We start from the raw sequence: 227,028 nt of genomic DNA, 5'->3' as shown, positions 1-227,028 counted from the left end.
GATGCGGCGAAAGATCGCCTCGCCCTCGCGGCCCGCATCGGTCGCGTTGACGATCTGGGTGACGCGCTTGTCGTTGAAAAGCCGCTGGATGACGGCGAACTGGTCGGCGGTGCGGTCCTCCGCCAGATAGGTCCACTCGCCGGGAATCATGGGCAGCGCCTCGCGCCGCCAGGGCTTGCCCCACGCCGGATTCATGTCCCCCGGCTCCGCCAGCCGGACGAGATGCCCGATGGCCCAGGTGACAAGGTCGTCCTTGCCGCGAAAGAATCCCTGCTCCTTCGTGGTGCAGCCGAGGGCTTTGGCGATGTCTCGGGCAACCGACGGCTTTTCTGCAAGGATGACGCGCATGGCAGCTTCGAGTCTACCCGACCGTCAACGTTCAGGGCGCGGCTTCAGCCGTGCCCTGAACGTTGACGGGCTGGCTACGGGTGCAGGCCGGCCTTGGCGAGCATCTGGAAGAACTGCCGCTGCGTCCGCATGTCCAGCGACTGCGCGACCAGTTTGCCCTCGCGGTCGAAGACGAAGTTCTTCGGAATTCCGTCGACGTGGAACTGCGTCGCCACCTTGCGGCCCGGGTCCAGCAGCACCGGCGGACGATAGCCCATCTGGCCCACGTAGCTGTTCACCTTGAACGCGTCCTCGTCCGAGATGGAGAGGACGACCAGCCCCTGCGACTTGAAGTGGTCGTAGATGGCGTCCAGATCGGGCATCTCCTTGCGGCAGGGCGGGCACCATGTCGCCCAGAAGTTGACCAGCACGATCTTGCCGCGCAGTTCGGAGAGCGTCACCGGCTTGCCCTTCAGATCCTTCAGGGTAAAGTCGGCCTTGCGCACGTCCTCGTCATAGGAGTCGAGCAGCTTGTTGGCCTCATCCATCTGCGGTCCGGTAAAGTCGGTCGTCATGCCTTCGTAACGCACGAGGCGCGCCAAATTCAGGTAAGGCAGCGGCGGCTTGCCGCTCTTGGTTGGCGGCAGCGGATACTCCGCCAGCGCCTGTCCCAGGGTGGTGGTGACGGCCTGCAGCGCGTCGCGGCCCGGGTCGCCCTCCGTGGAAAGCCCGGCGAGCGAAAAGGCAGCCTTTACCTTGTCCAGACCCGCTGGCAGGGTGCGGATCTCGAGCGCGATCGCGGTGATTCCCGAACCACGCTTGGCGTCGGGCATGGCGCGCACGGTCGAAATCTCCTTGGCGATGCTGTCGGCGGAAGGCGGCTTCGGACCGGCGGGGCGAGCGGCTGGAACGATCAGGGCAAAGCCCAGAAGGGCGGCGGAGAGCGTGGCATGGCGGAACGTCATCGGAGGCCTCGGAAGGTGTTGTTGCGAATGGCCGAATTCTATCGCAAAACGATGACAGAAAAGCAGATGGCCCCGGTCATCCTTTGGGGACAACCGGGGTCGTGGTGTTTGCAGACGGCCCGTAAGCCGAATTTTGTTTTAGACGATCATTCCTCTAGGCCAGCCATTACTGACTGGCTCCAGCAACCTACCCGCAGGTTTCGACTGCCCGCTCCGGCTTTCGCTTAGAAGCGGACTATCCTCGTCTGGGCGCATCGGGCCGATACGCACTGGCTGCATGAGGACGTGCAGCCACACTCCCTGCCTATTTGGTCTTGCTCCGTGTGGGGTTTACCATGCGGCGTTGCTTACGCAGCGCCCGGTGCGCTCTTACCGCACCTTTTCACCCTTACCTCTTCTCCCTTGCGGTCGAAGAGGCGGTTCGCTCTCTGTTGCACTGGCCGTCCAGATGCCTTGAAGCATCCGTCCCGGACGTTATCCGGCACACTGCCCTGCGGAGTTCGGACTTTCCTCCCCCGTGAAAGTCCTTGCGGACAACACGGCAGCGATCGTCCGGCCGCCTGCACTTCCAGTGTAGCCCATGGACAGAAAGACTTGACACCGATTCCGCCGATCGGACCGATTCCACTCCGACAGGACGGCAGGCATCCTCATCCCGTTTTCGATCGGTTCCATCGGCGTCCTCGGTGTTAAGCCTCCGTTTGAGGAGGCGCCCGGACTCAGCCACTGATACTCTCGTAGCATCCCCACAGGTACCCGCGCCCCATGGAGTTCAAGGAAGCCGTTCAACTCGCGCTGCAGTCGCTCTGGCAGAACAAGCTGCGATCCGTGCTCACGCTGCTGGGCGTGGTCATCGGCGTCGCGTCGGTCATTGCGGTGGTCACGCTGGTCAACGGCGCGAACACCTTCGTCACGACGAAGTTTTCGAGCTACGGATCGGATACCTTTACGGTCAGCAAGATGCCGTCGCTCATCACCAACTCGGACGACTACGTCCGCTACCAGAAGCGCAAGAACATCCTCTTCGCCGACTACCTCTATATCAAGGGCAACTGCAAGCTCTGCACCGGCATGGGCGCGCAGCAGGCGACCACCGGCAAGCTCGTCCGCGGCACCCAGGCCATTACCGACGCGCAGATTCGCGGCTACACCTGGGAGATGCCCTCGCTCCAGAACCTCGACATCGCCCTCGGCCGCGGCCTCACCGAGACCGACGAGGACCACGCCTCGCACGTCGCGCTGATCGGCACCGACGTGCAGGAGAACCTCTTCGCCGGCGCCGACCCGCTGGGGCAGGAGCTGCGCGTCGACGGCTCGCCCTACACCGTCGTCGGCGTGGTGGAGAAGCAGGGAAGCACCTTCGGGCAGTCGCAGGACAACTTCGTCGGCGTGCCGCTGACCGCGTACCAGAAGAGCTACGGCACGCAGAAGACGCTGACCATCTACATCAAGGCCGGAAGCGCGGGGCCGAGGTTGGAGAACGCCGCCGACGAGGTCCGCGTGCTCATGCGCGCGCAGCGCCACGATGGTCCCGGCGTGCCGAACAGCTTCGAGCTCGACACGAACAACACGCTGGTCGGCATCGCGAGCAAGCTGACGGCGTCCTTCGGCCTGGTCGCCGGGGCCATCGCGCTCATCTCGCTGATCGTCGGCGGCATCGTGATCATGAACATCATGCTGGTCTCGGTGACGGAGCGGACGCGCGAGATCGGCATCCGCAAGGCGCTGGGCGCGAAGCGGAACGATATTCTGCTGCAGTTCCTGATCGAGTCGGCGACGATGGCGCTGGTGGGCGGATTCCTCGGCGTCTTCGGCGGCATCGTCGTGGCGGAGATCATCACCGTGATCGCCGGTTTTCCGTCGACCGTGGCCGTGTGGAGCGTCTTCGCCGGGCTGGTCATGGCGACCGCGACGGGCATCTTCTTCGGGGTCTACCCGGCCCGCAAAGCGGCCGCTCTGGACCCGATTGTAGCGTTGAGGGCAGACTGATGATTTGTTTGGAGAGTTTTGTTAAGGGCACGGCTAAAGCCGTGCCCTCAACAAACGAAGAGCGAGACAAACGAGAGGAGGCAGCATGACACGCGACGACTTTAAAGAGACCGTCTCCATGGCGCTTGAGACCCTGCGCACGAACAAGCTGCGCTCCGGCCTCACCATCCTCGGCATCGTCATCGGCGTCATGACGGTGATCGTCATCTCGTCCGTCGTCAACGGCCTGAACAACAGCGTGGGCGACTTCGTGCAGTCGCTCGGCTCGAACGTGCTCTTCATCTTCCGCTTCCCGGTCTTCACCGGGCGGCCGACGACCGAGATGCTCACCCGCAAGCAGCTCACCTACGAGGATGCCGTCGCCATGCGCGACCTGCCGCACGTCGTCGCGGTCTCGCCGGTGCTGCAGTTCACGAACCACAACGCTCCCGGCGGCGGCATCGGCGAGACCTCCATCAAGACCGGCGGCGGCCGCACGATGCAGAACACGACGCTCGAAGGCGACACCCCCGCCCAGAAGGACGTGAACAACTTCGACCTGGAGGACGGCCGCTTCTTCAACGAAGGCGACATCGAACGCGGCGCGCACGTCACCGTCCTCGGCTACGACACCGCCGACGAGCTCTTCGGCGTCGCCAACGCCGTCGGCAAGGAGGTGCAGGTCGGCGGCATGGTCTTCCTCGTCGCCGGCGTGCTCGAAAAGCAGAAGCAGCCCTTTGGCGGCGGCAAGAATCCCGACGACAACACGGCGTACTTTCCCATCAGCACCTTCCACCAGCTCCACCCCGAGCAGCTCGACTACTGGATCACCCTGAAGTACGACGACCCGCGCAACCAGCCGCTGGTGCAGGACGAGGTCACGGAGCTGCTGCGCCGCCGCCGCAAGGTCGCCAACGAGAAGCCGGACAACTTCGCCATCTTCGGCACCGACACGCTCACCCGGCTGTGGACCACGCTGACCTTCGGGCTCTTCGCGCTGCTCTTTGCCCTTTCGTCGGTCGCGCTGATGGTGGGCGGCGTCGGCGTCATGAACATCATGCTGGTCTCCGTCACCGAACGAACGCGCGAGATCGGCATCCGCAAGGCGATCGGCGCGAACAAGAAGACGATCCTCACGCAGTTCACGCTGGAGGCCGTCACGCTGTGCGCGGTCGGCGGCGTCACCGGCGTCGTGCTCGGCAGCCTCATCGCGCTGGGCGTGGGCATCGTGCTGCCGTCGGCGCTCTCGGCGATGTGGGTGGGCGTGGCCTTCGGCAGCGCATGCGCCATCGGCCTGCTCTTCGGCATCTACCCGGCGTGGAAGGCGGCGAGCCTCGATCCGATCGAGGCGCTGCGGCACGAATAGTTTTGCAAGTGCGGGGCTTAGTCCCGCCACAACACGAGCAACCGACGGGTCTGTCATCCTGAGCGCAGCGAAGGTATTGGCGGCTGCGCTGGCTCCCGATCTGGAAGTAATCTCCCAGATTCGACATCCTTTCCCCCGCCCGGTTCGTTAGACTAGCAAGATGGCGACAGCAATCGAGCTGCTCACAACATTGCTGACGCTCTGCGGTCTGGCATATATGGTGCTCGCCCTGTGGGGGACGCGTGACTTCGTCCACTCCGTGCGCCGCCGCCGCATGGCCGATTCCGGCCAGTACACGCCCGACATCACCCTGCTCAAGCCGGTCAAAGGCGTCGACGACCGCATGTACGCGGGCCTCGTCAGCCATTGTTTGCAACAATATACGGGCCGGTTCGAGATTGTCTTCGGCGTCCACTCGCTCGCCGACCCCGCCGTGCCGGAGATCGCGCGCCTGCAGGCCGAGCACCCCGAGGTCGCCATCCGCCTCGTCGAGTGCCCCCAGCGCCTCGGAACCAGCGGCAAGGTCTCGAACCTCGTCCAGATGCTGCCGCACGTTCGCTACGAGCACATCATCATCAACGACAGCGATATCTACGTCGGGCCGACCTACCTGCAGGGCGTCGCCCGCTACTTCGCGGACCCGAAGGTCGGCATGGTCACCGCGCCGTACCTCGGCCGCACCGGCGCCGGCGGCCGCGAGCTCACCGTCTGGGCGAAGCTGGAGGCGCTGGGCATCTCGACCGACTTCCTCGCCGGCGTGCTGACCGCGCGCAAGATCGAGGGCGGCATCCGCTTCGGCCTGGGTTCGACGCTGGCCTGCACCCGGACCGCGCTCGCGGCGGCGGGCGGCCTCGAACCCCTGACCGAGTATCTGGCCGACGACTACGAGATGGGCAAGCGCATCGCCGCCGCCGGTTACACGGTCGAGCTCTGCGGCGAGTGCGTCGAGACGACTGTGCCCGGCTACGGTCTCAAAGGCTACTGGGACCACCAGATGCGCTGGGCGCGCTCCACCCGCGACAGCCGCCGCGCGGGCTACATCGGCCTGGGCGTGACGTACTGCATCCCCTGGGCGCTGATGACGCTGGTCGCGAGCGGTTTCGCGCTGTGGAGCATCTCGCTGTTTACGCTGGTGCTGCTCGCGCGGGTGACGGTCGCGCTGACCGTCGGCGTCGGCACGCTGCGCGACGAACAGGTGCTCCGCGACCTGTGGCTGCTGCCGGTGCGCGACTGCTTCGGCCTGCTCTTCTGGGTATGGAGCTTCGCGGGCGATACGGTCGTCTGGCGCGGCGAGACCTTCCGGTTGAAGAACGGACGCATCGAACGGGTCTGACGCGGTTTTGGGTCAACCCAAAATGCTCGTCATCTCGACCGGAGCGCAGCGCAGTGGAGAGACCCCCGTATTGCGTCTTTGCCGTTTGTTCGTTCTTGTCTGCTTCCCGGCTGCAGCACTGACGTCAAGCGAAAACAAGCAACGGCAAAAGCCAATACGGGGGTCTCTCCACTCCGCACCGCGATGAAGCTGCGGCGCTCCGGTCGAGATGACGAGCTTGTGGTGTTGGATAGTGAAGTGAATAGTGAAAGGCAATCCGGTCTAAACTACCGGCTTAAGGAGCGCTTACCCATGCAGCCGTCCGTGCCGCCCGAAGCCCGCTCCCTCGCTGCACCCAGCTTTCATCTCATCGGCCGTCAGCGGCTCGGCGCGGGCGCGATCCTGCTCGGAACGCTTGCCGCCGCCGGGGTGCTCGCCTCGGTCGTCTACGCGATGGATCACGCCCGGCACGCCGCGCTCGCCGGTGGATCCGGCGCCTCCCGTTCCGCCGGCGCCGCGGGAGACAGCAAGCATGACGACGACGATGACGACCCCAACCAGATCGACACCATCGTCCTTGGCGACCCGGGCGACGCCCCTGTGCCCGCGCGCAAGGACAACCACGTCAGCCCCGTCCACGCCACCATCGTCGTCCGCCTGCCGCGCTACGGCGACCAGACCGGCCTGATCCCGAACTCGCCCGTCGGCCACCTGCTCTATGGCTGGCTCGCGGCCTTCAACCAGACGAATGCCGCCGGACTCGGCGAAGCGCTGCCAACGGTCGCGCCCGGCCCCGCGACAGCCTTCCAGCTCGAACTCCGCAAGCAGACCGGCGGCTTCAACCTGCTCTCGGCCAAAGAGGTGCAGCCCGGCGTCCTCGTCTTCCGGCTTCGCGACCAGACGCCCGAGGGCAACGAAGCGCTCGGAACGCTCCAGATGCGTCCGGGCTCGGAGCCCGCCGCCATCGCCAGCTTCAGCATGCGCTCCGTGCCGTCGCCCCGCCGGGCTGGCACGCCGCCGTCTTCATAGCGTAGCCAAAGGAGTGTTTTGTTAAGGGCATGGCTTCAGCCATGCCCTTAACGCGATGCTTGGGCCGCGCCGCCTACAATCGAATCCGCACCAAACCTCGCGTTTGCACCCTCGCCATCCCCATCCGCACCGCCCTGCCGAGCCCCCGCATCTTCCAGCAGGGCCGCTCGGGCCGCTCCATCCGCTCGCAGAAGATCAGCCCGCCCACGGCGGCCATGGCGAGCAGGCGTCCCCGCGGCAGCAGCATCGGAAGCAGCATCCACGCCCAGCACGAGCCTGCGCACCAGATTCCGTGGAGCGCTCCAAAGCGCAGCGCGGACCGGTCGGCCGCCCCGCCAAAGGCCGCCAGCGCGGGATGCGCGTGGCCGCGATTCAGGCAGCGCTGCTTCGCCGGAGAGGCCTGCCACACCAGCGCCGCCGCGCCGACCGCCCCGCCGGCCCACGGCGTGGCCCATGCCAAAACCAGCGCAAGCCCGGTAAGCACGACTCCCGCGGCCAGCCACACGGCCCCGTACCCGGTGAGAAAGAGCGCGACCGACCGTCCACGCCGCCGCGCGAAGCTCTGCTGCCGGACGTGGCGGAGCGGCGCCGTCAGCGTGGGAAGCATCGTCGCGACGAGCATCGCGGCCCATCCCAGCGCCCACGCGCCGGGCGGATTCATCGTGAGGGACATCCGCAGGGTCTCCGGCAGACTCGCGCTGCCGGACATCCTCGCCGCGCAGCGATCCAGCGCCGGATCGGCGATCAGCCAGACCCACGCGCACGCCGCTGCCAGCAACAACGCCCGCAAGACCCTCTGGCCGGACCTCACACGCCCTCGCGATAGAGGCTGATCCGCCCGACGGAGATCTTCGTGCGCTCCGGGAGCGGCCTTACCGGCGCAAGGCGCACGTTCAGCGTCTCGCCGCCCAACGCGCCCGCCAGATGCAGCCGGTCGAAGATCTTCGTGATGCCCAGGATGAAGTGCAGGCCTTCGCCGCCGTGCGAGCCGTCCTGGCGGCTCGCGGCGTGCAGGCCGAAGAGCGCGACGCTTCCCGCGAAGAGGCCAGCCGCGCCGGGCGCATCGATCTCGCCGGGAGCATCGATGTAGACCCCCAGGATCGCCGTCCCGCCCGACCCGCGAATGCCGTCCAGGTGAAGATAGAGCCGGTCCGGCGCGATCACCTTGCCCGGACTGACCGGCGCCGCCAGGCTTGCCGATACCTTGCGCAGAACCTCCGCGTCGAGCCGCACGCTGGCCGTTCCGCCCGCGGCCGTCAGCATCAGCGGCGCCTCGGTCGCGCCGACCAGCTCGGTCTCCGTGCCGGTGGTGACGGTCAAGGCCTCGAAGCTCGGCGGCGCGATCCCCAGCCGGGTCAGCCGCTCGGTCAGCGCCGCCGCCATGGGAACGGCCAGCGGGCTGGCTGCCGAGGCCGCCACCGGCAGCGGCCGCAGAACGTCGTAGGTGTAGTTCATCTGGCTCAGCCGGCCCATCTCGCGCGGGGTATAGCGCAGGTCGCTGCCATCCGGCATTGGCATGATGAATCTGCGGTCGCCGGCGAGTGTCGGGCCGTTCAGCCAGGCCGGGTCAACCGGGTTCGCGTTCGCGCCGGTGCGGTTCCACACCTCCCATACCCGGTCGATGTTCGCGTGATGCACGTAGAAGATCGGGTCGAGTGCGGAGGTCCTCGGGTCGGACATCAGCCCCATCGTGGAGTGGCCTCCGACATCGAGATGCACATGCCCGTGCGGATTGTTTTCGAGATTGCCGCCGTTGCGTCCGCCGCTCAGAAAGCCCGTCGGAGGTCCGCCGAATCCCGGCGGATCCGTGTTCAGGTCCGAGCCGGTGAAGAGATCGTTCTTCAACGCATCGCCGTTCGCGAGGCCTGCCGGCTGCGAGGTCGCCGTGCCCACGTAGACCCTCCTGGGTTGGCCGGCGACCGGCTCGTCCGGCCCGTAACGCGCCAGCACATAGAGTGGATTCGGGCTGCCATCCGGCATCTGCGTCAGCTCGAACGCGGGTGGAATCGCATACTGCGTGTCCGGCCCCAGGTAGTTCCAGTAGGGAAGCGACCAGTTCGCCGGCCCGTGAAGCGCGTTCACCTCCGCGCGAATCCGCGCCTCCAGCGCAAGCAGGAAGCCGCGATGCCAGGGCAGAAAGAACCAGCTTCCATGCTGGCACTGATTCCAGTAAAGATCGGCGATGGCCGGGGCGGGCACGGGGCCGGTGGGCACATGCGGGGGAGAGGGAAGGTTTCCCCACATGAGCGGGCCGTTGTCCGGATCGTTCAAAAATTCGTTGTGGATGGCGGCGAAGAACCACCAACTGGACTTGTCGTCGAGCGTCCGGGCCTGCATGGCGCGCACGCCCAGGGCGTACCAGAAGAGGTCGGGATTGTTGAAGTCTCCGCCATGGTTCCAGGCGTTCGCTCGGGTAAAGTTCGACAATTCGGTTCTCCAGACGGCAAAAAAGCAGTGCGGCAAGAGGGAGGTCTATGGGATTGAGTCTATGCGCCACAACGTCAGGCCGAGGCGTTTATTTGGTAGCTCCCAAAGAGTTTGCGCCGCGCAAACCGCACGTCACGGTACTGAAGTTATCCCAATGTGCGCCGAAGAACATAACGTGAGCAGGACTGCTGGCGCAAGGCGGCCGCTTCGGAGGGATTTCGCAATGAATGTATCGATGCGCCGGCTCATCCGGCATGGCTTTCCACCCCTGGTTCTCCTACTCGGTTCGGCCGCTGGCGCGCGGGCGCAGGTGAACTCCACCACAGCCACCGTGGCGCTGACCGCAACCTTGTCCGAGGCGGTGACGGTGTCGGTCACCCCCACCGCCATGACCTTCGCCCTGGTCGCCGGCGGCACGGCCAACGGCAGCGTGCCGGTCGCGGTCACCACCACCTGGGTGACGGCCACCAGCCGCGCCAACCTGGTGCTGGACGCCTACTTCACCACGGCCAGCGCCGCGCTCACCACAGCCGGTCCGCCGGTGGTCAACATCCCCAGCTCCGAGGTGCTGGGCCAGATGACGACCGGTACGCCGACCAGCTACACGGCCTTTACACAGACGGCGGCCTTCGGCCCGACGGGCGGTGGACTGACGCTCTACACCGTCGCGCTCACCTCGTCCAACCGCTCGGGCACCCGCACCGACAACCTTACGCTGCAGATCAACCTTACCGGCACCCAGATTCCCGCCGCCACTTACACCGGCACCATGTACCTGCAGGCGCAGGCGCTGTGATGGGGGCGCGTAGGAAGCTGTTCCGCATTCTCTCGGTCGCGGCCATCCTTGGCTTGAAGTTTGTTCCGGCGCCTCTTCACGCCCAGACCGTTCAACCCCTGATCGCCGAGTACAAGGCACATGGCGAAGGCAGGTTCGAGGTGACCAACAACTCGTTGACCCCGATGGTGGTCCTGCTCGAACCGCGCAGCTTCACCATCACGCCCGAGGGCAAGGGCATCTACCGCGAGCTGGACTCCACCATCCACGTGGACCTTTCGACCAGCAGTCTGAAGCTCGCGCCGCACCAGACCGCGTACGTCTTCTACAAGGCCGACTCCGAGATGCTGCCGGCGTGGTTCACGATCTACGCGACCTTCTCCTCGCCCGTCCACACGGCGGGGCTGGATATGCGGATCATGCTGCCGCACACGGTCTATCTCTACCAGGAGTATCCGCTCGCCGAAAAGGACGTCACCGTCTCCGACGTGACCTACCACGCGGCGACCGGCAAGCTGGAGGTCAGCCTCGAAAACGACGGCTACTCGCTCGGTCGGGTGCAGGAGGTCCACGGCATCGGCGGGCACGGCGAGGCCGAGGGCGCGGGCTTTCCGCTGCTGCCGCACGGCAAGCGCGAGCTCGAACTTGCATGGAACGGCAAGGAGCCGCCCAGCGAGCTCTCGTTCCGCTTCGACCACTTCACCCTCAAACGGCCGGTGAGCAGACAGTGACGGTGGGATGAACCAGCAGGCCCAACTTCGGGGAGGATGGCTCGCGGCCATGGCTGTGCTCATCGTGGGCACAGCCGTCGCGCGCGCGCAGGTCTTCGTGGTCGACGCCGGCACGTCGACGCTTTACCAGGCGCAGGGCGGGTCGCTACAGATGCAGGGCGCGAGCTACAACGCGACCCTTGGCGGAGGCGTCGTGGCCGGCCGCTTCGTCGGCGGGGCGACGCTCGAAAAGCAGATCGGCCGCGCCTTCTTTACCGCCGGCAGCCAGATCCGCCAGTGCAATCTGCCGACGGACCTCTTCGACGCCGACCACCGCATCTACGCCATCGGCGCCAGCGTCACCACGAAGGTGCGCGCGACGAAGCTCTACGCGCTCGCCGGGACGACCTCCACCGAATTCGGCAGCCCGTTCTTCGAGGGCTCGCACCCTCGGACGCCGATGGCGATGCTGCTGGTCGAGCGGCCGCTCAGCCCGCACACCACGGTGGAGGCGCAGGTGGTCGCGACCCATGACTCCACCTCGCACCTCTCGATCGCGCAGAGCATGAGCGCCATCGCCAGCCTCATCTGGAAGCCGGAGCGGCGCTGGACCGTCGCGCTGGCCGGCGGCAGCGGCAACGATCGGCCCTACGGCGCCTTCAGCATCGATACGACGCATCGCCTCTGGGATCTCAAGGCCGCCTACATCTACGCCAGCGATCAGTTCCAGCGCGTTGGCGAGAGCAGCTTCCTCACGCCGGAGCCCGTCCGCGAGAACGTTCTGCTTACCATCCGCCCAGCCCACGAGCTCAGCTTCACGGTCGGTCGGCAGAACAGCCTCGTCCCCCAGACGGACGGCAGCCCGTCGATACGCAGCACGGTCGACCAGGCCTCGGCCAGTCTGCAGGTGGAGCAGGCGCGGCTCTCGGCCAGCGTCTTCGAGTCGAACTACGCGGGCCGCAGGTACGAGTCGCTGGTTCTCGCCGCCAGCCGCGAGATCACTCCGCGCATCCATGTCGGCGGCAGCTACCTGGCCAGCCGCGAGCGCGACAGCCTGCCGGACGGGCCTCCCTCCGGGCCATCCAGCACGCTCTACCTCGCCAACGCGGAGGAGAGCCTGACCCCGCGCTGGACCGTGACCGAGATCGCCAATCTCTCGAACGGGCAGGCGACCTATGGCATGGGCGGGTCGTTTCTTTCGAACTTCGCCACCGTCAACCTGGACTACCAGACCTACTACGTGCCCACGCGCGCCACCGGGCCGTTCGAGCAGGCGGTGATCGTCAACGTGCTCATCCACCTGCCCGGCGGACTGGCGCTGCACGGAGGCAGCTTCGTCGGCCCGGATGGCAACCTGCTCTACACCGCGGAGGCGCAGGGTCTGTACGCGCGGGGCCCGCAGCTTCGCCAGCCGGAGCAGTTCCACTCCTCGATGGGGCCGATGCTGCTGCACGGCTGCGTGGTCGACACCGCGGGCAAGCCCGTGATGGGCGCCGCGCTGATGATCAACCAGACGCCCATCTTCACCGACTCGCGCGGCTGCTTTGCCCTGCGCGAGCGCCGCGCGCGGGTGCATCCGCTGTCGGTGATGGTGGACCAGTTTCTCGATGGCGGCCACTACCGCGTGGTCTCCGCGCCGCACCTGATCCGCAGCGCCGCCGGCGATGTGGAGCCGGAGTCGCTGATCGTCGTCGCGCTGCTGCCGCATGGGGAGCGTCCCTCATGAGATGGGTCCTGTGCCTCTTCGTCCTCGCGATCCCGGCCTCCGCGCAGGTCACGCGGGTGCCTACTGGGCTGAAGCCGCGTCTGTCCCTCGGCGTCTTTACCATCACGTGTACGCCGACGACGGCCAGTCTGGCGCTGGTGAGCGGCGGCGTCTCCGCGGCGTCGCCGACCATCGCCATCACCTCCACCTGGGCGGGCATCTCGCTCATCGCGAACATGAACCTGTATGCCTACTTCACCTCGTCGACGCAGGCGCTGTCGAGCACCACGCCGGCCGGGTACTACATCGCCTCCAGCCAGATCAAGGGCCAGATGCCCACCGGCTCGCCGACCAGCTACACGGCCTTCACCCAGACCGGACCCTTCGGCGGCGCCGGCGCCAGCCTGCAGCTCTTCGCCGCAAACAACTTCCTCAGCCTGGGCGGCTCGCGCACGGACAACCTGACGCTGGAGATCGACCTGAGCAGCACGCCGCAGATGCCCGCCAACACCTTCACCGGGGTGATGTATCTGCAGGCCCAGGCCTTCTAGCGGTGAGTCACGATTCGCGCCAAATTTGTCATCCTGAGCGGAGCGAAGGACCTGCGTTTTCGGGTCAGCGACGATCCATCCAAGCGAATACTTTACGCACTTACCAACTCGCTCAAGAAAAGCGAGTTGAGCGATGGCTCCAGCGAGAACTAACAACGACAAGAGCCAAAACAGATCCTTCGCCACGCTCAGGATGACAAGCATTGGGGGTGGCGGCTGGATACTCGGGTTCAGGACGGCTGTTGCACGCTCAGCTTCTCATCCACATCGTCCACGCGGTCGGTCAGCAGGCGCAGCTTGCGCGAGAGCTCCTGAATCTCCGCCTCCGCGCGCACGTTCACCTCGAAGTCCAGCTCGGCGCGGACGCGGTCCTTTTTGTCCTGCCGGTTCTGGCTCATCATGATCACCGGCGCCTGGATCGACGCCAGCATCGACAGGAAGAGGTTCAGCAGGATGAACGGGTACGGGTCCCACGCCTTGCCCTTCAACACGATGTTCACACCCGAATAGACGATCAGCACGATCGCAAACAGGATGATGAAGGTCCACGAGCCGCCGAAGCTCGCGACCTTGTCCGCGATCCGCTCGCCGAAGGTCATCTCCTCCTCGATCACATTGTTGGAGTTGCGGTTGGCGCGGTCGCGCACCAGTTGCTGCAGCGCGTGCGACTGCCGCGCCAGCACGGTCAGCATGTCCATGCCAGCCATGGGCTTCTTTTCGAGCAGGATGGAGATGTCGTGGCGATCCACCTCCACGCAGGTGCTGTCCTCCAGCGCGAAGGCCGAGGTCTGGTGCGCGGTCTCCTCCAGCATGGAGGCGAAGCCAAAGAGCCCGCCGTGGCGCGGCTCATCCACCAGCACGTCCTGCTGGTTGCCGTCCACGGTGAAGACCTGCACCGCGCCCGAGAGCATCACGTAGGCCGCCTTGCCCGGGTCGCCGGCCTTGTAGATTCGCTGTCTGGCGGCGAAGTTGCGCAGCTCCACCTGCTGCGAGAGCACGGTCAGTTCGTCGTCGTCGAGCAGCGAGAAGAGCGGGACGTGGCGAAGTTCGTCGGCGGGACAGGGCATGAAAGGGGCCTCGTTGCTATGCGTAGGAGTCAGTCAAGACGATAGCAAATGCCGGCGCGCCGCGCTTCAACAGGCCTGAAAAAGACGACATGCTGGACGGATTTTCTGAAATACTGGGCTGGCTTTCTTACAGGCTGGAGCCGCTTAAGGGCACACCAGAGGCAGCCAAGTTTCGCCCTGAAAAGCGAAACGCCTCGGGGTTCGTGGCCCCGAGGCGATCCTGTAAGGAGGTAACGGCCCATGCGACCTGTACGAGTCAAATGGGGAAAGCTGAGAGTTAAGATCCCGGCAGAAGCGATTCTGTTCGTGGTCCTCAACACTTTCCTGCTAGTTCACTTGTTGAACTACTGACGTTTTGCAACCCCCTGAGCGACCTCCACGCCGTTCAGGGGCTTTGATACTTATCGGCAATTCTTCAGCGAATTGCCAACGTACTACCGCTATTGAACTCCCGCGAAAATCCCTTGTCAACGGAAGAATGCGCCCAACCTACAGCTTCTTCTTCAAATCGTAGGCCATGTTCTTGTGCGCGGCGACGTGCGTCTTGCCGTCGATCACGGCGGCCTTCAGCTTCGGGTCGTTGGAGCTCTTCGCCTCGGACGTGAAGGCGCTCAGGGCCTTGGTGTGATCGGTCACCATCTGGCTCATGTACTCCTTGTCGAAGTCCGCGCCGTTCAGCCCGTTGAGCTTGTCGAGTTCCTTCTGGTGGTCGGCGTCCGGGCCCATCGGCGGGGTAAGGCCGCGCGAGGTCGCGAAGGGCTTCATCGTCTCGGTCATCTGCGTGTGCTCGTCGACCATCTTGCCGGCGAATGCCTTGACGTCGGGGTTGGACGCCTTCTGCTGCGCGAGCTTGCTCAGGGCGATCTCGTTCTGGTCCGCCTGCGCGGCGGTGGCGAGAAACTTCTTATCGCCCGCGGGCGAGGCGTTGGCGAAGGTGGGAGCGACAGCGGCCGCGACGGCCAGGACGGTACAACACATCATCTGCGTAGACTTGTTCATCGGACGATCTCCATTGCAGCATTTTGCCGCACAGCGCATCAGAGGCCCTTTGCCTGCAATACGTTGCCTACCGCACGCCGGCCATCGCGACGATATCCGTCTCGTCCCAGTCGTCCGGGTCGATATCGGAGTTGGTCTTCTCCGGCCCGTCCTTCAATCGATTCGGCTGGTTCGAGAGAATCTCCTTGCCGCCGGCGGCCGCGACCCGGTAGATGGCGCCGGGAAGCTGCGGCAGCGGCCGGTCCTTGTCGCCTGGATCCTGCCAGACGAAGACGCGCTGCGTCCCGGCCCATCGCTCGCGGATCGTCTCGGTCGTCTCGAAGATCTTCGGCGCATCGGGGAAGAAGCTGCCGTACCAGAGGTTCGCGCTGCGCCCCTGCCAGATGTGGATGTCGTTGCGCCGCAGGTAGAAGCCCAGCGTGCTGCCCGCCTCGTATTCGCCGTGGATGACGATCAGGTCGCCGGGCCGCAGCTCGGGCGCGATCGCGCGGGCCATCTGGGCGGAGCTCAGCACCGGCGCAAAGGTCTGCAGCCCAAGGTGCGCGGCCAGCAGAAAGGCGCATGTCCCCGCCGCCAGCGCCATGTTCGCCGCGTGGTTGCGGCCCTGGCGGCGCATCCTCCAGTTGGCGTACGTCCCGCCGAAGCAGGCCACGACGGTCAGGACCAGCGGCAGCCGGAACATCCCCAGCGAGCGGGCGTTCAGGTCGAGAAAGTGTCCGAAGGAGAGCGCATAGTCGCCGGGATTCTGGTTCAGCAGCTCGGCCAGATCGGTTCCCGGTTCCGGCGTCGCGGAGTGGAGGAGGAAGTAAACGACCACCGCCGAGATCGCCGTCCCGATGAGCAGCATGAAGCCCGCCAGCCACGTGCCGATGCGGCCTTCGGCGGGCTCGTGCGCCAGCCACGCGGCGACCAGAAGCATCAGCGCGGGCAGCGCGGGCAGCACGTAGTACTCCTGCCGGGTGGAGAGCGAGAAGAAGAGCAGCGGGATCGCCGCCCACAGGAGCAGCAGGAGGTTGGTGCGGTTCTTGATATGCCGCAGGGCGCGGCCCAGCGCGGGCAGCAGGTAGGCGCTCCACGGCATCAGCCACACGAAGCACAGGCCGTAGAAGAGCGCGATGGGCACGGTGTCATAGTCGCGCGGCACGCGCAGGTTCAGGTAGCGCAGCAGGTGTTCGTTGACGAAGTAGAACCAGGTCCAGCCGTGGACGTTCCCGTCGGTCGGCAGCGGCACGATCCAGTGGCCGTGGACGCGGGTGATTGGCGCGGGATGCCCCTGGGTCGGATTCGCGAGGCCGGCGAGCACATGCCACGGCGTGGAGATCGCAAAGAAGACCAGCAGGCTCGTGCCCGGATGCAGCTCGCCGATCCGCTTGAAGAGGCCGAGGAAGCCGCGCGTCAGCAGCAGGTAGACGAGCACGATGCCGACCGGGAAGACGATGCCGATCAGTCCCTTGGTCAGCACGTTCAGCGCGCAGCAGGCGGCGAACGCCCAGCACAGCCAGCGTCGGGCCTCCGTCTGCTGTTCCGTAAGCCAGAAGGCGTACATCGCCAGCGTCAGCCACAGGCAGACCGCGACATCGGGAATCGTGATGCGCGTGAAGATGAAGATGCCGAAGCTCGTCAGCAGGATCACGCCCGCGTAGAGCCCGGCCCGCGCACTGGCAAACGCCCTTCGCGCAAAGCCTTCGACCGCCAGCGCCAGCGCCAGCGCCGCGAAAGACAGCGGCAGCCGCGCGCTCGCCGTGCTGACGCCGAAGAGCTTGAAGCTGGCCGCGATCGACCAGTAGAGCAGCGGCGCCTTTTCGAGGTAGCGGATGCCGTTCGCATACAACGTGACCCAGTCGTGGCGCAGAATCATCTCGCGCGCGACTTCGGAGTGGACGGAGTCGGCGTCGTCCAGCAGCGGCGGCAGCCAGAGCGTGAAGGTCATGTAGAAGACAAACCAGAGCGCGAGCAAAATCAGACGGTTGCGGCCGGGGCTGGCGGAGGTCGAAGTCATTGGGCTGGCTACAGGGTATCGTGCCCGCCCGGTTATCATCGGAGAGAAGTCGGCGGAGGCGCATTGGCAGTAGACAATCAGGCTATCGGCACGGCGCCGCCGGCGGAGCTCATCTTCGGCGACTGGTACCCCGCGCTGCGCACCGACACTCTGCGCGCGGGCAAGACCGCGAAGACCCTACTGCTGGGTATCCCCGTTCTGCTGGGTCGCAAGACCGGCGGCGAGCTCTTCGCCATGCGCGATCTCTGCCCGCACCGCGGCATTCCGCTCTCGGCCGGCTGGTTCGACGGCGAGCACGTCCAGTGCAAGTACCACGGCTGGAAGTTCGAGCCCTGCTCCGGCCAGTGTACGGAGATTCCGTCGCTCACCACCTTCGACATCCTGCAGCCGACCAAAATCTACGCGACCAGCTACCCCTGCGAGGAGCGCGACGGCTACGCCTGGGTCTACATCCCCGAAGCCGGCGCGAGCCGCACCCCGGCCAGCCTGCCTCCTGTGCCCGAGCTGCCGAAGTTTTCCGCCAAGTACCGCAGCGCGCACCTGGTCGCCGACCTGCCCTGCAACGTCGACCACGGCATCATCGGCCTGATGGACCCGGCGCACGGCCCGTTCGTCCACCAGGCCTGGTGGTGGCGCAGCCGGGCGTCTATCCATCAGAAAGAAAAGCACTTCGAGCCGATCCCGCAAGGCTTTCGCATGTCCGCGCATGCGCCCAGCGGGAACTCCGCGCCGTACAAGCTGCTCGGCGTCTACGGCGAACCGATTACGACGCAGATCGACTTCGTCCTGCCGAACCGCCGGTACGAGACCATACGCTGCGGCGAGAAGTGGTTCTCGAGCCTCACCACCGTCACCCCGGTCACCGCGACGACCTGCCGGATCGACGTCTACGCCGCGTGGAACGTCTTCTACCATGTCCCGTTCGTCACCAGCATCGCGACATTTTTCGGCGCGCGCTTCGTCGGGCAGGATCAGCAGACGATGATCGAACAGGCCCAGGGCCTGCGCTTCCACCCCGGCCTGATGCTGATCGACGACGCGGACAAGCCGGCCAAGTGGTACTTCGCGCTGAAGCAGGCGCGGCTGACGGGGTCTGGCGCGCATCCTTTGCCTGGGCCAGTCACGTTGCGCTGGCGGAGTTGACCGCCCAAAATCGCTTGTCATCCTGAGCGTAGCGAAGGACCTGCTTGTCGGCTCGGCGCGGGATTGGCGTTCGTGCGGCCACAAACACGAAGCAGATCCTTCGCTCCGCTCAGGATGACAGGACTTGACTCAGGATGACAGGACTTATCGCCAAGCCCGAGGCCTATTCAAGAGCAAGCACGCGGCGCTCAATCCACCGGATCTCCCCGAAATCCACAACCAAGGTGGTATTTGGCCGATCCCGCGAGAGGTAATACCATTAAGAGTGTTGCAACAGCACCCGGGAGGAACGCATTGTCCCTGCACCAGACGCAAGAGATTGCCCCAGTTTCCACGCAGCATGAAGAGATGCTCGTCGCCATTCGCGAGGCCAAGCGCAGCATCAAGCGCTTCCTCGACGCCTTCGCCGCGCCGAAGCCCGGCCAGCACGACTTCCACCTCAAGGTCGCCTTTCGCGACGAGCAGACCGGCGAGGTCGAGCACATCTGGGTCACCGACCTGGACCTCTCGGGCGACGTGCCCTGCGGCCGCATCGCGAACCAGCCACGGCTGAAGGGCCTGAGCTTCCTGCAGCTCGTCCACTTCGAGAAGCCCCGCGTCACGGACTGGATGTACCGCGAAAACGGCCACGTCGTCGGCGCCTACACGACCAGGGCGCTTGCCCGCGGTCTGGAGCGCGATACGACGCTGCACTCCGGCCTGCACCGCCGCCGGACGGTCAACTAGCGAACGTGTTCGTGCCTCCCAGCCTTCGATAAGCCCGAAGGTTGGGGGTCCAGGCTTGATCCTCCGAACGCACCGCAAATTCATGCAAGACTCAGGCATGCCTGGGCGACCGGTTGCCGTCTAACTCTCCAGCGCCATGTCGAGCCGCACACTGAACTTCGCGCTCCTGCTGGGCAGCCTCGCACTGCCGGCGCCGTGCCGCGCGCAGACGAAGATTCCGCCGTTCAAAGGCACAAGCCTCGCCGGAACCAGCGTAACCCTGCCCGCCGACCCCGGACCGGCGCTGCTGATCGTAGGGTTTTCCAGAAAATCCACAGACGACGCCACCCTGTGGGGAAAACGCGCGCGTGTCGCCGACGCGTCCCTGCCGGTCTACACCCTGCCCCTGCTTGCCGACGCCCCGAAGCTGCTGCGCGGCATGATTCTGCACGCCATGCGCGGCGAGGCGCCGCCAGCCGTGCAGCCGCGCTTCGTGCCCATCCTCGACCATGTCGAGGAGTGGAAGAAGGCCGTCGGATACGACAGCCCGGACGCCATCTACATTCTCCTGATCGACCCCGGCGGCGCGATTCGCTGGCGCATGGAGGGGCCTGCTACGGATTCTGCGATTGCCGAGATGCTGCGGCAGGCCAGGACCATTCCGGGATAGGCCGATTTCCGCTCAGGCGGAGCGGTCCCAGAGAGCGATTATGGGTGCGCTGGATAGATCGCAAGGCCAACAGGAGTGTTGCCGGTGCCGATGCCGCCGTATTCGGAGAGGGTTCCATCGGCGTCGATCCGGTAGGTGTCGATGCCACCGTCTTCTCGCACAACGTAGGCCAACTGGCCGCCAGGGTCCATCTGGATGATGTAGGGCTGCCCGAGGTCATAGATGGTCGCCGGAGTGAACGGCGTAAGTGCGCCGGAGGTCTGGTTCCTGTTGAAGAGCGAGATCGTCTGATCGTCGCGGTCGATGACATAGGCGTGGGCGCCGTCGATGGTGAGGCCGATGTCCGTCGCGCCATTGCCGGTCGTTACCGTGGCGTAGAGGGTGAGGGCGCCGGTCGAAGCGTTGATGGAATAGACGGAGACGGAGTTGCTGCGCCCCGAGGTTGCGTAGATGTATTTGCCCGTGGGATCGAGACGGAGCGTGAAGAAGGAGCTGCCAACGACCGTGGGCGAGGCGAGCGGCGTCAGAGCGCCGGTCGTCTGGTCAATGGAGTAGGCCACCACGTAGCCGTACTCGCCGACATAGAGATATTTGCCGGTGGAGTCGGTCACGATGCCGCAGGGGCTTGTAAAGTCTCCGTAGAATCCCGGAGAGCTGGGAAGCGTCGTATCCGGCAGGGCGGTCAACGCGCCCGTGCCGCGGTTGACCGTGTAGGTCGACACCGTATTCAGGCCGGTGTTCGCAGTGTATAGAAAGCGCCCGGTGGGGTCGATGGCCATGTTCTCGGGCCGATTGTTGACGTTTGAAGACGGCGCCGTCCCCACGTTGACCGGAATGCCGGTTCCGGGGGTGATGCTGTAGGTGGTCACGCTGCCGCCGAGGAAGCCGGCGAAAAAGAGGTATTTACCAAGTGGGTCGACAACCATGGCGCCGTAGTTGTCGTTGGTGGGTACGCTCGCCGGCGACGTGGGCGCCCATACGCCGTTGGTTGAGATGGTGTAGCTGCTGATGCCGCCGCTGAAGCCGCCAACGTAGGCGAACTGCGCTTTGGCGGACGCAATCACCGGCGGGGTGGCAGTCGCACCTCCGCCGCTGGGGCTGCCGGTAGAACAGCCGGCGCCGAAAAGGAGAGCGAGGGAGAGTGCGACACAGTACGACCGGTGTTGAGACGGGGCCATGATGACGTAAACCTAACCCGGCCCACGGCGGTCGTCAATGAAAAAGACGAAGAATGCGGTCGAGCTCCGGGTCAGAAATGCGGGCCTAGAACGCCGACACGCCTTCCTCGATTACCAACTGATCCACGCAGATATTCATGGCCTCGCCCAGCTTCTTGAAGCCATCCTTCCACTCCGGCGACCAGTAGAGCCGGTCGGCGCGGCGCAGCAGGTCGTTCCAGATGTTCTGCGCCTGCCAGATGTTCACCTCGAAGGGCATCGTCCGGATCGTGTCCGCGATCGAGAGCGCCGAGTGCAGCGCCTGCAGTGCGCCGGACGTGCCCAGCTCTTCCGATTCGCCTTCGAGGCGGATCATCGCCCGCTTCATCCGCAGGCCGGCGGTGAAGCCCAGCAGGTGCGTGTCCAGCGTGACATGGTCGTTGTTCGCGCGCGCCAGCAGGTCCGTCACCTCGATCGCGTCGAAGTTCTCGGCGTCGATCGCGTGGCGCAGGCTGGCGTTGATGGCGAAGCTGGCGGCCAACGCCAGCGCCGGCGGCGGGTTCATCCCGCTCTCGGTGAGGAAGTGCAGCAGCGACGCGTGATCCTCGTAGATCTTGCGCAGCGAGTCTTCCATCTCGCCGATCGTCTGGTCGAGGATGGTGTTCAGGATGCGGTGCTGCTCGTCGGCAAAGAGCGAGGTCAGCGAGTAGGCGATCGGCGAGGCGGGATAGACGGGCTTCTCCGGCGCGGGTGGCGCGGGCGGCTGCGCGATGGTGTGGGCGATGCCCGGTTCGACCGCGCCCATGACCGACTCCGGCTGGCCCGGCTCCGGGTTGATGGGGTCGAGCGACATGTGCGGCACGGGCTCGGGCACGGGCACGGGCGGGGTGAAGAAGCGGTCGATCAGCCGGATCACCTCCGGCAGGTTCGCCTTGCGGATGGCGGTGCGTACCTCGGTTGAAAACTCCGTGAACGGACCCTCGTCCGTCTCCGTTTCGTACTTGCGGACCGCGGCCGAAAGGTTCTGATCGCCCAGATGCAGCACGGCGAAGCAGATCTGCTCGGACTCCTCCGTGATGCGCGAGCGCACCTGCGCGCGGCCCAGCGCGACCTTGCCTCGGCCCGAGTTGAAGGTCTCGTGCGAGTCGCGGTGCAGGTCGAAGCAGAAGAGTTCGCCGTCCTCTGGATAGCTGCGGAAGATCGAGCTGATGGCGTAGTGCGCGCCGACCTGTTCGAGCCCGATCTTCATCCCCGTCACGTAGCGCCGGTAGACCTCCGCGCCGTCGCCCAGATCGGGCACGTTGGACTTTGCCGTGGCCAGAATCGCCAGGAACGCCGGTTCGAGATCGGCGCCGGGCTTGCCGAAGAGCTTCGCGGCAAGCTGCAGCACGCGGCCCGCGTAGGCGATGATCTGGACGGTTTCGATGCCGGAGATCTCGTCGAAGAACCAGCCGCAGGAGGTGTACATGAGCTGCGTGTGGCGTTCGAGCTCCATCAGCTCCAGCACCACGATGCGCTCCTCGGGCGTCAGCGTCTTCAGCGAGAAGCGTTCGAGGAAGGTGTCGATGCTCACCGGCGAGCGGTCCAGCACGACGCGGATGTAGCCGTCGCGCGCCTCCCACAGGTCGGTCAGCAGATCCTTGGCGAGCGCCTCGGCCAGCGGGGCGGTCTTGTCGCGCAGCAGGTCCAGCGCCGCGCGCAGCGGCCCGCGCCATTCCTGGTTCCAGCCCGGCTTGCCGCCGTTGCAGCCGCAGTTCGAACGCCAGCGCTCGACTCCGTGGGCGCAGCTCCAGCTTGTGTTTTCAGCGACTTCCGCCTCCCACAGCGGAGGGAACTTGGCCAGGAACTCGCCGTAGTTGGTCAGCGTGGCGAGGTTCTCGTCCTCCAGCCAATGCATCGCGAACGACAGCGCCATCTCGCCGTGCTTGTGGTGGTGACCGTAGCTCTCGCCGTCGGTGGCGACGTGCGAAAGCTGCGGACGAAACTGCCGTCGGTCGCCGTCGCTCAGCGTGCGGAAGCCGCCCATCAGACGCTGGCCGAACTTCTCGCCGCTATCGAGGAGGCCCTCGAAGGCGATGGCGCGGGAGTTCGGCCCGTCGTAGAAGAAGACGGCGATGCTGCGGCCTTCGTTCAGCTTGACGAGGTAGGGCTGGGTCGGGTCGACGGTGGCGTCCGGCGTGCCGAACCACTCGGCCTTGGCCTCAACGGCAGTCGGTTCCATCCGCCGCACGCGCGCGCACTGGTTGGGCGCGAGCACGGTGAACTTGATGCCTTCCTTCGCCATCAGGTCGAGCACGGCGCGGTTCACGGCGGTCTCGGCCAGCCACATGCCCTCGGGCTTGCGGTTGAAGCGCGATTCGAAGTCCGCGACGCCCCAGCGGATCTGCGTGATGGCGTCGCGCTCGCTCGCCAGCGGCATGATGATGTGGTTGTAGACCTGCGCCATGGCGGAACCGTGCCCGCTGTAACGCTTGGCGCTGGCCTTGTCCGCGTCCAGAATCATCCGGTAGGTGCGCGGCGCCTTGTCTTCGAGCCAGCTCAGCAGCGTGGGGCCGAAGTTGAAGCTCATCCGCGCGTAGTTGTTCACGATGCGCGTGATCTCGTTCTGCTTGTTCTGGATGCGCGAGGCGCCGTTGGGCGCGTAACATTCGGCCGTGATGCGGTCGTTCCAGTCGTGGTAGGGCTCGGCGGAGTCCTGCACCTCGACCGTCTCGAGCCACGGGTTCTCGCGCGGCGGCTGGTAGAAGTGGCCGTGGACGCAGACGTACCGGGTTACAGGAGGCGCAACAGGCGGAGCAGCGGGCGTGGCTTTCGCGGTCGTTTTGGGCATACTGTCACCTTTGATGCTATCGGCAAACGGGAACGATTGTCTGAAAAGTGGGGTTTTCCTTCAAATTCGGGGTAAAATTTTCGCATGACGTTCCGCGTACAACATGTCGACGGCGAGTATCGCGTCGTGCTGAGCGCCGAGGCGATGGAAGCCCTGCATCTGACGGATGGGGCGCAGGTGGATATTAAGCTGGTGAAGACGGCTGCGACTGTTTCTGCGCCGGTATTTCAATACCTGACGAACGACGAGGCCTTGCAGATCTTTCGCGATACGGAAGAGCAGCATCGCGAAGCCTATCAAGAGCTGGCCAAGTGATCTGGCGTTTCCTTACCGTCGAAAACATCATTGCGCTCCAGGCTGAACAGATCGATCTCTACGGCGGCTCGCATGGGCTGCGTGACTTCGGTCTTCTGGAGTCGGCGGTGTCGCGCGCCAAAAACAAGGTTAACTACGAGCCGGATGCCACAGTTCCACAGGTTGCAGCGTCGTTGAGTTGGGGTCTCGTCAAGAATCATGCCTTCATCGATGGCAACAAGCGGATCGGCCTCGTCAGCCTGATTGTCTTTCTTGGAGCAAACGGCTACCGCTCCGTAAAGTCGCCCATGGAAGAGTCGGCGATGGTGTTGCGCGCCGCCGCGAGTGAAATTACCGAAGACGAATGGACCGCATGGGTTGAGCGCTCCGTCGCGCCGCTCGCTTAGCGCACGTCCCATCGATCGGCCAGTGCCGCCAGCAGAATCCCCACCCAGTACACCGCGATATCCCATCCGGAGAACACCCGCCCCAGCAGCAGCTTGCCCGCCAGCTTGTAGCGAAAGGCGTCCAGCCCCGGCGTGTGGAAGAGCCGGATGCACTCGATCCCCGTAGCGGCGACCCCGGCCCAGAGAGCGATCTTCCACGGCGAAAGCCGAGGCAGCAAGGCGGCGGTGATCCAGTAGACCATCACCGCCCACAGGAACGACCCGCCCCACTTGTACCAGAAGAACGGCAGGTGCAGGGGCGCCAGCCGCCAGATCAGCCCTGCGACAAGCGCGAGGGCGGCGAACCCCGTACAGGCAGTCCGCCGCCCAGCCTGGCAGCGTTCCGGCTGGGTCAAGGACGCTGGCCGAGCGTGCCGGCCTTGACGGCGGCCGAGAGCGGCGTGACCACCGGAGCCGCGCCGCCGACCATCTCCCACATGATGCCGGCGACGCTGTTGCCCACGCTCATGTAGCCGTTGCTGACCCAGACATTGCCCGAGCCGTCGATCGCGATGCCCGTCGGGCCGAGCGCGTTGGGAGTGACGTAGCCCGCGTCGGGCGAGATCGGCGTGCCGGTATTCGTCATTTCGGCGATGGAGTCGTTGTCGCTGGCGCACCAGACGTTGTTCGCCCCGTCGACCGCCATGCCGATGCACTGGCTGAGCGCGGTATTCGTGTGGCTGTTGGTGAAGGGCGAGTTGGGCGCGGCGGCGCCGCTCGCCAGATTTTCGTATACCGGACCGGTGCCCGCGCCGAAGACATCGTTGACGCTGTCGATGGCGATGGGGCCGCCGCCCCCGGTAAAGGGCGCGCCGGTGACAGGAGCGCCCGCCGTGGTGAACTTGTCCAGCAAAGTGGTGGTGGTGTAGGAGTTGTTGGAATTCTCCGTCACGTTGTAGCTCGACGTCCAGAGCGCGCCGGTGTTGTCGAAGGCAAGCCCGTTCACATACTGGCCCACGCCGCTGCCGCTGAGGGGGGAGCCGTAGACCGCGCCCGCGTTGGTGAACCGGCTGATGGAGCCAGGCAGCGCCGATGAACTGCCGGAGCAGGGCGAGCCAGTGTAGAGATCGTTCGACACGAAGACGTCGCCGGAGCCGTCGATGGCGATACCGTTCGCCTGGCCGGTCATCCCGTTGCCGGTGTAGCCGCTTGATCCGGAAAGGATCGTCCCGGCGTTGCTCAGCTTGACGAGCGTCGCGACCCCGCCGCAGGAGTTCGCGCCAACTACCCAGACATTGTTTGAAGGATCGATGGCGATCGCGTTCGAAGAGAACGTGCTGGAGATGCCGCCGCCGCCATAGCCGGCCGCGGGCGAAAGCAGCGTGCCGTTGGAGCTGCGGGCGAGGACGCCGCCGTAGGTCGCCTCCCAGAGGTTGCCGGACCCGTCGATGGCGATGTTGCCGCCGTTGTCGCTATAGACGATCGAGACGCTGAAGTCGTTCGGGGCTGTGCTGAGAGTCGGCTGGAAGGGTGCTGCGGTTCCGCCGGCCAGTCCGTAGAGGTTCGCGATATTTTGTCCGGGGTTGTGCGCGATGTTGATCGCGGCGGTCGCGGTGTCGGTGGGCGCCGTGCCGGTTGAGCCCGCGCTCTTCGCATTGGCAAAGAGCGTGGTGCAGTTGGCAAAGGGCGAGGCGGAGTTCACGCACGAGGCCAGGATGTTCGCCAGGGTATAGATCTCGCTCTGCGGCACGGCGCCTGTGCCCGTCACGGTCTGTGCCGGGGCGGCGCCGGTCGCGACGTTCGCCAGGTTTGCGGCAGTGAGGAAGGCGTTCTTGACGCCCGTCTGCGCAAGCGTGGAGCCGGAGCTGGAGATGTGGGTCGCGTCGGTGGCGAAGCCCGCCAGCGCGTAGGCGGCGGCGACCGTCGTCACTTCGTTGATGAGGATGAAGGGTGTCGTGCTGAGCAGCGAGCCGGACGAAGGGCAGTTACCCAGCGCGGCCAGCAGACCGGAGGAGGCATTCGCGCCCGCACCGCCGTTGCCGCCCAGCGAGTAAAGGTAAACCTGTGTCCCCGGGGTGCAGGTGTAGTCGCCGGTGATGGAAAAGGAGCCGCCAGAGGTCGTCAACACGTAGCCTCCGATCGAATCGGTTCCCGCGACGCCGGTGGTCAGCAGCGAGGTCGAGGCCGTGCCGTACCCGCCGGTTCCGGCCGCCAGCAGATAGAGCTTCGCCCCGACGATCGGCTGCTGGCCTCCATGGACTACGCCAGTCAGGGCGACTCCGGCGGTTTCGACCGGCTCTCCCGTGGGACTCAGGGAACAACCGGCAAGCAGAGTGGCGAGGAACGAGGAGGCGACGAGGAGGCAGGCGCGGCGCGGCAGAGGCATTGGACGTACTCCCAGGGACGAGGGCCGAAGGTGATGGCGTTCTTTTTGATCAGGATCAGGACGCCGCATTGGGTCTACATACAAACCTCGCATGAGACATGTGTTGAACTCCATACCCGAAATGGGAGATATATGCCTCCTATCTGTTCGATAGGCGACGCTGGGCGGCAGGCTCTCTGCATGAAGCTGTCCGCGGCGTCTGCGCAGGGAACTGCGATCGCGCGAATTGCACGGATGGATCGGTAAAGACTCGTCTTCAGACGCGGACGCCGTTTCTGAAGACGAACGCTAAGGAACCTCTGATTAAGATAGGTTCGGACTTTAGCCCGGACAATAAGCCCCGCAGAGTCAGTGGGGCTTTAGCCCCTGGGATATGGGTTGCGGACTTAATCAGAGCACCCCTAAGTCGCTTTGACCGTCTCCAGTTTGTCTGCCGCGGCCAGATCGCACGCACGCCACAGGTACCAGCTCGCCACCGAGCGCCACGGGCTCCACTTCTTCGCGCGCTTCAACATCACGTCCGGCTTGGGCAGGTCCATCGGGGTGACCTTGTCCTGGGGCTTCAGCTTGCCAAATGTCAGGGCAAATCCCTTGCGCACGCCGTAGTCGCTGACCGGCAGCACGTCCGTTCGGCCCAGGCGGAAGATCAGCATCATCTCCACCGTCCAGGGGCCGATGCCGCGCACCTGCGAGAGGTGGGCGACGATCTCGTCATCCGTCATCTTGCGAATCTTCGCGAGCGTCGGCACCGTGCCGTCGAGCGTCTTTGCGGCCAGGTCGCGCACCGCCAGCGCCTTGTTCTTCGAGAGGCCCGCAGCGCGGAGTTGCTCGTTCGGCGCGTCGAGCATGTGCTGGGCGGTCGGATGCGGCGCGCGGGTGAACGGCTCGTCGCCCGCGCGCGCAATGCTGCCCGGTGGAGCAAAACTTTCGAGCAGCCGCCGGTGGATCGTCGCGGCGGCCTTGCCATTCAGTTGCTGATAGACGATGGCCTCCAGCAGCGCCTCGAACGGCGACTGCGCCCCGGCCAGCTTCATCGTGCAGGGGCCGACGCGCGCGATCAACCGGCCCAGCTTCGGGTCGGCGGCGGAGAGCGCGGCGACGGCCTCGGCCGGGTCGTAGGGCAGCTTGCTGGTGCGGCGGGTGTGCGGACTGGGCATGCAGGAAGTCTAGCGAAAACCCGATGCGAACGGAGCCGCATCGGGTTTTTCAGCCGCTATGGCCTGCTGGCAGGCGCAAGGTAGGGAGCTACCAGATTCGCGCAAAGCGGGGTCACCACGGGAGTGGCGGCGCCGACGATCTCGACGAGGCTGGAATTGAGTTGGCTGGCGACCCATACGTCTCCTGAACCATCCACCGCAATCCCGAGAACGGAGTCGAAGGAAGAATAACCGCTCTGATTGATTCCGTAGAAGCCGCCAGCCGGAGAGAGTCGGGTTCCGCCGTTTGAAAACTCCACGATACCGAAGCTGGTGCCCGCCCAGACGTTGCTGGAGCCATCGATCGCGATGGCCGAGGAGGCATAACTTCCCGTGAGATATCCTGATGCGCCGGAGAGGACCGCGCCGGAGGGGGAGAACTCCACCACGCTGCTCGGGTTGTAGCCGCTTGTGACCCAGGCGTTGCCCGTGTGGTCGATCGCGATGGCCTTTGGATTCGTCAAGCCTCCGCCGGTGAAGCCGGTCGTTCCGGAAAGCACGGTATCCGTACTGGAGAGCTTGGTGACGGCGCTGCCATTCGCATTGGCCACCCAGGCGCTGCCTGCGCCGTCGATGGCAATGCTCTGGGGATACTCGAGAGCGCCGACGCTCGATGAGCCTGTGGTGAAGAGGATGGCGCCCGTGGTGGAGAGTACGTCGACGTTGCTCGGCTCTCCAGCGGATGTGCTGATGCTGCCTTCCCAGGCCCGTCCTAACGAGTCGATGGCGAGCGCATAGGGATAGTAGCTCGCGCCCACACTGTACCCGCCGGTTCCCGACAGAATGTTCCCGGATGAGGATAACTCCCCTATATTCTGATAGTTGCTATTGGCGATCCATGCGTTGCCGGACTCGTCGATGGCGATCGCCGTGGGAGAGCCTTTGGAGCCGGCGCTGTATCCGGGGGCCGTGGAAAGGAAGGCGCCTACGCTCGACAGTTTCATGACCGTCTGGGTGCTCCCAACGTTGTTCGCGACCCACACGTTGCCGGAGCCGTCCACCGCGACTGCGGCAGGGCCGATGGAAGTCCAGGTAAAGCTGATCGCAAGGGTAAAGTCGTTGGGCGGGGAGGTTCCGGATACCGATGGCTGAAACGGCGACGCAGGCAGTTGCAGATCGTAGAGCGCGGTCTGGTTTACGCCGGGATGGTGCGCGATATTGATCGCCGCCGTTGCGGTATCCGTGGGCTGAACGCCGCTGGGAGTGCCATCGCTGGTCGCCGTCGGCAGCAGCGTGCTGCATCCGACGCCAGAGGGCCCGGTCGAGTTCACGCAGGCGGCCAGGATATTGGCCAGCGTATCGATCATCGTCTGGGGCACGGCGCCGTTGCCGCCATTCAGCGCCGGAGTCGTCGTCAGCGCCGCGCCGGTGGCCAGATTCTCGAGGTTGGCTGCGTTCTTGAAGGCGTTGGTGATTCCAATAACCGCCAGCGCGCTTCCCGAGGAGGAGATGTGGGTCGCGTCGGATGCGAACGGCGCCAGCGAGTAGGCCGCGGCGACGGTCGACACCTCATTCATGTAGATGTACGTGACGGCCGGGGTCGCCGTGGCGAGCGTCCCTCCATAAGGGCAGGTTCCGAGCGCGGCCAGAGAGCCGGCGGCCGAATTCGCGACGCCCGCGCCGGGATTGCCGCCCACTGCGTACAGATAAACCTGCGGCGAGTTCGCCGGGCAGGTGTAATCGCCGGTGATCGTAAAAGCGCCCGAAGGGTCCGTCGTCACATAGTAATCGCCGCTGGTTGGACCGCCGACGGTGGTGTCGAGCGTCGTATTCGAAGCCGCCTTCAGCAACGAAATCGAGGCGTTAAGCGGGGACGCGGCAATGCCCGATCCGCCGTTACCCGTGGTGTTCGCGGCGAAGAGGAAGACGTGCGAACCGACGATCGGCTGCTGTCCGCCATGCAGAATGCCCTGCGTCACACCGCCCGGCGCGGCGGCCGGCGTACCCACCGGAGAGCTTTCGGGAAAGTTTGCCGTTCCAAGGCCGCATCCAGCGAGGCCAAGCGTGCAAAACAGTATGAAGAGCGCGGGTGCGCTCAGGAGAATGGACTGGTTCCGGCCAAGCGACATATGGAAACTCCCGAAAATCAACTCAGGGGCCCGTCTTCGAACGCTCGACGACCCTGTCCGGACCGGGAGCGCGATGAAGTTTGATCAAGTCCAGTAAGCCCGAAACGGAACCGCCGCGTCAACTCCAAATCGAACGATTGTGGGGATGTTCACCGTCCAATCAACAACCCTATCTCGGACCAATTTGGCCGTAATTTACAGCTGACCCAAAGTTCAGGCAGGGTTAAGCAGGAACACGGCAGCCGGGCTGGCTACCGATTTTCTACACCCATTTCAGGCGGGCGTTCATCGCACAGAAAGTGGGCGTTTGAACCAGGTTTTATTGATCTTGCATGTTCCGCGCAGGCGGCGCATTTTGTACTGAAAAAAGCATGGAGCACGAGATGTTGTGCAAGGCCTGAAACAGGCCTCCGATAATCGGCTTTGCAATGGAAAAAACGTTTCGGTGTGACGCCGATCACGTTGGTGAGAGCTTTTTGGACTGCTATACTCGGGTTTCAAAGGGACGTATTTTCAACAGGCGGCAGGGTAGCAGAATCGCCTCCGGTGTCTGAGCAGATTTGCTCAGATACGCCACACAACCACTTCACACGCTCTGCGAGTCTCCGGGCAGCTATCTGGGGCTTGGACGCAGAGGAAGCAGGAACGCACTCATGGCGCAAGTTTTTGACCGCAGTTCGAACGCACTGGCCCGGATGAGCCTGGTCCTTACCGGCCTCATCGTCATTGCGCTCGGCGTTGGCCTGGACCAGTTGCAGCGTTCGCCCTGGGTGACGCGGCAGGGTCAACGGCCCGATCAGCCGGTACCCTTCAGCCACAAGCACCACGTGGAAGGCCTTGGCCTGCAGTGCCAGTACTGCCACACGTCGGTCGAGAAGTCGAGCTATGCCGGGATTCCACCCACCAAGACCTGTATCAACTGTCATGCGCAGATCTGGACCAACGCCGCGCTTCTGGAGCCTGTGCGGCACAGCTGGGCGACGGGTGAGTCGATCAACTGGATCAAGGTGCACGACCTGCCGGACTACGTCTACTTCAATCACGAGATTCACGTGAACAAGGGCATCGGCTGCGCAAGCTGTCACGGCCGCGTCGACGAGATGCCGCTGATGTACATGCAGAACACCCTCCAGATGGAGTGGTGTCTGAACTGCCACCGCAATCCCGGCGTCAACCTTCGCCCGACCAGCGAGATCTACAACATGGCTTGGGCCGGACCCTCCGAAGAGAAGCCCGTGGCCTGCACCTCGACCGGCAAGGGCGGACCGACTGCCCAGAGCGTAAGCTGCAAGGTCGTCGACAAGGGCGGTCCGCTGAACGTCTCGCTCGAGACCACCGGCGGCATGACGCAGACCTTCACCAGCCAGGCCGACCTTGGCCGCTTCCTGACCCAGCAGTACCACATCCGCTCAGCGAACGAGCTTTCGAGCTGCGAGGTGTGCCACCGATGAACAACACAGGATCGAACGACGTAAACATGACGAATCCCGGTTTCGAATCGAACGACGCGCACGTCGCTCCGTCTGAGTCCGCCTCGCAGGGGCCGGTGGTGGTCACCTCCATCTCCCCCGCGAAGATGACTCTGGCCGCCGTCCAGGCCAAGCTGGCGGGCAAGACCGGCCGCCGCTACTGGAAGAACATGGACGAGCTCGCCGAGACGCCCGCCTTTCAGGAGCTGATGCAGCAGGAGTTTCCGCGTCAGGCCGGAGCCGGCGAGTGGGTCGACGCCGTCAGCCGTCGCGGCTTCATGAAGGTGATGGGCGCGTCCTTCGCTCTCGCCGGTCTCGCCGGTTGCACCAAGCAGCCCGACGAACCGATCTATCCTTATATTAAGCAGCCGGAGGACCTTGTCCTCGGCAAGCCGATGTTCTTCGCGACCGCGCATCCCTTCCCGACCGGCGCCATTCCGGTGCTGGTGAAGTCGGACGCCTTCCGCCCCATCAAGATCGAGGGCAATCCCGATCATCCGATGTCCAAGGGCAAGTCGGATGCGTACTCGCAGGCGACCCTGCTTGAACTTTACGACCCGGATCGCTCGCACAACCCTATCTATAAGGGTGAGGCTTCGAGCTGGGCGACCTTCCAGGAGAGCTTCGCCTCGGCCGCCAAGAAGACCTCCGGTGGACAGGGCATCTACTTCCTCTCCGAGACCATCACCTCGCCGACGCTTGCCGCCCAGTGGAAGAAGGTTCAGGCTGCCTACCCGGCTGCCAAGCTCGTCCAGTGGGATCCGGTCAATCAGGATTCTTCTCGCGCCGCTTCGATGGCCGCCTTCGGCGCCTATACGGATACGCAGTACAACCTCGAAGACGCCGACGTGATCCTGTCGCTCGACGCGGACTTCCTCGGCGGCATCGCACAGCCCGGCTTCCTCCCGATGGCTGCGGCCTACGCGGAGCGCCATCGCTTCGAGGCCGGCAAGAAGATGAACCGGCTCTACGTCGTCGAGAGCATGCCGACCGTCACCGGCTTCAAGGCGGACCACCGCCTGGCGCTGAAGCCTTCGGAGATCGCGGCCTTCGCGACCGCCGCAGCCTCCGGCTCCTCGGTCAGCCTCTCGAACCCCGACGCGCAGAAGTTCCTGAATGCGGTTCTCAAGGATCTGAAGGCCACCGGCGGCAAGTGCGTCGTCATCGCGGGCGAACAGGCCGCGCCCGCGGTTCACCTCGCTGCCTACTCCTTGAATAAGAGCCTCGGCGCGGAGAAGACGGTCGTCTACACCGAGCCGGTCAATCCGCTTCCGTCCGAGCAGTTGAAGGATCTGAAGTCGCTCGTCGCCGACATGAACGCCGGCAAGGTCCAGTGGCTGGTCATGCTGGGCACGAACCCGATCTACAACGCCCCGGTCGATCTGGAGTTCCCGTCCGCCTTCGTGAAGGTTCCGGTGACGGTCCACCTCGGCGCATATCTCGATGAGACCGGCGTCGCCTCGACCTGGCACCTGAATAAGAGCCACTACCTCGAGAGCTGGTCCGACGCCCGCGCCTATGACGGCACGATCTCGGTGATCCAGCCGATGATCGACCCGCTCTACGCCGGCATCAGCCCGCACGATGTCTTCCAGGCGATCCTCGACAATCCGCAGGCCTCCGCCTACGACGTCGTGGTCGAAAACGCCAAGACGTACATCAAGGGCGACTTCGCCGCTGGCTGGCGCAAGGCGCTGCATGATGGGTGGGTCGATGGAACGGCATTCACGCCGAAGACGGTCTCCCCATCCGCGACCGCTTCGCTGCCCGCCGCGCCTGCCTCCTCGGGCATGGAGATCGCGTTCAAGCACGATCCGTCGCTCTTCGACGGACGCTACGCGAACATCGGCTGGCTGCAGGAGCTGCCCAAGCAGGTAACGAACCTGAGCTGGGACAACGCGGTCCTAATGAGCCTGAACACGATGGACAAGCTCAAGGTGGTCGAGAACGAGGCCGTCGAGCTCAGCGTGAATGGCCGCAAGGTCATCGGCGGCGCGCTCATGGTTCCGGGCCACCCGGACGACGTCATCACGGTTCACCTCGGCTTCGGTCGCAGCGAAGGCCGCGTCGGCGCGGCGGTGGGCTTCAACGGCTACCTGCTTCGTTCGTCGGACTCGCCTGCTTACGCGTCCGGTCTGACGGTCACCGGCGGCAAGGGCACCTACGATCTCTGCGTCACGAAGGTTCACTCCTTCGAGCATCGCGGTTCGTTCGCTCAGCACGATCTCGAGAAGCCGCTTTCGGATAAGGAAGGCTCCTACTCGCTCGAAGGCCACGAGGCCGCCGAGCGCGCGATCATCCGTTACGCCACGGTCGAGGAGGCGCTTGCGCACCCGGACTACGCGAACGAAGGCGCATCCGGCACGCTGACGAACAAGGTTGGATACGGCGTTCTCGCCGAGCCGCCGAAGCATGAAGAGAGCATGTTCGCCGATGCGTGGGACTACAAGAAGAAGGATCCGTCCTCGCTGAAGATTCAAAACGCCTGGGGCATGGCGATCGACCTGAACAGCTGCGTTGGCTGTAACGCCTGTATTGTGAGCTGCTACGCCGAGAACAATATCCCGGTCGTCGGTCGCGAACAGGTGAAGGTCGGACGCAACATGCAGTGGCTTCGCATCGATACCTACTTCGAAGGCGATCTGCACGCACCAAAGGCGCACTTCCAGCCGATGGCCTGCCAGCACTGCGAAAATGCGGGCTGCGAGCAGGTCTGCCCGGTCGGAGCGACGGTGCACACGCCCGAAGGCCTCAATACGATGGTGTACAACCGTTGCGTCGGCACCCGTTACTGCTCGAACAACTGCCCGTATAAGGTGCGCCGGTTCAACTTCCTGCTGTACGCGGACTACGACACCGAGAGCCTCAAGTTCATGCGCAATCCGGACGTCAGCGTGCGTTCGCGCGGCGTGATGGAAAAGTGCAGCTACTGCCTGCAGCGGATCGAAGCGGCCAAGATCACGGCCGACAAGGAGAATCGCGAGGTGCGGGACGGCGATATCATCACCGCCTGCCAGCAGGCCTGCCCGACCAGCGCGATTACCTTCGGCAATATCAACGACCCGGCAAGCAAGGTCGCGAAGCTCAAGGCGGAAGAGCGCAACTATCAGGTACTCGGCGATCTCAACTTCCGCCCGCGTACCACGTACACGGCTGGAGTCATCAACCCGAATGTGGAGCTGGCATAAATGGCTACCAAAGGACCTCTGCACGACCCCGTTGTCGACCCGATGATCGACCCGCGTACCGGTGAGTACGCGGTCATTGCCCCGGGCCACAACTTTAAGTCGGTCACCACCCTGATCGCCGACATCGTTCTGACGGAGAACACTCCGCTGGGCTGGTTCTTCGGCCTGATGGTCGGCGGCGGCGTCGCGATGGGCGTCGTCGTCGGCATCACCTGGCTGTTCCTGAAGGGCGTCGGCATCTGGGGCGTCACCATGCCGGGCGCATGGGGCTTCGCGATCATCAACTTCGTCTGGTGGATCGGTATCGGCCACGCCGGCACGCTGATCTCGGCGATTCTGTTGCTCTTCAAGCAGACCTGGCGCAACTCGATCAACCGCTTCGCCGAAGCGATGACAATCTTCGCCGTTGTCTGCGCCGGAACCTTTCCGCTGATCCACGTCGGCCGCCCCTGGCTCGCCTACTGGCTGATGCCGTATCCGAACACGATGAACGTGTGGCCGCAGTTCCGGTCGCCACTCGCCTGGGACGTCTTCGCGGTCTCGACCTACGCGACCATCTCGATCGTCTTCTGGTACATCGGTATGATCCCGGACTTCGGCACGATGCGCGACCGCGCGGTGCTGCCGTTCGCCAAGTACGCCTACGGCATCCTGTCGCTCGGCTGGCGCGGTTCGACCCGCCACTGGATCCGGTATGAGACGGCGTCGCTCCTGCTCGCCGGTCTCTCGACGCCGCTGGTGCTCTCGGTGCACACGGTCATCAGCTTCGACTTCGCGGTGGCCTCGCTGGCTGGCTGGCACACGACGATCTTCCCGCCCTACTTCGTCGCGGGCGCCGTGTACTCCGGATTCGCGATGGTGCTGACGCTGGCGATCCCGCTGCGCAAGATCTACCACCTTGAAGATGTGGTGACGCTGCGCCACCTGGACAACATGGCGAAGGTCATGCTGGCCACGGGTTCGATCGTCGGCTACGGTTACGCCATGGAGGTCTTCATGAGCTGGTTCTCGGCCAGCCACTGGGAGTTCTTCATGATGTGGAACCGCATGTTCGGACCGATGGGCTGGGGTTACTGGATGCTCATCCTGACGAACATCGCGATTCCGCTGACCACGCTCTGGTCGCGCAAGCTGCGGGTGAATGTGACCTTCCTCTTCATCCTGTCGCTGATCGTGAACACGGGTATGTGGTTCGAGCGCTTCGTCATCGTCGTGACCAGTCTCTACCGCGACTACCTGCCGTCGAGCTGGGGCACCTACCGCGCAACGAAGTGGGACTACATGATCTACATCGGTACGATGGGTCTGTTCACGGTCCTGTTCTTCTGCTTCGTACGCTTCCTGCCCATGATTCCCATGTCGGAGCTTCGCATGATGCTTCCGCAGACCAAGGTCAAGCGCGGCGGGTCCGATGCTGAAACTGTTGTCGAGGAGACTGCCTGATGCCACCGCGTGAAGGAATCTACTGCCTGATGGCAGAGTTCAATACGCCGACTGAGCTGGTCCAAGCGACCGAGGCGGCGTACCGTGCGGGCTACCGCCGCATGGAGTGCTACACGCCGTATCCGGTCGAAGAGGCCGCCGAGGCGCTCAACTTCCATTCGACCCGCGTCCCGCTTTTGACGCTGCTGGGCGGCTTGATGGGCTTTACCACCTCGTTCCTGATGGAGACCTGGATCAACGTCTGGGCCTATCCGCTGAACATCGCGGGGCGGCCTCTGTGGTCCTGGCCGGCGTTCATCATTCCCGCCTATGAGTGGACGATCCTGTTTGCCGGTCTCTCGGCCGCGTTCGGCATGATTGCGCTGAACGGCCTGCCGCAGACCTATCATCCGGTCTTCAATGCTCCGAACTTTCGCAACGGTGCAACGACGGATAAGTTCTTTCTATGCCTTGAGGCAGTGGACCCGAAGTTTTCGCTGACCGAGTCGCGCTCCTTCCTCGAGCAGTTCCCCGCGGTCTCCGTGGTGGAGGTGGATCATTAATACGCTACGCACCCACGCTTCCGCTCTCGCGGCGCTCGGTATGGTGACCCTGTTCACGGCCGGCTGCCGCCAGGACATGCACGATCAGCCGAAGTTCATCCCGCAGCGCGGAACCACCTTCTTCGCCGATGGCCGCTCCGCACGTCCGCAGGTGGAGAACACCGTCGCCCGCGGTCAGTTGCACGAAGACTCCTACTTCTACACCGGCATGGTCAATGGACAGGAGGGCAACATGATGCCTTTCGCCGCTACCGCCGAGGTATTGGCCCGCGGCCAGGAGCGCTACAACATCTACTGCACGCCCTGCCACTCCCGTGTGGGCAATGGCGCCGGCATGATCGTCCAGCGCGGCTACGCGCAGGCGGGCAACTTCCACACGGCGCGTCTGCAGGCCGCGCCGCTCGGTCACTTCTTCAACGTAATGACCAACGGCTACGGCGCGATGCCGGACTACTCGGCGCAGTTGACCCCGGCCGATCGCTGGGCGGTGGTGGCGTATATCAAGGCGCTTCAACTGAGCCAGTCCGCGACACAGGCCGACGTTCCGAGCGGCCAGCACACCGAATCGCTGGCCGATATCGCGGCTCGCGAAGGCCTGGATGAGCCGAAATATCTGGAGTGGTCTGTGCCACCGACCGCCAATGCAGGCACGCCGGACGGTCAGCCGTTTGTTCTTCCGTCGAACGCTACAGGCTCGAAGCCGGCGACACCGGCCCCGGCCGCAACACCCGCCGCCAGTGCGACTGGCGCAACCGCAAAGCCATAACCGCCAGTTCCCCTCGGCGCAGCACAACTTTGATCTGACGAAGGCCTGAAAAGCATGTCATCTGGACACTCACATCACGAAGAAGCCGGGCACCACGACGCGGGCCACCATCATCATGGGCCCAAGACGCTTCCTCTTTCGCTGGACGCACCGGAGATCGTCAAGGCCTGGGGCACGCGGTCGCTGATCGTCTGCGCGATCTTCGGGCTGGTCTCCCTCGCGTTCGTCGCGGTTCCGGGCGGCCAGGCTCATCTGCTGCGCGCCTACCTGCTCGGCTTCATGATCAGCTTCAGCTTCGCCGGCGGCGGTCTCGCGCTGTTGATGCTGCAGTACGTGTCCGGCGGTAAGTGGGGCCTGCTGCTCCGCCGTCCGCTGGAGGCGATGACCCGCACCCTTCCGATCGTGACGCTCCTGTTCCTACCGATCGCGATCGGCATGAAGAGCCTCTATCAGTGGGCGCGTTTCGACACCCAGGCGCTCCGCGACGCTGCCGTCAAGTCCGGCGACATGACCCGGGAGCAGGCGATGACCGCCGCTCTCAAGCACGCCATGTTCAGCCCCACGAGCTGGCTCATCCAGGCCATCATCATCTTCATCATCCTGAATCTGTTGATGTTCATCCTCAACCGGTGGTCCGTCGAGCGCGATGCGGATCCGCTTGCCGGCACACAGGCCAGCTACGACCGCTGGCGCATCAAGTTCGAAAATCTCTCCGGTCCCGGCATCTTTGTTTATGTCGTCCTGCTGACGATGGCCGCGCTCGATTGGGTCATGTCGCTCGACGTCACCTGGTACTCCTCGATCTGGGGTTTGAAGTTCCTCGTCGGCCAGGGCTACATCGTGCTCGCGCTCGGCATTCTGTCGGTCATCCTGCTCTCGAAGTATGAGCCGATGAAGACGCTGCTGCGCACGACCGAACAGCACGATCTGGGCAAGTTTGCATTCGCCTTCGTCATGCTGAACATTTACTTGACCTTCGCCGAGTTCCTGATCATCTGGTCGGGTAACGTGCCGGACGAGATTCCCTGGTACCTCGCACGTATCCACGGCGGCTGGTGGACGATCTGCTCGCTGGACTTTATCTGCCACTGGCTGATTCCGTTCTGCATGCTACTCTCACGCAACCTCAAGCGGGAGAAGAAGCGGCTTGCCGGGATTGCGATCTTCATGATCTTTGCCCGCTTCGTCGACATGTTCTGGCTGATCGAGCCGAACTTCAAGGACGCTGCCGGCAACCTTCACCTCGCCAACAACTTCGGCATTCTGGCTTACCTGACGGTACCGGTTTCGGTGGTCGCCCTCTGGAGCTTCTTCTACTGCCGTGCGCTGTTGCAGCGTCCTCTCGTGAACGTCAACGACCCTCACCTCGAGGAGATTCTGGAGCCCGAACATGCACACTGAAAACCCCGGCAATCCAGTGCCCACCACGCCCCCGAGTTCGCAGGATTTGCACCACGTGAAGGATTCCGAGCACCCGGGATACGAGACGACCGACGTCAATGTTGGCGGCGTCATTGTCTTCCTCGGCGGTCTCATGGGATTCGTCGTCGTCTTCTTCCTCTTCTGCTTCCTCATGGGTAAGGTGATCAACACGGCCTTCGAAAAGGAAGACGGCAAGACGGACCAGTGGCACAAGAGCAACAGCATGTTTGCCGGCGCGGCAGCAAACGGCGGCAAGCGCGACAATCTGGCCAGCACCACCGAGATGCAGCAGAAGGAGCTGGCGCAGATGACCACCTCCTTCCCGAATCCGCGTCTCGACACGGACGACGGCAATCAGGCGACCTATGAACTGCACGCGAAGGAGGATCTGCTGCTCGATCATTACAGCAAGACTCCCGGTCAGGATGGCGTTCGCATCCCGATCGAGCGAGCGATGGAGTTGATCGCGGAAAAGGGTCTTCCGGTTGCGCCGGCTGTACAGACGACGCAGCTTGCGGAGGATGCGACGCCGAAGGTGGCCGCTCCGTTGACCACCGGATTTGCTCGCACCGGTTACGAGCTCGAGACCATCGAGACGCGCGAGCAGAAGATGAACTTCAACACCGCGAAGTCCGAAGAGAAGTAGACGCAACGCGCAACCAGAACCAAGGGGTAGGGACATGAATCTGCTGCAGACAATCCGGAGGAGCCGCAAGATCGCCGTCATGGCGTGTGCGATCCTGCTCGCTGGAACGTTGTCGGCGCAGGTTTCCAGCTACGGGGAGAAGCAGGCCGGCGAGAATACCGGCGACCAGCTTCCCCAGGTTCTGCAGAAGGTGGCGGTCAATCAGCACCTGAACCAGTCGCTGCCGCTGAACGCGGAGTTCGTCGATGAGACCGGCAAGACGGTGCATCTGGGCGATTATTTCGGCAAGCGCCCTGCGGTCATCTCGCTGGTCTACTACACTTGCCCGTTGCTCTGTTCGGAGGAACTGGACGGTCTGACCGGCGCACTGGAGATGGTGAAGCTGACGCCCGGCAAGGACTTCGACGTCATCATCATCAGCATCGATCCAGCGGACACGCCGGCGCTTGCGGCGAAGAAGAAGGCTTTTTACCTCAAGCGTTACGGACGTCCCGAGACCGCCGACGGATGGCACTTCCTCACCGGCAAGACGCCTGCGATCGATGCGACGACCTCGGCGGTTGGCTTTGGTTACGTCAAGGTTCCCGGGCCGGATGGGACGATGTCGCAATTCGCGCACGCCAGTTCGATCGAGATCGCGACGACCGAGGGCAAACTTTCGCAATACTATCTCGGCGTGGAGTACTCGCCGAAGGATGTTCTGCTCGGCCTGATCGAGGGCTCGGGTAACAAGATCGGTTCGCCGGTCGCGAATATTCTCACCTACTGCTACCACTACGATCCGCAGACGAACAAGCATTCTCTGATCGTGGCGCGGGTGGTTCAATTTGGCGGCATGGTGACAATGGCCGGCTTGGGCGGTTTCATGTTTTTGATGTTCCGGCGCGACTTGAAGCTCGGGCGCGACCACAATCTCACCGGGGACCTCACCAGCCCAGACCTGACCAAAAGAACGGATAAAGGGTAACGATGCATATTAGTCCAGTCCTGTGGCAATTTCTGACCAAGTGGCTCGCCGCCTCCGCACTCTTCCCGCGCGAGGCGTCGACTGTCGCTCCCTATACGGATGCGCTGTACTTCTTCTTGATCGGCATGACCCTGGTCGGCCTGATCCTGGTCGGCATCCTCGTCTTCGGCTTCTCGATCCGGTATCGCCGCGAGCGCAACCCAGTCGCCACGCAGGTCGAAGGTTCGACGCTGCTTGAGGCGACCTGGACCATCATCCCGCTCGCGATCTTCCTGGTCACCTTCGTGTGGGGCGCGCTGCTGTACTTCCGCATCTACACCCCGCCGACCAACGCGCTGAACATCTACGTGATCGGCAAGCAGTGGATGTGGAAGGCCGAGCATCCGGGCGGTCAGCACGAGATCAACGCACTGCACGTGCCGATCGGTCGCCCCGTGCAACTGACGATGATCTCGCAGGACGTCTTCCACAGCTTCTCGATCCCGGACTTCCGCGTCAAGCGCGAGGTCATTCCGGGCCGTTACTCGACGGTCTGGTTCAACGCGACCGAGCCGGGCACCTACCATATCTTCTGCACCCAGTACTGCGGCACGCTGCACTCCGGCATGATCGGTGAAGTAACCGCGCTGTCCCCCGAGGACTACGATAAGTGGACCAAGGAGTCGACCAGCGGCATGAGCCTGGCGCAGAACGGCGAGCGTCTTTTCGCAAGCATGGGTTGCAACGCATGCCACTCCGGCTCGGCCGCCGCGCGCGGTCCGAATCTTGCCGGCGTGTATGGCACGAAGCTCCAGTTGACGAACGGTTCGCAGGTGCTGGTGAACGATGCCTACCTCCGCGACGCTATTTTGAATCCGTCCCAGCACGTCACGGCGGGATACGCGCCGATCATGCCCACCTACCAGGGGCAGATCAGTGAAGACGGCTTGATCGATCTGGTGGAGTACATCAAGAATCTGAACAGCAACTACCGTGTACAGCAAACGCTGGGCACCTCACAGTCGGACCTTGCGGCGCCTGCAACGCCGGGGATGGTGAAGCCATGATGAGTGCACCTATCAATAACAACACGATCGTCAATATCCCCGATCAGCGCACGGCGAAGATGCCGAAGCGGAATTACATCAACAACGAGCATGGTCTGCTCAGCTGGCTCTTCACCGCCGACCACAAGCGGATCGCGATCCTGTACCTGATTTCGATCACCTTCTTCTTCTTCATCGGCGGCGCGTTCGCCGGCCTCATTCGCCTCGAACTGCTCACGCCGCAGCCGGACCTGGTCGCGTCGGATACGTACAACAAGTTCTTCACCATGCACGGCATCGTGATGATCTTCCTGTTCCTGGTGCCCTCGGTGCCGGCGACGCTCGGCAACTTCTTCATCCCAATCATGATCGGGGCGAAGGATCTTGCCTTCCCGAAGATCAACCTGCTGAGCTGGTATCTGTACATGGCGGGCGGCACGTTCACGCTGGCGGCTCTCGTGCTCGGCGGCGTCGACACCGGCTGGACTTTCACCACGCCGCTTTCGACCCACTACCTGAACACGCATGTCATCACGGCGGCGACCGCGATCTTCATCGCCGGATTCAGCTCCATCTTCACGGGTCTGAACTTCATCGTGACGATCCACCGTATGCGCGCTCCGGGCATGACCTGGTTCCGCATGCCGCTCTTCGTCTGGTCGAACTATGCCGCTTCGATCCTGATGGTGCTCGGTACGCCCGTGCTCGCGATCGCGATCGTCCTCGTTGCGCTGGAGCGCACGATCGGAATCGGCGTCTTCGACCCCACCAAGGGCGGCGATCCGCTGCTCTTCCAGCACCTCTTCTGGTTCTACTCGCATCCGGCTGTGTACATCATGATTCTGCCGGGTATGGGTGTGATCTCGGAGGTCATCTCGACCTTCAGCCGCAAGCGCGTCTTCGGCTACACGGCCGTGGCGTTCTCCTCGGTCGCCATCGCGCTCTTCGGCTTCTTTGTCTGGGCTCACCATATGTTCATCATGGGTGTGTCGAACTACTCGGCGCTGGTCTTCTCCCTGCTGACGATGCTGGTTGCCGTGCCTTCGGCCATCAAGATCTTCAACTGGGCGTTCACGCTGCAGAAGGGTTCGATCACCTTCGAGACCCCGATGCTCTACGCCTTCGCTTTCATCGGTCTGTTCACGATCGGCGGACTGACGGGTGTCTTCCTCGGCTCGCTCGGCATGGACATCCACCTTACCGAGACGTACTTCATCGTGGCGCACTTCCACTACGTCATGGTGGGCGGCATGCTGATGGCGTTCCTCGCGGGAGTCCACTTCTGGTGGCCCAAGATGACGGGTCGCATGTATCCGGAGTCGCTCTCGAAGCTCTCCGCGCTGACCAGCTTCATCGGCTTCAACATCACGTTCCTGCCGCAGTTCATCCTTGGCTACCTCGGCATGCCGCGCCGCTACCATGCGTATCCGGCCGAGTATCAGGTGCTGAATGTGCTTTCGACCGCGGGCGCCACGGTGCTGGGCGTCGGCTTCACGCTGCCGATGCTGTACCTTGCCTGGTCGCTGAAGTATGGCGCCATCGCGGGCAACAACCCGTGGCAGGCGACGGGCCTCGAGTGGCAGATTCAGTCGCCGCCCCTGACCGAGAACTTTACCGAGACGCCCATCATGGACCACGAGGCGTACGACTACGAATGGCTGGAAAACAAGACCGCACATGAGGTGACGACCGTTGGCTAATGCGATCGCAACCGCGCACGAACACGACGCGCACCACGCACACGACGAACATGTGGTGCTGCCGCAGCATCTTCACCACTTTGAAACCGAAGAGCAGCAGCGCGAGGCCGGCACCTTCGGGATGTGGCTCTTCCTGCTGACCGAAATCATGTTCTTCGGCGGCATGTTCTTCGCCTATCTGCTCTACCGCAACTGGTACAACCCGGCGTTCGTCGCCGCGTCGAACCAGCTTAGCGTCAAGCTGGGCGCGATCAATACGGCGATCCTCATCACCTCCGGCTATGCCATGGCGCTCGGCGTCTACGCGGCCGAGGTGCGCAAGAAGCAGATGCTGGTCTGGACGCTGATTGCGACCACGATCTTCGGCTTCGCCTTCCTCGGCGTCAAGACGGTCGAGTACAAGGAAAAGTTTGAGAAGCATCACGTTCCGGGAGCGTCGTTCGACGTCAAGGAGTTCGTCAATCCTGCCGCCTTCGGCCTGAAGGAAGAGCCGCTCGCTCCCGACATGGCGCAGAAGACGCAGATCTTCTTCGTGCTGTACTTCGCCATGACCGGCATGCATGCGCTGCACATGATCATCGGCCTCGCGCTGTTGTTCTGGTTGATCTACCGAGCGAATCGAGGGGACTTTTCCTCGGGCTACGTGGCGCCCATCGAGAACTTCGGACTCTACTGGCACTTCGTCGATATCGTGTGGATCTTCCTCTTTCCGCTGCTCTATTTGATCAACAAGCACGTCGGCTAGGCACAACGACTCAATCAAGGTCAGGCCCTGAGATAACGCCAGGGAACTGAGACCGATCCACTAGTTCAGGAGCAGCCAGTGTCCGCACATAACGACGCAATGAATACGACCAACCCGGAGCACGCCGAGCATCACATCCTCGGTCCGGGGACCTATACGACGATCTACGTCACGCTGCTCATCCTCACAGGCATCACGGTGGGCGCGGCGTTCATTCCCATGGGCGTTTTGAATCCCATCGTGGCGCTTGCCATCGCCAGCGTCAAGGCCGTGGTCGTCATGCTCTGGTTCATGCACGTGAAGTATCAGTCGCGCCTGATCAAGATGACCGTGGGCGCGGGTTTTTTCACGTTCTTCGTGCTCATCATGATGACGATGTCCGACTACATCAGCCGCGCTTGGGGCCAGTGGTAAGACCTACGTTTCTCAGCAGGATCGATGCGGCCTTCGAGCCGCATCTTTCTTTTGCGGTTGAGGTCGCGGGCTAGATCGGCCGCGCCAGGATGTAGTCGTGATGCACGATCGTTCCGAGAGCGAACTCCCGTGTGCCCACCTGAACGAAGCCATTCTTTGCGTAGAACGCGAGGGCGCGGGGATTCTCCGAGTAGACGCCGAGCAGCAGGCGGCTCTTGCCCTGGGCGCGCGCGCCGCCGATCGCCTGGTCCATCATGCGCTGACCGTTTCCGTTCCCGTGAAAACGGGTGAACAGATAGATGCGTTTCAGTTCGATGTCCGCGCCGGTCAAGCCGGGGAGGGGAAGATCTGGCTCGGTGAGCAGGACGAAGCCAACCGGCGCGGCATCCGGCTCGACCGTTGCGACCCACGCCTTGGTCGTCTCCTTCGACAGCAGGTCTTCGGTCGCGCCAAGCGTATAGGCGCGGGCGCAGTGTGCGCGGATCGCCGAGCCTTCCAGTCTGCCTGCGAACGCCTCCATGAAGGTCGCCGCGCCGATCAGGCTGAGCATGTAAGCGTCGTCCAAAGAACATTCCTGGAGTGCAACCACATCAACAGCCAAGCGAAACCCCCACGCGCACATCGCGCTATGCCTTAGTTTATTCGATAGCATCGAATGGACTGATGACGCATAACGAAGACAGCGCACCGCCCTTGCCGAACTTCCTGAAGCAGCTCGCCGACGACCCGCGAGTCACGGTCCGCCGACCGGGCGCGCCCGACCCAAACGGCAAATGCGTCGTTTACTGGATGCAGCGCGCGCAGCGTGGCGTGGATAACCATGCGGTGAATCTGGCGGTCGGGATCGCGAACCGCATGGGACTGCCGCTGGTGGTCTACTTCGCGGCCATTTCGAACTTCCCCCACGCCAATCTGCGGCACTATGTCTTTCTCAATCAGGGGCTGCCGGATATCGAGGAGGATCTCGCGAAGCGGAACATCTCCTTCGTGATGCGGCGCGCCCCGCATGAGTCGCACGAGCGGTTCTTTGCGGATGTGCAGGCCGCCATCGTCATCGGCGACGAGAACCCGATGCGCGAGCCCGAGCGCTGGCGCCGCCACCTGGCCGAGACCCTCCGCATTCCGTTCTGGACGGTCGACACCGACGTCGTCGTGCCGTCGAAGCTGATCGAAAAGGCGCAGTATGGCGCGTACACCATTCGTCCGCGGCTCTACCGCCTGCTGCCGGATTATCTGAAGCCCTACGAGAACCCGCATGCCGAGCACGCCTGGCAGCGGCCGAAGGGCTTCCACGCCGACTCGGTTCATGAGGACATCACGCGCGGCTGGCCGGACCTCGACCGCTCCGTCGAACCCGTGGCCGCTTGGCAGGGAGGCGCCCATGCGGCGCAGAAGCGGCTGAAGCTCTTCGCCTCGAAGATGCTGGCCGGATACGAGACGCAGCGCAACAAGCCGGAAAACGACGGCACCTCCTGCATGTCGCCCTACCTGCACTACGGCCACATCGGGCCGCAGACGATCGCGCTGGCGATCAACGCCGCCGTGAAGGCCAACCCGGCGTTTGCCACCGCGCGCGACAGCTACTTCAACGAACTGATCGCGTGGCGTGAGCTGGCGGTGAACTTCGTGCGTTTCTCCCCGGTCTACGACACGCCGGAGTGCGCCGAGGACTGGGCGCGCAAGACGCTCGCGGAGCACGCAAAGGACGAGCGCGAGGTGCTGTATACCCAGGCGAAACTCGAACACGCCCAGACGCACGACGATCTGTGGAATGCGGCGCAGCTCCAGATGGTGCGCCACGGCTGGATGCATAACTACCTGCGGATGTACTGGGCGAAGAAGATTCTGGAGTGGACGCCCGATATCGCAACCGCATACCGCATCTGCGTTCACCTGAACGATAAGTACTTCCTCGATGGCCGCGATCCCAATGGCTATGCGGGTATCGCATGGGCGCTGGTGGGCAAGTTCGACCGCGCGTGGAACGAGCGGCCCATCTTCGGCAAGCGCCGCTACATGTCCGGCGCGTCGACCGGGCGCAAGTTTGATTCCAAGCGATACATCCAGCAGATGTTCGCGTTGCCGGAGCCGGACGGGACGCCCGCAAAGGAACGCCCCCTGCCGGCGAGGCAAGGGGCGACTCTGTTCGATCTATAGTCCGTCATCCTGAGCGGAAGCTCTATGTTCGCCCGGAGCGCTGCGGCAGGTCTGAAACGCAGGTCCTTCGGCTCCGCTGCGCTTCGCTCAGGATGACAGGCAGTGCTTCGCCTCGCTCAGGATGACAAGCTGTGTGGGCGCCTACTTCGTGGCGGGGGCCGAGACCTTGTGGGCCATTGGCTTCACGGTCATCAGGACCGCCTTGTCGACGACGACGTAGAGGAGCTGGTCGGTGTCGGCCTTGGCCTGCCGCTTGATGTAGTCGCCCATGCGGCGTCCAGCGGCGGCGTCGTCCGGCAGGGTGATGCCGCGGTTCTTGGCGGAGAGTTCGGCCAGGGTGCGCACCATCTCGAAGAAGGTGGCCTCGTCCTTGTTGCTGAGCATCCACGCGTCGTGGACGGTGGAGGTGATGAGCTGCTCGGTGGTCCAGTTGGCTGTGGCAGCGGCGCCGCTCATATTGCGAGGCGCGATCGGCGCCTCCTGGCTGAATGCGGCGGCGGGAACGGCTGCGAGGCTTGCGCCCAGCAGCATGCAGGTAGCGATGGTGCGGCGGAACGTGGTCATGACAGATCCTTTCACGGAGGGGTTCGCGGTTGAGGTGGCCTGCTTAGCGGCCGTAGTATTCGTTGCGGCGGCGGTTGTTCTGCGCGTTATTGCCGACCACCGCGCCGATTCCCGCGCCAGCCGCACCTCCAACGAGTGCGCCCTTGGTTCCGCCGAAGAGCGCGCCCAGCACCGCACCGCCGCCCGCGCCGATCAGCGCGCCCTTGCCGGGCCCGATGCCGTTGTCGCGCCGCTGGTAGTCGCGACGGTCGTAGTTGTGGTCGTGGCCCCGGTCGTAGTAGCCGCCGCGGCTGCCGTCGCGCACTCCACCGTAGAAGTTGCCGCGATCCTGCGCCTGCGCGGAGAGTCCGCCGGCGAGCAGCAGCGCGCCGCTCAGCAGGCCGATCATAAAACGTGAAACGGAAGTCTGGAACATGGCATTCACCTCGGAAAAAAGAGACAACATCCTGCACTCTCAATGAGATGCAGGATTTCCCCGGCGTGGAGGTGCGCAAGGCGACAAATCTACATGGAGAGCCCAGGAGTCTTCCGCCGCCGACGCTGCGTCGAATGCGAAGGAGAGCGACACGATGAACTATGTGAATCTTGGATCGACCGGCACGAAGGTCTCCCGGCTGTGCCTGGGCATGATGACCTACGGATCGAAGCAGTGGCGAGACTGGGTGCTCGACGAGGAGCAGTCGCAGCCGCTCATCCGCGCCGCGGTAGAGGCGGGCATCAACTTCTTCGACACGGCGGACATGTACTCCGTCGGCGCGAGCGAAGAGGTTACGGGACGCGCCTTGAAGCAATACTTTCCGTCGCGCGATCACTATGTGCTGGCGACGAAGGTCTTCCAGCCCATGAGCGCCGATCCGAACGACCGCGGGCTCTCGCGCAAGCACATCATGGCGTCGATCGACGCGAGTCTCAAGCGGCTGGGGGTGGACTACGTCGACCTCTACCAGATTCACCGCTTCGATCCCAACACCCCCATCGAGGAGACGCTGGACGCCCTGAACGACGTCGTGCGCGCGGGCAAGGCGTTGTATCTCGGCGCATCGTCCATGTATGCCTGGCAGTTTTTGAAGATGCTGGAGTTGCAGCGGCAGAAGGGCTTCGCCCGCTTCGTGACGATGCAGAATCACTACAACCTCGTCTACCGCGAGGAGGAGCGCGAGATGAACCCGCTCTGCCGCGCCGAGGGCGTCGGGCTGATCCCGTGGAGCCCGCTGGCGCGCGGCTTTCTCGCGGGCAACCGCAAGCCGGGCGAGGAGAAGAAGCAGTCGGAGACGATCCGCGCCCGGACCGACGACTTCGCGCATAACCTCTACTACAAGCCGTCGGACTTCACTGTCGTCGAGCGCCTTACCGAGGTGGCTCAGGCGCGCGGCGTGAAGAATGCGCAGGTTGCGCTGGCGTGGATGCTGGCGAAACCGGGCGTCTCGGCGCCGATCATCGGCGTCAGCAAGCCGTATCAACTGGACGACGCCGTCGCCGCGCTGAACATCCAACTCACGCCCGAGGAGATGCAACGGCTGGAGGAGCCCTACGAGCCGCATGCCATCCTGGGACATGGCTACTAGCCGATTTATCGTCGGGCCCCGCGTCCTCTCATGCGTGTCATCCTGAGCGCAGCGAAGGATCTGCTGTTCGCTTGTGGCGGAACGAATGTTGTGCCGCTCCGGGCGAAAAGCAGGTCCTTCGACTCCGCTGCGCTCCGCTCAGGATGACAGGTTGCCGGGCGATTGACCCTACTTAGGCAAACCTAAGCCATAGTTTTCCGGGGCGATGCATCTTCTTGACGACCCCGTGCGTCTACCGTTTTATGAATTTGCTGTAACACGCTGAAAAGACGTGAAGACGCGCAACTACGGGTGAGAACAGGTGTCTGTGCCTGAGTAAAGTCGCTTTCCGGGCTCTTTATTCAGCCAATTTAAGGACGGCGGATCGAAACCTGGGTTACGCCATCATCGTCCTACGAAGTACTACGGGAGACCTTATCCAATGAAGCAGTTTACGGCCATGACCTTGTCTGTTTTTTCGTTCTTTTGTCTCCTGCTCGCCCTCGAACCTCGCGCGTACGGTTATGTGGATCCCGGTTCGGGCTTTGTAGCCATCCAGACGCTGGCCTCGGTTGCGGCTGCCTGCGGATTCTTCTTCCGCAGCAGGATCGCGCGGCTCTTTGGCAAGGATAAGCAGGAGCAGGAGCCGATTCCGGCCACCGCTGAGAAAGGCAACACGCGCACCGCTGCATGACTACGGCCCGACTGAGTCCCACCTTCCGCGACCCCGCCGGCTCCCTCCTCATCGTCGACAACTCGGTTGTGCGCACTATCCACCCATCCGCGCGGCAGGCGGTGCTGGAGTTTCTGGCTTCGCCGTTCTGCCTGCGGATGCAGGAGCGTGGCGACATGGTCGCCTCCATCGTCGATGAGACCTCGGACACCCTGCAACTGCATCATCCCAAGATCGCCATCCCCACCTACCCGTGGGAGTGGACGCCTTCGCAGTGGGTCGCGGCTGCCGAGCTGACGCTCAGCCTTGCCGAAGAGGGTCTGAAGGACGGCTGGATTCTCAAAGACGCCACACCGCTCAACGTGCTCTTTGTCGGCGCGCGTCCGGTCTTCGTCGACATCCTCTCCTTCGAGCGGCACGACCCGACGGCCTCGATCTGGCTGGCGTACGGGCAGTACATGCGGACCTTTCTGCTCCCTCTGCTGACCCACCGCATGCTGGCGTGGCCGCTTTCGCTCTCGCTCTTCAAGCGCGACGGGTATGAGCCGATCGAGCTTTACGCCGCGCTTGGCTGGCGGCAGAGGCTCTCACGCACGGCCTTCTGGCCCATCACGTTGCCGGCGCTGCTTGAAAAGCGCAAGGGCAGCGGCGACGAAGCGGCGAAGCCCCGCCCGGTACAGAAGCCCGAGCTTGCCCTGCATATTCTGCGCGGCACGCTGAAAGACCTGCGCGCTCGCACCCGCCGCGCGTTGCCCGAGGGAGCGGCGACCGAGTGGAGCGACTACACCACCACCCTGACCCACTACACCGCCGCCGAAAGCGACCGCAAGCGCGCGTGGATGCGCCATACCCTGACCACGATCTTCCCCGGCAAGACGCCCGGGCGCGTGCTCGACATCGGCGCCAATACCGGCGAGTTCAGCGCGCTGGCGGCGGAGGCCGGCGCGGAGGTGATCGCCATCGAGCGCGACGGCGCGACGGCGGACAAGCTGTTTCGCATGTCCCGCGAAAAGGGGCTGAACATCCAGACGATCCATGCGGATATCTCTCGCCCCACGCCCGCCGCAGGCTGGGAGTATGGCGAGCAGTCCGCGCTGCTGCCCCGGCTGGAGGAGCAGTTCGACCTCGTGCTGATGCTCGCCGTCATTCACCACCTGGTGCTGATGGAGCAGATACCGCTGCCCGCCATCCTGGAGCTGTGCCATCGCCTCACCCGCAGCCACCTGGTGATCGAGTGGGTTCCGGCGGAGGATCCCATGTACAAAAGCCTGATGCGTGGACGAACCGAGCTCTACGGCGGCCTGACCGAGGCCGACCTGCTGGCCGCCACCGGACCCGGCTTCGATCTGCTCGAACGCGAGGCGCTGGCGAACGGGAGGGTGTTGTTCCTGTTTCAGAAACGAGTCAGCTAGCTCCTACCGCTTTCATCCTGAGCGGAGCGAAGGACCTGCGTCTGTAACGGCGCAACAGGCAAAACGCGGGTCCTTCGCTTCGCTCAGGATGACAAAGATCTCGCTCAGGACGACAAACATCGTGCAGGGTGTCTAAAGCCTTTGCCTCAAGGCAGGGCAAGGCTTTAGCCTTGGCATTGCAACCCTGCGTGGACCGGGGCTTTCGCTCCCGGGGTATGCATCTCTTCCGGTGAAACGAACCACATGCCCAGCTCCACCACGAACCCGCTGCCCGGCCGCATCGACCGCATCAAGAGCCGGTTGCTTTATCGCCGGCTCAAGAAGTTCAGCCAGTGCATCGGCCTGTCGTCTCTGATCCTGGTCATCAACTACGGCGAGCTGCTGGGCGGCGGACGCGACATCCGCATGCACTATCCGTACGGCCTGGGCGCCATCTGTCTTGCGCATATCGCGGATATCCTGCTGCTGGGCCTCGGCTTCTTCCTCATCCTGGCGCCGCTGCATCGCACGCCCATCTACCAGTGGGTGCGGCTGGTGCTGGCGATTCTGATCCCGCCGTATCTCGTCACGCGCATCGAGTCCGCGCTGCCGTTCGATATCGTCGACGGCCTGGTGCCGATCCTCTCCGTCGTCTGGGCCGCGCTGCTGTTGTTGCTCATGCTGCGCTATCGCCTGTGGTACCGGCGGACGACGCGCTTCGCCAGCGCCATCGTGGCGTTCCTCGGGTTCTTCGCCGTCTCGGCCATCGGGCAGTTGCTGTGGGTCGCGCGCTGGACGCCGCCTTCGCCCGCTATCACGGCGACATGGGCGCTGGGCGCGCAGCCGCCGCGTGTGCATCCGGTGCTCGTCTGGATACTCTTCGACGAGCTTTCCTACGAGCAGGTCTTCGAGCGCCGAGCGCACGACCTGCAGATGCCGAACTTCGACAAGCTCCGCGCCCAGAGCACCGTCTTTACCGACGTGCAGCCCGCCGGCTACAAGACCGTGAAGGTGATTCCGTCGCTCTTTACTGGCCACCAGGTGGACGACTTCCGCTTCAGCGGGCAGAACCGCTTCTGGCTGCACTTCGAGGACGAGAAGGGCTGGCATCCCATCTCCGGCCGCGACACCGTCTTTGGCGACGCCAAGCGCAACGGCTGGCGCACCGCCGTCGTCGGCTGGTACAACCCCTACTGCACGCTCTACGGCGATGCGATCGATCAGTGCTACTGGTCGAACAAGGACAAGCTCGACGGCCCGATGATCCAGGGCGACAGCTTCCGGCGCAATGTGGAGTCGCCGCTGGCGCAGCTTGGCCGCGACATCCAGCACCCGGGCCGCGCCACGCGCCACGTCTGCACCGAAGACGTGCAGCGCCGCACGCTCACCCACAAGGACATCGACGCGCACGCCCTGCAACTGCTGCGGACCGATCAGGCGGACTTCGTCTTCCTGCACTTCGCCGTACCGCACAGCCCGAACATCTGGAGCCGCATCACGGACGACTACACGCAGAACTGCGGCAGCAGCTACCTCGACGGGCTGGCGCTGGCCGACCGCGAGCTCGGCCGCCTGATGAAGGTGCTGCAGGCCTCGCCGCGCTGGCAGGACACGACCGTCATCGTGCAGGGCGACCACTCCTGGCGGATCGAGCTGTGGGAGGGCCAGCCAAGCTGGACGGACGAAGACGACCAGGCCAGCCGCGATACCTTCGACCCTCGCCCCGCACTGCTGATCCACCAGCCCGGCCAGACCCAGCCGAAGATCAACGGCACGGCGTGGCCGCTGCAAAGGCTGCATGAGATTGCGTTGCAGATCGTGCGCGGGCAGCCGGTAAAGTTTTGAGGTTTTCTCAAGGAACCTTCACCGATATCTGTCATCCTGAGCGAAGCGAAGGACCTGCGTTTTGCTCGGTATGCCACGAACGCCCGTGTAGCTTCGATCGAGACGCAGGTCCTTCGCTCCGCTCAGGATGACAGGCTTTTTCGTAAGGATAGGCATTTTCAAGATGAGAGGAGAACGATGTACTACGCCTACATCACGGCAGCCGTAGCCACACTCTCTACACCGGCATGAGCGGCCAGATAGAAATCAGAATGTGGCAGCACAAGAACGGGATCTTCGAGGGCTTTTCGAAGCAGTATCACTGCAACCGGCTCGTCTATCTCGAAGGGTATTCCGAGGTGCAGTCGGCAATCGCTCGCGAGAAACAGATCAAGGGCTGGACGAGAGCGAAGAAGATCGCGCTCATCGAGCAGCAGAATCCCAAATGGGACGACCTGAGCGAAGCCTGGGGCAAGCCGATGAAGATGCACGAAGAGAGGTGATATTTCTTTGGCTCACTCCCGCCCCGCCCAAACCGTGTGTCATCCTGAGCGAAGCGAAGGATCTGCGTTTTGAAGCGGCACAAGCGTTCGTGCAGATATGAGACGCAGGTCCTTCGCTCCGCTCAGGATGACATCCCTTTGCTTTAACGCCTCACTTGCTATCCTGAACCATAGGACACATTGACCACCTACCTCATCACCGGCATTGCAGGCTTCATCGGATCGCACCTCGCCCACGCCCTCGTCGCACGTGGAGACAGAGTGCGCGGGCTGGACAACTTCTCCACCGGCCGGCTGCGCAACCTCAACGGTCTTGGGCACTGTCTCGATCTCCACGACGTCGATCTGCGGAATGCGGATGCGGTCGCCGAGGTCTGCCAGGGCGTGGATGTGATCTTCCATCAGGCCGCGCTGCCTTCGGTGCCCCGGTCGGTGAAGGAGCCGCGCCCCAGCCACGAAGCCAACATCGACGGGACCTTCAATCTCCTCGAAGGCGCGCGCGCCGCGGGGGTGAAGCGCGTGGTCTATGCGGCCAGCTCTTCGGCCTACGGCAATCAGCCCGGCTTTCCGCGCGTCGAGACGATGGCGCCGCAGCCCATCGCGCCGTATCCGGTGCAGAAGCTCGCTGGCGAGCTTTACATGCAGAGCTACGCGCGCGTCTACGGCATGGAGACGGTCTGCCTGCGCTACTTCAACATCTTCGGCCCGCGTCAGGTGCCCGATTCGCCTTACTCCGGCATCATGGCCAAGTTCATCCTGCAGATGATGCAGGGTGTGCAGCCCGTGATCTTCGGCGACGGCGAGCAGGGACGCGACTTCACCTACGTCGACAACGCCGTGCAGGCCAACCTGCTGGCGGCAGCGGCTCCGGCGGAAAAGATCGCGGGCCGCGTCTTCAACGTCGCCACGGGCGAGCGCCACACCCTGAACGAGACCTACCGGATCATCGCCGAACAGCTCGGCTGGCCGCATCCGCCCCAGCATGGCCCGGTGCGCGCGGGCGATGTGCGCGACTCGCTGGCCGACATCTCCGCCGCGCGCGAGGCCTTCGGCTACGACCCGCGGGTCGGCTTCGAAGAGGGCCTGCGCCGCACGGTCGCGTGGTATCGCACGGACCCGCAGACGCTGCATGACGCAGGACTGCCGCTTGAATAATCTCGCCCCAACCCTGCCCGAGTGGACCGCGCGCATTGCCGATCGGAGCGCGCGGATCGGCATCGTCGGCCTGGGCTACGTCGGCCTGCCGCTGACACTGCTGTTCAGCGAGGAGCGCTTCGCCATCACCGGCTTCGACATCGATCCGGAGAAGGTCGCGAAGCTGAACCGCGCCGAGAGCTACATCCACCGCATCGAGCCGGAACACCTGCTCGCCGCGCAGGCAGCGGGCTTTCGCGCGACGACGGACTTTGCCGCCGCGCGCGAGCTGGACGCGGTGCTGATCTGCGTTCCCACGCCGCTGCACCCGGACCACACGCCGGACATGAGCTTCGTCGTCGCGACCATCGAGGCGCTGGCCCCGCACCTGCGCGCCGGACAGCTTGTGGTGCTCGAATCCACCACCTACCCCGGCACGACGGAGGAGATCATCGTCGCGACGATCGAGCGTCATGGCGCGAAGGTGCTGCGCGGCGAGGGCCATGAACTCGACGGCGTCATGGTCGCCTTTTCGCCCGAGCGCGAGGACCCCGGCAACATGACCACGCCGCGCCGCGACATCCCCAAGGTCGTCGGCGGGGTGGACGCGCGCGCGACCGAGGCCGCCTGCGCACTCTACGGGGCTGTCTTCAATCGGACGGTGCCGATGTCGTCGACCGCGGCGGCGGAGATGACGAAGCTGCTCGAAAACATCTACCGCTGTGTGAACATCGCGCTGGTCAACGAGATGAAGCAGCTCTGCCTGCACCTCGGCCTCGATATCTGGGAGGTGATTGGCGCGGCGGCGACCAAGCCCTTCGGCTTCCAGCCGTTCTATCCCGGCCCCGGCGTCGGCGGCCACTGCATCCCGGTGGACCCGTTTTACCTGAGCTGGAAGGCGAAGCAGTTCGGCTTTGAGACACGGTTCATCGAGCTCGCCGGCGAGGTGAACGAGTCGATGCCGGGGTATGTGGTCGAGACCGCCCGGCGCGCGCTCGAACGGAACGGTGTGGCGATCAAGGGCGCAAAGATCCTCATCCTCGGCGTCGCCTACAAGCGTGACGTGGACGATCTGCGCGAGTCGCCCGCGCTGGTCATCATCGACCTGCTGCGTCGCGTCGGCGCGGAGATTCGCTACAACGACCCATTCTTCGCGACGGTCGGCTCGGGCCGCCACTACGACCTGCGGATGGAGTCCGCGCCGCTCGACGATCTGGCGCGGTACGACTGCGTCCTGATCGTGACCGACCACAGCGCGTACGACTACGCCGATATCGTCCGACAGTCAAAGCTGGTGGTGGACTCGCGCAACGCCACGCGCGGGTTGGAGTCGAGCAAGATCGTCCGCTGCTGACTTTTTGTTATTCCCGCAGGGAATCTGCTGCTGTTGTTACCTTTGCTGTTGCCGTTGCCCCTTTGTTTGTCATTCCCGAAGGGAATCTGCTTTTGTTGTTGCCTTCGCTTTTGCCGTTGCCCTTTTGTTTGTCATTCCCGAAGGGAATCTGCTTTTGTATTTGTATCGGCGCTGCTATCCTGCCACCCATGCGGCGCGAGTATCGTTTCTGGGTCTACATCCTGGCCAGCCGGTCGCGAAACCTGTATGTCGGAATGACGAACAATCTAGCCGGTCGGGTGACCACGCACCGCAAAGCGATACCCGGTACTCACACTGCGCGCTACAACATTGATCGTCTGGTCTACTTTGAGTTCTATAAGTATGTGAATAACGCTATCGCGCGTGAGACAGAGCTGAAGGGCTGGACTCGGGCTCAGAAGATTGCGTTGATCGAGGCGGAGAATCCTACCTGGGAGGATCTGGCGGAGCCGTTTCTCACGCACGAAGAACGAAAAGCAGATTCCCTACGGGAATGACAAACAAAAGGGGAACCAACAAAAGCAAGTGCAACAGCAGATTCCCTTCAGGAATGACAACAAAAAAGCACATTCAACTCCCCACCTACCCCAGCCGATCAAGCAATTAGAAAAAGATAGTTGACTCTCGCCCGCGACCCCGGCAGGATCGTGTGAACATGTCTCAAATCTCGCGGCCTTCGAGCATCCTTCGCCGCCGTGCCTTCGGCTGCCTGCTGGCGCTCCTTTGCGTATGCAAGGCGCACGCCCAGCAGCCCGACCAGCGCCAGCGCACGAGCCGTTTTCTCCACGGCCGCGCCAATCCCGCACAGGCGTTGCAGGCAGCCCGTCGCGAGCACCTCGCCATGGCCGCGCAACCCCGCGCCGCCAGCCTCACCGCAGCCTGGACCAGCGTCGGCCCCGCGCAGGTCGCGACCGCCAGCTACGGGAGCGTCACGGGCCGCGTCACGTCGGTCGCGATCGACCCGGCCGACGCCACCGGCAACACCGTCTACCTGGGTACGACTGGCGGCGGCGTCTGGAAGTCCACCAATGCGGCGGGACCCGCGGCCTCGATCGTCTTTACCCCGCTGACGGATGTGCTGCCCGTCTTCAGCGCCAACGCGGGCGCGAGCGCCATTCCGTCGCTCAGCATCGGCGCCTTGGGGATCGCGAACGGCGTGCTGCTCGCCGGCACGGGCGATCCCAACGACGCGACCGACTCCTACTACGGCGGCGGCCTGCTGCGGTCGGTTGACGGTGGCGTGACCTGGACGCTCATCCAGGGCTCGCACGACGGCGTCGCCGGCAACCACAGCTTCGTCGGCCTCAGCTTCGCGGGCTTTGCCTTCTCGTCGGCGACGCCGTCGCTGGTCGTCGCGGCTCTCTCGCAGGCGGCGGAGGGCGATATCGTCAACGCCGCCGACCTCACCAACAGCGTCAAGGGCCTCTACTACTCGTCCGACGCGGGCGTGACCTGGCAGATGGCGACGGTTGAGGATGGTTCGCAGATCGTGCAGACGCCGCAGCTCGCAGGCCAGAATCAGGGCGGCAATGCGGCCACGGCGGTCGTGTGGAATCCGCTGCGGCAGCGCTTCTACGCGGCGATCCGCTACCACGGCTTCTACGAGTCGGTCGACGGCGCGACGTGGACGCGGCTCGCGCATCAGCCCGGCGCCGGACTGACGCTCGCCGCCTGCCCGACCAACGCGGGCGGCCTCGGCAGCTCGTCCTGCCCGCTCTTCCGCGCCGCGCTGGCGGTGCAGCCGGTCACGGGCGACACCTTCGCCCTGTCGGTGGACAACACGAACAAGGATCAGGGGCTTTGGCAGGATGTCTGCGCCGCCACGGGCGCCGCCTGCGCGACCAGCCCGATCCAGTTCGCCACGCAGCTCCCGTCCGCCGCGCTCGAGCAGGGAAGCGGCAGCACCGTCATCGCGCAGGCGGACTACGACCTCACGCTCGCGGCCATCCCGTCCGCCTCGGACACGCTCTTGTTTACCGGCACCATCGACCTCTTCCGATGCTCGATCGCCGCAGGCTGCGTGCAGCGCAACACAACCAACGCGCTGAACGGCTGCGCGGCCCCGGCGAAGGTCGCGCCCGCGCAGCACGCGGTGGCCGGGCTCGCCAGCGGGCTCGTGTATCTTGCGAACGACGGCGGCCTGTGGCGTTCGACCGATGGGGTCGGCCAGCTACAGGCGCCCTGCTCGGCCGACGACGCGAACCACTTCCAGAACCTCAACGGCGGCCTGGGCTCGCTGGCGGAGGTGGTCAGCTTCGCCCAGAACCCCGTCGACCCGACGCTGCTGCTCGCGGGGCTGGGGGCGAACGGAACCGCGGCCTCCACTGCCACGGTATGGCCGCAGCTTGCGGTGGGCGAGGGCGGCGCCGTCGCGATCGACCCAGCCAATCCATCGCTCTGGTACCTCTCGACCGCCGCCGGCGTCAGCATCGGGCGTTGTGCGAAGGGCAGCGCCTGCGCGGCGTCCGACTTCACCGGCCTGCCAGCCATCGGCGCGACCCAGACGGCCAACGACCTCTCCGAGATCGACGCGCCGTGGCTGCTCGACCCGGCCTTGACCTCGTCCGTCCTGATCGGCACCTGCCGGGCGTGGCGCGGCGCGGCGACTGGCGCGGGCTGGTCCTCGCTCGACCTCCTCGGCGCACCCTTCGGCGCGCCGGCTGCGACGGCCTGCGCCAGCAGCTCCCCGGTGGTGCGTTCGCTCGCCGCCGGCGGCCCGGTCAGCTCCGCGACGGCGATCCAGAACGCCGGCTCGCAGGTCCTCTACGCCGGGCTGGCAGGCACGGACGACGGCGGAAACACGAGCTTCGGCGGCCACCTCTTCGCGACCTTCGCCGGGGGCACGGCCACCAGCAGCACCGTCTGGACCGATCTCGCCAAGTCCACCGTCACGAACGATGCGGCGGACGCTGGCGTCTTCAACCCCGGCGGCTTCGACATCTCGTCCGTCACCGTGGACGCGCATGACCCCTCCGGCCAGACCGTCTACGCGACCGTGATGGGCTTTGCGGGCAACGGCGTCTCCGCGCCGCATCTCTACCGCTCGACCGACGGCGGCGCGCACTGGCTGAACATCTCCAGCAACCTGCCGAACGCCCCGGCGAATGCCGTCGTGGTCGACCCGAACGACGCGAACACGCTCTATGTCGCGCTCGACACCGGGCTCTACGTCACGTCCGCGGTCACGAGCTGCGCTTCGGCCAACTGCTGGAGCATCTACGGGACCGGCCTGCCGAACGCGCCGGTCGTGGGGCTCGCCGCCGCCGTCGCCATGCCCACCGGCGACGGCCGCACCGGCGAGCTTCGCGCCGCCACCTACGGGCGCGGCATCTGGCAGATCCCGCTGGTCACCGCCATCAGCCCCGCGGCCCCGGCCATGACGCTCTCGCCCACCGCGCTCACCTTCGCGACGGAGCCGGTCGGCACGGCCAGCGCAGCGCAGACCGTCACGGTTACAAATTCAGGAAACGCAGCATTGACGGTATCGAGCGTCACGACGACCGGCGATTTTAACCAGACGAACACGTGCCTCGCCGCCCCTATCGGGGCAGGAGCAAGCTGCACCGTGCAGGTCGTCTTTCTTCCGTCGGCGACGGGCGCGCGCAGCGGCGTGCTTACCGTCTACGGCAACGTCGCGGGCGGCCAGGCGACGGCCTCGCTCAACGGGATTGGTAAGACACCCGCCGCCGTCGTGCTTACCCCGGTTGCGCTCAGCTTCCCCAGCGCCATCGTCGGAGCCAGGAGTGCGGTGCAGAACATCGCCATCTCGAACACCGGCGGCGTGGCCTCCGCGATCGCCAGCATCGCAATCAGCGGGGACTTCGTCATCACAGCGAACACCTGTGGTGCGACGCTCGCCGCGGGAACCGGCTGCACCGTGTCCATCGTCTTCGCTCCCAGCGCCTCGGGCGTTCGGACGGGCACGCTCACCGTCGTCGACGACGTCGGAACCCAGACCGCCAGCCTCACCGGCACGGGCACAGCCCCGGCCACGGACGCTCTCGCGCCGCTCAGCCTCAGCTTTGCCCCGCAGGTGTTGAACACCGCCAGCGCCGCCCAGCAGGTCACCCTCACCAACTCCGGGGACGTCGCCCTGACGCTCATCGCCGCGTCCATCGCCAGCGGAGACTTCACCGCCGTCAACGGCTGCGGCGCCTCGCTGAACGCGCACTCCACGTGCGTCATCGCGGTGTCGTTCGTGCCGAAGTCGGTCGGGGCGCAGACAGGCGTGCTCACCGTCGCGGACCAGTTCCGCAGCCAGAGCGTCGCGCTCTCGGGCGCGGGCCTTGCGCCGGCCGGGGTATCGCTCTCGCCCGTCTCCGGCCTGACGTTCGCGAATACGCCCGTCGGCCAGACCTCCGCCGTCCAGACCGTTACCCTGACGAATAACGGCGGGGTCGCGCTCGCGATCTCCGGCGTGGCGGTGACGGGCGACTTCGTGTCTTCGGCCAGCACCTGCGGCAGCTCGCTCGCCGCCGGCGCCGCCTGCGCCCTGCAGGTAGCGTTCTCCCCCACCGTCGCGGGACCGCGTACGGGCACGCTCACCTTTACGGACTCGGCCGCCAGCTCGCCGCAGAGCCTCGCGCTCGCGGGCATCGGCATCGACTTCAGCCTGACTCCGAACGGGCCGACCACGGCGACGCTGGTCAGCGGCGCCACCGCGAGCTACGGGCTGCTGCTCAGCTCGGCCGCCGGAGTGCCCGGCACGGTCGCCTTCACCTGCACCGGCGCGCCCGCTCATGCGGCCTGCGCGGTCAGCCCGGCGGCGCCGTCGCTGGGCGGTACGACGACGATCACGGTCAACGTCGGCACCGGCCTCGCGAAGGCCTCGCCCGCGCCCCTGCCCTGGGGACGCCGCGCGGTGTGGCTCGCGCTGCTGCTGCCGCTGGCCCTGCTGCCGCGCCGCCGTCGCAGGTTCGCTGCTCTCTGCCTGCTGCTGGCGCTGGCCGGCTGCGGCGACGCGCGCAAGATACCGGCGACCAGCCTGCCCAGCGGCTCCACGCCGACTCCCTCGGGGACGTATAACCTCGTGGTCTCGGGCAGCGGCGGGGGCGTGACGAAGATGGTTGGGCTGACGCTGGTGGTGCAGTAAAGATGTGACAGATGCTCGGGTGCCCCATCCTTTCGGCTTCATCGAAAGGGTGGGACGTAGGCTGCTCGGACCTCGTACGTCCCACCCTTCGTTCGATGAGACAAAACGAAGGATGGGGCACCCTGACCTTCATCGCCTTTCGCGGACGCAAAAACGGGCGAAGCCTCTCGGCTTCGCCCGTCATTTTCAAATCAGCCCCCAGGTTAGAAGGTCGTGCTGACCGACAGCCGGAAGGTCTTTCTCGGTTCGCGCAACTGGTAGGCCGCGCCGTAATACTGCACTGCCTGCTGATAGCTGAACAGGCCCGCGCCCGTGGTGGGGAAGAGGTCGCGGAAGGTGGTCGTGCCGGCAGGAGCGTTGAGCGGAAGCGCAAGCTGTTGCGGCAGATCCTTGTACAGGCGCAGCGGGTTGTAGGCGTAGAAGAGCCGGAACGGCGCGTTGACGATCGGCAGAATGACCTGCAGCTCGGCGCCGCTCGACATGCGCGGCACATAGTTCGAGCCGGGCACGGTCTGCAGCGTCTTCGCGAAGGGCGCCGGATGGCCGTTCTGGCCGTCGAAGCTGACGCCGCCGAAGCACGATCCGTTCACGATCGTCGGGCAGCCGTAGAGCGGGCTCTCGACTGAAGAGTAGCCCGCGGCGGTCTGCTCGAGCTGGCTCTTCATCGTGTTGAAGGTCATGTTGAAGTCCGTAAAGAACGCGAACGTGACCTGGTTGACGATCGGGATGCGGTACTCGACGTTCGACGTGATGCTGGTGTCGCCACCGACCGAGACCAGGCGATAGAGCGGCAGGGGAATCTGCACATTGCCCAGCGTCGGGTTCGACGGGTCGCGCGGTACGAGCGAGCCGTCCGGGTTGGTCAGGTTGAAGAGCACGCGGTTCGGGATGAAGACGTAAGGCGACGCGGAGCGGATGTCGAAGCCGCGGATATCCGATTCGCCGCCGCCGTAGACGCGGCTGGTCGGCGGAGCCACTTCGCCGCCGAAGCCGTTCACGTGCGCGATCTGCACGCGGTATCCCAGCACGTTGTGGCCTTCGCGGTTCACGCGCAGACCCTTCATCGGGAAGAACTGGCGATAGCTCAACGCTGGCTGGATGTACTTGACGTTTCCGCCCGCGCCCGCGATCTGCACCGCGAGGTTGAAGTCCTTGCCGTTGTGCGGTCCGACGCCGCGATCCAGGCTCGAGAACGTGAAGCTGGGCGAGATCACCGAGTTCACGATGCCGTTCAACTGGTTCTGCCCGGCGACGCCCGAGCGGAAGGCCAGCGACTGGAAGACGTTGCGCGTGTTGTCATTGAAGGTCGAGATCGACGAGCGCGAGAGCGAGTACGACACACCCACGCGCGTGACGCCCGACCGCGCGAACAGGTGGCGGATCGGCCGGCTGACCGAGGTCGTGACGCCCTTGGTCGACTGGTTGTAGTTCGTCAACTGCGAGCTCTGCGCGGCCGAAAGGTTGGCGCTTGCGCCGCTTGCGCTGTAGCTCTTGGCCGGGTTGTAGTCGTACTTCGAGTCGAAGACCTGCACGCCGAGCGAGATCGGCTTGTTGCGCAGGTAGGGCTCGGTGAAGCCGAAGGTCAGGTTGCGCGACAGGTCGCCGATGTTGGCGACAACCGAGAGCGTCTCGCCCAGACCGAGGAAGTTGTTGGTCTCGTAGTTCAGACCGACGAACGAACCCGACAGACCGCTGACGCCGCCGTTCAGACCGATGGAGTTCTTACCCTTCTCCTTCAGCTTCAGCAGCAGGTCGACCGTGCCGTTGTCCGCGTCCAGCCGGTTCTCGGAGTCCTGCTCGACCTTCAGCGGCTCGAAGTAGCTGAGCTGGTTCAGGCGCAGAATCGAGAGATCCCACAGGCGCGAGTTGTAGACCTGGCCCTCTTCGAGCATCAGTTCGCGGCGGATGACCTTGTCGCGGGTGATGCTGTTGCCGGTGAACTCGATGCGCGAGACGTAGAACGGCTTGCCCTCGTCGATGTCGATGTCGAGGTAGATCAGGTGCTTGGCTTCGTCGAAGCGCGGTACGGGCGAGCCGACGAAGTTAATGTAACCCAGCTCGCCGTAGGCCTTGCGGAGCTGCTCCAGGCCCTTGCCGAAGACGGTCGTGTTGAACCATTCGCCGTCCTTCTGGGCGAACTGCGCGCGCAGTATGCGGAGGTTCGTTACGGCCTTGTTGCCCTTGAAGGTGATGCCGCCCAGGCGGTAGCGCTCGCCCTCTTCGACCGGCATCAGGATGTCGATGCGCTTACCCTTCGAAGGCTGCATGGTGAAGATGTTGATGCCGCCGGCGTCGCGCACCTTGGTGATGGGCTCGGCGGTCTGCGCCTTGAAGTAACCGCGATCGCGGTACGCGCCGCGGACGCGCTCGGCATCTTCGTCCAGCTTGCTGGCGTCGAAGGTGCGGGCGAAGAGATTCTCAAGGATGATCGAATGCGGAATGCCGATCGGCTTCAGGTTGCGCATGGAGGCGCGCAGCGTGCGGTCGCTCAGGTTGTCGTTGCCGTCGAAGACGATCTTGCCGACCTTGACGGTCGGGCCTTCCTTGATCCGGAAGGTGACGGCCACGGCGGCCGGCGGAATCGTCTTGACCTCGGTCTTGATGATGGCGAACTGGTGTCCGTGCTCGGAGAGCAGGTCACGCAGCGCGTTCTCGGCCTTCTTGATGCGGGTCGGGTCGTACTGGCTTTCGACCGTCAGACCGACCTTGGCCTTCTTGAACCGCTCCAGCACGTCCGACTGCGACACCGCGTTCAGGCCGGTGTAGTTGATCTCGCGGATGGTCGGCTTTTCCTGCACATAGATGACCATCTGCACGCAGGCGGGGGTATCCACGCGCTCGATGCGGATGTTCTCGAAGTAGCCGGTATTCCAGAGCGAGTTGAAATCGCGCTCGACGATCTGCGGGTCGTACAGGTCGCCCTGCCGGCTGAACAGGCGGGCGAGCACGGATTCCTTGGGAATCCGGCGATTACCGATCACCTGCGGCTGGCACAGAGCCTGGGCGTTGCCGTTATTGGTAAGGACGTCCTGCGCTGGGGCTGACTGCGCGAACACTGCCGGGGCCGACGCTATAAATGCAAGCGCGGTGGCGAGCGCATAACCGCTCACTCCATTTGCCATCCGAAGCAGGCCCCTGGGCCCGCTTGCCGACACGATCTGTTGCTTGAGCGAGCTTCCGCTCTCTCGGTTCACGGTAAAGATACGCACACCCTCACTGCCTTCAAAATCACGTCCCAAGCAACTGACTGGGGAAAGCTCGATTATATGGGAGCGGCCCCGCGGTTGCGAGTTCACCCCGATGTTCGTCTCGATCTTCCGGGGGCGACAAGGCCTGTCTTGCACTAACAACAGGGCACTCCCCCAGATTTTTCGCCTGCGTTACTCCGTTGGACGTCCCGCGCACAAAAACGCACCGGCCAATCCGGGGCAAATCGCACATGCCGCTTACCTTCTTCGGCAACTTAAAGCACGGGCAGAGACTCGGCGCGTACGCAGACCTCCCCGGCATCGGCCCCGGAGAGATGCTCGACCGCGATCGAGCTGACGGCCTCGATCTCGCCCGAGGGGTTGCGGACCGGGGTCAGGCTGAGCCGGAAGATCCGCACCGGCATCACCTCGTCGCAGAACATATCGCGAAACACGTAGTCGCGAATCGCCTCGCCGGCCGCCGCGCGGCGCAGCAGGGAGACGTACAGCGGATTGTGGAACGGCATGCTGGTGATGCGCCTGCCGGTCAGTTCGGCGGCTGTGCTGCCCATCCACTCCGCCTGCTTGCCGTTCAGCCGGAGGATCGTCAGGTCGTCGGCGCGGAACAGCGCCATGGCCGCCGGCGAGCTGCGGTAGATGGTATCCAGCTCCTCCCAGAACCGGAACATCTGCTGCTCGCGCCTTTCGCTGACCTCGCGCGCCAGCACCTTTTCGGTCACGTCGGAGGCCTGCACCATGATGCCGGAGGTCTTGCCGTTCTGCCCGACTACCGGGTGATAGATGAAGTCGAAGTGGCGATCGTCGTAGCCCAGCCCGTTGGGCCGGCGCAACCGTCCGGGAACCTCGATGCCGACATACGGAATCTGCGTCCGGAAGACCTCGTCGAGCAGGTGAAAGAAGGGCTGACCCTCCAGCTCCGGCAGCACGGCGCGCACCGTCTTGCCGAGGATCTCCTCTTTCGAGGTTCGCCCAATCAGTTCGACATAGGGCTGATTGATGAAGGTGAAGCGATGCTCCGGACCTGAAAGCATGACGAACGGCGTCGGCGCCTGCAGCAGGAATTGGTGAAATGCCAGCATGTTTCCGGTAAAGGGCAGGTGCGGCGCGGAGCTTTCGCTCTCCGGCTGGCCCTGCTCCAGACCCAGCGCGGCCATCTGCCGCAGGTCCAGTTCGAGCTCCACCCAGGCCCTCGGGCGGGTGGGCTGCGAGACGGTCAGAAGGGCCGCGGAGATCAGGTCGCACGTCGCGCGGTCGTCCAACCCGGCCGCGATCACGCGCTGCAGAAAGATATCCTCGTGGTCGAACGCAGTCAGGGTGCAGGCGCTGCGCGATCCCGGACTCGATGCGGCAGAGACTTCGGCGATCACCAGGAGACGTTCGTCAGTCGTTTGTTGAAAGCTGAGCCGAAGGTGCATGGGTGCGTCCTCAAAACGGTTGCTTACAGCATCGTCGCGGCCGGCCGTGCGGGAAAGCGGTCTTTGGGGTGCTGGTCGGTGGAGCGGATATCCAACTGAAAACGATGTCCGCGCTTGGTGCCGATGGCGTGCATCACGGCGCGCAGCGAGTCCGCGGTGCGGCCCTGCTTGCCGATCACCTTGCCCAGATCGCGCGGCCCGACGGTTACGACCAGCACCGTCTCGCGCGGAGTGGTCACGGGCTCCACCGTGGCGCGTTGGGGCTCTTCGACCAGCGCGCGGACGATGTCGAGCAGGGTGGCGGCGGAGGAGGCGATCATGGTTTCCTGCTGGCCTTCCACGACGGAGGGTTCAACTGAGTGCGGCATGCAAGCCTCTGGCGTCGCTCCGTGCGCGACTGGGTTGAATTTCAACGAGGTGCGAATGTATGCACGATCTTATGCCCAGAAATGCGGTCCGATCGAAATATTTTTTGATCGCAGATACACAGGCCGGTACGAGTCCCCTTTTGAAAAAAAACAGGCCGGTCGAGCGCCGTTGCGACGCAGCTTCCATTTGAACCGCAACATCCCGGAAGCCAGAGAATTTTGCCGCTACCCGCCCGACGCGCCCGCATGCAGCATCGGCGAGATCAGCCGGTCGAGCGCCTCGGCCATATGCTCGGCGGTGCATCGCTCCTCGGTCCGCACCCAGGTGTACGCCGCGCCATAGATCGCCCAGGCGATCGTCGCAGCCAGGGTCTTCGCGTCCACCGGATCGCGCGGCTCATGGCGATTCATGCCGCGAAGCAGAATCCCCTGCACGACCTCCACGATCGCCATCTGGATGCTGCCCTCCACCTGTCCGCCGCCTGCTGCGACGCCCACGCCAGGCATGTCGATCAGGAAGTCGCACACGCCCATCGCGATCGCCTTCAGCGCGCCGCCACAGTCGTTTACCTGCACATTCCGCCGGGCCATCAGCCCATGAAAGCGCGTTCCCACCATGCAGTTCAGCAGCGTGAACTTGTCCGGATAGTGAGAGTAGAAGGTCGCGCGATTCAGCCCGGCCTGCTCGGCGATCTCCTGAATCGAGATCTTGTCGAACTCCTTCTGCGTCAACAGTTGGGCCAGGGCATCGTGCAGCATCTGCCGCGACCGGCGTATGCGCGGGTCGAGCAGCGCATCCTTTCGACACTCGGATTCGCCCGCATCGTGCATAGGAAGAATTTTACGCGAACCGTTGCCTAAGCAACAGATGTCGTGTAGATATTAAGCAACAGATGTCGACTAAACGGCATATGTTTAAGATCGGCAAGGAGAGAACCATGAAGATCCTGCAACTCGATTCGAGCGTGACCGGCGCAAACTCGGTTTCGCGTCCCCTGACCAAGGCCGTCGCGGAGAAGCTGCTGGCGAAGCATCCCGGCGCAGAGCTGGCCTATCGCGACCTGGTCGATGAACCGTTGAGCCATTACACCGCCGTGCTGCGCGTGCATGGCGCCGACCTCGAGACCAAGACTCCGGCACAGTTGCAGGAGTTGAAGCTCGGCGAGGAGATTCTGGCCGAGTTCCTCGCCACCGACATCATCGTCATCGGCGCGCCACTGTACAACTTCAGCATCCCAAGCCAGTTGAAGGCGTGGATCGACCTGATCTGCGTCGCGGGCAAGACCTTCAGCTACAGCCCGGCCGGCGCGAAGGGCCTGTGCGGCGGCAAGCAGGTGGTGATCGTCTCGACCCGCGGAGCAATGTATGGCCCCGGCTCGCCGTATGAGGCCTTCGACTTCCAGGAGAAGTATTTGAAGACCGTGCTGGGATTCCTCGGCATTACGGATATCCAGGTCGTGCGGGCGGAAGGCATCGCGTACGGACCGGAGGCCAAGGAGAAGGCGCTCGCATCGGCGGCGGCGGAGATCGCGGCGCTGTAAGGCTTTCGTCCGCCTGCTATTTTCAACCTCACCCCCAGTGCCCGTCATCCTGAGCTTAGCGAAGGACCTGCGTTACGCTCCGCTCGGGATGACGAGGTAGGGGGCTCAGGCTGCGCGGGGATCGCCTCCGTGTATTCTGCTCTCTACTTATGTCTAAGACACGTCCATCGCCGGGCCGCCTGGAAGCCTTCTCGGACGGCGTACTCGCGGTCGTTATCACCATCATGGTGCTGGAGCTGAAGGTGCCGCACGAGAGCGGCTTCGCGGGCCTGCAGCCGATCCTGCCCATCCTGCTGGTGTACCTGCTCTCCTTCGCGGTGGCGGGCATCTACTGGATCAACCATCATGAGCTGGTGCATCGGTTGAAGGCCGTCGACGAGTTCATCCTGTACGCGAACCTGGGCTTTCTCTTCTGCATCTCGCTGATGCCGTTCTTCACGGACTACGTGCTGGAGAAGCACTTCGAACCCTTTTCGGTCATGCTCTACGGCATCTCGATGGTGGCGAACGGCCTGAGCTTCTGGGTGCTGCGCGTCGCGGTCAATCGCGTGCTGTGTCTGGAGGGCCAACTGATCGAAGAGGACATCGCGACCCAGCGCAAGCATATCTTCAGCCTCTTCGTGTACCTGATCGGCGTCCCGCTGGCGTACCGGTATCCGCGCTTCGCCATGGCCGATATCGCGCTGGTCACGGTCCTCTGGATCATCCCGACCTTTGGCGTGAAGCCGAACGACGCGCTCGCGCAACCGCACACGCACGACCACAACCCCGACCGCCGGTGACTGCCCATGCGCCTTCGCAAACGTGCCTCCCACGCCCTGCTGTTTGCCGTACTTGTGGTCCCGCCGGCGCGGCTGCCGGCGCAGGAGAAGCCCGACCAACTCCGCACGATGTCCCGGCAGGAGCTCGACGCGGTGAAGGTCGTGCTGGCGCAGGAGCGCGCATGGAACGCAGGAAATATCGAGGAGTACGCCAGCGCGTATAAGGATTCGCCCGATACGCTCTTCGTCGCGGATACGATCAGCCACGGCTACGCGGGCATCGTGCAGGACCTGCATCGCAACTTCCCGACCAAAGAGGCGATGGGCCAGGTGAGCTACACGGGGCTCGAGCCGCGCTCGGTCGACGAACGGGTGTCGGTGGTGGTGGGCCGGTATCACCTGGACCGGAGCAGGAAAGCCGGAGGGAATGCGGATGGCGTCTTCTCGTTGGTGATGGAAAAGACCGAGGCGGGATGGAAGATCGTCGTCGATCACCGGAACTAGGGGTGCTCTGATTAAGTCCGCAACCCATATCCCAGGGGCTAAAGCCCCACTGACTCTGCGGGGCTTATTGTCCGGGCTAAAGCCCGGACCTATCTTAATCAGAGGTTCCCTAGAGCGGACTTCGAACTCTGTAAATTGCCTGTCATCCTGAGCGAAGCGAAGGACCTGCGTCTTGCCCGAGGAGCCCATGCCGCTCCGGGCAAACAGCAGGTCCTTCGACTCCGCTGCGCTTCGCTCAGGATGACAAACATTTGTGCCCGGTTGCGCCCACAAATGCAGGACTTGCGACGAACCCAACCGCAGGCGGTATAACTGTTGGTATGAACCACAGCCAGATGCTTCACTCCAGCCGCCGCCAGTTTCTGCGGTCCGCCGGCCTTGCTGCCGCAGCCGCCAGCCTTGTTCCGCACAGCATCTTCGGCCAACAGGCCGACATGGTCGCGACGGCGCGCGCCGCCGCCGCCAACGCGAAGATCACGCTGACGCCGCTGCGCCGCAACGTCAGCCTGCTCTCCGGCTCCGGCGGCAACATCGCCGTGCTGAACGGACCGGACGGCAAGCTGCTGGTCGATGCGGGCTTTTCAAGCTCGCGCGCGCACATCGAGGCGGCGCTGAACACGCTCGATCGCCGGCCCATCCGCCACCTCATCGACACGCACTGGCACTTCGACCACACCGACGGCAACGAGTGGATGCACAAGGCCGGCGCGACCATCACGGCGCATAAGAACACGCTGACGCACCTGAGCCAGCCGACGACGATCGCGGCCTTCGCGTACACCTTCCAGCCGGCCCCGGCAGCCGCGCGGCCGACCGACATCGTCGCGGACGACTCTATCCTGCTGGCTAACGGCAGCACGGTGGTGCTGCACCACTACGACCCCGCCCACACGGACTCGGATCTCTCGGTCAACTTCATCGAGGCGGACGTCTTTCACTGCGGCGATACGTGGTTCAACGGCTTCTACCCGTTCATCGACTACTCGACCGGCGGCAGCATCGACGGCATGATCGCGGCGAGCAGCCTGAACCTGGCCAGGACGGCCTCGAGCACGATCATCATCCCCGGCCACGGACCTGTAGGGACGCGCGCGCAGTTGAAGGAGTTTCACGACATGCTGGCGACCGTTCGCGGGAACGTCGCAGCGCTGAAGGCAAAGGGCATGGCGCTCGACGCCGCGATCGCCGCGAAGCCGACCGCGGCCTTCGACGCCAAGTGGGGCGGCGGCTCGCGCAAGCCGGATGACTTTGTGGGGCTGGTGTATCAGGGCGTGTAGAAGCAAGTCTGTGTCGTTGGCAAGCACCCGCCCAAACTGCGTTCAGGATGACGAACAGTTTGGGCGCGGTATACAAAACAGAACGGCGACAGCCGAAGCTATCGCCGCCTTGAACTGTCGACCCGAGAGGCGTCAGATCGTCAGCAGTTCTTTTTCCTTGGCTTTGAACAGATCGTCCAGACGCTTGATCTCGGCGTCGGTCAGTTGCTGGATCTCTTCGTTGGCGCGCTTCTCGTCGTCGGCGGAGATGAGCTTGTCCTTGGCGGCCTTCTTCACCTGCTCGTTGCCCTCGCGGCGGATGTTGCGCATGCTGGTCTTGTGGCCTTCGAGCACGCCCGAGAGGTGTTTGACGGCCTCCTTGCGGCGCTCCTCCGTCATCGCCGGGATCGGCACGCGGATGACGCGGCCATCGTGCGACGGGTTGAAGCCCTGGCCGCAGGTCCGGATCGCCTTTTCGATGGCGCCGACCAGCGAGATCTCCCACGGCTGCACCAGGATCAACTGCGCCTCGGGCGTCGTCACCTGGGCGACCTGCGCGACCGGCGTATCCGTGCCGTAGTAGTCGACCTTCACCTGGTCGAGCATGTGGACGCTCGCACGACCGGTGCGGGCCGAAAGCAGGTTCGCCCGAAAGTCCTCGACGGTCTTCTCAAACCGCGCCTTCAACTGGCTGTGTACGTCCTTCAAAGGCGGGATATTTCCCATAAACGATGCCATACTCTACGTCCTTGTGCGCGGGTGCGCCTCACCGATTCTATCGGAAACTGTAGCCGCCATGCGGGCTGTCTGGCCTATGCGGTCTCTTCTCCGGATGGCTCGGTGGACGCTTCGGCGTTCTCGTCCACCGGCCCGAAGCCCAGCCCGCGTACGCCCTTCTTTTTCTTCTTCGCCGGATAGACCTTCGGCGGAGGCGGCGGGGCGAGCGCGGCCTCGACCTCGGCCTCCATCGCGCGCCAGTACTTCGCGTCGGCCGGGCGGGCGGAGGAGACGGTCTGGCGCATGCGGCAGTACCAGAGCGACCACTCCAGCTCCTTCGCATTTTTGTTGTCGATCGCGGTCTGAACGCGGCGTACTTCGGAGGGCAGCATGGATTTGATTCTAGTTGACATGGACCGAAGACGGCTTCTACCTCGACCGTATGGTGATCTCACTCACACCCGAACAGGAGGCGCGCCTGGTCCAGGCCGCGCAAGCCGACGGCATCAGCCCGGAGAGCCTGGTCGCGGACATCGTCCTTGAAGCGCTCGACTTTGAGGATGAGGAAGAAGAGGCCGTCCTCGTGGAGCGCCGGCGTCAGTTCGATTAGGGAGTTTTTATCGCGCACGACGAGGTGAAACGTCGTATCCAGCAGATGATGCGGCGATAATGAAGATCCGCTGGCTTCCTGTGGCTGTAGAAGATCTGGAGAATATCCATCGCTATGTGCTTACTTCAGGCTGTGGCGTGTCCAGATGGAACGACTTATCGTAAGGCTGAACCGGAAAGCCCTCGGCCTTCCATCCGGCCAGGCCGCCGCGCAGGATGCGGATGTCTTGAAACTCCATCTCCTTGGCGCGCTGCAGCACCTTGCGGCTGGTGTCATCGCCCGGACAGGTGCAGTAGACCACCATCGGCCGGTCGCGCGGCAGGATCGCCCGGCCTTCGAGGATATCCTTCGGCGCGATGCGCGTCGCGCCGGGAATCATCTCCGGGTAGGCCAGCAGGTCGAGCGGCTGGCGCACATCGATCAGCAGTAGGCTGGCGTCCTGCGCCAACTCCGCATGCAGGGCCGAAGCGGCGATCGTCTGGGCCTCGAGCACCCGACGGCGATGCCTGCGCAGCCGCGCGTAGGCCAGAATCACGAGGCAGAGAAGAGCGGCGCCAGAGGTCGCCAGAAGCATCAGTCACCTCCATGCAACGAGGCGGGCCGTTTGAGTCCGGCCCGCCCGTTTACAAGTAAGATGCGCGTCGCGGCGAAAGTTATTTGCCTTCGTTCGCCTTTCCGCGGCGGAACATCTGGTTCACCGTCGCGAGAAAGTGAACGGCCGATGCGGGGGGAACGACTTCGCCGGCCAGAACCTTCTGGTACGGAATGTCCTTGCCGTAGTACGCCATGGTGTCGTCGCCGTTCTGGTGGACGACGTCGCCGGTCAGGTCGACGCCGGCAAACAGGCCCTTCGAGCGCGAGTAGGTGAGGAACTCGGCGTTCGCCAGCTCGGTGGTGGAGGCCTGCGAGTTGCGTCCCACGGGGCCGGCCGAGGCCGCGATGTCGCCGCCCAGCTTGACCTTATCCTTCAACAGGTCGTCCATGCTGCGGCGGTTGATGCCGACGATGACCAGATCGGTCGACTGGCCGCCGGCCTGTAAGCCAAAGCTAGCTCCTGTCAGTTGGATAAAGACCGGGGCGCTCCAGCCATGTCCGGTGCGGCAGGTCGCCACGCCCTGGCCATACTGTCCGCCGATGAGGAAGGCGCCCTTCTTGAAGCCGGGAACGACGGCCACGCACTGGGCCTTGGCGGCGATATCCAGCGGCACATTCTTATCCGGCGTCGCCATCAGCTCATGCAGCACGGCGTGCGCCGCCTGAATGCGTCCGTCCAACTTCGCCTTATCGGGCCCTTCGGCCACTGCAACCGCGCTCAGACTTACTGCAACCAATGCACCGGCAATCAGACTCTTCATGTTTCCCACCCTCGTCCCACATATTTTGTAAATGCTCAACCCTCTATGAGGGTGCGGAAGCGGAAGAATGGTTGCATTGAGGCTTGAAGTTTCAAGAAGACGATTTGCCGGTGGGAGTACAATTTACAGGCACGGGCGCCCGGAACACAGTCCGCCGGCGCAGGGGCGAACTTCAATGTCAACGCATGGGAAAGCGCGCTCGACCTGGCAATCGACAGCATGGCTGTTGATCTTTCTCTGCGTGTCCCTGGTTGCGTGGCGGCTCGGCGCGCGTGTGGACCAGTATCGTCCGACGCCTGCGGGACGTTCGCAGTCCGTCAGCTTCTTCGACGCCAACGAAGGCAATGTCGCTTTGCTCGACGAGGCGGGACGACCCTCGCGCGCAGGCGATGAGACGTGCGACCGGCTCTTCCTCGCCCTGCCGGTGGAGTCGCCGGGCTGGCCGGCTCGCGTCTCCCGGCAGGACGAACCTCTGTTGCCTTCGCTCAACGTGCAGCCCGTCTCGCTGTTTTCGAACCCTCCCCCTCTCTCCCTCGCATAACGACACAACCCTGCGGAATGCAGTCCGTTCCGCACGCGCCTGCCAATCTGGCGGGCGAAGCGCCGTCTCGTACACGGCAAACCCCCGAGGGAGGGTCTTTCCATGGATACTCTGCTGTTGTTCTTCGTGCTCTGCGTGGTCTCGGTTTCGATGGAGAGCTTCGTCCCGGCGACGAAGCGTAACGTTGTCCTGCTTGCGTTCGGCGGGTGCCTTTGTCTCGGGCCGATCTGCCTGCCAGCGGGTGCGCAGGAGGTGATTCATACGCGCACCGGCCAGGTGACGGCCGTGAATGCCAGGGACAAGACCCTGACGCTGAAGGTGGCCGACGGTTCCACGATCGTCTTCCACGAGGTCGCCTCGCCCGAGCCGGCTTTGTCCTTCGCGAAGCCGTTGCGCGATAAGACCGTTCCGGTCGCGGGCTTCAGCAACGTGGGCTCGAATGTCGCCGTCTTCTACTTCGGCTTCGACCGGCCGACGGCGGTTGCGATCAAGGACTTCGGTCCGGATCCGGTGAAGAGGACCGCCGGCACGGTCGAGGGCTTCGACCACCACAAACACAGCCTCACCCTGAAGACGGAGACGCCCGCACCGGAGCAGGTCATGCTGACCGAGGACACCATCGTCGATACCGACAACGGCGTCGTCAAGCTGTCGGACTATAAGCCATCGAAGGGCGAGCGTCTTCGCTGCGTGACCAGGGCGCAGTCCGAGACTGCGTTGCTGGTTACCCCGCAATAGGTCGATCGCGCCTGGCAGACTCTCTCCGCGCCCCGAGCGAAAAACGATCCGCACCACGAACCATAAGGAGATCTAACTTGAACACCGAACATTCCCGGAAACGGTTGATTGCGGTTGCCCTCACTGCCATGCTTGCCCTCGCGGGATGCCATAAGAAAGCCGTCCCGCCGCCACCTCCACCACCTCCGCCGCCGCCCGTGCCGACGGCCAGCATCACGGCTTCTCCGGTTGCCATTCTGAGCGGACAGACCACGACGCTGACCTGGACGACCTCGAACGCCACACAGGTCACCATCTCCGGCCTGGGCACGGTTGCCGCAACCGGCTCGCGCAGCGTCGCTCCCAGCCGGTCGACCGACTACACCGTCACGGCGTCGGGCGCGGCGGGAGCGTCGGTGCAGGCCAGCACACGCGTCACCGTGACCCAGCCACCTCCGCCGCCCGCTCCCACGGCGCCGCCGACGATGAGCGAGGAGGAGTTCTTCGCGCAGCATGTGAAGGACATCTACTTCAACTACGATCGGTTCGATCTGCGCGCCGAGGATAAGCCTGCCGTGGAGCAGGACGTAGCGTTCCTGCAGAGCCATCCGCGGATGAAGATCCTCATTGAAGGGCACTGCGACGATCGAGGCTCGGAGGAGTACAACCTCGCGCTGGGACAGAGCCGCGCGGAATCGTTGAAGAAGGAGCTGATCGCCCAGGGGCTGGACGCCAGCCGGATCAAGGTCGTCAGCTTCGGTTCGGAGAAGCCGTTCTGCACCGAGGACAACGACGCATGCTGGCAGCAGAACCGGCGCGATCATCTGAAGCTGGATCGCTAGACAAAACGTGCGGGTGGCGGGCAGAGTGTAGGATCGGCTGCCCGCCACCCGCATGGCGTTCAGGGCAAATTTCGCGCTGGAAGCATGCCGGGATGAGATCCGATCTAGACCAGCCCGGTCGACTGCGCCTGCTCGTGCGCGTGGTAGCTGGAGCGCACCAGCGGGCCGCTCTCCACATGCTTGAAGCCCATCGCCAGCGCCTCATGCTTCAGGAACTCGAACTCGTCCGGCGTGTAGAACCGCGTCATGACGAGGTGGTCTTTGGATGGACGCAGGTACTGGCCGATGGTCAGGATGTCGACCTTGCGGTCGGCCAGGTCCCGGAAGACGGCGAGCAGCTCATGCATCTCCTCGCCCATGCCGACGATGATGCCGGTCTTGGTCACCTGCTCGGGGTTCAACTCCTTGACGCCGGCCAGGAAGGCGAGCGAACGCGGGTACTTGCCGCCGGACTTCGCCACGCGGTAGAGCCGCGGAACCGTCTCGATGTTGTGGTTCAGAATCTCGGGCTTCGCGTCGACCACCATCTGGAGCGGTATGGCCTGCCCCTGGAAGTCGGGCGTCAGCACCTCGATCCGGCAGCCGGGCGCCTGCAGGCGGATTTCGCGGATCACCTCGACGAAGGCGCGTGCGGCGCCGACGTTGTCGTCGTCGCGGTTGACCGAGGTGACGACCGCGTGCGCCAGGCCAAGCTGCGCCACGGCATAGGCCACGCGGCGAGGCTCGTCATGGTCGATCGGTTCGGGCTTGCCCTTGGGCACGGCGCAGAAGCCGCAGCGCCGCGTACACAGGTTGCCGAGCATCATGAAAGTCGCGGCCTTCTGATTCCAGCACTCGCCGATGTTCGGGCACTGCGCGCTTTCGCAGACGGTGTGCAGGTTCAGGTCGCGGGCGAGCTTCTTGAGCGCGTGGAAGGTCTCGCCGCCGGGCGCCTTGGCCTTCAGCCACTCCGGTTTGCGGACTGGCTTCTTCGGCGCCAGGTCGATTTGTATAAGTTCCAACACGTCCTGCGGCATTTTGGTTGTCATCCTTCGCGATAGCGGAGGATCTGCTTTCCTCCGTCCCGCCACCAAGCCTGAATACGTTTTACTGAATCTGTACCAGCGGCGAAACGTCGCCATGTGCGGCTGCGCCCGGAGGCGTCACGTGCGTCTTCTGCGGCGCGCGCCAGTGGTCGATGTAGCTCACCTGGTGGACGCAGCTGATGGTGCAGTTCGGCGCGCAGGATTTTTCCGTCAGGAACTCGCGCTTGACGTCGGCCGTCTGGTAGCTGGAGAGCGGCACGCCGGGGTATCCGCGCTGCTGCGAGCAGTAATGCACCAGCCCGTTCTCGCAGATGTACAGGTAGCGTGAACCAGCGCGGCAGCGCCAGTCGTTCGGCTTGCCGTTGGCGATCGCCTCCTGAAAGTGGTTGAAGCGGGAGTAGCTGCGCCGGGTGAGCTTGCGCACCTGGTCCCAGACCGTGCGTTCCGACTCGCCGAGCGGCTTCAACTGGCCGCTGCCGTCGTGAATGATGCCGATGGTCGAGCTGAACCCGAGGCCCAGCGCGCGCTCGGAGATCTGCAGCGCGTCGTTCGGATTGGCGATGCCGCCGCCGACGACCGAATTGATGTTCACGTGGAAGTCGGCATGCTCGGCCAGCATGCGCAGCTTGGCGTCCAGCACCTTCAGGCTCTTCTTCGAGACGTCGTCCGGCATGACGTTGTCGATCGAGATCTGCATGTGGTCCAGCCCGGCGTCGTTCAGCCGCTGGATGCGGTCCGGCATCAGCAGGTAGCCGTTGGTGATCATGCCGGCGATGGCGCCGGTCTTGCGGATGCGCGCGATGACGCGGTCGAGGTCGGGGTGCAGCAGCGGCTCGCCGCCCGAGATGGTGATGACCGAGGTGCCGAGCCGCCCGAGATGGTCGATGCGGCGCTCCATCTCCTCGATCGGCACGGGGTTCGAAAAGTTGTCGAACTCGTTGCAGTAGGTACACGCCAGATTGCAGCGGCGCATGGGCACGATGTGCGCCATGTAGGGGTGTCCCGTGCCGGCCAGCGCGGAGCCGATGGAGCCCAGCTCGCGCAGCTTGCGGGTGACCGCCTTCCAGCGGCGGCGTCCTGTCATTGTGCGTCCGGCGCCGTTTGTCTTTTGGCCCGCAGGCGCAGTGGTCGTAGCTTCAGCCATGGTGTCTTAAAGTATAAACCTCGTTTGGTTGCGTGGACGGCTCTCGGCGTTCGTGGAGACACGAGAGTAAGACGTGTCATCCTGAACGCAGTGAAGGATCTGCTTTCTTTTCTGTGGCGGCGTCGCCTCGGGCGAGAAGCAGATCCTTCGCTCCGCTCAGGACGACAGCATCGAAGGTCAGGTCAGAGGGAAGACCGCTCACCGCGCGCCTTCGACCACGGCAACCCTGGCATCTCCACGCTCGACCGCCGCTTCTCATCCGGCACCAGCGTCAGGGTCTGCTCCTGCTTGTCGCGCAGGACGGTCACGGTCACGGCGCGTCCGCGGCTGTCGTGGATGGTCTTGCCCCAGTCGCTCATCTTGCTGAGCGTCAACGAGTTGGCTCGCAGAACGACGTCGCCCGCGCGCATGCCCGCCTGCGCCGCCGGGCTGTTCGGTTCGACCGACCGGACCAGCAGGCCCTTGCCGTCCGGCGCGCCGAAGAAGACCGCAAGCTGCGGACCCATCATCTCGAGCATCGCGCCGGTGTAGGCGGGGCTCATCAGGATGGTCGCCAGGAAGCCGCGGCCGGGATGCAGCGGCGTGGGATAGGGGGTCGTACCGGTGGTGAAGTTTTCGACCGACGCGGTGGACGCCTCGGCGGACACACCCGGGTCGACCCCCTTCAGGTGCTGTTGCCACGCCTGCCGCTCGACCAGTTCGCGGTCCGACATCTGCGCCGTCAGGGTCATCTGCACGCCGTCGCGGCTGATGACCAGTGTGACCGCCTTGCCGGGGCCAAGCTCGTGCAGCATCTTGCGAATCTGCTCCTGCCCGTTGATCGTCTTGCCGTTCATCTGCAGCACGACGTCGTGCTCGCGCAGGCCGACCTTTCCGGCGGGGCCGTCATGGTCGACGCGGATGATCTCCGCGCCGCGCGCGTCCTTCAGGTGCAGCACGCTCACCTGGTCGTCGCCGACGTCGCGCACATCCACACCGAGATATCCGGGCGTGTGAGAGGACGCGCTGCTCCCGGCCAGCCCTCCGCCAAAGCCGGAGGCCGGGGCGCACTGCGTCCAAAGCAGACCGGCCGCCGCCACCACCAACCCGCACCCTGAAACCCTCTTCATTGCCTGAACCTGTACGGCCGGGAAGGCCGTCTGAAATTGTCTGTGTAGAGAGAATCTACTGAATACTGGCCGATCCCTGCAAGGGCAACCGTTGAATCTGGCAATATCTTGTCCGGCAGAGAACTACTGAATGCTTGCCGAACCCTGCAAGGCCTGTGTGCTGACGGTCCGAATATACGGGTTTTCGTCCGTCGTCGAGACCGTGCGCAGCACCTGGCGAACGCTCGAATCCGACTGCACCGGCTGCAGCATGCCGATCGCCTTGGTGCGAACAGTCGCGTTCGAATCGTGCATCAGGGCGTCGAGCACGGCGTCGCGCACCCGCTGGTCCTGGCCGATATAGGGCTGCAGACCTTCGAGCGCCTTTTCGCGCACGCCGGGATTCTTGTCATAGCGCAGGCTCACCAGCAGCGCGCCGCGAATGCCGCTGCCCGCGTCCTCGCCGGTACACTGCTTACCCGCTCTGCACTCATCGGCCAACAGCGCGACCGAGTCCACGCGCACGCCGTTGTTCGCCGCCGCCTTGGTGCCCAGCATCAGAAGCTGGCGGATCTGCGGGTCGTCGAGCGAGCCCTGTACCTTCTCTTCGACCACGCGGTTGTAACTCACCTGCACGATATTCGAGTTAGGCGTCTGCACAATGCCACTTACATTGGCGACCGTGCCGGTGGTCGGGTTCGAAAGTACGACGGCGTTGGGTAGCTTGGGCTGATGCGCGACCTGGTACCGGTACGTGAAGTTTCCGCCGAGAAAGCCCAGGCCGACTAACAGGGTAGCCAGCGCGGGTGCGCTCTGTACATGACCCAGCCATGCGAACATGTTGCCGCGCAGACGCGTCAGGAAGCCATGCGGCTCAATCGCGTCGAGCGCCTCATCCAGACGCATGCGGCTCGCGGCCAGCAGGTTCGGAGAAGGCTCGAGCACCGGATGAAAGGCCAGCGCCTCGCCCATCGCTTCGAGCGACTGCCACTCCTCCACGCATTCTTCGCAGGTGGAAAGGTGCTGCTCCAGGCCGACGGCAAGCTCATCCGGCAGCTCGCCATACGCCGCCAATACGATATTTTCCCGTGCTACTTCACAATTCATCGCGCGTTACCTCTACCAGCCTCAAAAATTGTCCTGCACTTACATCGGGTCTTATGCCCGTTTTTTGTCTCGACTTACAAACCGCACTTACTGCTCTCTCCACAACCAACTACTTCCAGAACCTGTCATCCTTCGCGAAGCGGAGGATCTGCTTCCGTCTTTCCAACCTCTACTGCTTACTGCCCCGCAGCTCGGCCAGATTCAGCCTGAGCTTGCGCGTTGCGCGGAAGAGCGTGTTCTTCGCCGTCTCCTCCGTCGTGCTCAACATCTCGCCGATGGTTCTCAGCTTCAAACCCTGATAGTGCTTCAGCTCGAAGACCGTGCGCTCGCGCGGCGTCAACTTGTCGAGCGCGCCGGCGATCCGCTCGGCCATCAGCTTCCGGTCCAGCTCGCGGCCCGGATTCGCCATCGCCCGGTCGTCGGTGATGTTCGCCATCAGGTCCATCTCGTCGCCGCTCGCGTCGATCGCGGTGGCGGGATCCTCGCGGCGCGACTTCCGCCGGCGCAACTGGTCGAGGCAGAGATTCGTGACAATCCGGTACAGCCAGGTATAGAAAGAGCACTCGAAGCGGAAGTTGCCGAGATGCCGGTAGGCCTTGATGAAGGCCTCCTGGTGGACGTCCTGCGCGTCCTGCTCGTTGGCCAGCATGTGCAGCGCCAGCCGGAGCACGCTCTGGTCATACCGCCGGACCAGCGAGTCGAAGGCCGCGCGTTCGCCGCGCTGCGCCTCCCGGATCAACTCGTCGTCCTCCACACGCTGCAGCGCGCGCGCCTCGATCTGCGCCTGCGTCAGCTTGCCGCCGTTGCGTGATCCGAGCTGAGTCGCCGCCTTTGCCATCGTTGACGACGATTCTACCGCCGGAACGCTGCTTCCGGCTCCAATGGGGCGAATCCGGGTAGCGACGTGGCCAACCGATACCCCTGCGTATGCGGGAGATGAAGACACCACTCCCGTCAGGTCCAACCCTAACGCCTCTGCGCCCATGCTTTTATCCGACTCCGGAGTCAGAATTCGAAACTCACTGCAATAGACAGGCGGAAGGGGAAAAGGTCATCAAGCCGCTTCCATGCCTTCTTCTTGTCTCACCCCAAATGTCTGTCAACCTGAGCGAAGCGCAGCGCAGCCGAAGGATCTGCTGTTCGCTCGTTGGGCCACCGATTCCGATCCTTGCCATCTCCGGCGAGAAGCAGATCCTTCGCTCCGCTCAGGATGACAGGATTTTGGGGCGTGTATGAGCAGGAGCGACTGAGGAAGCCCCCGGCGTTTTCCTCCCGGTCCAACCCGATAAACTAACAAAATGAGCACCCTGTTCCCCGATGCACGTTCCACGGCCAAACAAGACTGGATTCACGCCCACTGCGACGGCGGTTCGCGCGGCAACCCCGGCCCGTCGGGCTTTGGCGCCCTCGTCACCGACGCGCAGGGCAAGACCCTCGCCGAGCTCTCCGAGTTCCTCGGCATCCGCACCAACAACTTCGCCGAATACTCCGGCCTGCTGGCCTGCCTGGACTATGCGCTCAAAAACGGCCACTCGCGGCTGAAGGTGGTGTCGGACTCCGAGCTGATGGTGAAGCAGATTCAGGGCAAATACAAGGTCAACTCGCCCGACCTGAAGCCGCTCTGGCAGGAGGCGCGCAACCGCATCGCCAAGCTGGATGCCTTCGAGATCTCGCACGCCCTGCGCCACAAGAATAAGGAGGCCGACGCGCTCGCCAACCAGGCGATGGATCGCGGGATGAAGCGCGGCGGCTCTACTCCCGCTCTCAGCACGAAGGTGGAATCGTTGCCGCTGCGCCCGCCGATTGCTGCCTCGCCGGCGCCACGTCCGGCCTCGCCCGCTCCATCCTCCGGGGCGATGCTGCGGGGATTGACCAAGGATGGGGTTGTTCATCTGCTGGGAAACGCGAGTCTGCCGGATGGCGTATTTGTGAAGATCATCCGGGAGTAAATGGCGAGCAGGCTGACCCGCCCGTACGATAATTGGCTCATGGCCATCGACCCGCACGAGATCCTCGCCATTCTCGATCGTTGCTGTGACCGCTTCACATTTCCCATGCTGGATAACGGATACGTTTATCTGGCGGCAACCCGTCTCTCGCTTTATCGGGGGACGGAGGAGTGGGCGATAGTAATCGAAGTGTTTGGCTTCTCGCCTCGCAGCGAACTGCCGGACACGCATATCTACACCTTCTCGAATGCCCTGCACGACCGCGATTCCCCGGCAAAATATGTCAACGAAAAGGCCTATTACCAATACCTTGCGAACAATCCAAGCAATGAATCCCGCTTCGTCTTCCCAATCGAGGCGGGGGAATGGCAGGACGATCAGGACTGCGAGCTGGTCGCCGCAGGAGCGAAAGAGTTCATCATGCGTGGTCATACGCTGCCGCTTCCCGCGCTTGCGGAGTACGCGAAGCGAGAGATCGAGCTTCAGGCCTCGCCTCGCATTAAGGTCTTCGAACTTTCCCGGTTTGCCGCCGATGTTGCTCGCGATTCGGTCCTCGCTACTGCGCAGGAGCGGCGGCTCAGCGTTCCGCCGTCGATGACTCAAATTTTTCAACTGGAGGCGTGGCACCATCCGAATGTCGTCGAGGAGGATGTCCGGCCAAACGGATCGGAGACCTTTCAACAGCTTGCGCAGGTTCTCGCTACCGGCGATACGTCGCTCTACCGTCCTTCGCTCCCGCCCAATACGCACTGGCGAAACTGGCCGGAGGGTGGAATCTTGTAGCCTCTTGCGTGCTGCTTAGCGCCGGGCGAGAGTGTCGCACAGCGCTGACGTGCGGTTCATCCGCTCCAGCATTGCCGCCAGTGCCTCCGTTCCCATCGTCGCTTCGAGCTCTCGCTGCACGCGGTCGAGAATCCCCACCACACGCACCGCCTTCGCTTTGCCCGGCGGCGTGACCATCAGTTGGAACGCCCGGGCGTCGTCCGGGTCGATCCGCCGCCGGACCAGCCCTTTGGCTTCGAGCGACGACAGGCAGTGGCTCACATTGCCACGCGTGGTCTGAAAGGTCGCCGACAAATCCGACGGCTTGATGGCGCCGCGCCGTTCGAAGAAGATCGCCGACAGCACCAGAGCCTCAAACCCGGTCAGCCCTTCGGGCGCGAGAATCTGGTTCAGCGCCGCGTCCATCCGCCGTGCGATGCGGTTGGTCTGAAAGATCGGACTCTGGCTCAGAAACTGGTCGATGCGCATCTGCGTATAGTTTACATTTCAACTATTTGAGCCAGTCGAAAACTACCCGCTCGCCCACGCGCTCATCGCCCATGATGGTTCTGGCCCTATGAAGACTCTTCCGTTCCTGCTCGCCTGCCTCACGCCCGCCGCCGCGTTCGCGCAAAGCGCCCCTGCCGCTCAGCAGCCTGTCCTCCCTCCGGTAGCCCAGACGGTCGACGTCACAACCTCCTCCGAGCCCCTGCCGCTCGCCGATCCGGACCGCTCCGTCCGGCTCATCGACCTCGCCGACCCGGCACGGCAGCCGCTCTTCAACGCCGTCGAGGACTACCTCCGGCTCGACCCGTCGATTCAGTTGCAGGAGCGCAGCCCCGGCGGCGTCCAGGCCGATATCTCCATCCGCGGCACGACGTTTGAGCAGACCCTCGTGCTGGTCAACGGCATGCGCGTCAACGACCCAGAGACCGCGCACCTGAACCTCGACCTGACCGTGCCGCTCGAAGCGATCTCGCGCATCGACGTCCTGCATGGCTCGGGCAGCACGTTTTACGGCTCGGACGCGATCGGCGGGGCGGTCAACCTCATCACCGCGCCCGCGCCGCGCACCTTCGCCGAGATACGGCTGGGCGGCGGCAGCTACAACGAGAACGAGCAGCATCTCCGCGCGGCCTACCTTGCGAATCCCAAGAGCGTCTTGAACTCCGAGCAGATCACCGCCAGCCGCGACGCCTCCGACGGCTTCTTCTACCAGGGCGCCAACGACCGCGGCTACCACTCGCTCGCCGCCGCGTCCGACACCTTTCTGCTCAGCCCCATCGGCCAGACCGAGATCCTGCTCGCCGCCAGCGACCGGCCCTACGGCGCCAACCTCTTCTATGGCGACTACGACTCGAAGGAGCGGACCAAGGGCTGGTACGGCGCCATCCGCCAGGAGATCGCCCGGGACACGCTGGCCGACTTCGCCTACCGGCGCCACACCGACCTCTTCGTCCTGCTGGCCTCGAACCCCAACTACTACCGGAACAACCACATCGACACCGCCTGGCAGGCCGACCTGCGCCACACCAGCCACCTCGCCGCGAACCTCGACCTGGCCTATGGCGTCGAGGCCGACGGCGACTCGATCCTCAGCTCGAACCTCGGCCACCACGCCCGCAACCAGGGCGCGGGATACGTCAATCTGTCGGCGCACGCGCTGGGGCGGCTATCGCTCTCGGTCGGCGCGCGGCAGGAGATCTATCGAGGCCCCACGGCCGTCTTTTCGCCCAGCGCGGCGGCGGGATACGCCTTCGGCCATGGCCTGCGCGCGCATGCCGCTTACGGCCACGGCTTCCGCCTGCCCACCTACCTCGACCTCTACTACTCCGACCCCGCCACCATCGGCAACCCGAACCTGAAGCCCGAGACCTCGCAGTCGTTCGAGGAGGGCCTCGACTGGACGCACGCCCGCCTGCACGCCTCGGCCACCGCCTTCCAGATGCACCAGTCGAACGGCATCGACTACTCCAAGTACGCGCTCACCGCTCCGTGGCAGGCCACGAACGTCAACCACATCACCTACACCGGCGCGGAGTCGGCTCTCTCCTACACGCTTCGGGGAGATCAGCGCATCGACCTCGGTTACACCTTCATCCACGCCACGCCGCCGCCCGCCGGCCTCATCTCGGAGTACGCCTACAACTACGCCGCGCAGAACGCCTCGCTGGCCTACGCGGTCACGGTGCGCCACCAGCTCTCGGCCCGCACCCAACTGGGAGTCATCCAGAAGACCGCCCAGTCGCCCTACCCGCTGTGGAGCGTAGCCCTCGCCCGCAGCCAGGGCCTCATCCGCCCCTATCTAAGGATGGACAACCTCAGCAATACCAGCTACCAGGAGACGCCGGGCGTACCCCTGCCAGGGCGGACGCTTGTAGGTGGGTTGGTGATGAGCTGGCCGGCGGCGAGATAGCGCATGCCGGCGAAGAAGAAAGAGCGGCGGCGTATGAGCGTGTGGCAGTCCGCTGGGCTGCCAAATCGAATCGAATGCGAATCCTTCTTCCCGGTCCCGCGATCATACGACATGAGGGACGTGAATTATGGCGACAATCAGGGACGAATATCTCCGCTCGCCCCGGCATACGACCCACTACTGGGAAGCGGGGCCGAAGAATGGACCGTTGATGATTTTTCTCCACGGTTGGCCTGGGATCGGCCTGATGTGGCGCAAGCAGATGGAGGCTCTCGCGTCGGAAGGCTGGAGATGTATCGCGCCGGACATGCGCGGCTACGGCGGCTCCTCGACGCCGGCTGATCCGCAGGCCTACGCTCTGCGGGAGATCGTGGAGGATATGGTCGCGTTGCACGATCATCTCGGAGCGGCGCCGGCGATCTGGGTGGGGCACGATCTGGGGAGTCCCGTCGCGGGTGCGCTGGCCGCGCACCATGCGGACCGTTGCCGCGGCCTTGTGCTGGTCTCCGTACCTTATTCTCCGGAGAGCTTCGCGCTGCCCAGCCTTCTCCCGTGGATCGATCGGACGGTCTATCCCGCGGACCAGTATCCGGACGGGCAGTGGGACTACTACCGGTTTTATTCCAACCACTTCGAGCAGACGGTCGCCGACTTCGACGCGGACGTCGCGGCGGCGCTTTCGGCGATCTACCGCAGCGGTGATCCGGCATCCGTGGGCAAGGTCTACCGGTCCGCGCTCGTCACGCACAATGGCGGCTGGTTCGGCGCGGCGCATCGCGCCCCGGCGGTTTCACCGGATCCAGCGCTTTGGCCGGTCGACGACTTCGAAGCCCTGGTTGAGGCGTTTCGAGTCACGGGTTTTCGGTCCGGCAACGCCTGGTATCTGAACGACGCCGCGAATATCTCCTACGCTCACGAAGCTCCTGATGGAGGCCGCCTGCGTCAGCCGGTCCTGTTCGTCAACGGCGACTTCGACGGCATATGCGATATCACTCACAGCCGCCTGGGAGAGCCCATGCGGAACACCTGCCCCGACCTCTCCATCGTCAGTCTGCCCTCCGGGCACTGGCTGCCGCTGGAGCGCAAGCTGGAGTTGGTCCAGGCAATACGCTCGTGGCTTGAAACGAAGAAGCTGCAATTCGGAGAATCGGAGTGACGATGACGCATCGCGCCATAGAAGCAAACGGAATCTCGCTACATTTCTTTGAGTTGGGGGAAGGGCCGGCGGTTCTTTTTTGCCATGGCTTTCCGGCGGTCTGGTCGAGCTGGAAGGCGCAGATGGAGGCGGTCGCCGGCGCGGGGTTCAGGGCCATCGCGCTCGATATGCGCGGTTACGGGTCGAGTTCCGCGCCGGTGGAGGCCGAAGCCTATACGCCGTACGAGACAGTCGGCGATCTTGTGGCGGTGCTCGATGCGGCTGGCGTTGCGACGGCAACCGTCGTCGGCCACGATTTTGGGGCCAACATCGCCTGGAACGCCGCGATGATGAGGCCTGATCGCTTCACCGCCGTGTGCAGTCTGAGCGTTCAGTTCCGGCCGCTGGGAGGACCCAGCTTTCTGGACAGGCTTCGCGCCGCGGGGAAAGACGACTTCTACTGGTTTCACATGATGAGGCCGGAGTCGGATGCGGCCTGGTCGGATGCGGCGGTGACGGTTCCAGGGATGATCTACTGGACCTCCGGAGAAGCGCCCGACGAGAGCCGTTGGAATCCCTTCGACCCAACGCGCAGTCTGTTACGTCCCGCCCCGGCGGATTCCCGAACGATCGAAGCAAACGCAGGCTACATCGCGGAGGCTGTGGCGGCGTTCGAACGCACCGGATTTCATGGGGCGCTGAACTACTACCGCTCACTCGAGCCGTTCACCCGTCATTCGTCCGCCTTTGCGGGGGCGAAGATTCACCAGCCCTCGATGTTCCTGGCGGGTATGCAGGACGGTCTGAACATGGTGGCGCAGCCGAATGCCGAATCGATGCGGGCCAACCTCCCCGGCCTTCGCAGCTTTACGATGTTGGAAGGCGTCGGGCACTGGCCACAGCTCGAGGCGCCCACCGCGACGAACGCCGCCCTGCTGGCCTTTCTGAAGTCGCTCTGAACCGTGCCGATTGGAAGAAAAACATGCCGATAACGACTTCGCAGCCTGCCGATTCAGCCAGCCCGTTCGCCTCCTGGAAGGTGGAGCATATCGCCCTCCGTGTCCCCAGCTTCGAGGCTGCGGTCGCATGGTATGGCGAAAAGCTCGACTTCCGGCTGAAGCATTCTCTGCCTCTCGCCGGACTCACCTTTGGTTTTCTCTCGCCTGCGGGAGACGATCGAATCAGCTTTGAGCTTCTGGCCGGCCCCGGCGCGGACGAACGTCCAACCTATGCGGATCTTCGCTCCAGCTATGGACTGCAGGGTTGGCACCATGTCGGGCTGCACGTCGCAAGCGTCGATGCTGCGGTCGACGAGTTGAAGCGTCGCGGAGTCGCGATCGTCAGCGAGCCACACGATGTTGTATCGATCGGTCTCCGCGTCGCCTTCTTTGCCGATCCCTGGGGCAATCTCTTCGAATTGACCGAGCCGCTTCGTAGCCAGGGTTGAGGCCGGCCGCGGGCGGCCGTCTCGGCGGCGCCGCGACGCGCAAAAAGAACCAGCGTCTTACTTCCCCGGCTCCCCCTTCATTGGATCGGAGACGTCCTCGTCCATTTCGCTCACCGCTTCCATTAGCAAATCCGCGATGTCACGCTTATTGTGAAGCAGATGAACGACGAGCAAAGCTCTCGAATCGGGATCGAAGAGATAAAACACCCGGTAAGGGAAGTGAGGGACCGGTATCCATCTCAAACGTCGGAGTCTTTTATTGGGGAGTCTGCACCGTGCCCCACGCTCGGTAAACACCAGCAAGGACTTCACCGTGTCGGCAACCGCATCCCGCCAGCGATTCGCCAGTTCAATCCCTTGCTGCTCCTTGTAATAGTCCCACTGTTCGATCATGGCCGCGCTTGCCGCGCGTGTGAACTGGGGGCGAATGGGTCGTTGGGGTGTCATATCCAGCTAATACCCACTCCTGCCGATTTCATCTGAAGAATAATTATGCCGAGCGCGCCCGGAGAATCTCCACAAGATTGCCACCGGTCAATTCATCCTGACTGACTTCAATCACGCCTGAGTCGAGGGCTTCCAATAGCTCGTCCTCAAGCGCCGCGATACGGCGCTCCTTATCGCGACGAATCAAAGAGCGAACAAAGTCGCTCGGAGTGCCGTAATCGCCCTGCGAGACGCGGCTTTCTACGTACTCCTTCATCGTGTCGGAGAGCGAAATATTGAAAGAGGTCATCGCCATAGCGGAAGTATAAGCCCGAAATCGATTTCTGGGATGTCTTACTTCCCCAGCTCCACCTTCAAAATCTCACTCACCACCTTGCCATCGGCGCGAATGCCGCTGGCGAGCAGGCGTTGGCGGATGACCTTCATCGCCGCGCCCATGTCGCGTGGGCCGGGGCGGACGCCGCCGGCGTCGGCGGCCAGGTGGTTCAGCGAGCCGAGGATGATCGCGCGGACATCCTCTTCGCTGGCCTCCTGCGGCAGGTAGGGTTCGATCATGCCGATCTCGGTCTTTTCCTTTTCGGCCAGCTCCGGGCGGTCGCCCTTGGTGAAGGACTCGATCGACTCCTTCCGCTGCTTGATGAGCGTGGTCAGGATCTGCTGCTCCTCGGCATCGGTCAGCGGCTCGCGCTTGTCGATCTCCTTGTTCTTCAACGCGGATTTCACCATCCGCAGCGTGGTGAGGCGGTGTTCGTCCTTCGCTTTCATCGCGACGATGATGTCCTTGCCGATGCGTGCGCCGATGCTCAACTGTTCCTGTTCGCTCATGATTCCAAGATCCTCTTCCTCATCATACGTCGGGCCGCGAGGCGCCGAATCCTGTGTGGAGACAGCTTTCCCCCACAGGCTGGGCACGCAATACGCGTGAATCGTGCGTAAAACTCACGGATTGTGAGGTCGGACCGGCCAATGGGTCTCTATCGGGCCGATACAATATGACTATGATCCGCAAAACACGACTCTTCACGCCCGGTCCCACCCCGTTGCTGCCCGCGGCGCAGTTCGCCATGGCTGCCGCTGATATCCATCACCGTACCGCCGAGTTTCGCGCGCTTTACACGCGCGTGCTCAAGCAACTGAAGGAGTTCGTCGGCACCAAGACCGGCGACATCATTGTGCTTTCGTCGTCCGGAACGGGCGCCATGGAAGCGGCTGTGTCGAACCTCACGTCGCCTGGCGACCGCGTCCTCGTGCTGACGGCGGGCAAGTTCGGCGAGCGCTGGACCGCGCTGGCGAAGGCCTTCGGCTGCGAGGTCGATGTCGTCTCCGCGCCGTACGGCCAGACGTTCTCGCTCGACCAGGTCAAGGCCGCGCTGAAGCTCGAGACCCGCGCTGTCTTCATGCAGGCGACGGAGACCTCGACCGGCGTACGCCACTGCGTGCCCGCAGTCGCGAAGCTGCTGAAGGAGACACACTCGGAGGCGCTGCTGGTGGTCGACGCCATCACCGGTCTCGGCACGACGCACCTCGACATGGACGAGTGGGGTGTGGACGTGCTGATCGGCGGCTCGCAGAAGGCGGTGATGATTCCGCCGGGGCTCAGCTACCTGGCCGTCGGCCCGCGCGCTTGGGACCGGATGGAGGCGACCTACAATCCACGTTACTACTTCGACCTGCGCAAGGAGCGCAAGAATGCACGCGCGGGTGAGTCGGCCTACACGCCTGCCGTCGCGCTGATTGCCGCGCTCGGCGCTGCGCTGGACTACATCGCCGGGCAGGCTGCGACGGCGGAGAATCCGGCTGGCGACCTGGTCGAAGGCCGCAAGAAGCTGGTCGAGAACGCCGAGACGATCGCCGCGATGACCCGCGCTGCCGTACTGGCGCTGGGCTGCACGCTGTTTGCGCCGGATGCGCCGTCGTCCGCCGCGACCGCCGTGCTGCCGCCCGCGGGCGTCGATTCGGGCCTGTTCGTCAAGGAGCTGAAGTCGCGCTTCGCGGCGATCATCACCAACGGCCAGGGCGAGATGAAGGGGCAGATCTTCCGCATCGCGCACCTCGGCTTCTTCGATTACATGGACACGATCGCACTGATCGGCGCGCTCGAACAGGTGATCGTGAAGTCGATTCCGCAGGCAGGGATCAAGTTCGGCGATGGCCTCATCGCCGCGCAGAAGCTCTACGCCGAGCGCAGTCAGACGGCGGCGGCTGAGGCAAAGTGCCTCTGCGGCCGGACCGATGCCTGCTGCTCGCTGCAGCACTCGGACGCGAAGTAAGCCGGTCGCCTTCCCGGAGGGTTCACTCCGGGCAGGCGACATCCATTCCCTCATGACAACCATCCGCAGGGTCGATGTAAGATCGTCTCATTGCAAGGGAGGAAGCCGCTATGTCGCTCAATTTGACCAGTCTGGTCCCTCCCATCTCCCTGCGTCCCTCCGCAACGCTCACCGACGACGAGTTGATGCGATTTTCCGCGGACAACAAGCCGTATAAGATCGAGCGCGATCGCAACGGAGAGATCACCATCATGACGCCTGTAGGATTCACCGGTGGAACCCATGAGCTGTATGTCGCCTCGGAGCTGCTGCAATGGGCCGAGCGAGATGGCCGCGGTGTGGCGGCGGGTCCGAACGCGGGTTTCAGTCTGCCCGATGGCTCTTGTCTTGCACCGGACGCGGCGTGGGTTGCTCGTTCTCGTCTGGACCTGCTGAGTGCGGAAGAGCAGGCGGGATTTTTGCCACTTTGTCCGGAGTTCATCATCGAAGTCCGCTCTCGCACGGACCCTCGCCGTCTGCTCGAAGCCAAGATGCAGCTTTGGCTCGACAACGGAGCGGAGTTGGCATGGCTCGTCGACCCGATCGACGGCAACATCAGCGTCTACAGCGCAGGAAGTGCGGTACGAACCTTCGACCGCCCGGATGTGGTGAAAGGAACGGGATCTGTAGCGGGTTTTGAACTTCACTGCACACGCCTGTGGTCCAAGCGCTGACCCCATGCGACGCTCCGTTCAGTTTTCCCATGCTCTCCTCTTTGCGTTTGTTCTCTTCGCCGGCGATCTTCTGGCCGCGACGCCTGTCTACGGCTACAAGGTCGTGGCCCGCTATCCGCATTCGACGGACAGCTTCACCGAGGGCTTCTTCTACCTGAACGGACTCTTCTATGAGTCGACTGGGTTGAACGGGCACTCGTCCATCCTGGTCATCGAGCCGAAGACCGGCAAGCCTCTGCAGCAGCAGACGATTCCGCCGCAGTACTTCGGCGAGGGCATCGTGGACTTCGGGCCGAACATCCTCGAGTGGACTTGGCAGACGCACGCCGGCTTCGTCTTCGACCGCTTCAGCCTGCGGCAGGTCGCGACGTTCACCTATGCGGGCGAAGGCTGGGGCATGACGCGCACGGACAAGGAGATCGTCACCAGCGACGGCTCGTCCACGCTGCGCTTCCGCAACCCGAAGACCTTCGCCGAGGCGCGGCACATCGACGTTCACGACGGCGCGAAGGAGATCAGCCAGTTGAACGAGCTCGAACTGGTGAAGGGGGAGATCTACGCGAATGTCTGGCATGAGGAGCGCATCGCGCGCATCTCGCCGAAGGACGGCCATGTGCTCGGCTGGATCGACCTGACCGGGTTGCTGCCGGACGACGAGAAGGTGAACGCCGAGTCCGTGCTGAACGGCATCGCCTACGACGCCAAGGGAGACCGCCTGTTCGTCACGGGCAAACACTGGCCGGCGGTGTTTGAGATCAAGCTCGTGCCGCCAGGGAAGTAGTTACTTATACGACCGCTCTCGAGCGGTCGAACTTGTTTCGCCGTTATTTTTTTTATTTCTTTAAATGCGCAGAATATCGCCAACCTGACAATCTTCTTTCCTATTTGCCGCCGATCTTGTATGTTAGCTGCAACACGTACAGTCGGGCCCCGTATTCGAGCATCTAGACTAGATTGTTTCCGGAGCCGACTTATGCGCTTTGCGGTTATTGTGCTTTTTTCGTCGAGCCTTTTTCTTGTCGGCTGTGCGATGACCGAAGATGCCGCCAGTCCTTCCACAACGCATGTGGTGAGTAGCCAGCGCCTTCAGGGAGAGGTTCACGGGGGCCAGCAGCCGATCGCCGGCGCACATATTTATCTATTAGCCGCTAACACGACGGGCTACGGCGGAAACGGCATTGCTCCATCGACGTTGAATGCATCCTTGTCGCTCCTCACCAGTGTTCCCGGCAGTACGGCGTTAGACGCCAGTGGAGGCGCGACCAATGGCTTCTTCTATAGCACTACCGATGCCAACGGCGATTTCGACATCTCAGTCTCCTGCACGCCCGGTCAGCAGGTCTATATGTATGCGCTCGGCGGCAACCCGGGAGCAGGCATCAACTCCGCGGTAGGAGCGATGGCGATTCTTGGCAGCTGCCCGCCTATGGGTAATTTTTCAACGATCCCTTATGTATCGATTAATGAGGTCTCCACGATCGCGGCAGCCTATGCTTTTGCGGGCTTCGCCAGCGATGCGACCCACGTGTCCAGTTCAGGCACTGCGCTTGCGCAGATCGGTATCGCAAACGCGTTCGAAAATGCGGCAAATCTGGTTGACCTCGGATCGGGCACGGCTTTGGCGACGACCCCGGCCGGTAATGGCGTTGCTCCGCAAGCGACAATCAACAGTCTTGCGAACACGCTGGCTGCCTGCGTGAACACGACAGGTCCATCTTCGACTCCGTGCAACACGCTATTCTCGAATGCGAAAAGTGGGGGTTCGACTGCGACGGCAGGCAGCGATACAGCCACGGCTGCGATCAACATCGCCCATAATTCCGGGGCGAACGTCGCCGCGTTATTTAACAACGCAAACGCGGCAGCGCCCTTTGCTCCAGTACTATCCGGCGTTCCCCATGACTTCGCTATCGCGATCACATTTACAGCTCCAGGCAACGCGATTGGCGGGCACATGGCGATTGACGGCCTGGGGAATATCTGGTCGACAAGCTCCCAAAATAAGAACGTAGTCACGAAGATGGGAAGCTCTGGCGCCCTGCTCTCCGGGAATAACGGGTACGTCGGCGGCGGACTCAACTATGCCGACGGCATAGCAATCGACGCATCTGGAAATGCATGGATAGCAAATAAGTCTGGCAACAGTGTTACTGAACTATCCAGTAATGGGACAGTCATATCAAGCGCAGGTACAGGACCGTATACGACTCCGGGAGGCCAGATTCAAGTTCCTGACGCCATCGCCATTGACGGGTTAGGAAATGTTTGGGTAACCAGCCTTCAATATAATATCGGGAAAAACGCCATCACTTACGGCAGCCTCACAGAGCTTTCCTCAACGGGTGGATTTCTCGCCTTCAACCAGGAGGAGTCGGGTCCGTATTCCATTGCGTTCGATCAGTCTGGAGATGTCTGGGTTACGAACGGTCCGGGTCTTGCGGAGTTTACGAATACTGACGTCCCAATCTCGATTTTCCGGACAGGGTGCAACACTTCCCTGGGAATTGGCTCCGGCTTTTATACGGGGGTAGCCGTAGACGCCAGCGATAACGTCTGGACGACAAGCAGTACCTCCTCAGGGGGCAGCTCGATCCAGCGATGGTCGGCAACCGGTTCGTGTGAGAGTTTCACCGGTGGCGGTATCAATACTCCGGAGGGGATCGGGATCGACGGTGACGGCAATGTGTGGATTGCGAACTACACCATCAACGATCCTGGGATATCCGAGTTTTCGAATACAGGCGTACCTCGGTCGGGATCGCCGTATCTCCAAGACAGTGGCATCCTCAACTACCCGTCCGACATTGCTCTGGACGGATCAGGAAACGTTTGGATCGGAAACACGGGGAGCAGCTCCATTGTAGAGATCGTTGGCCAGGCCGCTCCAGTGGTTACTCCCTTGTCCGCCGGAGTAGCCGGAAAAATCCTCGGAACAAGACCATAGGCGGCACTCTGCGTCACCTCACCCACCGCAATGGATTTGGGGAGACGTACGGTCCCTGGATACTCGCAGGCGGAGCTATCTTTGTCATTCTTGATGCGGGCAGCTAATCTCGTAGGCATCGATGAAGCGTTCTCTCCACGTCTACGCGCCCCTTCTAGCCGCCACGGCGGTCGTCATCCTGACCACGGGCTGCCGGCGTCCGCAGATGCAGCGTTGCGTCGATGAGCAGAACCGCGTCGTCGACGACCACTTCTGCCAGGCGAACGGCCAGCAGCAGCCGGTGCAGAACGGCTCCGGCGTCGTCTATTACCCGACCTACCGCTACTACTACGGCGGCGGTGGAAGCTACGCGCCGGGGACGATCGTCACGGGCGGCGACTACACTCCGATGGCCGGCGCGAGTTACTCCACCGGAACCACGCGTGGCGGATTCGGATCTTCGCACGGCGGCGGTGGCGGAGAAGGCGGCGGTGGCGGAGAATAGCTAGCAGGGGGAAACCGGCCAATGCAGCGCATCTCGATCAAGCCTCGTCCAGACTGGCAGAGCAAAGTGGAATCCGTCGGCCTCACGTACCACTCGCCGGCCATCATGGCGCCGCGCACTTACTGGGATGAGTCCGCCTGCTACCGCTTCACGGCCGCGGAGGTCGACACGCTCGAAGCCGCGGCGAACGAGCTTCAGACGATGTGCCTGGCCGCCGCGCAGCATGTCATCGACAAGCAGCGCTACGCCGAGCTGGCCATTCCCGCCGACGCCGTGCCGATGCTCGAATGGGCGTGGGAGCATGAGCCGCCGGCGATCTATGGACGCTTCGACATCGCATGGGCCGGCGCAGGCTACGCCCCGCCGAAGCTGCTCGAATACAACGCCGACACGCCGACCTCGCTGCTGGAGGCGTCGGTGGTGCAGTGGCACTGGCTCGAAGAGGTGGGCCGACAGTTCACGGCCACTCCGGACCAGTTCAACTCGCTGCACGAGCGCCTGATCGCCAAGTGGAAGGACGTGGCCGACTATCTGGACAAGCCGCTCTACTTCGCAGCGCTCGAAGGGACGGACGAGCCGGAGGATCTGCTGACCGTCACCTACCTGCAGGACACGGCGAACCAGGCCGGGCTGCAGACCCAGCGCATCGCGCTACAGGACATCGGCTGGAATCCCGACCGCGCGTGCTTCGTCGACGCCGACCCGGAGGAGAGCGAGATCCGGTCGATCTTCAAGCTGTACCCGTGGGAGGCGATGCTGGGCGAGGAGTTCGGTCCGCACGCGCTCGACGTCTACCGGACGATGACGTGGATCGAGCCGCTGTGGAAGCTGCTGCTCTCGAACAAGGGCATTCTGCCGATCCTGTGGGAGCTGTACCCGAACCACCCGCTGTTGCTGGAGGCGCACTTCGACTCGCCCGGCAGCATGGGCAGCTATGTGCGCAAGCCCATCTACTCCCGCGAAGGCGCGAACATCACCATCGTGCAGCCGAACGCCGCGCCCATCGCGACGGACGGCCCTTACGGCGATGGCCGGTTTATCTACCAGGCGCTCGCCCCCGCATGCGTCTTTCCGGATACGACGACCGGCCAGCCGCGCTACCCGGTGCTTGGCCTGTGGATGATCGACCAGGAGTGCGGCGGCATGGGGATTCGTGAGTCGGTCGGGCCGATTACGGATAATTTGAGCTCGTTCGTACCGCATTTGTTTGGGTAAGGAAGTGGTAGGTTGATTTCAAGAAAGCCGCATCGGAGCTTACATGGTGCAGTTCAATCTCGAAGGTCTTTCGCTCCCGATCATCCTTCGCCCGGCGGTCGCTCTGACCGACGAAGAATTGATTCGCTTCTCGGAGCAGAACAGGCCTTTCAAAATTGAAAGAACGAGAGAGGGAGAGCTTACAGTCATGGCTCCGGTCGGAGGCATTGACGGCTCGAATGAAGGGCACGTCTCGTCTGCACTCGTTGTCTGGGGTGCGGATGACGGAACGGGTATTGTCTTCTCCCCAAATGCGGGTTTCCTTCTCCCCAAATGCGGGTTTCAACCTTCTGGACGGCTCGTGTCTCTCGCCGGATGGCGCGTGGCTATCCCTCACGCGCTGGAATGCTCTGACATCGGAGCAGCAGGCCAGCTTCCCGCCGCTCTGCCCGGAGTTCATCATCGAGGTTCGTTCGGGCACCGACTCCCGCGAGCTGCTCGAGGCCAAAATGCAGACGTGGTTGGATAACGGCGCGCAGCTTGCGTGGCTGGTCGATCCCCTTGACGGCAACGTAGTCATCTACCGTCCAGGCGGGGAACCGGAGTTGCTGCTTCGCCCGGAGATAATTCAGGGCAGCGGCCCGGTTCAGGGCTTTGAGCTTCGTGCCGCTCGTCTCTGGCCGGCAAAATAGCAGCCCCGGCGTCTCTGCATGAGTTAAGCTGAAGGCATCAGAACCCACTCGGCAAGGGGCCTCCACGATGCTTGACGTACATCCTCCGCACTCCTCCGTTCACGGCTGGCGAGATTTTTTCATTCATATCGCGACCATCACCATCGGTCTTGTGATCGCGCTCGGGTTGGAGGGCTCGGTCGAGTGGATGCACCATCGCCACCTCGTCGCCGAGGCGCGCGAGAACATTCATCACGAGCTGGAACAGAACTCCACGGAGGCCAAGGCGAACACCGTCAATGTCCAGGCCGATGCCGACAATATGAAGGTCAACATGCAGAAGGCGCGCGCCTACCTTGGCGATTCGCATGCTCTGGACAACAACGAGATGCACTTCACCTTCAAATGGTCGTCGTTTAACGATTCGGCCTGGCGCTCTGCCCGCGATACGGGCGCGCTCACCTATATGCCTACGGAAGAGGTGCAGAGCTACGCCGACGCGTACAACCAGCAGGAACTGGTCGACACGGAGGCGGTGAAGATCTTCACCGCGCAGGTCGAGCTGGCTGCGCCTCTCGTCGCGGCGAATGAGCCGGGCAAGAAGGACTCCCTCAGCAGGATGAGCCAGCCGGACGCTCATGAGCTGATGATCGGCTCTGCCAGGATGTGCCTCCGGCTGATGACGTTGAAGCAACTGATCGAGCAACTGGATAAGGAATACGCGACAACCTTGCACAAATAGACGGGGCAACGCGGTACCGGGTTCGTAAGGGCGGCAATCCCGATACACTGGACGCAGCAGTCAAATCGTTCGACCTGAAAGTCTGGAGCCCCGTCCGCCCCATGAAGATTGTCCTTGCTGAGAAAGTCTCCCCTGCCACCCTTGCCATCCTGCAGACAGAGCCCGGCTGGAGCTGCATCACCGCCGACAAGATCAAAGGCTCGCTCGCCGAAGAACTGAAAGACGCCGACGCGCTCATCGTCCGGTCCGCCGTGCAGGCCGATGCGGCGCTGCTCGAACACGCGCCGAAGCTGCGGGTCATCGGCCGCGCCGGCGTGGGCGTCGACAACATCGACACCGCCGCCGCTACTCGCCACGGCATCGTGGTCATGAACACGCCCGGCGCGAACGCCGTCGCCGTGGCCGAGCTGACCCTCGGCCTGATGGTCTCGATGGCGCGTTCGATTCCGCGCGCGAACACGACCATGCACGCCGGCACGTGGGACAAGAAGTCCCTGCAGGGCTCGGAGCTGCGCGGCAAGACGCTGGGCATCGTCGGCCTGGGACGCATCGGGCTTGAAGTCGCCCGCCGCGCCCGCGCCTTCGGCATGCACCTGATCGGCTACGACCCGTTCGTCGCGCCGGTGATCGCGCGCGAGAACGACGTCGCGCTGGTCTCGATCGACGAGCTCTTCCGCACCTCCGACTACCTCACCCTGCACGTCGGTCTGACGACCCAGACCGAAGGCCTGATCAACAAGAACTCCATCGCGATCATGAAGAAGGGCATCCGCATCGTGAACTGCGCGCGCGGCGAGCTGATCGTCGACGAGGCGCTGGTCGAGGGGCTGAAGTCCGGCCAGGTCGGCGGCGCGGCGCTCGACGTCTTCACGCAGGAGCCGCTGAAGAACTCGCCCTACTTCGACCTGCCGAACGTGCTTTTGTCGCCGCATATTGCAGGCGCGACGGACGAGGCGCAGGAGGCCATCGGCATCCAGCTCGCCATGCAGGTGCGCGACTACCTGAAGCTGGGCGTGGTGCAGAACGCGGTCAACCTGCCGTCGCTCTCGCACGAGGAGTACATCGAGGTGGCGCCGTACATCGAGATGGCCGAGCGGCTCGGACACTTCCTCTCGCACGCCGCGCCGGGGAACCTCGAGAACATCCAGATCTCCTACACCGGCCGCATCGCCGCGGGCAAGACGGACCTGATTCGCAACGCTGTGATTGCGGGCATCTTCGCCGACACCGAGGGCGGCAACTCCGTCAACCGGATCAACGCGGCGGCCATCGCGGAGGAGCGCGGCATCCGCATCCAGGAGGACAAGAAGGAGTTCACCTCGGGCGGCGTCGGCTCGGTGCTGAAGGTGGTGTTGCACAGCTCGACGGGCGACACCAGCGCCTCGGCGACGGTGCTGCACGGCACCAGCCCCCGGCTGCTCAGCTACGACGGCATCGATATCGAGGCGCCGCTGCACGGCACGCTGGTCGCGATCCGCAACCACGACGTACCTGGCGTGGTCGGACGCATCGGCACGATCCTGGGCGAGCACCAGATCAACATCGCCAACTTCGCCCTCGGCCGCAGCACGCGCGCGGGCAGGGTTCCGCAGGGACAGGCGCTCGCCGTCGTGCAGATCGACGTTCCGAGCCCGGCGGCCGCTGGAACGGCGCTCGCCGCGTTGAAGAAGGTGGAAGCCATCGCCAGCGTGCGGCTGGTGGAGCTGGGCAGCTAAGAGTCGCCCCGCAAGCTCGTCACCCTGAACCCACAAACTGTCATCCTGAACGTAGTGAAGGACCTGCTTCTCGCCTGTACGGGCAGAGAAGCAGGTCCTTCCGCTGCGCCACGCTCTGCTCAGGAGCACACGCGGTTGGTTTTCTTGTTGTCGTCCTCGCAGAGGATTCTGCTTTGGCGTTTGCTTATGCGGAAACCGCCACTTTCCCAGCCGTCTCCTCCTCGCCGACCATCGGCCCCTCGAACACCCGTTCTCCCGCAGCCTGCCAGACGCCTACGCAGAACGCAGTCAGCAGCACGAGTGTGAAGCCGACGATGCTGTGCAGCGCCACGCTCGCCAGCGCAACCGGCAGTACGATCGCCGCCTGCCAACGTGGCCGCAGCGCGTACAGGAAGAAGTAGATCGACGGTATCAGACCCAGCGCAGCGTCGTAGGGCATGATGCGCGGATTGATCAGCACGATCGCCAGCGCCAGCAGCGCCCACCATCGGCGGTCGTTGACCGGAATACGACCGCGCAGCCAGAGCAGCGTGAAGTAGACCGCAGCCGCAAACGCGAGCTGGATCGCGACGGCGGGTCTTGTGCTGGAGACGTGGACGCGCGCCAGCAGCACGGCGGCGATGCCGAAGACGCCCTGTCCGAAGTCGTGCGAGGCCGCCAGATGGTTGGCGATGGAGGCCTGAAAGCGGCTGTACATCTCCGGAACGAAGAGCCGTTCTCCCAGGTACACGGCGCCCGTGGCCAGCACGGCGCCGGCTGCGGGGAAGTACTGCCGGCGTCCGGCGAAGATGGGGAAGAGCAATAGAACCAGAAAGATAGGCTGGTTCACCCCGGCCAGAAACGCGACCGCGTAGAACCAACCCCACTGCCTCCGGCGGATGGCGGGGATCGCCGCTAGCAGCGCCGCCGCGTACCAGACGACGTGGATATTGCCGGAGAGAAAAACCGTCGACATGATGCTGCACAAGGGCGTCATGCACGCGAGCGCAACCCACTGGCGCCGCCGCACCGCGCCCAGCAGCAGCCACGCCAGCGCGCACTCCAGCACCAGAATGCTTCCCAGATTGACCGCGATGTACAGCCGCCAGCCCCAGGTCGCGGGGAAGAGATGCGCCAGCGCCGCGCCGGCCCATACGAAGACCGGCGGATACGCGAAGGGAAGCGGGTTGTTCAGGTCGTCGAGCGTGTACGGTGAGCGGCCCGCGAGGTAGCTGTCGATGCCGGTCGCATAGGGCTCGGAGTCCCAGAACGGATGCTCCAGTGCGTGCAATGCATGAAGGTGCATGCGGCTGAAGAGCGCGGCGGCCTTCGACCCGTGGATCCACACGTCGAGCGATAGGATCGCAAGCAGGCAGATAGCAGTGATCAGGACTCTCGTGCGGACGGCGGAGGTCATTTGCGGCCCGGTCGTATGAGGTGTGTGCGCCCAGAATACTGTATCGGCGGGCATTCGGCGGGTAACTTCGGTAAGCTAGAGTTGGAACACACGAAGGAATCGCCCATGCCGCTCTACGAATACGAATGCTCCGCCTGCCACAAGCGCACGGAGAAGATCCAGAAGTTCTCCGACCCCGAGATCACGACCTGCCCGTTCTGCGGCGGTCCGCTGGCGCGCGTGCTCTCCGCCCCGGCCATCTCGTTCAAGGGCGGCGGCTGGTACGCCGATGGATACGCCTCGGCCAAGCCTTCGAGCGAGACCAAGACCTCGGGCTCCGCATCGTCGTCCGAGTCGAGCGCGCCTGCCGCCGCAGCTCCCGCCGCGGCGCCAGCGGCCAGCTCCACGCCTGCCAAGAGCTAGCCGGTTTCAGGGGTAGATCGTTGCCAACCTGAACAAAACGCAGGTCCTTCGCTCGCTCAGGATGACGGATTTGGTGACGGGATTTGGAGTAACCACGCTCCGAACCCGCCTGGATCGCCCGCCATACCCAGGCGACAACCCAAAACGCTTGTCATCCTGAGTGCAGCGAAGGACCTGCTTTTATCTTTGTTGCTGCCTCTTGTGCCTACGCCTCCAGCGCGCGCCACCCGATATCCCGCCGGAACTGCATCCCCTCGAACCGGATCGCATCGAGCGCCTCGTACGCCTTCGCCAGTGCGTCCTTCAAGTCGTGCGAGACAGCCGTCACCGCGAGCACGCGTCCGCCAGCCGTCAAGGTCGCGCCGTCCACCAGCGCCGTGCCGGAGTGGAAGACCACGCGCCCATCCCCATCCAGCCCTTCAAGTCCCGCGATCGGCAGGCCCGAGCGATACTTGCCGGGATAACCGCCGCTGGCCGCAATCACACAGGCGCTCGCGCCCGGCTTCAGCTTGATCTCCAACTCAGCCGCGCGTCCGTCGATCGAGGCTTCCAGAATTGCCAGCAGATCGGTCTCCAGCCGCAGCAGGATCGCCTGCGTCTCCGGGTCGCCGAAGCGCGTGTTGAATTCCAGCACCATCGGCCCGGCGGGCGTCATCATGATGCCGCAGAAGAGAATGCCCTGAAACGGCGTGCCCTCCTGGCGCATGCCGTCGACGACCTTCTGGGCGACGTTTTCGAGCAGCCAGGCCGACATCTCCGGCGTAATCAGCGTGTCGGTCGAGTAGGCGCCCATGCCGCCCGTATTCGGCCCGGTGTCGCCCTCGCCGACGCGTTTGTGGTCCTGCGCGGCGGCCAGCGTCACTGCCTTGAAGCCGTCGCAGACCGCGAAGAACGAGACCTCCGGGCCGGTCAGGAACTCCTCGATCACAAGCGTGGGCACGGCCGAGCCGAGCAGCGCCCCGCCGAACATCCCGCTCGCCGCCGCCAGCGCCTCCTCGTGGTTTGCGCAGATCACGACGCCCTTGCCCGCGGCCAGCCCGTCGGCCTTTACGACCACCTCCGGCGCGAAGCGCTCCAGCGCCGCCTCCGCCTGCGCGTAGTTGGCGCAGACCGCGTACCCGGCCGTCGGAATGCCGTGCCGCTGCATGAACTCCTTGGCGAAGCCCTTGCTCGACTCCAGCCGCGCCGCCGCCCGCGTCGGCCCAAACGCCCGCACGCCCAGCGCCGTCAGCTCATCCACCAGCCCCAGCGACAGCGGAACCTCCGGGCCAACCACCACCAGCTCCGGCTGCTCATCGCCGACGACCGCGATCGTCGCATCCAGATCCGACACGTCCAACGGCACGCACCGCGCCAGCGCCGCAATCCCACCGTTGCCCGGCGCGCAGACGATCTCGCTCACCCGCGCCGACCTGCTCAAAGCCCACACCACGGCGTGCTCCCGCCCGCCGCCACCGATCACCAGAATCTTCATATCTTCCAAGCTAGCATTTTGGGGGACAATTATCGGGGAAAGACCTCGTCCACGTGCAGCACGAGGGAGGTTCCGGGCACGGAGAGCGCGCCGTTTACGACCGTCAACCCGCGCTCGTCGTAGCGATAGGCCTTGCGTGTCTCCGGATCGAAAGCCCAGATGTGTGGGACGCCAAAGGCAAGGTAGTCGCCCAGCACCTCCTGCAGGCGCTTCCAGGTGTCCTCGCGCGAGATGACCTCGATGCAAATCAGCGGTACGTCGTAGACGATGCGCTCGATCTCAAGCCCCGCGCGCAGAACCATCGTGTCCGGCACACGGAACCGGTCCTCGGCGATCTGCAGGCGGCACTCCTGAATGGCGTTGACGCCCCATGCCTCTTCGTTCGTAAGGAAGATGCGCATCAGCATCTTCTGCACAGTGGCGTGTTCCCACTCGCCCACGTTGCGATCCTCCACCCGGCCGTTCACATAGTCGCGATCAGGCCGGTAGCTCGTCCGCAAATACTCCTGCGGCGAAATATACGGCTCATTGAACGGCAATGTGTGAGCTGCGGCCATCGTGACTCCAGTATGCTCCAACGGATCGGCGCTTCCTATCGGAATCGCTTATCAAATCCCAAACGGCACAATCCGAATGCCTCCGGCAAGCTCCGCCGTCAGGTCGATCGCGTCTTCCGGTTGCCCCGCGCGCCGGATGCTCACCGAGCAGGTCTCCGCCGAGGTCCGCGGCAGCACCTGCAGTTTGATGCCGACTCGAAGCCCCGTCGCCTCCAGCCGTCGCCGCGTCTCCGCGTCGCGCTCGCCCACGCTGTCGATCACGTAGGCGCCGCCGGCCAGCGCCTCGCTCAGACAGATCGCCTCGCGCACCGGCATCTGGCCCTCCATCGTCGGGATCGACTGGCCGTGCGGATCGGTCTTCGGATGGCCCAGCTTCGCAGCGATCCGCTCCTCGAACCGCTCCGAGATGAAGTGCTCCAACCGCTCCGCCTCGTCATGCACCTCTTCGATCGGGTAGTCGAGAATCTCGTACAGAAAGGTCTCGATCAGTCGGTGATGGCGAACGATTTCGAGCGCACGACGCCGCCCGGCGGGCGAGAGCCGTACGCCGCGATGGCGCTCGTACTCCACCATCGGCTCCGGGGCCACTGCCAGCTTCTGCAGCATGTTCGTGATCGACGCCGGCGCGACGCCCAGCCGATTCGCCAGCGCCGTGCTCGTCACCCGCTGCTCGGTCGAGCCGCCCAGCACGAGAATCGCCTTCAGGTAGTTGTCCACCGACTCGCTGTTCGCATTTGCCTGCCGCCGTGCTGGCATCACTGTTCTCCAGCTTACAGTTTGACCTATTTCAGAGATTTAGGTATACCTAATATATAGGCTTGCCTAAATTCAGGAAGCCGTGCCCGCATTTTCAATCACATGGCCGATCTCTCCTCTCAATTCGAATCGCTTCCCAGTGGGGAGAGGCTTGTAGCGTCGCCCGCGACAGTCGCGGCCGGCGCCAGCACGACGGCGCCTTTGAAGCCGCGTGCCGGCGGCATCTGGTCGTACTTCGGGCCGGCCTTCGTGGCGTCGGTTGCGTATATCGATCCGGGAAACTTCGCGACGAATATTCAGGGCGGCAGCGCCTTCGGCTACCGGCTGCTATGGGTGTTGCTCTGGTCGAACGCGATGGCGATTCTGATCCAGTACCTCTCGGCCAAGCTGGGCATCGTGACCGGGCGGACGCTACCCGAGAACTGCCGCACCCACTTTTCGCGGCGGACTGCGGTCGGTCTCTGGATCGCGGCCGAGATCGCCGCCATCGCCACCGACTTGGCCGAGTTTCTGGGCGCCGCGCTTGGCATGTACCTGCTCTTCGGTCCGGCGATGCTGGCGCACGGACTCTCGCGCACCGGATCGCTGTTGGTCTCGGCGCTCATCACGACGGTGCTGGTCTTCGCCCTGCTGGCGCTGGACCTGCTCGGCTATCAGTGGTTCGAGCGCGCGATCATGGTGCTGGTCGGCGTCATTGGCATCTGCTACGGCGTGGAGATCTTCCTCGTCCACCCGGACTGGAAGCTGGCCGCCTACGACGTGCTGATCCCAACGCTCGCGACGGGCAGTGCGAAGAGCTTCCACGAGAGCATCTACCTTGCCGTCGGCATGCTGGGCGCGACGGTGATGCCGCACGTCATCTACCTGCACTCCGCGCTCGTGCAGCCGCGGCTGAAGACGCTGACGCTGCCGGGCATGACGGACAAGAAGACGATGCGCAGCCGCTACCTGCGCTTCGAGCTGGTCGATGTTTTCATCGCGATGAACGGGGCGTGGCTCATCAACTCCGCCATGATCGTCATGGCGGCCGTCGCGTTCTCGCACCTGGCGGAGCCGGTGGCCGACATCGAGGTGGCGCACCGCACGCTGGGGCCGCTGCTCGGGCCGCTCTCGGCGACGGTCTTTGCGGTGGCGCTGCTCTGCTCGGGGTTGTCGTCGTCGACCGTCGGCGTGTTGGCCGGACAGGTCATCATCGAAGGCTTCCTCGATATCAAGTTCCCGATCTACCTGCGCCGGCTGATCACAATCGTCCCGGCCATCGCGGTGATCGCACTGGGATGGGACCCGCTGAAGGTGCTGGTGCTCTCGCAGGTGGTGCTCAGCTTCACCCTGCCCGCCGCGTTGATCCCACTGCTGATCCTGACCGGACGCACGTCGGTGATGGAGAGCTTCGCCAATACGCAGCGGACCCGCATCGCCGGCTGGGTGATCGTGGGCGTAATCGTCGCGCTGAACGCCGTGCTGATCGGGCAGATCGCCTTCGATCTGTAGCGGCACACACTTGGCCTGGCACTGGATTTCAGTTCCGGCAAACGAGAAGGGCCACCCGATCCGGGTGGCCCTTCTGTTCCTTGCGGAGGCTGCGGGGAGATTACTCTCCGGCTGCATCCTCGCGCTCGGCGCGCTTCCAGTTGAGCAGGTCGCCCAGGGTCGTGCTGCTGGAGGAGCTGGAGCTCGACGAGCTGGAACCGGAGTTCGAACCCTTCTTGCCGCCGCCGCCATGCTCGCGTTCCTTGTAGCTCTCGACCTCGGCGCGGCTTGCCTCTTCGCCAACCGCACGAATCGACAGACCGACCTTCTTCTCTTCCTGGTTCATCTTGACGATCTTGAACTCATGCTCCTGATCGACCTGGAGGTCCACCGGCTTGCCGGTTCCATCCACAGCCTCGGAGACATGGCACAGACCTTCGACACCCTCAGCGATCTCAACGAAGGCGCCGAACTGCGCCGTGCGCAGAACCTTACCCTTGATGACGTCGCCGATGCGGTGCTGGGCGAAGAACGTATCCCAGACATCCGGCTGAAGCTGCTTGACGCCAAGCGAGAGGCGGCGGTTCTCGGGCTCGACGCCCAGAACGATCGCGCGGACCTTCTCACCCTTCTTGAGAACCTCGGAGGGGTGCTTGATACGCTTGGTCCAGCTCAGGTTCGAGACATGCACCAGACCGTCGATGCCGTCCTCGATCTCGATGAACGCGCCGAAGTCCGTGAGGTTGCGCACGCGGCCTTCGATGATGGCGCCGGTCGGGTACTTGTCCTCGAGCTGCTCCCACGGATTCTCCTGGAGCTGCTTCATGCCCAGCGAGATGCGGCGGTCGTTCGGATTGACGGAGAGGATGATCGTGTCGACCTCGTCGCCCGGCTTGACCATCTTCGACGGATGCTTCATCCGCTTGGACCAGGTCATCTCCGAGACGTGAACGAGGCCTTCGATGCCCTGCTCCAGCTCAACGAACGCGCCGTAGTCGGTGACCGACAGAACGCGACCGCGAACCTGCGCGCCGATCGGGTAACGCTCGGTGGCGTCGAGCCACGGATCGGGCGTCAACTGCTTGAAGCCGAGCGAAACGCGCTGCTTGTCCTTGTCGAACTTCAGCACCTTCACCTGGATCTCGTCGCCGACGTTGACCAGGTCGCGCGGATGCGTCAGGCGGCCCCAGCTCATGTCGGTGATGTGCAGCAGACCGTCCAGACCGCCCATGTCGACGAACGCGCCGTAGTCGGTCAGGTTCTTGACGGTGCCGGTGAGGATCGAACCCTCTTCCAGCGTCGCCAGCGTGACGGACTTCTTCGCGTTCTGCTCCTCTTCGAGCAGCTCCTTGCGGGAGATCACGACGTTGCCGCGCTTCTTGTTCAGCTTGATGACGCGGACTTCGATCTCCGTGCCGATGTAGCCGTCCAGGTTGCGGACCGGGCGAACCTCGATCTGCGAGCCGGGCAGGAATGCCTTGATGCCAATATCGACAGTCAGGCCGCCCTTGACGCGGCTGAGGACCATACCCTTGACCGGGGTCTTGTCGTTGGCCGCCTGTTCGAGCACGTCCCAAACCTTGTGGCGCAGAGCCTTCTCGTGGCTGACGATGTATCCGCCGCCATGGGTCTCTTCGCGCTCGACCACGACCTCGACCGCATCGCCCGGCTGGAACTTCGAGACGCCATTGACGTCAAGAACCTGATCCAGGGGAAGCAGACCTTCGGACTTCAGGCCGATGTCAACGACGACGTGCTTGTCGGTGATCTTGACCACCGTGCCGGTCACAATGACCTCTTCGGCAGTCAGGCTCTGTGCTGCGGCCGACTCGACTGCCTGCTCGCGGTCGAAGTTCGCCAGGGCTGCGGCAAAGTCCGCGTCCTCGTAATCCGGCTCTTCTTCGGCTGCGGCAGAGATCTCCGGAACGGAGACGGACTCGGCGACAGGGGTGTGGTTGGTTGGGGTGGACTCGGTCGGCAGGGACTGCTCCGCTGCCGCTTCAGGCGCTAGGGTTTCCAGTTCGGTGTTCAGGGGTTTGCTCTCGATGTACTCAGAATTATGGTCGTCTACCATGATGATGCGGACTCCGGGGTCCAAGATTCATTCCTGCCATTCTGTCGTCGGGCGAAAACTTGGCAGCGATCCCTTTCGTTAGAGCTTTGAAAGCCTCGTCAGGGTTCACTTTCCTCGTTCCAGCACCAGCAGGCAAGAATGAAACAAACTCTGCAGAGGAGCGGCTGCACTTGGATCCCACACGCAGTGGCTCACTCAAAAGCATATATGCCGGAGGATAGGCAGTCAACCGAGGCGGCCCAATCTCTGTGCGGTTACAGACATACATGCACCTATACTGGAGCATATGGACCGGCTCTGGACTCCGTGGCGCTACAACTACATCACCGGCGCGAAAAAATCGGCGCGTAAGGGCGTGCCGGAGCAGCTCGACGCCTGGCCGGCCGATCAGGATAAAGGTTGCGTCTTCTGCAACATGATCGCCGCCGTGGACTGGAACGTCGCCAACGGCATGCCGGTCGAGGAGGCCGAGAAGGCCGCCGGGATCGTCCTGCGGGGCAGGTCGGTCTTCGTCTGCCTGAACGCCTTTCCTTACGGCACGGGCCACGTGCTGGTGATTCCGTATCAGCATCTGGACACGCTGGCCGGGCTGCCCGCCGAGGCGGCGCATGAGCTGATCGAGACCGCCCAGCGGCTGGAGCGGGCGCTGCGCGAGGTCTACCGGCCGGACGGCGTCAACCTGGGGATGAACATCGGCGAGGCTGCCGGCGCGGGAATCGCCGAGCACCTGCACCTGCATGCGTTACCACGCTGGTTCGGCGACACGAATTTCATGACCGTGACGGCCGAGACGCGGGTGCTGCCCGAAACGCTCGAGACCACCTGGCAACGTCTGCGCGCAAACTTGAATCTATAGAGTGGTCGAAATTGCTGAAAAATTCCTGATACGGGCAATGTCCCGATACGGTATATTTCACAAACATAACCCCAGGAAAATTTCCATACAACGAACGTTTCGCGCTCGACATCCTACACCCTTAGAGATGCACAGAGAGAAGCACACGAGAAGCGCACCACGTTCGACAAAAGATGATGCGCCTCCGGAGGTCCACATGCACATCCCCATGTACGACGCCCCACCCTCCGCACTCCGCCAACCGGTAGAACCGAGCCGGTATGTGCAGTCGCTGGCTGCTCACAGCCATGTCACCCGGCTGGTCGCCGGCCCTGAGGCCCGCGCCGCAGCGCTGCAGAAGAGCCGCTTTGCCAAGCTCCCCCACGAACCGGAGGATGCCCGCCTGACCGGCGTCACCCGCTCCCTCAACCGCCGCCTGCTGGCCCTGAACCTCTCCGGTTCGCTGGCGCAATCGCAGGAACTGTCCGCCAAGATCGCGTAATTCACACGTTCATTCCTCCAAACGGCCCCGCCCATGTGAGCGGGGCCGTTTTGCGTCTGGAGCATGGCGCCGGAAGAAAGAGGCGCATGAAGGAGGATCGATTTCCTGGGCTGGCATGTACTATCGGAATCGGATCAAGATGTTGTTCTAAATCCGAGGCCGAAGAAGGAAAGCGCCATGACGATCCTCGCTCGCCTGGAACTCTGGAAGGAGCAGGGCGCCATCACGACGGAGGAGCAGGCGCATCTGGCGGGCCTCTCTCGCGGAGAGCCGGTCTCCCTCTCGCTTGAACTCAACACCCTCCTTTATGCTGGCATGCTGGCCTTCGTTGCCGGGCTTGGCTGGACGATCTCCACCTGGTCGCGGCAACTGGGCGATGTGCTCGTCCTGACCATTCTTTCCCTTCTTCTCGCCTCATCCTTCTGGTACAGCTTCTCCCGCGCAGCGGCATGGACACGGGCAGAGAGTACTGCGCCGACGCCGATCTTCGACTATGTTCTCTACCTCGGCTGTCTCGTGTGGTGTCTGGAACTGGCTTATCTGGAGAACCGCCTCCACGTCCTCGCGGGTCAGTGGGATCTCTATCTCCTGATCACGGCGCTGGTTTTCTTCTTTCTCGCCTATCGCTTCGACAATCGTTTTGTGTTGTCTCTCGCCCTCTCCTCGCTCGCGGGTTGGTTTGGGCTGAAGATCTCGCACTGGCCGGATAGCCCGAGCGAGGCATACCGGCCATACGCCCTGCTTTACTGTCTGTCGGTCGGCGGCGCCGGCGCTCTGCTTCAGCGCTTCAAACTGAAGCCGCACTTTCTCAACACCTACCTCAACGTCGCCGCCAATGTTTTGTTCTGGACGATTCTTGCCGGGGTCTTCGATTCGCAGGACCACGGACTTTGGCTCTTCGGTCTGCTCATCGCATGCGCCGCCTCGCTTGCATGGGGGCTGGGACGCCGCCAGTTTGCCTTCGTCGCCTATGCCGCCGTCTACGGCTATGTGGGTCTCAGTTGGCTGCTCCTCCACGACGCCAGGGACGAGACCTTCATCCTGGGCTACTTTGTCCTTACCGCCATCGCAATGGTCGTAACGCTGGTCCAGATCGCGCGCCATTTCGGGAGGCAGAGGTGAGAATCTATCCCGCATCGAGCGAAGAGGCGCTGCGTGCCCGCAAGCTGCTTACCGAATGGACCGCCGACGGCTATCTCAGCAAGGAGCAGCAACAGGCGCTCGAAGAGGAGACAGCCACCGACCTCCGCACCACCAATATCTTCCTGAGACTCGTGCTATTCGTCTTTACGGTCATCGCCGTGGCTGCCGCAGTCGGACTCTTCTTCGCGATCTTTCTTTCGAGAGCATCGCAACCGGCCACCGGCTTCCTGCTCCTGATCTTCGCGGCCGTCTCCTATACGGCGGCCGAGGTTCTGGCGGAAAAGGGCTGGTATCGTCATGGAATCGAGGAGGCGCTCGCAGCCTGTTCGGTCGGCTTTCTCTGCTCTGGACTGGAGATGCTGTTTTTCAGCAGCGTCCGAGCCTCGCACGAGGCGCAGTGGATCGTTTCCGCCGTCGGCGCCGTCGTTTCGCTTTGGATCTGGCGCCGCTTCCATCTCTGGTACGCCTTTCCCGCCGCGATGATCTTCGCCAACTACCTGCCCGGCTTCTGGACCTCATCGCAGGCTGTGCAGCATCTCTTCGTCGCGCTGTTATACGTCGCCGGATTGGTCGTATTCGCTCCCGTTCGCGCCCGCCACCGCTTCGATTACCTCGAAGGGGCTTACTCGCTCGCCGAGGCCTTTCTCTGGCTCGGCCTCTACCTGATCCTCAATCTCCAGATCTCGCAGCTCGGCCTGATGTCGCTCGTGGGATCTCCGGGGATGCCCGGACGCCTTCACCAGGGATCCGCTGGGCTGTTCTACTGGACGACCTGGGTGCTCATCTGGTGCCTGCCGCCACTCATCCTGGCGCGCGGCGTTCGCCTGAAGGACCGCCTCATCCTCGCGGCCGGCGCGCTGACGACGATCCTGACCTTCATCAGCAACAAGCCTTACCTCGGCTGGCCGCGCCACACCTGGGACCCTATGCTTCTGGGCGTCGCACTGGCTGGCGTCGCCATCTACCTCAGACGGTGGCTCGCGCAGGGGCCAGACGGCGTTCGCCATGGCTTCACGGCGGCGCGTCTTTCGGACAGGGATCGCCATGCGATGAGCGTCGGCTCGTCCTTCCTTGGCCTGATCACGCCGCACTCGGTAACGCCGGCCCCGCAACCTGCCCAGCCGGAGGTCCAGTTTGGCGGCGGACGCTCGGGCGGCGGCGGCGCCAGCGGGGACTATTGATCTATACGATGACCGGCTTACCCTTCTCATTCCAGCCGATGCGCCCCAGCGGCGTGTGGTGGTCGTGGGTGAAGACGGTCAGGATGTCCTCGTCCACCGCGCGCTTGAGGTAACGTTTGCGTTCGGCGATGCAGCGCAGTGGGTCCAGGTCGAATCCCATCACCCAGGTTGGGTCGAGGTGGTTCGCCGTGGGCAGCAGATCGCCGATATAGCAGGCCTTCTGCCGCGTTCCACCGGGGCCTGTGGATTCGATGTGGATTCCCAGCATCTGCGCCGTGTGGCCGGGGTAAACCTCCACCGAGACGCCCGGCACAATCTGTGGATTCTGCCGGATCGAGTCCTCGTCCAGCAGCGTCATCTGGCCGGATTCGATCAGCGGGTCGTAGTTCGGCGAGAGGTAGCTGACGCGGTCGCGGTCGAGCTGCCGATGGCCGTGCTCCACCTCGCCGCGATGCGCGAAGTAGCGTGCGTTAGGAAAGGTCGGGGTGACCGAGCCGTCCGGGTGGAGCGTCGTGTTCCAACCGCAGTGGTCGAAGTGCAGGTGCGTGTTGACGACCACGTCCACCTCCTCCGGCCGGATGCCCGCCGCGGCGAGCGACGACGGCAACAGCGCCTGATTCCGGTGAATCTGCTGCATCTTGGCGGACTGCTTATTGCCGATGCCGGTCTCGATCAGCACCGTGTGTCTTCCGGTGCGGACGATGAGCGTGTTCAGCCCCAGCAGTACGCAGTTGTTCTCATCCGCCGGCATGCGGCGCTGCCACAGCGTCTTCGGCACGACGCCGAACATGGCGCCGCCATCCAGCAGAAAGCTGCCATCGGTGCAGACGGTCAGTTCGAAGTCGCCGAGAGGCTGGCGCGCGCGGAGCAGGTCCTGGTCGGTGGGGCGGGCTGCAGGGTGCATATCCCCTACACCCTACCCCTACCGGGGCGGCGTTTCAAGCCTGCAGGGAATCGAGCGACTGAATAGCCGCATCGGTCAATCCGCCTGCCGGCGATACGGACGTGGCGCCATGAGAGGCGACGCCGGTGATGGAGGCGAGGTCCGCAACCGTCGCGACCGAGGAGTTCGGCAGGGCGGTCGTCATGGAGACCGCGGCCAGCACGGCTGCCTCCTGCGTCAGTCCGACACCCTCCGCGCTGACCGAGGCCTGGGTCAGCGCCGAGACGGTCGGGTCCATGAAGGGCGAGGGCGGCGGCGCAATGGCGGGCAGCTCCACCGCTGCGGCCGGCTTGGCGGCCTTCAACTGAAAACACTGGCGGCACAGCACGGGACGGCCTTGCGTGGGCTTGAAGGGAACGGTCGTCTCGATGCCGCACTCGGAGCACTCGGTGCGAGTCTCGGTGCGAGAGATGCCTGCGGCGGCGGGTCCGGAGCCGGGTTTGGCGCTTGCGCCGGCGCGGCGGCTTTTGCACGGTTTACAACGTTTGGGGTCGTTCTTGAACTGTTTGTCGTGGAAAAACAGTTGTTCCCCAGCGGTAAAGATGAACTCTCCCCCGCAGTCGAGGCAGGTCAACAGCCGGTCTTGGAATAAAGTACTGCTGGCAGAATCCATATCACTTCTCCCATCGTGCGGAAAAAGGATGATCGCCCGTAGCCATTTTTTTGTCAGTGTGGCCTTGGGGCGGTCAAGCTTTGGCGAATCAAGTCCAATGCAACAGGGGCCCAAAAGCTTTACTGCGAAAGGCTGAAACAAATCTAGGGTCGAGGCGGTACAGGGAGGGGAGTCGACAGCGTTGGTGCAGGGTGCTACAGTCGGCGACCGGCTCCCGTAAGAGCCGGCCTGCCTTTATTTTCAATCGGATAACGCAATCAGGAGATTAGTCCTGTTCCTTGCGGATCTTCTTGCGGTTACGCTTGCGGGCAAGCGCTTCCTTGACGCGCTTCTTCTCGCCTGGCTTCAAATAGAAGGAGTGACGCTTGACTTCCTTGATGATGTCTTCGGTCTGAACCTTCCGCTTGAAGCGGCGCAGGGCATTTTCTAGGGGCTCACCATCTTGAACCCGAATCTCTGCCATTGGAGATACACCTCAATCCCGCCCAGATGGGCTCCTCACAGAATACGTCAGGTCGGGCCCGGAACGAAATAAAGTTTTTCGTATCGATAAGGCGTCTCCCAAATGGGGTGACCTCGCGACCTTATGTAACTTTTCGCGGCTCCCGGCGGACGGACGCCGGCGCGCGGCCTGCCTGCGGTTAGAATGGCCGTATGATTCGCAGCTTCCAGGGCATCGTGCCGAGTGTAGGGACTGGTTGCTACGTGGACCCGAGCGCGCAGGTGATCGGCGATGTGGTGCTCGGCGATCAGGCCAGCGTCTGGATGAACGCCGTCATTCGCGGCGATGTGAACTCCATCCGCATCGGCGCGCGGTCCAACGTGCAGGATTGCGCCGTTCTCCACGGCATGCGTCATCTTTACCCGGTGCATGTGGGCGAGATGGTGACGATCGGCCACAATGCGACCGTCCACGGCTGCGTGCTCGAAGATGCGGTGCTGGTGGGCATCGGCGCGGTGATTCTGAACGACTGCCGCATCGGCGAAGGCTCGATCGTCGCCGCCGGCGCCGTGCTGCCGGAGCACACGGTCATTCCGCCGCGCACGCTGGTCGCCGGCGTGCCGGGCAAGATACGCCGAACCCTCGGCGACGCCGACCGCGAGCTGATTTTGAAGTATGCCTCCAACTATCTCGACTACACGGCCATCTACCTGAGAGAGACCTGAAACTCAGACGGCCAGCGCGAACGACGATCATCCAGCCGCACCGAACCATCCAGCAATTTGAAGAAAAAGGGGAGAGCCGTGATGAGACGATACGCCACACCGCTGCTGGCCCTGAGCCTGCTTCTGCCTGCCGCCTTTCTCGCAGGTCAGACGACCGCGCCCGATAACCCGAATCCGCAACTGAAGACCCGGCCCGACATGACGCCGGACGAAAAGGCCGAGGCGCTGCGCATCAGCAAACTCGCGATCGTCAACGGACGTCCCTACGACCAGCCTTCGGAAAAAGATAAGTTCCTCTATTATCTGAACGATAGCTACGGTCTGCCGGCCTTCGAGTCGGATATTGTCCGCGCCGGCTACACCCAACTGCGCGGCAAACCCGAGGGCTGGGGAACGGACCTGCCCGGCTTCGGCCAGCGCTTCGGCTCGGCCGCCGCCGTCAACGCCATCAACGGCAATATGCGTTATGCGATGGGCGAGATCTTCCACGAGGATCTGCGGTACATCCCCTGCCACGGCTGCTCGGCGAAGAAGAAGATCGAGAACGCGCTGCTGGCCGAGGTGACGGCGCGCCACGATGAGGACGGTCACCGGTTCTTTACCGTCACGCCGATCATCACGGACTTCTCCGGCCCGATCGTCGCGCACAGCCTGTGGTATCCGGGCGGTGTAGATCCGGAGTCCGGCGTCGTTGCCGCCCGGCTCATCTTCGCCACGCGCATCGGCGGACACCTCTTCCGCGAGTTCGTGCTGGAGAGAATGCACAAGGAGCCGAAGTACGACAAGTAGGGCTCGGCCGCGCCTCGTTCAGTAGAGCCAAACCTATATCCCCCATCTGGGAGATATTCCATTTCACGCCCTGACATAAGGCCATCCCGTTATGGAACTCGAATAATCTGGTCTTCGCATCCGCGATCCAACCAAATATTCGATTTGTCGACCACGGGAGAAATCATGTTTCGATTCAAAGGTTTAGCGCTGTTAGGCCTGCCTGTCCTTACCCTTCTTCTTACCGGCTGCGGTGCAAATTCGCCCGCCCGCGATGCTGTGGCCAGCCCCGTCACCGGCGCCGCCATCCAGGGCCGCGTCCACGGCGGCCAGCAGCCGATCGCCGGCGCGCAGATCTATCTCTTCGCCGCCAACACCACCGGCTACGGCGCAGCCTCGGTCTCGCTGCTCAAGAGCGCCGCCAATACGCACCTCGACACCAGCGGAGGAGCCACGAACGGCGACTACTACGTGACCACCGGCAACGACGGCAGCTTCAGCATCGCGGGCGACTACACCTGCACGCCCGGCGCCCAGATCTACCTTTATTCGCTGGGCGGAAATCCCGGATCCGGCGTCAACAGCGCCGCGGCCTTGCTGTCGATCATCGGTTCCTGCCCCTCGGCGGGCAACTTCGCCGCTACCGTGCCCTACATCTGGGTGAACGAGGTGACGACGGCCGCTGCGGCGTATTCGTTCTCCGGCTTCGCGGTAGACGGAACCCACGTCTCGAGCTCTGGCTCGGCGGGCGCCCTCGTCGGCATCGCGAACGCCTTCGCGAACTTCGGCAATCTGGTCAACGTCAGTACGGGCGTCGCCCTCACGAAGACTCCGGCGGGCAACGGCACGGTGCAGCAGACGCAGTTGAATGCGCTGGCCAATATCCTGGTCTCCTGTGTGAACTCGACCGGCCCCACCTCGGCCGGCTGCACGACCCTCTTCAACAACACGCTCTCGGGCGGCCTGACCGGAACGAAGCCGTCCGACACCGTGACCGCGATCATCAACCTGGCGCACAACGCGGGTGTCAGCGTCGCCCAGCGGTTCACGCTCGCGACCCCGCAGGTGGCGTTCGCGCCTACGCTCTCTTCCGCTCCGTCGGACTGGAACCTGTCGATCAGCTATACGGGCGGCGGTATGAGCACGTCGATGGACCTGGCCGCCGACGGCTACGGCAACATCTGGCTGGCGAACTACGGCAACAACTCCGTCTCGGAGTTCTCGCCGCTGGGCGTGGCGCTCTCCGGCACGACCGGGTTCGTCGGCGGCGGCCTTTCGCAGCCGACCCGCATCGCGATCGACCCGCAGAACAACGTGTGGGTGGCGAACGCTTCGGCCAACACCGCCGGTTATCACGGTCTGTCGGAGTTCAACAATAACGGCGCCGCGCTTTCGAATCTTGGCTACAACTGCGGTTCGCAGGCAATCTGCCGGTCTGTCTCCTTCGATGCGAGTGGCAATGCCTGGTCGGCCACAGTTGCGGGTCTTGCCCGGGTCACTCCTGCCGGAGCCGTGAGCTACATCGCCGTCTCAGGAAGCGACACGACTGTCGCGGACGCGCAGGGGCATCTCTGGGTGCAGACCGACACAGGAAACTCGGTGCAGGGAATCACCGAGTTGTCGACGCCCACCGGCGCGCAGATCGGGACCTTCGGCAGCGCCGGCAGCTCCGTCTCGAACGATGGCGCGGTGGATGCCAGCGGCAACGTCTGGTTTACCAACGCCTCGGGAGGCCAACTCGCCGCCGTCAATAGCTCAGGCGCGGCGCTTGCCGGATCGCCGTTCACGGTCAACTACAGCGGCGTCTCCGACCCGATCGCCGTGGCGGTCGACGGCGCGAACAGCGTCTGGATGACGAACCTGGGCAACTGGACCCTCGTGCGCCTGACCTCGACCGGTGTCCTCTATCCGGGTGTACCCTTCTCGAACAACGTGCCCGCCAACCCGACCGGTATCGCCATCGATGGGTCCGGCAATGTGTGGACGTCGGGCGGCAACGTGCTCAATCAGTTCATCGGGGCCGGCGCACCGACGGTCGTTCCAACCTCGCAGGCGACCGCGACGAACATGCTTGGCGTTCGTCCCTAACCGAACAGCGCCAAACGCCGGATGGGCTGCCCGAATCAATCGGCAGCCCATCCGGCGTTTGGGTTCAATTAGGGTCTAGTTGGACGGCGGAGGCGCGGGCGCGGTAGCGGCGGGCGCGGTTGCCGCCGACTTCTGGGCGGCCTTCTCCTGCGCATTGGTCGCCTTGTTCTGCTGCTTGACCGCCTTGGCGTTTTCCTTCGCGGCCTTGGCCTGCGCCTTGGTGGCGCTCTCCTGCGCCTTCTGCTGCTTGCGCTGCGCCTTCATCTGGTCCTTGGTCAAAGGCGCGGTGGAGGTCGGCGCGGTTGGGTCGGCGGGAGCGCCACTGGCGGCCGGGGCAGGCGGGGTTGCCGGGCTGGGCGTCTGCTGGGCGGAGGCCAGTACGGCGATACAGAGGAGTGCGATGGTGGCGACGATCTGAAACCGGAGACGAATCTTTTCCATAACGGGGCTTCCTGGGCCCATTGCAGCCGATCTTCGTAAGACGCATCTCGCGTCACGGAAGATAGGATGACTGCGGAGTCATCCGGGATGCTAAGCCGTTTACTCGGCCAGTTGAAAAGGCAGAACGCCAGGATTGTCCGACGCCAGGGCGTAGTTTTCGAAGGGATCCTTCGGGTTATAACGGACCTTCAGCTTCGCCTCGGGCGTGACCTGCGCGGCCAGCGATTTCGCATAGTTCTCGACCGGAAACCAGACGCTGAAGGCCGACCCGTACGCCGCCTGCCCGTCGGCCTCGAACCGGTAGGAGAGCGCAATCTCAAACGCCAGCTCGTCCTTTGCCTGAACCTGTTTGGCCTCCGCGTGCAGAATGCGCGCCTGCATCGCGGGCAGCGACCGCGCGCGGCTAAGGCGGCGCTTCTGCTTGAAATCCTTCAAGAGATTGGCAATCGGGTTGGCCATGGCCGAATTTTAGCGCAGGTCAGAATCTTCGGGCGCCCCATCCTTCGCGCTCTTGCGAAGGGTGGGACGTAAGACATTCGAACGATGTACTTCCCACCCTTTCGATGAAGCCGAAAGGATGGGGCGCCCAAGCTGCCTGACCGCACTTTCGTTAGACTGGAAGACTATGGCAATCGTCAAGGCAGTCCGTGGCACCCGCGACCTTCTCCCTTTTGAAACCGAGCTCTGGAACCGCGTGGAGGCGGTCGCCCGCAGCGTCTTCGCGCGCTACGGCTTCGGCGAGATCCGCACCCCGATCTTCGAGGCGACCGAACTCTTCGCGCGCGGCGTAGGCGAGGAGACCGACATCGTCTCCAAGGAGATGTTCACCTGGGAGGACCGCGCCCGCGCCGCCAGCGAGAAGTCGCAGAGCCTGACCCTGCGCCCGGAGAACACCGCCGGAGTCGTCCGCGCCTACATCGAGAACAAGCTGGACGCGACCGGCAACCTGCAGAAGCTCTACTACATCGGGCCACAGTTCCGCCGCGAGCGCCCGCAGAAGGGCCGCTACCGTCAGTTCTTCCAGATCGGCGCGGAGGTCATTGGCCCGCAATCCGCCGGCTCCGAGAGCCCTGTCCGCGACGCGGAGATTCTGGAGATGCTCTCCACCCTGCTGGACGAGCTTGGCGTGAAGGGATGGCAGCTCGATATCAACTCCGTCGGGTCGTCGACCGATCGCCCGCGCTACGTCGCAGCCTTGAAAGAGGCTTTGGCCCCGGTCAAGCACCGGATGTGCGAGGACAACCAGCGCCGCGCGGAGACCAATCCGCTGCGCGTGCTGGACTCCAAGGACGAGAACGACCAGGAGATCATCAACGGTCTGCCGAAGATCGCGGACTTCCTCGACGCGGCCTCCACCGAGCACTTCGCGCAGGTCCGCGCGGCGCTCGACGCCAGCGGCGTGCCCTACCGGATCAACCCGCGCCTCGTCCGCGGGCTGGACTACTACACCCGCACGACCTTCGAGTTCACCGTGCCGGACGGCAGCGGCCTGGGCACGCAGAACGCGCTGCTGGGCGGCGGACGCTACGACGGCCTGAGCGAGATGCTGGGCGGTCCGCGCGCGCCGGGCATCGGATTCGCCATCGGCGCGGATCGTCTGATCCTGATCCTGCAGGCGCAGTACCCCGAGGCGACGGCGAAGCAGCTCGACGCCTACATCGCCCCCATGGGCGTGCCGCAGAACGCCGCCGCGCTCGCGCTGGCGCGTGAGCTGCGCCGCGCCGGCCTGTCGGTCGAGGTGGGCGACGGCAGCTTCCGCCTGAAGAAGAGCTTCGAGGCCGCGGACAAGGTCGCCCGCAGGGTCGTCATCCTCGGCGAGGACGAGGTCGCGACCGGCATCCTGACCGTGAAGACCTTCGCAACCGGCGAGCAGGTCAAGATCGCCCGCGCGGACCTCATCGAGAGCTTGCGATGAATCGCTATCAGCCGTCGCCCGGAGCGGTCGAGTTCAAACCGGTCACCTTGACCGGCGACCTGGTGCGTCTGGAGCCTCTGACGCTCGACCATCACGACGATCTGGTCGCGGCGGTGAAGGACGGCGAGCTCTGGAAGCTCTGGTTTACCTTTCCGCCGGAGCCGGAGAACGTGCGCGGCGAGATCGAGCGACGGCTTGGGCTGCAGGCCGCCGGGTCGATGATTCCCTTTGCTGTCATCGACCTGGGCTCCGGGCGCGCCGTGGGGATGACGACCTACATGAACATCCAGAGCGCCCATCGCCGGGTCGAGATCGGTTCTACCTGGTACGCGAAGAGCGTGCAGCGCACGGGCATCAATACCGAGGCCAAGCTGCTGCTGCTCACACACGCGTTCGAGGCGCTGGACTGCATCGCGGTCGAGTTTCAGGTTCACAGCATGAACCAGCCGAGCCGCCGCGCGGTCGAACGCCTCGGCGCGAAGCTCGACGGTGTGATCCGAAACCACTCCTTCACGCGCAACGGCGCGCTGCGCGACATGTGCGTGTACAGCATTCTGCCGTCCGAATGGCCGACCGTGAAGGCGAATCTGCAGTGGCTGCTGACGAAGCCGCGATAGAGCATCCGGGTCTGCATGCGAAGTCATGGAATGCAAGAAAACAGCCCCCGCACCGGAATGTCCGGGCGGGGGCTGGGGTCGCACGGGCCTTGCGGCCGGGCGAGCAAACTGGGGAGAAAGCTACTTGAGCGACGTCGCGCTGTGCGCCGCCACCTTCGTCGTGGCCGCGAGGGAGGTCGCCGGGTGCGTGGCGCTGAAGGAGCCGGCCTGCGACTTCTTCGCGTCGACCGCCTCGATCACGCCGACCAGGTCGCTGGTGGAGGCGACCATCTGCGGGCCGGCGGCGTGAACGCTATAGCGCAGCTCGCTGGTCTCGACCGGCTGCGTCTTGGCGGCGGTCAGTTGGACGAAGTACTGCGGGGTCGCCGAGACGGCGGCGACCGTCGGGGCGGTCGTCAGGTAGACGACGCTCTTCACGCGGTTGCCGAGCGTGCCGGCGAAGTCCGAGACCGTGGCGCCGGCCGGCTCGCTGGTGACGACCAGGAAGCGGCTGTTGGCGTCTTCGTTGCCGATGAACTGCGTCAGCTCGGCGCGCTCGTCGGCGGCGGACTGGTTCGGCAGAACCTTCATCGCGAGAACGCGGTAGCCTTCGCTGGCAAGCTCGAGCGAGAGGTTCTTCCAGTCGGCATCGGCCTGGGCGGCGCTGTGTACGAGCAGCACGGTGGGCTTCTTTTCGGCGTGCGCGGCGACGGTGGGGAGGGTCATCGCAAGGGCTGCAACTGCGGTCGTCAGTTTGGTGCGCGTGGTCATCTTCATGGTTGTCTCCTGAACCTGCTCCCGTCGCGCGGTGCGAAGTCTGGCCGGACCTCGTTTCGCTTGCGGCGTCCTGCCCGGGGAGGCAGGTCTGGTTGGTGTTCCGTGAAATCTAAAATCGACTCGCGTATACGCAAGACCATAATATCCACGATTGAACATCATTGTCAAAATTATTTTTCGCGATCAAGCGTGGCGCGGTTTTTTCCGATGACGTCGTGCGGATTTTCCGCGCGGTTCCAAAATTTGTTGCATCTTTTGAATCGATCCGGCGGAGCGGTGTAACCCGCGCGCAGGGAGCGGGTTAGGGGCGTCGCCCGAGCTTCGAGTTGACCCCGCGGTCTCCACCCCATACGCTTAAGGCAAGATGCTGATCACCCCGCTCCAACTCGAAAAAGAAGCTCTGCACTTTGAGGAGAGCATTCCTGCCGGCGCGATCGACTATGCGCCGGACACCCGCCAGACTGGCCTTATGTCGGTAGAAGGTCAGGCCGACCTGCTGCTGGAGCATCGCGGCCCGCAGGATACGGTGCAGGATATCCGCATCCGCGCGCACTATGCGGCGGAGTTCGAGGTGCTGTGCGCGCGCTGCGTCGACCCCGTCCTCAACCCCGTGGAAGGCGACTTCGACCTCATCTTCCGGCCCGAAGAGGCCGATGCGGAGGCTGGCGAACGAGCAATTACGGCAGACGAGACCGAAATCGGGTATTATGGAAAAGGTGGTCTTTCGCTTGAGGATGTCGTGCGAGAGCAGGTGCTTCTCTCCCTGCCCGGACGGACGCTCTGCAAGCCCGACTGCAAGGGCCTTTGCCCGCGTTGTGGCCAGAACCTGAACGTTGCAACCTGTAAATGCGCCGAGACCGAGGTTGATCCCCGGTGGAATGCGCTTGCGGGTCTCGCTGGTCATATCGAGCACTAAATTGCAGGACCGAGTTTTGCGCGGTGTGAGGCGCCTTGTTCAGAGCGCATTCCGCAGCCAACCAGAAGAGTTTGAAGGGATACCGAAATGCCTAATCCGAAACGGCGCCACTCCGCACAGCGCACCGCCAAGCGTCGCAGCCATGACTTCCTCACGCCTGTGAACAGCAACCTCTGCCCCAACTGCCAGGAGCGCAAGCTCCCCCATCGCGTCTGCCCCAAGTGCGGCGAGTACAAGGGTCGCGTCATTGCGGGCGTAGCGAAGGTCGCAGCGTAACTATCATCAAGCAGCAGAACCCAGACGATCGAGCGGAATGCCAATCGACATCGCAGTAGATGCAATGGGTTCGGACAAGGCCCCTGAATCGGAGATTCAAGGGGCCATCCTTGCGTGCCGCACCCTGGAGAGCGATATTCGCGTTCGCCTGGTCGGCCCGGAGGGAACGCTGGCTCCTGCCCTGAAGACGGCGCTGCGAGGCGCTCGCCTGCCCATCGAGATCGTTCACGCGAGCGAGTGGATCAGCATGGAGGATAAGGCCGCTCAGGCGGTCCGCTCCAAGCGCGACTCCAGCATGCGCGTGGGCCTGAAGATGGTCCGCGAGGGCCGTGCGGCGGCCTTTCTCACCGCGGGCAACACCGGCGCCGCCATGGCGACGGCGAAGATGGTGCTCGGCTCACTGGCCGGCGTCGACCGGCCCGCGCTGGCGACGATCCTGCCGACGATGAGCGGGCAGCCCTCGCTGCTGCTTGACGTCGGCGCCAACGTCGACAGCGATCCCGAGAACCTCGTCCAGTTTGCCGTCATGGGTCACATGTATGCGCAGAATGTGCTGGGAATCTCCAGTCCGCGCATTGGCCTGCTCTCGATCGGCGAAGAGGACACCAAGGGCAACTCGCTTACGCGGGATACCTTTCCGCTGCTCAAAGCGCTGCCGAATCTCAACTTCATCGGCAACGTCGAAGGCCGCGACCTGTTCAACAACCGGGTCGACGTGGCTGTCTGCGATGGCTTCGTCGGCAATGTGGCGCTCAAGAGCATCGAGGGCGCGGCGAAGCTGTTTAGCACGCTGCTGCGCGAGTCGCTGAAGTCGACCGTGACCTCGCAGGTCGGCGCGCTGCTCTCGCGGCGTGCGTTTTCGGACTTTAAGAAGCGGCTCGACTACTCCGAGTACGGCGGCGCGCCGCTCTTGGGCGTGCGCGGCGTGTGCATCGTGGGGCACGGCTCGTCGAACGCGAAGGCGATCATGAACGGCATACGCGTGGCGGCGGAGTTTGCGCATGCCGAGGTGAATGCGGGGATTGAAGCTGCTTTGCGGCCGCAGGCTTAGCTGGCGCCGGGCGTTTTGAAGATAGGCCAAGGCTTTAGCCTTGGCGCCAAACTCAGGAATGACGCGGGCTTTAGCCCCTGGGGTATGCTCCGTTCTTTTGCTGCGGATCGTCCCAGAACGGGATACAAGGACATGCGAAAGAGCGGATGGGATCAGGTCGAGGCCGAAGTGAATCAGGTCTTGGCGCTGAACCCGGATCCGTTCGATTCACGCACGATCGCCAATGTAGGTGACCTTTTGGAGGTATGCCGAGCCGGCGTTGCGCTTCCAACCGATGTCTGTAAGGGTTACTGGACTACAGTCAGGTTCTTGTGGAGCGGCTCTGAGATCGAAGTGTATGAGGACCGTTTGGAGGTCTACCGCTTCCTTGAGAGCAGGTTTCATGTTTGGTATGAGGAGCACGTAGCCGGAGAGCCGTTCACTCAGAAGTTCCTGGATACGTTGAAGACGTTTGTGACGGAATGATCCAACGTCGGCCCCATGCGAGAGCGTACCCCAGGGGCTGAAGCCCCGCTTCATGGCTGCTTGTGAGTGCCAAGGCTGAAGCCTTGGCCTACCTGCAGGCTCCTTGACCTACCCCAAAGCTAAGTCCTCTCCAAACGAGCTACTTCACCCCCGGCGCAATTGCCTCGGCCAGCAGCGCGACCACCCGTGCGATCGGCAGGCCGACGACGTTGTAGTAGTCGCCCTCGATGCGCGGAATCCAGCGCGCGGCGTAGCCCTGGATGCCGTATGCGCCGGCCTTGTCGAGCGGGTGGCCGGTGGCGACATAGGCGGCGATCTCGTCCGGTTTGATGAGGTTGAAGGTGACCTGCGTGATCTCGACGTCCGAGCAGACGCGCTGCGAGGTGACGGCTGCGACGCCGGTCATCACGGCGTGGGTGCGGCCCGAGAGCAGGGTGAGCATCTCCTCGGCCTCGGCGGCGTGGGCTGGCTTGCCGAGGATGCGGTCGGTCTCGGCGATGACCACGACGGTGGTGTCGGCTGCGAGGACGATCAGCGGGTCTTCCGGCGTGTCGCGGTGCGCGTTCAGCTTGTGGACAGCCTGCGCCTTCTCGACCGCCAGCCGCTGCACGTAGGCGGCTGCAGCCTCATCGGGCAGGGGCGTCTCGTCCAGGTCGGCGGCCTGCACCTCGAAGGTGAGACCGGCCTGGGTGAGGAGTTCGCGGCGGCGAGGGGAGGCGGAGGCGAGGATGAGCATGGGAGTCCGTTCGTATGGATTACAGGGTTTGGTATTGCTAAGGGCACGGCTTCAGCCGTGCCGTAAACGCCTTATGGCTAATCCGGCTTTAGCCGCTGAGGTATCGTTTTCGTTCGAGCTGCCTCAAGGCGAGAACCGTACCTCAGCGGCTGAAGCCGCAATCCAAGTCCGGAGCTAGTGGCACGGCTGAAGCCGTGCCCTTAACCAAGACCGCTCAACATCAATCTGTCTTCCATTCAGACTGATTCGATGCCGATGTGGGCGGTCATGGAGTGGCTTTCGCCGGGCGTGAGCGTGATGGCGTTCTCGAAGCCGTTCACCGTCTCCACGCAGACGAACTGGTGCGACTGGCTGGCGTCCAAATCGGCCATGCCCTTCCACGGGTTCCAGACGACGGAGGTGTTCGAGCCGGACTTGTCGACGTGGATCCTGCGGGCGTTGACCGTGTCTTCGATGACCACGTTGGCGGTGGTGGAGGGCAGGGCGCGGTCGGTCTCCTGGGTGAAGAGGAAGGGTTCGGCGGGCATGTGCTTCGTGGCCATTCCGTCGGTCTTGTCGTAGTAAGTCGCGCCTTCGAGGCCGTGGACCAAGGTCTTCCCGGCGTCGCCGACGGCGAAGTAGGTGTGGAGAGCCTCTTCGAAGACGAGCGGCTCTGTGCCGCCGTTGGCGACGGTCAGCTTCATGGTCAGGGTCGCGCCGAGCGAGAGCTCGTAGACGGCGCGGAAGTGGTCGAAGCCAAGCGCCTGGCTCTCGGGCGAGGGGTCGAGCGTCAGGACCAGCCGCAGCGAGCCGTCGGCGGGCGAGAGCGCGGCAAAGGCGACGGTCCAGCTCTGCAGGCGGGCGAAGCCGTGCATGGGGCCGTCGGCGCGGTCGCCGGTCAGCGTTACCTTATGGACGCCGGTGCGGGCGCCGAACCAGGGGAAGCAGATCGGCACGCCGCCGCGGATGGCCTTGTTCGCGGCGAACTCGGACTTGTCGCTGAGGAAGAGGACCGGCTTCTGCCCGGTGGGCTGCCAGTGGGTCAGGTGCGCGCCGTGCAGGTAGACGGTGGCGGTGCAGGCCGGCGTGGTGATCCGCGCGCGGGTAAGGCCTGCGTGATCTTCAAAGGCGAGGACGCCCGGGAGTCCGAAGTGGTCGTTGAGGGTCGCGATGTCCATGTTGGGTAGTTTATGCCCCGGCGGGCGTTCGGTGCATCTCAGGGCGTGAGGTGAGGGGATGATTGAGGCGCTGCTGTGCGATATCGACGGAACACTGGTCCAGAGCAACTGGCTGCACGCGGAGGCGTGGCAGGTCGCGTTCGCCGGGATGGGAATCAAGCTCGAGATCGAGGACATTCGCCAGCAGATCGGCAAGGGCGGAGATGAGCTTGTGCCTGTGTTTGTGCCGTGGTGGCTGCGGGATCACGTGCAGGAGCCGCTGGAGGCCTATCGTAAGTTCGTCTTCCAGACCGGCTTTCTGCATCGCGTGGAGCCGCTGCCGAAGGCGCGCGAGTTCCTGGTGCGGTTGAAAGAGGCTGGCATCAAGCCAGCGCTCGCGAGTTCGGCCAGCAAGCAGGATCTCACGACGTATAAGAAGATCGTCGGGATGGAGGGCCTGATCGACGAGGAGACGTCAGCCGACGATGCAAAGCGCAGCAAGCCTCATCCGGATATCTTCTCCGCTGTGCTGTCGCGGCTTGGGGTCAAGCCGGCGAAGGCGCTGGCGCTGGGCGACACTCCCTACGACGCGGAGGCCGCGGGCAAGGCCGGGGTGTGGACGATCGGCGTCTGTTCCGGGGGCTGGACGGAGAAGGAGCTGCTGGCGGCTGGATGCATCGAGGTTTATAAGGATGTGGCGGAGCTGCTGGAGAGGTTCGAGGAGTCGGCGCTGATGCGGTAGCTGAGTTTTCCTGCGCTATCTCAAACGCATGTCATCCTGAGCGCAGCCGAAGGAGCTGCTTCTCTTGTCACGGCCGAGGTGCTTCGGGAGAACAGCAGGTCTTTCGACTGCGGACGCGCGATGAGACTGCGCATCCCTCCGCTCAAGATGACAGGCATTTGGGCGAGGCGGGAAAGGAGCCTACCCCGCCGTATTGCGCTGGCCGGTGGGGCATACCGCCAACAGCGGGCAGGCCGCGCACTTCGGCTGGTCGAAGGTACAGTAGGTCTGGCCATGCAGCTTGATGAGCGAGTGGTGATGGTCGAGCCGCTCGGCGTCCCAGCTCTCGGGGACCAGGCGCATCAGGCGTTCTTCGGTGACGGCGGCGTCGGCGCGTGGCGTCAGGCGCAGCCGCTGGGTCACGCGCAGGTGGTGCGAGTCCACGCAGAGGGCGCGCCGGCGCAGGGTGGAAAAGTTGACCACCGCAGCCGAGGTCTTGGGGCCGACGCCGGCGAACTGCTCCAGCCACTGGCGAATCTTGTCCGTGCGGTACTTGGCCAGGAAGTCCAGCGTCAGCGAGCCGTAGCGCGCGGTGATCTGCTGCAGCGCGGTCTTCAACTGCGGGGCCTTGACGTCGGCAAAGGTCGCGGCCTGGATGGTCTGCTCGATCTCGGCGACGGGCGCGTCGCGCAGGTTCTCCCATGTGCCGAAGCGCGCGCGGAGATCGCGCAGCACCTGGTGCGAGTCCTCGGTCTTGGTGCGGGAAGACAGGATGGAGTAGATGAACTGGGTGAGCGGGTCCCACACCTCGCGCGGCTTCACCTCGGCGCCGTACCGGGCCTCCAGCAGCGCGTCGATTTCGACGAGACGCGGGTCCGGCTGGTTGGCTTCGGGGAAGAGTGGGGCGGGCTGCATTGTGTTCTATTTTATGCGCTCGCGCGGACAGGCGCTTGCTTGACACCTAACTTCTAAATTCCCATACTCGGATCAGCGGAGGAGCCAGCGATGAGCGTTGAGATTCACGAGCCCGAGATCGAAGCTCTGATTGAGCGGCGGATGGCGAGCGGCGTCTTCGAAGATGTCGAGGACGTGCTCCTTTACGCGTTGAAGTCTGCGCCGTTCCCCTCCGGGCCCGCGTCGGAGAGCGACCGAGAGAATCAAAGTCTTCGCGAGATGTTTGAATCCGTTCGGGGCTTGGCGGACGACATCGAGTTCACCCGCAATCCTTCCATGGCTCGCCCCGTCGACCTGTGAATGGCTTCCTGCTGGACACCAATATCCCTTCCGAGCTGATTCGCATCCAGCCAGAGCCACGCGTAATGCGCTGGGTATACGGGCAGGAAGAGGCTCTTCTTTTTCTGAGTGCGATGTCGATCGGAGAGCTACGTCGCGGATTTGTAACGTTGGCTCCCGGCAGGCGACGCACCCAGCTCGAGAACTGGCTTGAAGGAACGCTGCTACAACGATTTCAGGGGCGAATTCTTCCCGTCGATCACATTGTCGCGAACCGTTGGGGAGTCCTCGATGGACAGGCCCAGCTCGCCGGCAAACCGATGAGTACGGCGGACGGGCTGATCGCCGCGACAGCCCTGGAGCATGGGCTTACGCTGGTGACTCGCAATATGAAAGATTTCGTTGGGCGTGGCCTGACACTTCTCAACCCATGGGATGAACTTCCGTAAGTTCAGTTTCGCGTCACACCCAGCCGTTGCCCATCCGCAGTCGCAATGCCCCAGGCCATTCTCGGCGTATTGTGCGCGAGGCCCAGCGAGCCGTCCGGGCCGATGAGGATAATGCCGCCGTGTCCGCCGAGGCGCTGGTAGAGGTAGGCAATGGCCTCTTCGGCGGCCTGCTGCGGGGTGGCGCCGGCGGCTACGCGGTCGACCGCCCACTTGCCCAGCACGAGCTTCATGATCGGCTCGCCCCAGCCGGTCAGCGAGACGGCGGCGGAGTGGTTGTCGGCGTAGCAGCCGCAGCCGATCAGCGAGCTGTCGCCCACGCGGCCGGGCGCCTTGTTCAGCGTGCCGCCGGTGCTGGTGGCGGCGGCGAGGTGGCCTTCGGCGTCGATGGCGACCGCGCCGACGGTGTCGTGCGAGGCAAGATGGCCGGAGAAGGTGGTATCGGGCAGGCCGGCGAGTTCGGCCTCCTGCGCGGCGTAGAGGCGTTTCTGCTCGCGCGGCGTGACGAGGTCGGTGTTGTGGCAGGGCAGCATGCCGTGCTGCAGCGCGAATCGCTCGGCGCCGGTTCCGACGAAGTAGACGTGCGGGCTCTTTTCGAGCACCAGCCGGGCGGCGCGGATGGGGTTCTTGATGCGTTCGACGCAGGCGACGCCGCCCGCGCGCAGGGTGTTGCCGTCCATCATCAGGGCGTCCATCTGGACGCGGCCGTCGTTGGTGAGGAACGATCCGCGCCCGGCGTCGAAGGTCTCGTCGTCTTCCATGACGGCGACGGCGGCCTCGACCGCGTCGATGGCCGTGCCGCCCTTTTCGAGCAGCGCGTAGCCCGCGGCGAGGGCGTTGGCGATGCCGTTTTCGTGGGCGTCGATCTCGGCGTCGGGCATGGCCCAGGCGCCGCCGTGGATGAGCAGGGTCGGCTTGTGCATTGAGTCAAGGGTATAGGGTTCAGGGGGCAGGGTCCAGAGATGGCGTCGGGGTGAAGCCCTCTCCCAGCGGTCGCGACGCCTGTGGCTTTTTAAGGGCATGGCTTCAGCCATGCCGCTCGGTTGGTCGCGAATCCGGCTTCAGCCGCTGGGGTTCTGCTTTCGTTCGTGGCGCCGCCGGGCTACAAGCGTACCTCAGCGGCTGAAGCCGCCAACGGGATGCGGTCTGGATGGCACGTCTGAAGACGTGCCCTTAACACTGCGTGGGACTCCCGATACCCAGCCACTATGACTCGAGCGCGGGTTTGGACCGCCGCAGCCTGCGCAGCAGCGCCTGCGGATGCAGCGCTGGCGGCACGGTCAGCAGGCTGCGGAGGAACTCCGGCAGCGTATCGTGGGCCAGCTTCAACGACTCCGGCAGCACGTAGAGGTTCATCAGCAGCTCCGAGATCAGCAGTGAGGCCGCCGCGCCGTAAAGTCCGTAGTGCTGCGCGGCCAGCCACGTGATCCCCACCGTGACGCCCGTCGCGGCAAGGTAGACGCCGGCCAGCTTCTGGTGGTTGTTCGTCGCCGTCATGACCGTTGAGCTGGTCGACCAGAGCGAGAAGAGCACCACCACCAGCAGCAGCAGTGAGAGCAGCGGACGGCTGGGCGGCACGTGGCCGGAGGTCCAGTGCGTCAGGAACCAGGGGCCGAGCGCGATCATGCCCGCGACGACGACCGCCGCCAGCAGCAGCGCGGACTGACAGGCGCGCCTGTGCAGCGACCGGATCAGCCCCGCGTTGCCCTGCGCGAAGGACTTCGAGAACTCCGGCTCGAAGGTGCTGTTGACCATCTGGACCATCTGCAGCGCGACGCGCGAGACCGTGCGCGCGGTGCTGAAGACGACCACCGCCGTCGGCCCCAGTGCATAGCCCACGGCCAGCAGCGTGCCGGTCAGGTTCAGCGAGATGCCGATGGGGAAGCCCATGAAGGCGATCGCCGGCACAACCAGCGAGCGCACCTCGTCCATCGAGGCGTGCGACCAGCCGTAGCGAATCCAGGGGATGTCGCGGCGCACGAGCACGATGAGCAGGATTGTCCCGGCGACGTTGGCGGCGGCGTAGACCAGGGCCGTCGCGCGCGGGCCGTAGCCGAGCCCCACGGGAATCAACATGCAGGCGAAGGAGACGAGCGAGATCGAACTCTTGACGAAGCTGCCGTAGGGGTACCGGCCGACGGCGCGATAGGCCGACTGCAACAGCGTCTCCAACTGTCCGAGCAGGATGGAGAAGCCGAGATAGACGAGGATCCAGCGTGTGTCGGCGGGCGAGATCGCGTGCAGACGGAGCTTTTCGGAGACCGGCAACAGGTAGATCAGCGCGGCGCCGACGGAGCCCGAGATGGCGAGCAGGCCGACGATCAGCCACCATGTGCTCTGGAAGACGCGCAGCGCGCCTTCGCGGTCGTCCTGCGCGGCGAGCATGTTCATCTTGTTGCCCGCGACGTTGCCGAAGCCGATGTTCGAAAAGCTGAGATAGGTGGGGATGGAGGTGACGATCAGCCATTCGCCGAAGAGCGTCTCCGGCCAGAAGTGCAGGAAAAACGGCACCTGGACGAACTGGATGATGGATGTCCCGAGCTTCGAAACCCAACCGGAGAGGAAGCCGAGCATCAACCGCCGGCGAGTACCGCTATCGATGCTCATGCCTCTGATTATAGGGAATGGGAGCGCGAGGGATAAGGCTTAGGACGGAGGGGATAAGATCGAGACTCATTGCCTGGTGTCATCGCGCCCGCGATGTTTGTCATCCTGAGCGAAGCGCAGCGGAGTCGAAGGACCTGCGTCTTGCTTGTGGCCGCACAGAAGACTGCACCGACTAAGGCCAAAGCAGATCCTTCGCTACGCTTAGGAGGACAACATCCCAAGCCGCTACTCTTCTTCTTGCCGCTTCTCTTCTTCCTATTCCTACTGCGGAGGCGGCGCCGGCGCCGGAGTCGCGGGTGTGGTGTTCAGGGTTGGCAGTTGGACGGGCGCTGTATCCGCCGGCCCAGGTGCGTCGTGGATGCCTTCGGGATCGGGCGTCACGGGCGCGCGCGGCGCCTCCTGCATGGTGGGGGCATCCTGGATGCGGGGTTCGTTCTGGACCTTGCGGCGGTTGGCGTCGTATGCCTGCACCTGCGCGTCGTTCACGGCCTTGGTCGCCTGCGAGGCGGCCTGTTGCTGGGCGAGCAGACGCGCGTCCTGCTCGCGCTGCGCGTCGGTGCGGATGGGCGTTGTGGCGGGCGCGGGCTGTGTCTTGGACGCGGCCGCCGCTGCACGGCGTCTGCGGCGCGGACGCGCGGGGGCGACGGGCGTCTGGATCGCGGGTGCGGACTGCGCGGTTATCGAGCTGGAAGCCTGGGCCGCGGCGACATGCGGGGCGATCAGCAGGCCCAGGGTGAGCGCGGTGGCGAGCGCGGCCCAGAGCAAGCGGCGTTGAATGCGGGAATCGACGACGGCGGTGTGGACCATGGTGTGTCTCCGTGCCTCTCACCATTGGATGCAGGGGCGAGGGTGGGGGTTCATTCGCATGGCGGAGACGAAAAACGCCGCCGAAGACGAATCTTCGGTGGCGTCTTTCGCGAACAGTGAGGATTTAGTGGTGGCCTTCGTGCTCTGCCGGCGCGGGATGCGGCTGCGCCTGCGGGTGAGGCTGCTGGGGTTGGGGATGAGGCTGTACCTGCGGCTGCGGGCGAGCCTGCTGGGGCTGCGGCGCGGGCCGCTGCTCAGGCTGCGGACGCGCTTGCTGCGGTTGCGGACGCGCCTCGGGCTGAGGACGCGGCTGCGCCTGCGGTTGAGCGCGGTGCGCCTCCTGCGGACGAGCCGGCTGCTGGATTGCGTGCTGCTGCTGAACCTGCATATTGCGTTGCACCTGCGGATTCGGCTGCGCCGGACGCTGTGGCTCTGCCTGCCGGTTCTGCTGGGGCTGCGGATGTGCCTGCTGCTGGTTCGGCTCAAACCGCTGGTTCGGCTGCTGAACGTGCGGCTGCGTCATCTGGTTCGGGGCCACGCGGTTCGGCTGCTGCTGACCGAATCCGCCGCGCTCCGGCCCCTGCACCGCGCGCGGAGCGCCAGCCGCCGGGGTGTTCGTCGGACGCGCCCCGCCGCCGAATCCGCCGCGTGCCGGCGCCTGAATGCCCCGATCGGCCGGCAGGTTGCGGGTGACGACCGCCTGCGCCGGGGCGCCGTGGTTCTGGTTGAAGAACTGCTGGCGATCGCCCTGCGCCTGCCGCGCATGCTGAATCTGCGCCTGCATCGGCGGAGTGTGGTTTTCGCGCAGCGCGGCGATCTCCGCCGGGCGCGGACGTACGTTCAGGCCGCCGGGCCCGCCGTTATAGCTGACGCGTACATTGTTGGTCACCGTCACGTTGCGCACATAGACGTTGTGGAACGTGTTTACGTTGATGCGGTTGACGGCGCGGTTGTAGAAGAAGTGGTTGTTGTTCCAGTACCCACCCTCGTACCCGAAGCCGGTGTAGCCGAAGCCATACGGAATGCCGCCGTAGAAGCCAATGTGAAGACCCCAGTAGCCGCGATGGAAGCGGTAACGGTTGCCATAGTAGCCCCAGTAACCGGGCGTCCAAAGCGCACCGGCATAAGGCGCGGCGACCCATGCGCCGGGCACCCAGTAGTATCCGCCGGAGGGCGCGTAGTCCCAGTAGCCAGGGGTCCAGAGGTCGTCCGGTTCGGGTGCTTCGGGCTGCGTATAGACCGGCAGCGGCGGTGGAGCCTGGTCGGCCTCGAGCGCGGCCTGTCCGGCATCGACGTCGGTCTGGTAGGCGCCGTTGTCGTAGTACTGGGAATCGTCCTGGGCGTAGCCGCCAGAGGGCGCCTGGCGGACGATGGGCGCGGGGCCGTTCTGATAGCTCTCACCCTGCTGGGTGGTCTGGCCCTCGGCGCGGATGCCGAGCACCTGTCCGGACTGCTGGCTGGAGCTGGTCTGCGTGGTCGATTCGTTCGCCGGCGCCAGGTTCGCGGCCGCGGGGTCCGCACCGGTCTGGTTCTGCTGCTGCACGAAGCCGTCGGCGCCGCTGGTGGTGTTGCTCTTGCAGCCGGTTGCGGCCAGCGAAAGGGAGAGCGTTGCGATGCCCAGGGCCGTCGTTGCCGTCCAGATCTTTCCGTAAGTGCCTGATACCTTTGTGCGTTTCATCGTGCCATCCTCGTCGTGCAAATACATGTGATGCAGATGCTAACGCTCGCGTCTGGAACAAGTTGTCATAAACCGACCTCAAATCCTGGGTGCCCCATCCTTCGACCGATTCTGGGCGAAGGTTGGGACGAATATGTTTGAGCCACGCACAACAGGTCCCGGCGAGTTACGTCCCACCCTTCGCAACCGCGCGAAGGATGGGCACCCAAGCGTTGGAAGTTGTCCCTCTAAAAAATCTCGCGCCACGCGCCTGCCGGTGGCGTTAGACTGAAAGTCGATGGCAGGCTGTCTTCCCAGCACGAAGCGCTTTCGTCACGGTCGCCCCGACCGCGGTCGCGCCTGAAGTTCGTTTTGCCCAATTCCTCCCGATTACCATCTCTTCGACTTTGAAAGCCCGCCCCCTCGCGCCGGCTTTTACGAACCTGCCCCGACGAACCTTTTCAGGAGATACGCCTTGAGCTCGACGACCCAGCACCCCGACTCCTTCCAATCGAAATCGACCCTCACCTCCGGCGCCAGCGCCGTGACGCTCTACCGGCTGGCGGCGCTCGAAGCCGCGCTGCAGCTCGAAACGCCCGGCCTGAAGCTCTCGCGGCTTCCTTTCTCGCTGCGCATCCTGCTCGAAAACCTGCTGCGTCATGAGGACGGCGGCTCGGTGACGGCGGACGACATCAAGTTCCTCGCCAAGTGGGACCCCAAGGCGGAGCCCTCGCGCGAGATCGCCTACATGCCGGCTCGCGTGCTGATGCAGGACTTCACCGGCGTGCCGGCCATCGTCGATCTCGCCGCCATGCGCGACGCCATGCGCGAGCTGGGCGGCGACCCCGAGAAGATCAACCCGCTGCAGCCGGCCGAGCTGGTCATCGACCACTCCGTGCAGGTGGACGAGTTTGGCACGGCGCACGCCTATGACTTGAACGCCGCGCTCGAGTTCACGCGCAACCGCGAGCGGTATGCGTTTCTGAAGTGGGGTCAGACGGCCTTCAACAACTTCTCCGCCGTGCCGCCGGGCATGGGCATCTGCCACCAGGTGAACCTCGAATACCTTGCGCGGGTGGTCTTCACGACCGCGCCGGCTGAGGATGGAACCGTCACCGCGTATCCCGACACGCTGGTCGGCACGGACTCGCACACTACGATGGTCAACGGCCTGGGCGTGCTGGGCTGGGGCGTCGGCGGCATCGAGGCAGAGGCCGCCATGCTGGGCCAGCCGGTCTCGATGCTCATCCCGCAGGTCGTCGGCTTCAAGCTGACGGGCAAGCTGAAGGAGGGCACCACCGCGACCGACCTCGTCCTGACCGTGACGGAGGCGCTGCGCAAGCTGGGCGTCGTCGGCAAGTTCGTGGAGTTCTATGGCCCTGGCATCGCGGAGCTGCCGCTGGCCGACCGCGCCACCATCGCCAACATGGCGCCCGAGTACGGCGCGACCTGCGGCATCTTCCCTGTGGACGAGGAGACGCTCAATTACCTGCGCCTGACCGGTCGCACCGACGAGCAGATCGCGCTGGTCAAGGCGTACATGACCGAGCAGGGCATGTTCCACACCGCCGAGACCCCCGAGGCCGAGTACTCCGCGACGCTCTCGCTCGACCTGGCTACGGTCGAACCGTCGCTCGCCGGACCGAAGCGCCCGCAGGACCGCGTGCTGTTGTCGGGCGCGGCGGCCAGCTTTGCGAAGGCGCTGCCTGCGCTGCTGGGGCCTGCCGGAAATAAGTCGGTCGAGCGCCAGATGGTGCGTTGGGAGGGTGAGGGCGGAAGCGACCTCTCGGCCAGCGCCATCGCGTCGCCCGCAGGCGGCGATCTGGTGCAGGTCGAGACGCTGCCGGTCGCCAGCCTGACCGTCGCGCCGACCAGTGTGCAGGGACGTTTTGGCGTCGATCCGGACAAGTATCTCGACCATGGCTCGATCGTGATTGCCGCGATCACGAGCTGCACGAACACCTCGAACCCCTATGTGATGATCGCCGCCGGGCTTCTCGCCAAGAAAGCGGTGGAGCTGGGTCTGAAGACGCCGCCCTGGGTGAAGACCTCGCTCGCGCCCGGCAGCCGCGTCGTGACCGACTACTACACCAAGGCCGGGCTGCTGAAGTATCTGGACGCGCTGCGCTTCCAGGTGGTCGGCTACGGTTGTACGACTTGTATCGGCAACTCCGGCCCGCTGCCGACCGACGTCAGCAAGGCGATCGAGGATCACAGCCTGGTGGCGGTTTCGGTGCTCTCGGGCAATCGCAACTTCGAGGGCCGCATCTCGCCGGAGGTGCGCGCGAACTACCTGATGAGCCCGCCGCTGGTGGTCGCGTATGCGCTGGCCGGTTCGATCAACCACGACTTCGCGACCGAGCCGATCGGCTTCGGCCACGACCGCAAGCCGGTCTACCTGAAGGACATCTGGCCGACGCAGGCGGAGGTTTCGGCGACCGTGGCGAGCTGCATCGACTCGACCATGTTCCGCACGCAGTACTCGACGGTCTCGGACGGCGACGCCAACTGGCAGAACCTGAAGTTTCCCGAGGGCGACACCTACGGCTGGGAGCCGGATTCGACCTACATCCGCAAGGCCCCTTACTTCGACAACATGCCCGCGACTCCGGCCGACGTGCAGGATATCCGCGCGGCGCGCTGCCTCGCGGTGCTGGGCGATTCCGTCACGACCGACCACATCTCCCCGGCGGGTTCGATCAAGCTGAACGGTCCGGCGGGCAAGTACCTGCTCGAACATGGCGTGGCCAAGGAGGACTTCAACAGCTACGGCAGCCGCCGCGGCAACCATGAGGTGATGGTGCGCGGCACGTTCGCGAACGTCCGCCTGCGCAACAAGATGGCGCCGGGAACGGAGGGCGGCGTCACGCGCCTCTTGCCGGAGCTGACGGGCATGTCGATCTACGATGCGTCGGTGATCTACGCCGAGCGCGGCACTCCGCTGGCGATCCTCGCCGGCAAGGAGTACGGCTCCGGTTCTTCGCGCGACTGGGCAGCGAAGGGCCCGCGCCTGCTGGGCATCCGCTTCGTCATCGCGGAGAGCTACGAGCGCATCCACCGGTCGAACCTGGTCGGCATGGGCATCCTGCCGCTGCAGTTCGAGCCGGGCGAATCGGCCGAGACGCTCGGACTGACGGGCGAGGAGATCTTCGATATCGTCGGGCTGAAGGACATGCTCGACTCGAAGTTCGCCGCGGGCAAGAACCTGACGGTGAAGGCGGAGAACGGCACCGGCACGACGCTCGAGTTCCCCGTCACGGTGCGCATCGACACCCCGCAGGAGATCCTCTACTACCAGCACGGCGGCATTTTGCAGTACGTGCTGCGGCAGTTGGCGGGCAAGGCGTAAAATCGCAGCAAGTGGAGGCGTCTATGAGTCCTGGCGATGTGCGTAAGTTCAAACGCGGAAGCGGAAACGCGGTCGTTATTGGCCATGGACTCTGGGCATCTCGTCAGGGCAAATGGATTCATATCCACCTGACCGGTCCGGACGATTCACATACGACTGTGACAAACAACCCTGAGAGCGTGCGGTTTCATCGCACGCTCTTTCGGGATCTTCGTCGAACTCTCATCAAGCAAGGCTGCTGGTCTTTCGGTGAGGAAGGTGCCGAGACGCTGGATGGGGCGGGTCATGCCCCTGATCCGCGATACGCGCATAAGGACGAAGCGATCGCCGCGCGTTATCGACCGATCCAACTGCGTGGCGAAGGTCTTTCGGCGTCCGAGATCGTTCTGCGCGACCGGGAGAGATTCTGATTCTCCATTTTATCGATACGAGCGCATTGCTGAAGCTCTTCGTTCTGGAGAAAGGCAGCGTGAAGATGCTGCACTTCGCCAGCACTGAAGACGACCGGAACAAGATCGTCTGCACGCTTACACAAGTGGAAGCTACATCCGCCATCTGCAGGCTGCGGAAAGAAAACCGTATGAGCCCTGCGGAGGCGACGTTGGCGCTCAACCTGCTAGCGAACGAGGCGAGGCGGCTCGTCCTGCAACCGATCAATACTTCGGTGCATGACGAGGCCATGGCGTTGATCGACCGGCACTATTTGCGTGCGTTGGATGCGTTGCAGCTCGGCAGCGCCATCGTCGCAAGAGATCGCCTGGCGGTAACGCAGATGCGTCTTATCGCATCGGATAAGGGTTTGAAGGATGCAGCATTGGCTGAAGGCTTCGAAGTATGGGACCCCTGCGACTGAGCTGCGGACGGTAGAATCTAGATATGCAACCCAACCAGCAGGACCGGCTCGTCGTCATCCTCGTCCGCGCCAGGAACCCTGCCAACATCGGCGCGGTGGCGCGTGCGATGCACGATCTCGGCTACGCGCATCTGCGCATCGTCAATGAGTTTCATGTGCCGTTCGAGGCGGCAAAGTCCGCGGTGGACGCCAGCTCCGTGCTCGAAGCCGCGCGCGAGTACGCGACCGTCGCCGAGGCTACCGCCGACTGCACCTTCGTCTACGGCACGACGGCCGTCGGCGAGCGCGTGCTGCAGCATCCGCTGCACATTCTGCCGGAGGCGACCGGCAGGATCGCCGATGTTCTATCGGGAGATCCCGCCGGCCGCGTGGCCCTGCTCTTCGGCTCCGAGAAGACTGGCCTGACCAACGACGAGCTGAGCCACTGCCACGCGCTGCTGACCATCCCGATGAACACGCGTACTGCCCATCTGCATCCGGGCCGGCATCTTTCGATGAACCTCGGGCAGGCGGTGGCCGTGTGTCTGTATGCCATCGCGCAGCAGGCTGCGGTCGATACGCCGGCGGTTGTGGAGACGAAGGCGAGCGCCGCCGATAACGACCGTCTGCTCGGCATGCTGCGCGAGGTGCTCGACCGCGCGGGCTACACGCGGCGTAATCCGGCCAATGCGCGCGAGGCCAACCTGCGACGTCTCATCCTGCGCATGGGCCTGAGCGTCACGGACGCGCCGGTTTGGACGGGTATGCTGCGGCAGCTCATGCGTGTGCTGCCGCGTACGTCCGATGCAGGTGAAGACTCGTCTAACGAAATGGACTGAGTCACACAGCTTGGGCGCCCCATCTTTCGGCCTTATCGAAAGGGTGGGAGGTAGGATGTTCGAGGTTTATACGTCCCACCCTTCGCAAAGGCGCGAAGGATGGGGCACCCGGGCTGTTGAGCTTCTGGAGATCACAAGTATGTTCGTACGCAAGCTGCTATGCCTATCTCTCTTCACCGTCGCGTTGCACGCCCAGCAGCCGCGCGTCTACACCGCCGCCGACTACGCGCAAGCGGAGAAGTTCATGAGCTACAACACGGACAAGCTCGTGCTGCATTCCGTGGACAAGCCCGCATGGCTGGCCGATGGACGCTTCTGGTATCGCGATCAGGGCGCGGATGGCTTCACGTACCTGCTGGTCGATCCGGCGAAGAAGACGAAGGCGCCCGCGTTCGACCATGCGAAGCTGGCCGCTGCGTTGACCTCGCTGCGGCTCGCGAAGAAAGAAGTCGACCCGAAGCAGTTGCCCGCATTGCAGCTTGCGTTGAAGGGCGATGCGTTGAGCGTGAAGCTGTCGCTTGGCGGCAAGCCGGTGACGTGCGCGCTTGCGGACGCCATCGCCTGCATCGTGGCGAACCCGCCTGATAAGAAGCTCGAACCCGGCGTCGCCTCGCCCGACGGCAGGCGCAGCGCCTTCATCCGCGACTGGAATCTGTGGGTGCGCGACACGGCCACGGGCGCCGAGACGCAGTTGACCAGGGACGGCATGAAGGACTACGGCTACGCGACCGACAACGCCGGTTGGTCGCACTCCGACAGGGCCATTCTGGTCTGGTCGCCCGACTCAAAGCAGATCGCGACCTTCCAGCAAGATCAGCGCAAGACCGGCGAGCTTTACCTGACCAACACGACCAACGGGCACCCCACGTTGACCACGCTGAAGTATCCGCTGGTGGGCGATGAAAATGTAACCATGATTGAACGTGTTGTGATCGACGTGGATGCGAAGAGGACGGTGCGGCTGAAGATGCCGCCCGATCAGCACCGGTCTACTATCTGCGACGATGTGGCGTGTCGAGGCGTGTGGGACGATGTGCAGTGGTCCGCCGACAGCCGGACGCTGGGCTTCGTGTCCAGCTCGCGCGATCATAAGCAGGCCTGGATGCGCGTGGCCGATGTGAAGTCCGGCGCGGTGCGCGAGGTGATGAACGAGGTCGCGCCGAAGTTCTTCGAGTCCGGCGACAACAAGGTGAACTGGCGCTATCTGCCTGCGTCGAACGAACTGCTCTGGTTCTCCGAGCGCGACGACTGGGGCCAGCTTTATCTCTACGACCTGACCACGGGCAAGCTGAAGAACCAGATCACGGCGGGCGAGGGCAACGTCACGCAGGTGCTCTCGGTCGATGAGAAGAATCGCGTGATTTACTTCCTGGCCGTGGGCAAGGTTCCCAGCGTCGATCCTTACTTTGAGATGTTCTATCGCGTCGACTTCGACGGCAGGAACCAGAAGCTGTTGACGCCGGAGCCGGTGAATCACCAGGTGACGTTGAACGTTGCGAAGAGCCAGTTCGTCGACGTGCTCTCTTCCCCCACGCAGCCGCAGGAGACGGTGGTGCGGGACATGACGGGCGAGGTGTTGATGGCCGTCGCGCACCAGGATATCGCGCGTCTGAAGGCCTCGGGCTGGACCGCTCCGGTGCCGATCGAGGTGAAGGGGCGCGACGGGTTGACGGACCTTTACGGCATGCTCTTCAAGCCTTCGAACTTCTCGACCGACAAGGTCTATCCAATCGTCGATGTGGTCTATCCCGGACCGCAGACGGGTTCATGCGGCACGCGGCAGTTCATGGCCGCGCATCGCGATTCACAGTCGCTGGCGGAGCTTGGCTTCATCGTCGTGTGCATCGACGGCATGGGCACGCCGAACCGCTCGAAGAGCTTCCACGAGGCCTACTACGGCAACCTCGGCGACAATACGATCCCGGACCAAGTGGCCGGCATACGCCAGCTCGCGGAGCGGTATCCGTGGATCGACATCGACCGCGTCGGCATCTGGGGGCACTCCGGCGGCGGCAACGCCACGGCCGCAGCGATGTTTCATTACCCTGACTTCTTCAAGGTGGGCATTGCCGAGAGCGGCAACCATGACAACCGCGACTACGAAGACGACTGGGCGGAGAAGTGGGCCGGCCTGGTGGTGAAGAACGCCGATGGCACGAGCAACTATGACTCGCAGGCGAACCAGAACTCCGCGCAGAACCTGAAGGGCCACCTGCTGCTGGCGCACGGCACGCTGGACGACAATGTGCCGCCCTCGAACACGCTGCTGCTCGTCGACGCGCTCATCAAGGCGAACAAGGACTTCGACCTGATCATGATTCCGAACGTCCGCCATGCCTACGGCCCGGCCAGCCAGTACATGACGCGTCGCCGGTGGGACTACTTCGTGCGCTACCTCGCGGGCGGGACGCCGCCGGTGGAGTACAAGATGACGGAGTTCGATCCGGTGGCCGCAGCCGCGGCTGCCGGGCCTGACGATGCGGGCGAAGACGATATGCAACCGTAAAGGTTACGTTTTGCTGTTTGCTTGAATCGCCAAGGAATGTTGTCATCCTGAGCGCAGCGAAGGACCTGCTTTTTGCTTGAATCGGTGAAATCTTCACCATTCCAAACAAGAAGCAGGTCCTTCGACTTCGCTGCGCTCCGCTCAGGATGACAGCTTTTGCATCGAGCCAGGACTAGTGGACGATGTCGGCATCCGCATTCGAAACAGGCCCGTGGTTCGACGCGTGGGGAGCGCTCGTCAGGGCCCAGCCGTTGGCTGTATTGGTGAGCGTGGCGTTGTCGGTCATCGGTCCGGAGAGATTGGCGCGGATGTTGGGGTATGCGGTCTGCGTCTCGGGCGCGGCAGCCCATGCGGGCGCGTCGGAGAAGCTGTAGTGATAGCTCACCTGCGTCGTCGCGCCGGGCTGGTCGCTCGCGGGCGTCGCCGTGTCGATGGTCGAGACCTTGCGGTGTCCGTAGCAGAAGTTGCCGTATCCGGGCTGCGCCGGGTCGGCGGTCCACGCGCTGCGTCCCTTGTCCGAGAGATCGTAGTTGTTCACCTGCTTCGACGCCACAATGAAGACCTTCTTCTCGCCGGTCGTGCGCACCAGCAGACCCTGATCGACAAGCGCGTCGTAGTTCGCGGTCTTGTCGGCGTCCGATGTGTCGGCCTGCACGGGGAACTTTTTCTCGTCCGACCACAGGCAGGCGGGGTGCGCCTGATAGTAGGTGTTGATGGCCGCGGCGTAGTTCAGCTTGTTGTCGGAGGTCTTCTTGCATCCGGCGGCGAGCGCGACGAGCAGTGCGGCGGAGGTATAGGCGGCGATGCGGCGTGAATTCATTGCAGGTACTCCTCAGCGGCGTTGGATGCGCGAGGAGTGGCAGGCGTGGCCCGGCTGGTGGGCGGTAAGTGCAACTGCGAGAGGCAGATTCCCGCGGAGAATGACAACAAAGAGGACCGTATGTCGACGCTTCCTCGCTCCATTTGGCGCGAGTATGATGGCAGCAGAGGTACGCGATGTCGGATAAAAAGAAAGACCCCCTGTGTCGTCACTGCGGCTCACAAATGGAACACTCACAGACCGTGTACGCCCTCCCGGAAGGTAGGAGTTCTAACCTGGATGAAAACAAGATTGATCATAAGAGGGCAGTTAACCTCCAGCTTCTGCGGTGCACGAATCCTGAATGTGACTTCATCGAACTGAAAGCACCTAATCGTTGGCCCATAGGAGTACCGCGCCTGCACTAAGGGCTGCTTCACGACCGCACAAACTACAGCCAGCCCTTCGAGCGTGCGATGCGCGCGGCGTCGACGCGGTTTGAGGCGCCGAGCTTTGCGATCGCCTCCGAAAGATAGTTGCGCACCGTGCCCTCCGAGAGCCGCAGCTCGGAGGCGATCTCGCCGCTCGTGCGGCCGTCGCCCGCCCGCTGCAGGATCTGGCGTTCGCGGTCGGTCAGGGGATCGTCCTCGGCGTTCCATGCCTCGGTCGCAAGACCCGGGTCGACCACGCGCAGACCGCTGTGGACGCGGCGGACCGCGTCGGCCAGCTCGGCGGAGGGTCGATCCTTCAGCAGGTAGCCGCGCGCGCCGGCGTCCATGGCGCGGCGCAGATAGCCGGGGCGCGCAAAGGTCGTGAGGATGACGGTGCGCACGCCGGGGTGACTGGTCTTCAGCGCCGTGGCGACCTCGAGCCCCGTCATCTCGGGCATCTCGATATCGGTTACCAGCACGTCGGGCGTGAACTTCGCCACCGCGGTCAGCGCCTGGCGTCCGGTGGCGGCGCGCGCGACGACCTCGATGTCGCGCTCGAGCTCCAGCAGCGCGGCCAGCGCGCCCAGCACCATGGCCTGGTCCTCGGCGAGCACCACGCGAATCCTGTTCGTTGCTGTGGTTGCGGCCATCAACCTTCACCCACCTGGAACGCTTCACCCACCTGGAACGCCGGCAGCTCGATCACCAGCCGCGTCCCGCGGTCGCGTTCGACGCGGAAGCGGCCGCCAAGCGCCTGCACCCGTTCGCGCATGCCGCGCAGGCCGTTGCCCTCGCGCCCGCTCATGTTGTTGCCGTCGTCTTCGACCAGCAGCAGATTGTAACCGTCCCCGGTCGTTTGGAACTGCATCGTGCAGCGCGTCGCATGGGCGTGGCGAACGATGTTGGTGACGGCCTCGCGCACGGCGAGCGAGAGCACGGTCTCGTCGTTCGGACGAAGCGTGGGCGGCTGCGTCTCGCACAGCAGGCGCACGCCGGCGGCGTCGAGCGTGCGCCGCGCCTGCTCCACCTCGGCCGAAAGACCGCGCGTGCGATAGCCGCCGATGGCCTCGCGCACCTCGGCGAGCGCGGTGCGCGCCGTGCGTTCCACGTCGTCGATCTCGGCCTTCGCGCGCGCGTCGTCGATGCCCATCAGGCGCCCGGCCAGCTCGGCCTTCAGCACGATGACGCTCAGCGTATGGCCCAGCACATCGTGCAGGTCGCGCGCGATGCGTTCGCGTTCGGCGACCGCGGCCAGCGCGGCGTTCTCTTCCTGCGCGGCGTTCAGCGCCATGCCGGCGCGTCGCTGCTGCGCCAGCATGATGTTCCCGCCGCCCACCACGATCATCATGAACGCGCTCAGGCTGAACGACATATAGCGATGGTGCAGCACGCCGCCCATCGCAATCAGCACCGCGCTGTCGGCCAGGATTAGACCGAAGACGACCGGCACGGGAACCCGGCTGAAGGGCAGCATCGCCGCGGTGTAAAACATGAACGAGATGGCGCCGTCATTGACCGGCGTCATCGCCACGCCCAGCGCGAACATGCCCGCCAGCAGAGCGAGCCGTACGCGGTCGTTCTCCACCTCCACATAGGCGACATACAACGCGAGAAAGATCGCATAGACGCCCATGCACTGCAGCCAGAACCGCCCGTCATGCCGCATGATGGGCTCGACGAAGTAAAAGACCGAGTACCCCAGCCACATGTAGCTGGCGCCGTCATGCCGGATGAATCTGCTCTTCTTCCGTGCCGGCTCGCAACCGCTCATCGCTCTTGTCATGGCGTCTTCCCGCTCCGCAGCCAGTGTAACGCCGCCGCTACGCATTCTTCTCCGCCCGCTGAAAGACGGCCCATCCGCCGCCCAGCATGACCAGCGTGAAGACCGCGAGCCATGCGGCATGACCGGCCATCGAACCGGCTTCGGTATAGCCCTGGCCGAAGCTGTTCTGCATCAGTTGCGTCAGGTGATACATGGGCGACCACGGCGCGATCTTCTGCACCCAGTGCGGCAGCAGGCGCAGCGGAATCCAGAGGCCGGAGGCATAAGACAGCGGCAGGTAGATGAGATTCACGATGCCGATGGCCGCGCTCGAAGGCATGGTCAGCCCCAGCAGCATGCCCATGGCCGCGAAGGGAATCGAGCCGAGCAGCGTGGTCAGGAGCATGCGCGCAAACTCGGTGACCGAGAGCGTGACGTCGCCGAAGAGCATGCCCAGCGCGCAGAGGATCGAGAGGATAAGGACACCGAAGGCCATCGCCGTCGCGGCCTTGGCGAAGAGATACGCCGGCGCCGGCATGGGGCTGGCCTGCTTCAACTCCAGCCAGCCCTGCATGCGCTCGTTCGCCATGCCCACACCCACGCCGAAGAGCGCCGAACCGATCAGCCCGAAGCAGGCGTAGCCGGCCAGCTCGTACTTCGCCAGATGCACCGCGCCCGAGTAGGCGTGCTTGTTCACGATGCCGAAGAGGCAATAGAACATGACCGGGAAGCCGATGGTAGAGACCGAGAAGGAACGCGCACGCAGCAGCTTGAGAAACTCATACTTCGTCTCCTTCGCGAAGATGGCGACGGTGCGTGCGAGAGGCCGCTTCGTTTGGGGCTGGAGCGAGTATGTAACTGCGGTGGTTGCCATTTCGATCTCCTTGTAACTTGCGGTGTTACAAATCGCAAATTGCCTTGTTCCGTGGATACCGGGGTTTGCTTAAGGGTACGGCTTCAGCCGTGCCGTTAAATCTGCATTTGCAATACGGCTTTAGCCGCTGAGGCACGCTCTTGCTTTTGTTTCGAGGTCATCGGACGAGCGCGCTAGCGAGGAAGAGAAGTGCCAATACGGGGGGTCCAGACGGTTACCGATCTTCTATCCAGTCCGCTCGATTTGGCTTTGTAGAGGGTCCTTCGCTCCGCTCAGGATGACAAGCGTTTTTGCAAGTAGGATAGAAAACGTCAAGAACCAGTGATGGCCAGAAACGCATCTTCCAGCCCCGGGCTGACGACTTCAAGACTATGAAGCTCGCGATCGAGCGCGAACATCTCGCGCAATGCCGTCTCCGGGCTGGCGGCCATCACCGTCGTCAGGCCGTCGGCGACCTCGGCGGAGGTCACGGTGGACAAGGTGCGCAGCAGCTCCGGCCGCAGCGCGGTGCGGCAGCGGATGAGGCGTCCCGCGCCGCGGCTCTTGATCTCCGCGGGCGTGCCTTCGCTGACCACGCGGCCTTTGTTCACGACCACGATCCGGTGCGCGAGCGCGTCGGCCTCTTCGAGGTAGTGCGTGGTCAGCAACACGGTTTTGCCCTGCGCGGCGAGCGCCCGGATCTGGATCCACAGCCCGCGCCGCGCCTCGATATCCATGCCCACGGTCGGCTCGTCCAGAAAGACGAGGTCGGGGTTGCCGCACAGCGCGAGGCCGAAAAGCAGGCGTTGCTGCTGGCCTCCGCTGAGCGCCTCGAACAGCCGGTTCTCGATGCCTTCGAGCTGCGCGATCCGCACCACCTCGGCGGCCGGCAGCGGCGCCGGGTAGTAGCTGCGGAAGAGGTCGATGTGCTCCTTCACCTTCAGCGTGCGGGGCAGCGCGGCGACCTGCAGCATGGCGCCGATGCGCTCGCGCGCCAAGGCCTCGCGCGGGTCGCGGCCGAAGATGCGGGCCTCGCCCGTGGTGGGCGCGCAGAGCCCCAGCAGCAGGCGCACCGCGGTTGATTTTCCCGCGCCGTTCGGCCCCAGCAGCGCGACGATCTCGCCCTTGCGCAGCGTCAGGTTCAGGCCGTCGAGCGCCTGGACCGGGCCGTAGCTCTTGGTGACGCTCGTCAGAGTGGCGACCGCTTCGGCGGCTTGCTCGTGGGGGGCGATGGGTGTGGCTTGCAGCTCGGCGGTGTGCATGGCGGCTCGACCTCGTTTGCTTCGTCTATGGAAAGCATCGGGCTTTGCGCGCGCCGGCGGCAGTGCGGCTTGTCAGGATTCGGCGGTGACAGTTGTCATGTGGTGGCTACTTGCGCGCAGTCCACCAACTACCGCCGAAGTCGCGGTCGACGGTCTCCTGGGATTCAATGCTGAATGCGATCAGAGGCACACTGTCGGCGGGATAACCAGCATCGACAAACTCTTGCCGCATTTGCTCCAACAAGTCAGTGTCGTGCTGAAGAGTATCCTTCTCGGCATCGGTCGTTGTGTCGATGCAGAGACATAGGTATTGCGGGTCGATCTCGATTGCTCCGAAGCTGGAAACGTTGATGTTCGGGAAGCGAGAGTTCAGAAGAGGCCGTATCCGCTTCTTCGCACGGCGAATCGATCGCTTTAGTGGGCCAACACTGACATCGGACATCGACCCATATCGCGCGATAAGGCGAATGAAGACGATCATCACCACCGCGAGAATGGCAAACCCTTTCATGGTCTCTATCCTATCGAAGCCGACGAGTCGATCGACTGAATCGCGTTACATATACTCCACGCCGTACTGCACCGGAATCTGCGTGAACGCGATGCGCGTCGGCGCGGCCTCGCGCGCGGGCAGCATGCCGGCGAAGTGCAGCGTCGTATGGCCAAACTTCAGGTTCAGCTTGTCCATCGTGGCCGAGAGCGCGGCGCGGTTGTCCACGTCGCCGAAGAGCGAGGCCTGGTGGTCGGCCTCGGGGATCAGTTCGCGCAGCGTTACCCCGACGAAGAACGGCCGCTCATACTCCGGCCCGCGCGGCCGCTGCTTCCACAGGTTGCGCAGCACGGCCAGCAGGCTGAGCGTGTCCTGGCAGTCGGGAAAGCGCGCCTCCATCGCCCAGCCCGTGCTGTTGATGCCGCTCGAATGCTTCTTCGTCTTCACGCGGCCCTGCTGTTCGCGGCTCAGCGCGTACTTGATCGTCACGGACATGACCGGCGTGTAGAACTTCTCCATCCGCAGCCGCATGCTGGCCTTGTGCAGCAACTTGTGCGCGATCGCCCAGGCGCCCTCGTCGTTGCGAAACTCCGGCCCCAGCACGTGCGAGTGGCCCAGCGACTTCTGCACGCCGCTTGCCACCGGCGCGCCGTCGTCGCCCGAGTCCGCCCCGCGCAGCCAGTGGTACAGGCGGTCGCCCCACACCGACTCCCACAGCGCATGCATGCCGTTGCGGTCGAGGTCCAGCAACTGCTGCATGGTCGTGATGCCCTTCGCCTTCAGCCGCTCTTCGGTGCGCGCGCCCACGCCCGGCAGGTCGCGCAGGTCGAGGTGTGCGATGGCCCGCGGCAACTGCGACGGTAGCAGCCCGATCAGCCCGTCCGGCTTCTGCATGTCGCTGGCGATCTTGGCCAGATAGCGGTTCGGCGCCATGCCGATCGAGCAGTTGAGCGTCTCGCCCACATCGTCCTTGATGGCCTGCTTGATCTCGAGCGCGATCTTCCGCGCACGCGGCAGCTCGCGTTCGCGCCCCATCAGCTCGCAGACCATCTCATCGATCGACGGCGTGTGCGCGACCGGGCAGCAGCGCTCCACCGCCTCGGCGATCTTGTGCGAATACTCGGAGTAGACCGAGTGCGAGCCGTCGACGAGGATGATGTCGGGGCACAGCCGTTTCGCCTCACCTACCTTGGTGAGGGTCTTGATGCCGAGCGCCTTGGCCTCGTAGCTGGCGGCGATAAGCGCCCCGGTGTCGGCCATCGTGCCGCAGACGCCAACCGGCTTGCCCCGGTACTCGGGGTGAATCTGCTGCTCGACCGAAGCGAAGAAACTGTTCAGGTCGATGTGCAGGAAGGCGAAGAAGTCGGGTTGGAGTGCGGGCTCCATGGTGCAATTATATTCGCTTTTTCATCGCTTTCGGCTATACTCGATCTGCGCGGTCATACCTTCCAGACGCCCGATCCAGCGCAACGTAAGCCAAAGCGGCAAAGCCCCCAACACCCCGAAGCAGCAATCCCCCAGCCGCCAGAACAGCGGTATCCCACGGAGCGGCCCGGCGATCAGGGCCAGCGGCAGCACGCCCAGGCAGGCCAGCAGGCCGAACTGGATCACCCACTTATTCCTTACCGGGTCTCGCCACGGCCCGACGAAGACCAGCGCGATGACGAGGTGGGCGAAGGCGAGCCAGTCCGTCCCGTAGGCGAGGAACGGATAGCGCTCGCCGGTGACGACGAGCGCCTCATGAACATGGGCGAGCCACGACTGCATCGCCGCCGGCGCCCACGTTGGACACCACTGAACCAGCAGGCCCGTCTCCCACACCAGCGGGAAGGCGGTGACTCCGCTCAGCACCAGCCCGACGATGAAGACGGCGATCCAGCGGCGTATGCGGCGCAGCAGGCGGGTGGCTTCGGAGCTGGAGTTTGGCTGCATGGGCATCCTATTCACAGCATAAGTCACGGCTTTGCTAAGGGCATGGCTTCAGCCATGCCATCTTATCCTGGCCATGTATCCGGCTTCAGCCGCCGTTCGATTGCGGCTGAGAGTGGCACGGCTGAAGCCGTGCCCTTAACCTACCCGACCCTCGCGATCAGGCACTTCAGGTAGCTGGACTCCGGCAGCGTCAGCACGGCAGGGTGATCCGGCGCCGCGCCGCGCGTTTCGAGTAGCTGCACGCGTTTGTGGCTGTCGGCCGCGGCCGAGGCGACGACCTCGGTGAACTCCGCCAGCGAGATGTGGTGCGAGCACGAGCAGGTCACCAGCGTGCCGCCCGGCTTCAGCATCTTCATCGCGCGCAGGTTCATCTCCTTGTAGCCGCGCACGGCGCCCTCCATCGCACGCTTGCTCTTCGCGAACGCCGGCGGGTCGAGCACGATCGTGTCGTAGAGCTGGCCGCCCTTTTCGTACTCGCGCAGCAGGTCGAAGGCGTCGGCCTCGATCCAGTTCACCTTGGCCTTCAGGCTCGGGTTGGCCTCGAGATTCCGGTCGGCAACGGCCAGCGCCAGCCGGCTGGCGTCCACGCCCGTCACGCGCTCGCAGACCTGCGCCATGTGCAGCGCGAATCCGCCCTGGTAGGTGCAGATGTCGAGCGCCCGGCCATGCGCGTAGCGAGCCGCTGCCGCGTAGTTCAGACGCTGGTCCAGGAAGGCGCCGGTCTTCTGTCCGCTCGTCGCGTCGTAGTGGAAGGTCAGTCCGTTGATGGTGAACTGCGTCGCCAGCTTGGCCTCGGTGCTATCCGAAAACAGCGGCTCGGTGGGCGACGGGCCCAGCTCTTCGAGCTCGCGAATCTTCGGGTCGGGCCGCTCGACGATGGTCGAGATACCGTGCAGGCGGAAGCCCTCGGCCAGCACGGCGCGCACATCGTCCTGCGCGGTACCCTGCGTCAGAAGCTGCAGGATGACGAGGTCGTTGTACCGGTCGGCGATGATGCCGGGCGTGCCGTCGGCCTCGGAGAACAGCAGCCGGTGCGCGTTGTCCGCGTCGGAAAGGGGCGAGACCGATGCGCGCAGCGCGACCGCGCCGGCCACGCGTTCGCGCAGTGTGGCCAGATAGGCCTCGCGTGTCACGCCGGCCGAGGCCGAGACCATGCGCAGCGTAATCTGCGACGAAGAGCTGTAAAGCGCCGTGCCCAGCGGGATGCCGCGCGCGTCCAGCACGGTGACGAGCGAGCCTGGAGCGATCGTGTTTTCGCCCTCGGCGGGCAGCATCTGTTCGATGTCCGTCCGGTAAACCCATGCAAACTTGGTGCGTGCGCGATCGGCTGCGCGGCGGGTCACGACGGCCGCCGGACCCTGCGGATGTGCTGCGCCGATGCGGATCGGCCTCTGTTCGGTATTCCTGTTCATCCTTCCATGGTCGCACGTCCATAATGGAATACGGTGGCTTCCGCACAACAGTTCGACGTAGTGGTCCTCGGCGCGGGCGCGGCCGGGCTGATGTGCGCGATGGAATCAGGCCGTCGCGGACGCCGCGTTCTTGTGCTCGACCACGCCGACAAGCCCGGCAAAAAGATTCTCATCTCCGGCGGCGGACGCTGCAACTTCACCAATCTGCACGCGCGGCCGGAGAACTATCTCTCGGCCAACCCGCACTTCGCGAAGTCCGCCTTCGCGCGGTTTACCCCCGCTGACATGATCGCGCTGGTCGAAAAACACGGCATTCCGTATCACGAGAAGACGCTCGGCCAGTTATTCTGCGACCGCAGTGCGCACGACATCCTGAACCTGCTCCTGAAGGAGTGCGCCGAGGCCGGCGTGAAGCTGCAGATGTCGACCTCGATCCGCAACGTGCAGAAGACCGGCCCCGGTTTCGTGGTCGAGACCAACGCCGGGGAGATTCGCGCCGCGTCGGTGGTCGTCGCAACCGGCGGCCTGTCGATCCCGAAGATGGGCGCGACCGGCTTCGGCTACGACCTCGCGCAGCAATTCGGGTTGAAGATCGTGGAGTGCCGCCCGGGGCTCGTCCCGCTGGTCTTCAGCGCGCAGGACCGCGAGGCGTGGTGCGATCTCTCCGGCCTGTCGGCGGAGGTCGTGGCGTCAGCCAGGCAAAAGAAACCGCAGGCCTTCCGCGAGAAGATGCTCATCACGCATCGAGGCCTGAGCGGCCCGGTCATCCTGCAGGCCTCGTCCTACTGGCGGCCCGGCCAGCCGGTGACGCTCGACCTCGCGCCCGACAGTCGGGTCTTCGCGCCACTGCTGGCGCCGAAGGCTCGCCGCGACGCCAACGCCGCGCTGCTTGCCCTGCGGACGATCCTGCCCGCGCGCATGGCCGAGCGCTGGCTCGCCGTGCATACGCCTCCCGGCCTGACGAAAGACTGGACCAATGCCTCGATCGCAACGCTCGAACAGCGCCTGCACGCCTGGGAGCTGACGCCCGCCGGCACCGAAGGCTACGTGAAGGCGGAGGTCACCGCCGGCGGCGTCGACACCGCGGACCTCGACGCGAAGACCATGCAGGCGCGCAACGTGCCGGGGCTGTTCTTCATCGGGGAGGTGGTCGACGTGACCGGCTGGCTCGGCGGATACAACTTCCAGTGGGCCTGGGCGTCGGGCGTCAGCGCGGGGCAGGCTGCTTAGGGGTGCTCAGATTAAGTCCGCAACCCATATCCCAGGGGCTAAAGCCCCACTGACTCCGCGGGGCTTATTGTCCGGGCTAAAGCCCGGACCTATCTTAATCAGAGGTTCCTTAGAGCGAATTGCCTTTAGGTCTGGAGCACCCACCTAAGATGCTCGTCATCCTGAGCGTAGCGAAGGACCCCCGCATTGGCTCTTGCCGTTGTCTGTTCTTGCTTGGCGTCGCGTGATTTGCTCGAGACGAAGCGGCGCCCGCAAAAAGAAAACCCCATGCCTCGGGATCGAGACATGGGGCGATTGATGCGATGGAACAGGTTAGGGGCGGCTGCCCAGCTTGTTCGTACCGCCCGGCGTCGAGGGCAGACCGGCTGCGATCGGCGTCAACACCGGCGCCGCTGCGCCGACGATCTCGGTAATGTAGCCCTGGACCGAGGCGGTAGGCTTTGCGGTGTAGTTGCCGATCCAGACGTTGCCCGAGCCATCGATGGCGATGCCGTAGGATTCGCCCGTGTAATGGACGAAGCCCGCCGCCGGCGAGAGTGCGCCGCCGCCATTGGCGATCGAGGAGTACTCGAAGGTTGCGCCGCCGCCGCTGGCTGCCTGGGACGCCCAGATGTTGCCCGCGCCGTCGACCGCCAGAGCCTCCGGCTTGGTGAGGTTGGTCGTCGTGTAGGGCGAGTTGGTGGCGGCGACAATGGTGGTTGAGCCGGTGACCGCGGAGAGGGTCGACTTCGAGTAGTTTGCGGTGATCAGGTTGTTGCTGCCGTCGATCGCGATCGCCTCCGGCTCGGTGATGCCGCCGGCCGTGGTGCTGATCGCGGTGGTCGGATAGTTCGTCGTTCCGGCCGTGTAGGGAAGCTGATAGACGACGTTATAAGGCATGGTCGTACCCGGTCCGCCGCCCGAGATCCACAGGTTGTAGTTGCCATCGACGCCAACGGCGGAGAAGTCGGTCACAAGCCCGGTGGCGAGCGTCGTGGCCGTCGTGCCGGTTGCCGATCCAGCGGGGATCTCCTGCACCGTCCCGGCTCCCTTGTAGCTGGGAGAGACGACGAAGAGGTTGTCCTGGCCGTCGAGGGAGACCGACTGCGGTCCGCCGCTGACGGTAAAGGTGTTGGTCGCGCCGCCGGCGGTGTATTCGGCCACGGTCGTGCCCAGCGTCGCGGCGACGCCGTAGTTCGACACGTAGACGTTGTTCGACTTGTCGATGGCGATGGAGGACGGACCGATCAGGCTGGAGGTCAGCACCTGGTTGACCGGCGCGCCGGTCGGCGAGAGCTCCGAGAGGCTGTTGCCCGCTCCGACCGAGCCGCTGAAGTAGTTTGCCACCCAGACGTCGCCCACCGAGTCGATGGCCAGATACTCCGGTCCATAAAGGAAGTAGGTTCCGGCGGTGCTGGTGCTGTTGGTGCCGTAGCTTACGCCGATGGTCCAGTCGGTCGGCGCGGCGGTCAGCGTGGGCTGGTAGGGCGAGGTCGCCGTGGCGAGCGCGTAGATGGAGGCGATGTTGCTGGTTCCGCTCACCGTGCTGGTCGGGTTGGTCGCGAGGTAGTAGGCGGCCTGCAGGGTATCGGTCGCGGCGGTGGAGTTGACGCCGGAGAACAGCGTTCCGCAAGCCGTGGCGGAGCCGCTGAACGGCGCCGTCGAGCCATTGGTGTTCACGCAGGCAGCCAGCGTATCGGCCAGCGTGTTGATCTTGCTCGATTCCGGCGTGATGGTGACGCTGGGGTTGGTGGCGTAGCCGGTCACTGGGCCGGTGACGGTCAGCGAGGTGTTGGCCGTGCCGGTGTTTATGTTCACCAGGTTGTTCACGGTGGCGAAGGCGTTCTTCAGGCCCTGGAGGTTGGTGGCGCTCGTGCCGATGGCCTCCGTCGTGGGGCTGAAGAACTGCTGCAGCGCGAACATGCTGCCGATGGTCGTGACCTCGTTGATGTTTACGAAGGGCTGCGTGCTGAGGACGGTGCTGCAGTCGCCGAGCGCGAGCAGAAAGCTGGCCGCGGAGTTGGTGATGCCGGTCGTCGGCTGACCGCCGGTGGAGGTGAGGTAGATCAACTGGCTGGCGGTGCCGGAGTTCGAGGCCGGGCAGGCGTAGGAGTTGCCGCTGCCGGGCGCGAAGCTGAAGTTGCCGTTGCTGTCGGTCGTCGTGCTCGCCAGCTTGGTGGCTGCGCTGCCGTAGCCCGTGTTACCCGCGGCCCAGACCGAGACGGTCGCGCCGACGACGGGCTGGCGTCCGCCATGGACGTTGCCGCTGAGCGAGGCCGCCTGGGTCGCCGATGTCGTGCCGGTGACGGCGTCGTTGAAGTTGGCGCAGCCGGTCGTGAGGAGTGCAAGCGCGGCAAGAGCCAGGGTCGCGGGGCGAAGTGTGGAAGAAAGGGTGTTGACGCGCGAGATAAAGGCGGACATGCGGGGGAATCCTCCGGGGCGTGTTCAATGACAGCAACGGCAAACGGTCTCTCGGACGAGACGGTGCGGGTGTCGCGCAAACCGGATGAGATCGTGGCCATCCAGCCCGCAAAATATGAATCTGCTTTAAGAGTCTGTTAAGAAGATGACGCCACGATGACAAAAATGCAAAGAAAATATACGACCTTTCCGCGGATCGTACGTCGCTCGGTCTCTTGTGGGAACGGGCGGCCCTTCTGACCGGAGACGGCAAAATGTCTTGCCGGCATGGAGCTAACATCGCGCGACTTCATGCATCTCACAGAGGAGCAAGCATTTAAGCCTGCCTCCACAAAGGTCTACCTTCATGTTGTCTTCATCGTTCCGGGGTCGCATCCTCTTGCTTGCCGTCTTTGTCGCTTTCAGCGTTCTGCCGCGCGCTCGCGCCCAGACGCCGCCCGAGGTCAAGACGCTGCTGGCGAAGCTGGTCGAAAACGAGAGCGCCGCCTATATGCGCAAGCCGCCCTACGCCTACATCTCGATCGAGCGGTCGGATCGCACGGGCGGCCATCTATGGAAGGAGAGGGTCGCCGAGACCAGCTTCGGCAAGGTGAAATTCCTCGTGGAGGAGGACGGACAGCCGCTGAGCCCGGAGCGCGCCGCCGCCGAACGCGCCCGCGTGGCCGAGATCGCCGCCCATCCTGACGCCTTCAAGAAGCGCGAGCAGGCCATGCGCAACGACGAAAGCCACGCCCGCGACATGCTCGTCCTGCTGCCGAAGGCCTTCCTCTTCGACCCGCCGAAGCCCGAGGGCGAGTATGTGCGCATCGCCTTCCGGCCCAACCCGGACTACGTCGCGCAGAGCATGGAGGAGCGCGTGCTGCATGGCATGAGCGGGTCGGTGCTCATCGAGCCGAAGGAGGTGCGGCTGCGCGCCATCGAGGGCCGCATGCCCGCGGACGTCAGCATCGGCTACGGCCTGATCGCGACCATCAAGGCGGGCAGCAACTTTTCGACCACGCGCGAGCATATCGAGGCCGCCGAGTGGAAGACGCAGCGCATCGACACCGCCATCGTGGGGCGCGCCATCTTCTTCAAAACGATTGCCAAGAAGGAGGAATCGATCCACTCCGACTTCCACCGTGTGCCGACGGACATCACCGTCGCGCAGGCGGTCGAGATGCTAGAAAAGTAAAGCAGTTAGACTGGTTCCAGACCATGTCCACGCTCGCGCTGATCAGCATCGTCGTCACCGCAACCGCCCTGCTGGCCTGGCTGAACGCGCGTACCCTGCGTCTGCCCATGACGATCGGCATCATGCTGCTGACGATCCTTGGCGCCGTGGTGATGAGTGCGGCGAGCGGCGCCTTTCCCGGCGTACACGACTGGGCCGCGGGCATCGTCGATCGTGTCCGCTTCGAAGACCTGATCTTGCATGGCATGCTGGGGTTGTTGCTCTTCGCCGGTTCGTTCCTGCTGGACCTTCAATACCTGAAGCGCGAGAAGCTGGCCGTGACGCTGCTCGCGCTCTTCGGCACGCTGATTTCGGCAGGAGCGGTCGCTTCGCTGATGTACTGGCTGTTGCCGCTGGTGGGCATGCATCCGCATTGGATCGAGTGCATCTTCTTCGGCGCGCTGATCTCTCCGACCGATCCCATTGCGGTGCTCGAGATGCTGCATCGCACCGGCGTGGCAAAGAACATCCAGGCGCAGCTTGCGGGGGAGTCGCTCTTCAACGACGGTGTCGGCGCGGTGCTGTTTCTCGCCGCTCTCTCCGCTGCGCGCGGATCCCGGCCAACGGCGGGCCACCTTGCCTTGTCGCTGATGTTGCAGTCCGGTGGAGGTCTTCTGCTGGGCGTCGCGCTGGCGTGGTTCACCTCGGAGATGATGCGCCTGTCGGACGCTTACCAGATCGAGATCATGCTGACGCTGTCGCTGGCGCTCGGCGGATACTGCGTTGCGGAGAGCCTGCATGTCTCCGCGCCACTGGAGGCCGTGGCGGCGGGGCTCGCGCTGCGCCGCTTCAATCTGAACCACCACCATGCCGAGATCGCGCACGAGAGCCTCGACCGTTTCTGGACCGTGATCGATGAGATTCAGAATGCTCTGCTCTTCGTGCTGGTAGGGCTGGAGGTGCTGGCGATTCCTTTCAGCGGCCAGACGATGGCCTCGGGCGGCGTCGCGATTGCGGTGGTCACATGCGTCCGCCTGGGCGCGGTCTCGCTGGTGCTCTGGGCGGTGCGTCTGCTGCAGCGCGGGCATGAGACCTCGATCGTGACGCTGACCTGGGGCGGGCTGCGCGGCGGCTTGTCGATCGCGCTGGCGCTCGCCGTGCCGGAGGGCCAGGGCCGCGTCTGGATTCTGGTGACGACTTATGTTGTGGTGGTCTTCTCGATCGTCGTCCAGGGCGGCACGCTCGATATCTTCCTCAAGCGCATGAAGGGCCAGCGCAGGCTCGCTTGACAGCATCGCCGGCTCTGACGAACATCGTCTGAGACCGACACTGTGACTGGAGACCTCGACCTATGCGAATCGCACGCGCGCTGCTTCCGCTGCTGCTCCTTTCGACCGCGATGCTGAACGCCCAGACCCCCGCGGCAGCGAACCAGACCCCCACCGCAAAGGCCATCCTGGCCGTGCTGGACAGGCAGGTCGCCGACTGGAACCGCGGCGATATCGACGCCTTCGCCACGGGCTATAAGAACTCGCCGGACATCCTGTTCATCGGACGCACGATCAATCGCGGCTACGCGGAGATGGTCGCGAACTACCACAAGGGTTATCCGACGAAGGAGCGCATGGGCGTGCTCAGCTTCTCGCAGCTTGAGGTTCAGCCGCTGGACGCGCGCTTCGCCACGGCGACCGGCCACTTCCACATCGAGGCCTCGGCCGCGGCCGGCGGCAACTCCGACGGCTACTTCCTGCTGGTGTGGGAGAAGACGGCCGACGGCTGGAAGGTCGTGCGCGACGATACGACCGGGCTGCCGCAGCCCAAGGCGAAGTAAAGACTCACTTTGCCGCTTCTGCCTGTTCTTGCCTTTCTCGGTAGTCCTCCTCGCAGAGGATTTGTCGTTGTTCTCGTTCAAGTCGTGGGCGGACTCTCGCGCCGCATTGACAGAGCGGAACCGGATTCCCATACTTTAAAATAGCGGTGCGCGGCAAAACAGAGGTGCGCGGCCATGACGATTCAAATCGATATCGACGAAGACGTTCAAGAACTAATCCGGCAGCGCATCGCAAGCGGAGCTTTTCGCGACGCTTCGGAAGTGGTGTCTTTTGCGCTTCGTAATTCCGACGATACGGGCCAACCAAAACCTGTTGATGAAAAGAAAAGCTTTTACCGCCTGATTCGAGAGTCTCCGTTGATGGGTTCAGGTGTCGAATTCGAGCGGATTCAGGGCTTTCCGCGAGAGATCGATTTTGAATAGCTACTTAGTCGACACCAATGCCGTTTCAGAACTGATGAGACCGCACCCCGACCCGCAGGTCGCCGCATGGTTGGATGATACAAATCCAGATTTGCTGTTCGCGAGCGTAATTACGTTCGGCGAGATTCGTCTCGGGATAGAGAAGTTGCCAGCCGGAAAGCGCCGCGCTGAACTGGAAAGCTGGCTTCGCGTTGGAGTCCTGCCTTGGTTCGATAAGAATCTCTTGCCCGTGACCCGCAGTATTGCCGATCGTTGGGGCAAGCTGACGGCGGATGGGCGGCGAAGAGGGTTCACCCTTTCCGCTGGCGACGGTCTCATTGCCGCCACCGCCCTTGAGCACGATCTCACCCTCGTCACGCGCAATGTGAAAGACTTTCAAGGACTGGGCGTAGCGATCTTCAATCCCTGGGAAGACCAGCCCTAGCAAGAGGAATCCCTTGTCCCTGAACTTCCAGCTCCACAACACCACCGCCCCCGGCGGACGCCGCGCCACCCTCACCCTGCCTCACGGCCCGGTGGAGACGCCTGTCTTCATGCCCGTCGGCACCGCCGCCACCGTCAAGGCCGTCCCGCAGGACGTGATGGAGCGCATCGGCCAGAACGGCACGGGCGCGCGGATCATCCTTGCCAACACCTATCACCTCTACCTGCGGCCGGGCCATGAGCTCATCCGCGAGATGGGCGGCGTCCACAAGTTCATGAGCTGGGACCGGCCCATGCTCACCGACTCCGGCGGCTTCCAGGTCTTTTCGCTCTCGAAGCTGCGCAAGATCTCGCCCGAGGGCGTGGAGTTCCGCTCGCACCTCGACGGCAGCAAGCACTTCTTCTCGCCCGAACACTCGATGAAGGTGCAGATCGCGCTCGGCGCCGACATCATGATGGTCTTCGACGAGTGCGTCGAGCACCCCGCCACCTACGAGCGCACGCGCGAGTCCCTCGGCCTGACCCATGCCTGGGCCGCGCGTTCGAAGGCCTACTTCGACGAGCATAAGCACGAGGTTCCCTGGCACGAGGAGCGCGGCGGCCAGCATCAGAACCTCTTCGGCATCGTGCAGGGAGGCATGTACGCGGACCTGCGCAAGGAGTCGGCCGAGCGGCTCGTCGAGATGGACTTTCCCGGCTATGCCATCGGCGGCCTGGCGGTCGGCGAGCCGCGCGAGGTCACCCGCGAGATGATCGCGCGCACGCTCGAATGGCTGCCCAAGGACAAGCCCCGCTACGTCATGGGCGTCGGCTACCCGGACGAGATCGAGGAGTACGCGCGCATGGGCGTCGACATGATGGACTGCGTGCTGCCCACGCGCGCCGGCCGCCACGGCCTCGTCTTCACGCGCAACGAAGACGGCGCGATCGAGCGCCTGAACATCAAGCGCACGGAGAACGCACGCGACCCCCGGCCCATCGACGCCAACTGCACCTGCATGGTCTGCGCCCGCTACACCCGCGCCTACCTGCGGCACCTGTTCACCTCGGGCGAGGCGCTCTCGGCGACGCTGTTGAGCATCCACAACCTCGCGTTCTACCTGGATACGATGACGCGGGTGCGGGCCGATCTCGCCGCATCCCCAGCCGTTTGACCCGCCAACAAGGCGTGTCATGCTGAACGAAGTGAAGGACCCGCGTCTCGCCCGGACCTGTAAGTCTTTCCGGGCCAGGCCTGAATACTCCCAAATGAGTCGTCGCAATACGGCGAAGTTGCTGTAATTTTCCGCCATGCGCAAAATCATCTTCGTGCTTGGCCCCAGCTTCGCTGTGTGGACGGTGGCCGCCCTGGGGCAGGCGCCGTCTCCGGACGGCTCCAACTGGCGGCGTCTTCAGCAACTTCCGCCTCACACCAAGATTCATCTCTCGGCGGATCGAGGCGGCCGTACCTGCACGATCGACCAGGTGGACGAAGAGCAGATCGCCTGTTCGCACAGCGGCATCACCGGCCGCCACAGCTATACCTATGCGCGGTCCGAGGTAAAGAGCGTCAAGCTGGCGCATTACCTCCGGTCGAGCTTTACCGGACTGGCGGCGGGCGGCGCGATAGGCCTTGTCGCCGGCGTCGCCTCCGCTCACGGTCCGCAGTGCAACAACAACAGCCCGGGGTTCTGCCTGAACATCGTCTCGAACGGCACGGTTTGGACGGTCACCACGGTGCTGGGCGCGGTCGTCGGCACGGCCATTGCGGGTCCAACGGACATCACGCGCGGGTCGGCGATCTACCGCCGGCCGTAAGCGCCGACATGAATCTTTTCCACCGCGCAGATAGTCTAAAGAACTGTGTTATTCTGTGATTCGCTGGGGACGTGCGCCTTTGAATGCCCCGATCCTTTGAGATCGACCGGTTTGCCACCGCGGTCCTATACCGCATCCAATCCACCAGCGCCTTACGAAACAACCCAGGGATCGCTCCGTCTGGATGAGTCGGGTCTAGCCCGAATAGCAGCGGCGCCTGAAAATTTTGAGTGCAGGAGTGCGTACAAACGTGGCTGACGAGATTGATAAGTACGACGACGATTTAGACAAGCTGATCGATACAGGCAAGGAAAAAGGCTACCTCACCTACGGTGAAGTGAACGACCTGCTCCCCGGCGACATCACCACGCCCGACGAGCTCGACGACCTGATGACGACTATCAACACCCAGGGCATCGAGCTGGGCTCGGAGTCGCGTCTGGATCGTGACAAGTACGAGCCCGAGGCCGGTGAAGAGGGCGAAGACGTCGAGCTGGACCTCTCGCCCGGCACGCTCGAAAAGACGAACGACCCCGTCCGTATGTACCTGCGCGAGATGGGTACGGTGCCGCTGCTCACCCGCGAGGGCGAGGTGGAGATCGCCAAGCGCATCGAGCGCGGACAGATCCGCGTCATGAAGGCCATCTCCCGTTCGCCGATCGTCATTCGCGAGATCGTCGGTCTGGGCGAGGACCTGCGCCGCGGCGTGCGCAACATCAAGGAAGTGGTCACCTTCGACGAAGAGGAGCTGACGGAAGAGATTCTGCAGTCGCGCGTGCGCGCCACCGTCGCCCGCATCGACGTGATCGTCAAGCACCAGAAGAAGGTCACCGGCCTCGAAGAGAAGCTGGCCGCGCCCGCCGGCAAGGACGCCCGCGCCAAGGCCAAGGAGGTCCGCAAGCTGCGCTGGCTCATCGGCCGCGAGCATGTGTACATCAACCGCGTGGTGCGCGAGTTCAAATACACCAACGGCGAGAAGAAGCGGCTGCTCGACAAGGTCAACAAGACCGTCGACGCGATGCGTACGCTTGAGCGCCAGATCAAGTCGCTGGACGTGAAGTACGAGAACTCGAAGTCCGAGGAGCTGCGCAAGGAGTACAAGCGCCAGCAGAAGAACTGCCGCACCGACCTCGAGCGCGTCGAAGTGGACGCCGGCATCTCCATCGCCGACCTGAAGCGCACCCAGCGCGAGATGATCCAGGGCGACATGGACGCGGAGAAGGCGAAGCGCGAGCTGATCGAGGCCAACCTGCGCCTCGTCGTCTCGATCGCCAAGAAGTACACCAACCGCGGACTGCAGTTCCTCGACCTGATCCAGGAGGGAAACATCGGCCTGATGAAGGCCGTGGACAAGTTCGAGTATCGCCGCGGCTACAAGTTCTCGACCTACGCGACGTGGTGGATTCGTCAGGCCATCACCCGCGCCATCGCAGACCAGGCCCGCACGATCCGCATCCCGGTGCACATGATCGAGACGATCAACAAGCTCATCCGCACCAGCCGCCAGTTGGTGCAGGAGCTTGGCCGCGAGGCGTCGTCTGAGGAGATCGCACGCCGCATGGACATCCCGGTCGCGAAGGTCCGCAAGGTCCTCAAGATCGCGCAGGAGCCCATCTCGCTCGAGACGCCGATCGGTGAAGAGGAAGACTCGCACCTTGGCGACTTCATCGAAGACCGCATGGCCGTCAGCCCGTCCGACGCCGTGATCGCGGTCAACCTGAAGGAGTACACCAGCCAGGTTCTCCGCACCCTGACCCCGCGCGAAGAGCGCGTGATCAAGATGCGCTTCGGCCTCGAAGACGGCTCGGAGCACACGCTCGAAGAGGTCGGCCAGAGCTTCCAGGTAACGCGCGAGCGCATCCGGCAGATAGAGGCCAAGGCCCTGCGCAAGCTCCGCCACCCGAGCCGCAGCAGGAAGCTGAAGGCGTTCGTCGATGGGGTGAAGGAAGCGTAAACAGCAGAACGCATGAAAGGGCCCGCCAAATTCGGCGGGCCTTTTCTCTTCAAGTAAGGTGGAATCATGTCGAACGGCAGAACTATAAAACTGTTTCTGGTGGATGGGACACCACTTGGCTTGGTAACCGCAGAGATTCCTAACTGGACTGGGCACATATTAAGTGCTCCGCGTACCCGCCTTAGCGAGGCGCTTTCGCGTGACGAAGCTGGCCGGACCGGAATCTATTTTCTAGTCGGAGAAGAAGCGGGTCGCCTCAAAGTCTACGTCGGTGAGGGAGATTGCATCTCCGTTCGGATTAAAGCTCATGCAAAAGATGAGGATAAAGAATTTTGGGAGCGTGTCTGCCTCGTAACATCAAAGGACTTCAATCTCACCAAAGCGCATGTTCGTTATCTAGAAAGCAGACTTGTGGAGATAACGGCTGCAAATAGCAGGGCAGATGTCATCAACGCCACCCAGCCAATAGGCGGTAGTTTGCCCGAAAGTGATCGTGCAGACATGGAATTTTTTGTTGCGCAGCTACAAATGATCCTCCCAACTCTGGGGCTAAATTTCTTGAGTCCCAAGCCTGCACTGCCCGACGTCTCGCCGGTTTCTCCAATGATGATCCCCAGCGAGCTTCCGGTTAGTCCAGCAGCAGCCACAGCCGGTGCAGTTGAATTATTTTTGTCTCATGCCAGCACCGGGGTGCAGGCAAGGGCGGTTGACGTCGACGGTGAGCTAACTGTCCTCAAAGGATCACTCGGCACAACGCAGCAAAACGCCCAGAATTCCTATGGCGGGTTGAGAGAGCAGCTCATATTGGCTGGAAAACTTCAAATTATCGGAGGAGATAAGACGGAATTCATTGAAGATGTCGTATTCCCGAGTGCATCCGCCGCAGCTGCAGTCATAAATAATCGCAATTCCGCTGGTCCACGAGAATGGAAGCTCAGGAACGGGCTGACGTTGCGAGAGTGGCGAGACAGTCTCATTGATCTCAAATAGACAAGGTGAATCGCGATAGAGTAGTTGGTTACTGCCAGCTCACCGCGCTCGCCGCCGAGTGGTCGAACTCGATATACGCGTCGCCATGCGCGTCCGTCTGCACGGAGACGGCCGTACCATTCACAGTCGCCGAGTGTGGGTGCGAGAACTTCCAGCGCAGGATGATATGCGCCGCCGCGTCGCCAGCGATGTTCAGCGTATCGCCTGAGCGGACAACCGTGCGGCCTTCGAAGTCCGTGATGCTGGTGGCCGTGCTTGCCGCCGCGCCGAGCAGTTCATACACCCGCCGGTCGTCGAGCGACTTAATCTCCTTGTTGCCGGACTCCGACTGCGGGACGAGGGTCATCACGTCCTCGGGAATCTTCGGCAGGATCGTTCCTGCTTTGGCGTAGACGGGGATCGCATCGAGCGGCGCCTTTGCGACAACCACCTTGCCCCCGCCGACCGGCTCGCCCGTCCAGAAATCGACCCACTCGCCCGCCGGCAGGTAGACCGCGCGCGAGGTGTTCTCGTCGATCACCGGCGCGACCAGCAGGTCTGGGCCGAACATATACTCATCCTTGGTGACGCGGGCGCGTTCGTCGTTCTGATGCTCCAGCACCAGCGCGCGCATGATCGGCATGCCGGTCTTCGCCGCCGTCTGCGCCGCTGCGTAGCGGTAGGGGAACATCGACATGTGCAGGATGGAGTAGCGCTTGTAAGCGTCGAGCGCAGCGGTTCCGCCGGCGTTCCGGTCGAAGTTCCACGGGCTGATGTTGGCCGTGCTCATCACCTCCATCAGCGGCGAGAACGTCGCATACTCCGTCCAGCGCATCAGCAGCCGCGCGTCCGGCGTCGTCGAGGTGGCGAGGTAGCCGCCCAGGTCCGCCGCCCACAGCGGCATGCCCGACAGCCCCGCGCCCAGCCCGGCCGTCACCACCGTTGGCAGGCCGTTCTCCGGGCTGAAGCTCGCCTCGTTGTCCCCGCCCCACAGAAAGCCGATGCCGTTCGCGCCAGTCGAGACCGACCGTGCGAAGAGGACGCCGTTTCCCTTCAAGTCCTTTTGAATCAACTCCTCGACCGCGTTGTTGTACAGAACCCCGTACTTGTTTCGCATCAGCCGCGGGTCGGTTCCGTCGGCGAACTTTACCGGCCCCAGAAAGGCGCCCTCGGCGTCGTCGTCCTTGAAGCCGTCGGCTCCGGCGGCGATCGCCTGGCGAAGCTGATCCTGCCACCAGCGCTTTGCACGCGGATTGGTGAAGTCGATCAGCGAGCCCTCACCCTTCCACCAGTGGCCCACGTACGGGCCGCCGTCGATGCTCTTCACGAAGTAGCCGTTCTCGGCGGCCTCCGCGTAGGTCTCGGCAGCGGGGTTCATCTTGTCGGCGAAGCCCGTCTCCTTCGGCGTGTCGGACTTCGAGTTGATCCACGACGTATGCCAGAGCACCATCTTGTAGCCCTGCTCGTGCAGGTGCTTCACCATCGCGGGCGCGTCGTCGAACTGCTTCGGATTGAACTTGTAGTCGTTGTAGCTCGTCGTCCAGGGCGAATCGATCAGGATGACGCTCGCCGGCAGGCCGAGTTCGCGCATCTTGTCAATATCCTCCATCACCTCGGCCTGCGACTGGTGGAAGTCGCGCGACTTCCACGGCGCAAAGGCCCAGTAAGGCGGCAGAACGGCGCGGCCCGCCAGCGCGGTGAAGTGCTCGAGGATCTCCGGAAAGCGCGGGCCGGTGAAGAGCACGATGCGCAGCTTCTCGGCGGCCACGTCGACGAGGATGTCCGTCCGGCTGACCACGTTCAGGTCGAAGGTGGCTTCGGCGGCCGTGTCCAGCCAGAGGCCGTAGCCTGTGGTCGACATGAAGAAAGGAATAGGCTTATAGGTCGTCGTGCCCTTCGGCCCGGCGTCGTCCTGGGACGAGTTCCGCAGGATCGTATGCGCGTGGTTCAGCGCATCGAAGTGCTCGCCCAACCCGTAGTAGGCGGCTGCGTCCGCGATGCGGAAGCGCCAGTAACCCACGGCGTACGCGACCGAGGTCAGCTCGTAGACGCCCGGCGCCAACTGCTTCAGGTGAATCTTCGAGGTGGAGACCGGTTCGCCGTTGAAGTCGAAGTCGCGAATCTGCAGCGGCCCCGGATCCTTCACCTCGCGCGAAAGCACCTTGCCCGGCAGATTCAGCGCGATGGTGTCCTCGTCCTTGCGGATGAAGCCTTCGACCGGCGTCTCGTTGCGCGGAGCTGCGGGCGCGGCGGTCGCGCTATCCGGTGTGATGTCCGCCGGAACGGGCTTCTGCGCCGGCGCGGCGTCCTGGGCGAAGCCTGCCGCCGAGCTCAACGTAAGTGCCGCCGTAAGAAGCCAACGTGCCCGCATCTGATCCGCCATAGACCCCATTTTCTTAGCCCTTCCGTTCGGGTGACCCATCCTTCCGGCGTGCTGCCGGAAGATTGGGATGTAATATGCCCGAGCCTGTTCCGTCCCACCCTTCGCTCAAAGGCGCGCGAAGGATGGGATGCCCACGCATGGATGGGGCATGCGGAGCTTACATGTTGGTGTGGCCGCCGCGCATCTCTTCGTTGAAGCTGGGCTTGATCGCCGCCAGCGCCGCCGCGACCTCAGCCCGGTACTCGGCGTCACGCGCCATCAGGCTGGCCGTCGGCATGGCGAAGCCATCGGCGCCAAGCTCGATCAGGCCCTTGCCGGCGAGCGCCTCGGCGTTCTTCTTCAGCTCGTCGAGCGTCGTGTTCAGGTACTGGGCGTCGCGTGGGTCGAGCAGCCATACCGGCTCGCCCGCGCCCAGCACGCCCGACAGCCAGAAGGTCTTCGCCGCCAGAAAGCGCGTGCGCTCCTGCTCGGTCGTGTCGTTGAAGCTGAACTTGCCTGTCTTGACCGAGTAGTAGCGCGTGGTCACCGGCACGGGCTGACGATTGCCGCTCTTCACCAGCTCCAACTGCCCCTGGTCCATCGTCTTGCGGACGGCGTTGTAGATGAAGCCCTCGGCGAACGGCTGCTCCGGCGCCTTCACGACCGCGCGGAAGGTGACCGTCATGGAGGCCGAGATCTTCGCATGCAGAATGCCGTCGCCGCCGTCGGCCAGGTTCACCTGTCCGTGAACGAGCGAGGTGTCCGCCCCGGCCGACGAGTCGTGAAACGGCCAGGCGAACTGCGAGAAGGTAAGCGGCAGACCGTTCAGCGTGAGGTAGGCATCCGGCCGCGGATTGCGCATCCGCACCGCAGCCTCGGCCAGCCATGCGGCCAGCCCGTCGGCAAAGTCGAAGCTCTGCGAGAGTTCGAGCTGCAGGGTCCTGGCCGGATTCGCGGCCAGCGCCAGAACGAACCGGGTGGTCGGCGCGCCGGAGATGGCGGTCGCCGGCTCGGCGGAGAGGACGGTCAACCCTGCGGCTGCCGCGGCGGCGGCCACCTGGGCGGGGAGTGCGGTGTTCGGTGCGGCGATCGTAAGCTGGCTCATCGAAAAATCATCCTGCGACGCGCTCGGAAAGCTGCGTCGTGTTAAGGGCACGGCTTCAGCCGTGCAGATACCGTCGTTGTCTTGCGGCTTCAGCCGCTAAGGTACGCTTGCGGGTCACAAACGCAAACCGTACCTCAGCGGCTAAAGCCGCCCTGCTGCTGAAATCTCTACGGCACGGCTGAAGCCGTGCCCTTAACGAAGGACGAAGCCCCATGCCTCGCCCGCTCAATCAACCTCATTCTACCGGCGCGAACACTCCACTGGCAGGCGCAAACCACCGATTTCCACCACTCGCCGCAGTCTTCCACCATATATAGATGCTCGGCGCATTCAATCCCGCGCAGATTCCTTGACAGGGAGCAACCGGTACGCGATGCTTAACCCCTAGCAACCTTTTCCACAACGGCGGAGCTGTGTCTCTTGCCTCCGGTTGCAACGTCTCCAGAAAGAAACTGGCAGCCGTCCTCTGCGAAATCGCAGGCGCGGTCGCCCGATTGGTATCGACCGAAGTGAATCTCCTGGCAACATGGCTTTTTCAGAGCGTTGGCGGCTTCAATCTGTCCAGCCTCACGAGCATCGCTCCGCTCGTCCTGATGTTTGTGGCGTTTTACTTCCTGCTCATCGTGCCCAACCAGCGCAAGCAGAAGACCTGGGCCGCCATGCTCGCGGCGCTGAAGAGCGGCGACCGCGTCACCACCAACGGCGGCCTGCGCGGCACGATCCTGCAGGTAAAGGACGATACCGTCACGCTGCGGCTGCCGCCCGACGGCCTCAAGGTCGAGGTCGTTAAGAGCGCCATCGCCACCGTGACGACGGACGAGCCCGCCAAGTAGCCCGGCGACCGCCGAAGACATTCGCGACAACGATTTTCCCGAACCTTTATATAGACTGAGAAACTTTCATCATGGGCAAGAACCTCACCGGAAAAACGGTCTCCATCTTCATCGTCATCGCCATCTTCACCTACGGCATCTTCTTCGGCACGAATCTGCCGCATAAGGGCTCGCTGAAGTCGATCCTGACGGACAATATCCACCTGGGACTCGACCTGAAGGGCGGCACGCACCTCGTGCTCGCTGTCCACGTGGAAGAGGCGATCGGCAGCACGACCGACCGCGACGTGGCGCGTCTCGAGGCCGACATGCAGGGCCAGCAGATGCCCGGCACGGTCGCGAAGCTCGACTCCGCCCACCCCGAGGTCATCACGGTGAAGGGCGTTCCCCCGGCCAAGAGCAGCGACTTCCGCTCGCTCGTCGGCGGCCAGACCTACACCGACTATGCCGTCGCGCCGCAGACCGATGGCAGCTACAAGCTGACCATGACCCAGCGCGCGATGGAAGACCTGAAGACCCGCACGCTCGACACCTCCATCGAGACCATCCGCGAGCGCATCGACAAGCTCGGCGTCTCCGAGCCGGTCATCGCGAAGTACGGTCTGGGCGACAACCAGATCGTCGTCGAGCTGCCCGGCGTCGACGATCCGGCTCGCGTCGAAGATATCATTCAGTCCACGGCCAAGCTGGCCATCCACGCCGTTCTGCCCAACGGCCCGTGGGCCAGCGACGCCGAGGCGATGACCGGACTGCAGGGCGTCGTTCCGCCGGACGCCATGCTCGTCCACGGCACAGGCTCCGCCGGAGCTCCGGACATGGTCTACGAGCTGAAGCGCGCCTCCGAGGTCGAAGGCACGGACTTCCGCGATGCCCAGCCCTCGCAGGATATCAACGGCCGCCCGAACATCTCCTTCACCCTCACCACCGAGGCCGGCGACCGCTTCTTCAAGTACACCGACGCCCACAAGCAGGGCAGCGCCGACCCCGGCGCCATGGCCATCGTCCTCGACAACAAGGTGCGTGAGGTTGCGAGCATCCAGTCCGGCATCCGCGACCGCGGCGAGATCACCGGCGCCTTCACCCGCCAGCAGGCCGACGACCTCTCGCTGATGCTCCGCACCGGCGCTCTGCCGGCCTCGATCTCTTACATCGAAACCCGCACGGTCGGCCCGTCGCTCGGCGCGGCCTCCATCCGCCAGGGCGTCGTCGCGGCCGTCGCCGGCATGCTCGCCGTCATGGTCTTCATGCTGATCTACTATCGCGGCTCGGGCATCAACGCGGACTTGGCGCTGCTGCTCAACCTGCTGATTCTGCTCGGCTTCATGGGCTTCTCGCACGCGACCCTGACGCTGCCGGGCATCGCGGGTGTGATCCTCACCATCGGTATGGGCGTCGACTCGAACGTGCTCATCTTCGAGCGTATCCGTGAAGAGCTCCGCGCCGGCAAGACCGCCGCCGCCGCCGTCAAGGAAGGCTTCGACCACGCCTGGATCACGATCGTCGACACCCACGTCACGACCATCGTCTCGGCCGCGATTCTGTTCCTCTTCGGCACCGGCCCGGTCAAGGGATTTGCCGTCACACTGACCTTCGGTCTGCTCGCCAACCTGTTCACGGCCGTCTACGTCTCGCGCCTCATCTTCGACTCGCACCTCCGGAACAAGGAGCGCGGCGCCGCCCTGTCGATCTAAGCCTTTTGTTTGTCATCCTTCGCGCAGCGGAGGATCTGCTTCTGTTCTCATCTTTAGATTTGCGGGCCGCCCTCAAAAGCCCCGCCGAGGTTACAACGTGGAACTGTTTCGTCAAACGAACATCGACTGGCTGGGGAAGAAGTGGTTCTTCCTTGGCTTCTCTCTCATCTTCTCCGTCGCCGGAGTCCTCTCCATGCTCTTCTGGCACGGCATCCCCAAGGGCGTGGACTTCAAGGGCGGCACCGCGATCCGCGTGAAGTTTGACTCCGCGCCGAACGAGGACCACCTGCGCTCGGCCATGGATCGCGCCGGCATCAAGGACTTCCGCATCCAGCGCATCGGCTCGGCCGTCGGCGAAAACGCCGTCAACGAGGAGATGATCTCGCTGCCCGAGTCCACCGCCTCCGACGCGAACCACGACGCAGGCCGCGCCGCCGTGCAGTCCGCGCTGACCTCGAACTTCCACGACACCGGCTTCTCTATCCAGCAGGTCGAGATCGTCGGACCCACCGCCGGCAAGCAGTTGCAGAAGCAGGCCCTCTACGCGACGCTCTACTCGCTGGTCGGCATGCTGGTCTACCTCTGGTTCCGGTTCGAGCTGATCTATGGCGTGGCTGCGGTTGTGGCCGTGTTCCACGACACGCTCATCACCGTCGGCGCCTTCTCGCTCACCAACCAGGAGATCACCCTGACGGTCATCGCGGCCATCCTGACCCTCATCGGTTACTCGATGAACGACACCGTCGTCGTCTTCGACCGTATCCGCGAGAACCTGGCGCTCAGCCGCCGCGAGACGCTCTCCGAGGTCGTCAACCGGTCCATCAACCAGACGCTGAGCCGGACCGTGCTCTCCTCGGGCCTGACCTTCCTCACCGTCCTCTGCATCTTCCTCTTCGGCGGCGAGGTGCTGCACGGCTTCTCGTTCGCGCTGGTGATCGGTATTTTGATCGGAACCTACTCGTCGATCGCGGTCGCCGCGCCGATGCTGGTGGCCTATCAGGACTGGCGCGCCAGCAAGGGCAAGCGCGCGACCCTGCCCGCGGGTCGTGTTCGGGCATAGTTTGCACCGGCGCCGGGGCAGTTTCGTCTCACAGAATCAAAGCATTAGGCTTAATCGCGGATTCGATGCAAAATAATTCAAACGATATGCAACTTGGGGCTCCGGATCGGGAACAAATCTGGAGCCCCTGGTGTCTAAACAAGACAGCACCGATCTTTCGCAACTCCGAGGCTGCCCATGTTTGAAGATTCCTTAGTCGATTCCGGCGGAAAACTTAAGACAAATTCTCAGAAGTGGATGATTGCCACCTTTGCTTTCAACGGCATTCTCATCTGCGTCATGATTTTGATCCCGCTCATCAATCCGGAGGCGCTCCCGAAGACCGCGATGACAGCCATGCTCTCCGCGCCTCCTCCGCCTCCGCCCCCGCCTCCGCCGCCACCTCCGGCCGCCGTGGTGAAGGTCATCCCGCATGTCAGCGAGATTGACTCGGGTCTGCATGCGCCGACCAAGATCCCCAAGAAGATTGAAATGATCAAAGAGGACGCAGCTCCTCCGCCGCAGGTTGCCGGTGTCGCGGGTATGTCCGGCATGACCGGCGGCTCGGCTGGCGGCATCGCCGGCGGCGTCCTTGGCGGCATGGGTTCCGCTCCCACCCCGGTGGTTCGCGCGGCGCCGGAGAAGCCGAAGGGTCCGCAGCGCGTCTCGGGCGGCGTCATGCAGGGTTCGATCCTGCAGAAGACGACCCCGGTCTACCCGCCGATCGCACGTGCGGCTCACGTCTCGGGCGCGGTTGTTCTGCACGCGATCATCTCGAAGACGGGCTCGATCGAAAATCTTCAGGTCATCAGCGGTCCTGAGATGCTGCGCGCAAGCGCGCTGGACGCCGTGAAGCAGTGGCGTTACAAGCCGTATCTTCTCAATGGTGAGCCGACGGAGGTCGACACCACCGTGACGGTCAACTTCAACTTCGGCGGAAACTAGCACTCGCTAGCCGGGTTTCCCGAAAAGGTTCTTCCCGTAGCACTCCCTGCCGGAAACGTCGGCAGGGAGTATAAGATCAACCAGCTTGGATCGAGGCTAAAGTCTCAACATCCTTGTAGCTCTTGGCCTTCACGGGCTTTAGACTTTTGTTTCACCGCAACCGCGAAGTTCTGAAAAACGAAGTTTAGATCCAGACTTTATCTCGGAGGAAACACTCAAGTGATTCTCGCTCATCTCGCAAACGCCTCGCTCGCCCACGTCACCGCCTCCCTCGCCATGTTCCAGGAAGCGAACAGCTTCTCGCTCCTCTCCATGTGGGCCAGCATGAGCTGGATTCCGCGCGGCATCGTCATCATCCTGTTCATCATGTCGATCTGGTCGCTGGCTGTCATGATCGATCGCGCGCTGTACTTCTCGGCCGCCCGCACCCAGTCGCGCGAGTTCGCGCCCAAGGTTGCCGGCGCTCTGAAGGAAGGCCGTCTGGATGAGGCGATCAAGGTTGCCGACCGTTCGAAGAAGTCGCACCTCGCCGAGGTTGTCACCGCCGGTCTGCAGGAGTTCCGCAGCTTCGGTGGCGGCGGTTCCATCTCGGAGGCCCAGATCGAGTCGTCGCAGCGCGCCCTCGAGCGTTCGGAGGCGATCGTTCACTCCAAGCTGAAGCGTGGCCTCGGCAGCCTGGCGACCATCGGTTCGACCGCGCCGTTCATCGGCCTGCTCGGCACCGTCATCGGTATTCTCAACGCGTTCCAGTCGATCGCTGCTTCGAAGGCGACCGGTATCGGCGCAGTCGCCGGCGGTATCTCGGAGGCTCTCGTTACGACCGCCTTCGGTCTGATCGTCGCCATCCCGGCCGTTATGTGCTTCAACTACTTCACCAACAAGGTTGAGGCGTTCGACGTCGAGATGGACAACTCTTCCTCCGAGCTGGTCGACTACTTCATCAAGCAGAGCCACCGCTAAACACCCGTAGCACCTGAGCGAGAATCACCTGGGCCCGGTTCGGACGTTCGCAGGATCGTCCGGACCGGGAAGCCGGTTCCGCCAGGGTAAGGCCGCAGCAAAGTTAGAGCTCGAATGCCCGGACAACCCGGACGGAGTGTTAGCACATGGGAATCAATAAGCGCGACGAAGGCAAAAAGGTCAATTCAAACATCAACGTCACCCCCATGGTGGACGTGATGCTTGTACTCCTGATCATCTTCATGGTCATCACGCCCATGCTGAACAACAAGGTAAACGTCGATCTGCCGGTGGCCGTGGCCGCTGTCGCGATGGAAGACGCCAACAAGGAAGATGCCGTGACGGTCGCGGTCACCCGCGACGGACATATCTTCCTCGGTGGCGACTCGATCACGGTCGACGAGATGGGCACCAAGATTGCCGCCAAGCTCGAGAACAAAACCAGCAAGGAAGTCTTCCTCCGCGCCGATGGCCGTTCCAACTACGGCAAGGTGATGGATGCGGTCGACGGTATCCGCGCAGCCGGCGTCAGCCAGCTCGGGATGCTGACGGAGCGCAAGGACAACTAAGTACGGTCAAGCACAAAGGTCAGCAGCCGAGAGCGTATAGCCCGGCCGCAAAAGGAGAATCGCTATGGGAATGGGTGGTGGAGGTACAGGCGGGTCAGTTTCGGAGATTAACGTGACTCCGCTGATCGACGTTCTTCTGGTGCTGTTGATCATCTTCATGGTCATCGTGCCGGTAACCCCGAAGGGTCTTGAGGCGCTGGTTCCCCAGCCGCCGAAGAACAAGACCCAGGATCAGCCGGAGAACGACCGCACGATCGTTGTGCAGGTTCAGGCCAACGGCGCGCAGACCTCGTACAAGATCAACGAGGACTCGTTCAACAAGGCGGACATCGAACCGAAGCTGGCGGCGATCTTCGCGACTCGCCAAGAGAAGGTCATGTTCGTCAAGGGCGATAAGGACCTCGACTACAGCAAGGTCTCCGAGGTCATCGACTTCGGCAAGCAGGCTGGCGTCGATAACATCGGTCTGATCACCCCGCGGGTCGAATCGGGCCAGTAGTCTTCGGTTCACACGGCCAGAGTCCCCACAGTCGCAGGATTGTGGGGACTCGTCCGTTTCAAATCCTGCTGCGCTGCCAACTCCGCTCGTCCCGGAGCGCCTGTCGCCGCCCACCTCCGCACCGCTCACACGCCTTCCACTCGCCAGCTTCGCATGACCCGCCCGGGTCGCAACCGGCTAGAGATACGAAGGAGCAACGCCATGAGCATGAGCGCAGGCAGCACGCACGATTCCGTCTCCGAGATCAACGTCACCCCGCTGATCGATGTTTTACTCGTCCTGCTGATCATCTTCATGGTGATCGTCCCTGTCGCGCCGCGTGGGCTGGAAGCGCTTGTCCCGCAGGCGCCGAAGTCGTCCGCAGCTCCCGAGACAACGCCGGAGCGGACAATCGTCGTGCAGGTGCTGACCTCCGCCGGGAGTCCCGTCTACAAGATCAACGACCAGAGCTTCGCACAGTCGGAGCTTCTCCCGAAGCTGGCCGCGATCTTTGCAACGCGGCAGGACAAGGCGATGTTTGTGCAGGGGGATAAGGATCTGGACTACAGCAGGGTCGCCGAGATGATCGATCTTGGGCGGCAGGCGGGCGCGGACCGAATTGGGCTGCTAACGCCGGGGGCACGGCCCTAGGAAACTAGAACGCCGGGCATCCGGACTCCTTGTGTCTCGTAATCGGGACGCGGAGAGTCCGGATGCATCGGCTGGGGTGAGAAGAACAAAGGCTGGAGCAGATCCTGCGTGAGGATGAAAAGCAAAAAAGCTACGACAAGGACACGCAAAACGGCGACATTGGCCGGAAGCGGAGAGGCGTTCAGTCGCCCTTGCCGCTGAAGGACCACGTCCGCACCGGGCCGACGTCCACGTGGACGAACTGCGACACGGGGTAGTAGCCGACGCCGCCGGCGTGGAAGCTCTCCGCCAGATCGCGCAGCTTCGCAGTCGCCAGGCCCGGCACCTTGATGTCGATCGCCCTGGCCTGTACATGCTGGCTGTTCTTCGCCACGCCGGTGTTGGCCGAGCGGCCGCGCAGATAGTTATTGCTCCACGGCGTCCGGTAGCCGCAGACGATGTCGATCACGCCCTGTGGACGACCCAGCTTCGCCATCATGGAGTGCAGCAGGTCGAACTCCTTCGGGTCGTAGTGGCTGACGTCGTTCGTCCGGTGGTCGCGCAGGAAATAGTTCAGCTTCGCCAGCGCCTCGGGAATGTAGGTCTCGCCGACCTTATAGACGATGTCGATATCCTCGCCCGTGTGCAGATGGTGGAGATGCAGGCTGTATCGCTGGCCGCTGAGGCTATGAATCGAAAGGCCTTTGCCCGCCACCTCATCCGTGCCGTTGGTCTCGGCCGCGTGTGCCGAAACCGCCAACATGCTGAAAACAAGAGCCGCCGCCACACGTCCGCACCACGCTAACCGCTGAATCATCGATACTCCCGGGGGTCTTTGAAGTCTGCATCAAAATCTCGTTCGGCAAATGCGATCCGCAAATCGCGATTCGATAAATTCAGTCTACCGGAGCCGGCCGCAGAAAAAAGAAGCGAGATGTAATATTCGTGTCACATCGGGCAACCCCATTCCATTTCCGGACGCCGCCGTTTAGTGGCAAGCTATGGATATGACTTTCGACCTCGAATCGCTTCGCGTCCTGGGCGCGTTGATGGAAAAAGAGATGACGACGCCGGAGAACTATCCTCTGTCGCTCAACTCCCTGATCTCGGCCTGCAACCAGCGCAGCAGCCGGGAGCCGGTGCTCGATCTGACCGAGGACGACGTGCGCCAGGCGTTGCATGTGCTGGAAGACCTTGGGCTGGTGACGCCGACCCGCGACTCACGCGTGCCGAAGTACGAGCATCGCGCGCGCACGGTCTTCAATCTGCGCCGCGACGAGACGGCGGTCATCTGCCTGTTGCTGCTGCGCGGGCCGCAGACGCCGGGCGAGATCCGCAGCCGGTCCGACCGCATGCACAGCTTCGACGATCTGGGCTCGGTGGTCTCCACGCTGGAGCGGCTTGCGAGCCGGCCGGCCGCTGGACCGGAGGCGAAGCTGGGCGAAGGTCCGTTGGCGGTTCTGCTTCCGCGCCAGCCCGGCGCGCGCGAGGCGCGATACGCGCATCTGCTGGGCGATCCCGCCACGCTGGCTGCGCACTCCGAGCCTGGTCCGGTTCGCGCGGAGCGTACGGCGCCTTCGCATTTGGAAGCCGAAGTGGAAGCTCTGCGCCTTCGCATTGAGGAGCTGGAACGGAGGTTGTCGGCGTTAGAATCGGGTGCGTGATGCGGCGGCCTCTGGGCTAAACTCAAGCCAGCGGAGCCGAGACGAATTCGCTTCAAACTGCGATGACGAACACCCCCCAATCCGCCACGACGCCCGACCTGACGCCCGATCTACTGCGCGTCCTGGAGACGCTGCCGGACGCCGTGCTGGTGCTGGACTTCGAGTGGCGTTTTGTCTACGCCAACCATGCAGCGCGCCGGATCAGCCGGCTCTCCGACGGCGAGTTGCCGCAGGCGACGCACTGGCAGCTTTATCCGCAGGCCGCCGGCACGGAGATCGAGGTTTTTTACCGCACGGCGATGGAGAGCCGCGTCTCCGCGCGGCGCGAGATCTTTTATGCGCCCTTCGATATCTGGCTCGACATCACCCTGCAGCCCGTCTCGCAGGGGCTCGCGCTCTACTACCGCGAGATCACCGAGGCCAAGCGTACGGAGGCCAGCCGCGAGGCCGCGCTGCGCCAGTTTCACCAGGTGCTGGAGGCTTCGACCGACGCGATCGTCTGCATCGACCGCCAGTGGAACTGCGTCTACGCCAACAACGTGGCGGCGCGGCTGCTGCAGGGCAATCCGGTGGGGAAGAACACCTGGAAGGATCTGCCCGGCAATCTGGAGGAGCCCTTTTATTCGAACTACTGGTCGACCATGGTGCATCGCACGCCGACCGAGTTCGAGGCTTACTATCCCGAGCCGCTGAACATCTGGTTCAAAGTCTACGCCCGCGCCTTCGACGAGGGCATCATCGTCTTCTCTCGCGATATCACCGCGGCCAAGCTTGCGGACCAGGCGCGCGAGGCCGTCGCCCGGCGGCTGCAGGAGGTCTTCGATATCACGTCCGACGGCATCGTCGCGCTGGACCGGAACTGGAACTACACCTTCCTCAACCGTCGGGCGGAGGAGTTGATGCCCGGCAAGCCCAACCTGCTGGGCAAGAACTTCTGGGAGGAGTTTCCGGCGGCGATCCACAGTGAGGCGGGCAGCTACCATCGGCGGGCCATGGAGGAGGGGATCGGCGCGGACTTCGAGACCTACTACGGCGAGCCGCTCTACCGTTGGTATGCGATCTCCACCCGCCCATCGGACGACGGCATCGTCTTCTTCTTCAGCGACATCACCGAACGCCGTAAGTCCGAGGAGACGTTGCGCAAACAGCAGGAGCTGCTGAACGAGGTGCAGCAGACCGCGCGCGTCGCGACCTGGGAGATGGATTTCATCACCCGTGAGCTGACCTTCGGCCAGGGTTCGTACCCGGTCTACGGTCTGCCGCTCGGCGAGATCGATTCGATCTCGAAGTTCTATAGTGTCATCGCGCCCCGGCATCATGAGCTGATCCGCGAGAAGGCGGCCGAGGCTGCCCGTACGATGCGACCGGTGACGATCGAGTTCCAGGCCCTGCCGCCGACCGGCGAGAGCATCTGGCTGGAGGCGCGGGCGCAGGCTATCGCGGCGGACGGCGCACCGCGCTACCTGCAGGGCATCACCTTCGACATCACCGACCGCAAGCGCGCGGAGGCGGCACGCGAGGCGGCGGCGCGGCAACTGCAGCAGGTCTTCGAGGTCACCTCGGACGCGATCGTCTCGCTCCATCGGGACTGGAAGGTCAACTACCTCAACCGGCGGGCGCGGGAGCTCATGTCGCGGGTGGACGGTTTGATGGGCGCGGAGTTCTGGCAGGTCTATCCGGAGCTGCTCGGGACCGAGTTCGAGCGGCAGTACCGGCGGACGATGGAGACCGAGCTGCCGTCGGAGTTCGAGGCGTGGTCGCCCGTTTCGGAGCGCTGGATCTCCGCCGAAACACGCGCCACCAGCGAGGGCATCGTGGTCTTCTTCCGCGACATCACGCAGCAGCGAGAGTCGGCGGAGGTGTTGCGCGAGCAGAGGGAGCTGCTCGCCGTCGTGCAGCGTGCAGCGCGCGCCGCAACCTATAACATCGACCTCAAGACGGATGTCGTGACTTTTGGGCCGGGCGCGTTCGAGGTGTATGGACATCCGTTCGCGGATTTGACGGACCTGGCCGCGTTCCGCAAGCTGCGTTCGCCGCGCCACAATCAGGCGGTGGCAGACGCCGTGGCGCTGGCCAAGCGGACGTTGCGTCCGGTCACGGTGGAGTTCGAGATACAGGACCGGACCGGCGAGCCGATCTGGGTGGAGTCGCGCTTCCAGGCGATCGCCGAGGACGGCGTGCCGCGCTATCTGCGCGGCATCGCGATCGACATTACGGAACGCAAGCGCAATGAGGCCGTGCTGGTGGCCAGCGAGGCGCGTTATCGCGTGCTCACCGAGCTGAATCCGCAGGCGCTTTGGATGGGCGACGCCCAGGGTAATATCACCTACGCAAACCAGGGCTTTCTGGACTATCTGGGCCGCAAGCTCTCGGATATCGCGGGGCTGGGCTGGCTCGACGGATTCCCCCCGGAGGAACGCGACCGCGTCGTCCAGGCCTGGACCCGCTCGGTCGAGACCGGCGCCGACTACGAGATCGAGGCTCCCATCCGCAGGGCCGCGGATGGCGCCTTCCGCTGGTGGAGCCTGCGGGCTCTTCCGGTACGCGACGAAGCCGGGGTCATCCTCTACTGGCTGGGTGTCGGCATGGATATCCATCAGGCGCGCACCGCCGCCGAGGCTCTGCTCGCGCAGCATGAGGAGACGGAACGCCAGCGCGCCGAGCTTGAAACCGTCTACGAGACGGCTCCCATCGGCCTTGCGCTCTTCGACCCGGTGGAGTTTCGCTACCTGCGGCTGAACGAGCGGCAGGCGCAGATCGTCGGCCTGCCTAAAGAGCAGGTGCTGGGCCGCACACTCACCGAGATTGCGCCGATCGAGGGTCTGCGGGAGATGTTTGAAGAGGTGGCTGCAGGTGCGCCGATCCGCAACCGTCTGCTCGAAGGCGCGGTGGCGTCCAGCCCGAACGAACATCGCTACTGGACCGTCAACTACTTCCCGGTCTACGGGCCGGACGGCAAGGTGCAGGCCATCACGGCGGCGTCGCTTGAGATCACGGGCCAGAAGCGGGCGGAGGCGGCTCTGATTCAGAGCGAGAAGCTGGCCGCGGTGGGTCGGCTGGCCAGCTCCATCTCGCATGAGATCAACAATCCGCTGGAGGCCGTCACCAACCTGCTCTACCTGATTGCGATGACGCAGAATCTGCCGGAGGACTTGAAACTCTACGTGCAGATGGCGCAGTCGGAGCTGGCGCGCGTCTCGCAGATCGCGACGCAGACGCTGCGGTTTCATCGTCAGGCGGTCAGCCGCACGAGCGTGGTCGCGTCGGAGCTGATCGGCGCGGTGCTGAACCTCTACCAGGGACGGCTCGCGAACTCGTCCATCAGGGTGGAGGCGCGCTACGACTCGCAGACCCACATCCTGTGCTTTGAAAACGACATCCGCCAGGTGCTGAACAACCTGATCGCCAACGCGATCGACGCCATGCGTAACGGTGGACGGCTGGTGGTTCGGGCGCACGACGAGGTGGACACGCAGGGCCGCAAAGGCGTACGCCTGACCATCGCCGACACCGGCCACGGCATGAGTCCGGAGGTGCTGGCACGCGTCTTCGAGCCGTTCTACACGACGAAAGATCTCAACGGAACCGGCCTCGGTCTCTGGATCTCGGAGGGGATCGTGCAGCGCCATCATGGCCGCCTGCGCGTCCGCAGCAGCGAGCACGCACGCCATCATGGCACGGTCTTCTCGCTCTTCCTGCCGTGCATCCCGACCGAAGACTGAGAGAAGAAGGGTATGGATTCGGTACGCATCGACAAGTGGCTCTGGGCCGCACGCTTCTTCAAGACGCGCACGCTGGCGTCGGACGCCTGCGGCATCGGCCGCATCGAGGTGAACGGCGCACGCGCCAAGGCCTCGCGCGATGTGAAGGTGGGCGACCAGTTGAAGGTGAAGAACGAGGCTGGCGAGTTTCAGATCGAACTGCTGCAGGTGACGGAGTCGCGCGGCTCGGCGGCGGTGGCGGCGACGCTCTTCCGCGAGAGCCCGGAGAGCATCGAGGCGCGCAGGAAGGCCGCCGAGGAGCGCAAGCTGATGCTCGAAATGGGCGGCATGGCCGAAGGGCGGCCGTCGAAGCACGACCGCAACGCGCTGAACAAACTGCGCGGGCGTATCCACCGGTTTTAGATTCAGGGGTTCATGAGCCGACAGCTCTCGAACACTCCTTTGCGTTTGCGTGTCTCGCCCATGAACCCTGCCAAACGCCTCTATCGCCGCGCTCTCCACGCCATCGACCGGCGCAGCCTGCCCACGGTGGGCGAGGCGCAGGCGATCGCTCATCCCTTCGACGCGGAGCATGGCGTCGACACCGGCGGCTACATCCCCGGCGAGACGCTGAGCGACGACCTCTACTCCACCGACTACTACGGCATCGCGCCGTCGGCCCTGGCGCTTGCGCTCGATCATCTCGCCGCGACCGGTATCGATCCCCGCCGCTTCACCTTCATCGACATGGGCTGCGGCAAGGGGCGCGCGATGCTCGTGGCCTCGCGGCTGCCCTTCGAACGCATCGCGGGGATCGAGCTCTCGGGCGAGCTTTGCGCCGCCGCTCGCGGGAACGTGCGGAGCTTTCAACCGCACTGGCCCGTTCTGTCGAGCTTCGACATCCTCCACGCGGACGTTACGTCCTGCGCGCTTCCCCAGACGCCGCTGGTGGTCTTCCTCTATCACCCGTTCCTTGGCCCCACGCTGCGGCAGGTTCTGCGCGGTTTGGACGACAGCGTCCGCGAGCATCCGCGCGAGGTCTACCTGCTCTACGCCAACCCGACGTACGACGCGATCATGGCGGAGTTCCCGTTCCTCGCGCAGCTCTGGTTCTACAAGCTGCCGCTCTCGCCGGAGGATGCGGCCGCCGATCGCCACGGCATCACGCACGAGACCTTCGCGCTCTACCGCCACGATCCGCGCAAATAAATTCACCACGCCGGCGGAAATAGGCGCATCCTAAGCTCCATGCCCAATCCGTACGACGCGATCATTATCGGAACCGGGGCTGGTGGCGGAGCGCTCGCGCGCGAGCTCGCCCTGGCCGGCAAGAACATCCTCATCCTCGAACGCGGCAACTTCATGCCGCAGGAGAAGCTGAACTGGGACACCTCGGCCGTCTTCCTCGACAACCGGTATCACACCAGGGAGGTCTGGCAGGATAAGGACGGCAACGACCTGCATCCGCAGCAGGCCTACTTCGTCGGCGGACAGACCAAGGTCTACGGCGCGGCCCTGTTCCGCATGCGCGCGGAGGACTTCGGCGTCATCCAGCACAAGGGCGGCATCTCGCCCGCATGGCCCATCGGCTATGCCGACCTCGAGCCGTACTACACGCGCGCCGAGGAGCTTTACCACGTCCACGGCGACCTGGGCGACGCGCCCTCGGTCCCCGGCGGCTACGGCAGCAGCTTCGATCCCACTGAGCCCTTCCACTCGAAGAAGTACCCCTATCCCTCTTTTGGCAACGAGCCGCATATGGCGTCGATCGAGGTGGCTGTGCGCAAGCTCGGGGTCAACACCTTTCCCATTCCACTGGGGTTGAAGCGCAACGCCGCCGATCCGCTCGCGTCGAAGTGCATCCGCTGCGACACCTGCGACGGCTACCCCTGTCTTCTCCATGCCAAGTCGGATGCCGACATCAACTGCATCCGCGAGATCATGCACCTGCCGAACGTTACGCTGATGACCAACTCGCGCGTGCTCTGGATGTTGACGAACTCGACCGGCACGGCGGTGACGGCGGTGGAGGTGGAGCATGTCGGGCCGAACCACGTCGGACAGCAGAAGGGAATTGCGCGGTATGAGGCCGGCTTCTTCTGCCTGTGCGCCGGCGCGGTCAACTCGGCGGTGATCCTGCTGCAGTCGACCAGCGACAAGCATCCCCGCGGGCTGGCGAACAACTCGTCCGACCAGGTGGGTCGCAACTTCATGTACCACCAGGCGGACGCGCTGCTCGCCATCTCGACCCAGAAGAACGACGACAGCTACACCAAGACCTGGGGGACGAACGACTTCTACCTCAAGGACTCGGACCCGGCGTACCCGTTCCCGCTGGGACAGGTGCAGCCCGTGGGCAGCTTCCACTTCGAGATGATGAAGGGCGACGCGCCCGCCTTCACGCCGGGCTTCGTGCTCGAGACGATGAAGCAGCACGCGGTGCCGTGGTGGCTGACGACCGAGGACCTGCCCGACCCGAATAACCGCGTCACGGTCGAGAGCGCCGCGCCCAGCTCCCTGCCCAGCCCGCAGCCCGGCCTCTTCGGGCCGCATGGCTCGGGCGACACCGGGTTGGTGAACGAGGCTGGCACGGTGCCGATCGCCGCGCCGCGCCACATCAAGCTGAGTTACACGCCCAACAACGTCGAGAGCTTCGACCGGTTGAAAGACCGCTGGGTGCAGGTGTTGAAGGAGGCGGGCCACGCCACGACCTCGCTGCCGCTGCATGCGTACTTCAAGAAACGCATCCCGCTCGAAGGCGTCGGCCACCAGAACGGCACGTGCCGCATGGGCAGCGATCCGCATACCTCCGTCGTCGACGCCAACTGCAAGGCGCACGACCTCGATAACCTGTACATCGCCGACGCGAGCGTCTTCGCCAGCGCCAGCGCGGTGAATCCTTCGTTGACGATCATCGCGAATGCGATCCGCGTGGCGGATCATCTGCTGGCGGAGCGGCTGCGGTGAGCCCGTGCACCTCCCCGATCTGTCATCCTGAGCGGAGCGCAGCGTAGCCGAAGGACCTGCTTTTCGCCTGGAGAGCCTCGCCAGCCCGGGCGAAACGCGGGTCCTTCGACTACCTCTTTCGCGATGAAGCTGCGAAAGACTCCGCTCAGGATGACAGCGTTATGGTTGGATGCCTCTAAGCACCCCCCTCACCACACTCGCCACGTCCCAACCCTCTCGCCACTGGGATAAACTTGCGAGGTTGACAGAGGGTTGGGACGCGGCATTGAGCACGACACAGAGACGAGCCATCATCATCGGCGCCGGCCCGGCGGGTTTGACCGCTGGCCTTGAACTGCTGCGCCGGACGGACATTCAGCCGGTACTTTTAGAGGCGAGTGAGGAAATTGGCGGCATCTCGCGCACCATCCGGTACAAGGGCAACCGCATGGACATCGGCGGGCACCGCTTCTTTTCGAAGTCCGACCGCGTCATGCAGTGGTGGATGGACCTGATGCCTCCCGGCGCGGGCGCGCATGGCGAGACGATCAGCTACCAGGGCAAGGCGCGCGCGCTGGCCGTGCCGGCGCACCTGCCGGAGGAGCCGGTGCTGCGCGGCATCGGCCCCAAGGACCACACCGCATCGGCCGAGCGGCCCGCCTACAGCCCGGAGCTGAAGCCCGAGGCGCTGGTCGTCGCCGCGCCGCCGCCCGATCCGGACCTCATCATGCTCATCCGGCCGCGCAAGAGCCGCATCTACTATCTGCGCAAGTTCTTCGATTATCCCATCACGCTGACCGCGACGACGATCCAGAACCTCGGCCCGGTGCGGATGGCGAAGGTCGGGACCAGCTACCTGCTCTCGCGCGTGAAGCAGATCTCGCCCGAGAACAGCCTCGAAGACTTCCTCATCAACCGCTTCGGCCGCGAGCTCTACCTTACGTTCTTCAAGAGCTACACGGAGAAGGTGTGGGGCACGCCCTGCGACCAGATCTCGGCCGAGTGGGGCGCGCAGCGCATCAAGGGTCTCAGCCTGACGACGGCCCTCAAGCACTTCGTCAAGAAGACCTTCAGCCCGAAGCCCAAGGCCGCGCCCGGCAGCGAGGACGTCGCCCAGAAGGGCACCGACACCAGCCTGATCGAGCGCTTTATGTACCCGAAGTTCGGCCCCGGCCAGTTGTGGGAGCATGTCGCCGAGCTGATCCGCGCGGGCGTCGAAGGCCCGAACGGCCAGGCCAGGGGCGAGATCCACATGGGCTGGAAGGTCGTCGCGATCCATTGCGAGGGCGCCCGTGTGACCAGCATCGACGCAGTCAACGACGCGGGCGAGACCCAGACCTTTACCGGCGACTATTTCTTTTCGACCATGCCCATGCGCGAACTCATTCAAGCCATGGACGCCCCTGTTCCGGCGAACGTCCGCGAGGTGAGCGACGGCCTGCAGTACCGCGACTTCATCACCGTCGGCCTGCTCGCCGACCGGCTGAAGGTGAAGGAGATCGACGGCGGCCTGCTCAAGGACACGTGGATCTACGTGCAGGAGCCTGACGTGCTGCTGGGCCGGCTGCAGATCTTCAACAACTGGAGTCCGTATCTCGTCTCCGATCCATCGAAGGTCTGGATTGGCCTCGAATACTTCTGCTACGACACCGACGACCTGTGGAAGATGGAGGACGAGGCCCTGAAGCGATTCGCGATCGCCGAGGTCGCGAAGATCGGCATCCTCGAAGCCGGCGCGGTCAGTGACGGCCACGTCGTGCGCGTGCCCAAGACCTATCCCGCGTACTTCGGAACATACGAGCGCTTCGATGAGCTGCGCGACTACACGGACTCGTTCGAGAACCTGTTCCTGGTCGGCCGCAACGGGATGCACAAGTACAACAACCAGGACCACTCCATGCTGACGGCGATGTCGGTCGTCGACGGCCTCGCCGCCGGCCACGTCGACAAGCCGTCGCTGTGGAAGATCAACACCGAGCAGGAGTATCACGAAGAAAAGAAATAAAGGAAGAAGAGAAATGAAGAAGATTCTGCTCCTGCTGGTCGCCGCCGCCATCGTCTTTGTCATCGTCATGAAGCTGCGGCTCTACATCCGCGACCCGCTCGCGAAGGTCGAGCGTGACGATATTGCCGTGAACGGCGACGTCCGCGTGATGATCAACTATGCGAACGACGTGCTGCTCGAAGACCTCAGCCACGGCCAGCACCGCATCTACCTGGTCCAGCACTGGAACCGCACGCCGGGCGTGCCGGTGCGTCCGCTGCAGTGCCTGCAGGGCGTCGTCTGCCTGACGGATGCGGAGCAGACCGCGGTGACGCCCATCGCCGGCGCCGGACGCGGCGTGTCGATGAGCGACACGCTGGTGCAGTTCGTCGATGAGAGTGGTTCGAAGGTGAAGATTACGCTGCGGTAATTTTCAGCACTTTACAAACTTGTCTTGCTCGCAGGCGATTTGACGTTTACCGTCTGCCGGCCGGCAATCGACATGCCTGTCGTCCTTCGCTACTCTCAGGATGACAAGCGTTTGGGCCGGTGCTAAAGCCGTGCCGTTAAAAAGACGATCTACAAACAGGGCGACCTACCAACAAGACCAACTGCGAACCGAACAAGACGAGCCCGCCCCTTGAAAATTAACACTCTCCCCGGATAGTGGTAGCCCCTGACACCCCGGAGTCTGCGAAGCTGGTGTAGAGCCTCTCATGCGCATACTTCCCCTGCACGCCCGCGTCCTTGCCCTTCTCCTACCCGCGCTCCTGCTGGCTGGCTGCGGCGACGGCGTGACCACGGCCGGCTCCGGCGCGACGATTATTCCGCCGATCCTGATCGGTACGGCCAGTTCGCTGCCCGGCGCGCAGTTGGGAATGTTCTATTCGAACCAGTTTCAGTTTTCGGGCGGCAGCTCGCCCTATACGGTCTCGATGACCGGCGGTACGCTGCCTCCGGGGCTGTCGCTCTCAAGCCCCGGCAATCTTTCGGGCACGCCCAACACGCTCGGCACATACAGCTTCAACTACATCGTGAAGGATTCGAGCGCGACCCAGCTTTCGGCGACCGGTTCGGCGACCGTGACCGTCTCGGGCGTCGTCGTACAGGTGAACACCGCGCAGACGCTCGCGGTCGTACCCGCCACCGGCTACGGCCTGCACACCTCCGCCTACGACACCAGCCTGGCCGATACGGCCGCGCTACCCGCGCTTTTGAAGAACACCGGCGTCGCCATGCTGCGCTACCCTGGCGGGTCGTACTCGGACAACTACCACTGGGCGCAGTACGCCATGACGCCCATCGCGGCGTCGGACCCCGGCGCCTGCGGCATCATCTCGAACGGCTATCTTGCGCCCGGCAGCGACTTCGGCGCCTTCGTCCGGACGATGCAGGCCTCGGGCGCGCAGGGCATCATCACGGTCAACTACGGCTCCAGCGTCGCGAACTCCCTTGGCACGGTCTCGACCAGCACCTACCAGACGCCCACCTGCTCCGACCCCAACACCTACGGCCAGCCGCAGGAGGCCGCCGCCTGGGTCGCCTACTCGAACGGCAGCCCGTCGAATACGCAATCCATCGGCATCGACGCCGCGGGCTTCGACTGGAAGACGGTCGGTTACTGGGCCACGATGCGCGCGGCCAAGCCGCTGCCGGTCGACGATGGCTTCAACTTCCTGCGCCTCGGCCTGACCAACCCCATCGGCATCAAGTACTGGGAGATCGGCAACGAGATCTACTACAACGGCTACGAGACGGAGAGCGTCGAGAGCGACCGGCACGCGCCGTATGTTTACCCCGATGGCTACAGCGCCACCGCCGTCGCCAACCCGCGCGTGGGCGATGCGCGGCTCTCGCCCGCGGCCTATGGGACGAACGCCATCGGCTACATCCTGGCGATGAAGGCGGTCGACCCGACGATCAAGATCGGCGTCGTCACCTCGAACGGCATCGACCCGGTGCCCTCGACCTTCAACCCGGCGGTGCTGGGCGCGGTCTGCGGCGGCACGAACTTCGACTTCGCCGTCATCCACTACTATCCCGGCACGTACAACGGCGTCACGGCCGCGCAGATGCTGAGCTCGCCGCAGGGCGACCTCGTCCCCATGGTCGCCAACCTGAAGAAGCAGCTTGCACAATACTGCCCGTCCAACGCCGCGAACATGCAGGTCTTCGTGACCGAAACCGGCCCCAACGGAACGATCCTGCCGGGCACGCCGGCCGCCGTCGAAGGACTCTACGCCGCGCACGACACCCTTACGTCGCTCGAAGCAGGCGCGTCCAACATCGAGTGGCTGGAGCTGCACAACGGGACCTATCTTGCCGAGGGCACGGAGGCCACCGGCCCCGCGTACTACGGCCTGGAGTTGGCGCACATGCTCGCCGGCGTGGGCGACGCGTTGGTCGCGACCACCTCCACCAGCAGTTCGGTGGTGGTGCACGCCTCGCTGAAGGCCAATGGCCAGAAGGGCGTCATGCTGGTCAACTCCGACCCCGCGAACGCCGTTGCGGTGCAGGTGTCGGTCTCCGGCAGCACACTGGGCGCGACGGCGTCGCAGTATACCTATGGCATCAATACGGTGCAGGGTTCGCCCACTCTGGCGGCGGCTACCGTCTCCGTGGCCAACGGGAATACGGTGTACGTGATGGTGCAGCCTTATAGCGCGACCGAGCTGATTATTCCGTAGGGTTTTGGACTCTGCACAAAATCTCGTCATCCTGAACGTAGTGAAGGATCCCTGTATTGGCTTTCGTCTTTGCCGTTGCTCTCGCTTGAACGAGAACCAAGGCAAGTGCAAAAGCCAATACAGGGATCCTTCGCGTTGCTCAGGATGACGAGCATTTTGGGTGGGGCGCCCACGGGCCGCGTAGTTACAGATTCTTCAACGCCGGATACACCTCGCGATACCGCGGATAGGCTGCCTGCATCGCCGCCGCATCCTTCGGTTCTATCGTTGCCGCGGCGCGAATCGTCGCCGCGCAGGCCGCCTGCACGGTAGGCCACGCGCCGGCGCCCGTTCCTGCCAGCAGCGCCGCGCCGAAGGCTCCGCCCTCCTCGGCTTCGAGCAGCTCGACCGCGTGGTTGTAGACATCGGCCTGAATCTGCCGCCATAGCGGACCCCGCGCGCCGCCGCCGCCCAGACGAATCTTTTCGACCGGAATTCCCAGCTCGGCGAAGAGCGTGAAGGTGTCCTTTAAGCTAAAAGCAACGCCTTCGAGCACCGCGCGGACGAAGTGACCCAGCGTATGCGACGCCGTGATGCCGGTGAAGGCCGCGCGCGCCTTCGCGTCGAGATGCGGCGTGCGCTCGCCGAAGAGGTACGGCGTCCACAGCATGCCGTCCGACCCGGCGGGGACGGCTGCGGCCAGCGCGGTCAGCTCGTCGTAGCTGTGCTTCGGGGCGAAGGTGTCGCGGAAGAAGCGGAAGCTCAGACCCGCGCCGTTGGTTACGCCCATCACGTGCCAGATGCCCGGCGCGGCGTGGCAGAAGGTGTGCAGCCGGCCCTTCGCGTCCTTGGTCGGCGCGGCGGTCGCGGCGAAGACCACGCCCGAGGTTCCGATCGTCGACGAGACCGAACCCGGTTCGAGAATCCCCATGCCTACCGCGCCGGCGCCCTGATCGCCCGCGCCCGCGACGACCGGCGTGCCGATGGCGAGTCCGGTGGCGGCGGCGCCCTCGGGCGTGATGTGCCCGCAGACCTCCGGGCCCTCGAAGAGCGGCGGCAGCCACGACATCGGGATGCCTGCCGCCTCGGCGACTTCAGAAGACCAGCGGCGGTTGGTCACGTCGAGCAGCAGCGTGCCCGATGCCTCCTGCATATCGATCGCGTACGCGCCCGTCATCTTGTAGCGGACGTAGTCCTTTGGGCACATCACCTGCGCGATTTTGGCGAAGATCTCCGGCTCATGCTCGCGCACCCACAGCAGCTTGGTCAGGGTGAAGTTCGGCAGCGCGGGGTTGCAGGTCAGCTCGATCAGCCGCTCGTAGCCGATCTTTTCGGTCAGCCAGTCGCACTGCGGCTGCGTGCGCTGGTCGCACCAGATCAAGGCCGGACGCAGGACTTTGCCGTCCGCGTCGAGCATGACGCAGCCGTGCATCTGGCCGGTCAGGCCGGCGGCCTCGACCGTGATGCCTTCGGCCTTCGCGGTCGCCATGACGCCCGAGATGGCGGTCTGCGCGGCGCGCCACCAGTCGTCGGGATCCTGCTCGGCCCAGCCGATCTCGGCCGAATGAATCGGCGCATGCTCACACGCCACCGAAGCCGCCACGCGTCCCAAACGATCTACCAGTACGGCGCGGGTGCCGCCGGTGCCTACGTCTACGCCTAAGAACATGTTTCCTCCTGAAACGAGGTTTGGATTCTGGATAGGTCCGGGCTTCGGCCTGGACAAACCAACAAGCGAAAGATTCGGGCTTTAGCCCCAGGGATATGGGTTCGTCAGCTGAGAAACCATATCCCCGGGGCTAAAGCCCAGATTGTGCCGGCCCGACTTGTCCGGGCTGAAGCCCGGACCTATCCCGAAGTTATCTGCCACGCACGCATCTTGGCAGCGTTGCCAAGCGTTGATCGAAAATGGTGGCTAATGGAAGATCCACTAACCACCATTCACGAACAACGAACCACTAACTTTTTACTGCCTCAAGGTGGCTCTGGCTTTCGCCCGGCTGAATGCGGTAGCCCGCGAGGCCGTAATAGATGATGAACAGGTAGCAGATGAAGGGCAGGATCAGCGCGCGATGGATGCCAACCCTATCCGCCATGGCGCCCATCAGCACCGGCACGCCGGCGCCGCCGACGATCGCCTGCACCAGCAGGCCGGAGCCACGACCGGTCAGCGGGCCAAGCTCCGCGACGCCCAGCGTGAAGATCGTCGGGAACATGATGCTGTTGAACAGGCCGACCGCCAGGATCGTCACCATGGCGACTGTTCCGGTCGTGAGCAGCGATCCGAGCACCATCAACGCCGCGCCGCCGCCGACCAGCACCAGCAGCTTGTTCGGTGCGACCCGCTGCATCACGGCGGCGCCGACGAACCGTCCCACCATCATGCCTGCCCAGTAAAGCGTAACGAGTTGCGTGGCGCTCTGCAGCGTCATGTTGCCGATGGCCGGGTCCGCGATGTACTTGGCGAGAAAGCTGCCGATCGAGACCTCGGCGCCGACGTAGATGAAGATGGCGAGCGCGCCGAGCCACACATGGCGATGCTTCCAGATGCTTTCCTTCTCCAGGTCGTTCGCGCCGGGACGGAAGTCCTGCGTCACCTCGATGCGCGGAAACTTGTACAGGGCGATGGCCAGTGCGAGCAGGATGAGGATGCCGGCGATCAGGATGTACGGCATCTTGACCGACGCGGCCTGATGAATGCGGAAGGCCATCGCGCCGGCCGGGTCGAGCGGCGCGGTCGCGGCAGTCGTCGCGCCCAGGATCAGGATGCTGCCGAAGTACGGCGCAACCGTATCTCCGAGCGTGTTGAAGGCCTGCGTCAGATTCAAACGGCTGGCCGCGGTCTCCGGCGGTCCAAGAATCGTCACGTAAGGATTCGCCGCCACCTGCAGTACGGTCACGCCCGCGGCGAGCACCACCTGCGCGGCCAGGAAGAGCGGATACTGCGCGGTCTGCGCCGCGGGCAGAAACAGCAGCGCGCCGACCGCCATGGTGATCAGACCCACGACCATCGTGCGCTGGTAGCCTACCGTCTCGATCAGCTTGCTGGCCGGCTGCGCGAAGAGGAAGTAGGACCCAAAGAACGCCAGTTGGATCAGCGAAGCCTTGAGGTAGGTCAGCGCAAAGATCGACATCAGGTGTGGGATCAGCGCGTCGTTGAGCACCGTGCAGAAGCCCCACATGAAGAACAGGGTGGTGACCACCGTAAGCGCGCCGCGATTGGTCGTGGAGCCGGAGCTTGCAAACTGGGTGTTGCCGGAGGATGCCATCGCCATGCGAGTAGGTGCCTGCTTTCCTGATTAGCTTGCTCGACAGGTGCTCGAGGAGAGTAAAGCTCGAATCTCTCTTTTCCGCATTTTCTATTCGAGCGGAACTATATGGTCCCGGCGGGACTGAAGTCAAATAAATAATCCAAGGCGTTCGATTCGCCGGAACCGGGAGAAAATCCGGCGTGGCCTAATTCCGAGAAAACCGTTACTTGGGTGTTTTTCGCCCGCAAATCCTCCATTCGGAGAGCGGTCGGACCACCCTCCGTTTCTCGCGCAAGATTGTCTTGCTAATTCCTAACGCGGAAGAATAATATCGCGCTGTGAACCCGGAAGATCGAAATTCAACCCGCCCTGGAGACTTTGAACCGCTTGCGGCGGAGCTGGCGCGGCGCCACAACCGCGACCTCCTGCTCCAGTTGATCCGCCTGCGGCAGCCGCTCTCGCGAGCCGATCTGGCGCGCGATTCCGGCATAAGGCCCAGCACCGTCTCGGTGGTGGTCGACGAGTTGAAGGCCGAGGGCTGGGTGGTGGAGGGCGGGTCCGTTGCGCGTCCGCGCGGACGGCGCCCGACCATGCTCTCGCTGAACGACCGCATTGGCGTGCTCGTGGCCGACGTCCATCCGCGACGCGCGGTGGTCGCGCTGCTCGACCTGCCGGGGCGCCTGCTTGCCCGGCGCATCATTCCACTGGCATCGCAGCCGCTCCGCGCGATCCAGGCCATGACGGAGTGCATGAGCGCCATGCGCGCCGAGCACGCCGCGATGACCATCAAGGGCATCGGCGTCAGCCTGCCCGGCCGGATCGATCCCGCGACCCAGCATCTGGTCTTCGCGCCAAACCTCAACTGGGTGAACCTCGACATTCGCGCCGCGTTCGAGGAGCGTATGAAGCTGCCGGTGGAGCTTGAAAACGACGCGAACGGCTGCCTGTTGTCGGAGCTCTGGTTCGGCCGCATGCAGGGCGTCCGCGACGCCGTGCTGGTGGCGATCGATGAGGGCGTGGGCACGGCGCTGATGACCAACGGTCGCCTGGTGCGCGGACACTCGGGCATGGCGGGCGAGTTCGGCCACATCCAGCTCGACCCCGCGGGCCCGCTCTGCGGCTGCGGACAGCAGGGCTGCTGGGAGACGCTCGCCAGCTCTTCGGCCGCGCTGCGCTACTACGCGGAGCTGGCGCCCGAGGCCGCGACGCCCGACGTCACCGGCCTGATGCACCTGGCCGAGGAGGGCGACCCGCAGGCGCTCGCCGCGCTCACCCGCCAGGCGGAGTACATCGGCAAAGGCCTGCGGCTGCTCACGGCGTCGCTCGCGCCGGAGACGATCCTGCTGACGGGCGAGATCACGTCGCTTTGGAGCATCTTCGGCAAGGTGATCGAGGCGAACCTGGCGACGAACCTGCTGGGCGGCATCGCGCCAAGGCTCGCACCGGCGGCGGATGCGGAGTCGGCGCGGCTGCGCGGGGCGGCGGTGGTGCTGCTGCAGCGGGTGATAGGACAGATGCTATAGAGCTTGCTCCTGAATAGGCCTCGGCTTTAGCCTGTGCAACAAGCACGAAGAAAGTTGGGCTCTGGCGCTTGCTCTTGGATAGGCCTGGGCTTTAGCCCAGGCACTCTAGACCCTCCGGGAAATGGGCTTCAGCCCTTGGGATATGGGTTTTTCATCATGCGCCAACGACCGCAAACCTATGCACTGACGGCCGTCTCTCACCAGCGACGCCAGACCTTCCAACGCGCCGCAAATGCCGAGCTCCTGATCGACACGTTATTCCGCTACCGTGACCAGGGACGCTACCTTCTTCATGGCTTCGTTGTCATGCCGGACCACCTGCATGTGCTGGCGACGCCCGAAGAGCCGATCGAAAAGATGGCCCAGTTGATCAAAGGCGGTTATTCCTTCGCCATGCGGAAGCAATACCCCGGCGAGGTCTGGCAGACCGGGTATCACGCACATCGTGTCACCGATGGCGAGGACTACCGGAATCAGCTCTCTTACATCACGAACAACCCGGTGAAGCGGCGCCTCGTCGATTACCCATATGTGCATACGCGGTTCATGGACCGTATCGATCCGACACCGGCGGTTTGGGCGACGTGAAACCCATATCCCGGGGCTGAAGCCCACGTGCCGGCAGGTCGTATCGTCGGGGCTGAAGCCCCGACCTATCCAGAAGCAAAAGCAACGGCCTACCCAGAAGCAAGAGCAACAGACCCATCCAGGAGCAAAGCAACAGTTCCTGAACGGGTCTAGGCTTTCGCACTTGGATAGGCCTGGGATTTAGCCCAGGCATTTGAGCCTCGCCGAAGAATGGGCTTCAGCCCCTGGGATATGGTTTGTATCCGTGAGAACCCAGGCCTACTTCTTCTGCGCGGCGATCCACTGGTTCGTCCGCTCGTCCAGCAGGCTCAGCGGCAACACGCCGCCGTTCAGCATCTCGTCGTGGAAGGTGCGGATGTCGAACTTCGGCCCCAGCTCCTTCTTCGCGCGTTCGCGCAGCTCGCGGAACTTCAACTGTCCCAGCTTGTAGCTCAACGCCTGCGCCGGCCACGCGATGTAGCGGTCGGTCTCGCTCTGGGCCAGCGGTTCGTTCACGTCGTTGGCCAGCATGAACTCGATCACCTGCTCGCGCGTCCAGCCCTGGGAGTGGATGCCGGTGTCGACCACCAGCCGCACCGCGCGAAAGAGTTCGCTGTTCAACCGGCCATAATCGCTGACCGGATCCTTGTAGAAGCCGATCTCCTTGCCAAGCTGCTCCGCATAGAGCGCCCAGCCCTCGGTGTAGCCGGAGTTGCCGGAGTGCAGCCGGAACTTCGGCAGACCCTTGATCGTCTGCGCGACCGAAAGCTGCATGTGGTGGCCGGGAATGCCCTCGTGATAGGCGACGGCCTCGTCGAGCACCAGCGTGCGCTTCGCGTAGTTCGATGTCGCCACGCTGACGCGGCCGGGACGCTTTCCGTCCGGCGTGCCCGTCTGGTAGTGCGTCGCGGCCGCGGCCTGGTAGCTGGGAATCGCCTCCACCGTCACCGGCGCGCCGGGGATGTAGGTGAAGAGCTCCGGCAGGCGCGGCTGCATCTGCGCGATGTACTTGCGGAAGTCGTCGAGGATCTGTTCGGACGACGTGGGCACCCACTTCGGGTCGCTGTTGATCGACTTGCGGAAGCTGGCGAGGTCGGGGAAGCCCTGCTGCTTCGCGATCACGGTCATCTCGGCGGTGATGCGGCCGATCTCGGTCAGGCCGAGGTTGTGGATGAACTCCGGCGTCAGGTCGGTCGTGGTGCGGCTGCGGATGTCGTTCTGGTAGCGCTTCGCGCCGCCGGGCAGGCTGGTGATGGCGAGCGCCGTGCGTCCGTGCGGGGCGTAGTCCGTCGCGATCCAGGCGGAGAAGGCCTTGTACGCGGGCAGCACGTCGGTGTTCACCGCGTCGGTCAGCTCCCTGGTCAGGCGAGCCTTGTCGGCGTCCGAAAAGCTTGCGGGAAACTTCTTCAGCGGCAGCAGGAACGGGTCCGCCGCGATGGTTCCTTCGCACTGCACGGGCACCTTTTCGAGCAGGAACTTCACCGGCATCAGGCCGTCCTTCATGCCTGCCTTCAGCACCTCCTCGGTCTGGGCGAAGACCCGCGGAACCTGGTGCAGACGCGCGATGTAGTCCTCATAGTGCTTCACGCTGTCGAAGGGCATGGCGTTCGGCAGGTCGGCCAGGCCGAGGTGCGGGCCGTCCACCTGGCTGACCGGCATCTCGAACTCCTTCATGTCGTAGTTGTCGAGCCCCTGCTGCAACATGCGCTCGAAGAGCTGGTGCGAGAGCACATCCTGCTCGCTGAAGCCGGCGGTCGGGATGGCTTTGATCCTTGCCAGGTACGCGACGGCGGCGGCGTGGCGGCGCTCGACGCCGGCCAGCGAGTAGTCGTCCATCTTGTCGTTGAAGCGGTAGTCGCCAAAGGCCGTCGCACGCTCGGGCGACTCCTTCAGGCCAGCCTCGTACTGCTCGTCGAAGAGCGCATTCTGCGCGGCCAGACGCTGGGCCAGCGTATCGGGAGCAGCCGCGACACAGCGTACGGCAGAGAGAGCAAGACAACCGGCGAGCAGGAGCGAGAGAGAAGATGTGCGCATGGTCTGGAGATTACCAGATCGAAGCCTTTGCACCCACCCCGCTTTCGCTTTACCATCGCCTGTAGTGGATAGCCCGCACATCAAATCCCGCGCCAAGTCGCCCGCCGACGATCCCGACCGCGTCGTCTCCGCCGTGCGCGTGGACGACGACGAGGCCTTCGAGCTGAAGCTGCGGCCGACGCGCCTCTCCGAGTTCATCGGCCAGACCAAGGCCAAGGAGCAGCTCGCCATCGCGCTCGAAGCCGCCAAGGCGCGCGGCGAGGCGTTGGACCACGTGCTGCTCTTCGGGCCTCCGGGCCTCGGCAAGACCACGCTCGCGACCATCATCGCCAACGAGATGGGCGTCGGCTTCCAGCAGACGGCTGGGCCCGCGCTCCAGATCCAGGGCGATCTGACGGCGATCCTTTCGAACATCAAGGACAAGCAGGTGCTCTTCCTGGATGAGGTCCACCGGCTACAGCCCGTGTTGCAGGAAAAGCTCTACACCGCGCTCGAGGACTATACCCTCGACATCATGATCGGCCAGGGGCCGTCGGCGCGGACGTTCGTGCTGGACATCAAGCCCTTCACCTTCGTCGCGGCGACGACGCGTCCGGGGCTGCTGTCGTCGCCGATGCGCGCGCGCTTCGGCATCCTGCTGCGGCTGGAGTTCTACACCGAGGACGAGCTGCGCTTCGTGGTCGAGCGGTCGGCAGAGGTCCTGCAAGTGCCCATCGACCGCGACGGCGCCGCCGAGATCGCCATCCGCTCGCGCGGCACACCGCGTATCGCCAACCGACTGCTGCGCCGCGTCCGCGACTACGCCCAGGTGCGCGGCAACGGGTCGATCGATCGCCCGACCGCCATTGCAGCGCTGGAGATGCTGGAGGTCGACGCGCACGGCTTCGACGAGCTCGACCGTCGGCTGCTGCGCACGATCATCGAAAAGTACGATGGCGGCCCCGTCGGCCTGAACACGCTGGCCGCCGCGCTGGCCGAGGAGCAGGACGCGTTGGAGGAGGTCTACGAACCGTTCCTGATCCAGATCGGCTTCCTCGATCGCACGCCGCGTGGGCGAGTGGCTACGAAGCTGGCGTATGAGCATCTGGGGATCGAGATGCCGCGCAGGTATAGCCTCTTTTAGCCCAACCCCGAACGCCTGTCATCCTGAGCGGAGTCGTTCGCAGTTTCATCGCGAAGGACTCCGCTGCGCTGCGCTCAGGATGACAAGTGAGTGGGTGATGCTTTGAAGAGCCGCTTCGTCGCGCGAATAACAATTCTCGCAACCCGGTTGTCGCGGCGGAGCAAACCTGCGTCCTACCAGCCCATGTCCAACGCGCGTTCGATCCGCGTGGCAAATCTTGCACGGCCCATATTTGGGCAAAGGACCGCAGATGCCAACCATCGAAACCAAAGACGGCAACACCATCTTCTACAAGGAGCAGGGAACCGGCGCGCCTGTCGTCCTTATCCACGGCTGGCCGCTGAACGCCGACATGTGGGAGAAGCAGGAGCTCTTCCTGGCCGAGAACGGCTATCGCGTCATCAGCTACGACCGTCGCGGTTTTGGGCGCTCTTCGAAGCCCCTCGCCGGCCACGACTACGACACGCTCGCGGACGATCTCGCCGCACTGCTCGATACGCTCGACCTCACCGGCGTCACACTCGTTGGCTTCTCGATGGGGGGCGGCGAGGTCATCCGCTACCTCTCGCGTCACGGCTCGGCGCGCGTGGTGAAGGGGGCGCTCATCTCGTCCTCCGTGCCGTTCATGGTGCAGGCCGGCGACAACCCCGATGGCGTGCCGCCCGAGACCTTCGAGGACTTCAAGAACGAGATCCGCAAGGACCGCTTCGCCTTCCTCGACAGCTTCGGGCCGAAGTTCTATGGCCGTACGCTGGTCAACCACACGGTCTCGCAGCCGGTGCTGAACTGGACCTTCGCGCTTGCCTCGCAGGGCTCGCTGAAGGCTACGCTCGTGGGCATCGACACCTTTTCGTCGACGGATATGCGCGCGGAGCTGCCTGTAATCACAACGCCCTTTCTCATCATTCACGGCACGGGCGACGCGACGGTTCCGGCAAAGATCGGCGGCGACGTCTCCGCCCGGCTGCTGCCCAACTCCACCTACATTCAGTACGAAGGCGAACCGCACGGTCTTTTTCTCACCGCCGCCGACCGGTTGAACCTCGACCTGGCCGACTTTCTCAGCCGCTAACCAGTCCGGCCAACGCGGCGTGCAGCTTGGTCATCCATCGCACGAATGGCTGTGAAAGGTGATTCCCCAGCCCGGAAGAGGCATTGCTTCCCGGGCTGGGGATTGTATGATCTTGTCTGAAACCTTGGCTCGGTATGGACTTTCGTACACTCTATATCTCCGATCTCACCTCGCTGATCATCTATACCTTCGGTCTGTGTGCGCTGGCGCTCAGCAGCCGCAGGATGACGGGTGTGCGGTGGTTCGCCGTCTGCATGGTGGCCGGTCTGACCAAGACCGTGCTACAGGCCGCGATGGGCAAGATTCCGCGCTTCTTCACCATGTTTCTCGCCAATGAGATCAACGACTTGGCGTTCCTCGCCATGTTCCTCGGCTTCCGCTGGTTCCTGGTGCGCAAGACGTCTCGGAAGGATCCGGTGGCGATCGTCGCCGTCGCCGGGATGCTGGTCTACGCGGTCGCGCGTTATGGGAGCACGCCGTGGCAGTTCGTCATCGGGATGATTCCGGTCTTTGCGTCCTGCTTCGGATCGTTGTATCTGCTGCTGCGCCGGGGTGTGGGGCAGTTTCGCGTGGCCGCGCGGGTGACGGCGTGCTTCTTCGCGTTGCAGATTCTCGTTGCCGGCTACCGTACGACGATCATCACCCTGGGCGCCCTCGTTCCCGGCGGCGGCTCGGTGCTGAAAGTGATCGACCAGCGCTGGAACATCAGCATGATGGCCCTGATGGTGCTGGACTCCTGCTTCGTCGCCGCGTTTCTGTGGTTCTACATGATCGAGCTGCAGGCTGGCCTGCGCCACCAGACCCGCACCGACGAGCTGACCGGCGCGCTCAATCGTCGCGCCATCGACATCGAGGCCGAACGCGAGATCGCGCGCGCCAACCGCTCCGGGCAGCCGGTTTCGCTGCTGGTGCTCGACGTCGACCACTTCAAACGGCTGAACGACACACGCGGTCACGCTGCTGGAGACTTCGCCCTGCAGCGGCTGGTCGCGCTGCTTGTTGACCAGCTTCGCTCGCAGGATCTGGTCGCGCGCACCGGCGGCGAGGAGTTCCTCATCCTGCTGCCCGATACGCCCTTCAAGCACTCAGTCGAAGTCGCGGAGAGGTTGCGCGGCGCCATCGAACGCGAGATCTTCAGCTACGAGGGCACGGCGCTGCGCATCACCGCCAGCATCGGCGTCGCGGGCTACCGGCACGCCAGCGGCGACACCTGGGACGAACTGCGCCGGCGCGGCGACCTTGCCATGTACCAGGCGAAAAACAGCGGACGAAACCGCATCGCGGCAGCGGAGCCGTCCGAAGGACTCAGCGTGGCAGAGCCCGCCGCAGCACGCCGTGCGCAGCCCGAAGAGCAGCTTCGGCGTCGCTCCGACTCAGGTTTGCGCGCTGCATCACAATTGCCGTCTTGACCGATCCCGCTTCTTCAAGGACACGAGCCGCCGTCTCGGCATCGCAGCCGGTCGCGGCGGCGACGATGCGCCGTCCGCGGTCGACCAGCTTGGCGTTGGTCGTCTGCACGTTCACCATCAGGTTGCCGTAGACCGCGCCCGTACGGATCATCACGCCGGTCGAGATCATGTTCAGCACCATCTTGGTCGCGGTGCCGGCCTTCATGCGAGTGCTTCCGGTCAGCGCCTCCGGGCCGGTCTCCACCTCGATCGCCAGCTCGGCGACCTTGCCCATGGCGGAGCCCGCCACGCAGGTCAGCGCCACGGTCAGCGCGCCCAGCCGGTTTGCGTAGTCGAGCGCGCCCAGCACATAGGGCGTGCGTCCGCTGGCCGCGATGCCGATCAGCGTGTCGGCGGCGGCGAATCCAGCGGCGCCGAGATCGCGCTCGCCCTCGGCGGCCGAGTCCTCCGAGCCCTCGGACGAGCGCCGCAGCGCCGAGTCCCCGCCGGCGATCAGTCCTTGAAAGAGCGAGGGATCGACCGAAAAAGTCGGCGGACACTCGCTCGCGTCCAGCACGCCCAGCCGTCCGCTGGTGCCGGCGCCAATGTAGAAGAGCCGTCCGCCGCGCTCGAACCGCTCCGCAATGGCGTCGACAGCGGCGCCGATCTCCGGAATCCGCGACCGCACCGCCGTCGCGACCGTAAGGTCCTCATCACTGATGACGGTCAGCATCGCGGGCGTCGAGAGCTCGTCGATCCGTGCGGAGCGTGGGTTGCGCGCCTCGGTGGGCAGGGCGGCCAGATTCGTCGTCGCGGCGTCGTGCGTCATGTGGGTCTCTTGAATGGGGATATTTGGAAAAACAAAACGGTAAGCTCTCCGCCCAGCGGGAGCTTACCGTCATGTTTGCAGATCTTTAGCGCGCGTGGGAAGAGATTCCCCTGGGGAGTGCAGGGAGTTCTTCGTCCGGGGTGTAGGCTAGCGGCTCTTCCGGAGCGCCTTCATCAGAAACGAGGAGCCGTAGAACATGCCCGCCGAGCCTACCAGAAGAAGAACGTCGGTCGGAGCCTCGGGAGAATCGAAGCAGCCGCTCTGTGCGTGGAGCGAGGCGGTCCCGAGTACCAGGGCCACGGCGTATACAAAATACTTGGTCTTCATAGGATCCATCTTCTCCTGTAAGTGTGTTCTGAGTAAATCAAAAAATCAAAAATTTTCACGCCTGGCGTTGCCGAATCGAGTTCGATCCAATATCGCCCGGCCGGAGCGACTGCCTTTCGGCATTCAACTCCGCTTTTGCGTTCATCGGTCGAATTCGTTAACCCTGCAGTGGCGATTAGTCTATCCCGATTCCAACACTTCGCGCATCTCTTTTTTTCAGCAGGTTACGACGGGCGAACGGCATGGGCAGCCCCGCAGATTCTCGTTTGAAGCCGCGCGCCCGCGTTGTAGGATAATCCGCATGAGCCAGCCGTATCGCAAGCCCTCCGCCGCATTCATCGGCGCCTCGTGGTTCGCCCTCTTCGCCGGCGCGTTGACCTTCTGCGCCGGTCTGTGGAACTCCGGCATGCAGTTGAACGAGAAGGGCTACTTCTTCACCCTGCTGATGTACGGCCTGTTCTCGGCCGTCTCGGTGCAGAAGAGCGTGCGCGACCGGCTGGACGGCATTCCGGTGACGGCCATCTACTATGGGCTGAGCTGGTTTTCGGTGCTGATCTGCCTGCTGCTGATGACGATCGGCCTGTGGAACGCGACGTTGACGCTTTCGGAAAAGGGCTTCTACGTCATGGCCTACCTGCTGAGCCTCTTCGGCGCGATCGCGGTGCAGAAGAACACGCGCGACAGCCTCGACTCCGGCCCGGCCGAGCTTGCCGGCGAGCGGTAGGCGTCTTCGACTCCGGCAGGAAACCGCAAGCCGAGAGATCGTCGCGAGCACGAACCAAGCGCCGGTCCTTCGCTGCGCTCAGGATGACAGCCTGTGTGGGAGAGAGCTTCGACGATGGCCTACGCGGTGAGAACTTGATGGACTGGACACCGCAAGTGTGCGTCTTCCACGCGGAGGATCCGCACTCATCTTTCAAAGCGCGAATCTCGGTTAGCATCGCAATAGCCGCCTGTTTCGCCGGACGGCGTCCAATCCTTATGAGATTACGCACGACCCGCACCTTCGTCCTGCTCGCCGCCGCGCTCTGCCTGCCGTCTCTGGCCTCTGCGCAGATGCTTGCGCGCCCCGGCTGGGCCGGCTCCGGCATCACCACCGACGCGTGGTGGAACCAGGCCGTCTTCTACCAGATCGACCCGCTCAGCTTTCAGGATTCGAATGGCGATGGCTTCGGCGACCTGAAGGGCATTCTGGCGCGGCTGGACTATATACAGTCGCTCGGCGTGGACGCGATCCTGCTCTCGCCGCTCGAGCCACATCCGCCAGCCGTGACCACCGCCGCCGGAACGACGACCGCCGCGCACGGCGAGCAGGTCTTCGACCCCACCTACGGGACCAACGAGGACTTCGACGCGCTCGTCCAGCAGGCCGCCGCGCGCAAGATCCGCGTGCTGGTCGACCTGCCGCTCTCGGGCGCGCAGACGGTCGACGCGCTGACCGGCGTGGCGCGCTTCTGGCTCACGCGCGGCGTCGCCGGGCTGCGTCTGGTGCGCGACGCAGGGGACCAGGCCGCCGGCGTCACCGCGCTCACGCCCTTCCAGATTGCGGACCGGGTCCGCGCGCTGCGGGCGCTGGCGAACGGATTCGCCGGGCAGCGCATCCTCGTCGGCGACCTCATCGCGGAGTCTCCCGCCACGCCGTGGAGCGCCGCCGCCGTCCCTGCCTCCGCGCCGCCCGCGCCTGCCCCGGCCGCGCCGTCTCGCCGGGGCAATCGCATGCGCCGTGGCGGAACGGTCGCGAGCGCCCAGCCGGATCAGCCCGCGTATGGACCTTCCGACAGCCAGCCGCAGCTCCAGGTCGATTCGCACATCGCCCTGCTGCCCGCCATGCATGCCGCCGACCTGCGCCAGGCGCTGACGCTCGCGACCCAGCCGCTGCACGGACCCGGACCTGCGCCGGTGCTTGCCTCCGACGCCAACGGCCGCACGCGCAGCATGGATCGCTACGCCGACGGCAAGAACGACCTGAACATCGCGCGGATGCTCGCCGCCGTGCTGTTGACCGCGAAGACCTCGACCCTGCTCTACTTCGGCCAGGAGCTGGGCATGACCACCGGCACGGCCAAACCCGCGAGCGGAAGCTCGACGGAGTCCTCGCCGATGCAGTGGGGCGCGAAGTCGCCGTTTACGACCGGTACGCCGTGGCTGGACTCGCCCGCGAGCGCCGCGACCGTCAACGTCGAGGCCGAGGAGGCCGATCCGCAGTCGCTGCTGCGCTGGTACCGCCAGCTCAGCACGATGCACCACGGCAATCCGGTGCTGCGCGACGGCGCGATGACCATCCTGCCGACCACCAACCCGGACGTCGTCGCGTGGGCGCGCCGCCCGCTCAAGGGCGAGGCGCTGCCGGTCGTCGTCATCTGCAATCTGTCCGGCGCAGAGGTGAAGCTCTCGATGAAGGAGGAGCTGGCAAAGGCGCAGCTCCACGGCTTCTTCTTCCGCACGCTCATGCGGTCGGGCGTCGACGCTATCGTGGCCGGCCCGGCTTCGGTGGATGCGGTGACCTTGCCGCCGTATGGGACGTATATCGGCGAGCTGCATTTGAAGTAGGCTGCGCATTCTTTTGCGGTAGCTGTTTGTCATTCCCTACGGGAATGACAAACAAAGAACAGGCAACATTGAAAACGCGTGACTTCAGACCCGCGGCCAGTCCGCCAGCGGGTGCATCGGCGAGTACGCCTCGTACACCCGGTCGAAGACCGCGTCCCAACTGCAACCCAGCGCGTACTCGCGTGCAGCGGCGCGCATGTGGGCCAGCCGCTCCGGATCTTGGAGGATGGCTCCGGTGGCCCCGGCGAATCCGGCGTCGGGTACGGCGAAGCCGGTTGAACCTTCGCGGACGATGTACTTCGGGCCGCCATCCGGCGTGACGATGGCCGGGACGCCGCTCGCCAGCGCCTCCAGCACCACGTTGCCGAAGGTGTCGGTGTGCGAGGGGAAGACCAGCACGTCCATATCGGCATAGGCGCGGGCCAGCGCCTCGCCGCGCAGCACGCCGGTGAACTCGGCGGTGGGCAGTTCGCGGCGCAGCGACTCCTCCTCGGAGCCGTGGCCGACGATGAGGAAGCGCACGTCGTGCCCGGCGGCGGTCAGCTCGCGCTGGATCGACGGCAGCAGGCCGACGTTCTTTTCGATCGACAGGCGGCCGACATAGCCCAGCACGTACGGTCTTGCGTCGAGCGGCCGCGTCCGTTTTGCCGGGTCGAAGAGTGTGGTGTCCACCCCGCGCTGCATCAGGCAGCAGGGCCGGTGAGCGCGTCGCTCGAGCATCCGGCAAAGCTCGTCGTTGGGCGCGAAGAGCACCTTCGCCAGGCTGTAGAAGCGCATCATCGCATCGAGCGAGCGGTTTTCGATGCCGGAGGAAAGAGCGCGGCCAAAGTTTGCCGGCAGCCGCTTCGTCATCCACTCCAGCCGGCGCGCCGCGTACTCATGCACGTTCGTGTGCCAGGAGGCAGCCAGCGGAATCCGCCGGTCCCACGCGCAGTAGGCGGCGAAGATGCCCAGTTCGCTCGGCCCGGTCATGTGGATCATGTCGGGCTGGAAGCGGTCGAGTTCGCGCTCGATGGCCGCCTTGTGGCGCCAGAAGAGCGGGTCGAAGGAGAGGTCTTTCTCGACCCCCACGGCGGCGCGGCTGCGGGCCAGTTCGAGTGTGGTGACGGAGCCCTGCTGCAGGACGGCGTCCGCCCGCTCGCCGGCGCGGACGCAAAGCATGGGCAGACCGTGGCGTTCGGCGTAGCCCACGAAGTTGCGGCTGGTGTGGGCGACGCCGTTGACCTCGTGAAAGGAGTCGGGGAAGTAGGCAACGCGCGGGGCCGGCATCGACTTAGAGTACGACGCGGGTTCGTTTCGCGAAAGCAGAAGCGCGCTCAGGCGTCCAGCCGTCCGAGCACAGCGCGCATCTCCGCTGCGTCGTCCCATGCCATGCGCAGGCCGCCGGAGAGAGGTGCGTATCCCATGAGCCGCACCATCCGGATGATGGCCTCGATGTAGACCGGCGGATGGCCGTCGTTCCAGATGGCCGAAAGCGGCTGCAGGACGCCGTCCTTGTCCGGGTGGAAGGCGCGTTCGTCCCAGCGGCGCGAGCCCTCGGGGAAGTGCGGATAGTCGCGGATCGCGTCCAGCGTGGACTGCAGGATGCGGTGTTTCCAGGGCTGCGCATACTGCGGCATGAAGAGCACGTTCGAGATGCGCTGACGCCGGACCTCGTGGACGAACTCGGTGAAGCTGGCAGCGTGGGTCAGGTTGATGTTCGCGTTGGGCTCGACGCCGTGGCGGTCGCCGCCCGAGATGACGAGCTGGTTCCACTTCGCGGCCAGCTCGGAGACGGCCTTGTTCTCGGTCCAGTTGCGCAGGCCGTTCAGCTCCAGCGCGTGGATGAACTGTCCGTGCAGCGCGAGGAACTCGTTCACGTAGACCTCGTGCGCGTTGGCGCCGATGCGGTAGAGATCCCACAGCGGATGGTTGAAGAGGATGAGTACGCCGGGTTCGGCGTCCAACTCGGCGAGGATTTCGCCCAGCATCTTCGCGGGCCGCTCGGCGACGGGCAGGGCGGTGAAGGCGCGCAGCCGGTTCATCCAGTCCACGCCTCGCGCGGAGGGCAGGTTGTGAATGCCGAGGTGGAAGGAGGTCGGCTTCGCGCGATTGCCGAAGGGCACGGTCCACTCGACCGAGACGGGAATATGCCGGGCGGAGTCGACCGAACGCAGCAGCAGCGGCGCCTGGATGTCGTCGTGATCGGAGAGCGAGACGAGGCCGGGAATCTGGAGGGTGTTCTGGATCTGGTCGCGCTCGAGCTCAAAGGCGAGGCGCGGGGTCAGCGGCGGGGTCCAGTAGGCGCGGGCATAGTCGGGCGTGATGCCGGAGGTACGCTGGCACTTGGCCTCCATGAACCGCATGATGGGCTGCAGGATGCCCCATTCGGTCGAAAGCTCGGCGATGAAGTCCAGCGTTTCGACGGACTGGCTGGTGTGACTGTGGAGCGAGACGCCGGTGGCGAAACCCTGGGCGGCTGCGGGTTCGCGCCAAAGATACGAGACGGTCGACTGGCTCATGTGGGTCTCCTCCGCTGGAACGACTTCAGTATTCCGAGCGAAGATGACGGGGATGTGACTGCACCGAGAACGATGCTTCAATTTGGGGGTATCGGGCGTGGTACGCTGTCTGCATGCAGGTGACGGTCGACATTCCGGACCAGTTTGCGCGCGATCTTGTGCCGGAAGGCTGCGATCCTGCGCGGGTATTGCTGGAAGAAGCGGTTGCGGCCGCGTACCGAGAGGGACGGCTGACGACCGAACAGGTGCGCGTGCTGCTCGGCTTCGGTTACTTCATGCAGGTCGACTCCTTCCTGGCGAAGCACGAGATATACGATTATTCGGTTGAAGATTTCGAGAAGGACATCGCGACCCTGGAGCAACTGCCTTCGGGCAGAAAGGCGCTTTCACGGACGTGATCGTCGTCGCCGACACAACTCCACTCAATTATTTGATTCTGCTTGGCTTTTCCGATGCATTGCGCGAAATCTATGGGCGCGTGCTTGTTCCCCATGCCGTATTGAAGGAGATGCTTCGCCCGGAGGCTCCTGAAGCTGTCCGCCGCTGGGCCATGTCGCCTCCATCGTGGATCGAAGAGGTTCATGTCGGTAAACTGGATCCGTCTTTGCCCTCCGGTCTGGGAGCTGGGGAGCGGGAGGCGATAAGCTTCGCGCTTGTGATTGGAGCTGATGTCGTCCTGATCGATGAGCAGTTGGGACGGCGACAGGCCGAAATGCGCAACCTGAAAGTAGCCGGAACCTTCGGTCTTCTATTTGAAATGTCGATGCGTGGAGTTCTCGATTTTCCGGCAGCGGTCCGCCGGTTGAGCGAACTCGGTTTTCATGCGTCGCCGCAGCTTGAAGCACGCATGCTCGCTCGATACGACGACGCGAAACGCAAAGGCTTTCGTGGATAGCTAAAGCGTCTTCGCGATATCCGGACCGAAGACCGACTGCACGTTCGGCATCGGCTCCGCCGGCACGCCTGAGGCTTCGCCTGCGACCTCCAGATGGTCTTCGAGCAGGCTCTTCTTCAGGATGGCGAATGCGGCCTCCGGCGTGTCGACGAACTGGAAGAGGTCGAGGTCCTTCATCGCGATGGCGCCCTTTTCGGCCAGCAGCTCCAGGTTCAGCACCGACTTCCAGTAGCTCGAACCGTAAATGATGACGACCATCTTCTTCGCCAGTTTGTGTGTCTGGGCCAGCGTCAGCAGCTCGAACATCTCGTCCATCGTGCCGAAGCCGCCGGGGAAGACCACCAGCGCCTTCGCGAGATAGGCGAACCAGTACTTGCGCATGAAGAAGTAGTGGAACTCGAAGTTCAGCTCGGGCGAGATGTAGGGGTTGGGCATCTGCTCGAAGGGCAGTTTGATGTTGAGCCCGATGGACTTGGCGCCGGCCTCGAACGCGCCGCGATTGGCCGCCTCCATGATGCCCGGGCCGCCGCCCGAGGTGATGACGAAGCGGTGACGCGGGCCGGGCAGCGTCTTCGCCCAGCCGGCGAGCAGCTTCGCCAACTGCCGCGCGTCCTCGTAGTACTGGGCCATCTCGACGGCTGCGTAGGCGAGCTTCAGCTTCAGCTCGCTGGCTGCGCCGGCCTGAATCTCGTCCATGCGCGCGGGCTGCTCGTGCTCCGGCGCGCGTGCGGTCGAACCTGTGTTTTCCAGCAGTTCTAGCGCCGTGCTGGCCTCGTCCAGCGCGCGGAAGCGAGCCGAACCGAAGAAGACGACCGTGTCCTCGATGCGTTCGCGGCGAAAGCGCACGAGCGGCTCCTGGTACTCGGCCATCATGCGCAGCATGCGCCCATCGGGCGAGTCGATGAACTCCGCGTTCTCATACGCCAGCGGCGCCCGGCCCAGCGGGGTTGGGATCTTTTCTTTCAACGGCTCTGCCATAAACTTCTCCAACCTAAACTTGAAATGTCATCCTGAGCAAGAAAGCGTGTCGTCCTGAGCACGGCGAAGGACCTGCGTTTCGACGGCGCCTACGCCTGCGGTCGCTGATCCCGGTAGTGGATCGCCTCGGAGACGCCGATCCACACATCCAGCAGACCGAGACCCGAGATGATGCCGCGCACCGGCCCCAGCTTCAGCACCGCCCACAGCTTCGGGTGCGCCTGCAGGAAGAGGTTGCGGTCGTAGACCGGCGCCCACCACGGCAGAATCGTCACCATCACGCCCAGATAGATGCAGAAGACGACCAGCACGAAGAGCGACATGCGCTGCAGCCAGATGGGCGCGACTCCGTTCTCCTCCGGCTGCGCCGCGGGCGTCGCCGGCGGTATCTCGTCGGGAAAGAGTCGTGGCTGTTGCGGCGTCTCGATCAGTGGTTCTCCAAACTTCCAAGTTAGCAGACCGGGTCCGCCTTTCGCGCTTCACCGCTTGATGTCATCGCCCGGTTCTTCCATGCTATAACCACAACCGATGACACGAACGCCGACGAACCTTTCCATACCCTCCAATTGTCATCCTTCGCGCAGCGGAGGATCTGCTTCTCTTCTCCTCCCCGGAGGTGCATCATCGAACGTCTAGCTATCCTTCTCTCGGGCCGGGGCTCGAACTTTCTCTCCATCGCGACCGCCATCCGCGAAGGCCGTCTGCCTGGTTGCGAGATCGCCGTCGTGCTCTCGAACAGGCCGGATGCGCCCGGACTTGCCGCCGCGCGGGAGCTCGGCCTGCCCGCCATCGCCGTCCCGCAGGTGGGTAAGGGCGCGGAAGCGCGCGCCGCGCACGATGCCGCGATGATCGCCCATCTGCATGATTATAAGGTGGATATCGTCTGCCTGGCGGGCTACATGCGCATCATTTCGCCGGCGTTCGTGGAGGCGTTTCCGAACCGCATCCTGAACGTCCACCCGTCGCTGCTGCCCAGCTTTCCAGGGCTGGAGGCGCAGACCCAGGCCTTTGAGGCGGGCGTCAAGCTCGCCGGTTGCACCGTCCACTTCGTCGACGAGCAGGTCGATCACGGCGTCATCATCCTGCAGCGCGCCGTGCCGGTGCTGGACGACGACACGCCCGCGACGCTCTCGGCAAGGATTCTGGAGCAGGAGCACCAGGCGTATCCCGAGGCGATCGCGCGGGTGATCGGCGGGGAGTACGGGGTGATCGGCCGCCACTTCAGGAAGAAGGCTTAACACGGATCAAAGCCGATGGAAGCACGGATCTGGTCGTGCCACTGCAAGGATTCAACCCTTCATCCCCGAGTGCTTTGTGAGTTTGAAGCTTTGTTCTTGATCTGTGCTTTCATCCGCCTTGATCTGAGTTAAGGGTGCTCTGATTAAGTCCGCAACCCTTATCCCAGGGGCTAAAGCCCCACTGACTCTGCGGGGCTTATTGTCCGGGCTAAAGCCCGGACCTATCTTAAGCAGAGGTTCCTTAAGCCTCCGCTTAGAACCGCCGCCCACTATCCGGGAAGAGCCAGATCAGCGTGCCCAGCGCGAAGAACAGACCCACAAACTGCAGCAGCGTCTTGCTGCGGTCGGTCTCGGGCGCCTCGCGCTTCATCGCCTGCCATACCATGCCGGCGGCGATCAGCAGGAAGACCCACTCGCGCGCCTGCGTGGCGGCGAAGAAGATGACGCCGGTCGCGGCCAGCATCCAGCGCTGCATCCGGTTCAGCCCGTAGGCGGCCTGTGCGCCGTCCAGCCAGCCGACCGGGATCAGGTTGAGCAGGTTCAGCCAGGCCGTTACATGGGCCAGCGCGCTGAAGAGCGGGGAGTTGAGGTAGATCGCCAGCCCGCCGTAGACCAGCGCGGCGATCAGCCCGAAGAACGGGCCGGCCAGCGAGATCGTCGCCAGGTCGTCGATCGTCACACCCTGCGCGTACCACTTCACATAGGCGCCGAAGCCGGGGATGAAGAGCGGCAGGTCCACCTTCAACCCGCGACGTCTGGCCGCGGCATAGTGGCCCATCTCGTGGATCAGGATGCCGACCGTGAATCCCAGCCCGAACTTCCAGCCGAAGATTCCCCAGTAGACGGCGAAGAAGCCCACGAAGCTGAGGAAGAACTTGAACTTCAGCAGGAAGAAGAGGATCAGCTTGAACTTCGAGACCGCGACCAGCAGCGGCGCCGCGAAGGGTCCGAGCCGCTTCATCCATGCGGCTTTGCGCGCGGCCTTGGCGGAGAACTTGCCGTCGATGGCGGACACGCGCTGCTCGATGGCCGCGCGCTGCTGCGTGCCTTCGGGCAGGTACGCGATCATGGCGACCCAGGCGGCGCGCGCCTCGGGCCAGCGCTGCTCCTGTTCGAAGCCCTGTGCGGCGTTGCCGACGGCCTGCAGGTATTGCCCGTAGACCATCGCATGGCACTCCGGGCAGGCCAGGAGGCCGGGCTGAATGTAGTGGCTGCACTGCGGACAGTTGTAGATCTCCCGCGGCTGCGGGATGGCGATCGGCGGGGGCGGCGGGTTCTGTTCTTCAGGCGTGGCAACGGCAGGCGTCAAGGTCGGGAGCGCTCCAGCTCCACCTTCCATTACATCAGAAAAATGAGCTATGCCTCGTAGGTGCGGGTTCCGGCGGTGACGCGCCATGCGCCGCGAATCGCGACGATCAGGATGATGCCGTTGATCAGTCCTGAGCCCAGGTTCGCCGCCAGCCGCAGAAACGGCGCAGCCACACCGACCAGCGCCAGGAAGAGAGCGGGGGTGTGCTCGCCGCCGGACCGCATTGCGTCGAAGACGATCTCGAGCACGGTCGCGAAGCAAATCGCAAAGTAGGTGATGACCGCCGCCGTGATCTGATACTTGCGCCCGCCCAGGTCGTCCGAGGCTGTCATCATCGCCTTGCCGACCATGAAGCCGACCAGCAGACCGACGTAGCCGATGTGGACGAACATGCCCACCAGACCGTAGATAAGCGCGCCCACCGCGGCAGCGCCTAGACCGAAGACGATCGATTTGACGAAGACGGCGTGGTCGACGCTCTCGCGCGGCGCATCGGGTGTGATGTTGTATTCAGACGGCTGGACGTATTCGGCCCGGTCGAAGTTCGGCAGATTCGTTCCCATGTGCGTGATTCTCCTGTGCGGTGATCGGAGCATATCAGCGTGGCGGCGGAACGAAAAGCACAAAAGAAGCGACCGCGGATTTCGCGGATCAAAACGGATCGAATCCGTGATTATCCGTGAAATCCGTGGTCGCTTTTGCTGGAACGAAAAGCTACGTCGGCTGACCCGGCAGTGCGACGTTGTCCTTCGCGTCGCCGAGAATCACCTTGATATCCATGCGCTTGCGTCCGCGGAAGATGGTCAGGGTGATGGCGTCGCCGGCGCGGTGCGCGTTCAGCGCCACGCTGAGATCCTGCGGGGTGGAGACCTCCTGGCCGTCGCAGGCCACGATCAGGTCGCCGCCCAGCATCACCGGCGTATTGCCCTGGTACATGCGCTGCGTGCCGCCCTTCAGACCGGCCTTCTCCGCCGCGCCGCCGGGCAGCACGCGCTCGACGAGAATGCCATAGTCCGCCGGGAGGCCGATCTGCTCGGCGATATCCGGGCCGATCGGCAGGGTGACGATGTCGAGCGACGGACGCCGCACGCGGCCATATTTGGCGAAGTCGTCCAGCACCGCCTTGGCCGTGTTGATGGGGATGGCGAAGCCGATGCCCGCGCTCTGGTCCGCGCCGCCCGAGGCGATCATGGTCGTGATGCCGATCACCTCGCCACGCGAGTTGAGCAGCGGCCCGCCGGAGTTGCCGGGGTTGACGGCCGCGTCGGTCTGGATGGCGTCCTCGATCGGATTGCCCTCCTGCCCGCGGATGGACCGGATGGCGGAGATGATGCCGCGCGTCATGGTGCCCGAGAGGCCGAACGGATTGCCGATGGCGTACACGCGCTGGCCGACGACGAGGTTCTGCGACTCGGCGAGCGTCGCCGGGGTCAGGTTCGGGGCGTTGACCAGCAGCAGCGCCAGGTCGTGGCTCTTGTCGATCCCGACCACCTGCGCCTTGTACTGGTGCTTGTCGGCCAGCGTCACCTCGACGCGCTGCGCGTTGTTGATGACGTGGTTGTTGGTCAGGATGTGGCCCTGCTTGTCGATGATGAAGCCGGTGCCCTGCCCCTGCTGGGGAACGGGCCGGTTGAAGAAGTCGAAGGCCACGGCGGTGGAGGTGATGTTGACGACCGAGGGAAAGGCCTTCTTGTAGACGGCGATGTTCTGCTGCTCTTCGGCGTCGAATGCCGGCGCGGCCGAGGCCTCGGAGAGCTCGAACGAACCCATGGGCCCGGAGACGGTCGCGAGCTTCGTATCGGGCAGGGAGGCGTTATGCAGCCAGGGCAGCAGCGCGCCCGTCGACGCCGAACGCGTCGTGAGGTAGTAGAACCCCGAAAGCAGAACAAGAACCAGAAACACCGGACGCAGCTTCATCGGACCAGGGCACCTTGAAGAATCGAAATCACTGCTGCCTATTGTAGTGTCGCGGCGGCAGAGTTGGCTTGTTTGTCTTTTCCCGGAGAGTTCAGGTTTGAGCTGTGGCCAAAATCTCTTTGTTTAAGGGCACGGCTTCAGCCGTGCCATCTCGTTCACGATTGCAGAGCGGCTTCAGCCGCTGAGGTACGCATTTATTCCGGGGCAGGCCAAGACTAAACCGCACCCCAGCGCCTAAAGCCGGGTTTGCGGCCGCGAGGACGGCATGGCTGAAGCCATGCCCTTAATCGAGCGGCTACTCTGACGACCCGGTAAAACCCCTGTGCGATGATGGTTGGCGTGCTCGCTGGAGGTTCTTGTGAAGACCTGTTCGGCTGTCCTGCTTCCATTGTTCGTGCTGGGTCTGTGCGCTGCTCATGCCTCCGCGCAAGGCGCTGCCCAGAGCGCTGCTCAGATCGCCGCGCAGCTCGACGCGCAGAACAGGCCCGTCGCCGCCCAGCATCACGAGGCGAACTTCGACGCCGAACGCAAGCAGGCGAACGAGCTCTTTCTTGCCGACAAGTTTCTCGAATCGCTGCCGCTTTACGAGGATCTCTGCCGCCGGGACCAGACGATCGCGGTCTTCGCCGAGCGGCATGGGATCGACCTGATCAAGAAGTCCGGCACGATCGCGGACCCCGCCGCCAGCCGCAAGATGCATAACGACGGTCTCGCCGAGCTGCGGCGAGCGCAGAAGCTCGGCGACAACAGCCCGCTCGTGCAGACCATTCTGGGAGACGCGGCGAAGTCGCCGCTTGGCGCCATCCTCAGCGGCGTGCCGTTGACCGTGGGCTACAGCTATCAGGGCACGCCTCAGGCGCAGGAGGCGTTGAAGCGGGCCGAGGCCGTCTTCGCGACGAACGACTATGCGGGCGCGCTGAAGTTCTACCAGCAGGCGGCGGCGCTCGACCCCAAGCTCTATACGGCGGCGCTTTACTCCGGCGATATGTACTTCCGGCTCAAGGATGCGAAGAACGCCGGCGTCTGGTACCAGAAGGCGATCGACATCGATCCGAACCGCGAGACGGCGTGGCGGTACTGGGGCGATGTCTACCTGGTCGGTGGGAGCGAACCGGCGCTGGCGAAGGAGAAGTACGAGCAGGCGGTGATCGCCGAGCCCTATGGCCGGCCCGGCTGGCTCGCGCTGCAGAAGTGGGCCAAGGCAGTGAAGGGGACGGTACGAACGCCGGTCGTCGCGCTGCCGAAGTTCAGTACGCCCGACGGGAAGCTGGCGCCCGACCCGGCGCTCGCCACCGAGACGGGCAATGGGCATGCGTCGTGGCTGGTCTACGAGAAGGAGCGCGTCGCGCACGGGGCGCGAACCCAGTTTCAGCCGATCGTCGCCGGCGGCAGCGACGCGAACGGCCAGTTGACGCCTACCGGATATCGCCATTCGCTGGCGGAGGAGAGCGCGAGCCTGCGGGCGATGCTGCTGGACGTGACGGCGAAGCTGGCCTCCGGCGCGGTCACGCAGGAGAGCCTCGAACCCTCCCTCCGCACCCTGTTGCAGCTCCAAAAAGACGGCCTGCTGGAGTGCTGGATCGTCGTCAACGACGCCGATGCGGGCATCCGGTATGACTATCCCGCCTACCGGAAGGAGCATCGCGACCTGCTCGCGACGTACATCGACCGGTATATCGTGCCGCAGCCATAATGGAATTCCTCAGGAATCGTCGAATCCCACAGAGCGCGCCGGCCGGAAACGGCATCCTACGGAGAAGGAACGGGGATTGGCCGCGCACGCGCATCGTTCGCATGGCTCTCATCCTCGCCCGTACGCCCCACTTCCGCTCCTGAAGGTCGTTCCGCTATGCCAACCCCAGCCAAACCCTGTAACGCCAGCTTCAGCGACGAAGTCATCTCCGCGCTCATCGCAAACAACGACCGGGCCCAGTGGATGACGCATCCCTGCAGCGTCTGCGGACAGCATGTGGGCGCGCGTCTGCACCTTGGCAAGTGGTCGCCGGAGCCGCACTGGCCGTCGGTCTCCTACGCGCCGCGGGCGGTGCGGGCGGAAAAACGCAGCCGCGTCCCGGCCAATCAGGCCCAGGGCTGAAGCTCGCGCCAGAGCGCATCCACCCGCTCTTCCAACTCCGCCAGCGAGCCGTCGTTCGGCAGCACGTAGTCCACGCGGTCCATCTTTTGTTCATCCGGAATCTGCCGCGCCAGCCGCTGTCTCGCCTCGCCGGCGGACAGGCCGGTGCGCGCGGTGAAGCGTGCGATCTTCAGCGGCTCGGGCGCGGTGACGAGCACGAGCTTGTCGAAGCGGCTGAGGTCACCGTGCCTGGACTCGAAGATCAGGGCGGATTCGACGACGACGATCGCCTTGCGATCCCGTCTCGCAATCCGCTCGATCTCCGCGGCCTGCTGGGCGATCGTCGCGGGGTGGACGATCGCGTTCAGCTCCTCGATGCGTCCACCCTGGAACGCCAGCCGGCCGAGCGCCGGGCGGTCGAGCGTGCCGTCCAGCGCGACGACCGCGGGGCCGAAGGCTGCAACGATCCGCGCGAAGGCGGACGTGCCGGGCTGCATCAGCGCGCGGCCCATCTCGTCGGCGTTCAGGATGTAAGCGCCGCGTTCGCCGAGCAGGCGCGCGACGGTGGTCTTACCGCTCCCCAATCCGCCGGTAAGTCCAACGCGCAGCATCGTCTACGCCTTGCCGCGACGCAGCTCGCAAGCGCGCACCGTGTTGCTCATCAGCATCGCGATGGTCAGGGCGCCGACGCCTCCCGGGACCGGCGTGTAGGCCGAAGAGACCGCGAACGCCGCCGGGTCCACATCGCCCACCACGACCGAGCCGCGCTTGGCGAAGGTCGCCTCGCGCGCCGCGTCGCCGGGGAAGAACTTCGCCACCTCGGCGGCGTTCGTGATGCGGTTGATGCCAACGTCGACCAACACCGCCCCGGGCTTGACCATGTCGGCGGTCACGAATCCCGGACGGCCGATGGCGGCGACCAGGATGTCGGCTTCGCGGGTGTAGCGCGGCAGGTCGACCGTGCGGCTGTGGCAGACCGTAACCGTGGCCGACGCGTTCAGCAGGAGCATCGCCATCGGCTTGCCGACGATGTCGCTGCGGCCGATCACGACGGCGTTCTTGCCCGCGACGGGCAGGTTGCGCCGCTTGAGCATCTCCATCACGCCGGCGGGGGTGCAGGGTTGCAGACCGGGCTGTCCGCTCTGCAGACGTCCGACGTTCACCGGGTGAAAGCCGTCGACGTCCTTCTCGGGCGCGATGGCCTCGAGCAGCCGCTTGGTGTCCACGTGGGCGGGCAGCGGAAGCTGAATCAGGATGCCGTCGATCTCGTCGCGCGCGTTGAGGCCTTCGACCATCGCGAGCAGCTCTTCGGTGGTGACGCTCTCGGGCGGGGTCAACATCTCGGAGAAGATGCCTAACTCCCCGCAGGTCTTCACTTTACTGCGGACGTAGATCTCGGACGCCGCGACCGAGCCGACCAGAATGACGGCGAGGCCGGGCCGCAGCCCGCGCTCCACCAACGTGTTTACCTTGCCTGCAACCTCGGCCTTGATCTCCGCCGCGACCGCGATACCGTCCAGAATCATGGGTGTGCTCATCTTCTCCATGGTACCGCTCCCGGGAGAGGTTGCGGGTCACGAGCGCGTCAATCCGGTGATTGGAGCGAGCAAAGTACGCCGTCAATCCGTACGAGCTTGTCATCCTGAGCGCAGCGAAGGACCTGCGGTTCGCCTGTGGAGTCGTCGCCGCTTCGGGCAAGAAGCAGATCCTTCGCTGCGCTCAGGATGACAGATTTGTTTGGGAGCCATCTAAACCAATCGCCATCTACACTTAATACAGATGCAGCTCACCCAGTCTCACCTCGACCTCCTCGTCTGTCCCGTCTGCCGTGGCGCGCTTGTCCTGCGCGCCGGCGCGGTTGACTGTCTCGTCTGCGACCGTAGCTATCCGGTGGAGGACGGCCTGCCGATTCTGCTTGCCGCGCGCGCCCTTCAGCCGGACTCATCCAAATCGGTCTCGGGAACGTCTTGACAAACAGAAGAGAATTTCGTTGGGTCGCGTGGGTTACATTTGCATCCAACGAGAGATGAGCGCTGAACCTGAGATGACGGAACACTTCGCAGACACCGAGCTTCACCTGCTGCGCGACGAACTGCTGCGGTCCGGCCTGGACTCCTGGCAGGCCGGCGAGCTGATCGGCGCCTTCCTCTCCGCCAAGGGCTATGGCGTGTCGAACTCCGACGCGCGCACGGCCGCTACGCGAATCGAACGCGTAGGCTGCAACCTGCCCGTTCTGCGCGAAGAGCTGCAGAAGCTCGCTCAGTTCATGTAAGTTGCCGGATTTGGGGCGTTTGTGAAAATCGAACGCTTCGGGTGGCGTCCATGCAACCCAAAATCGGCATCACAATAGATGTGTATTCGACACCGACCAACTTCATTCGCTCCACATGCTCAAACTCCGCGCGCCTGCTGGCCGGCGCGGTTGTAGTCGTCTCTGCCTTTACCGGCTCGCTGCTCTGCCAGACGAATGCCCAGCCCAATACGCCGGCGACGACGCCCGCCACCGCCGCGGCGCAGATCGCTCCGGGGGCCAGGAACGGCGCCCCCGCAGCCAACCCGCAGCAGGGCGGAGACACGAAATCGGCCAGCCAGCAGAAGGAGAACACGCGCGCCAGCGGCAAGCTGCTCGCGCTCGACCCGCTTGCGCCCGCGGTTGCGCCGCCGAATCGTACCGGACGTCCGCGCATCGGTCTCGCGCTCGGTGGCGGCGGCGCGCTGGCGCTGTCGGAGATCGGCGCGCTGCAGTGGTTCGAGGAGCACCATATCCCCGTGGACGTCGTCGCCGGCACCAGCATGGGCTGCATGGTGGGCGCGCTTTATTCGAGCGGCAAGACGGTCGACCAGCTCAAGCGCGTGATGGACGACTCGGTCTTCAACCAGGTCTTCAGCCTGTCGAGCTCTTATCAATCGCGCAGCTATCGCCGCCGCGAGGACTCGCGCGAGCTGCCGAACGCAGTCGCCGTCGGCCTGAAGCATGGCGTCCACTTCCGCAACTCGGTGCTGGTCGACCAGGGGCTGAATGCGTTTCTCGACCGCCAGTTTCTGAACTACGACGATCAGACCGACTTCAACAACCTGCCCATCCCGCTGCGCTGCATCTCGACCGATCTGAACGAGGCCGTGCCGGTGACCTTCGCGCGCGGGTCGGTGCCGGACGCCGTGCGCGCCAGCGTCTCGCTGCCGGGAATCTTTCGTCCGTTCGAGATGAACGGGCATGAGTACGTCGATGGCGGCGTGCTGTACAACCTGCCCACCCAGACCGTGAAGGACATGAACGCGGATGTGATTCTGGCCTTCTCGCTGCCGCTGGCGCCGACGACGAACGCCGACCTGGGCTCGATTCTCGGGGTGCTGGCTCGCAGCTTCTCGGTGGCGATCGAAGGCGCGGAGCGGGAGCAGCGCAAGCTGGCGAACGTCGTCATCATGCCCGATCTGAAGGGCTTCGGCGCGGCGGATTATCTGAAGGCGCCGGAGCTCGCCGTGCGCGGATACCAGGCGGCCGAGGCCAACAAGGCCGCGCTGCTGCCCTACGCGCTCAGCGATCAGCAGTGGAATGCGTACCTGATCGCCCGCGAGGCGAAGCGCCGTGCGCCGGCCGGTCCGGTGCTGCGGGTTCGCGTGCAGGCGCCGGGGCCGGACGCGACGCGCGCCATCCAGCGGCTCTTCGCCCCGCTGGTCAACCAGCCCGTCGACACGCGCAAGATCGAGGCGCTGCTGGACCAGGTGCGCGCCGATGGCCGCTACGACGTCGACTACACGGTCGGTTACGAGACCGCGCAGCAGTTCGCGGCGCAGTCGAACAACCAGGCCGCCGTGCCGAAGGACGCCGCCGATGTAAAGGTCGCGACCACGCTCGGCCAGGCTCCGGCGCCGACCGCGCCGACTCCCAAGCAGCAGCCCGGCGCTCCACTGCCCAAGCCCGGCACGGTGCCCGATGCGCCTTCGCCGGGGAGCGGAACGACTCCGCAGGCGATTACGGCCGAAAATCCCACGGGCGCGGCGCCCGATCTGACCGCGGACTCGCTGGCCGACATCCCTGTCCGGCCCATCATTCTGGTCACGGTGGCCGATAAGAAGACCGGTCCGCCCACGCTGCTGGTCGGCGCGAACGTGGAGGCCCAGACGACGGCGGTGACACGCGCGACCATCGAGGGCATCCTGATTCAACAGGACTTCGGGGGCTACGGCTCGGAGCTGCGCTCGAACTTCAAGCTGGGCTACGAGACGGAGATCGGCTCCGAATACTTCCGTCCGATCAACTTCCTGTCCTCGGTCTCGGGCGAGAATCATACTGTCTTCTACTCGCCGCATGCGGACTGGCTGCGTCAGCCGTACTCCATCTATCGCAACCAGGTGCGCGTGGCGGACCGGCAGTTGCAACGCGTCGGCGGCGGTCTGGACCTCGGCGTGACCAACCGGCGCAACATGGACCTGCGCGGCGGCGTGGAGTTCACCTACATCGACTGGACGACGCTGGTCGGAGCGGATGGCGCGCCGAACTTCAGCGGCGGCTCGCAGCGCGCGCATGTGCGCTACACCTACGACACGCAGGATCGCGCGCTGGTGCCGCAGTTCGGCATCCACATTACGACCGAGGCAGCGTTCCTCTACGACGCGGTCGGCAGCCGCAACGCGCCGCAGCTTTCGGCGCAGGGCAGCTACTCGTACTCGAAGAAAGACGAGAAGGGCAAGGCGGGCAAGAACACCTTCGTCTTCGCGTCCGAGGGCGGCACGATGTTCAACCGCAACGTGGCGGAGCCGTTCCGGTACACGCTGGGTGGTCCGCTGCGTCTTTCGGCCTCGGCCATCGACGAGTATCGCGGCACGGACTACTTCCTGGTGGAGCCGGCGTATCTGCGCCGCGTCGCCAGCCTGCCGCAACCGCTCGGCCAGAACCTGTATGTCGGCGTCGCGTATGAGGCCGCGCAGATGTACGCGCCGGGCGTGTCCACGATCACCCGGCAGGACGTCTACTTCGGCGTGGTGGCGGAGACGCCGCTGGGCATCATCACCTTTGCCCCGGCCATCGGCGACGACGGGCACCGGAAGTTTGTGTTCACGCTGGGCAAGCTGTTCTAGCTGATTTCCGCGTCTCGATGAGCCTGTAAAGGGGTGTCATCCTGAACGTAGTGAAGGACCTGCTTCTTGCTGGATGTGGCGAGTATGTAGCCACTCCAGGCGAGAAGCAGGTCCTTCGACTGCGCTGCGCTTCGCTCAGGATGACAGACTTTTTGGGCGGCTTTCAGAACGACTTGTCGACACCCTCAAGGCTTTATGGGCAGCACCGACACATGCGCCGACACGATGCGCCAGCCTTCCTCGAGCCTTACCCATACCTGGCTCTGCCGTCCACGAACGATCCCTGCCGGTGTGTCGCGTTCGAACTCTAGCGTGATGCTGCCGTAGTCCTTGCCGAAGCTGACGATTTCCAGCCGCACGATCCTGCGGGCGAGGTTCACCGCTGGGCGCGACCTGCGAAAGGCCTCGATCTCGTCCACGCCGTAGAGGTTTTCGCCCGCGCCGAGGCGGATGGCGAGCGGCGACGCCCAGAACATCCGCGTCAGCGTGGGCACATCGTTTTCGACGAGCGCGCGCTCGTACTCGGGGTAGAGAGCCTGCAGCTCGGCCAGCGTTTCGGGGTCGTTGACGATCATGGCGATAGGTTCCTGTCTTGAGTCTCGGGCGGTCTTCCACGTGACGCCCCGCTAAGATAGAGCTTAGCCGTATTCAAGAAAGAGTCGAGACGTTGAACAACTGGATCGAGGTATCGGAGCCTCGCCTGGGGCACAATCTCCGTACGATCGCCGCCGCAGCCGGCCCTGACGCCACCGTACTCGCCGTCGTGAAGGCCAACGCCTACGGGCATGGCGTGTCGACCTGTGCGCCGATGCTGGCGCGGGCGGGAGCGCGGTGGCTGGGGGTGACGTCGGCGCAGGAGGGCGCGGCGGTCCGGGTCGCACTGGGGGCCGCGTCGGGGGCGGAGCACGCGGGTGTCCGCATCCTCGTCATGTCGGGCGTGCTGCCGCCGGCGATTCCGGCGCTGATCGAGCACGACCTGACCCCGGTGGTCTGGACGGTCGAGCAACTGCGTTGGTTCGCCGCCGCGCCGGTGCGCGTGCATGTCGAGGTGGATACGGGGATGTCGCGCCAGGGCGTCAAACCGGGCGCCGATCTCGAGGCGCTGTTGGCGGAGATCGCCGAGCAGGCGACGGTTCAGCTTGACGGCGTATTTACGCATTTCGTCTCGTCCGAGGTCGTGGGTTCGCCGATCACGACGCACCAGCAGCGGCTCTTCGAGCAGGCGTTGGCGCAGGTGGCGCGCTCCGGCTTGAGACCTGCGTGGGTGCATGCGGCCAATACCTCGGCGGTCGATAACGCGGCCGATCCGGCGTGGCTGCCGTCTTTAGCGCGGTCTCTGGGGGCGAGGACGCTGGTCCGCACCGGCCTTGCGCTGTATGGCCATACGCTTGCTCCCGAGGGCGAACCGGGCCATCCTCATCTGCACGACCGGTTGAAGCCGGTGCTGACCTGGAAGGCCGGCGTGCTCGATATCCGCGACCTCGCCGGCGGAGACCGCGTGGGCTACAACGCCACCTTCACCGCGCCCAGCCCGATGCGCGTCGCGTTGCTGAGCGTGGGCTATGCGGACGGGTTGCGGCGGGAGCTTTCGGGACATACGTCCGGCGACGGGGGCTGGGTGATGCTGCATGGCAAACGCGCGCCGATTCTGGGCCGCATCTCGATGAACCTGACGACAGTCGACGTGACCCATATTCCCGAGGCGCGCACGGGCGACGTGGCGGTCGTGCTCGGACGCGGCGTCTCGGCGGAGGAGCACGCGCGGATTGCGGGGACGATTCCGTATGAGATTCTCTGCGGCATCCATCCCTGCCCGTGAGTGTTCATGCGGCGCAAACGATTTTGTCGTTTGCGCGGGTTGGAAGGTGCGGCTAGCATCTCAACAGTCATACACGCGACGTTCTTCGGCCTGTCATGAAATGGGCTGAAGATTCTTTTGAGAACAGCTTTCTTTGGAGCAGACGTCTTGCTTAAGGGCACGGCTGAAGCCGTGCCGCCACAGCTTCCCTTGTACTTCGGCTCTTAGCCGCTGGGTACGCTTCTGTTTCGCAACGAAGTTCGCCGCAGCGCCGGGCTGCAAACCGTACCTCAGCGGCTAAAGCCGCAAGACAATAGCAGCGTTACGGCACGGCTGAAGCCGTGCCCTTAAGCAAGACAGTCAGCGATAGGGGCGACAACTCAATCGTCACACCGAGCCGCCACAGGTTCGAGATAGAGCGAAGGAAATAGAGATGCAGAGGAAGACCTACAGCACAGCCGAAACCGTCGACGTCGTCGTGATTGGCACCGGGGCTGGCGGCGCGCCGGTGCTGGCGAAGCTCGCGCAGGCTGGCCTGTCCGTGGTGGCGTTGGAGGCAGGGCGCTGGTGGAATCCCGCGAAGGACTATGCCGCCGACGAGGTCGCGATGGGCGAGCTCTACTGGATGGGCGAGCGGCTGAGCGCGGGCGCGACGCCGACGGCCTTCGGGGGCAACAACTCCGGCACGGGCGTCGGCGGTTCGATGCTGCACTGGGGTGCCTTCGTGCCGCGCGTCGATCCGCGCGACCTGCGGTTGTATACAGAGAACGGGCAGGGCGTGGACTGGCCGCTGACCTACGAGGATCTGCTGCCGTATTACGAGGAGGTGGAGCGCTTCATCGGCGTATCTGGCCCGGCGCACTATCCGTGGGATCCGGCGCGGCGTTATCCGCTGGGGCCGGTGCCGCTGAACGCTCCCGCGCAGGCGATGCAGCAGGGGTATGAGGCCATTGGCTTCCGCACCGCGGAGGCGCCGATCGCCGCCGTGTCGCGGCCCTTCGCGCAGCCGGAGTATGGCGAGCGCCCGGCGTGCGTCGGCTGCGGATTCTGCCACCAGGGTTGCGTCTATGGCGCGAAGGCCAGCGTCGATGTGACGTACCTTCCCGTGGCGCTTGCGAACGGAGCGGAGATTCGCGCGAACTGCTTCGTCCACGCCTTCGAGCGCGATGCGGCGGGGAAGATCGCGGCGGTCGTCTATCGCAATGAGGGCGTGGACTATCGCCAACCCTGCAAGGCCGTCTACCTCTGCGCGGGGGCGGTGGAGACGCCGCGTCTGCTGCTGCACACCGGTCTCGCGAACAGTTCAGGACAGGTCGGCAGGAACTTCATGGCGCACATGGCGACGCAGGTCTGGGGCACGTTCGAGCCGGAGATGCGCATGAACAAGGGCTTCCCGGCGTCGATCATCTCGGAAGACATGATGCGCCCGGCGAACGCGGACTTTACCGGCGGCTACCTGACGCAGAGCCTCGGCGTGGTGCCGGTGACGTTTGCCAAGCAGGTTGCGCGCGGACGCGGGCTGTGGGGTCAGGCGCTGGTCGACTATCTTGCGCGCTACAACCACTTTGCGGGCATCGGCGCGAACGGCGACTGCCTGAACTACGACTTCAACTTCGTCGAGCTATCGGACGAGGCGGGTGAGTGCGGCGTGCCCAAGCCGCTGGTGCACTTCAGCTACGGCGAGAACGAGCTGCGCATGTCCGCCCATGCGGAGAAGCACATGACCGAGGCGTGGGAGGCGGCGGGCGCGAAGGACATCTGGACCTTCCAGCGGTCGGCGCACGTGATCGGCACGGCGCGAATGGGGTCGAACGCGTCGTCTGCCGTCGTCGATTCCTACGGGCAGAGCTTCGATGTGGACAACCTGTGGATATGTGACAACTCGGTCTTCCCAAGCGCCCTGGCGGCCAATCCGGCGCTGACGATCATGGCGCTGGCGGTGCGGTCGGCGGAGCGGTTTCTGGCTGGACAAGAGCGGTCCTAGAGAGCTGTAAGCTGACAGCTATTGGGGCGTTACAACCCAAGCCAAGCAAGTTGGGGTCAGATGACAAAACCAAAACAGGGGCAGGACTATGGTAACCCTCGTTTCGATAGGTACAACCTGTTTTGGATGACTATCAAGGGTTCGGAGCAGCAAGGGACAGTAACTACTCAGCAGGGCGATGGATGGGTGAATTGTGGAGGGAGCACGGGAACACCGTGCCCCAAGTGAGATAATCGATGACGATTCGCATATCAAGATGGATGAAGGTGGTTCTCTTGTTACTCGTACTCCCCATCGCATGGGGATGGTATGTCGTCGCAGCGGATTATGACTATTCGGCGCTATCTGGAACATATGTCTTCAGCGGCGGCGGGGAGAAATGTATCTTACGTCTTGAACCTAATGAGACATTTACGCAGATACTGTCGCGAGACGGAAAGACCAGCTCCGTTCAAGGAAGCTGGCATCGTTATGGCGAAGCACATGTCTCCTTCTCCGCAGAGTTCATCCCTCTCGTTGGAGAGGACCTCAAGCCCCTTGGCGCACCTCATGGCCAATTCGATAAGACATTCGGATTCTTCCCGAGTCTGACGCTTGCCCCTCTCCCGGACGGCCCAACGTTCCGCAAGAAGCTGTTCCGCTAACGCATAAGCTGACAGCTCTCGACTCCTGCCTGCCTCAAAATGCTCGTCATCTCGACCGAAGCGCAGCGCAGTGGAGAGACCCCCGCATTGGTTTTTGTCCTTGCTCTTGTTCTCTTCTAAACGAGAACAACGGCAAAGGCCAATACGGGGGTCTCTCCGCTCCGCATCGCGATAAGGCTGCGATGCTCCGGTCGAGATGACGAGAGTTTTGTGCGGCGAAACAGAAAGCTTGTCTAGCTCAGCAGCGCAGCCTCGAACCGCTGCCAGGCGGCTTCGTTCCAGCCATGGTCGGACTGCCTCCAGCCGTTCACATCCCCCAGGAAGTTGGGGAAGTTCAGCCGGCAGTAGCCGCATTTTTGGGCGAAGTCGAACAGGGCCTGCGCCGTGCCGTCGAGGTAGAGCACGGCCTGCAGGCCGTCGCGCGACCAGGCGACCGAGGCGATGCGTTCGGCCTCGACATCCTGCATCGACCCGACGTTGTAGATCAGCATCGCATCCTGAATGGCCTCTTCCTGCGTCGTCTGCGAGCGGTCGCAGGCGTAGAAGTAGGCGGCGACCCCTTCGTCCTCGAAGACCACGGTCCACGGAACGATAGGGGAATTGGACGATAGAAAGGCACGGCCCGGACGAAACGAAAGCGACTCCATACCCCTCACGATACACTTGATACGACTGCATTTCGACTCGCGCTCAAGAACCAAGGGGTATCGTCCGACCGCATGAAGCTTCCGCTCATCCCGGCTCCGCCGCGCATCAAGTTTCGTCTCAACCTTCCGCAGCGGCTCGCAGGTTTGCTGCTGCTCGTCTTCCTGGCGGAGTGCCTTTGGGTGATCGGGCATCAGCAGACGACGTCGGCGGACTACCGCTACGCGCGCTGCGGCCGCGAGATGTGGGAGCGGCCCTTGCCGCTGGCGGGCTACTTCACCACCTGCGGCAACCTGAACGGCGACGGCACGTTCGCCTATCGCGTGGCGGGTCTGCCGCTGACGGTGCAGCGGCTGGTGCTGCTGGGCACGGACAAGCTGCGCAAGCCGGAGAACCGGCTCTATGTGAATGGGTCGCTGAACGGGTCGACGTGGGAGGCGCGGCATGAGCTGACCAGCGTTCGCTACCTGCTGCACCTGCCGTTCGTCTTCTTCGCCCTGTGGCTGGGAGCGGGGTTGTGGTGGGTGGCGCGTCGATTGTTCGGGAACGAAGGCGGGTTTCTGGCGCTGGGGCTGTATTGCTTCTGCCCGGCGATCGTGCGGTACGCGGTCGCGCCGAATAACGAGATGCTCGCGATGTGGGGTCTGTACGGCGTGGTCTATACGGGCATGGGCGTGGCGCACGCGATGGCCGGTCCGCGGCGCAGGTGGCGTCCGCGCATCCTGCTGCTGACGCTGGCGCTGGGCCTGACCGCCGCGGCGCACACGCTGGCCGCGATCCTCGGCTTCGTCGTCTCGTTCTTCTTCATGTTCTATCTGGCGGAGCGCAAACGCAGCGCGGTGATGCAGATCCTGGTCAACGCGGGCGTGGGTTCGCTGGTGATTCTGTTCGCGTTCTACGCCTTCCGGCTGCAGCCGTTCAGCTACGTCTTCACCGGAGGCGGCGCGCGGATGTGGTTCTCGCTGGAGCCTGCGCTGGGGTTTGCGAAGGACCTGTTGAACGGGCCAATCCTTGTCGCCGCGGCGGTGTCTTTGCTGGTGTATCTGGCGGCGAAGCGATCGCGCTACTTCGGCAATACGGCGCCGCTGTTGATGGTGCTGCTGCTCGCGCCGATCGTCACGACGCAGAATGTCACCCAGCCGTGGCTTTGGGCGCTGCCGTTCCTCTTCACGTTTATTGGCGGTGTCTTTGCGGATGTGCTGGAGACGAAGCATCGCAAGTTGTTTCTCGCGCTGACGGGGATGATTCTGGTGGCGCAGGCTTCGGTTTGCGTGGCGACGCTGTCGCTACTGGCGCGCTAGGTTTGCGAACTTCAGGGCACGGCTTCAGCCGTGCCGCAAGAGCCGTGGATGTAGGCGGCTTCAGCCGCTGAGGTACGGTTTCGGCTTGAACTGGCTTTGCCGCCACCCCGCAGAAGAGCGTACCCCAGCGGCTGAAGCCGGATTTTGCGCGCGTATACGGTACGGCTGAAGCCGTGCCCTTAACAAGACGGGCGCAAAAACGATGTACCATCTCCACACACCGCAATCGATTGAAAACAAGCATCCAACGGTCTGAAAGCCAACATCAAGGACGGCACGGGACACAATGACGCTCAGGCAGACCCCTCTACGCAACGCCGTCGCACTCTTCGCGCTCTCTGCGCTCCTCTTTACCGGCGGCTGCAAGCGCAAGCGCAAGACGAAGTCGGTTGAAAACACCGATGCCTATGCTGACTCGCTGAAGCCGCTGGTCGCGGCGAAGACCATGCAGGGGCTGCGCTGGCCGAACTTCGCCGACTACGAGCCGCTCGTCCAAACCTTCTACGACGACCGCAACTACGAGGTCGCGTGGATACGCGACGGTAAGCCGACGCCGACGGCGCTCCAGTTCATCGCGGCCTTCAAGGACGCCGAGCACAAGGGCCTGAACCCGGAGGACTTCGACGCCACGCTGTGGGACGGGCGCATCGCGAAGCTCGCCGGCAAGCAGGACGCGGACATCGCCGCCTACGACGCCGCCATGACCGTCAACGTCATGCGTTATATCTCGGACCTGCGTATCGGCCGGGTGAATCCGACGCACTTCAACTTCGACATCAACACGCAGGAGAAGAAGTACGACCTGCCGGAGTTCGTCTCGGACGAGGCGGTCGACGCGACCGACGTGCCGAAGCTGATCGCCGGGGTCGAGCCGGATTCCGAGCAGTATCGCCAGACCGAGACGGCGCTGGCGCACTATCTCGATCTGGCGAAGAAGCAGGCTGCAATGCCCGATCTACAGCAGCCTCTGCCGACGGTGACGAAGCCGGTGAGTGTGGGCGGGGCGTATCCTGCGGCCGGAGCGCTCGGCAAGCGGCTCGAACTCGAAGGCGATTACACCGCTCCGCCTATGTCACAGACGGCCGGGGCGCCGATGCCGCCGAATAGCGCGAACGTCAACATGCAGGTCTACGACCAGGCGCTCTCCGACGGTGTGAAGAGCTACCAGGATCGCCACAGCCTCACCGCCGACGGCAAGCTGACGCCCGCGACGATCGCGTCGCTGAACGTACCGCTGACCGACCGCGTCATCCAGTTGCAGGACTCGCTGGAGCGCTGGCGCTGGCTGCCGAACGAGTACGTCAACGCACCGCTGATGGTGAACCTGCCGGAGTTCGTCCTGCGCGGCTTCGGCGAAGGCCACAAGCTCGACTTCACCATGAAGGTCGTGGTGGGCAAAGTCGTGGGCGAGCACCAGACGCCGGTCTTCACGCACATGATGAAGTACCTGATCTTCCGCCCGTACTGGAACGTGCCGATGAGCATCGTCCACAAGGAACTGGCGGGGCATCTCGACAAGAGCGGCGTGGGCTACCTGGCCTCGCACAACTTCGAGGTGACGAACGGCAAGGGCGAGGTGCAGTCGGGCTTTACCGCCAAGCAGGTGGAGCAGGGACAACTGATGGTGCGCGAGAAGCCCGGCCCGAAGAACTCGCTGGGACTCGTAAAGTTCATGTTCCCGAACGAGTACGACATCTACCTGCACTCGACGCCGCAGCCGGAGCTGTTCAGCCGCTCGCGCCGCGACTTCTCGCACGGTTGCGTGCGCGTGCAGCAGCCGATGGACCTCGCGGTGTGGGTGCTGAAGGGCCAGTCCGACAAGGACGGCGACTGGGACATGGATCGGGTGAAGGCTGCCATGGAGAGTGGCCCGGACAACCACCAGGTGAACCTGAAGCAGCCGATCCCGATCGTCATCTTCTACCTGACGGCGAACGTCGGCGAAGACGGCAAGACGCACTTCTTCGACGACATCTATGGGTACGACAAGCAGTTGCAGGAGGTGTTGGCGAAGGGGATGCCGTATCCCGCGACGCAGCAGAAGGTGAATCCGAAGACGGTGTTTGGGGATACGAACTAGGGGTCAGTGTGAGAAGCTCGGCCTTGGCTTTGAAGTAGGCGAAGTCTGGGTAGGCGAAGTCTGGGTAGGCCAAGGCTTTAGCCTTGGCTCCCTGAATCTCTTCCAGACGGGGCTTCAGCCCCTGGGGTATGTTTTTTCGGACCAACCATCAGGTGCTCAGGCGTCGGATCGAGCCTGTCCTCGAAGACGGTATGAACATGTGGGTAATCTGCATACTTCTTACGAACCGGATTCTTCGCGATGTATATCCTCTGATTCTCAAAATCGTCCAAGTCTCGAATGCGGTGCTCATGATAGCCGCTCTGCCAGACCTCTCCGGGCGACTGTTTCCGTACCGCAAACGAATAGCCGCCTTTGATGAACTGCACAGCGCGAGCCGTGCTGACGTTCATTGCCGGAGTAATAAGAACGTGAATATGATCCGGCATCACCACAAAGCCATGGACTGCGAACCGACCCTGGTCCCGATAGCGGAAGAGCATCTCGATGAATAGATCGGCGTTCGCGGTTCGTTGGAAATGGCGTTGTCGCTGATGCGCGACGACCGTGATGGCGTAAGTCTCCTGCGTCTGGCGGGTAGCGTGCATGGGTACAAGAGAGCATACCCCAGGGGCTAAAGCCCCGTCCGGCCCGGGACCGAGGGCGCCAAGGCTGAAGCCTTGGCCTACCCGTACTGACAGGCCTCTTGGCACACTTCATCGCTATGCGATCCGGCTGGCATGGGGCAGCGAGGGTTTCCTGTAGCAAGCGGGCGTCGCGAAGTCCAAGTAAAATCACCTCATGGCCTCGCACCGCTCCTCCCCTGATTTGAAGCCAGAGCAGCCACTTTTACCCGTAGCGCTGGACCCTGGCCTGAACCATGCGGAGGCGATGGTCTTTCGCCGGCATCTTGCCGCGTGGTATCTGCGGCATGCGCGGGAGTTGCCGTGGCGCGGGGTCTCGGACGCTTACCGGACCTGGGTGTCGGAGATCATGCTGCAGCAGACGCGGGTGGCCGCGGTCATCGATCACTACGACCGCTTCCTGCGGCTCTTTCCCACGGTCGTGGCGCTGGCGCTGGCGCCGGAAGCGGATGTGCTGGCGGCGTGGTCGGGGCTGGGCTACTACCGGCGGGCGCGGATGCTGCACAAGGCCGCGCAGTTCATCGTGGAGACGCTGAACGGGGCGATTCCAGAGAGCTCAGCCGAGCTGCGCAAGCTGCCCGGTGTGGGCGAGTACACCTCCGCCGCCATTGCCAGCATCGCTTTTGGCGAGAGCATCGCCGTGGTCGATGGGAATGTGGAACGCGTGCTGCTGCGCGTGACCGGCCGGCCGGAGGAGGCGACCGCCGCGGGCCGGGCGTTCATTCAGCGGCAGGCCGCGGCGCTTGTTCCTCACAAGGCGCGGACGCCGGGCAAGAATGCTCCGGGAGATCATAACCAGGCCATGATGGAGCTGGGCGCGACCATCTGCCTGCCGCGCGCGCCGCTCTGCCTGCACTGTCCCGTCTTCGACGTCTGCCGCACACGCGGCGAGCATCTGACGCCGCCGCGCGCGAAGCAACGCAGCGAGACGGTCGCGTTTCTGCTTTCGACCCGGAAGAAGGCGCAAGGGGTTGAAGTCCTGCTCGAACAGCGAGACCACGCTGCCAGCCTGATGGCCGGGATGTACGAGCTGCCGCCGCTGCCGCTCGACGCGGTAGAGGACCGCGAGCCGATCCTGCGGCTGCGACACTCCATCACTAATACCAACTACTACGTCGAGATCTACGCGGCCGAGGGCACGCACGACCGCAGGCTGCGGCGCGCCGTCCCGGCCAGCAAGGATGTGCTCTCGTGGCAGCGGGTCGCGCGCCTGCACGAGCTGCCGCTGACGGGCCTGGCGCGCAAGGTGCTGCACCGGATCGACGTGCTTTCGGTTGGAGGTTTGAACACGCCACGCAATATTCATGTGGCTGCGCCATAAACATTTGGGCACGGCGAATTCTGTCCGTTTGCAGTGCCCTTGGTTAAGGGCACGGCTTCAGCCGTGCCATCGGGCCATGACGCGAGTGCGGCTTTAGCCGCTGAGGTACGCTTCTCGCTCGGGGGTGGCTCGGACAAGAGCCGTACCCCAGCGGCTAAAGCCGAATTTGAGACTGGGCGAGGCGGCATGGCTGAAGCCATGCCCTTAGCAAGACCACTGTCCTTGCTGTACCCGAAGTCTGGTTCGTGTGGGCTGAAGCCAGATGGTCGCGACAATCGTCAAAATACGCAAGGGCTTCAGCCTTGGTCTTTCGCCGAATCTGCAAAACACCTTACCCCACGAACCGGCATCGAACGCTCTGTACACCCCGCACGCGGGCAAGTTTCACGAGGAGGCAACACCATGGATCGCAGCGCATCCGCAGTCTGGCACGGCAGTTTGAAAGAGGGCAAAGGCGCCATCTCGACGCAGAGCGGCACCCTGCATGAGACGCAGTACAGCTTCGGCACGCGCTTCGAGAACGGCGTCGGCACGAACCCCGAAGAGCTGATCGCGGCCGCGCACGCCGGCTGCTTCACCATGGCGCTCTCAGCGCAGCTTACCTCGGCCGCGATGGTGCCGGAGAGTCTTGAGACCACCGCGGTCGTGACCCTTTCGAATACCGACGACGGCCCGACCGTGACGAAGATTCATCTCACGACCAAGGCGCATGTCCCGGGCGCCGAGAAGGAGAAGTTCGACGAGCTGGCGAAGAAGGCCAAGGAGGGCTGCCCCATCTCGCGCCTGTTGAAGGCGGCGGAGATTACCCTGGACGCGACGCTGGTTTAGGCTTCTTCGACACACCATGCTGTCATTCTGAGCGTGGCGAAGGATCTGCTTTTGCGTGGAGAGCCTTGGCTGTCCGAGCGAAAGCAGATCCTTCGCTGCGCTCAGGATGACATTTATCTGCACAGGATGACAGTTCTTCGTTCAGGACAGCTCTTCTATTTGCTCAGGACGACAGTTCTCGTTTGGGTTAGTTGTTTTACAGGTAGCTCAGCCACCAGTCCCGCCGTCGCGCCTTCACGCCGCTGAACCAGACGCAGGGTTTGTACAGGATGGCGACTGCCAGCAGCCACACGGCGTAGACCACCGGGAGGCCGTATCCCCAGCCGGCTGGAATCGCATCCTCCCACTGGAAGGCCGGCGTGAACCAGAAATGCCAGTCGCGATGCGCGGCGAGCGTGCCGAGGATCGCCAGAGTGTGGAGCAGGTAGATGTGCGGCACGTAGTAGAAGAACGGCACGCGGCCGAAGGTCTCGAAGAACCGGCGCATGCGGGGTAGCCAGTCGTGCTCCGACGCGTAGTCGAAGAGGGTGTAAAGCGCCAGCAGGACGCTGAAGGTCGCAAGCTCGTAGTGCAGGGACGGCGGGTACTTCATCACGCTCAGGAACGACATGGCGGTGCGCGCCGGGGTGTCGAGGCGCTCGAAACGGAAGGGATCGCCGTAGCCGTGGAAGAGGCGCAGAAGCGTGAACGTCGCGGCGAAGCAGACGGAGAGCGTCGCCGCGATGCGCTGGCGGCGAGCCGGGGCGGAGTGCGCGACCGTGCCGAAGGCGTACCCCAGGCAGATGACGCCGAACCACGCCAGCGACGGGTAGTAGCAAAGTACGAAGATGTGTCCGTGAAAGGTGAGTGGGCCCGGTTCCTGCACCAGCCGCCACAGGTTGGCGTACGGGCCGAACGACCTGGCCTGTATGGGGTCGAGCAGGTTGTGCAGCAGACCGATCGCGACGCCGATGCCGCCGATCGCCCACACCGGCAGGCGCACGATGAGTCCCAGCCCCACCATCGCGACGCCGACCGCCCAGATGACCTGCAGGAAGGGCGCCCAGCAGAAGCTCCAGCCGAAGCTGACGACCGTGATCTCCATGAACATCAGCCACAGACCGCGCGTGATCAGCAGCCGTGCAAGCTGCGCGCTGGTCTTGCCGCGCATGCGCTGCAGATAGACCGAGGCGCCGGCGAGCGAGATGAATCCCGGCGCGCAGAGGTGCGTGACCCAGCGGGTCGCAAAGAGCGCCGGCCAGGAGGCATGGGGGTCGACCGGGTTGATGGTCAGGTAGGTAAAGTAGTCGCGGGTGTGGTCGAGCGCCATCAGCAGCATCAGCAGGCCGCGCAGGATGTCGATCGATTCCAGCCTTCGCCTGCGCGGTTCGAGCGGCACGGGGAAGAGCTCGGACGCGGCGTTGGAATCGTCGCGCGCATGGGATGAGGCGATCGTCGCCATGGGTCGTACCTGAGTTTGGATTTGGCCCGGGTAGAACTCTGCCATGCTACCGCAAAAACCGCGGTTCAGGGAGCTTAGTGGCTGTGGCCGGCGTGGTCGTGCCCGTGGTGGTGATGGTGGTCGTGTCCGCCGGCCGCGGCCAGCTCCAGCGGCGGCGCGCTGCAGCCGTGGGTGGTCTCGCAGCCGCGAGCCTCCAGTTGAATGGTCGTATGGTGGATGCGGAACTTCGTCTTGATGACGGCGTTGATGCTGTCGAGGATCGGGCTGCACTCGGACACCGGCATCTCGACGATGGTCACATGGCTGGCGAGCGCGTGCGAGTTCGAACCCAGCGTCCACACATGCAGGTCATGCACGTTGACGACGCCGTCGATGGCCTCGATCGCCGCGCGAACCTCTTCGAGGTTTACCCGCTTCGGCGTGCCTTCGAGCAGGATGTTCAGCGTCTCGCGGACGATGCCGAGCGAGCTCCAGAAGATCATGCCCGCGATGATGAACGAGAGCACCGGGTCGATCCACTGCAGGCCGGTGAAGAGGATGCCCGCGCCGCCCGCGATTACCGCCGCGGTCGAAAGCGTGTCGCCCAGCATGTGCAGGTAGACCGAGCGGATGTTGACGTCGGTCGAGAAC

Annotated in this window: 212 protein-coding genes, 1 other RNA gene and 1 pseudogene (2 of these 214 running past the window's edge); 130 read left to right on the top strand and 84 right to left on the bottom strand. The window is 64.0% G+C overall.

Annotated features, from left to right (window positions below):
• The 3 genes from CHB87_RS02610 to rnpB form a co-directional block, all read right to left on the bottom strand.
• A protein-coding gene (locus CHB87_RS02610) for a type IA DNA topoisomerase (protein WP_089406810.1) crosses the window boundary here: on the bottom strand, window positions 1-348 show its 5' portion. The gene continues 1,791 nt to the left of window position 1, outside the view; only the first 348 of its 2,139 coding nucleotides appear in the window; its start codon is at window positions 346-348; its stop codon lies off the left edge, out of view.
• 74 nt (window positions 349-422) lie between these two features.
• Window positions 423-1,292, bottom strand: a complete 870-nt coding sequence (locus CHB87_RS02605) for a TlpA disulfide reductase family protein (protein WP_089406809.1) — start codon at window positions 1,290-1,292, stop codon at window positions 423-425.
• Between the two features lie 106 nt (window positions 1,293-1,398).
• An RNA gene (gene rnpB, locus CHB87_RS02600) (RNase P RNA component class A) lies at window positions 1,399-1,856 on the bottom strand.
• Between the two features lie 201 nt (window positions 1,857-2,057).
• On the opposite strand from rnpB, the gene CHB87_RS02595 reads away from it, so the two are divergent.
• The 4 genes from CHB87_RS02595 (at window position 2,058) to CHB87_RS02580 (ending at window position 6,967) form a co-directional block, all read left to right on the top strand.
• Window positions 2,058-3,281 (top strand): ABC transporter permease, encoded by a 1,224-nt coding sequence (locus CHB87_RS02595; RefSeq protein ID WP_089406808.1) that lies wholly within the window; start codon window positions 2,058-2,060, stop codon window positions 3,279-3,281.
• Between the two features lie 85 nt (window positions 3,282-3,366).
• Window positions 3,367-4,626 carry an ABC transporter permease gene (locus CHB87_RS02590; RefSeq protein WP_089406807.1) on the top strand — a complete coding sequence of 420 codons (1,260 nt, stop codon included), beginning with the start codon at window positions 3,367-3,369 and terminating at the stop codon, window positions 4,624-4,626.
• Between the two features lie 160 nt (window positions 4,627-4,786).
• Entirely contained in the window at window positions 4,787-5,959 is a 1,173-nt protein-coding gene (gene hpnI, locus CHB87_RS02585) for a bacteriohopanetetrol glucosamine biosynthesis glycosyltransferase HpnI (RefSeq protein ID WP_089406806.1), read from the top strand.
• A 291-nt stretch (window positions 5,960-6,250) separates the two neighbouring features.
• Entirely contained in the window at window positions 6,251-6,967 is a 717-nt protein-coding gene (locus tag CHB87_RS02580; RefSeq protein WP_089406805.1) for a hypothetical protein, read from the top strand.
• A gap of 73 nt (window positions 6,968-7,040) precedes the next feature.
• Here the strand turns inward: CHB87_RS02580 and CHB87_RS02575 are convergent, their stop codons facing one another.
• Window positions 7,041-7,640 carry a copper chaperone gene (locus CHB87_RS02575; protein ID WP_176441544.1) on the bottom strand — a complete coding sequence of 200 codons (600 nt, stop codon included), beginning with the start codon at window positions 7,638-7,640 and terminating at the stop codon, window positions 7,041-7,043.
• Here CHB87_RS02575 and CHB87_RS22125 point away from each other — a divergent pair.
• Window positions 7,630-7,800, top strand: coding sequence for a hypothetical protein (locus tag CHB87_RS22125; RefSeq protein ID WP_176441543.1), 171 nt, complete (start codon window positions 7,630-7,632; stop codon window positions 7,798-7,800). The genes CHB87_RS02575 and CHB87_RS22125 overlap by 11 nt on opposite strands.
• On the opposite strand, the gene CHB87_RS02570 is transcribed toward CHB87_RS22125, so the two are convergent.
• A complete protein-coding gene (locus CHB87_RS02570) occupies window positions 7,775-9,394 on the bottom strand; it encodes a tyrosinase family protein (protein ID WP_089406803.1) in 1,620 nt (539 codons plus the stop codon). The two genes, CHB87_RS22125 and CHB87_RS02570, sit on opposite strands and share 26 nt — an antisense overlap.
• A gap of 223 nt (window positions 9,395-9,617) precedes the next feature.
• Here CHB87_RS02570 and CHB87_RS02565 point away from each other — a divergent pair, with 223 nt between their 5' ends.
• The 4 genes from CHB87_RS02565 to CHB87_RS02550 are packed head-to-tail and all read left to right on the top strand — an operon-like array spanning window position 9,618 to window position 13,135.
• Window positions 9,618-10,190, top strand: coding sequence for a hypothetical protein (locus tag CHB87_RS02565; protein WP_089406802.1), 573 nt, complete (start codon window positions 9,618-9,620; stop codon window positions 10,188-10,190).
• Complete coding sequence (locus CHB87_RS02560; RefSeq protein ID WP_089406801.1) at window positions 10,190-10,900, top strand: hypothetical protein; 711 nt, start codon at window positions 10,190-10,192, stop codon at window positions 10,898-10,900. Before CHB87_RS02565 ends, CHB87_RS02560 begins: the two co-directional genes overlap by 1 nt.
• A 49-nt stretch (window positions 10,901-10,949) precedes the next feature.
• Window positions 10,950-12,605: a hypothetical protein gene (locus CHB87_RS02555; protein WP_142988174.1), complete on the top strand. Its 1,656-nt coding sequence runs from the start codon at window positions 10,950-10,952 to the stop codon at window positions 12,603-12,605.
• Window positions 12,602-13,135, top strand: coding sequence for a hypothetical protein (locus tag CHB87_RS02550; RefSeq protein WP_089406799.1), 534 nt, complete (start codon window positions 12,602-12,604; stop codon window positions 13,133-13,135). The genes CHB87_RS02555 and CHB87_RS02550 overlap by 4 nt, the downstream gene beginning before the upstream one ends.
• A 230-nt stretch (window positions 13,136-13,365) precedes the next feature.
• Here CHB87_RS02550 and CHB87_RS02545 read toward each other — a convergent pair whose 3' ends face one another.
• The 3 genes from CHB87_RS02545 to CHB87_RS02535 form a co-directional block, all read right to left on the bottom strand.
• Entirely contained in the window at window positions 13,366-14,202 is an 837-nt protein-coding gene (locus CHB87_RS02545; protein WP_089406798.1) for a DUF1003 domain-containing protein, read from the bottom strand.
• Between the two features lie 489 nt (window positions 14,203-14,691).
• Entirely contained in the window at window positions 14,692-15,201 is a 510-nt protein-coding gene (locus CHB87_RS02540) for a DUF4142 domain-containing protein (RefSeq protein WP_089406797.1), read from the bottom strand.
• A gap of 67 nt (window positions 15,202-15,268) precedes the next feature.
• The gene (locus CHB87_RS02535) at window positions 15,269-17,200 is read right to left on the bottom strand and encodes an ArnT family glycosyltransferase (protein WP_089406796.1); all 1,932 of its coding nucleotides are present in this window, start codon (window positions 17,198-17,200) and stop codon (window positions 15,269-15,271) included.
• 63 nt (window positions 17,201-17,263) lie between these two features.
• Here CHB87_RS02535 and CHB87_RS02530 point away from each other — a divergent pair, with 63 nt between their 5' ends.
• From CHB87_RS02530 to CHB87_RS02520, 3 genes are all read left to right on the top strand, one after another.
• The gene (locus tag CHB87_RS02530; protein WP_089406795.1) at window positions 17,264-18,343 is read left to right on the top strand and encodes an aromatic ring-hydroxylating dioxygenase subunit alpha; all 1,080 of its coding nucleotides are present in this window, start codon (window positions 17,264-17,266) and stop codon (window positions 18,341-18,343) included.
• A 294-nt stretch (window positions 18,344-18,637) separates the two neighbouring features.
• Window positions 18,638-19,069 (top strand): DUF2314 domain-containing protein, encoded by a 432-nt coding sequence (locus CHB87_RS02525; protein ID WP_142988173.1) that lies wholly within the window; start codon window positions 18,638-18,640, stop codon window positions 19,067-19,069.
• A 136-nt stretch (window positions 19,070-19,205) separates the two neighbouring features.
• Window positions 19,206-19,718: a hypothetical protein gene (locus tag CHB87_RS02520; RefSeq protein ID WP_089406793.1), complete on the top strand. Its 513-nt coding sequence runs from the start codon at window positions 19,206-19,208 to the stop codon at window positions 19,716-19,718.
• Between the two features lie 38 nt (window positions 19,719-19,756).
• Here CHB87_RS02520 and CHB87_RS02515 read toward each other — a convergent pair whose 3' ends face one another.
• Both CHB87_RS02515 and CHB87_RS02510 read right to left on the bottom strand, forming a co-directional pair.
• Complete coding sequence (locus CHB87_RS02515; RefSeq protein ID WP_089406792.1) at window positions 19,757-20,896, bottom strand: lactonase family protein; 1,140 nt, start codon at window positions 20,894-20,896, stop codon at window positions 19,757-19,759.
• A gap of 85 nt (window positions 20,897-20,981) precedes the next feature.
• The gene (locus CHB87_RS02510; protein WP_089406791.1) at window positions 20,982-23,705 is read right to left on the bottom strand and encodes a DUF3536 domain-containing protein; all 2,724 of its coding nucleotides are present in this window, start codon (window positions 23,703-23,705) and stop codon (window positions 20,982-20,984) included.
• Window positions 23,706-23,789: 84 nt separating this feature from the next.
• Here CHB87_RS02510 and CHB87_RS02505 point away from each other — a divergent pair, with 84 nt between their 5' ends.
• Together CHB87_RS02505 and CHB87_RS02500 are read left to right on the top strand one after the other, a co-directional pair.
• Window positions 23,790-24,020, top strand: coding sequence for a hypothetical protein (locus CHB87_RS02505; RefSeq protein WP_089406790.1), 231 nt, complete (start codon window positions 23,790-23,792; stop codon window positions 24,018-24,020).
• Window positions 24,017-24,406, top strand: coding sequence for a type II toxin-antitoxin system death-on-curing family toxin (locus tag CHB87_RS02500; RefSeq protein WP_176441542.1), 390 nt, complete (start codon window positions 24,017-24,019; stop codon window positions 24,404-24,406). The genes CHB87_RS02505 and CHB87_RS02500 overlap by 4 nt, the downstream gene beginning before the upstream one ends.
• Here the strand turns inward: CHB87_RS02500 and CHB87_RS02495 are convergent.
• From CHB87_RS02495 to CHB87_RS02480, 4 genes are all read right to left on the bottom strand, one after another.
• Window positions 24,403-24,801, bottom strand: a complete 399-nt coding sequence (locus CHB87_RS02495) for a ribosomal maturation YjgA family protein (RefSeq protein ID WP_089406788.1) — start codon at window positions 24,799-24,801, stop codon at window positions 24,403-24,405. The two genes, CHB87_RS02500 and CHB87_RS02495, sit on opposite strands and share 4 nt — an antisense overlap.
• Complete coding sequence (locus CHB87_RS02490) at window positions 24,798-26,771, bottom strand: NHL repeat-containing protein (protein ID WP_089406787.1); 1,974 nt, start codon at window positions 26,769-26,771, stop codon at window positions 24,798-24,800. Before CHB87_RS02490 ends, CHB87_RS02495 begins: the two co-directional genes overlap by 4 nt.
• Window positions 26,772-27,172: 401 nt before the next feature.
• Entirely contained in the window at window positions 27,173-27,928 is a 756-nt protein-coding gene (locus CHB87_RS02485; protein ID WP_089406786.1) for a DNA-3-methyladenine glycosylase family protein, read from the bottom strand.
• A gap of 56 nt (window positions 27,929-27,984) precedes the next feature.
• A complete protein-coding gene (locus tag CHB87_RS02480) occupies window positions 27,985-30,036 on the bottom strand; it encodes an NHL repeat-containing protein (protein WP_089406785.1) in 2,052 nt (683 codons plus the stop codon).
• Between the two features lie 653 nt (window positions 30,037-30,689).
• Between CHB87_RS02480 and CHB87_RS02475 the strand changes: the two genes are divergently transcribed.
• The 12 genes from CHB87_RS02475 (at window position 30,690) to CHB87_RS02420 (ending at window position 44,363) form a co-directional block, all read left to right on the top strand.
• Entirely contained in the window at window positions 30,690-31,487 is a 798-nt protein-coding gene (locus tag CHB87_RS02475) for a cytochrome c3 family protein (RefSeq protein WP_089406784.1), read from the top strand.
• Window positions 31,484-34,693, top strand: a complete 3,210-nt coding sequence (locus CHB87_RS02470; RefSeq protein ID WP_089406783.1) for a TAT-variant-translocated molybdopterin oxidoreductase — start codon at window positions 31,484-31,486, stop codon at window positions 34,691-34,693. Before CHB87_RS02475 ends, CHB87_RS02470 begins: the two co-directional genes overlap by 4 nt.
• Window positions 34,694-36,136, top strand: a complete 1,443-nt coding sequence (gene nrfD, locus CHB87_RS02465) for an NrfD/PsrC family molybdoenzyme membrane anchor subunit (RefSeq protein ID WP_176441541.1) — start codon at window positions 34,694-34,696, stop codon at window positions 36,134-36,136. It begins immediately after the preceding gene.
• Window positions 36,136-36,678 (top strand): DUF3341 domain-containing protein, encoded by a 543-nt coding sequence (locus tag CHB87_RS02460; RefSeq protein ID WP_089406782.1) that lies wholly within the window; start codon window positions 36,136-36,138, stop codon window positions 36,676-36,678. Before nrfD ends, CHB87_RS02460 begins: the two co-directional genes overlap by 1 nt.
• 40 nt (window positions 36,679-36,718) lie before the next feature.
• Complete coding sequence (locus tag CHB87_RS02455) at window positions 36,719-37,444, top strand: c-type cytochrome (protein ID WP_089406781.1); 726 nt, start codon at window positions 36,719-36,721, stop codon at window positions 37,442-37,444.
• Between the two features lie 54 nt (window positions 37,445-37,498).
• Window positions 37,499-38,845: a hypothetical protein gene (locus tag CHB87_RS02450; RefSeq protein ID WP_089406780.1), complete on the top strand. Its 1,347-nt coding sequence runs from the start codon at window positions 37,499-37,501 to the stop codon at window positions 38,843-38,845.
• Window positions 38,835-39,512, top strand: a complete 678-nt coding sequence (locus CHB87_RS02445) for a hypothetical protein (RefSeq protein WP_089406779.1) — start codon at window positions 38,835-38,837, stop codon at window positions 39,510-39,512. The genes CHB87_RS02450 and CHB87_RS02445 overlap by 11 nt, the downstream gene beginning before the upstream one ends.
• A gap of 34 nt (window positions 39,513-39,546) precedes the next feature.
• Window positions 39,547-40,479, top strand: a complete 933-nt coding sequence (locus tag CHB87_RS02440; RefSeq protein ID WP_089406778.1) for an SCO family protein — start codon at window positions 39,547-39,549, stop codon at window positions 40,477-40,479.
• A 2-nt stretch (window positions 40,480-40,481) separates the two neighbouring features.
• A complete protein-coding gene (coxB, locus tag CHB87_RS02435) occupies window positions 40,482-41,525 on the top strand; it encodes a cytochrome c oxidase subunit II (protein WP_089406777.1) in 1,044 nt (347 codons plus the stop codon).
• Window positions 41,522-43,204, top strand: a complete 1,683-nt coding sequence (locus CHB87_RS02430; protein WP_425432465.1) for a cytochrome c oxidase subunit I — start codon at window positions 41,522-41,524, stop codon at window positions 43,202-43,204. The genes coxB and CHB87_RS02430 overlap by 4 nt, the downstream gene beginning before the upstream one ends.
• Window positions 43,197-43,949: a cytochrome c oxidase subunit 3 family protein gene (locus tag CHB87_RS02425; RefSeq protein WP_245817774.1), complete on the top strand. Its 753-nt coding sequence runs from the start codon at window positions 43,197-43,199 to the stop codon at window positions 43,947-43,949. Before CHB87_RS02430 ends, CHB87_RS02425 begins: the two co-directional genes overlap by 8 nt.
• Before the next feature lie 78 nt (window positions 43,950-44,027).
• Window positions 44,028-44,363: a cytochrome C oxidase subunit IV family protein gene (locus CHB87_RS02420; protein WP_245817773.1), complete on the top strand. Its 336-nt coding sequence runs from the start codon at window positions 44,028-44,030 to the stop codon at window positions 44,361-44,363.
• Between the two features lie 70 nt (window positions 44,364-44,433).
• Here the strand turns inward: CHB87_RS02420 and CHB87_RS02415 are convergent, their stop codons facing one another.
• Window positions 44,434-44,928, bottom strand: coding sequence for a GNAT family N-acetyltransferase (locus CHB87_RS02415; RefSeq protein ID WP_245817772.1), 495 nt, complete (start codon window positions 44,926-44,928; stop codon window positions 44,434-44,436).
• A 98-nt stretch (window positions 44,929-45,026) separates the two neighbouring features.
• Here CHB87_RS02415 and CHB87_RS02410 point away from each other — a divergent pair, with 98 nt between their 5' ends.
• A complete protein-coding gene (locus CHB87_RS02410) occupies window positions 45,027-46,520 on the top strand; it encodes a deoxyribodipyrimidine photo-lyase (protein WP_089406773.1) in 1,494 nt (497 codons plus the stop codon).
• 141 nt (window positions 46,521-46,661) lie between these two features.
• Here CHB87_RS02410 and CHB87_RS02405 read toward each other — a convergent pair whose 3' ends face one another.
• Entirely contained in the window at window positions 46,662-47,084 is a 423-nt protein-coding gene (locus CHB87_RS02405) for a hypothetical protein (protein ID WP_089406772.1), read from the bottom strand.
• Window positions 47,085-47,127: 43 nt separating this feature from the next.
• Entirely contained in the window at window positions 47,128-47,499 is a 372-nt protein-coding gene (locus CHB87_RS02400; protein WP_245817771.1) for a YMGG-like glycine zipper-containing protein, read from the bottom strand.
• 154 nt (window positions 47,500-47,653) lie between these two features.
• Here CHB87_RS02400 and CHB87_RS02395 point away from each other — a divergent pair, with 154 nt between their 5' ends.
• The 9 genes and pseudogenes from CHB87_RS02395 (at window position 47,654) to CHB87_RS02355 (ending at window position 60,620) form a co-directional block, all read left to right on the top strand.
• Complete coding sequence (locus CHB87_RS02395) at window positions 47,654-48,649, top strand: aldo/keto reductase (protein WP_089406770.1); 996 nt, start codon at window positions 47,654-47,656, stop codon at window positions 48,647-48,649.
• A 421-nt stretch (window positions 48,650-49,070) separates the two neighbouring features.
• Window positions 49,071-49,322, top strand: coding sequence for a hypothetical protein (locus CHB87_RS02390; protein WP_089406769.1), 252 nt, complete (start codon window positions 49,071-49,073; stop codon window positions 49,320-49,322).
• Window positions 49,319-50,713 (top strand): class I SAM-dependent methyltransferase, encoded by a 1,395-nt coding sequence (locus CHB87_RS02385; protein WP_089406768.1) that lies wholly within the window; start codon window positions 49,319-49,321, stop codon window positions 50,711-50,713. The genes CHB87_RS02390 and CHB87_RS02385 overlap by 4 nt, the downstream gene beginning before the upstream one ends.
• Before the next feature lie 243 nt (window positions 50,714-50,956).
• Window positions 50,957-52,537, top strand: coding sequence for a sulfatase-like hydrolase/transferase (locus CHB87_RS02380; protein ID WP_089406767.1), 1,581 nt, complete (start codon window positions 50,957-50,959; stop codon window positions 52,535-52,537).
• Between the two features lie 221 nt (window positions 52,538-52,758).
• Window positions 52,759-53,019 (top strand): annotated as a pseudogene (locus tag CHB87_RS02375) (GIY-YIG nuclease family protein); the annotation flags it as partial.
• A 180-nt stretch (window positions 53,020-53,199) separates the two neighbouring features.
• A complete protein-coding gene (locus tag CHB87_RS02370; RefSeq protein WP_089406765.1) occupies window positions 53,200-54,174 on the top strand; it encodes an NAD-dependent epimerase/dehydratase family protein in 975 nt (324 codons plus the stop codon).
• A complete protein-coding gene (locus CHB87_RS02365; protein ID WP_245817769.1) occupies window positions 54,167-55,507 on the top strand; it encodes a nucleotide sugar dehydrogenase in 1,341 nt (446 codons plus the stop codon). Before CHB87_RS02370 ends, CHB87_RS02365 begins: the two co-directional genes overlap by 8 nt.
• Before the next feature lie 62 nt (window positions 55,508-55,569).
• A complete protein-coding gene (locus tag CHB87_RS02360; RefSeq protein ID WP_245817768.1) occupies window positions 55,570-56,025 on the top strand; it encodes a GIY-YIG nuclease family protein in 456 nt (151 codons plus the stop codon).
• A gap of 158 nt (window positions 56,026-56,183) precedes the next feature.
• Complete coding sequence (locus CHB87_RS02355) at window positions 56,184-60,620, top strand: beta strand repeat-containing protein (protein ID WP_089406763.1); 4,437 nt, start codon at window positions 56,184-56,186, stop codon at window positions 60,618-60,620.
• A gap of 203 nt (window positions 60,621-60,823) precedes the next feature.
• On the opposite strand, the gene bamA is transcribed toward CHB87_RS02355, so the two are convergent.
• From bamA to CHB87_RS02335, 4 genes are all read right to left on the bottom strand, one after another.
• The gene (gene bamA / locus CHB87_RS02350) at window positions 60,824-63,742 is read right to left on the bottom strand and encodes an outer membrane protein assembly factor BamA (protein ID WP_425432464.1); all 2,919 of its coding nucleotides are present in this window, start codon (window positions 63,740-63,742) and stop codon (window positions 60,824-60,826) included.
• A 341-nt stretch (window positions 63,743-64,083) separates the two neighbouring features.
• Complete coding sequence (locus tag CHB87_RS02345) at window positions 64,084-65,196, bottom strand: PAS domain-containing protein (protein WP_142988172.1); 1,113 nt, start codon at window positions 65,194-65,196, stop codon at window positions 64,084-64,086.
• Window positions 65,197-65,267: 71 nt separating this feature from the next.
• On the bottom strand, window positions 65,268-65,612 hold the full coding sequence (locus CHB87_RS02340; RefSeq protein WP_217896997.1) for a KH domain-containing protein: 345 nt from the start codon (window positions 65,610-65,612) through the stop codon (window positions 65,268-65,270).
• Window positions 65,613-65,837: 225 nt separating this feature from the next.
• Window positions 65,838-66,443, bottom strand: a complete 606-nt coding sequence (locus tag CHB87_RS02335) for a TetR/AcrR family transcriptional regulator (protein WP_089406760.1) — start codon at window positions 66,441-66,443, stop codon at window positions 65,838-65,840.
• Window positions 66,444-66,550: 107 nt separating this feature from the next.
• Between CHB87_RS02335 and CHB87_RS02330 the strand changes: the two genes are divergently transcribed.
• From CHB87_RS02330 to CHB87_RS02315, 4 genes are all read left to right on the top strand, one after another.
• A complete protein-coding gene (locus CHB87_RS02330) occupies window positions 66,551-67,153 on the top strand; it encodes an FMN-dependent NADH-azoreductase (protein ID WP_089407485.1) in 603 nt (200 codons plus the stop codon).
• Window positions 67,154-67,302: 149 nt separating this feature from the next.
• Window positions 67,303-67,935, top strand: a complete 633-nt coding sequence (locus CHB87_RS02325) for a TMEM175 family protein (protein WP_089406759.1) — start codon at window positions 67,303-67,305, stop codon at window positions 67,933-67,935.
• 6 nt (window positions 67,936-67,941) lie between these two features.
• A complete protein-coding gene (locus CHB87_RS02320) occupies window positions 67,942-68,418 on the top strand; it encodes a YybH family protein (protein ID WP_142988171.1) in 477 nt (158 codons plus the stop codon).
• 320 nt (window positions 68,419-68,738) lie between these two features.
• Complete coding sequence (locus CHB87_RS02315; RefSeq protein WP_089406758.1) at window positions 68,739-69,695, top strand: MBL fold metallo-hydrolase; 957 nt, start codon at window positions 68,739-68,741, stop codon at window positions 69,693-69,695.
• A gap of 132 nt (window positions 69,696-69,827) precedes the next feature.
• On the opposite strand, the gene frr is transcribed toward CHB87_RS02315, so the two are convergent.
• Together frr and CHB87_RS02305 are read right to left on the bottom strand one after the other, a co-directional pair.
• Entirely contained in the window at window positions 69,828-70,412 is a 585-nt protein-coding gene (gene frr, locus CHB87_RS02310) for a ribosome recycling factor (RefSeq protein WP_089406757.1), read from the bottom strand.
• A 74-nt stretch (window positions 70,413-70,486) separates the two neighbouring features.
• Window positions 70,487-70,783, bottom strand: a complete 297-nt coding sequence (locus tag CHB87_RS02305; protein WP_089406756.1) for a hypothetical protein — start codon at window positions 70,781-70,783, stop codon at window positions 70,487-70,489.
• A gap of 14 nt (window positions 70,784-70,797) precedes the next feature.
• Between CHB87_RS02305 and CHB87_RS02300 the strand changes: the two genes are divergently transcribed.
• Window positions 70,798-71,001, top strand: coding sequence for a hypothetical protein (locus CHB87_RS02300; protein WP_089406755.1), 204 nt, complete (start codon window positions 70,798-70,800; stop codon window positions 70,999-71,001).
• Window positions 71,002-71,113: 112 nt separating this feature from the next.
• Here CHB87_RS02300 and CHB87_RS02295 read toward each other — a convergent pair whose 3' ends face one another.
• Window positions 71,114-71,575 (bottom strand): rhodanese-like domain-containing protein, encoded by a 462-nt coding sequence (locus CHB87_RS02295; RefSeq protein ID WP_089406754.1) that lies wholly within the window; start codon window positions 71,573-71,575, stop codon window positions 71,114-71,116.
• 79 nt (window positions 71,576-71,654) lie between these two features.
• Window positions 71,655-72,356: a lipid-binding SYLF domain-containing protein gene (locus CHB87_RS02290; protein ID WP_089406753.1), complete on the bottom strand. Its 702-nt coding sequence runs from the start codon at window positions 72,354-72,356 to the stop codon at window positions 71,655-71,657.
• Between the two features lie 241 nt (window positions 72,357-72,597).
• On the opposite strand from CHB87_RS02290, the gene CHB87_RS02285 reads away from it, so the two are divergent.
• The 3 genes from CHB87_RS02285 to pal all read left to right on the top strand — a co-directional run bounded on the left by CHB87_RS02285 (window position 72,598) and on the right by pal (window position 74,456).
• Window positions 72,598-72,897, top strand: a complete 300-nt coding sequence (locus tag CHB87_RS02285) for a hypothetical protein (protein ID WP_142988170.1) — start codon at window positions 72,598-72,600, stop codon at window positions 72,895-72,897.
• A 102-nt stretch (window positions 72,898-72,999) separates the two neighbouring features.
• A complete protein-coding gene (locus CHB87_RS02280; protein WP_089406751.1) occupies window positions 73,000-73,635 on the top strand; it encodes a hypothetical protein in 636 nt (211 codons plus the stop codon).
• A 77-nt stretch (window positions 73,636-73,712) separates the two neighbouring features.
• Complete coding sequence (pal, locus tag CHB87_RS02275; protein WP_142988169.1) at window positions 73,713-74,456, top strand: peptidoglycan-associated lipoprotein Pal; 744 nt, start codon at window positions 73,713-73,715, stop codon at window positions 74,454-74,456.
• A 104-nt stretch (window positions 74,457-74,560) separates the two neighbouring features.
• Here pal and lipA read toward each other — a convergent pair whose 3' ends face one another.
• The 5 genes from lipA to CHB87_RS02250 all read right to left on the bottom strand — a co-directional run bounded on the left by lipA (window position 74,561) and on the right by CHB87_RS02250 (window position 79,658).
• Entirely contained in the window at window positions 74,561-75,472 is a 912-nt protein-coding gene (gene lipA / locus CHB87_RS02270) for a lipoyl synthase (protein WP_089407483.1), read from the bottom strand.
• Between the two features lie 70 nt (window positions 75,473-75,542).
• A complete protein-coding gene (locus CHB87_RS02265; RefSeq protein ID WP_089406749.1) occupies window positions 75,543-76,565 on the bottom strand; it encodes a radical SAM protein in 1,023 nt (340 codons plus the stop codon).
• A gap of 242 nt (window positions 76,566-76,807) precedes the next feature.
• Complete coding sequence (locus CHB87_RS02260; protein ID WP_089406748.1) at window positions 76,808-77,734, bottom strand: PDZ domain-containing protein; 927 nt, start codon at window positions 77,732-77,734, stop codon at window positions 76,808-76,810.
• A 123-nt stretch (window positions 77,735-77,857) separates the two neighbouring features.
• Window positions 77,858-78,820, bottom strand: a complete 963-nt coding sequence (locus tag CHB87_RS02255; protein ID WP_089406747.1) for a HEAT repeat domain-containing protein — start codon at window positions 78,818-78,820, stop codon at window positions 77,858-77,860.
• A gap of 169 nt (window positions 78,821-78,989) precedes the next feature.
• On the bottom strand, window positions 78,990-79,658 hold the full coding sequence (locus CHB87_RS02250) for an RNA polymerase sigma factor (protein WP_245817767.1): 669 nt from the start codon (window positions 79,656-79,658) through the stop codon (window positions 78,990-78,992).
• 460 nt (window positions 79,659-80,118) lie between these two features.
• On the opposite strand from CHB87_RS02250, the gene CHB87_RS02245 reads away from it, so the two are divergent.
• Window positions 80,119-80,769 (top strand): ribonuclease HI family protein, encoded by a 651-nt coding sequence (locus CHB87_RS02245; RefSeq protein ID WP_089406745.1) that lies wholly within the window; start codon window positions 80,119-80,121, stop codon window positions 80,767-80,769.
• A gap of 39 nt (window positions 80,770-80,808) precedes the next feature.
• Window positions 80,809-81,552, top strand: a complete 744-nt coding sequence (locus CHB87_RS02240; RefSeq protein WP_089406744.1) for a DUF7003 family protein — start codon at window positions 80,809-80,811, stop codon at window positions 81,550-81,552.
• Between the two features lie 15 nt (window positions 81,553-81,567).
• Here the strand turns inward: CHB87_RS02240 and CHB87_RS02235 are convergent, their stop codons facing one another.
• Window positions 81,568-82,020 (bottom strand): MarR family winged helix-turn-helix transcriptional regulator, encoded by a 453-nt coding sequence (locus CHB87_RS02235; RefSeq protein WP_089406743.1) that lies wholly within the window; start codon window positions 82,018-82,020, stop codon window positions 81,568-81,570.
• A gap of 88 nt (window positions 82,021-82,108) precedes the next feature.
• Between CHB87_RS02235 and CHB87_RS02230 the strand changes: the two genes are divergently transcribed.
• The 4 genes from CHB87_RS02230 to CHB87_RS02215 all read left to right on the top strand — a co-directional run bounded on the left by CHB87_RS02230 (window position 82,109) and on the right by CHB87_RS02215 (window position 86,529).
• Window positions 82,109-83,947, top strand: coding sequence for a TonB-dependent receptor plug domain-containing protein (locus tag CHB87_RS02230; protein WP_089406742.1), 1,839 nt, complete (start codon window positions 82,109-82,111; stop codon window positions 83,945-83,947).
• Between the two features lie 127 nt (window positions 83,948-84,074).
• Entirely contained in the window at window positions 84,075-85,103 is a 1,029-nt protein-coding gene (locus CHB87_RS02225) for an alpha/beta fold hydrolase (RefSeq protein ID WP_089406741.1), read from the top strand.
• A gap of 2 nt (window positions 85,104-85,105) precedes the next feature.
• A complete protein-coding gene (locus tag CHB87_RS02220) occupies window positions 85,106-86,041 on the top strand; it encodes an alpha/beta fold hydrolase (protein WP_089406740.1) in 936 nt (311 codons plus the stop codon).
• A 23-nt stretch (window positions 86,042-86,064) separates the two neighbouring features.
• Window positions 86,065-86,529 (top strand): VOC family protein, encoded by a 465-nt coding sequence (locus CHB87_RS02215; RefSeq protein ID WP_089406739.1) that lies wholly within the window; start codon window positions 86,065-86,067, stop codon window positions 86,527-86,529.
• Between the two features lie 57 nt (window positions 86,530-86,586).
• On the opposite strand, the gene CHB87_RS02210 is transcribed toward CHB87_RS02215, so the two are convergent.
• Genes CHB87_RS02210 through CHB87_RS02200 form a run of 3 tightly spaced genes read right to left on the bottom strand, consistent with a single transcriptional unit; the run spans window position 86,587 to window position 87,801 of the window.
• Window positions 86,587-86,976 (bottom strand): type II toxin-antitoxin system RelE/ParE family toxin, encoded by a 390-nt coding sequence (locus CHB87_RS02210; protein ID WP_089406738.1) that lies wholly within the window; start codon window positions 86,974-86,976, stop codon window positions 86,587-86,589.
• A gap of 43 nt (window positions 86,977-87,019) precedes the next feature.
• Window positions 87,020-87,271 (bottom strand): type II toxin-antitoxin system ParD family antitoxin, encoded by a 252-nt coding sequence (locus CHB87_RS02205; protein WP_089406737.1) that lies wholly within the window; start codon window positions 87,269-87,271, stop codon window positions 87,020-87,022.
• A 38-nt stretch (window positions 87,272-87,309) separates the two neighbouring features.
• On the bottom strand, window positions 87,310-87,801 hold the full coding sequence (locus CHB87_RS02200; protein WP_089406736.1) for a GatB/YqeY domain-containing protein: 492 nt from the start codon (window positions 87,799-87,801) through the stop codon (window positions 87,310-87,312).
• Window positions 87,802-87,974: 173 nt separating this feature from the next.
• On the opposite strand from CHB87_RS02200, the gene CHB87_RS02195 reads away from it, so the two are divergent.
• From CHB87_RS02195 to serA, 9 genes are all read left to right on the top strand, one after another.
• Window positions 87,975-89,246 carry a pyridoxal-phosphate-dependent aminotransferase family protein gene (locus CHB87_RS02195; protein WP_089406735.1) on the top strand — a complete coding sequence of 424 codons (1,272 nt, stop codon included), beginning with the start codon at window positions 87,975-87,977 and terminating at the stop codon, window positions 89,244-89,246.
• A gap of 110 nt (window positions 89,247-89,356) precedes the next feature.
• Window positions 89,357-89,959, top strand: a complete 603-nt coding sequence (locus tag CHB87_RS02190; RefSeq protein ID WP_089406734.1) for a Uma2 family endonuclease — start codon at window positions 89,357-89,359, stop codon at window positions 89,957-89,959.
• A gap of 4 nt (window positions 89,960-89,963) precedes the next feature.
• Window positions 89,964-90,740 carry a glutaminyl-peptide cyclotransferase gene (locus CHB87_RS02185; RefSeq protein WP_089406733.1) on the top strand — a complete coding sequence of 259 codons (777 nt, stop codon included), beginning with the start codon at window positions 89,964-89,966 and terminating at the stop codon, window positions 90,738-90,740.
• A gap of 192 nt (window positions 90,741-90,932) precedes the next feature.
• A complete protein-coding gene (locus CHB87_RS02180; RefSeq protein WP_089406732.1) occupies window positions 90,933-92,903 on the top strand; it encodes an NHL repeat-containing protein in 1,971 nt (656 codons plus the stop codon).
• A 121-nt stretch (window positions 92,904-93,024) separates the two neighbouring features.
• A complete protein-coding gene (locus CHB87_RS02175; protein WP_089406731.1) occupies window positions 93,025-93,387 on the top strand; it encodes a hypothetical protein in 363 nt (120 codons plus the stop codon).
• Window positions 93,388-93,408: 21 nt separating this feature from the next.
• Window positions 93,409-94,602, top strand: a complete 1,194-nt coding sequence (locus CHB87_RS02170) for a glutathionylspermidine synthase family protein (protein ID WP_089406730.1) — start codon at window positions 93,409-93,411, stop codon at window positions 94,600-94,602.
• A gap of 218 nt (window positions 94,603-94,820) precedes the next feature.
• Window positions 94,821-95,273 (top strand): Uma2 family endonuclease, encoded by a 453-nt coding sequence (locus CHB87_RS02165; protein ID WP_089406729.1) that lies wholly within the window; start codon window positions 94,821-94,823, stop codon window positions 95,271-95,273.
• A gap of 67 nt (window positions 95,274-95,340) precedes the next feature.
• Window positions 95,341-95,994 carry a hypothetical protein gene (locus CHB87_RS02160; protein ID WP_089406728.1) on the top strand — a complete coding sequence of 218 codons (654 nt, stop codon included), beginning with the start codon at window positions 95,341-95,343 and terminating at the stop codon, window positions 95,992-95,994.
• Between the two features lie 101 nt (window positions 95,995-96,095).
• Window positions 96,096-97,709, top strand: coding sequence for a phosphoglycerate dehydrogenase (gene serA, locus CHB87_RS02155; protein WP_089406727.1), 1,614 nt, complete (start codon window positions 96,096-96,098; stop codon window positions 97,707-97,709).
• 184 nt (window positions 97,710-97,893) lie between these two features.
• On the opposite strand, the gene CHB87_RS02150 is transcribed toward serA, so the two are convergent.
• Window positions 97,894-99,159, bottom strand: coding sequence for a glycosyltransferase 87 family protein (locus CHB87_RS02150; protein ID WP_142988167.1), 1,266 nt, complete (start codon window positions 99,157-99,159; stop codon window positions 97,894-97,896).
• A gap of 51 nt (window positions 99,160-99,210) precedes the next feature.
• Here CHB87_RS02150 and CHB87_RS02145 point away from each other — a divergent pair, with 51 nt between their 5' ends.
• Window positions 99,211-99,507, top strand: a complete 297-nt coding sequence (locus tag CHB87_RS02145) for an FmdB family zinc ribbon protein (RefSeq protein WP_089406725.1) — start codon at window positions 99,211-99,213, stop codon at window positions 99,505-99,507.
• A 205-nt stretch (window positions 99,508-99,712) separates the two neighbouring features.
• On the opposite strand, the gene purD is transcribed toward CHB87_RS02145, so the two are convergent.
• Genes purD through CHB87_RS21760 form a run of 3 tightly spaced genes read right to left on the bottom strand, consistent with a single transcriptional unit; the run spans window position 99,713 to window position 102,294 of the window.
• The gene (purD, locus tag CHB87_RS02140; protein ID WP_089406724.1) at window positions 99,713-100,981 is read right to left on the bottom strand and encodes a phosphoribosylamine--glycine ligase; all 1,269 of its coding nucleotides are present in this window, start codon (window positions 100,979-100,981) and stop codon (window positions 99,713-99,715) included.
• A 29-nt stretch (window positions 100,982-101,010) separates the two neighbouring features.
• Window positions 101,011-101,538, bottom strand: coding sequence for a Uma2 family endonuclease (locus CHB87_RS02135; protein WP_089406723.1), 528 nt, complete (start codon window positions 101,536-101,538; stop codon window positions 101,011-101,013).
• A 51-nt stretch (window positions 101,539-101,589) separates the two neighbouring features.
• Window positions 101,590-102,294, bottom strand: coding sequence for a metal-dependent transcriptional regulator (locus CHB87_RS21760; RefSeq protein WP_142988166.1), 705 nt, complete (start codon window positions 102,292-102,294; stop codon window positions 101,590-101,592).
• 102 nt (window positions 102,295-102,396) lie between these two features.
• On the opposite strand from CHB87_RS21760, the gene CHB87_RS02125 reads away from it, so the two are divergent.
• Complete coding sequence (locus CHB87_RS02125; protein WP_089406722.1) at window positions 102,397-103,785, top strand: Nramp family divalent metal transporter; 1,389 nt, start codon at window positions 102,397-102,399, stop codon at window positions 103,783-103,785.
• 100 nt (window positions 103,786-103,885) lie between these two features.
• Here CHB87_RS02125 and CHB87_RS02120 read toward each other — a convergent pair whose 3' ends face one another.
• Window positions 103,886-105,838 (bottom strand): 30S ribosomal protein S1, encoded by a 1,953-nt coding sequence (locus tag CHB87_RS02120; protein WP_089407482.1) that lies wholly within the window; start codon window positions 105,836-105,838, stop codon window positions 103,886-103,888.
• A 286-nt stretch (window positions 105,839-106,124) separates the two neighbouring features.
• Between CHB87_RS02120 and CHB87_RS02115 the strand changes: the two genes are divergently transcribed.
• The 4 genes from CHB87_RS02115 (at window position 106,125) to CHB87_RS02100 (ending at window position 109,499) form a co-directional block, all read left to right on the top strand.
• Window positions 106,125-106,694 (top strand): HIT family protein, encoded by a 570-nt coding sequence (locus tag CHB87_RS02115; protein ID WP_089406721.1) that lies wholly within the window; start codon window positions 106,125-106,127, stop codon window positions 106,692-106,694.
• Between the two features lie 196 nt (window positions 106,695-106,890).
• Entirely contained in the window at window positions 106,891-107,175 is a 285-nt protein-coding gene (locus tag CHB87_RS02110) for a hypothetical protein (protein ID WP_142988165.1), read from the top strand.
• A 177-nt stretch (window positions 107,176-107,352) separates the two neighbouring features.
• Window positions 107,353-108,297 (top strand): DUF2157 domain-containing protein, encoded by a 945-nt coding sequence (locus CHB87_RS02105; protein WP_089406719.1) that lies wholly within the window; start codon window positions 107,353-107,355, stop codon window positions 108,295-108,297.
• Complete coding sequence (locus CHB87_RS02100; RefSeq protein WP_089406718.1) at window positions 108,294-109,499, top strand: hypothetical protein; 1,206 nt, start codon at window positions 108,294-108,296, stop codon at window positions 109,497-109,499. The genes CHB87_RS02105 and CHB87_RS02100 overlap by 4 nt, the downstream gene beginning before the upstream one ends.
• A 1-nt stretch (window position 109,500) precedes the next feature.
• On the opposite strand, the gene CHB87_RS02095 is transcribed toward CHB87_RS02100, so the two are convergent.
• The 3 genes from CHB87_RS02095 to rpsU all read right to left on the bottom strand — a co-directional run bounded on the left by CHB87_RS02095 (window position 109,501) and on the right by rpsU (window position 111,518).
• Window positions 109,501-110,403 carry an MBL fold metallo-hydrolase gene (locus tag CHB87_RS02095; protein ID WP_089406717.1) on the bottom strand — a complete coding sequence of 301 codons (903 nt, stop codon included), beginning with the start codon at window positions 110,401-110,403 and terminating at the stop codon, window positions 109,501-109,503.
• A 34-nt stretch (window positions 110,404-110,437) separates the two neighbouring features.
• Window positions 110,438-111,055 carry a zinc-ribbon domain containing protein gene (locus CHB87_RS22520; protein ID WP_245817766.1) on the bottom strand — a complete coding sequence of 206 codons (618 nt, stop codon included), beginning with the start codon at window positions 111,053-111,055 and terminating at the stop codon, window positions 110,438-110,440.
• 265 nt (window positions 111,056-111,320) lie between these two features.
• Window positions 111,321-111,518: a 30S ribosomal protein S21 gene (gene rpsU, locus CHB87_RS02085; protein ID WP_089406716.1), complete on the bottom strand. Its 198-nt coding sequence runs from the start codon at window positions 111,516-111,518 to the stop codon at window positions 111,321-111,323.
• A 191-nt stretch (window positions 111,519-111,709) separates the two neighbouring features.
• Here rpsU and CHB87_RS02080 point away from each other — a divergent pair, with 191 nt between their 5' ends.
• The 3 genes from CHB87_RS02080 (at window position 111,710) to CHB87_RS02070 (ending at window position 115,078) form a co-directional block, all read left to right on the top strand.
• Entirely contained in the window at window positions 111,710-112,222 is a 513-nt protein-coding gene (locus tag CHB87_RS02080; protein WP_089406715.1) for a gamma carbonic anhydrase family protein, read from the top strand.
• Window positions 112,223-112,303: 81 nt separating this feature from the next.
• Entirely contained in the window at window positions 112,304-113,011 is a 708-nt protein-coding gene (locus CHB87_RS02075) for a hypothetical protein (RefSeq protein ID WP_089406714.1), read from the top strand.
• Between the two features lie 165 nt (window positions 113,012-113,176).
• The gene (locus CHB87_RS02070) at window positions 113,177-115,078 is read left to right on the top strand and encodes an NHL repeat-containing protein (RefSeq protein WP_142988164.1); all 1,902 of its coding nucleotides are present in this window, start codon (window positions 113,177-113,179) and stop codon (window positions 115,076-115,078) included.
• Between the two features lie 75 nt (window positions 115,079-115,153).
• Here CHB87_RS02070 and CHB87_RS02065 read toward each other — a convergent pair whose 3' ends face one another.
• Together CHB87_RS02065 and CHB87_RS02060 are read right to left on the bottom strand one after the other, a co-directional pair.
• Entirely contained in the window at window positions 115,154-115,519 is a 366-nt protein-coding gene (locus CHB87_RS02065; RefSeq protein WP_089406712.1) for a hypothetical protein, read from the bottom strand.
• 99 nt (window positions 115,520-115,618) lie between these two features.
• Window positions 115,619-115,978 carry a DUF3592 domain-containing protein gene (locus tag CHB87_RS02060; protein WP_089406711.1) on the bottom strand — a complete coding sequence of 120 codons (360 nt, stop codon included), beginning with the start codon at window positions 115,976-115,978 and terminating at the stop codon, window positions 115,619-115,621.
• Between the two features lie 166 nt (window positions 115,979-116,144).
• Here CHB87_RS02060 and hisS point away from each other — a divergent pair, with 166 nt between their 5' ends.
• The gene (hisS, locus tag CHB87_RS02055) at window positions 116,145-117,434 is read left to right on the top strand and encodes a histidine--tRNA ligase (protein WP_089406710.1); all 1,290 of its coding nucleotides are present in this window, start codon (window positions 116,145-116,147) and stop codon (window positions 117,432-117,434) included.
• A complete protein-coding gene (locus tag CHB87_RS02050; RefSeq protein WP_089406709.1) occupies window positions 117,431-118,051 on the top strand; it encodes a GNAT family N-acetyltransferase in 621 nt (206 codons plus the stop codon). The genes hisS and CHB87_RS02050 overlap by 4 nt, the downstream gene beginning before the upstream one ends.
• A 120-nt stretch (window positions 118,052-118,171) precedes the next feature.
• Here CHB87_RS02050 and CHB87_RS02045 read toward each other — a convergent pair whose 3' ends face one another.
• Window positions 118,172-118,807, bottom strand: coding sequence for a hypothetical protein (locus CHB87_RS02045; protein WP_089406708.1), 636 nt, complete (start codon window positions 118,805-118,807; stop codon window positions 118,172-118,174).
• A 364-nt stretch (window positions 118,808-119,171) separates the two neighbouring features.
• Here CHB87_RS02045 and CHB87_RS02040 point away from each other — a divergent pair, with 364 nt between their 5' ends.
• The 4 genes from CHB87_RS02040 to CHB87_RS02025 all read left to right on the top strand — a co-directional run bounded on the left by CHB87_RS02040 (window position 119,172) and on the right by CHB87_RS02025 (window position 121,515).
• Window positions 119,172-119,723, top strand: a complete 552-nt coding sequence (locus tag CHB87_RS02040; RefSeq protein ID WP_089406707.1) for a YceD family protein — start codon at window positions 119,172-119,174, stop codon at window positions 119,721-119,723.
• An 87-nt stretch (window positions 119,724-119,810) separates the two neighbouring features.
• On the top strand, window positions 119,811-119,999 hold the full coding sequence (rpmF, locus tag CHB87_RS02035) for a 50S ribosomal protein L32 (protein WP_089406706.1): 189 nt from the start codon (window positions 119,811-119,813) through the stop codon (window positions 119,997-119,999).
• A 37-nt stretch (window positions 120,000-120,036) separates the two neighbouring features.
• Window positions 120,037-121,050, top strand: a complete 1,014-nt coding sequence (gene plsX / locus CHB87_RS02030) for a phosphate acyltransferase PlsX (RefSeq protein WP_089406705.1) — start codon at window positions 120,037-120,039, stop codon at window positions 121,048-121,050.
• A 132-nt stretch (window positions 121,051-121,182) separates the two neighbouring features.
• Entirely contained in the window at window positions 121,183-121,515 is a 333-nt protein-coding gene (locus CHB87_RS02025) for a hypothetical protein (RefSeq protein WP_142988163.1), read from the top strand.
• Between the two features lie 139 nt (window positions 121,516-121,654).
• Here CHB87_RS02025 and CHB87_RS02020 read toward each other — a convergent pair whose 3' ends face one another.
• Both CHB87_RS02020 and CHB87_RS02015 read right to left on the bottom strand, forming a co-directional pair.
• Entirely contained in the window at window positions 121,655-122,251 is a 597-nt protein-coding gene (locus tag CHB87_RS02020; RefSeq protein WP_089406703.1) for a Maf family protein, read from the bottom strand.
• Between the two features lie 236 nt (window positions 122,252-122,487).
• Window positions 122,488-123,408: a D-hexose-6-phosphate mutarotase gene (locus CHB87_RS02015; RefSeq protein ID WP_089406702.1), complete on the bottom strand. Its 921-nt coding sequence runs from the start codon at window positions 123,406-123,408 to the stop codon at window positions 122,488-122,490.
• A gap of 58 nt (window positions 123,409-123,466) precedes the next feature.
• Between CHB87_RS02015 and CHB87_RS02010 the strand changes: the two genes are divergently transcribed.
• The gene (locus CHB87_RS02010; RefSeq protein WP_089406701.1) at window positions 123,467-124,129 is read left to right on the top strand and encodes an HAD family hydrolase; all 663 of its coding nucleotides are present in this window, start codon (window positions 123,467-123,469) and stop codon (window positions 124,127-124,129) included.
• Window positions 124,130-124,309: 180 nt separating this feature from the next.
• On the opposite strand, the gene CHB87_RS02005 is transcribed toward CHB87_RS02010, so the two are convergent.
• The gene (locus CHB87_RS02005; RefSeq protein WP_089406700.1) at window positions 124,310-125,023 is read right to left on the bottom strand and encodes an endonuclease III domain-containing protein; all 714 of its coding nucleotides are present in this window, start codon (window positions 125,021-125,023) and stop codon (window positions 124,310-124,312) included.
• Window positions 125,024-125,113: 90 nt separating this feature from the next.
• Here CHB87_RS02005 and CHB87_RS02000 point away from each other — a divergent pair, with 90 nt between their 5' ends.
• Together CHB87_RS02000 and CHB87_RS01995 are read left to right on the top strand one after the other, a co-directional pair.
• The gene (locus tag CHB87_RS02000; protein WP_089406699.1) at window positions 125,114-125,362 is read left to right on the top strand and encodes a hypothetical protein; all 249 of its coding nucleotides are present in this window, start codon (window positions 125,114-125,116) and stop codon (window positions 125,360-125,362) included.
• Window positions 125,359-125,790 (top strand): type II toxin-antitoxin system VapC family toxin, encoded by a 432-nt coding sequence (locus CHB87_RS01995; protein ID WP_089406698.1) that lies wholly within the window; start codon window positions 125,359-125,361, stop codon window positions 125,788-125,790. Before CHB87_RS02000 ends, CHB87_RS01995 begins: the two co-directional genes overlap by 4 nt.
• Before the next feature lie 2 nt (window positions 125,791-125,792).
• On the opposite strand, the gene CHB87_RS01990 is transcribed toward CHB87_RS01995, so the two are convergent.
• From CHB87_RS01990 to CHB87_RS22435, 4 genes are all read right to left on the bottom strand, one after another.
• Entirely contained in the window at window positions 125,793-126,710 is a 918-nt protein-coding gene (locus CHB87_RS01990) for an isoaspartyl peptidase/L-asparaginase family protein (RefSeq protein ID WP_089406697.1), read from the bottom strand.
• A gap of 283 nt (window positions 126,711-126,993) precedes the next feature.
• Complete coding sequence (locus CHB87_RS01985) at window positions 126,994-128,394, bottom strand: lipopolysaccharide biosynthesis protein (RefSeq protein WP_089406696.1); 1,401 nt, start codon at window positions 128,392-128,394, stop codon at window positions 126,994-126,996.
• 261 nt (window positions 128,395-128,655) lie between these two features.
• Entirely contained in the window at window positions 128,656-129,201 is a 546-nt protein-coding gene (locus CHB87_RS01980) for a hypothetical protein (protein ID WP_089406695.1), read from the bottom strand.
• Window positions 129,202-129,325: 124 nt separating this feature from the next.
• Complete coding sequence (locus tag CHB87_RS22435) at window positions 129,326-130,879, bottom strand: YXWGXW repeat-containing protein (RefSeq protein WP_217896996.1); 1,554 nt, start codon at window positions 130,877-130,879, stop codon at window positions 129,326-129,328.
• A gap of 454 nt (window positions 130,880-131,333) precedes the next feature.
• On the opposite strand from CHB87_RS22435, the gene acnA reads away from it, so the two are divergent.
• From acnA to CHB87_RS01950, 5 genes are all read left to right on the top strand, one after another.
• Window positions 131,334-134,207 carry an aconitate hydratase gene (acnA, locus tag CHB87_RS01965; protein ID WP_089406694.1) on the top strand — a complete coding sequence of 958 codons (2,874 nt, stop codon included), beginning with the start codon at window positions 131,334-131,336 and terminating at the stop codon, window positions 134,205-134,207.
• Window positions 134,208-134,230: 23 nt separating this feature from the next.
• Entirely contained in the window at window positions 134,231-134,617 is a 387-nt protein-coding gene (locus tag CHB87_RS21755) for a hypothetical protein (RefSeq protein ID WP_142988162.1), read from the top strand.
• Entirely contained in the window at window positions 134,611-135,060 is a 450-nt protein-coding gene (locus CHB87_RS01960; RefSeq protein ID WP_089406693.1) for a PIN domain-containing protein, read from the top strand. The genes CHB87_RS21755 and CHB87_RS01960 overlap by 7 nt, the downstream gene beginning before the upstream one ends.
• Window positions 135,061-135,083: 23 nt before the next feature.
• Complete coding sequence (locus CHB87_RS01955) at window positions 135,084-135,878, top strand: RNA methyltransferase (protein ID WP_089406692.1); 795 nt, start codon at window positions 135,084-135,086, stop codon at window positions 135,876-135,878.
• Between the two features lie 139 nt (window positions 135,879-136,017).
• Window positions 136,018-138,384: a S9 family peptidase gene (locus tag CHB87_RS01950; RefSeq protein ID WP_245817765.1), complete on the top strand. Its 2,367-nt coding sequence runs from the start codon at window positions 136,018-136,020 to the stop codon at window positions 138,382-138,384.
• A 172-nt stretch (window positions 138,385-138,556) separates the two neighbouring features.
• Here the strand turns inward: CHB87_RS01950 and CHB87_RS01945 are convergent, their stop codons facing one another.
• The 9 genes from CHB87_RS01945 to CHB87_RS01905 form a co-directional block, all read right to left on the bottom strand.
• A complete protein-coding gene (locus CHB87_RS01945) occupies window positions 138,557-139,204 on the bottom strand; it encodes a hypothetical protein (protein ID WP_089406691.1) in 648 nt (215 codons plus the stop codon).
• Between the two features lie 430 nt (window positions 139,205-139,634).
• Entirely contained in the window at window positions 139,635-140,264 is a 630-nt protein-coding gene (locus tag CHB87_RS01940; RefSeq protein ID WP_089406690.1) for a response regulator transcription factor, read from the bottom strand.
• A complete protein-coding gene (locus tag CHB87_RS01935) occupies window positions 140,264-141,397 on the bottom strand; it encodes a sensor histidine kinase (RefSeq protein ID WP_089407480.1) in 1,134 nt (377 codons plus the stop codon). The genes CHB87_RS01940 and CHB87_RS01935 overlap by 1 nt, the downstream gene beginning before the upstream one ends.
• 37 nt (window positions 141,398-141,434) lie before the next feature.
• Complete coding sequence (locus CHB87_RS01930; protein WP_089406689.1) at window positions 141,435-142,250, bottom strand: ABC transporter permease; 816 nt, start codon at window positions 142,248-142,250, stop codon at window positions 141,435-141,437.
• A gap of 311 nt (window positions 142,251-142,561) precedes the next feature.
• Window positions 142,562-143,491: an ABC transporter ATP-binding protein gene (locus CHB87_RS01925; protein WP_089406688.1), complete on the bottom strand. Its 930-nt coding sequence runs from the start codon at window positions 143,489-143,491 to the stop codon at window positions 142,562-142,564.
• Between the two features lie 106 nt (window positions 143,492-143,597).
• The gene (locus CHB87_RS01920; protein ID WP_089406687.1) at window positions 143,598-144,002 is read right to left on the bottom strand and encodes a hypothetical protein; all 405 of its coding nucleotides are present in this window, start codon (window positions 144,000-144,002) and stop codon (window positions 143,598-143,600) included.
• Between the two features lie 45 nt (window positions 144,003-144,047).
• Window positions 144,048-145,367: a DNA polymerase Y family protein gene (locus tag CHB87_RS01915; protein ID WP_089406686.1), complete on the bottom strand. Its 1,320-nt coding sequence runs from the start codon at window positions 145,365-145,367 to the stop codon at window positions 144,048-144,050.
• Window positions 145,368-145,388: 21 nt separating this feature from the next.
• On the bottom strand, window positions 145,389-145,913 hold the full coding sequence (locus CHB87_RS01910) for a hypothetical protein (RefSeq protein ID WP_089406685.1): 525 nt from the start codon (window positions 145,911-145,913) through the stop codon (window positions 145,389-145,391).
• 140 nt (window positions 145,914-146,053) lie between these two features.
• Window positions 146,054-147,325 carry a class I SAM-dependent rRNA methyltransferase gene (locus CHB87_RS01905; RefSeq protein ID WP_089406684.1) on the bottom strand — a complete coding sequence of 424 codons (1,272 nt, stop codon included), beginning with the start codon at window positions 147,323-147,325 and terminating at the stop codon, window positions 146,054-146,056.
• A gap of 33 nt (window positions 147,326-147,358) precedes the next feature.
• On the opposite strand from CHB87_RS01905, the gene CHB87_RS01900 reads away from it, so the two are divergent.
• Complete coding sequence (locus CHB87_RS01900; RefSeq protein WP_089406683.1) at window positions 147,359-148,555, top strand: BaiN/RdsA family NAD(P)/FAD-dependent oxidoreductase; 1,197 nt, start codon at window positions 147,359-147,361, stop codon at window positions 148,553-148,555.
• Between the two features lie 312 nt (window positions 148,556-148,867).
• On the opposite strand, the gene CHB87_RS01895 is transcribed toward CHB87_RS01900, so the two are convergent.
• On the bottom strand, window positions 148,868-150,955 hold the full coding sequence (locus CHB87_RS01895; protein WP_089406682.1) for a beta strand repeat-containing protein: 2,088 nt from the start codon (window positions 150,953-150,955) through the stop codon (window positions 148,868-148,870).
• 346 nt (window positions 150,956-151,301) lie between these two features.
• On the opposite strand from CHB87_RS01895, the gene CHB87_RS01890 reads away from it, so the two are divergent.
• The 9 genes from CHB87_RS01890 (at window position 151,302) to CHB87_RS01850 (ending at window position 159,526) form a co-directional block, all read left to right on the top strand.
• Complete coding sequence (locus CHB87_RS01890) at window positions 151,302-152,129, top strand: hypothetical protein (protein WP_142988161.1); 828 nt, start codon at window positions 151,302-151,304, stop codon at window positions 152,127-152,129.
• A 23-nt stretch (window positions 152,130-152,152) separates the two neighbouring features.
• Window positions 152,153-153,397 carry a cation:proton antiporter gene (locus CHB87_RS01885; protein WP_089406680.1) on the top strand — a complete coding sequence of 415 codons (1,245 nt, stop codon included), beginning with the start codon at window positions 152,153-152,155 and terminating at the stop codon, window positions 153,395-153,397.
• A gap of 62 nt (window positions 153,398-153,459) precedes the next feature.
• The gene (locus CHB87_RS01880) at window positions 153,460-153,939 is read left to right on the top strand and encodes a YybH family protein (protein WP_089406679.1); all 480 of its coding nucleotides are present in this window, start codon (window positions 153,460-153,462) and stop codon (window positions 153,937-153,939) included.
• A 174-nt stretch (window positions 153,940-154,113) separates the two neighbouring features.
• A complete protein-coding gene (locus tag CHB87_RS01875; protein WP_089406678.1) occupies window positions 154,114-154,362 on the top strand; it encodes a hypothetical protein in 249 nt (82 codons plus the stop codon).
• Window positions 154,355-154,786 (top strand): type II toxin-antitoxin system VapC family toxin, encoded by a 432-nt coding sequence (locus CHB87_RS01870; RefSeq protein ID WP_217896995.1) that lies wholly within the window; start codon window positions 154,355-154,357, stop codon window positions 154,784-154,786. Before CHB87_RS01875 ends, CHB87_RS01870 begins: the two co-directional genes overlap by 8 nt.
• A 13-nt stretch (window positions 154,787-154,799) precedes the next feature.
• Window positions 154,800-155,939: a tRNA guanosine(34) transglycosylase Tgt gene (gene tgt / locus CHB87_RS01865; protein WP_089406676.1), complete on the top strand. Its 1,140-nt coding sequence runs from the start codon at window positions 154,800-154,802 to the stop codon at window positions 155,937-155,939.
• Window positions 155,940-156,075: 136 nt separating this feature from the next.
• Window positions 156,076-156,582 carry a hypothetical protein gene (locus CHB87_RS01860; RefSeq protein ID WP_089406675.1) on the top strand — a complete coding sequence of 169 codons (507 nt, stop codon included), beginning with the start codon at window positions 156,076-156,078 and terminating at the stop codon, window positions 156,580-156,582.
• 250 nt (window positions 156,583-156,832) lie between these two features.
• Window positions 156,833-158,536: an RNA polymerase sigma factor RpoD gene (rpoD, locus tag CHB87_RS01855; protein ID WP_089406674.1), complete on the top strand. Its 1,704-nt coding sequence runs from the start codon at window positions 156,833-156,835 to the stop codon at window positions 158,534-158,536.
• A 66-nt stretch (window positions 158,537-158,602) separates the two neighbouring features.
• Window positions 158,603-159,526: a GIY-YIG nuclease family protein gene (locus tag CHB87_RS01850; protein ID WP_089406673.1), complete on the top strand. Its 924-nt coding sequence runs from the start codon at window positions 158,603-158,605 to the stop codon at window positions 159,524-159,526.
• 28 nt (window positions 159,527-159,554) lie between these two features.
• On the opposite strand, the gene CHB87_RS01845 is transcribed toward CHB87_RS01850, so the two are convergent.
• Together CHB87_RS01845 and CHB87_RS01840 are read right to left on the bottom strand one after the other, a co-directional pair.
• The gene (locus tag CHB87_RS01845; protein WP_089407479.1) at window positions 159,555-161,876 is read right to left on the bottom strand and encodes a TIM-barrel domain-containing protein; all 2,322 of its coding nucleotides are present in this window, start codon (window positions 161,874-161,876) and stop codon (window positions 159,555-159,557) included.
• Window positions 161,877-162,045: 169 nt separating this feature from the next.
• On the bottom strand, window positions 162,046-162,972 hold the full coding sequence (locus CHB87_RS01840) for a hypothetical protein (protein ID WP_089406672.1): 927 nt from the start codon (window positions 162,970-162,972) through the stop codon (window positions 162,046-162,048).
• A 509-nt stretch (window positions 162,973-163,481) separates the two neighbouring features.
• Between CHB87_RS01840 and yajC the strand changes: the two genes are divergently transcribed.
• The 8 genes from yajC (at window position 163,482) to CHB87_RS01800 (ending at window position 170,138) form a co-directional block, all read left to right on the top strand.
• Window positions 163,482-163,805, top strand: a complete 324-nt coding sequence (gene yajC / locus CHB87_RS01835; protein WP_245817764.1) for a preprotein translocase subunit YajC — start codon at window positions 163,482-163,484, stop codon at window positions 163,803-163,805.
• Between the two features lie 71 nt (window positions 163,806-163,876).
• Entirely contained in the window at window positions 163,877-165,496 is a 1,620-nt protein-coding gene (gene secD / locus CHB87_RS01830) for a protein translocase subunit SecD (RefSeq protein WP_089406671.1), read from the top strand.
• 97 nt (window positions 165,497-165,593) lie between these two features.
• Window positions 165,594-166,556 carry a protein translocase subunit SecF gene (secF, locus tag CHB87_RS01825; RefSeq protein ID WP_089406670.1) on the top strand — a complete coding sequence of 321 codons (963 nt, stop codon included), beginning with the start codon at window positions 165,594-165,596 and terminating at the stop codon, window positions 166,554-166,556.
• A gap of 177 nt (window positions 166,557-166,733) precedes the next feature.
• Window positions 166,734-167,480 carry an energy transducer TonB gene (locus CHB87_RS01820; RefSeq protein ID WP_089406669.1) on the top strand — a complete coding sequence of 249 codons (747 nt, stop codon included), beginning with the start codon at window positions 166,734-166,736 and terminating at the stop codon, window positions 167,478-167,480.
• A 219-nt stretch (window positions 167,481-167,699) separates the two neighbouring features.
• The gene (locus CHB87_RS01815) at window positions 167,700-168,440 is read left to right on the top strand and encodes a MotA/TolQ/ExbB proton channel family protein (protein ID WP_089406668.1); all 741 of its coding nucleotides are present in this window, start codon (window positions 167,700-167,702) and stop codon (window positions 168,438-168,440) included.
• A 146-nt stretch (window positions 168,441-168,586) separates the two neighbouring features.
• Window positions 168,587-169,009, top strand: coding sequence for an ExbD/TolR family protein (locus CHB87_RS01810; protein ID WP_089406667.1), 423 nt, complete (start codon window positions 168,587-168,589; stop codon window positions 169,007-169,009).
• Between the two features lie 64 nt (window positions 169,010-169,073).
• Window positions 169,074-169,508 (top strand): ExbD/TolR family protein, encoded by a 435-nt coding sequence (locus CHB87_RS01805; protein ID WP_089406666.1) that lies wholly within the window; start codon window positions 169,074-169,076, stop codon window positions 169,506-169,508.
• Between the two features lie 201 nt (window positions 169,509-169,709).
• On the top strand, window positions 169,710-170,138 hold the full coding sequence (locus CHB87_RS01800; RefSeq protein ID WP_089406665.1) for an ExbD/TolR family protein: 429 nt from the start codon (window positions 169,710-169,712) through the stop codon (window positions 170,136-170,138).
• A 181-nt stretch (window positions 170,139-170,319) separates the two neighbouring features.
• On the opposite strand, the gene CHB87_RS01795 is transcribed toward CHB87_RS01800, so the two are convergent.
• Window positions 170,320-170,934 (bottom strand): peptidoglycan L,D-endopeptidase MepK, encoded by a 615-nt coding sequence (locus CHB87_RS01795; RefSeq protein WP_089406664.1) that lies wholly within the window; start codon window positions 170,932-170,934, stop codon window positions 170,320-170,322.
• A gap of 184 nt (window positions 170,935-171,118) precedes the next feature.
• Between CHB87_RS01795 and CHB87_RS01790 the strand changes: the two genes are divergently transcribed.
• The 8 genes from CHB87_RS01790 to CHB87_RS01755 all read left to right on the top strand — a co-directional run bounded on the left by CHB87_RS01790 (window position 171,119) and on the right by CHB87_RS01755 (window position 183,099).
• Window positions 171,119-171,781 (top strand): YceH family protein, encoded by a 663-nt coding sequence (locus tag CHB87_RS01790; protein ID WP_089406663.1) that lies wholly within the window; start codon window positions 171,119-171,121, stop codon window positions 171,779-171,781.
• Window positions 171,782-171,843: 62 nt separating this feature from the next.
• A complete protein-coding gene (locus CHB87_RS01785; protein ID WP_089406662.1) occupies window positions 171,844-175,503 on the top strand; it encodes a PAS domain-containing protein in 3,660 nt (1,219 codons plus the stop codon).
• A gap of 12 nt (window positions 175,504-175,515) precedes the next feature.
• Entirely contained in the window at window positions 175,516-175,905 is a 390-nt protein-coding gene (locus CHB87_RS01780) for an RNA-binding S4 domain-containing protein (protein WP_089406661.1), read from the top strand.
• A gap of 12 nt (window positions 175,906-175,917) precedes the next feature.
• Window positions 175,918-176,691 (top strand): class I SAM-dependent methyltransferase, encoded by a 774-nt coding sequence (locus tag CHB87_RS01775; RefSeq protein ID WP_142988160.1) that lies wholly within the window; start codon window positions 175,918-175,920, stop codon window positions 176,689-176,691.
• 39 nt (window positions 176,692-176,730) lie between these two features.
• Complete coding sequence (locus CHB87_RS01770; RefSeq protein ID WP_089406659.1) at window positions 176,731-178,449, top strand: GMC oxidoreductase; 1,719 nt, start codon at window positions 176,731-176,733, stop codon at window positions 178,447-178,449.
• Between the two features lie 265 nt (window positions 178,450-178,714).
• On the top strand, window positions 178,715-180,433 hold the full coding sequence (locus CHB87_RS01765; protein ID WP_245817763.1) for an NAD(P)/FAD-dependent oxidoreductase: 1,719 nt from the start codon (window positions 178,715-178,717) through the stop codon (window positions 180,431-180,433).
• Window positions 180,434-180,446: 13 nt separating this feature from the next.
• Window positions 180,447-180,842, top strand: coding sequence for a hypothetical protein (locus CHB87_RS01760; protein WP_089406657.1), 396 nt, complete (start codon window positions 180,447-180,449; stop codon window positions 180,840-180,842).
• Window positions 180,843-181,128: 286 nt separating this feature from the next.
• Entirely contained in the window at window positions 181,129-183,099 is a 1,971-nt protein-coding gene (locus CHB87_RS01755) for a putative Ig domain-containing protein (protein WP_089406656.1), read from the top strand.
• Window positions 183,100-183,283: 184 nt separating this feature from the next.
• Here CHB87_RS01755 and xylB read toward each other — a convergent pair whose 3' ends face one another.
• Both xylB and CHB87_RS01745 read right to left on the bottom strand, forming a co-directional pair.
• Window positions 183,284-184,747, bottom strand: coding sequence for a xylulokinase (gene xylB / locus CHB87_RS01750; protein ID WP_089406655.1), 1,464 nt, complete (start codon window positions 184,745-184,747; stop codon window positions 183,284-183,286).
• 289 nt (window positions 184,748-185,036) lie between these two features.
• Window positions 185,037-186,353, bottom strand: a complete 1,317-nt coding sequence (locus CHB87_RS01745; protein ID WP_089406654.1) for a sugar MFS transporter — start codon at window positions 186,351-186,353, stop codon at window positions 185,037-185,039.
• A 314-nt stretch (window positions 186,354-186,667) separates the two neighbouring features.
• Here CHB87_RS01745 and CHB87_RS01740 point away from each other — a divergent pair, with 314 nt between their 5' ends.
• The gene (locus CHB87_RS01740) at window positions 186,668-187,852 is read left to right on the top strand and encodes an ROK family protein (RefSeq protein ID WP_089406653.1); all 1,185 of its coding nucleotides are present in this window, start codon (window positions 186,668-186,670) and stop codon (window positions 187,850-187,852) included.
• Window positions 187,853-188,008: 156 nt separating this feature from the next.
• Window positions 188,009-188,440, top strand: a complete 432-nt coding sequence (locus CHB87_RS01735; protein ID WP_089406652.1) for an REP-associated tyrosine transposase — start codon at window positions 188,009-188,011, stop codon at window positions 188,438-188,440.
• Between the two features lie 258 nt (window positions 188,441-188,698).
• Here CHB87_RS01735 and CHB87_RS01730 read toward each other — a convergent pair whose 3' ends face one another.
• Entirely contained in the window at window positions 188,699-190,453 is a 1,755-nt protein-coding gene (locus CHB87_RS01730) for a DUF885 domain-containing protein (protein WP_089406651.1), read from the bottom strand.
• Window positions 190,454-190,517: 64 nt separating this feature from the next.
• On the opposite strand from CHB87_RS01730, the gene ruvB reads away from it, so the two are divergent.
• The 3 genes from ruvB (at window position 190,518) to CHB87_RS01715 (ending at window position 194,057) form a co-directional block, all read left to right on the top strand.
• Complete coding sequence (gene ruvB / locus CHB87_RS01725; RefSeq protein ID WP_089406650.1) at window positions 190,518-191,576, top strand: Holliday junction branch migration DNA helicase RuvB; 1,059 nt, start codon at window positions 190,518-190,520, stop codon at window positions 191,574-191,576.
• Window positions 191,577-191,826: 250 nt separating this feature from the next.
• A complete protein-coding gene (locus CHB87_RS01720) occupies window positions 191,827-192,648 on the top strand; it encodes an alpha/beta fold hydrolase (RefSeq protein WP_089407477.1) in 822 nt (273 codons plus the stop codon).
• 134 nt (window positions 192,649-192,782) lie between these two features.
• Window positions 192,783-194,057: a GGDEF domain-containing protein gene (locus CHB87_RS01715; protein ID WP_089406649.1), complete on the top strand. Its 1,275-nt coding sequence runs from the start codon at window positions 192,783-192,785 to the stop codon at window positions 194,055-194,057.
• On the opposite strand, the gene murQ is transcribed toward CHB87_RS01715, so the two are convergent.
• Both murQ and CHB87_RS01705 read right to left on the bottom strand, forming a co-directional pair.
• The gene (gene murQ / locus CHB87_RS01710) at window positions 193,954-194,865 is read right to left on the bottom strand and encodes an N-acetylmuramic acid 6-phosphate etherase (RefSeq protein ID WP_089406648.1); all 912 of its coding nucleotides are present in this window, start codon (window positions 194,863-194,865) and stop codon (window positions 193,954-193,956) included. The two genes, CHB87_RS01715 and murQ, sit on opposite strands and share 104 nt — an antisense overlap.
• A 147-nt stretch (window positions 194,866-195,012) precedes the next feature.
• Window positions 195,013-195,192 carry a PExPT-CTERM protein gene (locus CHB87_RS01705; protein WP_142988159.1) on the bottom strand — a complete coding sequence of 60 codons (180 nt, stop codon included), beginning with the start codon at window positions 195,190-195,192 and terminating at the stop codon, window positions 195,013-195,015.
• Window positions 195,193-195,493: 301 nt separating this feature from the next.
• Between CHB87_RS01705 and yiaA the strand changes: the two genes are divergently transcribed.
• Window positions 195,494-195,916 (top strand): inner membrane protein YiaA, encoded by a 423-nt coding sequence (gene yiaA, locus CHB87_RS01700; protein WP_089406646.1) that lies wholly within the window; start codon window positions 195,494-195,496, stop codon window positions 195,914-195,916.
• A 257-nt stretch (window positions 195,917-196,173) separates the two neighbouring features.
• Window positions 196,174-197,742: an alpha-amylase family glycosyl hydrolase gene (locus tag CHB87_RS01695; RefSeq protein WP_176441538.1), complete on the top strand. Its 1,569-nt coding sequence runs from the start codon at window positions 196,174-196,176 to the stop codon at window positions 197,740-197,742.
• Window positions 197,743-197,826: 84 nt separating this feature from the next.
• Here CHB87_RS01695 and CHB87_RS01690 read toward each other — a convergent pair whose 3' ends face one another.
• Together CHB87_RS01690 and CHB87_RS01685 are read right to left on the bottom strand one after the other, a co-directional pair.
• Window positions 197,827-199,011 carry a glycosyltransferase gene (locus CHB87_RS01690; protein ID WP_089406644.1) on the bottom strand — a complete coding sequence of 395 codons (1,185 nt, stop codon included), beginning with the start codon at window positions 199,009-199,011 and terminating at the stop codon, window positions 197,827-197,829.
• A 47-nt stretch (window positions 199,012-199,058) separates the two neighbouring features.
• Window positions 199,059-200,243 (bottom strand): hypothetical protein, encoded by a 1,185-nt coding sequence (locus CHB87_RS01685; RefSeq protein ID WP_176441537.1) that lies wholly within the window; start codon window positions 200,241-200,243, stop codon window positions 199,059-199,061.
• Between the two features lie 113 nt (window positions 200,244-200,356).
• Between CHB87_RS01685 and CHB87_RS01680 the strand changes: the two genes are divergently transcribed.
• On the top strand, window positions 200,357-200,641 hold the full coding sequence (locus tag CHB87_RS01680; RefSeq protein ID WP_089406643.1) for a UPF0175 family protein: 285 nt from the start codon (window positions 200,357-200,359) through the stop codon (window positions 200,639-200,641).
• Window positions 200,638-201,138, top strand: coding sequence for a PIN domain-containing protein (locus tag CHB87_RS01675; RefSeq protein WP_089406642.1), 501 nt, complete (start codon window positions 200,638-200,640; stop codon window positions 201,136-201,138). Before CHB87_RS01680 ends, CHB87_RS01675 begins: the two co-directional genes overlap by 4 nt.
• Here the strand turns inward: CHB87_RS01675 and CHB87_RS01670 are convergent, their stop codons facing one another.
• Together CHB87_RS01670 and CHB87_RS01665 are read right to left on the bottom strand one after the other, a co-directional pair.
• A complete protein-coding gene (locus tag CHB87_RS01670; RefSeq protein WP_089406641.1) occupies window positions 201,139-202,116 on the bottom strand; it encodes an LOG family protein in 978 nt (325 codons plus the stop codon).
• An 89-nt stretch (window positions 202,117-202,205) separates the two neighbouring features.
• Window positions 202,206-202,439, bottom strand: coding sequence for a hypothetical protein (locus CHB87_RS01665; RefSeq protein ID WP_245817762.1), 234 nt, complete (start codon window positions 202,437-202,439; stop codon window positions 202,206-202,208).
• Window positions 202,440-202,682: 243 nt separating this feature from the next.
• Here CHB87_RS01665 and purN point away from each other — a divergent pair, with 243 nt between their 5' ends.
• Window positions 202,683-203,354, top strand: a complete 672-nt coding sequence (gene purN / locus CHB87_RS01660) for a phosphoribosylglycinamide formyltransferase (RefSeq protein ID WP_342743532.1) — start codon at window positions 202,683-202,685, stop codon at window positions 203,352-203,354.
• Window positions 203,355-203,607: 253 nt separating this feature from the next.
• Here the strand turns inward: purN and CHB87_RS01655 are convergent, their stop codons facing one another.
• The 3 genes from CHB87_RS01655 to CHB87_RS01645 all read right to left on the bottom strand — a co-directional run bounded on the left by CHB87_RS01655 (window position 203,608) and on the right by CHB87_RS01645 (window position 206,580).
• Window positions 203,608-204,663, bottom strand: coding sequence for a site-2 protease family protein (locus tag CHB87_RS01655; RefSeq protein WP_245817761.1), 1,056 nt, complete (start codon window positions 204,661-204,663; stop codon window positions 203,608-203,610).
• Window positions 204,664-204,710: 47 nt separating this feature from the next.
• Window positions 204,711-205,226 (bottom strand): hypothetical protein, encoded by a 516-nt coding sequence (locus tag CHB87_RS01650; protein WP_089406639.1) that lies wholly within the window; start codon window positions 205,224-205,226, stop codon window positions 204,711-204,713.
• Between the two features lie 151 nt (window positions 205,227-205,377).
• Window positions 205,378-206,580, bottom strand: coding sequence for a S1C family serine protease (locus CHB87_RS01645; RefSeq protein WP_089406638.1), 1,203 nt, complete (start codon window positions 206,578-206,580; stop codon window positions 205,378-205,380).
• A 358-nt stretch (window positions 206,581-206,938) separates the two neighbouring features.
• On the opposite strand from CHB87_RS01645, the gene CHB87_RS01640 reads away from it, so the two are divergent.
• Together CHB87_RS01640 and CHB87_RS01635 are read left to right on the top strand one after the other, a co-directional pair.
• The gene (locus CHB87_RS01640; RefSeq protein ID WP_142988158.1) at window positions 206,939-208,273 is read left to right on the top strand and encodes a tetratricopeptide repeat protein; all 1,335 of its coding nucleotides are present in this window, start codon (window positions 206,939-206,941) and stop codon (window positions 208,271-208,273) included.
• Between the two features lie 156 nt (window positions 208,274-208,429).
• Window positions 208,430-208,675: a hypothetical protein gene (locus tag CHB87_RS01635; RefSeq protein ID WP_089406636.1), complete on the top strand. Its 246-nt coding sequence runs from the start codon at window positions 208,430-208,432 to the stop codon at window positions 208,673-208,675.
• Here CHB87_RS01635 and coaE read toward each other — a convergent pair.
• On the bottom strand, window positions 208,660-209,265 hold the full coding sequence (gene coaE / locus CHB87_RS01630; RefSeq protein WP_089406635.1) for a dephospho-CoA kinase: 606 nt from the start codon (window positions 209,263-209,265) through the stop codon (window positions 208,660-208,662). The genes CHB87_RS01635 and coaE overlap by 16 nt on opposite strands.
• 3 nt (window positions 209,266-209,268) lie before the next feature.
• The gene (locus CHB87_RS01625; RefSeq protein ID WP_089407473.1) at window positions 209,269-210,192 is read right to left on the bottom strand and encodes a bifunctional 5,10-methylenetetrahydrofolate dehydrogenase/5,10-methenyltetrahydrofolate cyclohydrolase; all 924 of its coding nucleotides are present in this window, start codon (window positions 210,190-210,192) and stop codon (window positions 209,269-209,271) included.
• Window positions 210,193-210,433: 241 nt separating this feature from the next.
• Here CHB87_RS01625 and CHB87_RS01620 point away from each other — a divergent pair, with 241 nt between their 5' ends.
• The 3 genes from CHB87_RS01620 to CHB87_RS01610 are packed head-to-tail and all read left to right on the top strand — an operon-like array spanning window position 210,434 to window position 213,733.
• On the top strand, window positions 210,434-210,625 hold the full coding sequence (locus CHB87_RS01620; RefSeq protein WP_089406634.1) for a Trm112 family protein: 192 nt from the start codon (window positions 210,434-210,436) through the stop codon (window positions 210,623-210,625).
• 55 nt (window positions 210,626-210,680) lie between these two features.
• Window positions 210,681-210,926, top strand: a complete 246-nt coding sequence (locus CHB87_RS01615) for a hypothetical protein (protein ID WP_245817760.1) — start codon at window positions 210,681-210,683, stop codon at window positions 210,924-210,926.
• A 50-nt stretch (window positions 210,927-210,976) separates the two neighbouring features.
• Window positions 210,977-213,733 (top strand): patatin-like phospholipase family protein, encoded by a 2,757-nt coding sequence (locus tag CHB87_RS01610; RefSeq protein WP_089406632.1) that lies wholly within the window; start codon window positions 210,977-210,979, stop codon window positions 213,731-213,733.
• 185 nt (window positions 213,734-213,918) lie between these two features.
• Here the strand turns inward: CHB87_RS01610 and hpxZ are convergent, their stop codons facing one another.
• Window positions 213,919-214,308 carry an oxalurate catabolism protein HpxZ gene (hpxZ, locus tag CHB87_RS01605; RefSeq protein ID WP_089406631.1) on the bottom strand — a complete coding sequence of 130 codons (390 nt, stop codon included), beginning with the start codon at window positions 214,306-214,308 and terminating at the stop codon, window positions 213,919-213,921.
• A gap of 92 nt (window positions 214,309-214,400) precedes the next feature.
• Here hpxZ and alr point away from each other — a divergent pair, with 92 nt between their 5' ends.
• The 3 genes from alr to CHB87_RS01590 all read left to right on the top strand — a co-directional run bounded on the left by alr (window position 214,401) and on the right by CHB87_RS01590 (window position 218,159).
• Window positions 214,401-215,552: an alanine racemase gene (gene alr / locus CHB87_RS01600; RefSeq protein WP_089406630.1), complete on the top strand. Its 1,152-nt coding sequence runs from the start codon at window positions 214,401-214,403 to the stop codon at window positions 215,550-215,552.
• 412 nt (window positions 215,553-215,964) lie between these two features.
• Window positions 215,965-217,515 (top strand): GMC family oxidoreductase, encoded by a 1,551-nt coding sequence (locus tag CHB87_RS01595; RefSeq protein ID WP_089406629.1) that lies wholly within the window; start codon window positions 215,965-215,967, stop codon window positions 217,513-217,515.
• A 236-nt stretch (window positions 217,516-217,751) separates the two neighbouring features.
• Window positions 217,752-218,159: a hypothetical protein gene (locus tag CHB87_RS01590; RefSeq protein WP_142988157.1), complete on the top strand. Its 408-nt coding sequence runs from the start codon at window positions 217,752-217,754 to the stop codon at window positions 218,157-218,159.
• 233 nt (window positions 218,160-218,392) lie between these two features.
• On the opposite strand, the gene CHB87_RS01585 is transcribed toward CHB87_RS01590, so the two are convergent.
• A complete protein-coding gene (locus CHB87_RS01585; RefSeq protein ID WP_089406627.1) occupies window positions 218,393-218,806 on the bottom strand; it encodes a DUF2251 domain-containing protein in 414 nt (137 codons plus the stop codon).
• 72 nt (window positions 218,807-218,878) lie between these two features.
• Between CHB87_RS01585 and CHB87_RS01580 the strand changes: the two genes are divergently transcribed.
• Both CHB87_RS01580 and CHB87_RS01575 read left to right on the top strand, forming a co-directional pair.
• Complete coding sequence (locus tag CHB87_RS01580) at window positions 218,879-220,105, top strand: hypothetical protein (protein ID WP_089406626.1); 1,227 nt, start codon at window positions 218,879-218,881, stop codon at window positions 220,103-220,105.
• A 286-nt stretch (window positions 220,106-220,391) separates the two neighbouring features.
• On the top strand, window positions 220,392-222,185 hold the full coding sequence (locus tag CHB87_RS01575) for a L,D-transpeptidase family protein (RefSeq protein WP_089406625.1): 1,794 nt from the start codon (window positions 220,392-220,394) through the stop codon (window positions 222,183-222,185).
• A 77-nt stretch (window positions 222,186-222,262) separates the two neighbouring features.
• Here CHB87_RS01575 and CHB87_RS01570 read toward each other — a convergent pair whose 3' ends face one another.
• Window positions 222,263-222,772 (bottom strand): REP-associated tyrosine transposase, encoded by a 510-nt coding sequence (locus CHB87_RS01570; protein ID WP_089406624.1) that lies wholly within the window; start codon window positions 222,770-222,772, stop codon window positions 222,263-222,265.
• Between the two features lie 193 nt (window positions 222,773-222,965).
• On the opposite strand from CHB87_RS01570, the gene CHB87_RS01565 reads away from it, so the two are divergent.
• The gene (locus CHB87_RS01565) at window positions 222,966-224,129 is read left to right on the top strand and encodes an A/G-specific adenine glycosylase (RefSeq protein ID WP_089406623.1); all 1,164 of its coding nucleotides are present in this window, start codon (window positions 222,966-222,968) and stop codon (window positions 224,127-224,129) included.
• Between the two features lie 402 nt (window positions 224,130-224,531).
• On the top strand, window positions 224,532-224,957 hold the full coding sequence (locus CHB87_RS01560; RefSeq protein ID WP_089406622.1) for an OsmC family protein: 426 nt from the start codon (window positions 224,532-224,534) through the stop codon (window positions 224,955-224,957).
• 196 nt (window positions 224,958-225,153) lie between these two features.
• Here CHB87_RS01560 and CHB87_RS01555 read toward each other — a convergent pair whose 3' ends face one another.
• Window positions 225,154-226,398, bottom strand: coding sequence for an acetyltransferase domain-containing protein (locus CHB87_RS01555; RefSeq protein WP_176441536.1), 1,245 nt, complete (start codon window positions 226,396-226,398; stop codon window positions 225,154-225,156).
• 74 nt (window positions 226,399-226,472) lie between these two features.
• A protein-coding gene (locus tag CHB87_RS01550; RefSeq protein ID WP_342743531.1) for a cation diffusion facilitator family transporter crosses the window boundary here: on the bottom strand, window positions 226,473-227,028 show its 3' portion. 407 nt of this gene lie beyond the right edge of the window; 556 of the gene's 963 nt are visible here — the last part of the coding sequence; the start codon falls outside the window, past its right edge — the gene reads right to left on this strand; its stop codon occupies window positions 226,473-226,475.

The sequence above is a fragment of the Granulicella rosea genome (assembly GCF_900188085.1).
GTDB classification, from domain to species: Bacteria; Acidobacteriota; Terriglobia; order Terriglobales; family Acidobacteriaceae; genus Edaphobacter; species Edaphobacter rosea.
Note: the sequence above shows the minus strand (reverse complement) of the source record. Positions and strands in the feature narration are given on the sequence as shown.

Excerpts from the sequence above, each read along its gene's own strand:
- CHB87_RS02605 (WP_089406809.1), bottom strand. The coding sequence starts at position 1,292 with ATGACGTTCCGCCATGCCACGCTCTCCGCCGCCCTTCTGGGCTTTGCC.
- CHB87_RS02595 (WP_089406808.1), top strand. The coding sequence starts at position 2,058 with ATGGAGTTCAAGGAAGCCGTTCAACTCGCGCTGCAGTCGCTCTGGCAG.
- CHB87_RS02590 (WP_089406807.1), top strand. The coding sequence starts at position 3,367 with ATGACACGCGACGACTTTAAAGAGACCGTCTCCATGGCGCTTGAGACC.
- hpnI (WP_089406806.1), top strand. The coding sequence starts at position 4,787 with ATGGCGACAGCAATCGAGCTGCTCACAACATTGCTGACGCTCTGCGGT.
- CHB87_RS02580 (WP_089406805.1), top strand. The coding sequence starts at position 6,251 with ATGCAGCCGTCCGTGCCGCCCGAAGCCCGCTCCCTCGCTGCACCCAGC.
- CHB87_RS02575 (WP_176441544.1), bottom strand. The coding sequence starts at position 7,640 with ATGTCCCTCACGATGAATCCGCCCGGCGCGTGGGCGCTGGGATGGGCC.
- CHB87_RS02565 (WP_089406802.1), top strand. The coding sequence starts at position 9,618 with ATGAATGTATCGATGCGCCGGCTCATCCGGCATGGCTTTCCACCCCTG.
- CHB87_RS02560 (WP_089406801.1), top strand. The coding sequence starts at position 10,190 with ATGGGGGCGCGTAGGAAGCTGTTCCGCATTCTCTCGGTCGCGGCCATC.
- CHB87_RS02555 (WP_142988174.1), top strand. The coding sequence starts at position 10,950 with ATGGCTGTGCTCATCGTGGGCACAGCCGTCGCGCGCGCGCAGGTCTTC.
- CHB87_RS02550 (WP_089406799.1), top strand. The coding sequence starts at position 12,602 with ATGAGATGGGTCCTGTGCCTCTTCGTCCTCGCGATCCCGGCCTCCGCG.
- CHB87_RS02545 (WP_089406798.1), bottom strand. The coding sequence starts at position 14,202 with ATGCCCTGTCCCGCCGACGAACTTCGCCACGTCCCGCTCTTCTCGCTG.
- CHB87_RS02540 (WP_089406797.1), bottom strand. The coding sequence starts at position 15,201 with ATGAACAAGTCTACGCAGATGATGTGTTGTACCGTCCTGGCCGTCGCG.
- CHB87_RS02535 (WP_089406796.1), bottom strand. The coding sequence starts at position 17,200 with ATGACTTCGACCTCCGCCAGCCCCGGCCGCAACCGTCTGATTTTGCTC.
- CHB87_RS02520 (WP_089406793.1), top strand. The coding sequence starts at position 19,206 with ATGTCGAGCCGCACACTGAACTTCGCGCTCCTGCTGGGCAGCCTCGCA.
- CHB87_RS02515 (WP_089406792.1), bottom strand. The coding sequence starts at position 20,896 with ATGGCCCCGTCTCAACACCGGTCGTACTGTGTCGCACTCTCCCTCGCT.
- CHB87_RS02510 (WP_089406791.1), bottom strand. The coding sequence starts at position 23,705 with ATGCCCAAAACGACCGCGAAAGCCACGCCCGCTGCTCCGCCTGTTGCG.
- CHB87_RS02505 (WP_089406790.1), top strand. The coding sequence starts at position 23,790 with ATGACGTTCCGCGTACAACATGTCGACGGCGAGTATCGCGTCGTGCTG.
- CHB87_RS02490 (WP_089406787.1), bottom strand. The coding sequence starts at position 26,771 with ATGCCTCTGCCGCGCCGCGCCTGCCTCCTCGTCGCCTCCTCGTTCCTC.
- CHB87_RS02485 (WP_089406786.1), bottom strand. The coding sequence starts at position 27,928 with ATGCCCAGTCCGCACACCCGCCGCACCAGCAAGCTGCCCTACGACCCG.
- CHB87_RS02480 (WP_089406785.1), bottom strand. The coding sequence starts at position 30,036 with ATGTCGCTTGGCCGGAACCAGTCCATTCTCCTGAGCGCACCCGCGCTC.
- CHB87_RS02475 (WP_089406784.1), top strand. The coding sequence starts at position 30,690 with ATGGCGCAAGTTTTTGACCGCAGTTCGAACGCACTGGCCCGGATGAGC.
- CHB87_RS02470 (WP_089406783.1), top strand. The coding sequence starts at position 31,484 with ATGAACAACACAGGATCGAACGACGTAAACATGACGAATCCCGGTTTC.
- nrfD (WP_176441541.1), top strand. The coding sequence starts at position 34,694 with ATGGCTACCAAAGGACCTCTGCACGACCCCGTTGTCGACCCGATGATC.
- CHB87_RS02460 (WP_089406782.1), top strand. The coding sequence starts at position 36,136 with ATGCCACCGCGTGAAGGAATCTACTGCCTGATGGCAGAGTTCAATACG.
- CHB87_RS02455 (WP_089406781.1), top strand. The coding sequence starts at position 36,719 with ATGGTGACCCTGTTCACGGCCGGCTGCCGCCAGGACATGCACGATCAG.
- CHB87_RS02450 (WP_089406780.1), top strand. The coding sequence starts at position 37,499 with ATGTCATCTGGACACTCACATCACGAAGAAGCCGGGCACCACGACGCG.
- CHB87_RS02445 (WP_089406779.1), top strand. The coding sequence starts at position 38,835 with ATGCACACTGAAAACCCCGGCAATCCAGTGCCCACCACGCCCCCGAGT.
- CHB87_RS02440 (WP_089406778.1), top strand. The coding sequence starts at position 39,547 with ATGAATCTGCTGCAGACAATCCGGAGGAGCCGCAAGATCGCCGTCATG.
- coxB (WP_089406777.1), top strand. The coding sequence starts at position 40,482 with ATGCATATTAGTCCAGTCCTGTGGCAATTTCTGACCAAGTGGCTCGCC.
- CHB87_RS02430 (WP_425432465.1), top strand. The coding sequence starts at position 41,522 with ATGATGAGTGCACCTATCAATAACAACACGATCGTCAATATCCCCGAT.
- CHB87_RS02410 (WP_089406773.1), top strand. The coding sequence starts at position 45,027 with ATGACGCATAACGAAGACAGCGCACCGCCCTTGCCGAACTTCCTGAAG.
- CHB87_RS02405 (WP_089406772.1), bottom strand. The coding sequence starts at position 47,084 with ATGACCACGTTCCGCCGCACCATCGCTACCTGCATGCTGCTGGGCGCA.
- CHB87_RS02400 (WP_245817771.1), bottom strand. The coding sequence starts at position 47,499 with ATGTTCCAGACTTCCGTTTCACGTTTTATGATCGGCCTGCTGAGCGGC.
- CHB87_RS02395 (WP_089406770.1), top strand. The coding sequence starts at position 47,654 with ATGAACTATGTGAATCTTGGATCGACCGGCACGAAGGTCTCCCGGCTG.
- CHB87_RS02390 (WP_089406769.1), top strand. The coding sequence starts at position 49,071 with ATGAAGCAGTTTACGGCCATGACCTTGTCTGTTTTTTCGTTCTTTTGT.
- CHB87_RS02385 (WP_089406768.1), top strand. The coding sequence starts at position 49,319 with ATGACTACGGCCCGACTGAGTCCCACCTTCCGCGACCCCGCCGGCTCC.
- CHB87_RS02380 (WP_089406767.1), top strand. The coding sequence starts at position 50,957 with ATGCCCAGCTCCACCACGAACCCGCTGCCCGGCCGCATCGACCGCATC.
- CHB87_RS02355 (WP_089406763.1), top strand. The coding sequence starts at position 56,184 with ATGTCTCAAATCTCGCGGCCTTCGAGCATCCTTCGCCGCCGTGCCTTC.
- bamA (WP_425432464.1), bottom strand. The coding sequence starts at position 63,742 with ATGGCAAATGGAGTGAGCGGTTATGCGCTCGCCACCGCGCTTGCATTT.
- CHB87_RS02340 (WP_217896997.1), bottom strand. The coding sequence starts at position 65,612 with ATGCCGCACTCAGTTGAACCCTCCGTCGTGGAAGGCCAGCAGGAAACC.
- CHB87_RS02335 (WP_089406760.1), bottom strand. The coding sequence starts at position 66,443 with ATGCACGATGCGGGCGAATCCGAGTGTCGAAAGGATGCGCTGCTCGAC.
- CHB87_RS02330 (WP_089407485.1), top strand. The coding sequence starts at position 66,551 with ATGAAGATCCTGCAACTCGATTCGAGCGTGACCGGCGCAAACTCGGTT.
- CHB87_RS02325 (WP_089406759.1), top strand. The coding sequence starts at position 67,303 with ATGTCTAAGACACGTCCATCGCCGGGCCGCCTGGAAGCCTTCTCGGAC.
- CHB87_RS02320 (WP_142988171.1), top strand. The coding sequence starts at position 67,942 with ATGCGCCTTCGCAAACGTGCCTCCCACGCCCTGCTGTTTGCCGTACTT.
- CHB87_RS02315 (WP_089406758.1), top strand. The coding sequence starts at position 68,739 with ATGAACCACAGCCAGATGCTTCACTCCAGCCGCCGCCAGTTTCTGCGG.
- frr (WP_089406757.1), bottom strand. The coding sequence starts at position 70,412 with ATGGCATCGTTTATGGGAAATATCCCGCCTTTGAAGGACGTACACAGC.
- CHB87_RS02305 (WP_089406756.1), bottom strand. The coding sequence starts at position 70,783 with ATGCTGCCCTCCGAAGTACGCCGCGTTCAGACCGCGATCGACAACAAA.
- CHB87_RS02295 (WP_089406754.1), bottom strand. The coding sequence starts at position 71,575 with ATGCTTCTGGCGACCTCTGGCGCCGCTCTTCTCTGCCTCGTGATTCTG.
- CHB87_RS02290 (WP_089406753.1), bottom strand. The coding sequence starts at position 72,356 with ATGAAGAGTCTGATTGCCGGTGCATTGGTTGCAGTAAGTCTGAGCGCG.
- CHB87_RS02280 (WP_089406751.1), top strand. The coding sequence starts at position 73,000 with ATGGATACTCTGCTGTTGTTCTTCGTGCTCTGCGTGGTCTCGGTTTCG.
- lipA (WP_089407483.1), bottom strand. The coding sequence starts at position 75,472 with ATGCCGCAGGACGTGTTGGAACTTATACAAATCGACCTGGCGCCGAAG.
- CHB87_RS02265 (WP_089406749.1), bottom strand. The coding sequence starts at position 76,565 with ATGACAGGACGCCGCCGCTGGAAGGCGGTCACCCGCAAGCTGCGCGAG.
- CHB87_RS02260 (WP_089406748.1), bottom strand. The coding sequence starts at position 77,734 with ATGAAGAGGGTTTCAGGGTGCGGGTTGGTGGTGGCGGCGGCCGGTCTG.
- CHB87_RS02255 (WP_089406747.1), bottom strand. The coding sequence starts at position 78,820 with ATGAATTGTGAAGTAGCACGGGAAAATATCGTATTGGCGGCGTATGGC.
- CHB87_RS02250 (WP_245817767.1), bottom strand. The coding sequence starts at position 79,658 with ATGGCAAAGGCGGCGACTCAGCTCGGATCACGCAACGGCGGCAAGCTG.
- CHB87_RS02245 (WP_089406745.1), top strand. The coding sequence starts at position 80,119 with ATGAGCACCCTGTTCCCCGATGCACGTTCCACGGCCAAACAAGACTGG.
- CHB87_RS02240 (WP_089406744.1), top strand. The coding sequence starts at position 80,809 with ATGGCCATCGACCCGCACGAGATCCTCGCCATTCTCGATCGTTGCTGT.
- CHB87_RS02235 (WP_089406743.1), bottom strand. The coding sequence starts at position 82,020 with ATGCGCATCGACCAGTTTCTGAGCCAGAGTCCGATCTTTCAGACCAAC.
- CHB87_RS02230 (WP_089406742.1), top strand. The coding sequence starts at position 82,109 with ATGAAGACTCTTCCGTTCCTGCTCGCCTGCCTCACGCCCGCCGCCGCG.
- CHB87_RS02225 (WP_089406741.1), top strand. The coding sequence starts at position 84,075 with ATGGCGACAATCAGGGACGAATATCTCCGCTCGCCCCGGCATACGACC.
- CHB87_RS02220 (WP_089406740.1), top strand. The coding sequence starts at position 85,106 with ATGACGCATCGCGCCATAGAAGCAAACGGAATCTCGCTACATTTCTTT.
- CHB87_RS02215 (WP_089406739.1), top strand. The coding sequence starts at position 86,065 with ATGCCGATAACGACTTCGCAGCCTGCCGATTCAGCCAGCCCGTTCGCC.
- CHB87_RS02210 (WP_089406738.1), bottom strand. The coding sequence starts at position 86,976 with ATGACACCCCAACGACCCATTCGCCCCCAGTTCACACGCGCGGCAAGC.
- CHB87_RS02205 (WP_089406737.1), bottom strand. The coding sequence starts at position 87,271 with ATGGCGATGACCTCTTTCAATATTTCGCTCTCCGACACGATGAAGGAG.
- CHB87_RS02200 (WP_089406736.1), bottom strand. The coding sequence starts at position 87,801 with ATGAGCGAACAGGAACAGTTGAGCATCGGCGCACGCATCGGCAAGGAC.
- CHB87_RS02195 (WP_089406735.1), top strand. The coding sequence starts at position 87,975 with ATGATCCGCAAAACACGACTCTTCACGCCCGGTCCCACCCCGTTGCTG.
- CHB87_RS02190 (WP_089406734.1), top strand. The coding sequence starts at position 89,357 with ATGTCGCTCAATTTGACCAGTCTGGTCCCTCCCATCTCCCTGCGTCCC.
- CHB87_RS02185 (WP_089406733.1), top strand. The coding sequence starts at position 89,964 with ATGCGACGCTCCGTTCAGTTTTCCCATGCTCTCCTCTTTGCGTTTGTT.
- CHB87_RS02180 (WP_089406732.1), top strand. The coding sequence starts at position 90,933 with ATGCGCTTTGCGGTTATTGTGCTTTTTTCGTCGAGCCTTTTTCTTGTC.
- CHB87_RS02175 (WP_089406731.1), top strand. The coding sequence starts at position 93,025 with ATGAAGCGTTCTCTCCACGTCTACGCGCCCCTTCTAGCCGCCACGGCG.
- CHB87_RS02170 (WP_089406730.1), top strand. The coding sequence starts at position 93,409 with ATGCAGCGCATCTCGATCAAGCCTCGTCCAGACTGGCAGAGCAAAGTG.
- CHB87_RS02165 (WP_089406729.1), top strand. The coding sequence starts at position 94,821 with ATGAAGGGCACGTCTCGTCTGCACTCGTTGTCTGGGGTGCGGATGACG.
- CHB87_RS02160 (WP_089406728.1), top strand. The coding sequence starts at position 95,341 with ATGCTTGACGTACATCCTCCGCACTCCTCCGTTCACGGCTGGCGAGAT.
- serA (WP_089406727.1), top strand. The coding sequence starts at position 96,096 with ATGAAGATTGTCCTTGCTGAGAAAGTCTCCCCTGCCACCCTTGCCATC.
- CHB87_RS02150 (WP_142988167.1), bottom strand. The coding sequence starts at position 99,159 with ATGCCCGCCGATACAGTATTCTGGGCGCACACACCTCATACGACCGGG.
- CHB87_RS02145 (WP_089406725.1), top strand. The coding sequence starts at position 99,211 with ATGCCGCTCTACGAATACGAATGCTCCGCCTGCCACAAGCGCACGGAG.
- purD (WP_089406724.1), bottom strand. The coding sequence starts at position 100,981 with ATGAAGATTCTGGTGATCGGTGGCGGCGGGCGGGAGCACGCCGTGGTG.
- CHB87_RS02135 (WP_089406723.1), bottom strand. The coding sequence starts at position 101,538 with ATGGCCGCAGCTCACACATTGCCGTTCAATGAGCCGTATATTTCGCCG.
- CHB87_RS21760 (WP_142988166.1), bottom strand. The coding sequence starts at position 102,294 with ATGCCAGCACGGCGGCAGGCAAATGCGAACAGCGAGTCGGTGGACAAC.
- CHB87_RS02125 (WP_089406722.1), top strand. The coding sequence starts at position 102,397 with ATGGCCGATCTCTCCTCTCAATTCGAATCGCTTCCCAGTGGGGAGAGG.
- CHB87_RS02120 (WP_089407482.1), bottom strand. The coding sequence starts at position 105,838 with ATGGTAGACGACCATAATTCTGAGTACATCGAGAGCAAACCCCTGAAC.
- CHB87_RS02115 (WP_089406721.1), top strand. The coding sequence starts at position 106,125 with ATGGACCGGCTCTGGACTCCGTGGCGCTACAACTACATCACCGGCGCG.
- CHB87_RS02110 (WP_142988165.1), top strand. The coding sequence starts at position 106,891 with ATGCACATCCCCATGTACGACGCCCCACCCTCCGCACTCCGCCAACCG.
- CHB87_RS02105 (WP_089406719.1), top strand. The coding sequence starts at position 107,353 with ATGACGATCCTCGCTCGCCTGGAACTCTGGAAGGAGCAGGGCGCCATC.
- CHB87_RS02095 (WP_089406717.1), bottom strand. The coding sequence starts at position 110,403 with ATGCACCCTGCAGCCCGCCCCACCGACCAGGACCTGCTCCGCGCGCGC.
- CHB87_RS22520 (WP_245817766.1), bottom strand. The coding sequence starts at position 111,055 with ATGGATTCTGCCAGCAGTACTTTATTCCAAGACCGGCTGTTGACCTGC.
- rpsU (WP_089406716.1), bottom strand. The coding sequence starts at position 111,518 with ATGGCAGAGATTCGGGTTCAAGATGGTGAGCCCCTAGAAAATGCCCTG.
- CHB87_RS02080 (WP_089406715.1), top strand. The coding sequence starts at position 111,710 with ATGATTCGCAGCTTCCAGGGCATCGTGCCGAGTGTAGGGACTGGTTGC.
- CHB87_RS02075 (WP_089406714.1), top strand. The coding sequence starts at position 112,304 with ATGAGACGATACGCCACACCGCTGCTGGCCCTGAGCCTGCTTCTGCCT.
- CHB87_RS02070 (WP_142988164.1), top strand. The coding sequence starts at position 113,177 with ATGTTTCGATTCAAAGGTTTAGCGCTGTTAGGCCTGCCTGTCCTTACC.
- CHB87_RS02065 (WP_089406712.1), bottom strand. The coding sequence starts at position 115,519 with ATGGAAAAGATTCGTCTCCGGTTTCAGATCGTCGCCACCATCGCACTC.
- CHB87_RS02060 (WP_089406711.1), bottom strand. The coding sequence starts at position 115,978 with ATGGCCAACCCGATTGCCAATCTCTTGAAGGATTTCAAGCAGAAGCGC.
- hisS (WP_089406710.1), top strand. The coding sequence starts at position 116,145 with ATGGCAATCGTCAAGGCAGTCCGTGGCACCCGCGACCTTCTCCCTTTT.
- CHB87_RS02050 (WP_089406709.1), top strand. The coding sequence starts at position 117,431 with ATGAATCGCTATCAGCCGTCGCCCGGAGCGGTCGAGTTCAAACCGGTC.
- CHB87_RS02045 (WP_089406708.1), bottom strand. The coding sequence starts at position 118,807 with ATGAAGATGACCACGCGCACCAAACTGACGACCGCAGTTGCAGCCCTT.
- CHB87_RS02040 (WP_089406707.1), top strand. The coding sequence starts at position 119,172 with ATGCTGATCACCCCGCTCCAACTCGAAAAAGAAGCTCTGCACTTTGAG.
- rpmF (WP_089406706.1), top strand. The coding sequence starts at position 119,811 with ATGCCTAATCCGAAACGGCGCCACTCCGCACAGCGCACCGCCAAGCGT.
- plsX (WP_089406705.1), top strand. The coding sequence starts at position 120,037 with ATGCCAATCGACATCGCAGTAGATGCAATGGGTTCGGACAAGGCCCCT.
- CHB87_RS02025 (WP_142988163.1), top strand. The coding sequence starts at position 121,183 with ATGCGAAAGAGCGGATGGGATCAGGTCGAGGCCGAAGTGAATCAGGTC.
- CHB87_RS02020 (WP_089406703.1), bottom strand. The coding sequence starts at position 122,251 with ATGCTCATCCTCGCCTCCGCCTCCCCTCGCCGCCGCGAACTCCTCACC.
- CHB87_RS02015 (WP_089406702.1), bottom strand. The coding sequence starts at position 123,408 with ATGGACATCGCGACCCTCAACGACCACTTCGGACTCCCGGGCGTCCTC.
- CHB87_RS02010 (WP_089406701.1), top strand. The coding sequence starts at position 123,467 with ATGATTGAGGCGCTGCTGTGCGATATCGACGGAACACTGGTCCAGAGC.
- CHB87_RS02005 (WP_089406700.1), bottom strand. The coding sequence starts at position 125,023 with ATGCAGCCCGCCCCACTCTTCCCCGAAGCCAACCAGCCGGACCCGCGT.
- CHB87_RS02000 (WP_089406699.1), top strand. The coding sequence starts at position 125,114 with ATGAGCGTTGAGATTCACGAGCCCGAGATCGAAGCTCTGATTGAGCGG.
- CHB87_RS01990 (WP_089406697.1), bottom strand. The coding sequence starts at position 126,710 with ATGCACAAGCCGACCCTGCTCATCCACGGCGGCGCCTGGGCCATGCCC.
- CHB87_RS01985 (WP_089406696.1), bottom strand. The coding sequence starts at position 128,394 with ATGAGCATCGATAGCGGTACTCGCCGGCGGTTGATGCTCGGCTTCCTC.
- CHB87_RS01980 (WP_089406695.1), bottom strand. The coding sequence starts at position 129,201 with ATGGTCCACACCGCCGTCGTCGATTCCCGCATTCAACGCCGCTTGCTC.
- CHB87_RS22435 (WP_217896996.1), bottom strand. The coding sequence starts at position 130,879 with ATGAAACGCACAAAGGTATCAGGCACTTACGGAAAGATCTGGACGGCA.
- CHB87_RS21755 (WP_142988162.1), top strand. The coding sequence starts at position 134,231 with ATGAGTCCTGGCGATGTGCGTAAGTTCAAACGCGGAAGCGGAAACGCG.
- CHB87_RS01955 (WP_089406692.1), top strand. The coding sequence starts at position 135,084 with ATGCAACCCAACCAGCAGGACCGGCTCGTCGTCATCCTCGTCCGCGCC.
- CHB87_RS01950 (WP_245817765.1), top strand. The coding sequence starts at position 136,018 with ATGTTCGTACGCAAGCTGCTATGCCTATCTCTCTTCACCGTCGCGTTG.
- CHB87_RS01945 (WP_089406691.1), bottom strand. The coding sequence starts at position 139,204 with ATGAATTCACGCCGCATCGCCGCCTATACCTCCGCCGCACTGCTCGTC.
- CHB87_RS01940 (WP_089406690.1), bottom strand. The coding sequence starts at position 140,264 with ATGGCCGCAACCACAGCAACGAACAGGATTCGCGTGGTGCTCGCCGAG.
- CHB87_RS01935 (WP_089407480.1), bottom strand. The coding sequence starts at position 141,397 with ATGACAAGAGCGATGAGCGGTTGCGAGCCGGCACGGAAGAAGAGCAGA.
- CHB87_RS01930 (WP_089406689.1), bottom strand. The coding sequence starts at position 142,250 with ATGGCAACCACCGCAGTTACATACTCGCTCCAGCCCCAAACGAAGCGG.
- CHB87_RS01925 (WP_089406688.1), bottom strand. The coding sequence starts at position 143,491 with ATGCACACCGCCGAGCTGCAAGCCACACCCATCGCCCCCCACGAGCAA.
- CHB87_RS01920 (WP_089406687.1), bottom strand. The coding sequence starts at position 144,002 with ATGAAAGGGTTTGCCATTCTCGCGGTGGTGATGATCGTCTTCATTCGC.
- CHB87_RS01915 (WP_089406686.1), bottom strand. The coding sequence starts at position 145,367 with ATGGAGCCCGCACTCCAACCCGACTTCTTCGCCTTCCTGCACATCGAC.
- CHB87_RS01910 (WP_089406685.1), bottom strand. The coding sequence starts at position 145,913 with ATGCAGCCAAACTCCAGCTCCGAAGCCACCCGCCTGCTGCGCCGCATA.
- CHB87_RS01905 (WP_089406684.1), bottom strand. The coding sequence starts at position 147,325 with ATGAACAGGAATACCGAACAGAGGCCGATCCGCATCGGCGCAGCACAT.
- CHB87_RS01895 (WP_089406682.1), bottom strand. The coding sequence starts at position 150,955 with ATGTCCGCCTTTATCTCGCGCGTCAACACCCTTTCTTCCACACTTCGC.
- CHB87_RS01890 (WP_142988161.1), top strand. The coding sequence starts at position 151,302 with ATGTTGTCTTCATCGTTCCGGGGTCGCATCCTCTTGCTTGCCGTCTTT.
- CHB87_RS01885 (WP_089406680.1), top strand. The coding sequence starts at position 152,153 with ATGTCCACGCTCGCGCTGATCAGCATCGTCGTCACCGCAACCGCCCTG.
- CHB87_RS01880 (WP_089406679.1), top strand. The coding sequence starts at position 153,460 with ATGCGAATCGCACGCGCGCTGCTTCCGCTGCTGCTCCTTTCGACCGCG.
- CHB87_RS01875 (WP_089406678.1), top strand. The coding sequence starts at position 154,114 with ATGACGATTCAAATCGATATCGACGAAGACGTTCAAGAACTAATCCGG.
- CHB87_RS01860 (WP_089406675.1), top strand. The coding sequence starts at position 156,076 with ATGCGCAAAATCATCTTCGTGCTTGGCCCCAGCTTCGCTGTGTGGACG.
- CHB87_RS01850 (WP_089406673.1), top strand. The coding sequence starts at position 158,603 with ATGTCGAACGGCAGAACTATAAAACTGTTTCTGGTGGATGGGACACCA.
- CHB87_RS01845 (WP_089407479.1), bottom strand. The coding sequence starts at position 161,876 with ATGCGGGCACGTTGGCTTCTTACGGCGGCACTTACGTTGAGCTCGGCG.
- CHB87_RS01840 (WP_089406672.1), bottom strand. The coding sequence starts at position 162,972 with ATGAGCCAGCTTACGATCGCCGCACCGAACACCGCACTCCCCGCCCAG.
- secD (WP_089406671.1), top strand. The coding sequence starts at position 163,877 with ATGGGCAAGAACCTCACCGGAAAAACGGTCTCCATCTTCATCGTCATC.
- CHB87_RS01820 (WP_089406669.1), top strand. The coding sequence starts at position 166,734 with ATGTTTGAAGATTCCTTAGTCGATTCCGGCGGAAAACTTAAGACAAAT.
- CHB87_RS01810 (WP_089406667.1), top strand. The coding sequence starts at position 168,587 with ATGGGAATCAATAAGCGCGACGAAGGCAAAAAGGTCAATTCAAACATC.
- CHB87_RS01805 (WP_089406666.1), top strand. The coding sequence starts at position 169,074 with ATGGGAATGGGTGGTGGAGGTACAGGCGGGTCAGTTTCGGAGATTAAC.
- CHB87_RS01800 (WP_089406665.1), top strand. The coding sequence starts at position 169,710 with ATGAGCATGAGCGCAGGCAGCACGCACGATTCCGTCTCCGAGATCAAC.
- CHB87_RS01795 (WP_089406664.1), bottom strand. The coding sequence starts at position 170,934 with ATGATTCAGCGGTTAGCGTGGTGCGGACGTGTGGCGGCGGCTCTTGTT.
- CHB87_RS01790 (WP_089406663.1), top strand. The coding sequence starts at position 171,119 with ATGGATATGACTTTCGACCTCGAATCGCTTCGCGTCCTGGGCGCGTTG.
- CHB87_RS01785 (WP_089406662.1), top strand. The coding sequence starts at position 171,844 with ATGACGAACACCCCCCAATCCGCCACGACGCCCGACCTGACGCCCGAT.
- CHB87_RS01780 (WP_089406661.1), top strand. The coding sequence starts at position 175,516 with ATGGATTCGGTACGCATCGACAAGTGGCTCTGGGCCGCACGCTTCTTC.
- CHB87_RS01775 (WP_142988160.1), top strand. The coding sequence starts at position 175,918 with ATGAGCCGACAGCTCTCGAACACTCCTTTGCGTTTGCGTGTCTCGCCC.
- CHB87_RS01770 (WP_089406659.1), top strand. The coding sequence starts at position 176,731 with ATGCCCAATCCGTACGACGCGATCATTATCGGAACCGGGGCTGGTGGC.
- CHB87_RS01760 (WP_089406657.1), top strand. The coding sequence starts at position 180,447 with ATGAAGAAGATTCTGCTCCTGCTGGTCGCCGCCGCCATCGTCTTTGTC.
- CHB87_RS01755 (WP_089406656.1), top strand. The coding sequence starts at position 181,129 with ATGCGCATACTTCCCCTGCACGCCCGCGTCCTTGCCCTTCTCCTACCC.
- xylB (WP_089406655.1), bottom strand. The coding sequence starts at position 184,747 with ATGTTCTTAGGCGTAGACGTAGGCACCGGCGGCACCCGCGCCGTACTG.
- CHB87_RS01745 (WP_089406654.1), bottom strand. The coding sequence starts at position 186,353 with ATGGCGATGGCATCCTCCGGCAACACCCAGTTTGCAAGCTCCGGCTCC.
- CHB87_RS01735 (WP_089406652.1), top strand. The coding sequence starts at position 188,009 with ATGCGCCAACGACCGCAAACCTATGCACTGACGGCCGTCTCTCACCAG.
- CHB87_RS01730 (WP_089406651.1), bottom strand. The coding sequence starts at position 190,453 with ATGCGCACATCTTCTCTCTCGCTCCTGCTCGCCGGTTGTCTTGCTCTC.
- CHB87_RS01720 (WP_089407477.1), top strand. The coding sequence starts at position 191,827 with ATGCCAACCATCGAAACCAAAGACGGCAACACCATCTTCTACAAGGAG.
- CHB87_RS01715 (WP_089406649.1), top strand. The coding sequence starts at position 192,783 with ATGGACTTTCGTACACTCTATATCTCCGATCTCACCTCGCTGATCATC.
- murQ (WP_089406648.1), bottom strand. The coding sequence starts at position 194,865 with ATGACGCACGACGCCGCGACGACGAATCTGGCCGCCCTGCCCACCGAG.
- CHB87_RS01705 (WP_142988159.1), bottom strand. The coding sequence starts at position 195,192 with ATGAAGACCAAGTATTTTGTATACGCCGTGGCCCTGGTACTCGGGACC.
- yiaA (WP_089406646.1), top strand. The coding sequence starts at position 195,494 with ATGAGCCAGCCGTATCGCAAGCCCTCCGCCGCATTCATCGGCGCCTCG.
- CHB87_RS01695 (WP_176441538.1), top strand. The coding sequence starts at position 196,174 with ATGAGATTACGCACGACCCGCACCTTCGTCCTGCTCGCCGCCGCGCTC.
- CHB87_RS01690 (WP_089406644.1), bottom strand. The coding sequence starts at position 199,011 with ATGCCGGCCCCGCGCGTTGCCTACTTCCCCGACTCCTTTCACGAGGTC.
- CHB87_RS01685 (WP_176441537.1), bottom strand. The coding sequence starts at position 200,243 with ATGAGCCAGTCGACCGTCTCGTATCTTTGGCGCGAACCCGCAGCCGCC.
- CHB87_RS01680 (WP_089406643.1), top strand. The coding sequence starts at position 200,357 with ATGCAGGTGACGGTCGACATTCCGGACCAGTTTGCGCGCGATCTTGTG.
- CHB87_RS01670 (WP_089406641.1), bottom strand. The coding sequence starts at position 202,116 with ATGGCAGAGCCGTTGAAAGAAAAGATCCCAACCCCGCTGGGCCGGGCG.
- CHB87_RS01665 (WP_245817762.1), bottom strand. The coding sequence starts at position 202,439 with ATGTCGCTCTTCGTGCTGGTCGTCTTCTGCATCTATCTGGGCGTGATG.
- CHB87_RS01650 (WP_089406639.1), bottom strand. The coding sequence starts at position 205,226 with ATGGGAACGAATCTGCCGAACTTCGACCGGGCCGAATACGTCCAGCCG.
- CHB87_RS01645 (WP_089406638.1), bottom strand. The coding sequence starts at position 206,580 with ATGAAGCTGCGTCCGGTGTTTCTGGTTCTTGTTCTGCTTTCGGGGTTC.
- CHB87_RS01635 (WP_089406636.1), top strand. The coding sequence starts at position 208,430 with ATGCCAACCCCAGCCAAACCCTGTAACGCCAGCTTCAGCGACGAAGTC.
- coaE (WP_089406635.1), bottom strand. The coding sequence starts at position 209,265 with ATGCTGCGCGTTGGACTTACCGGCGGATTGGGGAGCGGTAAGACCACC.
- CHB87_RS01625 (WP_089407473.1), bottom strand. The coding sequence starts at position 210,192 with ATGAGCACACCCATGATTCTGGACGGTATCGCGGTCGCGGCGGAGATC.
- CHB87_RS01620 (WP_089406634.1), top strand. The coding sequence starts at position 210,434 with ATGCAGCTCACCCAGTCTCACCTCGACCTCCTCGTCTGTCCCGTCTGC.
- CHB87_RS01615 (WP_245817760.1), top strand. The coding sequence starts at position 210,681 with ATGAGCGCTGAACCTGAGATGACGGAACACTTCGCAGACACCGAGCTT.
- CHB87_RS01610 (WP_089406632.1), top strand. The coding sequence starts at position 210,977 with ATGCAACCCAAAATCGGCATCACAATAGATGTGTATTCGACACCGACC.
- hpxZ (WP_089406631.1), bottom strand. The coding sequence starts at position 214,308 with ATGATCGTCAACGACCCCGAAACGCTGGCCGAGCTGCAGGCTCTCTAC.
- CHB87_RS01595 (WP_089406629.1), top strand. The coding sequence starts at position 215,965 with ATGCAGAGGAAGACCTACAGCACAGCCGAAACCGTCGACGTCGTCGTG.
- CHB87_RS01590 (WP_142988157.1), top strand. The coding sequence starts at position 217,752 with ATGACGATTCGCATATCAAGATGGATGAAGGTGGTTCTCTTGTTACTC.
- CHB87_RS01585 (WP_089406627.1), bottom strand. The coding sequence starts at position 218,806 with ATGGAGTCGCTTTCGTTTCGTCCGGGCCGTGCCTTTCTATCGTCCAAT.
- CHB87_RS01580 (WP_089406626.1), top strand. The coding sequence starts at position 218,879 with ATGAAGCTTCCGCTCATCCCGGCTCCGCCGCGCATCAAGTTTCGTCTC.
- CHB87_RS01575 (WP_089406625.1), top strand. The coding sequence starts at position 220,392 with ATGACGCTCAGGCAGACCCCTCTACGCAACGCCGTCGCACTCTTCGCG.
- CHB87_RS01570 (WP_089406624.1), bottom strand. The coding sequence starts at position 222,772 with ATGCACGCTACCCGCCAGACGCAGGAGACTTACGCCATCACGGTCGTC.
- CHB87_RS01565 (WP_089406623.1), top strand. The coding sequence starts at position 222,966 with ATGGCCTCGCACCGCTCCTCCCCTGATTTGAAGCCAGAGCAGCCACTT.
- CHB87_RS01560 (WP_089406622.1), top strand. The coding sequence starts at position 224,532 with ATGGATCGCAGCGCATCCGCAGTCTGGCACGGCAGTTTGAAAGAGGGC.
- CHB87_RS01555 (WP_176441536.1), bottom strand. The coding sequence starts at position 226,398 with ATGGCGACGATCGCCTCATCCCATGCGCGCGACGATTCCAACGCCGCG.